This is a genomic window from Paenibacillus sp. A3M_27_13 (assembly GCF_024213315.1).
GTDB lineage: Bacteria > Bacillota > Bacilli > Paenibacillales > Paenibacillaceae > Paenibacillus > Paenibacillus polymyxa_B.
Window position 1 is genome coordinate 57,672 of the sequence record NZ_JANAVE010000010.1, and the last position, 163,176, is coordinate 220,847.

The 163,176-nt window shown below is 44.5% G+C and carries 105 protein-coding genes and 2 pseudogenes; 29 read left to right on the top strand and 78 right to left on the bottom strand.

The window, feature by feature from the left end:
- Window positions 1-376: 376 nt before the first annotated feature.
- A complete protein-coding gene (locus NLX82_RS24075) occupies window positions 377-1,123 on the top strand; it encodes a class I SAM-dependent DNA methyltransferase (protein ID WP_023988515.1) in 747 nt (248 codons plus the stop codon).
- A gap of 784 nt (window positions 1,124-1,907) precedes the next feature.
- Here the strand turns inward: NLX82_RS24075 and NLX82_RS24080 are convergent.
- From NLX82_RS24080 to NLX82_RS24110, 7 genes are all read right to left on the bottom strand, one after another.
- Entirely contained in the window at window positions 1,908-2,240 is a 333-nt protein-coding gene (locus NLX82_RS24080; RefSeq protein ID WP_049828402.1) for a hypothetical protein, read from the bottom strand.
- A gap of 21 nt (window positions 2,241-2,261) precedes the next feature.
- Entirely contained in the window at window positions 2,262-2,786 is a 525-nt protein-coding gene (locus tag NLX82_RS24085; RefSeq protein ID WP_254349166.1) for a hypothetical protein, read from the bottom strand.
- Window positions 2,770-3,480, bottom strand: coding sequence for a WXG100 family type VII secretion target (locus NLX82_RS24090; protein ID WP_069080128.1), 711 nt, complete (start codon window positions 3,478-3,480; stop codon window positions 2,770-2,772). Before NLX82_RS24090 ends, NLX82_RS24085 begins: the two co-directional genes overlap by 17 nt.
- A gap of 338 nt (window positions 3,481-3,818) precedes the next feature.
- Window positions 3,819-4,097 (bottom strand): DUF6809 family protein, encoded by a 279-nt coding sequence (locus NLX82_RS24095; protein WP_023988514.1) that lies wholly within the window; start codon window positions 4,095-4,097, stop codon window positions 3,819-3,821.
- 500 nt (window positions 4,098-4,597) lie between these two features.
- Window positions 4,598-5,719: an alpha/beta hydrolase gene (locus NLX82_RS24100; RefSeq protein ID WP_023988513.1), complete on the bottom strand. Its 1,122-nt coding sequence runs from the start codon at window positions 5,717-5,719 to the stop codon at window positions 4,598-4,600.
- Window positions 5,720-5,730: 11 nt separating this feature from the next.
- On the bottom strand, window positions 5,731-6,183 hold the full coding sequence (locus tag NLX82_RS24105) for a MarR family winged helix-turn-helix transcriptional regulator (RefSeq protein WP_028541357.1): 453 nt from the start codon (window positions 6,181-6,183) through the stop codon (window positions 5,731-5,733).
- Window positions 6,184-6,445: 262 nt separating this feature from the next.
- Window positions 6,446-7,270: a MerR family transcriptional regulator gene (locus NLX82_RS24110; RefSeq protein WP_254349167.1), complete on the bottom strand. Its 825-nt coding sequence runs from the start codon at window positions 7,268-7,270 to the stop codon at window positions 6,446-6,448.
- Between the two features lie 131 nt (window positions 7,271-7,401).
- Between NLX82_RS24110 and NLX82_RS24115 the strand changes: the two genes are divergently transcribed.
- Window positions 7,402-8,223, top strand: coding sequence for an NAD(P)H-binding protein (locus tag NLX82_RS24115; protein ID WP_069080126.1), 822 nt, complete (start codon window positions 7,402-7,404; stop codon window positions 8,221-8,223).
- A gap of 245 nt (window positions 8,224-8,468) precedes the next feature.
- Here the strand turns inward: NLX82_RS24115 and panB are convergent, their stop codons facing one another.
- Genes panB through NLX82_RS24130 form a run of 3 tightly spaced genes read right to left on the bottom strand, consistent with a single transcriptional unit; the run spans window position 8,469 to window position 10,712 of the window.
- Entirely contained in the window at window positions 8,469-9,320 is an 852-nt protein-coding gene (panB, locus tag NLX82_RS24120) for a 3-methyl-2-oxobutanoate hydroxymethyltransferase (protein ID WP_023988508.1), read from the bottom strand.
- Window positions 9,321-9,335: 15 nt separating this feature from the next.
- Window positions 9,336-10,112 carry an AraC family transcriptional regulator gene (locus NLX82_RS24125; RefSeq protein WP_068938736.1) on the bottom strand — a complete coding sequence of 259 codons (777 nt, stop codon included), beginning with the start codon at window positions 10,110-10,112 and terminating at the stop codon, window positions 9,336-9,338.
- A 24-nt stretch (window positions 10,113-10,136) separates the two neighbouring features.
- Complete coding sequence (locus NLX82_RS24130) at window positions 10,137-10,712, bottom strand: LysE family translocator (RefSeq protein ID WP_023988506.1); 576 nt, start codon at window positions 10,710-10,712, stop codon at window positions 10,137-10,139.
- Window positions 10,713-11,021: 309 nt separating this feature from the next.
- Here NLX82_RS24130 and NLX82_RS24135 point away from each other — a divergent pair, with 309 nt between their 5' ends.
- Genes NLX82_RS24135 through NLX82_RS24150 form a run of 4 tightly spaced genes read left to right on the top strand, consistent with a single transcriptional unit; the run spans window position 11,022 to window position 15,022 of the window.
- Window positions 11,022-12,452 (top strand): spore germination protein, encoded by a 1,431-nt coding sequence (locus NLX82_RS24135; protein ID WP_069080125.1) that lies wholly within the window; start codon window positions 11,022-11,024, stop codon window positions 12,450-12,452.
- Window positions 12,453-12,466: 14 nt separating this feature from the next.
- Complete coding sequence (locus NLX82_RS24140) at window positions 12,467-13,675, top strand: Ger(x)C family spore germination protein (protein ID WP_053325382.1); 1,209 nt, start codon at window positions 12,467-12,469, stop codon at window positions 13,673-13,675.
- 6 nt (window positions 13,676-13,681) lie between these two features.
- Complete coding sequence (locus tag NLX82_RS24145) at window positions 13,682-13,909, top strand: hypothetical protein (RefSeq protein WP_023988503.1); 228 nt, start codon at window positions 13,682-13,684, stop codon at window positions 13,907-13,909.
- Window positions 13,910-13,921: 12 nt separating this feature from the next.
- Entirely contained in the window at window positions 13,922-15,022 is a 1,101-nt protein-coding gene (locus NLX82_RS24150; RefSeq protein WP_023988502.1) for a GerAB/ArcD/ProY family transporter, read from the top strand.
- Window positions 15,023-15,129: 107 nt separating this feature from the next.
- Here the strand turns inward: NLX82_RS24150 and NLX82_RS24155 are convergent, their stop codons facing one another.
- Together NLX82_RS24155 and NLX82_RS24160 are read right to left on the bottom strand one after the other, a co-directional pair.
- Window positions 15,130-15,822, bottom strand: coding sequence for a pseudouridine synthase (locus NLX82_RS24155; RefSeq protein ID WP_023988501.1), 693 nt, complete (start codon window positions 15,820-15,822; stop codon window positions 15,130-15,132).
- Between the two features lie 115 nt (window positions 15,823-15,937).
- Window positions 15,938-16,135: a DUF3934 family protein gene (locus tag NLX82_RS24160; RefSeq protein WP_023988500.1), complete on the bottom strand. Its 198-nt coding sequence runs from the start codon at window positions 16,133-16,135 to the stop codon at window positions 15,938-15,940.
- A 218-nt stretch (window positions 16,136-16,353) separates the two neighbouring features.
- On the opposite strand from NLX82_RS24160, the gene NLX82_RS24165 reads away from it, so the two are divergent.
- The 3 genes from NLX82_RS24165 (at window position 16,354) to NLX82_RS24175 (ending at window position 18,962) form a co-directional block, all read left to right on the top strand.
- Window positions 16,354-16,854 (top strand): histidine phosphatase family protein, encoded by a 501-nt coding sequence (locus tag NLX82_RS24165; protein WP_028541362.1) that lies wholly within the window; start codon window positions 16,354-16,356, stop codon window positions 16,852-16,854.
- 44 nt (window positions 16,855-16,898) lie between these two features.
- On the top strand, window positions 16,899-18,311 hold the full coding sequence (locus tag NLX82_RS24170) for a hypothetical protein (protein ID WP_069080124.1): 1,413 nt from the start codon (window positions 16,899-16,901) through the stop codon (window positions 18,309-18,311).
- Between the two features lie 216 nt (window positions 18,312-18,527).
- Window positions 18,528-18,962, top strand: coding sequence for a VOC family protein (locus NLX82_RS24175; RefSeq protein ID WP_023988497.1), 435 nt, complete (start codon window positions 18,528-18,530; stop codon window positions 18,960-18,962).
- A gap of 61 nt (window positions 18,963-19,023) precedes the next feature.
- Here NLX82_RS24175 and NLX82_RS24180 read toward each other — a convergent pair whose 3' ends face one another.
- The 4 genes from NLX82_RS24180 to NLX82_RS24195 all read right to left on the bottom strand — a co-directional run bounded on the left by NLX82_RS24180 (window position 19,024) and on the right by NLX82_RS24195 (window position 22,652).
- Window positions 19,024-20,031, bottom strand: coding sequence for a FecCD family ABC transporter permease (locus NLX82_RS24180; RefSeq protein ID WP_023988496.1), 1,008 nt, complete (start codon window positions 20,029-20,031; stop codon window positions 19,024-19,026).
- On the bottom strand, window positions 20,028-21,053 hold the full coding sequence (locus NLX82_RS24185) for a FecCD family ABC transporter permease (RefSeq protein WP_025721067.1): 1,026 nt from the start codon (window positions 21,051-21,053) through the stop codon (window positions 20,028-20,030). Before NLX82_RS24185 ends, NLX82_RS24180 begins: the two co-directional genes overlap by 4 nt.
- 33 nt (window positions 21,054-21,086) lie before the next feature.
- On the bottom strand, window positions 21,087-22,070 hold the full coding sequence (locus NLX82_RS24190; RefSeq protein ID WP_023988494.1) for an ABC transporter substrate-binding protein: 984 nt from the start codon (window positions 22,068-22,070) through the stop codon (window positions 21,087-21,089).
- A 132-nt stretch (window positions 22,071-22,202) separates the two neighbouring features.
- Window positions 22,203-22,652, bottom strand: coding sequence for an Imm63 family immunity protein (locus NLX82_RS24195; protein ID WP_028541366.1), 450 nt, complete (start codon window positions 22,650-22,652; stop codon window positions 22,203-22,205).
- Window positions 22,653-22,831: 179 nt separating this feature from the next.
- On the opposite strand from NLX82_RS24195, the gene NLX82_RS24200 reads away from it, so the two are divergent.
- Window positions 22,832-23,263, top strand: coding sequence for a hypothetical protein (locus NLX82_RS24200; protein ID WP_023988493.1), 432 nt, complete (start codon window positions 22,832-22,834; stop codon window positions 23,261-23,263).
- Window positions 23,264-23,313: 50 nt separating this feature from the next.
- Here the strand turns inward: NLX82_RS24200 and NLX82_RS24205 are convergent.
- The 4 genes and pseudogenes from NLX82_RS24205 to NLX82_RS24220 form a co-directional block, all read right to left on the bottom strand.
- Window positions 23,314-23,673, bottom strand: a pseudogene (locus NLX82_RS24205) (phosphotransferase); the annotation flags it as partial.
- Window positions 23,674-23,885: 212 nt separating this feature from the next.
- A complete protein-coding gene (locus NLX82_RS24210) occupies window positions 23,886-24,098 on the bottom strand; it encodes a helix-turn-helix domain-containing protein (protein ID WP_254349168.1) in 213 nt (70 codons plus the stop codon).
- 170 nt (window positions 24,099-24,268) lie between these two features.
- A complete protein-coding gene (locus tag NLX82_RS24215) occupies window positions 24,269-25,102 on the bottom strand; it encodes a hypothetical protein (protein ID WP_254349169.1) in 834 nt (277 codons plus the stop codon).
- A gap of 284 nt (window positions 25,103-25,386) precedes the next feature.
- Entirely contained in the window at window positions 25,387-25,860 is a 474-nt protein-coding gene (locus tag NLX82_RS24220; protein ID WP_254349170.1) for a siphovirus Gp157 family protein, read from the bottom strand.
- 176 nt (window positions 25,861-26,036) lie between these two features.
- On the opposite strand from NLX82_RS24220, the gene NLX82_RS24225 reads away from it, so the two are divergent.
- Both NLX82_RS24225 and NLX82_RS24230 read left to right on the top strand, forming a co-directional pair.
- Window positions 26,037-27,197 carry a hypothetical protein gene (locus NLX82_RS24225; protein ID WP_254349171.1) on the top strand — a complete coding sequence of 387 codons (1,161 nt, stop codon included), beginning with the start codon at window positions 26,037-26,039 and terminating at the stop codon, window positions 27,195-27,197.
- Between the two features lie 32 nt (window positions 27,198-27,229).
- Window positions 27,230-27,697, top strand: a complete 468-nt coding sequence (locus tag NLX82_RS24230; protein ID WP_254349172.1) for a copper amine oxidase N-terminal domain-containing protein — start codon at window positions 27,230-27,232, stop codon at window positions 27,695-27,697.
- Window positions 27,698-28,209: 512 nt separating this feature from the next.
- Here NLX82_RS24230 and NLX82_RS24235 read toward each other — a convergent pair.
- The 17 genes from NLX82_RS24235 to NLX82_RS24315 all read right to left on the bottom strand — a co-directional run bounded on the left by NLX82_RS24235 (window position 28,210) and on the right by NLX82_RS24315 (window position 50,449).
- Window positions 28,210-29,727 carry a DEAD/DEAH box helicase family protein gene (locus NLX82_RS24235; protein WP_254349173.1) on the bottom strand — a complete coding sequence of 506 codons (1,518 nt, stop codon included), beginning with the start codon at window positions 29,725-29,727 and terminating at the stop codon, window positions 28,210-28,212.
- Between the two features lie 986 nt (window positions 29,728-30,713).
- Window positions 30,714-31,343, bottom strand: coding sequence for a hypothetical protein (locus NLX82_RS24240; RefSeq protein WP_254349174.1), 630 nt, complete (start codon window positions 31,341-31,343; stop codon window positions 30,714-30,716).
- A gap of 189 nt (window positions 31,344-31,532) precedes the next feature.
- Complete coding sequence (locus NLX82_RS24245) at window positions 31,533-31,775, bottom strand: DUF1871 family protein (protein WP_254349175.1); 243 nt, start codon at window positions 31,773-31,775, stop codon at window positions 31,533-31,535.
- Between the two features lie 12 nt (window positions 31,776-31,787).
- On the bottom strand, window positions 31,788-32,942 hold the full coding sequence (locus tag NLX82_RS24250) for a WXG100 family type VII secretion target (RefSeq protein WP_254349176.1): 1,155 nt from the start codon (window positions 32,940-32,942) through the stop codon (window positions 31,788-31,790).
- A 403-nt stretch (window positions 32,943-33,345) separates the two neighbouring features.
- Window positions 33,346-33,555, bottom strand: a complete 210-nt coding sequence (locus tag NLX82_RS24255; protein WP_254327760.1) for a hypothetical protein — start codon at window positions 33,553-33,555, stop codon at window positions 33,346-33,348.
- A gap of 275 nt (window positions 33,556-33,830) precedes the next feature.
- Entirely contained in the window at window positions 33,831-35,174 is a 1,344-nt protein-coding gene (locus NLX82_RS24260) for a helix-turn-helix domain-containing protein (protein ID WP_254349177.1), read from the bottom strand.
- 735 nt (window positions 35,175-35,909) lie between these two features.
- Window positions 35,910-36,527, bottom strand: coding sequence for a recombinase family protein (locus NLX82_RS24265; protein WP_254349178.1), 618 nt, complete (start codon window positions 36,525-36,527; stop codon window positions 35,910-35,912).
- Window positions 36,528-37,355: 828 nt separating this feature from the next.
- Window positions 37,356-37,538: a hypothetical protein gene (locus NLX82_RS24270; RefSeq protein ID WP_254349179.1), complete on the bottom strand. Its 183-nt coding sequence runs from the start codon at window positions 37,536-37,538 to the stop codon at window positions 37,356-37,358.
- A 441-nt stretch (window positions 37,539-37,979) separates the two neighbouring features.
- Entirely contained in the window at window positions 37,980-41,204 is a 3,225-nt protein-coding gene (locus tag NLX82_RS24275) for an S-layer homology domain-containing protein (RefSeq protein ID WP_302055958.1), read from the bottom strand.
- 510 nt (window positions 41,205-41,714) lie between these two features.
- A complete protein-coding gene (locus tag NLX82_RS24280) occupies window positions 41,715-42,185 on the bottom strand; it encodes a hypothetical protein (protein ID WP_254349181.1) in 471 nt (156 codons plus the stop codon).
- Between the two features lie 667 nt (window positions 42,186-42,852).
- Window positions 42,853-44,865, bottom strand: a complete 2,013-nt coding sequence (locus NLX82_RS24285) for a caspase family protein (RefSeq protein ID WP_254349182.1) — start codon at window positions 44,863-44,865, stop codon at window positions 42,853-42,855.
- 473 nt (window positions 44,866-45,338) lie between these two features.
- The gene (locus NLX82_RS24290) at window positions 45,339-46,292 is read right to left on the bottom strand and encodes a DUF4062 domain-containing protein (protein ID WP_254349183.1); all 954 of its coding nucleotides are present in this window, start codon (window positions 46,290-46,292) and stop codon (window positions 45,339-45,341) included.
- A 209-nt stretch (window positions 46,293-46,501) separates the two neighbouring features.
- A complete protein-coding gene (locus NLX82_RS24295; RefSeq protein ID WP_254349184.1) occupies window positions 46,502-47,116 on the bottom strand; it encodes a copper amine oxidase N-terminal domain-containing protein in 615 nt (204 codons plus the stop codon).
- A 178-nt stretch (window positions 47,117-47,294) separates the two neighbouring features.
- A complete protein-coding gene (locus tag NLX82_RS24300; protein ID WP_254349185.1) occupies window positions 47,295-47,924 on the bottom strand; it encodes a hypothetical protein in 630 nt (209 codons plus the stop codon).
- A 781-nt stretch (window positions 47,925-48,705) separates the two neighbouring features.
- The gene (locus tag NLX82_RS24305; protein WP_254349186.1) at window positions 48,706-49,044 is read right to left on the bottom strand and encodes a hypothetical protein; all 339 of its coding nucleotides are present in this window, start codon (window positions 49,042-49,044) and stop codon (window positions 48,706-48,708) included.
- A 259-nt stretch (window positions 49,045-49,303) separates the two neighbouring features.
- Complete coding sequence (locus NLX82_RS24310; protein WP_254349187.1) at window positions 49,304-49,756, bottom strand: hypothetical protein; 453 nt, start codon at window positions 49,754-49,756, stop codon at window positions 49,304-49,306.
- Window positions 49,757-49,801: 45 nt separating this feature from the next.
- Window positions 49,802-50,449, bottom strand: coding sequence for a hypothetical protein (locus NLX82_RS24315; protein ID WP_254349188.1), 648 nt, complete (start codon window positions 50,447-50,449; stop codon window positions 49,802-49,804).
- 190 nt (window positions 50,450-50,639) lie between these two features.
- Here NLX82_RS24315 and NLX82_RS24320 point away from each other — a divergent pair, with 190 nt between their 5' ends.
- Complete coding sequence (locus NLX82_RS24320; RefSeq protein WP_254349189.1) at window positions 50,640-50,879, top strand: helix-turn-helix domain-containing protein; 240 nt, start codon at window positions 50,640-50,642, stop codon at window positions 50,877-50,879.
- A gap of 654 nt (window positions 50,880-51,533) precedes the next feature.
- On the opposite strand, the pseudogene NLX82_RS24325 reads toward NLX82_RS24320, so the two are convergent.
- From NLX82_RS24325 to NLX82_RS24345, 5 genes and pseudogenes are all read right to left on the bottom strand, one after another.
- Window positions 51,534-51,647, bottom strand: a pseudogene (locus NLX82_RS24325) (excalibur calcium-binding domain-containing protein); the annotation flags it as partial.
- A gap of 425 nt (window positions 51,648-52,072) precedes the next feature.
- Window positions 52,073-52,516 carry a hypothetical protein gene (locus NLX82_RS24330; protein ID WP_254349190.1) on the bottom strand — a complete coding sequence of 148 codons (444 nt, stop codon included), beginning with the start codon at window positions 52,514-52,516 and terminating at the stop codon, window positions 52,073-52,075.
- Window positions 52,517-52,603: 87 nt separating this feature from the next.
- Window positions 52,604-52,819: a hypothetical protein gene (locus NLX82_RS24335; RefSeq protein ID WP_254349191.1), complete on the bottom strand. Its 216-nt coding sequence runs from the start codon at window positions 52,817-52,819 to the stop codon at window positions 52,604-52,606.
- Between the two features lie 37 nt (window positions 52,820-52,856).
- Window positions 52,857-53,375, bottom strand: coding sequence for a hypothetical protein (locus NLX82_RS24340; RefSeq protein ID WP_254349192.1), 519 nt, complete (start codon window positions 53,373-53,375; stop codon window positions 52,857-52,859).
- Between the two features lie 48 nt (window positions 53,376-53,423).
- Entirely contained in the window at window positions 53,424-53,885 is a 462-nt protein-coding gene (locus NLX82_RS24345) for a hypothetical protein (RefSeq protein WP_254349193.1), read from the bottom strand.
- A gap of 234 nt (window positions 53,886-54,119) precedes the next feature.
- Here NLX82_RS24345 and NLX82_RS24350 point away from each other — a divergent pair, with 234 nt between their 5' ends.
- Window positions 54,120-55,331, top strand: coding sequence for a site-specific integrase (locus NLX82_RS24350; RefSeq protein WP_254349194.1), 1,212 nt, complete (start codon window positions 54,120-54,122; stop codon window positions 55,329-55,331).
- Here the strand turns inward: NLX82_RS24350 and NLX82_RS24355 are convergent.
- The 11 genes from NLX82_RS24355 to NLX82_RS24405 form a co-directional block, all read right to left on the bottom strand.
- Entirely contained in the window at window positions 55,328-55,960 is a 633-nt protein-coding gene (locus NLX82_RS24355; protein WP_254349195.1) for an aminoglycoside phosphotransferase family protein, read from the bottom strand. The two genes, NLX82_RS24350 and NLX82_RS24355, sit on opposite strands and share 4 nt — an antisense overlap.
- A gap of 190 nt (window positions 55,961-56,150) precedes the next feature.
- On the bottom strand, window positions 56,151-58,172 hold the full coding sequence (locus NLX82_RS24360) for an NAD(P)/FAD-dependent oxidoreductase (protein WP_254349196.1): 2,022 nt from the start codon (window positions 58,170-58,172) through the stop codon (window positions 56,151-56,153).
- Window positions 58,173-58,452: 280 nt separating this feature from the next.
- Window positions 58,453-58,983: a hypothetical protein gene (locus tag NLX82_RS24365; RefSeq protein WP_254349197.1), complete on the bottom strand. Its 531-nt coding sequence runs from the start codon at window positions 58,981-58,983 to the stop codon at window positions 58,453-58,455.
- A gap of 133 nt (window positions 58,984-59,116) precedes the next feature.
- Complete coding sequence (aguB, locus tag NLX82_RS24370; protein ID WP_025721082.1) at window positions 59,117-59,992, bottom strand: N-carbamoylputrescine amidase; 876 nt, start codon at window positions 59,990-59,992, stop codon at window positions 59,117-59,119.
- A 29-nt stretch (window positions 59,993-60,021) separates the two neighbouring features.
- Window positions 60,022-61,053: an agmatine deiminase family protein gene (locus tag NLX82_RS24375; protein WP_254349198.1), complete on the bottom strand. Its 1,032-nt coding sequence runs from the start codon at window positions 61,051-61,053 to the stop codon at window positions 60,022-60,024.
- 118 nt (window positions 61,054-61,171) lie between these two features.
- Window positions 61,172-61,723, bottom strand: coding sequence for a phosphodiesterase (yfcE, locus tag NLX82_RS24380; protein ID WP_023988488.1), 552 nt, complete (start codon window positions 61,721-61,723; stop codon window positions 61,172-61,174).
- A gap of 153 nt (window positions 61,724-61,876) precedes the next feature.
- Complete coding sequence (locus NLX82_RS24385; protein WP_254349199.1) at window positions 61,877-62,464, bottom strand: sugar O-acetyltransferase; 588 nt, start codon at window positions 62,462-62,464, stop codon at window positions 61,877-61,879.
- Between the two features lie 99 nt (window positions 62,465-62,563).
- Window positions 62,564-62,944, bottom strand: a complete 381-nt coding sequence (locus tag NLX82_RS24390) for a VOC family protein (protein WP_023988486.1) — start codon at window positions 62,942-62,944, stop codon at window positions 62,564-62,566.
- Between the two features lie 305 nt (window positions 62,945-63,249).
- Window positions 63,250-64,665 (bottom strand): glycoside hydrolase family 1 protein, encoded by a 1,416-nt coding sequence (locus tag NLX82_RS24395; protein ID WP_254349200.1) that lies wholly within the window; start codon window positions 64,663-64,665, stop codon window positions 63,250-63,252.
- Between the two features lie 211 nt (window positions 64,666-64,876).
- A complete protein-coding gene (locus NLX82_RS24400; protein ID WP_013310225.1) occupies window positions 64,877-65,485 on the bottom strand; it encodes a DUF1349 domain-containing protein in 609 nt (202 codons plus the stop codon).
- Between the two features lie 35 nt (window positions 65,486-65,520).
- Window positions 65,521-66,429 carry an ROK family protein gene (locus NLX82_RS24405; protein WP_025721092.1) on the bottom strand — a complete coding sequence of 303 codons (909 nt, stop codon included), beginning with the start codon at window positions 66,427-66,429 and terminating at the stop codon, window positions 65,521-65,523.
- 283 nt (window positions 66,430-66,712) lie between these two features.
- On the opposite strand from NLX82_RS24405, the gene NLX82_RS24410 reads away from it, so the two are divergent.
- The 3 genes from NLX82_RS24410 (at window position 66,713) to NLX82_RS24420 (ending at window position 68,854) form a co-directional block, all read left to right on the top strand.
- Window positions 66,713-67,078 carry a ribosomal protein L7/L12 gene (locus NLX82_RS24410; RefSeq protein ID WP_068938727.1) on the top strand — a complete coding sequence of 122 codons (366 nt, stop codon included), beginning with the start codon at window positions 66,713-66,715 and terminating at the stop codon, window positions 67,076-67,078.
- Between the two features lie 17 nt (window positions 67,079-67,095).
- Window positions 67,096-67,575 (top strand): Cys-tRNA(Pro) deacylase, encoded by a 480-nt coding sequence (gene ybaK / locus NLX82_RS24415; RefSeq protein WP_023988482.1) that lies wholly within the window; start codon window positions 67,096-67,098, stop codon window positions 67,573-67,575.
- 88 nt (window positions 67,576-67,663) lie between these two features.
- Entirely contained in the window at window positions 67,664-68,854 is a 1,191-nt protein-coding gene (locus NLX82_RS24420; RefSeq protein WP_053325374.1) for an oxalate decarboxylase family bicupin, read from the top strand.
- A 64-nt stretch (window positions 68,855-68,918) separates the two neighbouring features.
- Here NLX82_RS24420 and NLX82_RS24425 read toward each other — a convergent pair whose 3' ends face one another.
- Together NLX82_RS24425 and NLX82_RS24430 are read right to left on the bottom strand one after the other, a co-directional pair.
- Window positions 68,919-69,095, bottom strand: coding sequence for a hypothetical protein (locus tag NLX82_RS24425; RefSeq protein WP_245240475.1), 177 nt, complete (start codon window positions 69,093-69,095; stop codon window positions 68,919-68,921).
- Window positions 69,096-69,187: 92 nt separating this feature from the next.
- On the bottom strand, window positions 69,188-69,907 hold the full coding sequence (locus tag NLX82_RS24430; protein ID WP_013310214.1) for a YebC/PmpR family DNA-binding transcriptional regulator: 720 nt from the start codon (window positions 69,905-69,907) through the stop codon (window positions 69,188-69,190).
- Between the two features lie 218 nt (window positions 69,908-70,125).
- On the opposite strand from NLX82_RS24430, the gene NLX82_RS24435 reads away from it, so the two are divergent.
- Complete coding sequence (locus tag NLX82_RS24435) at window positions 70,126-70,890, top strand: spermidine synthase (RefSeq protein WP_028541373.1); 765 nt, start codon at window positions 70,126-70,128, stop codon at window positions 70,888-70,890.
- On the opposite strand, the gene NLX82_RS24440 is transcribed toward NLX82_RS24435, so the two are convergent.
- From NLX82_RS24440 to NLX82_RS24455, 4 genes are all read right to left on the bottom strand, one after another.
- On the bottom strand, window positions 70,887-72,626 hold the full coding sequence (locus NLX82_RS24440) for a proline--tRNA ligase (protein ID WP_053325373.1): 1,740 nt from the start codon (window positions 72,624-72,626) through the stop codon (window positions 70,887-70,889). The genes NLX82_RS24435 and NLX82_RS24440 overlap by 4 nt on opposite strands.
- A 321-nt stretch (window positions 72,627-72,947) precedes the next feature.
- Window positions 72,948-73,643 (bottom strand): P-loop NTPase family protein, encoded by a 696-nt coding sequence (locus NLX82_RS24445; RefSeq protein ID WP_068938725.1) that lies wholly within the window; start codon window positions 73,641-73,643, stop codon window positions 72,948-72,950.
- A 97-nt stretch (window positions 73,644-73,740) separates the two neighbouring features.
- A complete protein-coding gene (locus tag NLX82_RS24450) occupies window positions 73,741-74,784 on the bottom strand; it encodes a carbohydrate kinase family protein (protein ID WP_023988477.1) in 1,044 nt (347 codons plus the stop codon).
- Between the two features lie 225 nt (window positions 74,785-75,009).
- The gene (locus NLX82_RS24455; RefSeq protein ID WP_028541376.1) at window positions 75,010-76,299 is read right to left on the bottom strand and encodes a glycoside hydrolase family 27 protein; all 1,290 of its coding nucleotides are present in this window, start codon (window positions 76,297-76,299) and stop codon (window positions 75,010-75,012) included.
- A 210-nt stretch (window positions 76,300-76,509) separates the two neighbouring features.
- Between NLX82_RS24455 and trhO the strand changes: the two genes are divergently transcribed.
- Window positions 76,510-77,403 carry an oxygen-dependent tRNA uridine(34) hydroxylase TrhO gene (gene trhO / locus NLX82_RS24460; RefSeq protein WP_053325371.1) on the top strand — a complete coding sequence of 298 codons (894 nt, stop codon included), beginning with the start codon at window positions 76,510-76,512 and terminating at the stop codon, window positions 77,401-77,403.
- A gap of 209 nt (window positions 77,404-77,612) precedes the next feature.
- The gene (locus NLX82_RS24465) at window positions 77,613-78,539 is read left to right on the top strand and encodes an AEC family transporter (protein WP_069080113.1); all 927 of its coding nucleotides are present in this window, start codon (window positions 77,613-77,615) and stop codon (window positions 78,537-78,539) included.
- Between the two features lie 17 nt (window positions 78,540-78,556).
- On the opposite strand, the gene NLX82_RS24470 is transcribed toward NLX82_RS24465, so the two are convergent.
- Together NLX82_RS24470 and NLX82_RS24475 are read right to left on the bottom strand one after the other, a co-directional pair.
- A complete protein-coding gene (locus NLX82_RS24470) occupies window positions 78,557-79,336 on the bottom strand; it encodes an ABC transporter ATP-binding protein (protein ID WP_254349201.1) in 780 nt (259 codons plus the stop codon).
- Between the two features lie 194 nt (window positions 79,337-79,530).
- The gene (locus tag NLX82_RS24475) at window positions 79,531-80,079 is read right to left on the bottom strand and encodes a CGNR zinc finger domain-containing protein (protein ID WP_023988471.1); all 549 of its coding nucleotides are present in this window, start codon (window positions 80,077-80,079) and stop codon (window positions 79,531-79,533) included.
- A 138-nt stretch (window positions 80,080-80,217) separates the two neighbouring features.
- Here NLX82_RS24475 and NLX82_RS24480 point away from each other — a divergent pair, with 138 nt between their 5' ends.
- Complete coding sequence (locus NLX82_RS24480; RefSeq protein WP_023988470.1) at window positions 80,218-80,700, top strand: DinB family protein; 483 nt, start codon at window positions 80,218-80,220, stop codon at window positions 80,698-80,700.
- Between the two features lie 87 nt (window positions 80,701-80,787).
- On the opposite strand, the gene NLX82_RS24485 is transcribed toward NLX82_RS24480, so the two are convergent.
- Window positions 80,788-81,651: a YheC/YheD family protein gene (locus NLX82_RS24485; RefSeq protein WP_068938724.1), complete on the bottom strand. Its 864-nt coding sequence runs from the start codon at window positions 81,649-81,651 to the stop codon at window positions 80,788-80,790.
- 207 nt (window positions 81,652-81,858) lie between these two features.
- Between NLX82_RS24485 and NLX82_RS24490 the strand changes: the two genes are divergently transcribed.
- Together NLX82_RS24490 and NLX82_RS24495 are read left to right on the top strand one after the other, a co-directional pair.
- Complete coding sequence (locus NLX82_RS24490; protein ID WP_023988468.1) at window positions 81,859-82,695, top strand: DUF6492 family protein; 837 nt, start codon at window positions 81,859-81,861, stop codon at window positions 82,693-82,695.
- A 60-nt stretch (window positions 82,696-82,755) separates the two neighbouring features.
- Window positions 82,756-84,099 (top strand): sugar phosphate nucleotidyltransferase, encoded by a 1,344-nt coding sequence (locus NLX82_RS24495; protein ID WP_075154160.1) that lies wholly within the window; start codon window positions 82,756-82,758, stop codon window positions 84,097-84,099.
- A gap of 226 nt (window positions 84,100-84,325) precedes the next feature.
- Here the strand turns inward: NLX82_RS24495 and NLX82_RS24500 are convergent, their stop codons facing one another.
- Together NLX82_RS24500 and NLX82_RS24505 are read right to left on the bottom strand one after the other, a co-directional pair.
- Window positions 84,326-85,069: a succinylglutamate desuccinylase/aspartoacylase family protein gene (locus NLX82_RS24500; RefSeq protein ID WP_075154159.1), complete on the bottom strand. Its 744-nt coding sequence runs from the start codon at window positions 85,067-85,069 to the stop codon at window positions 84,326-84,328.
- Window positions 85,070-85,074: 5 nt separating this feature from the next.
- Window positions 85,075-86,109, bottom strand: a complete 1,035-nt coding sequence (locus NLX82_RS24505) for a glycosyltransferase family 4 protein (protein WP_075154158.1) — start codon at window positions 86,107-86,109, stop codon at window positions 85,075-85,077.
- A 353-nt stretch (window positions 86,110-86,462) separates the two neighbouring features.
- Between NLX82_RS24505 and NLX82_RS24510 the strand changes: the two genes are divergently transcribed.
- On the top strand, window positions 86,463-86,936 hold the full coding sequence (locus NLX82_RS24510; RefSeq protein ID WP_028541384.1) for a C40 family peptidase: 474 nt from the start codon (window positions 86,463-86,465) through the stop codon (window positions 86,934-86,936).
- Between the two features lie 49 nt (window positions 86,937-86,985).
- Here the strand turns inward: NLX82_RS24510 and NLX82_RS24515 are convergent, their stop codons facing one another.
- Complete coding sequence (locus tag NLX82_RS24515) at window positions 86,986-88,359, bottom strand: sensor histidine kinase (RefSeq protein WP_075154157.1); 1,374 nt, start codon at window positions 88,357-88,359, stop codon at window positions 86,986-86,988.
- Window positions 88,359-89,069: a response regulator transcription factor gene (locus tag NLX82_RS24520; protein ID WP_075154156.1), complete on the bottom strand. Its 711-nt coding sequence runs from the start codon at window positions 89,067-89,069 to the stop codon at window positions 88,359-88,361. Before NLX82_RS24520 ends, NLX82_RS24515 begins: the two co-directional genes overlap by 1 nt.
- Before the next feature lie 147 nt (window positions 89,070-89,216).
- On the opposite strand from NLX82_RS24520, the gene NLX82_RS24525 reads away from it, so the two are divergent.
- A complete protein-coding gene (locus tag NLX82_RS24525) occupies window positions 89,217-89,867 on the top strand; it encodes an undecaprenyl-diphosphatase (protein WP_076265376.1) in 651 nt (216 codons plus the stop codon).
- Window positions 89,868-89,909: 42 nt separating this feature from the next.
- Here the strand turns inward: NLX82_RS24525 and NLX82_RS24530 are convergent, their stop codons facing one another.
- The 3 genes from NLX82_RS24530 to NLX82_RS24540 all read right to left on the bottom strand — a co-directional run bounded on the left by NLX82_RS24530 (window position 89,910) and on the right by NLX82_RS24540 (window position 92,191).
- Window positions 89,910-90,584: a phosphatase PAP2 family protein gene (locus NLX82_RS24530; RefSeq protein WP_076265375.1), complete on the bottom strand. Its 675-nt coding sequence runs from the start codon at window positions 90,582-90,584 to the stop codon at window positions 89,910-89,912.
- Window positions 90,585-91,071: 487 nt separating this feature from the next.
- The gene (gene yidC, locus NLX82_RS24535; protein ID WP_023988458.1) at window positions 91,072-91,905 is read right to left on the bottom strand and encodes a membrane protein insertase YidC; all 834 of its coding nucleotides are present in this window, start codon (window positions 91,903-91,905) and stop codon (window positions 91,072-91,074) included.
- Entirely contained in the window at window positions 91,871-92,191 is a 321-nt protein-coding gene (locus tag NLX82_RS24540) for a hypothetical protein (protein WP_023988457.1), read from the bottom strand. Before NLX82_RS24540 ends, yidC begins: the two co-directional genes overlap by 35 nt.
- Window positions 92,192-92,423: 232 nt before the next feature.
- Here NLX82_RS24540 and NLX82_RS24545 point away from each other — a divergent pair, with 232 nt between their 5' ends.
- Window positions 92,424-93,779: an outer membrane protein assembly factor BamB family protein gene (locus NLX82_RS24545; protein ID WP_023988456.1), complete on the top strand. Its 1,356-nt coding sequence runs from the start codon at window positions 92,424-92,426 to the stop codon at window positions 93,777-93,779.
- 43 nt (window positions 93,780-93,822) lie between these two features.
- On the opposite strand, the gene nadA is transcribed toward NLX82_RS24545, so the two are convergent.
- Complete coding sequence (nadA, locus tag NLX82_RS24550) at window positions 93,823-94,929, bottom strand: quinolinate synthase NadA (protein WP_028541388.1); 1,107 nt, start codon at window positions 94,927-94,929, stop codon at window positions 93,823-93,825.
- A 166-nt stretch (window positions 94,930-95,095) separates the two neighbouring features.
- On the opposite strand from nadA, the gene NLX82_RS24555 reads away from it, so the two are divergent.
- Complete coding sequence (locus NLX82_RS24555; protein WP_028541389.1) at window positions 95,096-96,250, top strand: IscS subfamily cysteine desulfurase; 1,155 nt, start codon at window positions 95,096-95,098, stop codon at window positions 96,248-96,250.
- On the top strand, window positions 96,247-96,786 hold the full coding sequence (locus NLX82_RS24560) for a transcription repressor NadR (RefSeq protein ID WP_028541390.1): 540 nt from the start codon (window positions 96,247-96,249) through the stop codon (window positions 96,784-96,786). Before NLX82_RS24555 ends, NLX82_RS24560 begins: the two co-directional genes overlap by 4 nt.
- A gap of 133 nt (window positions 96,787-96,919) precedes the next feature.
- Here the strand turns inward: NLX82_RS24560 and greA are convergent, their stop codons facing one another.
- Window positions 96,920-97,399 (bottom strand): transcription elongation factor GreA, encoded by a 480-nt coding sequence (gene greA / locus NLX82_RS24565; protein WP_013310174.1) that lies wholly within the window; start codon window positions 97,397-97,399, stop codon window positions 96,920-96,922.
- 365 nt (window positions 97,400-97,764) lie between these two features.
- Between greA and NLX82_RS24570 the strand changes: the two genes are divergently transcribed.
- Complete coding sequence (locus NLX82_RS24570; RefSeq protein WP_023988452.1) at window positions 97,765-98,112, top strand: hypothetical protein; 348 nt, start codon at window positions 97,765-97,767, stop codon at window positions 98,110-98,112.
- 311 nt (window positions 98,113-98,423) lie between these two features.
- Here the strand turns inward: NLX82_RS24570 and NLX82_RS24575 are convergent, their stop codons facing one another.
- From NLX82_RS24575 to NLX82_RS24605, 7 genes are all read right to left on the bottom strand, one after another.
- On the bottom strand, window positions 98,424-101,459 hold the full coding sequence (locus tag NLX82_RS24575) for a chitinase N-terminal domain-containing protein (protein WP_075154151.1): 3,036 nt from the start codon (window positions 101,457-101,459) through the stop codon (window positions 98,424-98,426).
- 99 nt (window positions 101,460-101,558) lie between these two features.
- Window positions 101,559-103,460, bottom strand: coding sequence for a serine hydrolase domain-containing protein (locus NLX82_RS24580; protein ID WP_028541392.1), 1,902 nt, complete (start codon window positions 103,458-103,460; stop codon window positions 101,559-101,561).
- 265 nt (window positions 103,461-103,725) lie between these two features.
- Entirely contained in the window at window positions 103,726-114,939 is an 11,214-nt protein-coding gene (locus NLX82_RS24585; protein ID WP_254349202.1) for a non-ribosomal peptide synthetase, read from the bottom strand.
- Between the two features lie 164 nt (window positions 114,940-115,103).
- A complete protein-coding gene (locus NLX82_RS24590; protein WP_254349203.1) occupies window positions 115,104-157,337 on the bottom strand; it encodes a non-ribosomal peptide synthase/polyketide synthase in 42,234 nt (14,077 codons plus the stop codon).
- A gap of 50 nt (window positions 157,338-157,387) precedes the next feature.
- The gene (locus NLX82_RS24595) at window positions 157,388-159,253 is read right to left on the bottom strand and encodes an ABC transporter ATP-binding protein (protein ID WP_028541394.1); all 1,866 of its coding nucleotides are present in this window, start codon (window positions 159,251-159,253) and stop codon (window positions 157,388-157,390) included.
- The gene (locus NLX82_RS24600; RefSeq protein WP_254349204.1) at window positions 159,228-161,123 is read right to left on the bottom strand and encodes an ABC transporter ATP-binding protein; all 1,896 of its coding nucleotides are present in this window, start codon (window positions 161,121-161,123) and stop codon (window positions 159,228-159,230) included. The genes NLX82_RS24595 and NLX82_RS24600 overlap by 26 nt, the downstream gene beginning before the upstream one ends.
- A gap of 216 nt (window positions 161,124-161,339) precedes the next feature.
- On the bottom strand, window positions 161,340-162,164 hold the full coding sequence (locus tag NLX82_RS24605; RefSeq protein WP_023988445.1) for a thioesterase II family protein: 825 nt from the start codon (window positions 162,162-162,164) through the stop codon (window positions 161,340-161,342).
- Window positions 162,165-163,176 lie beyond the last annotated feature (1,012 nt).

Genomic DNA, 163,176 nt, shown 5'->3' on the forward strand with positions numbered 1-163,176 from the left:
ATTCAGAGTATGGTTAATGCGGATATTTAGTAAATATTTAAAAGAATTATGTATAACGAATGGTTTCCCCAAAAGGGGAAACCGCCTTTTTTACGTCTCATTTTGATCTGCATATTTAATAAGAATTTTATCCCCTATGATTTTTTTTATTTCTGGGTAAGTTAAATGATCTAGTCCTTTGTTTGTTCCTACAATAATTATACCTTCATCATCAGATCCGCTAAATTAGCGGCTTTTTTGTTTTAAAAGTGCTGGCGCGTCAGTCCTTTTTTTATAAAACATCAACGTGGTTTCCATATATCGCAAAACCGAGAATGGATGGTATAATGAAGGATGATTTAAAGGAATCTGTAGTGTAGTGAAGGGATGATTCATATTGATAAATCACGATAATCTTGAAGAGTATCGAGACCCGATTAATTATGATCTTGAATTTGGCGGTGAGACTAATAAATACAATTTCTATCTTGATATGGCTAGATTGAACCCAGGCGAGGTTCTGGAACTTGCATGTGGTACAGGATTGACAACCATTCATTTATCAAAATCGGGGATACATATAACAGGTGTTGATATTTCTTCATCGATGCTTGAATATGCGCGGGTTAAAGCTCAAGGTTTACCTGTGGATTTTATTGAAGCTGATGCTCGTACATTCGATTCCGAAAAGCGTTTTTCCATGATTTATTTGACAGGAAATGCATTCCAGGCATTTTTGAGCGATGAGGATCAACGAGCCTTACTCGAAACCGTCTACAAGCACCTAGAATCAAATGGGATATTTGTTTTTGAAACACGAAACCCCTTGGGAACCGATTTATCCAACCAAGAGGAAAGCATCTGGGGAAATTTTATCGATAAAGATGGAATTAAAGTCAAGATATCTGGGACACAGTCGTATGATTCAAGTAACCAGATCATGCACTGGGTCACGTTCCGTGATTGGGGATCGGAGAAAACAATTTCTCGAATTGCATGTCGCTTTACTGATAATGACACGCTTCAGCGTTTATTAACGAGCCGCGGCTTTTGTATCGAAAATCAATATTCGGACTGGGATAAAACACCGTTCACCCCTTTATCTCCTTCCATCATTACTGTTTGTCGAAAACATGGAGCCTAAAACGAATAATCCCGGAATGTTCATCCCAAGTGTTTGACGACCGCGCGTAAGATATCCATGCCATTCGCATGTTTTTGAAGGAATAACAGGCTATTCCAGTGATTCCCGGAAAGAAAAATCGCCGAGTCACCCTAAAATATGATCAGGACGTTTACAAAAAAAACGTTATTTGGTGGAATGCTTCTTTAATAAAGTAAAGAATTTATCGTCGTCTGGCGACTCACTATGATAAATTGGCGTGTACATTCAAGTCTTTTTTTGCCTTGGCAACCATTATGGTTTGGCTTGCCTGAGTTTGAAGACACGCCCTAATTCATAAAAAATTCAATTGTTTTCTGCCAAGAATCTGATTGACCAAAAGAATTTCCTTTTAAAGTACCACCACAAGTAAAAACACCTCTCACCCATTTTTAAACTAGTCGTTATGAACGATCAGCCCGGTCACGCCTTTTGCCTTGCAAAAGCTTTGGCAAGTCCTTATCGCAGAAAGATACCACCAGCGTTCGCCCACTCGATATTGCGTAATATCCGTTACCCATTTTTGGTTAGGCTTTTACTCTACACACTCAGCAGCTAAGTAGTTTCTCCTAGAGCGACGTTTTCGGCGAATTTTGGACTTGACTAAACTTTCAAAATGAATTGAATACAAACGCTCTACAGCTTGAATAAGTATTCTATTCATTTGGTTCACCTCCATTAGATATGAAAAAAACTTATTTCTCCTCATAGTTCGAGATGAAATAAGTTTTGAATTAAGTGCATTCATTCAAACGAACAGGAGGCATTACCATTCGATTTCTTCAAATAAACGGAAAACCATCTTTTTTTCAAATTCATCTAATATCTTAAACCCAGTTATCTCATCTTCTTTTTCTCCAAGTTTTATCATAGTAGCTATTGCTAAGTCTCCTACTTTATAATGACCTATCATCTTATCTTGAGGTTCCCTTTTTGAAGACAATTCACTTAACTTTTTTATAATTTCCTCTGTACGGAGGCCTTCTTTTCCGATATGTGTCAATGCATGATATAAAACTATGGGGTTCTTTTCTTCCAGCAAATTTTCTAACTCTTGTATTGAACATTTTCCTTCTTCTATTTTTTTTACTATATTCATTTTGTTCCTCCTGAATTATTTTTATTTCAAGTGACTGGTCAGTAATCTTCTTTCTTGAATATAATTTTCAAACAGCATATTTGCAATATCATTACGTCCCATATCTTCGGCAATTTTTATTTCTCTCATATATGCATTTAATTCCATCTTCACACGATTTATTGTTTGAAAATGGTAACTCATTCCTGGAAATCCTTGTTTTGAATCATCTAGATAATGAGTATACTCATGAATTAACGCTCCTATAGAAGCATCTTCATCTATTATTAGTTGGCCAGGCCCTCCCTTGCTAGGAGAATATGCCATTGTGTTACCTTTATATATTACTTCTACTCCCTCTGAATGTAACTCATCAATAATTTTATTCCATTCTTGTGGATGTGACTCTCTTCCAGATCCAATAACTTCTTTTAAAGGATCATCAGGATTCTTTCTGAATATATCATCAATATCTGTATTTAGCCCTCTTACAAAAGCAGGGTGCTGTTCGCTTTCTTTTAAAATATTTGTACTTTTAGCACCTTCATACTTAACAGATCCCTCCAAAATATTTCTTGGGCTTAATCAGCGCTTTAGTTGTCGTAGAACCTATCATCAAACCAGCTGTACCAATCAAATTTGCCATATGTTCTTTTGACCATGCATTTGTGGGATTAAATGCTCCCTGAATCATGCCCGATACTCCAAATGTACCGAAATTGAGCATGTCATTCCATGAATCGTTTTGTTTAGCTGCCCGTTCCATGTACCCTTGATACATTCCCTTCGGAATGCCGTACGACATATAATCTAGGAAGCTCCAGACTGAATCAAATTTTTTCTCATATCGTTCTGAATTAGCTGCTACAAAATCCTGCCCAAGCTCCGTTAAGCTATCCGCCGATTTCTGAAGCGCATTTCGTGTATCTGCAACAGGAACTGCGCAAGTATTCGGTGGAGGTGGCAAGCAACCTGGGTCTAGATTCCCATCCTCCATCATATCTGCTAATCTAAACTTATTTGCATGCTGCCGTAGTTCTCTAGCAATCGAATCTGTTAGTGTAACAAAGTCAGCCATATTCTTCTGAGATGTTTGGAATCTATAATAGAATTGCTCCTTTGTTATCCCCTCCCAAAATCGTTCCATAAACGAAATTTGCTGCGATAACTGACTATTCATTTGCATCGCCGTTTGCTGCGCAAGCTCAAATTTCTTAGAGACAGTTATAAGTTGTTCAGGTGTCACTTTAATTGTTGTCATAATTTACCTCGGTTGAGTTCATTAAGACATAATAACATTATTCAAATTTATGGAAAACCATCTTTATTACTAATTGTTATATGAATTAGAAGACTTAATCCCTATGACCTCTGACTTATATTTATTAAATTCAGCTCCCCCTTCATTATAAATAAGTACCTTTTTAATGCCTCATCTTCTTCTGAATAATCGTGAAAATATATCTTATTTCAGTTATATGATCATAAGATTAACAGCCATCTCATATTAAATAAGCCGGTACGCTATAGCGTCCGGCCCTTGCCTTTTAACTCTATTCTGTATAAGTTTTCTTTCCCTTTACTTTACAAAGGTATACCTTAGTTTCGATAATTTTTCCCATCAAATATTTCTAACATCATCAAAACTCCCGTTTTGTACCCAGAAATATAATCCGAGGCAGATAATATAGAAATTAGGACATCATTTAAATCAGATAGTTCTTCAATTAACTTATAATCTTGTTCTGGCAATCTTGCTTTTAGAGTTTCCATAGAAGCGGATATTTTCTGATGGGTTAGTTCAAGTTCAGGGTTCTTCGGTTTGATTCGTTCACTTGGATACCATTTGCCGTAATATAAATCCTCCAAGATACTCATTTCATCTTCTCCTTCTTGATACAGACTTTGCGTAAATTTCGGATCCGTAGATGCGTTTTGTTCCCCAAAAATAAGAATATCCTATTGGAAATATCAATATTGAATTTTAGCGAATATTTCACTAGGAATAATTGAAGGACTATTGGCAAATTTCCACCAAACAAACACAGACTATTTATTAAATAGAACAAACCAAAAGAAGCCCTACCCCTTAGGATAGAGTTCCTAAAATCATCAAGCCATCTCACATATGAGCATTTTCCGCTACAAAATTGTCTGATCCTATTGTTCGATCGGCATCTTCCGTTCAAGAAACATTTCATCTTGATATCCAATGGGTAGTACATTAATTAATCTAACTCATAGCCTAACGACTTAATCTGCAATGAAACGGTTAAAAGAGCCAATCTAATTCATCTAAAGTAGGCTTTAAAGAATAAGGAACCTCCATAAATGGAGATCCCTTTTTTTAATAAAATAACATAAATATTTAAAATTTCTCACTTATTAAGCAATTTTTTTGTTACCCAGGTTATAGCTGCATTATTGACATCTTCACCCTGGCCACCGTGGGGAGCTTTAGAGTTAGACATAAAAATATTTTCTACTCCTGCATGGTTAAGAGTATCTCTAAGTCTCAAACTTTGTTGAATAGATACTAAACTGTCACTTCCTCCATGTGCAATAAACATGGGTGGATCATCTGAAGATACATAATTTATAGGACTTGCCAATTCTGCCAACTTTACTTTTTCCCAATAAGGAGAATTGGTTTGTTTTTTATCCCGAATATCTCTCAGGACTGCCACACCTTGTCCTTCTTTATCAAATCCAAGAAGTTTGGCTTCAGCTGCTCGTGGAGAGTCATGTGTTTCGGCTGCCTCCTCAGGAGATTGCAGGGTTGGGTCCATCTCAGGGCCCATGGTAAACATATCTGTTGGACCGTAAAAATCAACTGCAGCCATTACTTTGCTTGAATACTCAAGATTGCCCCCAACATCACCTTCAAGCTCTTTTATATCACTAGTAACAGCGAGTTCGGTAGCCAGATGTCCACCTGCAGAATTTCCTGCTACTGCAATTTTTTCTGGATCAATACCGTATTCCTTGGCATGTGCACGCAGATATCTGATACTGCCCTTAACATCATAAATGGGAGCCGGAAAAATAGCTTCGCCACTTAGCCGATAATCTATGGAAACGAAAGCAATTTTATCTTCTAATACTTTTTTGAAAACTTGATATGCTGAATCTGTAGCCACTTGATCTGTAGCTCTACCTGTCATTTGTGCTGGTCGATTTGGTGGCGCGGCTGTTTCCTTCTTTGCATCTTTAGGCGCATCATCGCCCTGATAGTCCCCTATAGCCCATCCTCCACCATGAATATATACCAAGACAGGAGTTGCTTCGGTTACACCCTCCGGCTTAAAGATGTTCATTTTTAACTCTTTTTTCTTTCCATCGTCATTAGTTACGGTTGCATACACCACATCTTTATAGGTAGGAGCCATACTAATCACATCTGTAGGAGGACTTTCAGCAGCTACGAAACTTTCCTTTTGTGTGGCAAAAGCCAATGTTGCTAAAAGTACGAAGGATACCATTCTTAGTTTTTTATTCATACTCTCTCTCCTCACTTTTTTTCATTCTCGCATTCTATCAGGTTATCTAAAGTTCTTATTAAGAAACTTTGATACAATGCTATTTCTTCCTCGCTAAATCCCTTGTAAAAAATCTCTCCGACTTCATCAATAATCTTTTTGTTCAATTCCACTAATTTTTCATTTCTGTTCACTACTTTAACTATTGTTTTCCGTTTGTCTGTTTGGCAAGGCATAAAACTGATATGTCCTGCTTTTTCCAACTTAGCTAATATACTCGTTAAAGTTGACTTTTGAAGATTGGTAACCCTTGAGATTTCATGTATAGGTATTTCGTCTTTCGTCCAAAGATAAAACAAAATCCTTGCTTGAGTTGCTGTTAAAGTATCAACCTCAGATTCCCTGTGTTTTCTTGAAACTATTCTAGCCAGCAATGCATCTATGGATGCTGATAAAAAAACAGATCTTCCTTTTATAATTCCCATGTGCACCTCCATTTTCTCAAAAAAAGTACCATATCGTACTAATATTATAGTTCGATATGGTACTATTTTCAACCTGTATTTTTTGAATGTTTGCATTCATTATCTCTTGCGATCTGTAGATCACCCCAATTAATAGTAGTAAGTACGGCTCAACAGACATTAGGCATTCACTACAGCGAGGAAAATGTTTTATTGGGATGCATGGATGTTTAACCAGCAGGAAAGTTTGATTTACCGTGATGGGTCTTCTTTGTTTTCTAATCTACATCTTTAAAATTTGAACAGAGATCTCAATTAAATACTCTTCATAACCTCTAACTGAAAGATCATCTAACAAAACATCCTCATAAAAAAATCCCTGTAATTCTATGCTCTTATCTTTAGCATAACTTATTATTCGATCATAAGTGTCACATACGCTTGAGTATCCCTCTGTATGGTATGCGATTAAATATGTTCCTTTTTCTCGCTTGAAATTTGAATAATTTGATTTTTTACTAACTCTAGTAAAAAGATAATCATAATTGAATGTTTCATTTGTTAAGACTCTTTTAGTATCTCTCATCCAGCCTACTGTATGGGAAGCATCAATACTATAAATATTCAAGTACTTTTCGTGTTTTATCATAGAATCGTAAATGCTTTTATCATTTGTGTAAGGATCAGCCTCTGTTACTACCAAAAACTCCTCCTTTTTTTCCTCAATAATAATATCAGTTGTAACGATCTCAGTTGCTGCTTGGGTAATTCGTTTCTTCTCTGATATTATATTTTTCATTTTTTGCAGTTGTTTATTTTTTGAATTCAGCATTGCCTCTTCTTTCTCAAGTAGGACAATGAGCTCCTGAGGTGACCTTTTATTTAAATACTCTTTTATCTCTTTTAATGGCATTTCTAATTCTTTAAGTATTGAAATCACTTTAAAAACATCGATTTGATTAATTGAATAATATCTATACCCATTTTCAGCTTTAAATTCAGGAGAAAGAATTCCAAGTCGATCATAGTGAAATAAAGTATCCTTGCTAATACCCATCACTTTTGCAAATTGTCCTGACGTTAAATGAGTTTGAACATTATTCTCCATGAAATCCCTCCTTGACTATGGTGTTACACCACACTTTATTATAACCAAGTAATCTTCATATAGCAGTAGACCATAAGGAGTATCTAATCGAAAGTAATACCTAAATAATTAATCTTGGGAGGATATAAGGAATGAAAGTTCTAGTTACAGGAGCAACAGGAAGTGTGGGGAGTCATATTGTTGAACAACTAGTTGCAAAAGATATAGAAGTAAAGGCATTGTCAAGGAAGGAAAGCAACTTACCTAAAGGAGCACAAGTAGTTCTAGGGGATCTTGATATTCCCGAAACTATAAAAGCACATCTCCATACTATAGATAGCTTGTTTCTGATCACTCAGAGTGAACAATCGGACGAAAAATTTATAAAAAACAAAAGAATTATTCAGATGGCAAAACAAGCTAATGTTGCAAGAATTGTAGCCCTGTTAGATTTTGAAGGGAACCCAATTGAGGACGTTATTAAAAATAGCGGAATGGAATGGACTTTACTAAAGCCAGTGGAATTTATGAAAAATGCACTTTACAGTGGTTGGACAGAATCAATCCAAAAAGAAGGGATTATTCGTACGGCTTTCCCTGATAGTTTAAGCGCTAGAATTCATGAAGCTGATATCGCTGATGTCGCAGTAAAGGCACTAACAGAAGAAGGCCATGATAAGCGGACATATGATTTGACAGGACCAGAAGCATTGTCTCCAAGAAGTATGGTTAAACAAATTTCTGTAGTTATAGATAAATACATTGATCTTGTTGAAATTACAGAAGAACAAGTACAACAAGATTGGAAAAGCAAAGGCTATGACAATGAATTTATTGAATACTTTATTATAGGGATTGGGAAAAACCCTCCTAAAGGAGCCTATACCGTTCTACCGACAGTAGAACAAGTTACAGGCAAGCCAGCCAGAACATTTACTCAATGGGTTAATGAAAACAAGCATTATTTTGTATAACCCCTTATGTACTTTTACTAATTACCTAACGGAAAACGCTAGTTGAACCTAACACTAGTTGAACGAGGAATGGCAAAGAGTAAAACGATACTACATTATACTGATGATCCAAGTAATAGAAACAGCGGCAGCCATGGACGGAAAAATAAAGTCCTAGACTGCCGCTGTTTTATTGAACTCAGTAAACCGCACCTGTAATTTCGTTAGCCAGATTTTTTTAATGTTCATAAGGGATAATCGGATCTTCAGTACCGTGAATCACCAGCCTTACCTCCATAAAGTACTTTCAGTTCCTCTTCCTTCATCGTAAAAGTATGTTTTTCTTCAGGAAACCGTTTATTCTTCACATCAGCAGTATAAGCTTGAATGGACTCCAAAATAAACGGATTCAGCGAATGGTATTGTTTCACAAACTTAGGAACCCGTTCAACACCATAGCCTAAAATATCATGATATACGAGAACCTGGGCATCCACATCCAATCCAGCACCAATTCCAATCACCGGAATTGAAAGGGCTTTGGTTACTTCTTCTGCAAGTTGTCTTGGAACACATTCCAAAAGAAGAGCAAATGCTCCAGCCGCTTCACATTTCTTAGCATCTTCCAGCAATTTTTTAGCGGCTAATGCATCTTTTCCCTGCACCTTATATCCGCCTAAAACTCCAACAGTTTGCGGAGTCAGTCCCAGGTGGGAGCAGACAGGAATTCCTGCTCTTGTCAGGGCGGCGATATGTTCGACGACTTCATCGGCACCTTCCAGCTTCACCGCATGGGCACCGGCATCTTGAACTAATTCCCCAGCATTGATTAATGTATCTCTAACAGACAAATGATAGGTTAAAAACGGCATATCCGTAATGATAAATGTATCCTTCGCTCCTCGTTTAACAGCTTTCGTGTGGTGAATCATGTCTTCGATTGTAACTGGAATTGTTGAATCGTAACCCAGAACCACCATTCCAAGCGAATCACCAACCAATATGACGTCAACGCCCCCTTGTTCTGCAAGCTTTGCAGAAGGATAGTCATAGGCTGTTAACATGACAATCTTTTCATTGTTTTGCTTCATTTTCAACAAATCTGTAGTTTGTTTCAACGTATACCCTCCTCCTCAATTTAAATGTGACATATATTCAAATGCTGTTGTTCCATATACACTTTTAAAGTGTTTATTTAAATGGGTTAAATCAACAAAACCACATTCTGCTACTGCTGAATAAATATCTCTATTTTTTTCTATTAACTGCTTTGCACGTTCGATCTTGCAGTTAAGAAAGTATTGGTATGGTGAAATTCCAGTATGAGCATTGAATAATCGGATAAACTGAAATTTCGATAAATTAAGCTCTTTACATATCTCGTCAAGTTTAAGTACATGTTCTAAGTTGGTATGAATCATATCCTTCGCTATTCGAATTAAAACGTTCTCTTTCTTATTGTCTGTAGAAAGATTGGTTTGAAAAAGGCTATCCGTCAAGGATAAAAGTAATTCGCTACACAAAGCCTCATCTTTTTCGCTTAAGATAGCCTTAGAAAGACTTAATATTTTTTGTTCAAGGCCATAGTCATACACAATTGGCGTTGAAAACCGTACGATATCCTTGTGCTCAATAATCTCTAAAAGCAATTGTGGCTCAATATATAGCATGACATAATCAAGCCCCACCTTATTATGTGCCATTCCGTCATGCGCCTGTTCTGGATTAAAAAGCATCACACCATTTTGATAGGATAACTGTAAGCTGCCATCCAAGGTATACTCTTGAATTCCACGCAATGTTACGCCTATTGCATACTCCATGTGAGAGTGCTTCTTATACTTAAATTCAGAAAGACTTGCTGATAGCGCAGTAATACCTGCTGATTTCTTATAGATAAATTTGTCCAATTCAATCACCCCTAACAAGCTTACCTACATCCATATCATTATGGCCGCATAGGCTAAAAACAAGGCCATCATTATATTAACAGTCTTTTTATGCTTCTGTAAAAACTCCTTGAAGATTGCACCGAAAAGAACCCATGTCACAAATGCTAAAAAACCAATAAGCGTTATAGCGACAATACTTATCGTCACCGCAGGTATTGCGATATAGTGGGGCATAATAAAACTAGGAATTACAGTCATTGTAAATAGTACTACCTTTGGATTTAGAAACTGCATAAGAAAGCCTGACATAAAGGTAGCTGATTGATTGACGGTTGGATTGGATGTATCCATTTTGTAAACTTGATAGGCGAGATAGAACATATAACAGCTTCCGATTATCTGCATAACAATTAAAATTTTCGGTATGATCGTTATAAGCATCGTATTCAAAATAGCAGAAATAACAAGTAATAAACCAAAAGCTAGAGTTGCTCCATACGTATATTTCATTGCTTTTTTTGCCCCAAAATTATGGACTGTAGATAGTATAACGATATTAGTTGGACCTGGTGTAAAAGTGGCAATAAAACAGTAAATTAAAACAGATGTAATATTCATGAGGAAAACTCCTTTAACGTATTCTCATGAAATAATACATCTTAAGATAAATGGCATATAGTATATTATTGCAGGTATTGTACCCTTCGTAGTCCCCCTTCTTCTACGCTGTTTGCTATATCAAAATTTCCCTTATCCAAGAGTTGCATTGTCAGTTCCTTGTTGTCCGTTGCTGTCTTCAAAAATTACTTAGCCCGAATCCTCTACCGTTAAAGATGTTTTTAACCTTACCGACAACAAACATAATCATGGATTATTGTGGTATTATTTCGGATTATTGTTAATACTACGTATCTGAGGAGGGTGAAAATGAAGTTACATACCAAATTTTCAAGACAATTATGCCAGAATATCGATCTCATTTGTGACTTCATGGGAAACAGTTCGGATTTTATTGTTCGTGAGATCACGACTGGCCATAAACACGCCGCTCTTTTTTATTTGGATGGAATGACTGACATGCAAAAGGTACAGGACAACGTGATCCGTCCGTTGCATGATCGTGTTTCCTCTGACGAGATCACTTTACCGTTATTGAAAAACGCAATTTTGGACATTGGTGAAGCAAGCTTTACTCAAAACTTTGAAGATGCCTTGGAACAGATCCTCTCAGGTGGTCTTCTCCTACTACTGAACGATACGGATGAAGGATTGGTCATTTCTTTGCCTGGATGGGAAGAACGCAGCATTACGGACTCGAAGACGCAGCCTGTGGTCAGAGGTCCGCAAGAGTCGTTTACAGAAACTTTACGTACGAATACGACTATGGTTCGTCGAAGGGTGAAGGATACAAGAGTACGTCTAACTACCATAAAAGTTGGCGAAAAAACCAAGACCGATATATCGGTCATGTATTTACATGAGGTGGCTGACCTAAAAAAGGTGCAGGACATGATATCCAGGTTAAAGGACATGCATGTAGAAGGTGTGCTTGAAAGCGAATATTTGGAAGAATGTCTCCAAGAAGATAAACAACTCACGATATTTCCGCTCTTTTATAATTCTGATCGCCCAGACTCTATTGCAGCAGGAATTATGGAGGGGAAAATTGCGATATTTGTGGATGGATCTCCCTTCGCCATCCTTGCACCTGCGGTGTTTGTAGATTTCCTTCAATCCGCAGAAGATTATTATCAATCCTTTATTTACAGTAGTATCATTCGAATATTAAGGTATATCTGCCTGGCAATCTGTATGTTGGCTCCCTCCATTTATGTCGCATTAACGACATTCCATCAGGATATGATTCCAACAGTTTTGTTATTAAGCTTATCCGCGCAACGTGAAGGAGTTCCGTTTCCAGCATTTATTGAGGCGATGATCATGGAAGTGGTTTTTGAAATTCTGAGGGAGGCAGGTCTTCGTATGCCACGGACGGTCGGTCAAGCCGTTTCTATTGTCGGGTCAATAGTAATTGGCCAAGCAGCTGTAGAAGCAAACATCGTTTCGGCTGTTATGGTCATTGTTGTTGCAATAACTGCCATTTCGAGCTTTGTCATTCCCTCGTACACCTTTGCCATTCCTATCCGTATATTACGTTTCGCTTTCATAGGAATAGCCGCTATGTTTGGTGTGTACGGATTGACTGTTGGTATCCTCATGCTCTTTGTGCATCTGAATGGGCTTCATTCATTCGGTGTACCGTATTTGAGCCCCTTTGCCAATTACAAATCGTCGGAGCAGAAGGACGCAATATTGCGTTTTCCATATAGAACTAAAAAAAAACATCGCAAAAACTAAAGGAGTAGACCATCATGAACTCGTACCGATCCACCATTTTGTTACTGTTAATGTGCACCTGGCTAATGGTGTTTCTTACGGGTTGCTGGAACAATAAGGAATTGAGCGCAATTTCCGTCGTGATGGCTATGGGTATTGATGCAGTGGATGACCAATATGAAGTCAGTCTACAAGTGGTTGACCCATCGCAAATGTCTCGGAATTCCCCCATGGAACGGACTCCAACGATCGTTTTTTCCAAACGCGCCGATACCATATTTGAAGCTATTCGAAAATTAACAACGGAATCCTCCCGAAAATTGTATATGTCCCACTTAAAATTTGTAATTTTCGATGAAAAAACAGCAAAAAAAGGAATCAAGGAGCCGCTGGACTTTCTATTCCGTGATCATGAAGTTCGGCCTGATTTCTATTTGGCGGTTGTCAGAGAAAACTCGGCAAAGGAGGCCGTTACTTTTGTAGCTCCAACCGAGATCTTGCCTGCAATGGATATGTATAAGGCATTAAGGCTTTCTGAAAAAGCCTGGGCTCCCACTTCCGCGGTCAATGTAAAAGATCTTTTGCAGAAATTTACGGAGGATGGCATTGAACCAGTCCTCACCGGTATTCGACTGACAAACCTAGAAAAAGGCCTAACTATTGATAATGTGACAAAGTCGCCCCAACATGTTAAATATTTTTTCACTGGAATTGGTGTTTTCAAGGGCGATCGACTTCTCAATTGGATGGATGATTCACAAAGTAAAGCCTTTACCTATATATCCAACCGTGTTTCCAGCACCGTAGCTTCCATCGATTGTCCGTATTCCAATGGAAAATTTGTTGTTGAAGTAATCCGTTCCAAAGTAAAAATGCGTCCAGAAATAATAAACCATGAGCCGCACATTTCTCTTATTGTGGATACAGAATCCAATGTCGGAACGGTCTCGTGCAATGCCAACCTTAAGAATGAAGAGACATTTAGAGATCTTCAAAAATCAGCTAAAGAGCATCTGGAACAGTCTTTGAAGGAAGGCATTCGAAATGCACAACACATCGGTTCCGATATATTCGGGTTTGGAGAAGCTTTTCACCGCAAGTTCCCGCGTGAATGGCATAGATGGAAAGAGGATTGGTCACAAAAATTCCAAACGCTTAAAGTGGATATTCAGCTCAATTATCGTTTGATCCGGTTCGGAGAAATCACCAGTCCAATCGATATGGGACTACACAATCAGGAGTGAATACATATGCTTTATGTGATTCTCGTAAGTTCCATTTTAACATCGCTGTATGAGTTTAAAAAATTCAAGAAGAAACAATATGTGCGTGAAATTGTATTCAGCTCGGTATTGTTGACTATAGGCGTTATATTGATTATCCTACGGATCGCCAACATTGAACTGCCGACTCCACTGACGGGCATTCGAATCCTATTCCAACCAGTAAGCCGGTTACTTATAGAAATGTTATCTTAAGGGGGCATTGGAATGAATTCCAACTTGACCGTTAGACAAGCTATTATGTGGTTTACATTATATCAAATAGGAAGCGCATATCTGGTGCTCCCAGCGGCAATTACTGCTGCCGCTAAACAAGATGCCTGGCTCTCCATCCCAGTCTCCTTAGGTTTCCATCTGTTATTGATACCTTTATATGCCTCCATCGCTAGGCAAATACAGGGGAAATCTTTCGTAGAGCATCTCCGTTGCCTCTTCGGTCCCTTGGGCGGGACGATTAGCATCGTTTTCATTTTTTTCTTTCCCTTTCTTGTGTTCATCATGACGCTTCGAAATCTAGGCGACTTTATCACAATAGATATTATGCCGGAAACTCCCTCCGACGCGATATATTTCATCATGCTTATAGTCATTTATTTCGCCGTTCGATCAGGCCCTGCTGTAATTGGCCGTTGTGCGGAAATCCTGTTTTTTTTCCTTCTGGTTCTATATCTTTTGGTCAGGATTACCCTTCTTCCTGAGACCAACATAAATAATGTGCTCCCTATTTTTGAGTATGGTTTGAACCCTATCGTTCTCGCTTCGTTCAATTTGTTTGCCTTTCCCTACCTTGAAGCAATTCTGTATCTTTTTTTTGCACAGTACATTCCCGATCCAAAGAAGTGGAGAAAGACAGTGATTACATGTGCTTTGATTAGCGGCGGCATGTATTTTTTCATGGTTCTACAAATAATCGCCGTGATGAGTGAAGGTGTTGTATCTAATTTGACGTTTCCTACTTATTTTATTAGCCGAACAATCAGTAACGGGGAGTTTCTTCAACGGTTTGAAATTGTCGTTGCAGTGTTCTGGTTTGTTACCATTTTTTTCCGACTCGCACTGCTTTTATATGTTTCAGCGCAAGGGCTTGCAGATGCTTTTCGTCTTCGAAGCGCTAACTCTCTCTTAGTTCCTCTGATCCTAATCGCAATGGCAATGGTTCATTCTATTTGGCCAAATATGCAATTTTTAATCAAGTTTTTTTCAGTATGGCCTTTTTACGCCATGATTTTCGGTATCGTGTTTCCTATTGTGCTATGGCTGGTGGGTAAGGTAGGCGGCTCGTTGAAATTCCGTAAAAAGTATCACTAAAGTTGCATTGACCGTATGAACATACTGTCCAATTCCAGCCTCTCCACCACGTCCAAATGACATGGAAGACGCCTATTGGGCTAGGGGACTTGCTCTTGTTGTAATCATTATTGCAATTTAGCAAGAAGTAACTCCAGTTCCTCCCTCTCCAGATGTCTCCATTGCCCACGTTCCAGATGATCCAAGGTAATATTCATAATTCGAATACGTTCCAACTTTAGCACCCTGTAGCCCAAGGCCTTGCACATTCTGCGAATTTGCAAGTTCAGACCCTGCGTCAAAATAATGCGGAACTCGTATTCGCTCGTACGATCAACCTTGCACGGTTTAGTAATGACGTTCAATATTTCAACGCCACGAGACATGGCCTGCGTAAACTCGTTTGTAACAGGTTTGTCTACAGTCACTATATATTCCTTCTCATGACCATGCTCGGAACGCATCATTTGATTGACAATGCTTCCATCGTTGGTTAATAGAATGAGTCCCTCTGACGCTTTATCCAGCCTGCCAATGGCAAAGATACGTGAAGGATAATTGACATAACTAATAATATTGCCAGCCACTTGCTCCGCTGCGGTACAAACAATGCCTATAGGCTTATTCAGAGCCAAATATACAGGTTCAATGGAATTAAGCGGAATAGCTTTTCCATCAATCAGCACGATATCCTGTGGCTCTACTTCTGCGCCCGCTTCACAAACATTTCCATTAATCGTAATTCGTCCTGCTGCAATCAACCTATTGGTTTCCCGACGTGAGCAAAATCCTGTCTCACTTATGTACTTGTTAATTCTCACGATTCACCTGCTTCTGATTATAATATGCGAGTATAAGTAAAATAATTAAAAAAACACCTGATTGTTCTTGCTTAATCAGATGTTCGCCGTTTACGACAACTTATACTTTCCCGGCTTATTTGCTACTGCTGCCGCCGCTTTTATTCCTTGTTGGTTTGGCAGTGCCGCCTTTTGTACCACCTGCCGCTTTGCTTCCCGGTGCGCTTGTAGAAGCGCTTTTTGTCCTTACTGGCTTCGCAGTTTTGTTCCAGCGTGTCCAGCCCTTACTACCTGTACCTCTGCCGGTCCCGCCGCCCTTGCTTTTTCCACCCATATGATCACTCCATTACTAGTCGTTCAGATTTAACTAAGCTATCATACCATTACTTTGATCATAATGCCCATTTGTTTTAAAAAATTGAAGCATAAACTGTGCCAAATAAAGGAGCACATAATCATGTGAAAGCTCACACATGTTATTGTAGGCCGCGAAAAAAGCTTTCTTTTCCCCCACTTAAATGGCTAATTTTCTCTAGAAAAGAAGGATACAGGATGAATAATGACGTAAGCCTGTTTGTGGTTCGTCACGGTATTGGGACTGGTAATGAGCCGGATGCTCCGCTCAGAGTTCCAGAGGGCTTCGAGCAAGCCAAGCAGTTGGCGGATTTTCTACTGCATATGGATGGCTTGCATGTAGACCGTTTGATTTCCAGTCCGTATAAACGAGCTTGGCAGACAGCGGAAATCATTGAAGAACGATTAAACATCAAACTTGATCCACCTGAAGATCGTCTTAGAGAACGAGGGGTGCCCGAAGTTACGGCTGAAGAGTCTGAAAAAATGGTTAACACCCGGGTCACTGCCTTAACGGAAGAATTGCTGGAGAGCGGTCGACACACCTTTCTGTTAGTCACCCATCGCTTGATCATAACACTCCTGCTGCATCATTATGCTCCAGATTTTATTCTGGAGGAAATCACGAATCCGGATCTCTATCTTTTAACTTTTAGTGATGGAAAATGTCAGGCGAAGCATTTGTGGAGTACAGAGTAAACTGTTGTAGTTTAATTCAAAAAAAACTGGGAGGTCATCTAATTATGCAAGGAATGCTCGAAAGAAATCGCATCACCGCTGTTACCAAACCCGACGTATCCAACATGTCTGTTTGTATCGAAAATGTGAAAAAGGCGGTTCTCTCCAATCTTCAGGGGCCGGCAGCCCCTACGGATTATCACCAATTGATGGGAAGACTCCATGCGGCAAAAGCCAAACTGCCGAAAATATATCAGGAAACGGTCGCGATTCCGTTTATTAAGGAATTGGACAAGCTTGGGCAACAGGGCTTCACTGAAATTTTGATTCAGGACCCAAGTAGAACTAGAGCTGCCGGACTCATGCTGGATATCGCTCAGAGCATTCTGCAAAACGGAGAAGGCTACAATGCACTTGCGACCGATGCTTTTCAGGAGATTGTGAGTGACCTGTATGACGGTTTTCTTAGCGCAGAAGATCGTGAAGGAATAAAAGAACCGGATCTCAGTATTATTCCAGCACTTGTTAAATGGGGAGAGCCGGAAAATGGCCCGTACACATGGCCCGCTGATGCCACAGCAGTATTTAAAGTGCAAGCAGCGATTGTCAGTCTTCCTCCTGCGCATGCGACAAATGGACTGCTGGCTTGGTCCAGTATCCCTCATGAAGTATGTGGTCATGACATTTTGCATGCTGATCTGGGTCTAATTCAAGAGTTGGCCAATGTCGTTAGAAACAGATTAAACAGCGAAAACATCGGACAAGGACTACCGGACTACTGGGCTTCCCGCATCGATGAAACCGCCTCGGATGTATTGGGTGTTCTTAATCTGGGACCAGCAGCTGCCATTGGCTTAATCGGTTATTTCCGGGGTATGAATGCCGCCTTTTCGGGAAGAGCTCAACTTCGAAATGAAGGACCTACCCGTGATCCACATGCTGCAGATATTTTACGGGGATATTTGGGTGCCTACACCACTGCACTTTTGGAATTCGACCAAGCTGGAGCATGGGCAGAAGTCATTGAATCGGAAGTCGACAAGGATCTATCAAATATTAAGCTTAACGGCAGAGCCATCGACGCTAATACAGCAAAACGTTCTGCACGAATTGTAGCTGAAGCCATTATGAAGACTAAACTTGCAAGCCTTGAAAATCACAGTCTGGATGAAATCCAAAACTGGAGAAACGAGGATGAGAGCGTCGCCGCACTTTTACGTACCTTGCTGCAAACCACCGGTTCTCTTACCGACGAGCACCGCTCTGGCTTCTACGCCGCGCATGTGGTAGCTGCTGCTGTTACTGAAGGACTTTCCCGGGAAGCGGATCTGCAGGTTATATTTAATCGGATGCTGTCCCTGTTAAAGCTGATGCACGATACCAATCCTGCTTGGGGACCACTTTTCGTACAGCATCCCGGCGATATTTCACGTCATCTGCTCTATCACCCTGCCACTCCAAACCTGATTTCCCTCTAAACAAGCCATATAATAACCCGCAAAATAGTTTGCTTAAGAGCAAGCAGTCTTTTTGCGGGTTACTTTAATTCCAATCCCTTAAAAAGACGCTAACATCCCCCTTAACGGCTACACGTTAGAAAGTCAATGAACACTTAGTATTTTTGCTTCTGCACAGGCTAATAATGATAGGTGAGAATTTGCAAGTAAAAAATCAGCCATAAAGGAGTGAAACACATGTCTGTTGATGTTTATCTTAACTTTAATGGAAACTGTCGCGAAGCAGCGGAGTTTTACGCAGAGGCATTTGGGACTGAGAAACCACATATCATGACGTTCGGTGAAGCACCACCCAATCCCGATTATCCTCTACCAGAAGAAGCCAAAAATTTGGTCATGCACACGCGGCTTCAAATTGATGGTAGTAATGTCATGTTTTCAGACGTTTTTCCTGGTATGCCTTTCGTAGCCGGAAACAACATCAGCCTCGCCATCGTCAATAAGGACGAAGAGAAAATTCGATCGTACTTCCATAAGTTAAAAGAAGGGGGGACCGTAAACATGGAGCTTCAAGAAACATTCTGGAGCAAATGCTACGGTAGCCTTAAAGATAAGTTTGGAATTGAATGGCAATTGAGTTATGACAATGAAGAATCGCCCAAAGAACAATAAAAAAGACGTTAACCCAGCCATATTTTGCATGGACATGGGTTAGCGTCTTTTCATTATGCATTTAACTGGCTTTCGACAGCAAGTAAAGGAAATAAGGGGTAACCAGTATGGTGATAATAATTCCGGTTGGAATATCAGCTCCAAAACTAATCGTCCGAGTAAGTGTGTCAGCAATCAAAATGACGAGTGCACCAACTAATGCCGTCGTAGGTAGCAATAGCTTATGATTGGGTCCTACTAGCTTGCGTGCTAGATGGGGACTGACCATGCCTACAAAAAAGAAATTTCCGCCAAGTGCCACGCTACCAGAAGCGAGCGCAACGGCAGCAATCGTCAAGCCGATAAACTCCCTTTTAATTGCTACGCCGAGCCCCGATGCTGTCTGATTCCCCAAATTCAACGTATTGAGTGTGTTCGACCTGTAAAAAACGTAAAAGCAAATGATAAGCACCCACGGGAGCAGCACCATAATATAGCTCCAGTCGTCCCCCCACAGGTCTCCAGCCTGCCATCTCAGAGCAAAGTCATACTGTTGCTTGTCTAGCCGGAGTGTCAACATCAGAGATAATGCGCTGTAGCCACTGCCCATAGCGACACCGGTTAAAATTAAGCCTGTAGGCGAGATGTCTCTTCCCCGCCTGAAAGCAAACATAAAAATCAAAAATGCTGCCGTAAGGCCGCCTGCAAAAGCCAGTCCTGGAAGAAGAATAGGCGATAGCAATCCTTCACTAGCGAACAACGTAATATACATAAGTACAAATAACCCTGAGCCTGAGCTGATGCCGAGTGTCCCCGGGCTAGCCATGTCGTTTTTGAGCAAGCTTTGCATAATACAGCCTGATATCCCCATGCCAATACCTACCAATATAGAAAGCACAATACGTGGCAGTCGAAAGTCAAACACGATCAGGTTCTGTTTGCTCGTTCCTTCGCCAATGATGACCTTGAAAACTTCGAGTGGAGAAAGGTTCATTTTCCCAACATTCATACTGAGTACAGCCACTAGCAGCGTCAGCACTACTAACAGTAAAATAATGCTAATCCCCCTGGTATTACGGGACAGTTTCAACTAAACTCCCTCCTCTGCTTGCGCACAAGGTAGAGAAAATAGGGTACGCCCACCAAGGCAAAAATAATGCCAAGGGGTGTTTCGTGAGGGCGATTGATCAGTCGTCCGAGTAAATCCGCCGCCAACAGAAAGACTGCTCCATACAAAGCTGAGGCCGGGATAATATACCGATAATCTGTTCCGACCAGATGGCGCATAATGTGTGGCACGATCAAACCAACGAAGCCAACAGGGCCGACCACAATAACCGATAACCCTGTTAAAATTAATACAATTAAGGTTGAAAACAGCTTAATCCTATTCGCACGAATACCCAAGCCTGATGCCACATCCTCCCCGAAGCTCAAAATCGTAATCGAGGGAGAAAGCGCGATGGCACAGACCAAACCCACTACAAACAGTGGCGCAATGAAAGCTAATTCGCCCCACTTGGCACTGGCTGTACCACCAGCAGACCAGTAATCAAGGGCTTGGCCAATCTCATACTTAATAGCGATAAACGTACTAAACGCACCAAAAAGCATGGAGATGGACATTCCTGCTAACACCAGTCGCTGAGGCGTCATTCCTCGCTTGCCTATAGATGCGATGTAATACGTGATGCCAGTAGTGATTGCTGCACCTAGGCAAGAATACAGCATAGTTTCTCCGTAAGTACGACCAGGCAAAAAGGCCATACATAACGCAATAGCAAATGTCGAGCCTGAACTTATGCCAATGAGTCCCGAATCCGCTAGTGGATTACGAGTGGTTCCCTGCATAATTGCCCCACACACAGCCAAGCTGCACCCTACTATGATATCTGCCACGGTACGTGGAAAACGCAAGGTGTGAATAATCTGATGTTCCGTAATGTTGGGATCAAACTGAAATATAGCCCCCCACGCCAGCTTCAAGCTCATTTCCGCAGCACCAAAGGTAATAGATGCTGCGGTAACCACCAGGAGCAGGAACACGCCCATGATCATATAGCCTATAAAATGAAATATTCCTTTTTTATTTGGTTCTTTGTGAGTAGACATCGATTACACCCTTAGTTGGTCAATTATGCAACGTTACTTAGTCTGTTCCAGCAATTTGCTAATAATATAATCTAGCTGCCCCGTCATACTAGCAACGTCCGAATAATAGAACAGTCCTGCATATTTCGCTGGAATTTCGATGATATGTCCGTTTTTAACGGCTGGAATACTGCTCCAGATTTTTGTCTTCGCATATTCGGATTCCTTGCCTTCCTGCTTAAACCAAAGGACATAATCTCCAAAGTATTCAGCAGCTACCTCGTAGGATAAAGAACCTCGACGCTCTCCGGAGCTTTTAACCAATGTGTTGAGCTTTTCCGGTTTGTGAAGTCCAAGATAATTGTAAAGCAACGTTCCTCCACGTGAGCCTGTTTCATAATAAATTCCATAGGAGCCACTGCCCCAGTCCTCGAAAATGCTAAACGTTTTGTCCTTGAATATGTCGGAATTTAGTTTTTCTTTGGCCTGACTCAGCTTGCTTTCAAACAGTGAAATCACTTTGTCTGCTTCTGCTTCATGTCCTGTGGCCTGACCAAGAAATTTCAAACGTTCTAGGGAGGTCATTTTATCCTCAGGTATCACAAGAACAGGCGCAATTTTAGAGAGCTTATCATAATCCTTTGTATCATATGTAATGATGAGATCAGGATCATACTTCATAATTTCCTCAGTTTCCCACTTTTCGATATTGGGGATGTCGTTAAACTTATCGTAAAAAGGCATCGTTTCTTGTTTCCACCCCATGACTGCGGCCGGCTTAATCCCTAGTGTAAATACATCGCCAACATACCAGTTCACGACTACCCGTTGAGGATTAGCGGGCACCTTCACATCTCCTTTTACCGTAGAGACTGTACGCGTATCAGAATCACTGCTTACCTCTTCCTTCGTGGGCGACGCGGGTTTAGCAGATGAATCAGAGGAACTGCCAGCATTCCCACAACCTGAAATAACAAAAATCACTACGAATAGTGCACATAAAATCATGTGAAATTTCTTGTTCATCATACGGTGCATGTTGTAAATCTCCTTTGAAATATAGTAAGTGCAAAACATACTTAAAATTAGTGATATTGATAATCATTATCACTAATATAAAATTGTAAATTTTATATTAGTGATTGTCAACTGTTTCTTTATTTTTTTGTTTTACTTTAATGGGTTCTCCAGTGCTCCCCTTCTATTCGCTTCATGCCATTCCTGATAGATTCCTCCAATTTCATAAAATGCTTTGTTCATTGCAGTTGTCAGCTCCTTCGTGATTTCCTTGGTATATTTTAAATGAGTATTTATGTTATCCACTTTATATTTGCGAAGCAAATTTAGATGAGCAATGATGTGAATTGTATCTTCGATGATCCAATAAATCACATCCTCTTCCTCTTTCGTAAGCTTGTTCAGCATCTGTATGCCTCTTTCATACATCTGGAGCGTATAACCCCGCTTGCCCACTTGCACATACGGGCTCAGATCATCATAAAAATCCGTACGGAAAGGTCGTCTTACATATTGCTCATACTGGTCTTCATATATTGAAGTTTGTTCAAGCTGTTTAATAGTCATATCTATGAGTTCTTGTTCGCTATATATTTTTTTCATCAGATTTTCCCTTCCCTTTCTCTACTAAATAAATTCAAGTCATAATCATGTTAGATCACAAGTGATGCAATAAGAAGTCAAATTCTTTTTTTACCAACCATTAACAATTCTGTTTGATGCAAACGATAATTAGAATAGAGGGAATTTCCTCAATATATCCAACTGAAGGAGACAGGCGAATGAATAGAGTATGGACGAAAGCATCAGCTATTCTATTGGTAGTGGTATCCTTAATATTCAACGGAACGTACGCACTCGCAGCTTCGGCAACATCAACGTATATCGTTACGTTTCAACAAGCAACCTTGGTATCCAACGATCACGTAGGCAATGAATGGGCCATTGCTGCCCAGGTGGCAGATCAATCCATTAGTGAAGGTAACAGCGTGAAGGTGAAGGTCAAATCGAATGGTAGCATAAAGCTGTATGCGTACGCTGAGGAACAAGACAAAATTCCTGATGAAGGCGAAGCCACCAAGAATGTAAAGGTCTCCTCGGTTTCTGCTAAAGGTTCTACCGTTAAGTTAGGAGTGACGGTTACTGAAAACCGTGGACGTTATTCAGGTCATCAAGCCGTTTGGGAATTTACGTACAAGATTAAGAAACAATAATAGAATGCTAAAAAAAGACCGTCACTCCCCAGGAGCGGCGGTCTTCGCTTTTACAAGTCGCTGTAACTGGGCACGTACCATTTCGGTATATAGGTTTGAAAGTAATTATACGCTTCCAAAACCTCTTCAGCTCGTTGCACCATATCGTCTACCTCTTCTTTGCCAAATGGAATGGTCCAGTGAATCGATGAAAGCTGATTGCTTGCAATATACAGAGCCATTAATCTAAAAAATAAATCAGGTACATGGTTATTAAAATAACCGTGGATACGGCCCGAAGCGAATAAAGGACTTAATGCTGCACACCAGGTAATTCTATTGAATTCCTCCCAAGGATCACCATAATCCATTCTATTAAAATCAATGATACCCAGTTCACCAGATGGGTTAACCACCATATTGCCTACATGACTTCCAGCTTCTCATCTAGTCTCGTTAAACCTCAAAAAACCTTATTGTATCAATGTTTTTCACTCACTACTTTTCATTTAGTCACAAACTACCTTATTGAATTTCATCATTTTTTTAAGGTTCTGTGACCAGTGTGTGACCACTGCAACAATAAAAAAAGAACACATTCGGCAAAAATTAATTGCTTGATGTGTTCTTTTTTATGCATTATTTATTCATTAGCACAATATGAGGATTCAATTATGTATTTTGCGAACAATGGCTTTGCTACTCTTAACTGTTTACCTACTTTCATCACTGGAAAGTTGCCAGAATTTAATTCGTTGTAGGCTGTTGCCTGACCTACCATAAGTATTTCCTGAATGTGGGTTACGTCTAATAATGGTGGATATGATTCCAAAGCTTTTAACATCTCTTCTTGCATATGTAATAACTTCCTCCAGTTTAATTTCTTTCTGCTTGTTTGTATATCTGCTGAAAATCATATATTCTCGTTCTAAGCCTTTCTAACTTGCTACCCACAATCCTATCACTCTAACTCTAAACTCTCTTAAACAGCCTTTAACTTTCGTCTGAAGCGACTTCTATGTATGTTCACTCTACTGGTAGTTCCTTAATTATTACCGCTGACTGAGTATATGTAAATTCTTTGCTTATTGTTGCGGTACGTCCATCGTCAAATTCTATTGTTGCTATTAAAATTGATCCTCTATATGTCTTCTCTTTATCATCGTTGTCTTCTTTCTGGATCAATTCCTTTTCCCCATTCGTAAGGGCAGATGATTGCAAGAGGTATACACAACCATCTGCTTCATAATACTTCCCACTATCTGATTCTGTTTGAGATAGGCCAATAGCCTCTAGAGCCTCCCTCTTAGTATCGTATTTCCTGAATGTTCTTGAGCTTTCAGGATTTCTAGAGTCGTACATTTTTATTAAAAATTGAGGTTGAGCTGTCGCCCGTTTGGTATTGTCATGTTGGCTCATCGCTGCTATGTTAGAAAAAGAGTAGCCCTCTGCTTCGTTTGTTCTGTCAATGCTGGGACGCAGTCCTCTTGGCCTTCCCTCTTCCAAGTATATTGCTGTAAGCCTCTTCCACTCCAACCACATTTCAGGTTTGCACTTGATAATCTGCTCCACTGTCTCCTCAGGAATAGTCCATTCGCAGGGTACACGTCGATAGTACTCATCACCATGTTTCGTATTATTTATTCTCGAATTAACTGAACCGTAGAGTAAAAAATAAGCAAATTCCTCATCTTTGCTGATTAAACCACATTCTCTTGCAATCAAACTATACTTTATTGCGCGCTTTTTATAATCCACAATTTGAATATCTTCACCATATGTATCTTGCCAACGTTTAATCTCTTTTTCACTTAAAATTCTTGGTCTGCCTCTACCCGTATTTTGTCTTGATTCGTTCAAATTATTGCCTCCAAATTTTGTGGTCAAATGTTGATTTTATAAACTATCCGTTGAAAACTAACCAGAGGAATCCATACATTAAAGACATTAGCCCTATAATGCCCAACAAGCAAAAAAGCAAAAGCATGAGAACAAATTTTTTACCTTCCATAATAAACACCTCATTAAAGAATATAAAACGGGTAAAAGAAGTCAGCTACTCAATCTCATTCTCACTTAGACCAACATCGTTTAGCTTAATCAACAGTTTTGACAGTTCAGGATACGAATCGTCCATCCACGTTCTACAAATTTGATTGTTCGAATAAAGGTATGACCGATATTGCGACCACGTTCATCGTTATATCGGGTTGCGGAATTCTATATGTATTAGGAATAGCTTTTTCATTCACAATATTAATGGATGGAGGATTCTTTTGTAGTCTAACCTTAAATAGACCTGCGTCTATCTTGTCAATCTTATTTACTTCTAATACAGCTTGAGTGTAGCTCTTTAATCCTTCTACTTTGTTCTGAAGGTATTTGCGTTTTTTAGCTAATCGATCCTCTTCTTCTTTTAAGGCTTTGATGTCTCCTTCGATGTTTTTCATGAACTTGGCGATATTCTCTGCCTTGTTACTCAGCTCATCTTCAATAGATTCTAGCGTCTCAATGTACAGTTGCAAATCATCTTCAGTTAAATCGTCATTGTCCCAAGCTGAATCTACAAAATTGTTAAATACTCTATATTGTTCTCCAAGCTCATATAACTTACTCATCCTTTATCATCCTTTTCTATGTATTATGAGAAAATCTATGTTTTATACTAGTAAATAGTTCACAAAACTTTTCCTTGATATATATTTTTATTCATATTATACTTTTTCAGTAAGTTTTTTCGGGAAGTAATGCTGGCCAGCTTACTATATAAACCCAATATCAAGGAGGATATACTATGTTAAAAGTAGCTAAAGTTGCTTTATCTGTTTTGCTCCTATCTGCATCAATCCCTTCTTTAATGGCAAATGCCCAAGAAAATGACACCTCCAACAACTATGCTCAGTATATTAAAGAAGCGATTGAACAAGAACTCTTGCTGGACAAAGGCGCATCTAGTACTGCAAAAGGCATGTCAACTTTGAGCAATAAGGAGTTCGATAAAACTCTAGATAACATCACAGAAAGTTCTAGCATTAGTCAAACAACAAAGCAAAACATCGAAAAATTGGAAAATGCTGAAGTTATTCTTCTAGACTTTGATTCAGATGGAGAATTAATTAACGCAACTTCCTCCGATAAAGGCGATATCCGATCAAATTTCGAAACAAAAGAAATCACAACTACAGAATCTACATACGGAACTGAACCACATGAAAGAATCTCTACACAATCTTACTTAGGTAATCAAGGAAACACAGCAGGCAAAGAAACAGGGGCATTCCATCGCCTTCAAACTCCTGCTAGTAACGCTAATAAAATATATAATGGCGTAGTTGCAGACTCTGTTGTTTTGCCAACTTATAATATCACTGATGCTTTGAAATATTCAGAGGCAGCCTATTTATACACTGGTGTTGATGGAGTAGCTGAGGTTGGATTTGAAGGCATTGCTTCTCAGTTTACTCCAGCTGGGTGGTATCCAATGTTCCATGCAAAATCAAATCATACTGTTGATTCAGGTAATAACAATGGCATACCACAACCTAGTAGTGGAAAATATTACTATGATACAACTAAAAAGTTCTATGGTGGTGACAAAATTAACGGCTATAAAGTATATTATTACTCAACAGACTCAACACTCACCATTAGAGAGCAAATAAATTACTCGGATATTTATGTTGTTAGATTTAATGGATTAGGAAGTACAGGTAGATCAGTTAAGCGGCTAACTGCAATAGCTATGGGTTCTGCCACTTCAACCACCAGCCCATTCCACTATGGATACACTACACCTGCTATTTGGAACAATATGAAATTTCTAACTAATAATAGTTCCAGTTCAGTTTACCCAAGTAGTGTCTCAGGATTAAGCAACGATGTATGGACTCACGGAGGAAAAATTGACTATACAACGTCAGGGCAGTCAGAAAGATATGTCTTTTCGGTAAATTGATTATACTTTGAATTAAAAAGGAGAAATACATCATGAAAAGATTCTTTATGGTTTCTGTATTTCTTATTTGTTCACTTGCATTAAGCATTCCAGTTAGCGCTAAACATCCTTATAGTTATACAATTAATGTAGAGGTAAACAGTGTTCCTGTTAATTTCGGAACTAATTCAGATGCACCTCCGTATATTGATAATGCTACAAATACAGCTTTTGTTCCTCTTCGTTTTGTTTCTGAAAATTTAGGTGGCAAAGTAATAGATTGGAACAAGGCTTTGCAACAAGTCACCATCCAATCGAAAGACGGAACTGTAATTAAATTAGCGGTCGGTAGCAAAATTGCATATGTCAACGGTGAAAAGAAAACCTTGCTTGCTGCACCGCAAAGTCCGGCAACTCGCATTCAAGTGCCATTGCGAGTTGTTTCTGAAGTATTGGGAGCTAAAGTTGATGCTAAAAAAATAGATGAAACATTAAATGTTAACATTACAACTTCCAATTAATAATTCTTTAATCTAGACCACCTTATTTATTTATAAGGTGGTCTTCTCATGTTGCTTTTTGTTCGACGCATCCTCCTGTTTGTTGTAAAAACTCTTAAAGAATATTCATTCTACTACTTTACTTCTTAGGAACTCTGAGCCAGAAGCAAATAGATTTCTCTTTAGGTGTAAAATATCTAAATTACAGACAGTCACTTGTGACTGGATGACGTAGCAATAGCGCAGCGCTTGCGGAGAGTCTTTTGACCTTGATCTTTAAAAGCTTTAAGTGCAAGGGAAACTCAGCGGCAATAAAACTATTCCGCTACGCTACACAGTAGTATTGCTTGTCACCGTTTCCCCTCTTGCTTTCAGCAATTCACCCCTTTGCTCCTATTTTGATTTTTTTCAATTTGAGAGTATACTATCCATGTTCTGGACGCACAAAAAGCTATATAAACAAAGGATTTTTTATCAATTTTGTGATTTAAGGGTGTCTATATAGGTATTTTTCCACCGTTTGGACGCAACATTTAGTCAAAAACTATATGTTTAGCCAATATCCAATACCTCTTGTTATAGTTTGGATTTACATCACCATTATCTAATCGTCTTCTTCCGTCCTTGTTCATTTTAGAATCATTGTTGATATTGTATGGTAGACTGTTCTTTTGAAAGTAGATATTCAACTGTTCAACATCTTTCTGTTGCCTACCTCTTCCATCGCGCAAGTTTACTTTTTTAATTAGTTCTGCTTGTTCTTCCTTGTATAAACGTGTACCTATAATTGAATCTAAGTAATCTGTAATATCAGCTTTTTCATATGTATCATCTAATATTGTATATGCATCTTGTTGGAGCTTCGTTTTTATGTAGTTCATATATCCGTTTTCTTCACTGGCTACTTGTTCAAAAAACTGCTTGTCAAAGATTTCTTTAAAGAACATCAAATCATTGATAGCTTTATCATATCCAACTTCATTATTTACTGGACGATCATATATAATTCGATTTGATTGCTTCTTATACTTCTGTACATAACTTGATGCTCCATGTTCTTGTAGGTACAGAGCTGGCTCTATTTGTCTATCACAATCTCTGATCAGCTTCTTCAACATTTTATTTGATATATTTTTAATGATTACAGTGACTGTATCAGTTTTGTCGATGATTCTTTTTCGTCCTAGACACTGAATCAGAACATCTACATCCATAATATCGGCAATCACATATTTAATCTGTTTATCTTTAAGATTGATCCCATTGTCTAGGGTGGATGTACTGAATACAAACTGTTCATCAAATTTTTCATCAATCAGCATCTTACTAACTTGTTCTTTGTTCATGTATCTTTTCTCTGAAGCAGTTCCAGAACGCGAACACACAAACATGGAATCTTTAAATGTATCATGTAGTTTGAACGCCTTAGCTGAACTTTTTGTGAAACAGATTACCTTGTGATTCTTGGGTATTTGACATAGAAACTTTTCCAACACTTTGTCATTCTGATAGAAAATTAATTCCTTGATGTGACTGTAATCATGAGGAATAGAATAGCTTTCGTGTTGTATATCCTTATACTTGAAAAAAGCAATCATAGCGTCCGCAGTTGCAGACATACATATTCTTATCTTACTTTTCTCATTGATCATCGCATAGAACGAATCTTCTGTGTTTTTGTTGTATCTTGACTCAGTTAGAAAGTAGTGAAACTCGTCACACACTATGTATTTATAGTCTGCTTTGACAATCGCACTATTTTTTCGTAGCTCCCATTCATACTTTTGATACAAAATAATTGTGATTACATCCGACTTGCCATCACGTTTGATTTCCTCTCGAAACTGTTCATTTAGCCTAGTTCGATTGAGGAAGAAAAGAATTCTAACTCTCTCTTTCTTAGCTATGGGATAGAGTTGATGTTTTATAAAGTGACTTTTACCAACGCCTGTACCAGCTTCTATTGTAATAATATCTCCACGTTGCCATTTGTGGACATGATCCTTTAATACATCTGAGACAGTAATCCTTTTCTTTGTTGATTGTGTCAATATTTCTCCTTTCTGTCAGCACATAAGTATCTTTATTTAAATATAAATAGACAGTTTACTCAACCTAATGACATTGTTACCTATAGAAATATAGACTACTCCCGTTTTTTTATATATTCCTCAAAAAAGCATACAACAAATAACTTTAGATCATAATTAGATAAGAAATAACATCAAGTTCCACAAGCTCGATATAAATTCTGCTCCAAAAACTGATTCAAGCCTTGTCATAATTGAGCAAACTATAATGAAGCGCACACAAAAACAAAGCTTTCCCAGAAACAAAGAAAGTCCACCTAAGTGTGTATCATTAATTCAGTTTTCAAAGATCGCACAACAAATAAACTTAACGCTCATTCCAGATAAAGCAAATAAACAATATTAAGTTCGCCGATCCAAAAAATATTTTATCTAATCTAGTATCCATCTTGTCTACTTGCTGTATTTTGAATCTACTTTGTTAATTTTATCCTTTGTAAAGCTTATGTATTGTCATCTACTACTCAACTTTCATTTCCTTTGATTCGTTTCACCTTCGCCTCACTTTTTTTCTCCTTTTCATTGTAACTTCAACTGAAGCCTGTCACGCTCTGGTTGATATACCCATAGTATATCATGGGAATATATCTGTCAACAGTAAATCGAAATAATCTATTATTTACAATCAGGAACTATGCGTGTGCATCGGCATGTGAATATCAGAAATGTATGATGCATATGATGAAGAAAAAATTTGAGTCTCCTTTTTATCGAGCAGATTACATTCAAATTCACTATTACTATCAGCAACACTCATCAACTTAAAGTACAGGCTTATCCCTCAACTGTCCATACATGACTATTTTATCACGGTTGATTTTCGGATATGACGACTAACCATAGCTAATTGGGCATCCGTAAAAAGGAGGACACCCAACTTCGGTAATTCCCAGGAATACTATTGGCGTTTTTTTACTGTTAAGCTTATGTCGTAAAAATTCATTATTTTATTGAATCTTCTCTTCACCATTGCTATTATACTTTTGTAAATCAGTCGTTAGATTCTCAATCGATTGTCTTAGACGATCATTGCTTTCAAGTTGTTGGACTCGTTGCTCAAGTTCTTCATATTTATCTGGTGCTGGTTCACTATTACTATTGTGATGATTGAGGTAGTATGTTAGGAATACAGCTAATAAAGTCATAATCCAAGGAATAGTTTTGGATAAAGTAATTTCGTTCCAATCGAAAAAACGATAATTTGAAGTTAGCTCCTTTATTTCTTCTCTTTGCTCTTCCTCAACAATATCAGGCAATGCTTCTTCAATAGCATCAACAAAGTCATCCATATAATCAATAGTGAGATTGTCAATATAGCTGTAATTAGTAATATTCAAAGACTGCATTTGAGTTGAAATTTTAGATATAGCTTCCCATTCTTTAAACAGTCCACCATGATTGAAAGTATTGAGCATTTCACCAAATTGAGGGATCATGCGTTGAAAGTTATTGCGTTCAACCAACCGTGTAATAGAATTAAACGATTCAACAGGCAAAGATGGTAATTGAGCTTTATCAAACAGTCTCATTAGTCTGTTCTGTTCTTCCCATAGTTTTAGGTATGTATTAAACTTCATATCATTCACTTCCCTTCCATATAATTAACTATATCATAAAGTTAGTAGCTTAATTGAAGATTCTCCTTTTTAAACATCGTCTCTTATTTCTAAGGCGTATGCAGATATCATCCCCCTTATTCTAATTGACTAACTATGCAAAAAAGCTCACTCCCATTTTATTGTTAAAGGAGCAAGCTCATAAATAAATTATTTTGTAACATTAATTATCTTTTCAGCGATTAACCGACATTCTTCAATACTTTTATCGAATTCCTTTTTAAAAGATTGAGCGAATACAAAATGAATCTGCTCTGCTAATTCTTCCACAGAGTTTGTTTCCTTACTTATTTCATAGATTTTACGTATTTCTGAATAATATTCATCTTCTAGTAGAGGATATATTTCGATTGGGTTCCATTCATTAATCATTTGTACGATATCACCGTTCATTTTTATACACTCCTACTCTCCAAATAACGATTTAGATAGTGCTTTATATGCATCATCATACTTACTCTTAGGAATAACTGTAACAAGTGTCCCATCGTTAGCAACTACAGCAGCACCTTCTTTTGAAAAAAACAAATGCTTACTACCATTATTCTGGGAAAGGGCCTTCCCATTCTCCACCCAAGAATCTGCCATTTCTTTTGTTACGCCTCGCTCTTGCATTCTTTCTAAAGCATGATTTGAAGAATTAGACCAATTTATTTGTGTTCCCGGATTCTCAACCAGTGTCCCTGACTTTCCAAAAGTGTCACCAATCTGTGCAGTTTCACCTTTTCCCTGAGTGTGAGGTACACTTTCTGCCTTAGCTCCCGAAGAAGGAGTGGATTTTGATGAGCCTCCACCTTCTTCCTTCGCCATCTGCCACAATTCTGCTGAGCTTTCTCCTACTCCTTTTGCACTTTTAACCGCAGTTGTAGCTCCATGCGCCGCCAAAGCTGTCGATCCAATTAATCCGGGTACCCCGATTATACTCCCTACTCCTGTAGATGAAACAGCAACTGATAATCCTTCTCCACCTATTCCAGCTACTACCTCACCAGCCCCTTGCAATGTTGTAGCTACATTCCCGAGAATTTCTCCTACTTTAGCTGCCATGGGATGATCATAGTGACGGTCTTTATCTGGCAGCATCCCCAATGTCAAATTTCCCTGAATAGCTCCTTTTGCTCCCTGTGCAGTATCCCAAAGGATTTCTCCTTGAAGTTTGCTAGCTTCCAATTGAGCTTCAGCCTTGGTGATCTCAGCTTTTCCAATTTGTTCAAAGATTTTATGTAACCAACCTTCACCTGTGGATGCCGTTTTAACAGGAGCTCCTAGCCACGGCACATCCAGTACGACTTTCTCCCCGTCCACCTGTGTAAAGTTTTTTGAAATAAAAATAAGTTCTTGTGCTACTGTCGATAGTCGTTCAATTGTCACACTCATAGATTGTCGAGAAACCTGAAATTCCTGAAAAAATCTCTCTTGGGTGGCTCCAGACCAGCCTTGTTGGACAAAATCAATTCGTCCACTCAAAAAATTCAGCATACGTTCCATTTCATGCTTTCCGTGTAAGAACTGATCAGCAACTTCCATCAGTTTGTCAGGTGGAACTAATATTCTCCCCATTCTACCACGCCCACTTTAATTTTGATGGAAATAATCTTATCAGAAGGAGATGTTTAGGGACATCCATCTATCATCCTGATATTTCCTTTTATATTATGTGACCAATGGACTGAAATAGACAGGTTACTATGTCAAAAGTATTATAATCCCTTGTTATAAGTTACATGAATCAACGTACCACCTTATCCCTCTATGGACGTTAGAAGTTTTTACAATTATGTAGTTGTTGCTTGGTTATTCTAATTTTTTGAGAAATACTGGATTGTATTTTAGGCTCGCAGTCTTTTTCATGTACTAGTAGCTTCTATACTCAATCTATAAGAATATGCCCCTAACCAGATCGACGCAGCTTTCTGGCATCTATAGGGGCATTCATGAATGAACATATTTAATGAGCTGATGACTAATTCTTTGAGTTTTTCCATTTTAGAAATGTATTTAGGGCAACAACAATAATTAGAATGATGAGTAAAACATTAGTCATAGTAAGAGTGCTATCTAAGTTGCTCAATCTAGTTTCAATGTCCTGTAAACCTGAACTAGTTTTATCCCCTATTTCACTAATGCTAGAACTCATCCGATTTAAATACTGTACTAATTCACCTATATCCATCCAGCACACCTCCAATCAATTGTTTACACATAAAAAAGGCTAAACGGATAATCCCGTCCAACCCTTAAATGTGACTTAATATTCTTCATTTGAACAAACGCTTCACACTATTTAAAATGTACTAACTTCCAATATGCCAACCAAATACTGAGATACCACCGTTAGAAATTGGCTGTGACATACCAAAATCTTGAATGTGCATTATTTGTGTGCTTGCTACTAACACCAATAAGAAGGTAGTCGCGAACAACCCTTTGATTATGCGTTTCATACCATTACCCCATTTCCACTAAATTTCGATACTCCACTTTGACTTCATCTGAGACAAATTGGCGACAACGTTCAAACATTCTCACGCAACGAAGTATAGAGTGCTCATTATTGATTATAGTGGATATTCTCATACAGTCTAATAAGTAACAAATTCCCTTTTCGTACTGACCACTGGTCAAATAATAATCAGCTAATTCACTCAAAAAGCCAACAAGCTGATCATTAATATTCTGCTTGTCATTCGTTTGTCTTCCTTCTTGATCATGTATCTTGGATATTTCCCACTCAAATTGACTCAAAATACTGTCTACATTTAATTTATAACGATTGGCTACTATCATTATATTCCACAAACCCGGTAGTAATTCCTCTCTATTTGTTGAAATGAGATCAATATATAAAGGAAGTACCTCTGTATCTCCAGCCATGAGTTTAGTTAAACATATGTTAGCCTCGCCCCATTCTTGAAACAAGCTTTTCCAGCGCAATGCTTCTTCGTCGGTCTCTTTCACCCAATCCAAATCACAAGACTCATACGCAATTTGTAACGCCAACTCATATTTTCCTTGTTCATAATAAACGCCGCCAATAAGTGATTTACTGAATGCGATATAAAAAAATAACGGTCGCAGAGGTTTGCGCTCTTCCCTTTCCTGAGAATGATCCAAAGAGTATTGAGCTTTGGCTAAAGTCCTTAAATCCTTAGCAACTTCCTTAGCGCGTTCCCATTTTCGCAATGATCGGTATACATTAGCCAAATCTATAAGTGCATCTAATTGGTCTATAGCATCGAGACGTTTGACAAATGGCTCAAATTGAAGTGCTGATTGGAAATTCTTTTCTTGGTCATCTCCAACCTGAATCTTGAATATGCGATATTGACAGATGGCTAGGCGTTCAGAATGTTGATATCTCTCCGCTTCAGCCACCCCCTCATAGAGCAGTAGTGCTGCCTCATGTCGTCCCTTTGCCAGCAATCCTTCTGCAATTTCAAATAGCTTGGGTGAATAGAGTAGATTGTCCATGATGGCTCCCACCACTCGACGGATCACACCGAGCTTGTCCAACTCCGCACAGCGATATAAAAATGGCTCAATTCGCCTCATATTCGGAGGATGGTCGATGATGTAGTTTTCTACGAACAAGTCGTAAAAGTGACCCTCTGGTAAGCCCATAGCTTCAGTAATTCGATCAAGCTGATTAATAGACATAGATTTGTTACCTGTTACAATGCTACTTATTATTCCCCTATTCATCCCTGTAATTTGTCCAAATTGCGATAATGTTAAGCCTTCTTGTTGTAGAAATTGTTCCAATTCTGCTCTAATCGTGGGTGTAATTTTCATCTATAAACCACCCTTTCAACGTAGACTAACAATACGATGCATAGTTAAAATTATTATGTAGTTGTGAAACAAGTAGTAAAATACCTTAACGATTTTGATTGTACCATCTTTTGGCATAAAATCATATACCTTTCATATATTCACTTAAGATACCTTTTGGGATAGTTTACGATGATTTCATCATTAAAAGTATCGTCTTTATGTTATGTATAATTTATTTAGAAAATCATAATACAACTCATCCAATACAAAGTTACCAGATTTATAGTTACATTCGTATTCCCTTGTAATTAATCTATGAATTGAGCTTAGATTGGATGTATAGCATCCAAGCAACCTTAATGATATTAGGGATGGTATCGAGTAAAATTCAGGCTCTATCGGGAAATGGATGTGCTGTACCTATATTTGTAGAAAGTGAATGGTCAATTGATTTTAACCATCCCCGGGGTATATTTATTAGAGATAAATTTAGAATATATCGTGATTGCGCTACTTAAATTCCCCGACATCGGAGAAAATTGTTCATAAGCCTAATCATCATAAGCAAAGTAACTTCAGTGTGGGGGGAGATGTGCTGCTGCATTATTTGGTAATTTAATAGGCGTTTTAGGTGTAAACTATCCCCCCTTATTCAAATCACTCACCAATATATGGTTATTAAACAACAAAAAAAGCCTAGATATAAATCATCTAAGCCGTGAGTGTGTACGTAGTGTACATATGATTATTATTTTATCCTACTTCTTGCTGTTGTTCATATTCTTTAACTCTACGATAGAACGTGTTAGGTTTCATTTCTACACGCTTCATTGCTTCAACTGCTGTTATGCTGCCTTCCCTCCATTCCTCATATACCGCAATGAAGTCATCACTTATTGCCTGTTTAGGCCGACCAAATACCACACCATTATTTTTTGCTGCTGCTATACCTTCAGATTGTCTACCGTTTATCTTCTCACGTTCGCGTTCAGCCATGTAGCTTAGTAGTTCAAGCACAATACTGGAAATAACCTTCTCTAAGCCATTATGGTATTGTCTAGTATCAAGGATAGGCATATCAAGAATAACAATGTGTGCGCCTATTTCGTGCGTAATATCTTGCCATTCACGTTTGATTTCTTCTGCATTCCGTCCAAGTCTGTCTAGTTCCTTGATGAACAGAATGTCGCCTTTTCTAAGCACACTCTTCAATGCCTGATATTGTGGTCTATCAAAATTCTTGCCACTTTTCTTATCAATAAAGTAATCTCGTTCCATGATACCTAAACCTTGCATTGCTTCCAATTGTCTAGCTTCGTTCTGATCTTTCGTCGATACTCTTATGTAACCATAGTGTCTAATCTCACTCATATGGATCATCCTTTGCTATGTCATTGATTATATTATAGCAAAACTATGTCAAAATGTATATCAACATTTAAGAAATGTTTCAAAATATTTTATATACTATTTGACATGTTCCATAACCACTTATGACATACAATAGATCTCTATTGCAAAAGGTATACTTTATGACATAGAGTAAGCAAGGTTAAGGTGGACATTAGCTGTCTTAACGAATAGGCAAGAAAAGTTTTACGCTACGTCCAACCCAATGTACAGCTTAGAAAATATCGAAGTCGTGTGATTTATAGATGTACATCCAGTCAATGTTGTATGCTCAACTCTGAGCGTACTATAGAGGACAAACCGCATCGACACCCTTATCGAAGCTCAATCGTCAAAATTGATCATATGTTCATAAAACACTTATTCTATATAGCTTTCTGAGTCATTATGGTTCAAAATTGTGCCTGAATATATTTACATCGTGCGTATTGAAAAAATAGCTAAAATGTAGATGGAATAAGGACTTTTGGTAAATATAATCAACATCATAATGCGTATCGTACGTATCGGGGAAAAATGTTCAAAAAAGCTTGATATATCAAGGAGCATTTAAGTTTTTATAAATTAAATTGCTAGAAACTTAAAATTGAAGAATCGTTTATTTATCTATGTTTTTAAAAACAGCAAACCTCTATCGTCAATCGCAACAAGAAACGCGGAGTGGAAGACATATTTTCATCAATTTTCACTCAGTCACGCTTACTCTTTCATATATGTATGCCATTTCTAGGACAAGATGTCCCAAAGACAGAAGGATACGAATTATATATAATAGAAGAAACTCAAATCTTATTCCCTCACAGTCATCTCCTCCACCGTCTTCTGCTCACCAGTTGAAGGAACAGTGTGCTCCTGTTCAACAAACTCCAGACGATCAACGGATTCGGGTAGAGAGAGCATTTCGAATATTTTACCTACTGCTAAACCGTCCGATGTCGGATGGTTTCCGAATTGTTCGAATGCTTGAATCATTTTCTGTGCTGTTCTTGAAGTTATGTGTCAATAGTCTTCTGGAGTTAGTTCTATGTAAAAGGAACTTAAGAATTAACCAAAGAACTAGGTGAAACTCTTAAGGAAAGAGGAACACCATTTGCCGAGGTTCGATTCTTAAGTTCAGTCCATTTAGTACGTTAACAATTTTAAATAATTATCTTTTGTTTCTACTTTACAATTTGCCCTTAAATAAAACCCGCGTTCTGTAGTTATAGAATGATCTGTATATCCAACAATACTACCTTCATAGTCAAGTTCTTCTCCCACATATAGCTGAACGGACACACTGGAATTTACGCAGTTTTGCAGTTGCTCATCAGTAAAAATTGATATTGCTCTCTTTTTAGACTTCAATGTAACCATTCCTTTCGAGAAAATGAGAGAATAGACCTTATTAGTCTATTCTCTATCGACTATTCCTTACTTAAGCGGGAAGTGTTCATAAAATTTATAAATCGAGTGTCTCTCCATCATACTTCCACTGCTTGGGAAAGGCTCGAATACTTTTCCTAAACGTAAGCCCAAAGCATATTGTTTAAGGATACTTAAAAACTCACCTTCTGTTGTATAATTCTCAATTTGATCGTTATATTCATCACTCAATAATTCAGAAAGTGTGACAGGACCATCGGTATAAGGGGTGAAAATTTCTATTCCCCACTGCCTTACAAGATTTGTAGAGTAACCATTAATAAAGAATGGGGCAGCATTAAAAGTTCTCCCCTTAATGAACTGATACTCACTATTCTTAAACACCTTATATGCATCTTTATTCCCTGTAATATTTGTTAGATTCAAAGAAGCTAACTCGTATGACATAACACTTGCTAAGAAACCTCCTAATGAATGGCCAGTAATATAAATATTAGCTCTTGGGTTCTCTTCAATAACGCTTGCTACAAAATCCTCTGCATTATACGTCTGTATATTGTCATTATTTATAAATATGGCTAAGTCATTGGCGAAGTCTTTTATTTGCTCCCACGTTTCAGATTCCGTTCCTCTAAATGCTATAATGATGTCATTACCTTTTTTCAATGCTACAGCCCCAAAACTAAAGTTGTACCACTTACTATTGTAGGCCTTAATGATTTTCCATCCTGCCAACTCAATATCAGGGTAAGCGTCACTGTCTTTAAATCTATTTATTATTTCTTCATTTAGTGTTCCCCCAAATTCAGTACCCTGTATTGATTCTAAATTCACATAACTCAAATCACTAACCATTACATTATGGCGATCTGTCACGTTATAAACTAGAGGTTGGGGATCAGCTTTGTCGCTCATACCATCTCCATCTGAATCTTTTTTCGTTGGATCTGAGAGCATTGAAAAATAAACAGGATCTTGATCAAAATTTTTAGAAGCAAGGATTGCCTCACTTCCATCCGGTACTCCGTCTCCATCCGTATCTGCATTGTTAGGATCTAATCCATACAAAATATCACCATTACTTAAACGCACGCCATTGATTTCAAAATAATCAGGAATTCCATCTTTATCGCTGTCTAATACTAATGAGGCATCAATTGTTTCATCCGCTACATGTTCATACGCCAAGTCAATTGATTCTGCTGTAGTAGCATGGAAATATGAACCTCCTGTCTCTGACGCAATTCGCTTAAGCATTCTCTCATCAATGGATTCTCCTAGACCAATAGTATAAACAGAGATTTTCTCACTCTTTGCCTTTTGTATCGCATCATCAATAAACTCATTATTCCGGGTTCCTTGCCCATCGGTTAACAGAACAATAAACTTATCATGGTTGTCTTCTCCATTTTGCTCTAGCTCTGTTAATGCAGAATCTAAAGCAGAATAAATATTAGTCCCTCCATCCCCACTTACCTGATACACAGCATCTTGTACCGACTGTTTATCAGAAGTCAAAGCAATTCTCTGGACAGAATAATTGTCGAATTGATAAATCGCCGCTCTATCATTCTCTTCCAACTTACTCACAAAGTTACTAACTGCTTTCAATCTCATATTCTTGGGATCATTCCAAGACATACTTCCAGAAGTGTCAATGCTAAACACGACGTCAACTTTACGCTCACGCCCCGTTGAAGGGTCTTTTTTAGGTAATCTGATTTCCTTCGCCCAAGCGGCATCCCATGCCTTACCATTTAACAAAATATAAGTGCTAAAATGAGGAACAATCGCTGTTACTGAATGGGAACTCGGATCATACGTTTGATTCTCTACCTTTTCTAAGAGTTGCTTTTCTTTGTTGTAGTAAAATATTTCTGGGCGAAAATCATCTGATTCCAAAATTGGATTATATTCAAATGTAATTGCGGCTGTATTGAATTTGACATCTGTCGTGAATTCAAATGGCGCACCAATATATCCAGGAATGTTCTTATTAATAAAGGCTTCTTCCCCATAAACATTTGTGATTACTGTAGAAGTTGCTTCTTTAGCATTAGAAACTATTTTCACTGAAGGGGTAACATTTCGGTCACGTTCATAGGATTTTATCTCTGTTTTGTATTCAACAGGTTCGTCCCCATCCTTAATACCATTACCGTTTGTATCAGGATTAAGAGGGTCCATTCCAAACTTCTCTTCTATAGAATCCTTTAATCCATCAAGGTCTGTATCAGCCTCTAACGGATTGGTTCCTTTCTTTAACTCGTAAGCATCTTCCCAGCCATCGAAATCAGAGTCTTTGTTGTTGGGGTTGGTACCCAGTTGTATTTCTTTTGCGTTCGTTAAGCCATCACCATCACTATCTTCATCGCCATCATTCACGCCATTTCCATCCGTATCAATTTTTAGTGGATTAGTGCCAATAAGATTTACTTCTTGACCATCAGTTAAACCGTCACCATCTGTATCTGGATTATGCTTATCTGTGCCTATCATTTCTTCCTTATAGTCAGGCAGGCCATCCTTATCAGAATCTAGTTTCGTATCAATATTATTTTTTTTCGATTTTTTATCTGTATCAGCACTGCTTGTAGAAGCGTTAGCCGTTTGAGTATTTCCACTTTGTTTAATTCCAGTACTACCTTCTGGATTAGTAGGAGGACTCAAAGTGGTTTTGTTGGAAGACTCAAATTTAATAGCCTTATCTAGTAAGGTTACCGCCTCAGCGCGAGTTAACAGATTTTTAGGCATCAATGTCTTATCCGGGTAACCTTGCAGTATGGCATGGTTCAGAACACCTGAGAAACTGGTATTGGCCCAGTCAGCTACAGTATTGGAATCCTTGTACTCTTTAAGAAGATTTAAATTATCTTCTTTCAGGTTCAATTTGTTCGCTAGAATAACAGCAGCCTCTTGACGAGTCAGGGTCTTGTTCGGTTGAAACGTGTTATTGGGATATCCTTTAATAAACCCCTCATCAACAGCCTTCAACACATCTTTGTAATACCAATTGCTCTCCTTCACGTCACTGAACTTGCCTTTCTTGTCCGATACATCATAAGTATCTTGGCTATCAAATCCCTTATGTAGTATGCTTAAAAACTCCGCCCGTGTGACTTGACGATCTGGATACACCTTTCCATTTTCGTATCCTTTTAAGATTCCTTTGGACAACCATTCGTTCATTAATGAGCCAGCCCAGTGATTCTCTAATTCTTTCTCACTGGTTGCCGCCTGTGAAAATCCTGGCTGTGCTAGTATTAGCAGCAAAGAAAAAAAACAAAATACATACTTTCTTCATATTGCACTCTCCCCACTTGATAAATAATACCTAGTTAAATAGACCCACCCTCCTTAAAATGAGACAAAAGTAATAATACCATTAGTCCTATGAAAAATTTGTCGTTTTTTGTCGGTGTAAGTTGGATTTTTTTCAATAGGGAAATAAACAAATAAAACAATGTAATCTTGGTGCTAATTAAAAATATCAGCATGTTAAATGGTGGACATGTCTCTATTACACAAACATCCATTCAAATCCCTGATATTTTACAAAAAGGTACCTTTCCAGGGTACACAAAAAAAGACTTATCCGCTCTTTTTAGAGTAGTGTAAGCCATTAAATATTTTTGCGTATCTCCTAATTCAAAAATTAATTAGTACACACCTTCTTAAAAATTGAGACGCTTTTCACATGAATTTTTCATAATAAATAACTGCCCAGACTTTGTATATAAATACAGGTACATAAGAGTTATTTCAAATTGAAAGGAGCCTCCCCTATCTCTCTACAAAATACCTATTAGTCATATACCACGCCTTACCCTTAACAGTTTCAACTATACCTTTCTTACTATCCAAAAATACAATATCACCGCATTCTTTACAGCCCCATTTGTTCCTTTTGTACGCTGATTCCTCTATATAGGAAGCTCCACATTTACACTCTACTTGAATCAATACCTTGTGCTGGCTGTATGCGTCTGCTAACTGCTCAGTGGCCTTACTTGCTACTGTAGGTTGTATTGCTGCTACATGTTCCCTCTGCTCACTAAATTCATTATGTACCTTAAAATCTGCCACAAGCTCAGGATTTAAACCAAAATGCTCTTTTCCTACTGTTGTTACATATTTGCTGCTTACACGATAAGATTCTATCCAGTCCTGAATTTGTTTGCTGGATAGTTGGATTGATCCTTTAATACCGCTATTTAGCGTGTAGGTCATTGTGTGTAACTGGTTTAGATTCATGTTTAGTTCATCATCTCCAATATGCTAATAAGACGAAAGCTACTGTTTTATTTTTTAGCTTTAATATTCGCAAGCAACAAAATTAAGACTATATAAAACCAAGTGTAAATTCCCATTAAAGGAATGCCTTCTTTCCACGGAGACAAATTATAAATAAATATAGATGGGCAAACAAATTCTAAAACTAATAGTATAGTAGCTGTAAAATATATAAATTTGGTCTCTTTCCCTGATCGCATTATCCTATATAATATCACAGATGAAAATATAAATAATATTATTGAAATCCATGTCATCTAGATTCCCGCCTTATTACGAATCATTTTCTCTCTCTTTAGAAAACTTATGTTTGTAACTATCTATTATACGCAAATTAAATTTATCAAACTCTTCTTTCAAATCATCAGGAATTATATATTTGGACTTTTGCCAAGCATTTACTTCTAGCTGAAATATTCTTCCTCGCTGTCTACGTAAGATTTTCATTATGGTCAAGATGATATCCAATTTTATGAAAGAAAGCAGAATTTCGAAGCCTACCCTGAGTGCGGCATAATCCTTTGGTGAGTTTAATCAGTAGTGAGTTCGATACTGTTCCTGTACACTCTGCTTTCTTCTATTGTAGTATTCGTAAAGCTCTATATCTGTTAGTTTTTTGTTATTTAAATTAGACCCATAACTTAATTGCTCCATATTCTGTAAGTGCAGCCATAAAGGTGTTGTCATCACTTATGGTAAATTCCATTGGTTTTTCTTTCATATTATAGAATTCACTTTTTCCTGTTGTTAAATCAGTTACTTCCACGAAATATCCCATTTCATTATTCATTTCTCTTACTTCAATAATATGATGTTTTAAAACATGGGATTGAAGAATGTCTAACCTACTCACAGTTTTTTTAGGGTACCAATCTCCTTTTTTTTCTATATTAACGATTGAATAATGTTCAACCTTTCTCGATAAAAACAAATTTTTATTTATTATTCTTTTAAATCCATCATTATAGATTTTTTCTTCTTTCAAAAGTTCAAACTTATTATTAAAAATATAAAGAGTATTAAAGTTATAAAGAAGAAATCCTTCATCTAATTCATAAAATAAAGGAACTTGTCTTCTCATTAAAAATTTACCACGAATTTTAAAATTTTTCTCAATTTTTTCTTGTAAAGAGACAAAGTAAATTTCCGTTTTGTTATAATAAATTATATAATCTCCTGAATTAGGGTAAAAGTAATAGACGTTAACATCAAATTTTTCTGAATATATATTTTCTCCCTTAGAATTATATAAATTAAATAATAATCTATCCTTAAAAATGCTTCCTACAAATATTGTTTCCTTTGTGCTACTGTATTTAAAGGAGAATATATCTCCTACTTTTTCTCTAATCTTAAAGGAAGAAATTATTGTTAAATTATTCGTATCCCATTTAGCTACCTTATTGCTATTATCCAATGTTATAATGCTTCTCTGATTCTCAATAAGTTCCATCAGTTTATACTCTATATCTTCTTTCATTGGTAGCTCTCTATAACATCTTCTCAAATATCCTCCTGGTAATTTGATATTTTTATCATTTATTCTCAGCCAGATAGTATCTGGCAGAATTTCTTCGTGAAGTTGAGATAATTTTAAATAAACTATACATTTTTTTTCATTTGTTAGTTTATAAGCTAACTCTGCTTCTTCACGTGGAAGTTTAATTACATAGTTACTTTTCATTTGAGAAATTCTAAAATTTAATGCCCACTCAAACCACTCTATCTCCAAATTTAATGCTTCATCAAGAAACAAATGTTTGCTTATTTCTTTAACTTTTCCCGCAATAAGTTCAGAACCTAAATATATTTGGATCTCCTTAATAAAATGTTGTTTATCTAAATAATCAGAATTCTTAAATATCTTGTCTAATTTTTCAAGCTGCCTATTTGCTCCTCTGGGTAACATCGTTACTTTCATGTTGCTATTTGTTTTTTTATAATTTTTCTCTTTTAGTTTTAAAATGAATCTCCCTTCAATTGAAGCTTTCATACAAGGGACTTGTTTATAAATACCATCATTCATATCACGTACTACATACGAATAAAGTTCAGTTACATCAATCTCATCTCTCTGCTGATCATCTATAAATTCTTGTAAATGTTGTAATAATATCGATGTAAAAACACCATTGCTTTCATCTGAAAGAGAATAAGCATCTTCATGGTTAGTAGCAGTTATAATTACTCTTCCCTTTCCTTTAATATCAAATTCTTTATTCATGACATTATTTACAGCATTAATGTTTCTTGTTAGAAAACCACTCTTGCAGCAATCAACAACAACTAGTATAGACTTCGCTGGAGAATCTTCGATAAGTTCATTTAAATCTTGCATAGCTATTTTATTATTTGCTTCTGAGTCAGTAGAATCATATGTTATCAAGTACCCTTTACCTTCGTAAACTGCCCCATGTCCTGCCCAATATAGAACAAGTATATCATTATAATCACAGTTACTAAAAAAATGCTTAAGCATACTTTTAACGTTACCACTCTTTACTTTTTCATTTGTTAATACTTCAACTGTGGCATCAAAATTATTATCGAATACTTCTTTCATTAAATTAATATCATTTTCAACACTATTTAGATCATCAAAATTTTGGTATATATTTGCTCCTATCAATACTACTTTCATCATATTTGTCTCCATATTTCAGATACCATCTTTCTTCATCTTTTTACTTCATATACTCTTTTTAAGGCTAATGCATGAAATGATCATTTTTTAAAGAAATAATTTTCTCTAATAATCACTTCTGACAAAGATCTAAGATAAAATCCATTTTCAAACTTTATAAGATTATCAGTGAAATCTACTAATTGGCCGATAAAATCAAGTTCTCCACTAACGTAGACTTCAAGGCTAACCCCTGATTAACACAATTATAAAATTGTTCATTTGTTTGTATCTTGATATATCTAGTATTATTTTTCATTTTAATAGCTCCTTATAGAGTGAAGTACGTATTTTTCGATTTTCAAGTCTACCTAGGAAGCACCATATTAACTTTCTACTTGAATCAATATCTTATACTGCTGTATGCGCATCTGCAAAGTAGTCTTAATTACTGTACTGTCTAAGCGATTTAGCCAAATTTATTTTTTATTTTAAAGTTCTCCTTTGATAGATTTTAATTCATACTTTGCTATGAATCTATGCCCATCTTTTGAAGTTTGGAATCTCTGAACTGCAATGCCACTAATCTTTGTCTTCTCCACTAGTCCAAAAGCCATCAACGGTGGAATGACATAATGAATTGAATAGGACACTTCACTTCCTTTTTTTGCTCCAGTTGTAATACCCGTTGCTAGGTTATTTCGAATCGACAGAAAGAATGATAGAATCGAATCACAATGAGCAAGTTTCTCAAATTGAGGGGGAACATCCAGAGGCATAGCTTTCAATGCCCTGAATATCTCTTCAAAAGAATAACCTCCGATGAATTCAGTCTCCTTAGCTCTATTTTTTATGTTGGATAATTCTTGCTTTAATTTATCATTATTCTTGAGTAATTTAGAGTTTACTAGTAGGACTTTTTCAATATTAGAAGCACTATCTGCCTTAATCCAGCCTGATAGTGCTAAGTCACCCTCATATTCTTTTAGTGACTCCATTACTATCAACTTTATGTCCTTTAAATCTTCAAAGAACTTGGATATATTATTTAGTACTTCCCCTTTAAAAATTTGATATTTCGTATAATTTATTCTTTCTAAATAATCAGGATTCTCTTTTGCCTTTTCTGTAAGTCTTTTTTCATCTATTACAATAGCAAATCTTCTTTTCCCCTGTTCTCCTGCATAGTCATATTCCCAATGCGTATAACTTTTCCCACTCTCTTCATCAATGCTTCCGTAACGTCCACCAAGAATTAACATATAGACATCAGACTCATCAATCCAGCGCTTAATTGTTTCCTTTTGGCTCTGGTCTCCGGATTTAAAAAGCTCCATTCCTGCTGGAATGTGCCCCGCATTCAATACCGCTGTTACAGCTGCCTGACGCTCTTCGACCATATCTAAGTATGTTGAAGATATAAACACCTGCAATTTTTTCTTCATATGTAATACGACTCCCTTTTGTATAATATTTCCTATAATATAATGCAGGATAATAAGATGCACTATAAAATCATCGTTTTACTTCCAACACATTATCAATATACAAGCAGAAAAGTATCACAGATTTTATGTAACTTTCTAAAATCTGTGATACTTTTCTGCTTGTATATTGATGGTAGTCAAAAATTCTCTAGTTCATTTACATGGCTCTAATATGTTATTTTTAGAGAGTTATTAATGCTGTCTAATTCAATTCCTGCACCTAATCCCCTAGCAAAAACCTGAGCAGGAACATAGGTAACTCCCTTTATTACTTTAGGTGCTGCGCTCACTGTTTCAGATGATCCATTGTAAAACACTATTTTGCTTCCAATGGTAAGTGTCATTTTGCTATTTCCTTTAGTTACGCCAATTGTACCACTAGTATTATCATAATTCAGGGTAGCACCCAAGCCTTCAGCAATCTCACGAAGAGGAACCAAGTTTGTATTCTGATAAATCAATGGCTCACTACTAAAGCTTAATTTATTTCCGTTCACGTAAACTCTTAATCCAGATTCTTTATAAGCTGGCTTCGCTGCTTTAGGCTTTGCAGTGCTCTTTTTAGGAGTCGATTTACTCGAACTCGAAGATGAGGAACTACTTGAAGAAGATCCTCCACCATTATGATAATGATATTCCCCGTCTTGGAGTCCCCACTTAGCACAGTTAGTACGACAATAATGTCCACCATTTGAATCAGTTCTACCCGGATGAGCATATGCTGTAGCACTGGAAAGAATCAACACTAAGGCAAATGAACTAGCTAATACTTTATTTTTCACTCTTCCACAACCCCTTTTTGGTATTATATACCTAGTATATTAGCACAATGCACCAATAATAAGGAAGAATTTTGTTTCATATTTAAATAAATCCAACAAAAAAACGCCTATCGCTAGGCGCTTAAACTTGCTAAATGTGCTTGATCCTTTGACTCTTATTCGTTTATTATTCTTCAATTCATTCATATTGAGAAGGAAATGGAATTTCGAGTATTTTGTCTATTTTATCAGTAAGATCATTTCTTGTATGTGCAACTGTTAAAGAATTTAGGACTTCAAAATCAGAATCTATTGCACCAAGCGCTTCATTGACTTCTGCATCATCATGTAAGGGACTGTCAATGTTTACTTTGAGCAATTCGTAATAAGTGCTGCGCTTGACTTCTTTTACATAGTTTGTGATTGTAGTCTCCGTTGATGTGTCAATATTGTCGAATTCAGTCACCAGCTTACCCAAATCTCCAATTATAAATTTCATATCAGTTGGCGTTACTGAAACCCCTGCACTAAGGCGTTCTTTTCTAATCGTATACAACTCATCTTTAAAATTTCGAGCTTTTTCTATTGATTTGATTTCAGCTTTTATTGAGTCAATCTTATCTCTAATTTCAGAAGACTCTTTTTTCTCAAGAGCTTTTTCATAGACTTCTAGAGCATCGTCCATTTTGTCCTCTTTATAATATTGATCGGCTCTATCTGCCAAACTTGTTACTTCACTTTGAAGCTCCTCCTCTTTATTTACACAGCCGCTAAAGAGTGTTACCAATATTACAACCATAGCAGTAATTAGTATCTTGTGAATCTTCATTATTGTTGCCCTCCAACATTTTCCTTTAGCTTACCACGCCTATAGTAATGGGTCTATAGTAATGATAACACACCTACTTTTAGGCGTTTAGTTACATATTCAAGGGGTGACAATTTGGTATCCCCCCGACCACACATTCCCTCTTGTTTCAGCTTTCTCCTCTCACGTCTTATAGCTGTAAGTTGCTTTTTAATCTCCAGCCTTCTCTCAAGCTCTGTATCCTTCCCTGCTGCCTCTTTCACCAACTGTCTATACATTGAGTTCAACCAGTCCATATCCATGTTACATAGCCTTTCTGTCAGTCTGAGCCAACAGCTTGAGGTTGATCCATTCATCATTCCACGTTTTCACGTACAGTCTTCCTTTGATTAATCTTCCAGTTTTATACATACTGTTTGCTCCTTTATTTTTGTATTATTTAATCTTATGATTCAAATCCCATTCGCTCCGACCCTACCATTCCTATTAACCAGACAGCAAATAATTTTATTCCTATAGATTAAACAGTGTACTAAGCAATAGAAGTCAAATTAACAACAGGTTAAACATTAACCTCAACCAACAAAAAATCAGAAGCCAAGAGTTGGATAAGCGTCAGCGCAGACATGCTCTAAATACTGTATCTACACATCTAAAGATATAAAGATTTAAGAACTACTAACTAGACCTCAAATCGTGCAGCATGAATTGAGGTAGACCCTTGCATATTTAGAGGGTAAATATTGCACGATTTGAGGTAAGATGTTGCATGAATTGCGGTTAGGTAAAATAGGCTGATTTATCAATAATCTGAGCAGTCGTAATGTGCCTTTGCTTCCAGAACACTTACCTCATCGAATACACAATACATTCTGTTTATCACTCGTTGTAACTCAATTTGGTCATAGCCTAACCGTTCAAGAGCTATAGCGGTATATCCCATTGCTGCATTGTTACTCCATTCATGAAATCCGAATATAGATGATTGCTCATATCCTGCCTTGTATGCTTCAGCTAGTCGTTTCTCTATATCATCCAGCAGATTAATTTGAGTAGCATTGACACCATTGGGAAAGTAAAGGCGTTCGATCTCCATACGTTGTGACATTGGGAATGGATATTCGGGATTGTTATTGTTCATACTCTCGTTTCCTTTCTATGTTCACCTTGCTTATATTTGCGGTTATCTAAATCATTGTTACAGTAAGTGTGACTCGTTACGTTACATTGTTGATTATGATGATAAAATGACTCTTTTACATTTGATTGTCATAGCTGTTAAAAGCCCTGAAAAAGTTATAGAAGCCTATTTAATGTTATTATTGCGTTGTTATATGATAAAACAGGACAGATATATCCTATAATGGATATGAGATTGTCTGCCCTGCTATGTATTATGATTAGATAAACAATGCCACTTCTCCAGACGTTGAATACTTGCCACGCTCAACGTAAACATCATAGATACGTTCAGGATCATCAGTTCTTAAGCGATTGAGTTTGAAAGCTGGCATATCTTCCTGAAACAACTTTTCCAATGCCGATTGCTTATTGCGATAATAGTCGTATACAAATGTTGCTTTAGCATTATAACCGTAAGCGTCAATATGTTCTTTACGCATTTTAGTGAGCAGGGACAAAGGATGCCTAGCAAAAGTGGAGCGATTCAGAAACTCGTTTAACCGTTCGACACTGGTCAACATGAACCTCATTGATGTAATAAGGGTTTCAGCTTTAGGCGAGATATCAAGGAAGTAACAGACTTGCTCCAGTGTTAAATCAGCGTGATATGGTGTGTTCATGGTGGACGCCCCTTTGTTGGTTGTGATGGGTTTGTTCAATAATCTTGTCATATATGTATCTTCTCCTTTTGGGAAATAGTTGTGTCACGTGACACATTAGAAGCCTGAAACAATCCCTCTCGCTTCATCCTCAGCACGTTCAATGGCCTGAATAAACGGTAATAAAGCTTCCTCACGTTTGTACTGTATAGCCTTCTCAGCAGTACCGTTAGCATTAGCCCATTCCCAATACGTGATGATATCAATGGGCTGCAAGAAATACATGGTCAAAGCTTCCACGGGATTTACAGTGTACATCTGCATGAACTGATCATCTGTAAGTTGGCTATGCTGAAGGTATTCATCCTTCATTTGGTGGAGTAAAAGAAATCTACTTTCACGATTAACGTTGACGATACGATTTACATACTCATTACGGCGCTCAACTGTGTTCAATATGATTTGCATGTCATTGCGAATGCCAGTTGCTTCAGGAGAAATATTGAGCATGTTGATTAGGTCATTGATGGACAGGTCAGGATTGTACGGTGCTGGTTCGATAATACGAGTCCAATTGTCGTCATTACCATGCTCAAACACTTGGATAGCGTCTGACACGTTAAGGCCAATAGTCTGCCATTTCCGATTTAGAGCGTCGGTTATGTGGTAATAGTGCAATTCTTTTTCAGCGTCTTCTTCTGATTCCCAAACTGGCTTCATTCGCACAATGTTGAGGATCGCTTGCTTGTTTGCTTTTTTCATCACTAGGTATCTTCCTCCTTGAGATATTGGTAAAATGGTGATGAAGGTGCCGAAGAAAGTACTGCACACTCCTTTGTTCAAGAGTATATTGCTCTATTCACCAGCTGCACTTTCATAGTGCAAACCTTTATACACAATATATCATATGCACTTTCATGGTGCAATGTTTATTCTAACTCTTTTGGAGGATAATATGGATCAACAAAACTACATTTTGTATTGCAAGTTAGATGAAATTCTAAAGAGGCACGATAACATGTCTGTACTAAAATTATCTGAAGAAATTGGACATCGTAGAACTACGATTATGGAACTACTACACAACACCAATATGGAAAAAAAGAAAATATCAGCTTCGTTAATCACAAAACTTTGTGTTTATTTCGATGTGACTCCAAATGATTTATTTGAAATCCGTAAGCGTGTAGAATAGCAAGTATAACCAATCCTAATTTGAATACTAAAAAAATAAAGAAGATCTCGAAAGTTGAGGTCTTCTTTTCGTGTCGGCAATTTCGCCGTGTCGCCAAAGTTGGCGATACCCTTACACATAACAACTCAATGGCAATTTGTCTGTTAGCTATCCCTCAAATTTGAGGGGCAGGTACAAGATGTATCCTTGTTCATCTCACTATGTAACAAGGGAACGAAATTTCGTTCCATATGCATAGGATTTTGGATATCGCGTTTCACGATAGTTGAGTTTAGCTTTCAGATATTTTGAATCGAAAGGTCTGGATTCGGATGTCGTGTAAATCGACTTCTCACGGATAAACTTCCAGCAGTCAGATACAGCTATCCGTCAATTTGACGACTACCTTAAATTTCTAAATGACTGATCAATCCACATTGTCTCGAAATCGAGCAATACATAATTTCTGTATTAGATATCGTTTCGTGATTCTCCGAAGCGAAACGTCAATTTGACGTGTTGCGATGTCGCATCTCCAATGTGGACAAAAAAATCCAGTTGCCGTCAATATGGGGGCAACTGGATGGTAAAATTGGTGTTTTATATAGACTTGAGTATTTACATTGTTACATAAAATTTGATACATGCTTTTATGGTAAATTTGTATCTTGCTTTTTACTCACACGCAACTCCGTCATTATCCCTATCTAATCCACTTCTGTACCCAGAGTCACTTTGATAAAGTGGAGCCAATCCTAAACTTCTCACTTCGGCGCAATTTCGGTAATACACATCTTCACTACTGTCAGAAGTTCCGACATTTTGAAACGTTACATAATCACGGGGTAAAAACAACAACGATACTAGCGCAATACAAACGGGATAAAGTCCAATATATGATAACCATTCAACGGAAACATCTTTATTAGATCTTTCTCCTACTTTAAAATCCAACACCAAATAAATTAAATATGAGAGCATAGAAACGAAACACACAATTCCTATAATGTAATGATCATCCCAAATACAATACACTGAGAAAAGTAACAGTCCAACTGATAAATAAACTGGATATAGAATATACCCCCATCTAGCCCCGACAGAGCTTATTGAAAGAAAGAATAAACAAAACAATCCTCCTAAAAAAATTAAGACCATCTTGGATCTGCTCCCATGTAAATAGTGATAGGAAATTTAAAACACATCTTTTATTTTTATTGTTTAAATTTGTTTGATCTTCGGTATGAATCTAATGAAAAATCCTTAAATGTTTCATATTCGCTTCTAATTTCATCATCAATGTATTGCTCGCCTAGCTTCCATGCATTTAGCTCCATTTGTTCTTCATGGCCTTTATTATAAAAAAGAAAACTATTTCTCTTATAATCAATTAAGTGTCCAGTTTCGTGTGCAATTAGAATCTTTATTAAATTGGCTATTGTCGACACGCCAGCCTGATCAAAAAAGCGCGGGTTGTTAAATACATCTTTTATCTCATTGGGATCATAAATAATTGTCTCAGGAGCGTCTGCTATCATTTGAAATCCCTTCTCCAGCTTTTCTTCTTTTACCGCTAGATTCAACTCAAACTTCGTATTAATAGTTCCGACCTGTCTACGCACCAATTTTCGGATTTCTCCCACATGAGTTGTCTTCAATACATCCTTGCCTCCCATTTTATCTCTAAAAAAACCTTTTTATTTCGTTTGTTATTCCACATATCCCCTATTAACTCAGAAGGAAAATTAAAAACGGTTCTTTGGCAACTTCACTTCCCCTTTTTCACTATTCCAACCAAGAGTGAAAACAGTTTCTTGGTGGCGTTCTACGGGATGTCCGTAGTCAGTCGTATGTATATTAAGCAAAATCCAACCTTCGCCAATATATATATTAGCAACTTCGACAGATTGTGTCTGATATAAGGAAGCGACTTTTTCCAAACCTCTATTATCTTTTTCCACTTCTACCACTCCATTTCAAATTAAAATATTAAAACAGTCATTTGATCAGTTTCACAACCCAAATTTCATGTTGATTCTTTAATGTATCTCTTTCTTCTTGATAAATTTCTCTAAAAAAATCCAACCTTTGATGACCTTCTAGCAAATGATAGGGAGTTCCCCAAGAAGGAAATGTATTATTTTCTAGAACAATAATAGGTTTGGGCCATGTACGATTTTTAAGCATAAAACTGATCAACCAGTTTTCTTCCTCATATACGTTATGCCCCATTCCACCAAGTTTATCGAATTCAAATGTATTGATTTTAGAATAAACCTTATTGCTATCCCATATTTCCCTTTCAAATTTCATTTTTTCAATTCCAAGGCTGATATAACGAGCATCAATATATTCGTAATGCCGATAAATCCATTGTTCGATTACATCAGTAGGAATATTTAGACCCAAATCGGAAACTTTCTTTATATAACTCTCCAAACTCTCAGCTCTTTCCCCAAATAAATCATATGAATGAGAACCGGGATTAAGTGCATTCCATAAATTTTTATCAAACATACTAATGCCCCTTTTTAGTAGTGTATGTGTTTTGGTGAAATAGTTATTTTAAACATATTTAAATTCTGCTTTTAATTCATTCTTGTAATAGTTGACCAACAGTGTAGCAAAATCTTTAATGTGATCTTCAGTACCATATAACTCAGAGAAGTACTGATACATTCTTGCTACTATTTCATTTTGTTCGTTTTGGTCATATTCCCAAACACTCATCTCTCCAAGTGTCTCATGAATTTCATTTAATATTATTTCCTTGTCTTCAGCCGATGCATCGTTGATATATTCGAGCCAAGTACCCAAAGTGCTGTAAATCCGACCTCTTAAAGAACGCTCTTTATTCGATAAGAAACCGTCTAAGTCATCCATTATAATTCTTACCAAGAAGGAGATCGATTCATTACCAAGCCCCATTACAAACAACTCCATCCTATGAAATAAACCTTTAACAACAGGAACAATATACCATATATCAGCACACTCGTTCGAGTATAATTTTTTGATTCCATACACTTTACAATGACATACTCCTTAGACGCTCTCACATTCGCTCTAAAGCTGTTATTCATGTTATGAATAAGGAAGTCTCAAAATTCCCGTAACTCTCACCTGTGTTGGCTCAACCCTCTCCTTTGAACTTATCTCATTTACTATTCTCAAACCAAAAAACTATTTACACATCTATTTTTTTGTGATATATTTAATTATTACCCAAAATAAAACAAAGAAAATATTAGGAGGTTGCTTATGGCAAAAGGTTCAGTCAAACTTGATGAAAAAACAGGACTATATTATTTTGTTGTGGACGTTGGAAAGGATGGAATTAGAAAGCAGAAAAAGAAACGAGGATTCAAAAGGCAGAAAGATGCGTATGCCGCTATGACTGAAGTATTGAATCAGGCAAATAAGGGTGAGTATATAGAACCCAGCAAGATAAAGTTTATTGATTATATGCTAGATGTATGGATAGTGGAGAAAGAACAAAACAAACATATATCTAGATTAACAGCAGAGTCATATCGGTCTACAATCATCAATCATATCTCTCCTTTCTTTAAAGATAAAGCTTTAGGCGAGGTGAATTCCAATGATATTAAAAAATTTGTAAGTTATATTAGGCAAAAGAAAACAAAAAAGAATAAAGAGTTTGCAGAATCTTATGTCCAGCGAATTTTCGACATCGTAGTATACTCCTTAAATTATGCAGTTAAAGGCGAGTCGATTAAAGTAAATCCAACTAATAAAATTGACAGACCTAAAAGAATAAAAAGAAAGTTGTCAATATGGACAGTTGAGCAAATCCAAAGCTTTTTAGACTCTTTAAAAGATAGCAGACATTACATCGTTTTCTATCTGGCAATACACACAGGAATGAGGAAAGGGGAAATACTCGGACTCCCTTGGAGGAACGTTGATTACAAAAATAAATGTATTATGGTTACTCAGACGCTAGAACGTGACGGTAAGAGAATCAAACAAGGCGCAAAAACTTCTTCAGGTGTCCGTTTGCTTGATATATCAGATGATGTAGTTGAGGTACTAAAGAAGCAACATGAAAAAATAAAATTAGAAAAAGAATTGGCTGGAGATATGTATATAGATAATGATTTAGTGTGTTGTACAGATATTGGTAATCCAATATTGTCCACCAATCTCTTCAAAATAATGAAAAAAAAGATTGGAAAATTGGGGTTGCCATATATTAGATTCCACGATCTAAGACATACTTCTGCTTCGCTTATGCTGTCAATCGGTATCCACCCAAAAGTCGTATCAGAGAGATTAGGTCATAGTAGCGTAGTTTTAACACTGGATACTTATTCACATTTATTAAAGAGTATACAATCAGATGCAGCAGCAGGTCTAAGCAATTTGTTGAACAAAAACAATGAAACTGAACTAGTAGAAATTGATGAAGAATTCCGTGACCAGAAGCGTGACCAGAAAAATGAAGTTTAAGATAAACTCCTTGATACATAAGGATTTATGAGGTAATTTGAAGAAAGGATTATCATGTTGCCTACATGATAATCCCCATGCTGAAAAGTCTGGGGACGATTTTCTAATAGATGGCGGTTTTTCTCAATAAAGCTTATGGCTTGATCTGCTCCCTTTAGGGGAATACCGCATGACTTATAGTTTGTAATATATCTGTTGATTTTGGCATTATAATGTTCAGCCCATGGGACTCGATCTTGCTCCGCATGAATCTCATGCATTTTTTTTAGTGCATCTCCTGCCTGAACTCCGAGTTGATACTGTTGTGCTGCGGTTAACGTGGGGATAATCTCTTCAGCATCTTTCCCTTCGATCCAGGTGAACAGAGAATACACAGATTGACCATCATGACAAATCCCAAATTCAAGCGGCCGGGACATGAACAGATTCTCCACGTGATCCAGCTTTGTTACAGCTTCAAACTCGCGTTTCTTTTTATCATAATGAACCATATTCGCCATTCTTAGCAGCAATTCCCTACCGTCAGTGGTTTGAATATAATATTTTTTGTCACTAGACCAGCCTTTATGAATCTCTTCCACGCTGCTCCACATGCTGGCACCCGGCATTTCACTAAAGAGTCGATTCACGCTCATCCCCCCACGTTAAGATAGCCTTACTTACTATATTTGCTTTCCATAGTTTACCTTTGAAATGACAGAGGAATCAATCTTCTTCCAGGAAAAACTCAAATAAAAAAGGCTGAAAAGACAAGTCGTCTCTTCAACCTCAATATTCACTGGGTTGCCATCGTGAACACCCATCACTTGTATTGTCAAATTAGTAAGAATAAGAAAACTCATGTTTAAATTCCTCTACCCGTTGAATGGTTTTCAAAATATTGCGACCTTCACGTGTGCCATCAATAATACGACGGGCTTGTTTACTATCCCCGATATTAATAACTTCTACTTGATGTTCTTTACCATATTCGAGCAAGCTGTCCATCAGCGGACTGTACGAACGCATACCCAAGCATACGAATCCAAGGTCAAAAGGAATCTCAAACTCCTGTTCTCCATGCTTTACTTTGAAGCGGTCGCTACACACTTCTGTCAAAGCTGTTTCCGTATGGACGTTCACTTCCTGCTCCTCTACCATTTTCATCATGGAAATGCGAGTAATCATATCCAGGTCTTTACCCAGTAGCGGCATCATCTCAATGATGGAAACCTCTTCTGCTCCACGCTCTGCGTAATATTCGACGACATCCAGTCCCACAGCTCCGCCACCAACTACAGCAATGCGTTTACCTTCAAACTCCTGGAATTTCTCCATGTTGTGCAAAAGATCAAAGATGGAGAACACTTTTGTGCCCGGTTTGCCCAGTTGTTCATGCAAACCTGCAATTGGCGGAAGAAGTGGTGTGGCCCCCGTCGCATTGACAATAATATCAGGATTCAGGGCACTAATCATCGCCAAATCGGCTCGGGTCCCTGTTACAATGTTCAGATTGGTTAACTGTTTGGTGCGTTGAATCAGATAATCAGGGAAATCATTGATGCGTGTTTTGTCCGGCAAGCGGGCAATATCACGAGCCAAGCCACCCAACTCTGGTTTCTCCTCAAAGAGGGTTACTTTGCAGCCTACTTCGGCTGCCGTACATGCTGCTTCCATCCCAGCGGTACCCCCACCGATCACAACAACCTGAACATTGTTTTTAACACGTTGTTTCCGGTATTCAGCTTCCTTGAACAGATCCGGATTTACCGTACAGCAAATCGGTTTACTTTTGGAGATACGATGATCGGCACAACCAATGTTGCAAGAGATACATTTTCTAAGCAAATGTTCGTAGCCGTTTTGCACTTTAAGCACCCAGTTCGGTTCTGCAATCAACCCTCTACCCATAGCCAGCAGATCAGCGTCACCTCTCTCCAAAATATCCTGCGCAGCCTGTGGGCTCCGAATATTACCTGAGGTCATTGTGACTTTCCCGAATTTTTCTTTTACCGCTTTAGCCATATATGAGCGCCAACCATCCGGCAGGTTCATCCCGTCAATCTGGAACTGGATGGAATCATTCAGAGCAGCAGAAACGTTCAGAATATCTACCTCATCATTAAGATACTCCAATAACTCGAGTGTATCTTCCAGTGTGTTCCCACCTTCTGTGAACTCTTCCGCGCTAAAACGTAAGCAAATAGGGAAAAATGGGCCGACCACTGAACGAATTTCATCAATGACTAATCTGGCAAAACGAGTACGGTTTTCTGCGCTTCCGCCAAATTCATCCGTGCGTTTATTATACATCGGTGAAAGAAACTGACTCAGCAAGTAGGAGTGTCCCGCATGAATTTCAACACAGTCAAATCCTGCTCGTTGCGCTCTTCCCGCTGCTTCTCCGTATTTGCGCACAATGGCGTAAATTTCTTCTTTTTGCAGAGGTCTTGGAATAGCTCCGCCCTTTTTAGAAGGAATATTCGAAGAAGATACAGGCTGAACTCCGTTCAGTCGTCCCGCATAAGCCGAAGCACCCGCATGGTTAATTTGTACAGAAACACAGGCTCCATAAGAGTGCAGGGCTTCTGTTAATCTAAACAGTCCGGGAATAAACTGGTCGTTATCCATACGCAACTGGGTTGTTCCGTTTGTACCCATCGGGAAATCCAGACAAACATTTTCTACTGTTATCAAGCCGGTACCACCTTTGGCCCGTTGCACGTAATAGTCAATATGATCCTGAACAAAGCTTCCGTCCATGGCAGCAAAGTTAGTTCCCATCGGGGGCATAACAATCCGATTTTTCAAGGTCATGCGTCGTATGGTTAGAGGTTCAAAGATAGCAGGATAGTGGTTCATTGTTCTTCCTCCTTGCGAGTTTACAAATTTCATGTTCAAGCTTCCATTAAAGCATTCTCATATGTGATTTTTTTCACTTTCGGGAATATCGAGATGTTATTGAGTACGATCATTCCTTATGACTTGATTTTATATCATCTAATCCATAAATTCTAATGCTATTTTATGTATCAAATCATAGTTTTAGTCTATAGATTAACTGGATTTAGACATAAAAAAGGAACAATCCTATGAGAAATGTTCCTTTAGTGTGAAAAATCATGCTTATATTCCGGACCATCTACCGATCCGTTCTTTTGAAACCGTTGGGTACACGCTCCAAAATCCCTTCCCTAACATATTTGTCCAGCAGCCCACACATTGCGGCATATCCATTTTTTCTGAATAAAGGTACGTAGGCGTTGGCTTTAGGAGAGGTGTTCAGATATTTAAGAAAAAATCCTTCGTCGATCACCTGGGTATCGTAAATATAAGCCTCAATAGATGTATGCCGTTCTGGGTGATGCTCCCCATTATTCATAAACAGACAATGATCACCATGCAAATCAGCTGACCATATTCCATCAATAATCAAGTCTGTTTCTTCCTGTTTCAGCCATTCAAACTGAGTTGGGAACGGATCATACTCAGAAGGTCTGATTTGGTGGGTTTCGATAGCCATTCGTTCACATAAACGCTGAGCAGATAATGTGTATTTGTCCCACAATCCCAGAATAGCCATATCTCTTTCATGCGAGTATTCCCACTCTGGATCTTCTTCTGTCGAAGTTGTGAACTGTGCGAGCGATTGGTCTATACCCTTACGCCTCATTTCTATTTTCCTTCCTCCTATCCATCACTAGAAGTATTCCATTCAGAAACCAAAAATCCCCTGCCCGAAAAGCCGGGTGAGAGTCCAATGAAAGGAAACACCTCAGCTTGACGTCAAGGGAGACTTGTCTAGATTATACTTTTAAATCACCATCATAGGTGGCAATCATATTGTACAGTTCAGGACGACGGTCACGGAAAATGCCCCATTCAATCCGTCCTACTTCCAGCTCATCCAGGTCAAATTCAGCAGTAAGCACTTCCTCATCAGTACGACCCGCTTCTGCGATCTTGTTACCTTGATGCCCGGCAATAAAGGATGAACCGTAGAATGTAATACTGGAGTCCTCGTCTGTTTCAGTTCCGATCCGATTGGAAGCAATGACTGGGATCAGATTGGAAGCAGCATGACCCAGCATGCAAGTCTGCCAGTGATCTTTGGAATCAATGGCAGAATCCTGCGGTTCCGAGCCAATAGCTGTCGGATAGAACAAAAGTTCTGCGCCCATAAGCGCCATACAGCGGGCCGCCTCAGGGTACCATTGATCCCAGCACACGCCTACCCCAATTTTGGCATAACGTGTATTCCATACTTTAAAACCGGTATCGCCCGGATTAAAATAAAACTTTTCCTCATACCCAGGACCGTCTGGGATATGACTTTTGCGGTATTTACCCAACACTTCACCGTCTGCGTCAATTACAGCAAGACTGTTGTAGCGCGCGTAGTTTTTCTTTTCATAAAAACTGATTGGCAGCACAACCTGTAATTCTTTGGCGATCTTCTTAAAATGGTTAACCGCCTTGTTGTGCTCCAGCTCAGTTGCATATGAATAATAATCAGACTTTTCCTTCTGACAGAAATATGGAGTCTCGAACAACTCCTGCAGCAAAATAATTTGTGCGCCCTGCGCAGCCGCTTCACGTACTAGCTTCTCTGCTTTGCTTATATTTTCTTCGATATTGGTAGAGCAGCTCATTTGAGTCGCTGCCACTTTTACTTTTCTCACTTTAGTCCTCCTTTTAGATGTTGTATCGTTCAACGCTTTAAAGCAGGCATCTGCTGGGTCGTACAGTGTACGTTACCGCCTTCACGGATGACCGCCATACCGTCTACAGTCCGAATGATGCGATCTGGAAATACATTTGCCAGCACTTGCTCAGCTGCAAGATCGCTCTCAGCGGCAGTGCCGCCAAACACTGGCAAAATGATACCGCCATTCACAAAGTAGAAGTTAATATAGCTCAGTGTCAATCGGCTGTCTTCATAATCCACACGCGGCGGCTGACCGATCCGAATCACTTCCAGCTTACGGCCTTGGGCATCCGTTGCTTGTTCCAGAATACGCAGATTTTCCTGCGTGATTTCGTAATTTTCATCCTCAGGATCATCACATACTTGCATAATGACCTTGCCAGGAGCTGCAAAGCAAGCAATATTGTCCACATGGCCATCTGTTTCGTCGCCACTAAGACCACGTTTTAGCCAAATTATTTTCTCTACACCTGTATACTCACATACATACCGTTCAATTTCTTCTCTGCTTAATTCCGGATTTCGGTTGGAATTGAGCAAACACTCTTCGGTTGTAATCAGTGTGCCTTCGCCATCTACGTGCAGTGAGCCGCCTTCCATCACAAGCGGTGCATCAAACCGTGGAACTCCAAGTTTGTCCAAAATTTGCGGCGCAACCTGGTCATCCAGGTCCCATGGAGCGTATTTACCACCCCAGGCGTTAAACTTCCAGTTTACACCTGCCAGCTGACCACGCTCGTCTGTGAGAAAAGTAGGGCCATTGTCACGCAGCCACGCATCGCTGTGTTCAATCGGCAGCAGTTCTACACGTTCCCCAAGTTCAAGCGCCTTAACGCTCTCCAGATCATCCGGATTTACGACCACAGTAACTGGTTCAAATTCCGCCATGGCGCGTACAATTCCGGCATAGCCCTTGCATACATCAGCATGCATATTCGGGTAAACCATTGAAGATTTTACAGGCCAAGAAATATACGTGCGTTCATGTGGCGCCCATTCAGGCGGCATCTTATAATGTGAATCCTTAATTTGCATGTATTGAAGCTCTCTTTCTTTTTCATAATGTAGACTCCGCTCCTATCATACAATAATATGATCTTTGTCTCAATCGAAGCGGAAAAGTTTTAATAATTTACAATCACATTTGGGTAAATTACTTTGAAAACGTGATTGCTTTCACCGTATTCCCATCAAAATCCTTCACAGTGAAATGTGCTCCCTCCAGCACACCGTAAGAGGATGGATAGTTATCTTTTGGCAGCGAGATCGAACCGGGGTTCAGTATAAAGACCCCATTTTCCACATCCGCTACCGGAATATGAGTATGTCCCTGGATGAACACATCTCCCGCTTCCAGTGGTGGTAAATTTCCGATACTAAAGCCATGTCCGTGCGTGACATAGATTCTCCGTCCTTCATGGTACAGCCAAGCATAATCACCCATCATAGGAAACTCAAGTAGCATCTGATCCACCTCTGCATCGCAATTCCCGCGCACAGAAACCGCAATGTGGGACTTGTACTTATTCAGCAGAGCGGCCACTTCTGCCGGATTATACCCTTCTGGTAACGGATTACGTGGTCCGTGGTACATATAATCTCCGAGCAAGACAAGACGATCGGCTTTCTCCTCCCTGAACTTTTCCAGTGCCAATTGCAACCAGTGCAGCGAGCCGTGAATATCTGAAATAAACATCAATTTCATGATTGTTCTTTCCTTTCTGAATAGGCTAAAAACATTCCACTTAAGTACATTATTGCATTATTCCCTGAACAAATCTGTGCAAAAATTTTCTCTCGTTTGATAATACTCTTTTAAGAAAATAAACTACAGCTCCGAGTGAGCTGTAGTTTATTGTTAGTTCCTTTTATACTTGGTCTTATCATCTTCGGTGATTTTACGGATTACCGTGCAAGGGTTTCCAGCAGCAATCACACCAGAAGGGATATCTTTGGTAATAACACTTCCTGCACCGATAATGGAGTTATCGCCTATAGTAACACCAGGCAGAACGCTGACATTACCACCGATCCACACATTATTGCCGACTGTAATTGGAAATGCAATCTCCAATCCCTCATTACGTTGTTCTACATCAAGAGCATGACCCGCAGTATAAAAGCCGCAGTTAGGAGCAACGAACACATGATCACCAAAAACGATTTTTGCCCCATCAAGCATAACTAGATTATGGTTACTATAGAAATTTTCACCGATTTCAATGTTATAGCCATAGTCACATACGAAAGGTTGCTCAATCAAGAATCTATCAGTTGTTTTCCCAAGTAAAGTTTTGATGAGTGTTTCTCGTTCTTCGATATTTCTAGGATGGAGCTGATTATATTCGTGGCAGAGAACTTTAGCGTGTAAACGTTCTTCAATTAACTCTTCATCATAATTAGCATTGTATAGGAGTCCTAGTTGTGATCTTTCTTTTTCTGTCATGTCCATCCTCGCTTTGCTTATTTAGATACAGAATTCAGATTTCTTTTAAAGCTTCATTGTAGGATTCCACATGCTCACTCTTCAGAACTGGAAAGCTACTCACATTGAAATTTCCACCAAATTACCTTCTGGATCTTTAATTACGCTTTCATAATAGCCGTCACCTGTCAATCTTGGCTGACCCACAACTTCATACCCTGCATGCATGAGCTGCTCTGTCTTTTCATTCACCCGTGCTTTACTTCCAACGGAAAATGCCACATGAGCCCAGCCCGTAATATTTATCTGTGGTGAATGATCTACTCCCGTTTTACGCATTACCTCTAACCTTGCTCCATCCTCAAAGGTGATAAAATAGGACTCAAATCCTTTTGTAGCGTTATAATATTTATCGTTAGATTTTCCATCAAAATATTGCTCGTAAAAGCTTTTCATCTTTTCTAAGTCTCTCACCCAGATCGCTACATGCTCAATCTTCATTATTTTCCTCCTTCTGCAGCCCTCATCATTAATTTATACTGGACTCAATTTTTAACATCGTTATTATTAACGTTTTAATAAGTCTCAATATATCTCAGTAATTAATTTTTGTCCAATCTATTTATCATCAATTACCAATAAATAACGCTTACGAATCATTCATGAAAGCTCTTTCGTCCTCAGCTTGTAACCCGGTTGCTAATACCCCTAAAAAATTAGCGACCGCTTCATAAAAGAGAAGAAGCGATCGCTATCTATAAGCCTTCATTGTAAATTTAATACTTAATCACTGGTTTATTTATAAATTAACGTTTCAAGCTTTCACCGTTCGTAGCAATAACTTCTTTGTACCAATGGAACGATTTCTTCGGAAATCTTTCAAGTGTACCGCTGCCATCATCATGACGGTCTACGTAAATGTAGCCATAACGTTTTTTAAGCTGAGCGGTCGAAGCGCTGACAAGGTCAATACATCCCCAAGACGTATAGCCCAAAACCTCTACTCCGTCCTCAATAGCTTCTCCAACCTGAACCAAATGATCATTCAGGTAGTTGATTCGGTAGTCATCCTCAACCGTTTTTTCGCCTTTTTCATTCGTGATTAGTTCATCAACGGCGCCCAGGCCATTTTCAACGATGAACAGTGGTTTTTGGAAGCGATCATAGAACGTATTCAGTACATAACGCAGACCTTGCGGATCAATTTGCCAGCCCCACTCACTTGCCTCAAGATGCGGATTGCTGACACCACCAAGGATGTTACCTTCACCTTTGACTTTTTTAGCTTCGTCAGCTGTCTCACAAGTACTCATATAATAGCTGAACGAGATAAAATCAACGGTATGCTTCAAATCTTCGGCATCACCTGGTTCGAAGTGAATAGAAATTCCGTTTTCTTTAAAGAATCGTTTCATGTAACCAGGGTATTGACCTCTTGCGTGAATATCGGCAAATGCCATGTTTCTGTGATCAAATTCCATCGCAGCAATCACATCGTCCGGATTAGGTGTCAGCGGATAAGTAGGCATGCTCAGCACCATACAGCCAATTTTGAAATCAGGGTTGATCTGATGACCGATTTTTACTGCTCTTGCACTCGCTACAAGCTCATGGTGAATAGCTTGATAAAGATCTTGCTCACTAAGTTGATCTTTTGGTGTGCTAATTCCTCCACTCATGAATGGTGCTTCAAGAATGGAGTTGATTTCATTGAAAGTCAACCAGTATTTAACTTTATCTTTGTAGCGATTAAATACAGTTGTAGCATAGCGCTCATAAAAATCAACAAGCTTACGGTTTACCCAACCATCGTATTCTCTGGACAAATGTAAAGGTGTTTCATAGTGAGATAATGTAACGAGTGGCTCAATTCCATATTTGTGAAGTTCATCAAACAAATCATCGTAAAATTGCAAGCCTTTTTCGTTAGGCTCCAGTTCGTCACCTTTAGGGAAAATACGTGACCATGCGATAGAAGTACGGAATACTTTGAAGCCCATTTCCGCAAAAAGTTTGATATCTTCTTTATAATGATGATAAAAATCAATACCGATCAATTTCATGTTATCTTCTGTTGGTACATCCGTAACGGGCCCCCAGCCACCACGAGGAGTTACATCCTGAATGGACCAGCCTTTTCCATCTTCTTGATAAGCGCCTTCGAGCTGATTAGCAGCAACTGCTCCGCCCCACAGGAAATCTTTTGGAAACTGTGTACTCATATTTTCTCCGCCTTTGCTGATGTTTTTCATTAACTAGGATAGAAATACGTTACCTCTATGCTAATGTGTTATAAAGTACTTCTAATTGAATCTTAAGGTTTGTAACGCGTTTCATGTCAAGTATTATTTTAAAAACTTCCAGAGCTTATAATTGTATTATCTCCAATAATTACTCCCATATTTATAACTCTTCTATTATTGAGTAAAATGGCTATTCTTCAAATGGCGGATCTACATGAATATCTCTATCTGGTTCAGTGCTTACCCAGCGAGTAAAGATAACCTGAAAGCCGGCTCGAGTCGGCGCGCAGGCAAAAGGACCCGCCTGTTGTCCCGTTTCATAAGGAAAACGTGCTACACGTACGGTGCGCCAGCTTTGATTTTCGGTTCGGGCTCTAATGATAACTGCATCCTGTAGCTGTGAAGCACGAATCGTCACATTTTTCCCTACCCAATCAGGTACAGGAGCTAATGACCAATCGGAATAGCCATCCGTGACTACGACTGCCAGTTGAGGAATTCCATCATTTAATTCGATTCCGGCTTTAATCCACTTTTGCTGTCCTTGATACAGCATTATACCTGCCTGATCGTAGAGCTCCGTAAATGAGCCTAATTGAAACGTGACTTCGATGGCAGAGCCTTCTTCCCAGTCTGTAAGCAGGGAATGTCCGCTACTGCGTTCAAATCCATACAAAGTTTTTTCCCAGTAGTCGCTTCCTTCTCTGGTTTCAACTTTAAGGAACTGATCTTCTTCTATGGATGATACAGGGTGATTAGTCCATGTCCCTGTAGTCCATGCAATCGATTTTTGAGTCATTAATCTCATCCTCTCATTCTTTATTGAACGATGCCCTATTTCCTTTTCTCCACCAATTGCAAATTGTACGTCAGACTTTCAAGGGTCACCGAAATCAACCCACGCATGTATTCATCATGTGTATCGTTTTTCACAAAAATCTCGGGCATATGTTCTTTGGGTACATCTTTTAGACAGCCGTTATAAATATCGTCCAACAGAGTCGGCTTGGATAACTCTCCAGTCAAAGCGATAGATACAGGATCTATAATCGCAATAATGGAAGTTATCGTTTTGATCGCCAAAGGAACAAATCCCTCTGTGCTATTTAACTGTTTAAGCTGTTCCTCTCTTGTTAAATCAAAGGGTAAGAAGGAAACCTCCCCAGCAAATTTGGTATTTCCTTTTAACAAATGTCCATCGACAATAAAACCCGCGCCGGGGAAATTGTCTTTGGGAAACGTAACAATAGCAAAGGTTTTATCCTCATCATAATTCTGCATGTTATAAAATCCGTAGACTGTCAAATGCATATCATTTTCAATGGTAACTTCTAATCCGTATTTATCTTGAAGCCGTGGACCTACAGGGACTCCTATGAGCAGGTCGAGATCACAAACATCGATAATCCCTTGATGAACAACCCCGGGGATGCCAATCCCAATGGCTTTGACGTTTCCATAGTTATTAATCAGCTCTCCAATTTGGGTTTCTATGACCTCATAATCAATATGAGGCACATTGGAAGTATTCTCGATGATGATATCACCAAGCAAATTGGCAACAGCATAAGTAAGAGAATGTATACCGCCTTCCGTTTTCACATTTAAACAGATAATATAAGAATAGTCAGCGTTATATTTGTAACGTCTAGCCGGACGTCCGCCATTCGACTCTTCCAATTCCGTCTCTAATACTTCCCCGGTTTGAAGAAGCTCATTCAGAATATTTCCGCAAGTTGCCACACTAAGACCTGTGATACTGGCTATGGATGACTTGGTTGCATATTCCTTGGATTTCAGTGTGTTTTTAACTAACTCTACATTAATTTGTTTAACCCGAATGGTATTATTGGAGACTGGTTGTATTTGAATACACTCCTTTTCCAGTATTTATTAAAAGGTTTATAATAAGTTGTAATATAACGCTCTGCCTGCAAAAAGTCAATTTGTACACATTTTCCTCTTCTCTTCGATCATCATGCTATACTAGAAATAAGAATCAAATTTTTAGTGCGGCATCTTTGCGATGAAACTAAGTGAAATTGGGGGGATTCTGTTGTCAGCTATTGAGTATATAGCAATAATCGCGTTGCTCCTCTCCGTCATACTTTTAATTAAGGTCTACAGCCTTCAATCTCGGCTTAATGACTTGAAATCCGACGTGGAGCGTCTTGAAAATCGTTCAGGAATACAAGGCGCATCGCTGTCAGGTACCATCGCTGCCACTCCTCCACATATTCTAGATGCAGGAGCTTCAGAAGATATCAATGAAAGGTTGCTCCTGCTAATTAGGGAAGGTAAAAAGATTCAAGCCATAAAAGAGCTGAGAACCGCTAAGGATCTTTCCCTTAAGGATGCAAAGGATTATGTGGATCACTTGGAAAAACTCTAAAGAAAGGAAGAAATAAGATGAGTGCCAGCAAAACAAACGCCATGCGCATATTGGACGGGCAACATATACAATACAATATTTTGAGTTATGATCATCAAGACGGAAAAATAGACGGGATGAATGTGGCTGAGAAAATCGAGAGAGCCCCGGAAATGGTTTTCAAAACTTTGGTTGCACATGGCAAACAAAATCTGTTTGTTTTTGTGATTCCTGTACATAAAGAGCTTGATCTCAAAAAAGCAGCCAAATCCGCGGGAGAGAAAAAAATTGAAATGCTTCCAGTTAAGGATTTGCAAAAATATACGGGATATATTCGCGGTGGCTGCTCCCCCATAGGAATGAAAAAGCTCTACCCCACTTTTATCGACCAGCCTGCATTGGAACTGGAAGCCATCGTTGTGAGCGGTGGGAAAATTGGGACCCAACTGGAGTTGAGTCCACACGATTTAGCTCTAATCATTCAGGCACAGTTTACAGATCTGACGCATACAGCATAAAACTCACCACATGATCATAAAATCTTTATGCGTATTTTCTCTTATCCCATACTTCATCAAGCTTCAACCTGGAGAGGAAGATCTAATGATGCATAATGATTGCCCGAAAAATGCAAGAATCCCCCAACCCATCAGAAGTGATGGTGCTGGGGGTATCGACAAGGGTCCACGTGATGTGATGAGGGATCTACAGAATCCTGATATGCTGGTTCCCCCCGTAACGGACAATGGTCTCATTCCGAATATGAGATTTTCTTTTTCTGATGCTCATATGCAGCTTAATCATGGTGGGTGGTCAAGAGAAGTAACAGTAAGGGAATTACCTATTGCTACAACCCTTGCCGGGGTGAATATGAGTTTAACACCGGGTGGTGTACGTGAGCTTCACTGGCATCAGCAGGCGGAATGGTCATATATGCTGTTGGGAAGTGCTCGCATTACGGCAGTTGACCAAAATGGACGTAATTTTATTGCTGATGTGGGTCCCGGGGATCTCTGGTATTTTCCTCCTGGCATTCCGCACTCTATACAGGGGCTTGAGGATGGGTGCGAATTTTTGCTGGTTTTTGATGATGGCAGTTTCTCCGATCTGAACACCCTATCCATCTCGGATTGGTTCGCACATACTCCCAAAGACGTACTTTCTGCAAATTTTGGTGTACCAGAAGCTGATTTTGCAGCGATTCCTCAAGATCAAGTATACATCTATCAGGATTCCGTTCCCGGTTCAATCCAAAGCCAAGCGGTTCCCTCTCCTTACGGGACATTGCCCCAATCCTTCAAGCATGAATTACTAGCCCAGCCCCCAATCAAAACGCCGGGCGGAAGCGTACGAATCGTTGACTCCTCCAATTTTCCGATTTCCAAAACCATCGCAGCCGCCCTTGTTGAGATTGAGCCCGGAGCCATGCGAGAAATGCACTGGCACCCCAATAATGACGAATGGCAATACTATCTGACAGGGCAAGGACGGATGACTGTCTTTGGTGGTAATGGCGCGGCCCGCACATTTGATTTTAGAGCCGGAGATGTCGGATATGTGCCTTTTGCTTACGGTCATTATATTCAAAATACTGGCTCTAGCTCACTATGGTTTCTTGAAATGTTTAAAAGTGACCGTTTTGCAGATGTTTCCTTGAATCAATGGATGGCTCTCACGCCAACAGAACTGGTTCAGAGTAATTTACATGTAGGTACTGATGTGATCTCTAACTTACGAAAGGTAAAATGGCCCGTCGTCAAATATCCTGGTTATTCTTATGACCCTAAAAAGAAATAACCGGGAACGGTATCACGCTCGCCACTAGATCAGTGAACCTTCTTTTTGAATATGACGGGTTGATTCAATTGCCCCCTTCATTATTACTTCCATTTTCACGTATCCTTCTATCCAATCCCGCCAACATATCTGCATACTCTTCAGGCATTCCAGCGTGAACCATTCCCACTTCCAACTCTTCATCAGACAACGAGATATGCTGAATCGGTTGGCCTGTTACTTTCCCGATAATCTCAGGCACTCCGCCAAAGATTAGCGACTGAGGTCCGGTGATGACTATACAAAAAAAACACCGTATCGGAATACGGTGTTTTATAAACTAATTAACAAAGACTATTCCTCAGAGTCTACATTGTGGTAAACCTGCTGAACATCCTCCAAATCTTCTAATGCATCAATCAATTTATCGAATTGAACCTGTGCATCTTCTGGAAGAGAAATATCATTTTGGGCAAGCATGGTGAGCTCCGCAACGGTAAACTCAGTCACTCCTGCTTGTTTGAAAGCTTCCTGCACAGCATGGAATTGATCAGGTTCTGCATATACGATGACGGCTTCATCTTCTTCAATGATGTCACGTACCTCTACATCTGCCTCCATCAGCAGCTCCAGCACTTCATCTGCGGTTTTACCCACCAGACCAATAACTGCTGTTGAATCAAACATGTAGGCTACAGATCCACTCACGCCTAAGCTACCGCCATTTTTAGTAAAAGCAGAACGCACATCTGATGCTGTACGGTTAACGTTATTGGTCAGTGCATCTACAATGACCATGGAACCGTTCGGTCCAAAACCTTCATAACGAAGCTCTACGTAGTTTTCATCGCCAGCACCTTTTGCTTTTTCAATAGCACGGTCAATGATTGCTTTGGGTACATTGTACGTTTTTGCACGTTCTAAAACGACTCTTAATACCCGATTGGATTCAGGATCAGGTTCGCCCTGTTTGGCTGCCACATAAATTTCCACGCCAAATTTAGCATATATACGACTCGTATTAGCATCCTTGGATGCCTTCTTTTCTTTAATGTTATTCCACTTACGTCCCATAATATCCCGCTCTCTTCCTGTATGAATATACACAACGAACTTCATTATATCCTTGTATATTATATCTCCTAAAGGACATACGAACAAGTTCAAACAACTCCGTTATGGAAAAATAAACAATTCTACCTAATTAGGGATGCTTGGAAATGTGAACTTTCAATTCTCCTCATCTATGGACAATCCCCCTATCAATCTCTAAGATGAGGAGGAAGTCTGACTTGAAGGAGATCATTCACTTGGATGTCTTGTACAAAAAGTTGAGCCATAATCATGAAATCACAGTATACGAAACCACTGAGCTGTATGGTGAAAAGGGATTATTTCGAGTAATGCAGTTTTCAAATACAGCCGTCCAAGGCGCGGTGGACTTGAATCATCCGCAACGCATTGTGTTCGAATATCCGAGAGCAATCATCCATCTCATGGAGCTGAACGATCCGTCATTTGAAGATGTATTTGTTATTGGGCACGGTATAGGTACAATAGCGGGTCATTTTACAGATAAACGCTTTAAGATTGCCGAGCTGGATGCACAAGTCGTAGAGTTCAGCCGAACATTCTTTGGATACGATCAGGATAATGTGACTGTTGGCGATGGACGACGCATTCTGGAGAAGGAAGCGCCGGATGCTTATGACTATATTATTTTGGACGCCTTCACGGAGCAGGGTACACCCTTGCATTTAATATCCTGGGAATTTTTCAAGATGACCAAAGAAAAGCTGGATTCCGAAGGCTCCCTGATCATGAATTTAATGGGCAAAAGTGAACACGACCACCTGATCAATGCCATTCACACAACGTTGCGTGAAGAATTCGCCTATGTCACAACTTTCTCGCTCCCCTCGGAAGGCGCTGCCGACATTCAAAATATCATTATGATTGGTCGGGACAAGCCCATCCGGTTTCAGGCACGTCAGATGGCGGACTTTCATGAGATTACACTTGGAGAAGGTCATATTCTACGGGATACAGATGCTTAGTGTAGTTCCAATATTCGTCTCTCTACATCTTCGATATGAATCGTCTCTTTGTTGCAGCTTTTTCGTTCCACTAACTCTACTTTCCCGTGTTCGGCATCTTTACCAACGACGATGCGCACGGGAATACCTACTAAATCGGAGTCTTTGAATTTAACCCCGGGCCGTTCCTCCCGATCATCCAGCAGCACCTCCACGCCACGATCCTGCAGCTGGTTGTATAATTTCTCGGCTATTTGCATCTGAAGCCTGTCTTTCACAGAAATCGGAATAATATGAACTTGAAATGGGGCCAGCGCATAAGGCCATATCATTCCGTTCTGATCGTGATTTTGCTCTACAATGGCGGAAAGGATCCGGGATACGCCAATGCCATAGCAGCCCATAATCATCGCTTGCTCAGTTCCGGAAGCATCCAGAAAAGTCGCACCCAGCTTCTCACTATATTTGGTGCCTAGTTTAAATACGTGTCCGATCTCAATCCCACGATGAAGTTTCAATTCCCCTTCGTCACATCGAGGACATCTATCCCCTTCTATGGCATTCCGCAAGTCAGCCACATGCCGAAGATCTATATCGCGCACTGGATTCACATGTCGATAATGATAATCCAGCTCGTTGGCGCCTGCGATACCGCTGGACATTTGGACAACGGCGTAATCTACCCACATAGGGATCGTCAATCCGCATGGGCCTATGAACCCCGAGGGGGTTCCAGTCGCCTTTGACACAGTGTCTGCACTTGCTATTTCGAATTTTTCACTACCTAAAATATGTTTAACTTTCACTTCGTTGACCTCATGATCACCCCTGACAACTACAGCAACAGGTTGATCGTCAGCCATATAAATCAGTGTTTTTATGATTTCTTCAGGTTCTATGTGAAGCGATTCAACCAGTTGATCTATTGTACGCAGACCTGGAGTATGGAATTTTTCCATTTTAGCTATATCGAAAGAAGGATGGCTGACATGTTCATTTTCATCTGAGACTGGGGCTATTTCTATTTCCCCCGTCGACCGCGCCACGGCTTTTTCAAGATTAGCTGCATATTCACAGCAGGTACATGCTACAATTGTGTCCTCTCCAATATCAGCTAAAGCCATAAATTCATGGGTTTCACCTTCGCCACCAATGGCACCCGCATCTGCTTCTACAGCACGAAAATTCAGACCACAGCGGGTGAAAATGCGATGATATGCCTGGAACATGGTCCAATAGGTATGATCTAATCCTTCCCAATGTGCATCAAACGAATAGGCATCCTTCATTAAGAATTCTCTGCTGCGAAGCAGGCCAAATCGAGGACGTCGTTCATCCCGAAATTTGGTTTGAATTTGATACAGGGTTACAGGCAATTTGCGATAAGAATTCACTTCATTTCGTATTAAAGACGTAATGACCTCTTCATGTGTAGGCCCCAAAGCAAACTCCCGATCATGCCGATCTTGCAAACGCATCAGCTCAGGACCGTAAACATCGTATCTCCCTGATTCTTGCCACAGCTCCGTTGGCTGCAATACAGGCATCAGCAGTTCCCCAGCCCCTACGCGATCCATTTCATCCCGTACGATTTGCTCTACTTTTCTGAGCACCCGTCTGCCCAGTGGCATGTAGGTGTACATTCCAGCCGCCAGTTGACGGATAAATCCTCCCCGCAGCATAAGCTGATGACTGATCACTTCGGCCTCTGCGGGTGCTTCACGCAAGGTTGTCAGTAATAATTGGCTTTGGCGCATGTGTAGCTACCTCCTTATATGGACGATAAAATGTACGCAAAAAGACACATCCGTCAGGGACGAATGTGTCGTGGTACCACCCTTAATTTGACCGTAACCATACACGGAACGGTCCTTCATCAGATAACGGCGTCTAGCCGGTAACGGTTTATCTTACAAACCGCTACAGCTCGCAAGGCAGGGAAACGTTCATTCGCGGCGAGAAACCTTTCAGCCCATGAGTTTCTTCTCTGTACAGCGGGTATTGAACCTTTGATCCTTGGTCTACACTATTCCTATATATTACAATTTTCACCACTTTACACGAAACGTAAGTTCTAGTCAAGGAGATGATCGTCTATCTGGAGCTGTCCAGGGACATGAACGATATTTAGATTTCAAGATAATCAAATTCCGTTGGTTACCATATTGCATAATGAGCGGCCAGATTTTAGGACGAATACGCCTGCGAAAACCCAGAACAAAACGGACAAAGCGAGGCGAAATATCCCAAATACGAACTGCTTCCTCCTTCACTCCTTTAGGTAGCTCCTTGGAAAACAGAAAACGGTTGAGCGAACGTGTGATAACGCCTGTTATTGCTTCAAGCGTACTAACATCCATTACAATGATCGTATCGGCGCGCTGGAGTCGCTCGGTAAAATAACGCTCATGATAATTCCCTTCGATGATCCACTCTTCCCTTTGGAGCACTTCACCCAGCTGTTTGAGAAATTGTTTGTCAGTGCTCCGCTTCCACTCCGGGCCCCAATACAAATCATCCAAAGAGATATACGGCAAATGAGTCCACATGGAAAGACGTTTGGCCAAAAAAGTCTTACCGCTTCCCGGCGAGCCGATCACGATAATACGTTTAGCGTGCTGCACAGCACGAAACTCGTTATCCTGTCCTGCATGTAAGGGCCGCATGGAATAGATCAATCGATAGAGTAAACCTACTACCAAAGAACCTCCCTTTAAAAGCAAATAAAGGAGGCACAGTGGCAGAAAAACAATTACGTATTTCACACTGTCCATCAGACAACATGCTCCTTTTACAAATTCAATAATTGAGGCCATTACGTACGTGAAGCTCCAAATACACGCTGTTGTAGGGTAGAGTTCTCTTGATTACTTATGTATCTTTCTTTTTAAAATACACGCCCTTGAAAAACACAAAATTTTGCGAATGTGTGCCATACAGCTCCTGAAACCTAGAATGGAGTTTATTCATAGAAAGGGTCTCTGAAACCGTCCGATCCGTTTGCAGGGTCAAGTCGACACAGCTAATTCCAAATTGGCACACTTGCTCCATAGGATAACCTTGGGTAATACCATAAATCATCCCGGCAATAAAAGCATCATCTGCGCCTGTGACATCAATGACCTCTTGAACAGGATGCATAGGAATTTGTCCATGAGTTCCATCCTGAGAGGCGTACAAAACACGATCAGCACCGCAGATAAAAATGACATTTTGAACCCCAAGTTTGTGAAAAATCCGGGTGGCATCCAACATATGCTGATCATCTGTAAGTTCTAGCCCCAAATAGGCTTCAGCCTCCACCGGTTTACATACCAGCCATTCCACCCCATGCAAATTTCGGGGAAGCTTTCTCATCTTGGAGGCTGATACCGAAGAAACGACAATCGGAACCCGATGCTCATGGCAGACATGTATGGTGGCCGCAATTACGTTCATAGAGAAATTAGTGTCCAGCAGAACCAGTCGGGACGAAGCGATTAAAGGAGCATTTTCAAAAATTACTGAAGGACGAATCTGATCATAAATCTCCATTTCTGCTGTCGCTACAATCAGTTCACCACGCTCGTTCAGCAAGGCAGTATAAACCCCAGTTGACGGTTCACCTTTGACTTGTAGAGGAACCACGTGCATGTAACGGCTGGATTGTTCGATAATAAATTCACCTTCCGCATCGTCCCCAACCGCAGTTAGCAGGCTGACCCGCTGACTCAACCTCCCTAAATTTTCGGCTACATTTCGTGCTACCCCACCGCAAGATTGCAGCCTTGTACTGCTCGGATTGGAGGTATGAAGCTGAAATGTACCTTTAATCATGATTTTACGATCCAGATTGGCCCCCCCGATACATAATATTGGTTTGCTAGAGGGCCAAGGCTCGTCCTGTTCATTTTTGTGGATTTTTTTTAATTTCATCATTTGACTCCTTTCTCGAGTCTATTCGTTAGAATGATTTAAATTTGTACAGAAATAGGCACTATATAAAATTAACACGTTCCAAATGTCATATTCCCAAGAATAATGTCGAGTTCGTTAAAATATCCTAAAGTTACACATGCAAAAAAACACCCTATCGTAAAGATGCCTTCCACTTTTACGATAAGGTGCTTGGGTTGGAACTGCGCATAGTTCTTCCTTACATTATTTCAAAATAAATAGCGCTGCTCCGTGAGGAGGTAAATCTGCGGACAGTTCTTGTGCTAAAACACCTAAATCTATATGGTTCCATAAATCTCTGGCATTTGCCTGCCCTTCAATACCAAGGTCTTTTAAGGATACACGCACCTTTGAAGCTTCATCTCCAGCATTAAACAAAGCTACATATACATGACCTTCCTCGTTATGTGAAGTCCAAACGATATGTTCATCCTTTCTATACACCTGCCGCGCATTCAAACCGTTGTGATGAGCATTTAACACTTCTTCATTAGTTAGCAAGGAAAGGGTCCATGCATCATTATCCCGCAGTTCCCCCCCGAACATCAGTGGAGATCGGAAAATGCTCCACAAGGTCATCATCGTTAGCTGCTCATCCTTCGTAAAGCGTGTCCATCGGTCATGGCTGCCGGAATCTACCGAATCTACCGAACGAATACCCAGATGACCCAGTGGTAGCATGTCGCAATCCGGCCAGTGACCTGGACCTACATGTTCCGCCCATTTTTCGCAGCGCTCAAACATACCATACAGTAAAGGCCATACATCCCAGAAGTCATCCGTCATACGCCACATATTCGCGTTTGCGATTAAATCGGATGCATGCTCCAGTGGTGCCGGACCAGGCGATAGACTCAACACCATCGGACGTCCGCATTGGGCGATAGCTCGCCTAATCAATTCAATTTCCGCCAAATGAATACCATAGAGACGTGATGCAGCAATGTCATCTACTTTGACAAAATCCACACCCCATTCCGCATACAGGTCAAACAATGAATTATAGTACTCCTGTGCGCCCTCCTTGGATGCATCTACCCCATACATATCTGTGTTCCAAGGACAAATAGAGTTGGGATGCGCAATTTGTCTCGCCGTGGCTGTGGTTCCCAAAATCGGGGTATCCTGGTGCACCGCCTGACGGGAGATGCCTCTCATAATATGTATACCAAATTTCAATCCCAGTCCGTGTACATATTCCGCAAGAGCTTGGAAGCCTCGTCCATCTGCTGCCGAAGGAAAACGATTCACCGCTGGAATAAGACGTGAAAATGAATCCATTTCCAATGGGACAAACGGGCGATACTGTGAAGATACTGCTCCTGACTCATACCACTGAATATCTACCACGACATATTCCCAACCATATTCCTTCAGGTGCTCCGCCATATATTGAGCATTTCCCCGTACTTCCTCTTCCCGTACTGCTGCACCGTAGCAATCCCAGCTATTCCACCCCATAGGTGGTGTATGCGCTGTCAAATGATGTTTCATTTCATTCATCCTTTCATCCAGTAGAACTCATCCTGCTACTAAAAATCTCCTCATGACTACGTTACTATTATAATGTAAACCCTTACTTTTGTCGCTCGTCATCTTTTCCATTTCCACTTTTTATACATTTAAGTTGACTAACTTAAAGAATGTGGTACATTTAAAATTGCTTGTTAAAAAACTTTGACTTGAATCAGAGGGTGATTTTACGTGTGTGAACATGCTTATCGAATTTTGTTGTTTTACAAATATGTCAACATTGAAGATCCTGCCACCTTTACGGCAGAGCATCTGGCTTACTGCAAGGAGCTGGGCGTCAAGGGAAGAATCTTGATTGCTGCGGAAGGAATCAACGGAACACTGTCTGGTACAGTAGAGCAAACGGAGCAATATATGCGTGATTTGCACGCCAATCCGAAATTCCACGATATCGTTATTAAAATAGATGAGTCTGACGGTCATGCGTTCAAGAAAATATTTGTACGCCATCGTCAGGAGCTTGTTACGCTGCGTCATGAAGATGAGCTGGACCCTAATGAAATTAGCGGTAAGCGTCTGTCACCAAAGGAGTTTTATGAACAGCTTCAAGATGAAGATGTAGTTGTTCTGGACGGACGTAATGACTATGAATATGACATCGGTCATTTCCGCGGGGCTATTCGCCCCGAAGTCGAATCGTTCCGTGAATTTCCACAATGGATTCGCGACAATATGACTCAGTTCAAAGACAAGAAAATCCTGACGTACTGCACCGGAGGTATCCGTTGCGAAAAGTTGTCCGGTCTTTTGATCAAAGAAGGATTTAACGATGTAGGCCAGTTGGATGGTGGCATTGTGACTTACAGCAAGGACCCGGAAGTACAAGGACGTTTGTTTGACGGTAAATGCTACGTATTTGACGAACGAATCTCGATTCCGATCAATCATACGGATGAGGACGTCATTGTCGGCAAGTGCTTCCATTGTGAAACGCCGAGCGATCATTATATCAATTGCCCGGTGTGCAATCTCCAGCATATCGTATGTCCGGATTGCGAAGAACAGCATCAGCACTATTGCTCTGACGATTGCCGAATCAAAGCGGAAACCGTGGCTACTGCATAAATTAGTAGCATCATTGGTTCATTATAACAAGAGGGATGCCCTATTAGCCGTTCAACATGGCTGTGGGCATCCCTTTTGTTGTTTTCACAATAAGTGTCGAAAGCTTCATAGTATGTACCTATGACCTTGATTGTATTTTCATCTTGGACGGGCTCGAAAGTAGCGTCTTATAATGGAAAATGTCATTACAGAAAGGATGGGTGGAATTCATGATTCAAATCGTACTTTCAACTCTATTATCCGTTATCGTTCCGCTGTCCATTCCGGTGATCGCCGGATTTTTACTCGGCAAATTCATGAAGCTGGAAACGAAACCGCTCTCGACTTTGTATTTATATTTTTTAAGCCCCGCAATGATTCTGGACACGCTACTCAAAGCACAGCTTTCCTGGCATGATGTGGCGCAGACTGCCGCTTTTTCAATACTGAACCTGCTGCTGTTGTGGGGAATTGCACAATTAGCGGGGAAAATCTTTAGACTGAGCACTCCGGAAACGGCTGGACTTACCTTAATCTCTACGCTGACCAATAGTGCAAATTATGGCCTGCCCCTTATTTTACTTGCCTTTGGGCAGCTCGGTCTGGATAAAGCCTCCGTGTATGTCGTCATCCAGATGATTATGGTCAATACCATTGGCGTTTACTTTGCAGCCCGCTCTGAATTTTCTGTTCAAAGTGCTGTTAAGTCGGTGTTTTCACTTCCTGCGATCTATGCAGCTCTACTTGCCATGGGACTGCGGTTGCTGGACTGGCATCTTCCCTTAGGGATTCAGTCAGGCGTCTCGATGATTGCTGCCGCCTATTCTCCGGTCGTGCTTGCGATCCTTGGTACCCAGATGGCTTATGTAAAAATATTCAAGCTGGAGTCGTCTATTAAAAAAGCCAGCTATGCCGGACTAACAATTCGGCTTCTACTCTCGCCGCTTGCGGCTTGTCTTGCTATGCTGATACTGGGAATTTCAGGCCTTTTGTTCTCCGTTCTCTTCATTTTGGCCTCGATGCCGGTTGCTGTGAATGCTGTCATTTTAGCAGAAAAATTTAATGCATCGCCAAAACTGGTTTCCACCTGCATCCTGTGGAGCACGCTTGCCTCATTCCTGATTTTGCCTATTCTGATTATGTTGGTAGCAGGTTAGCGAGCAAAAAAGACTCTCTACAACATAGAGAGCCATGCGCGATTCTGTCTCCATTCTACTTGCACAGGCGTTTCAAAAAAAGCACTAAGCGTTTCACTGCTTAGAATATCAGTCGTTTTACCTTTGGCAAATACCGTGCCCCGGCGGATTAGAATCGTATGCGTGTACATCGGTAGAATTTCTTCGATATGATGTGTAACATACAGTAAATTCGGCGAAGCCGGCGACTCCGATAACTGGCGAACGCTATCCAGCAATGCTTCCCGGGAGAAAAAGTCCAAACCATTACACGCCTCGTCCAAAATCAGTAGCTTGGGCGAGGCCATTAATGCACGGGCGATAAGCACTTTTTGCTTTTCTCCCTGTGAGCATCCCTGATACAACCGATCCACCAGATGAGCACACCCCAGTTGCGTCATAAGCTGAACGGCCTGTTCATAATCTGTATCCGTCGTCTGATCATAAAGTCCAATGGAGGCAAATTTGCCACTAATGACAACATCCTGCGTACGCTGACTCCCATTAATTCTTTCCTGTAAAGAGGAACTGACCCAACCGATAGATTTGCGCAGTTCCCTCAGATCCACATCTCCAAAGGTATGGCCCAATACACCGACACTACCTGTGGTTGGCCATATGTAACCGTTAATCATATTGAGCATCGTTGTTTTACCTGACCCATTCAAGCCGAGTACAGCCCAGTGCTCTCCCTCAGCTACCTGCCAATTGATTTGGTCCAGTATGGTGCGGTTATCTCTCTTCCAGCTTACATTGTTAAGTTCAATGACAGAATTCATGGCATACATCCTTTCTATTCGTCGTATCATCAGATGTTTATACGCATAGTAAAGATCATCGTTAGTACGTCTGGCTTCTCTTTCATGTAAGCATAGCATAGGGTCACTGGTTGTTCAATTTTAAATAACCCACTCCATTGTTCATATAGGAGTGGGCTCAACATGTACTGCTCATGTAAATTCTCTCGCTTCATCTACTGTTTCTTACGTTCGCGAAATCGACGTACCTTCATCAAATTACCGCACATCTTATCGTCGCAAAATCGCTTTGACCGATTTCGGGTATCATCGTAAAACACCCATCGGCAATCGGTGTTATCGCAAATACGAATTCTGGAGCCGCCGCTATTGACGAATGCCTGGGCAAAATCGGCTACCACCTCTGCCAGCACTTTTTTCCAACCATTTGCCACAGGTTCCAGCACAATGTTGAAATGCTCATCCTGTTGCTTTAATAAGCGAGTGACCGGCCCCCCTTCTATCATCTTCCGGTTAATCGTATCCACCAGATCAGATGTCATTTGTCCTCCGGAAGTCAGGTGCTCAGCGAAGCTACGCAATTCCCGCCGGAGAATTTGCATTTCTTCGATATCTTCTGCACTGGCTGGGACCGGAGCGGAAAATTGCCACTGTATGAGAAAGTCATTTTGCCATTCCGGCTTCAACAAACGATCTTCTGAACGCCCGCTACCTCTCCAGTCATGCCATTCGCTGTTTACAAAATCAGTCCAAAGTGTATTCAAAAGAGTTCCCCCTACCGCCTGTAACCACTAAAATCATTTTAACTGGTTGCAAATCTTATTTTGTCATGCTACATTATTAATTGTAACGATTTATTCTACATTTAGCTAGTTACATCCCTACAAAAGGAGTTGGGTTAGGTGAGCCGAGATCGAGTAAATATGCTGGTATTGCAAAGAGAAAATTCATGGGATAAGGAAGAATGGATTGTTCCTCTTGCCGCAGCACTTCACGGTGTGAATACACAGGAAGCCACTTGGACACCACCAGGTGGAGGAAACACGATTTGGCAAACGGTTCGTCACATTAATTATTACAATGAGCGTATTTTGAGACGTTTAACTGACCGACCTGTAAGCTCAACTGGAATAAGCAACGATGAGACATTCGGTCCGCCAGGGGATACTGAAGACCATGAAGGATGGCAGAAGACACTGAAAGAAGCAGAAGCTATTGTAAACCAACTGCTTGTCGCCATTACTGCTTTGACTGATGCTGATCTGGATAAGCCTTTCGGCTCCGAAACTCTCGGTGCAGAATTATCGCGGTGGACGCTGCACGATGCATATCATAGTGGACAAATCGTACTTATACGTAAACAACTGGGTACTTGGCGCGTTTAAAAATAAATATCCTAATTAAAAAGGATGAATTATGAAATATTCATCCTTTTTTCTGTATTAACTGCTGGCAATGAAGCAATCTACTGGTCAAGATATTTTTTCTTTTTTTGAATCTTTAATTACATTCTTATTTTTATCTTTACTCTTATCTTTATTCTTGTCTTTATTTGTATCTTTGCTTGGGACGGAGACTTTCCTTTTTTCATTAGCCAGTCGCCAATAGCTTAACACTTTACGGTACATGGACTTATCTGTTAATTGGTTAAAAATATATGGGTCCGGCTTCGTATTCACCTCAATAATCCACGGGATAAAGCGATGATCCAGTCCAATGTCCACACCAATTTGCCGGAAATTCGGATATGTTTTTTGCAGTTGTTTGGCGATGGTAAGACCCAGTTCATTTAGTTTCTTGACCAGCTCCGCCTGTTTGCTTTGCGATAAATGGGATTTTAGTAACTGCTCCAAGGCCATCGGCTTACCACCACTATGATAGTTAGTCACGATTTTACGAGGATGACCAAGACGTCCAATAATTCCGGTAGACTCCCATAGCCCTTTTTCATTCCGCTGCACCATAACCCGAATATCAAAATAACGCATTTGATGGCGTAGTAAATGGATTCCCTTTTGAATGAGATAACTTTTCTTCCCCGTATGTTTCGATAGGCTGGTATATAGTGCATCCAAATGTTTGAATTCTTGACGCGTTTCCTCATATTGATAGGCGAAACGCTGGCCGGCCTCCTGCTCTACTCTCATTACACCTTTACCAAAGGTACCTCGCTCGGGTTTTACATAGACCATACCGTATTTCTCCAGCATTGACTTCAAATTTGCTTTGTTATATTTGCGAGTTTCTGGTACATAAGGTTTGATGCTTCCATGCTGGAGCAACAATTGGGTTTTATGCCATTTGCTGCGCAACGCCTGCGCTTTTGAAGAATTCACTTGCCCCTCTCCTCTCTACTCTCAGGTAGAACGCTCCTGTTAAAAAAGATCAATCTATCGTATGCGCTAACTCCCCATTCGAAGCTTCATCAGCCCTGTCCTGCATAGAAATGGACGTTTGACCTGCCCGGTCGAAAACGCCTGTCCAAGCATACGATATTGGGAGACGCTGGGAGCGTATATTTGCACATATAGGGAGTGAATAACATGTCAGCGCAATCGGATGGGCCACGAGAGGGTTCCCTTACAATCGATATTCTGATTCCCGCAATTGATAAAGATATTGCCACACTACCGCTGGTGATTGACAGTCTACGCCGTCACGTGCAGCACCGAATTGGAACTATTTATATCGTTTCACCGCAAAGCACCGGGATTCGCCGTCTGTGCGTAAACAAGAAATGTACATTTATAGACGAAAAAACGGTGCTGCCCATCACCAAAAAACATATTCATTACGGGACAACGCGCTGGGACCGCTCAGGCTGGCTGTATCAACAATTGCTCAAAATGAATGGCGACAAAATCAGTAAAGCCTCTTTTTTTCTCGTCATTGACGCGGACACGATTTTGATTCGTCCACATACGTTCCGTAAAGACGGAAAAACGATTTTTTACTACCGCAGCTGGAGCCAGCCTGAGTATTTTCGCACCTATCACAAGCTGATAGGCGTTAAAGCTCCCTCACCAAAGTCCTTTGTTACTCACTATATGCTTTTTGAAAAAGCGCGGCTTACCCAGCTCAAGCAAGTTATCGAGGCCCGACATGGAAAACCTTGGTACAGCGCAATTATCCACAGTATAGACCGGACAAAACAGTTTGGGTTTTCCGAATATGAAACGTATGCCAACTATTTATACAGCAATCAACCCTCTCGGATGATTTTGCGCAAGTCATTGAATAAAGCGCTTCATAGTCGGGCTTCTTCCCTGTCGCAAAAACAATTGGATGTCTTGGCCAAGAGCTATCGCTCCTTATCTTTTCATCAACGCAAGGTGTACCAGCTTGCTCCAAAAACAAAGATTGAATCATCGCTAAAATAGTTCTTAAAATCCTGCAAAATGATGCAGTACAATGGATCTGCATTGAAGGAGGAAACGTCCGTGCGCATCGTATTGTTATGCGGTGGTGCCGGAAAACGGCTATGGCCACTATCCAACGAAATCCGGTCGAAGCTGTTTCTCCGGTTGTTGTCCGCTCCTGACGGGCGAAAGGAATCTATGCTCAGCCGGGTGTACCGTCAGCTCACCTTAGCTGGGCTGGATTCCTCAGCCCTGCTTCTGGCTCATCGGAGTCAGGTAAATCTAGCCTTTCGCCATACAGAAGGTCGTCTGCCCGTTCTAGGCGAGCCTGCCAAACGGGGAACCTTCACCGCAGCTGCACTGGCGGCTGCTTATTTTCACACCAGAGGCACGGGGCTGGATGAAGTTCTCTGCATTGCTCCAGCGGACATGTATGCAGGGGAGGATTTCTTCCATAGCATAGCAGCGCTCTCCGGCTTATTGCTTGAGAGCGGAGCCGATCTGGCTATGCTTGGGACAAGGCCTACTCATCCCTCCGACCAATACGGCTATGTCGTTCCGGGTCTGCAAATGATACGGGAAGGGAAAATTTCTTATGCGCAAGTTGCCCGCTTCACAGAAAAGCCGGATCTCTCCGGGGCACAACAGCTTATTCATCAGGGCGCGCTGTGGAACTGTGGTGTTTACGCTTTTACATTACGGTATATGCTGTCCTGTATGGAGCGAAGTTATTTGCCGCTGAACGATAAAGCATTATGCGCAATGTATGATAGCCTCCCGGTTCGCAGTTTCGACGAGGAGATTGCAGAGCGTGCCGAACATGCCATCGTCCTGCCCTACGATGGCGAATGGCACGACATCGGCAACTGGCAGGCCCTAACAGAGCAGCTAAGCAGCCAAGTGATCGGGCGTGGACAGATTAGTGGTCAGACTCTTGGTACGCACATCGTCAATGAGCTGCCCTATCCAATTCATGTCATTGGCGTGGAAGATATTATTGCTGCTGCGAGTCCCGACGGCATTCTCATTGCGTCCAAGAGCCATGCCCACGTAATCAAGGAGCAGCTAGGTAAACTTCAACTTCACCCTATGCATGGTGAAACCTCTTGGGGCAGTTACCGGGTGCTGGACGAATTTGATCATCGGAGTCTGAACGATATACTGGCCATACGGCTGACGGTACTGCCAGATCACCGCTTGAATGGCCGTATTCACGGCAGTGGACTTAAAGTATGGACGATTGTGTCCGGTCGTGGAGAGGTCATGCTGAACGGAGAACGTTTTGCTGCCGCAAGCGGTTCTGTATTTAGCATACCGGTTGATACGTATCACACGATCCGTGCCGATCAGGATACACCACTGGAGCTGATTGAGGTACGTCTGGGGAACAGCTTGGTGAATGCCTTCTATAAATCCGAGGCCTGACAACACATAGATCAGGATTTTGCAAAATTCGATTCCAGTCGCTCCAAAGTGCAATATATAGACGAACTAGAGCATTTCGATCTATATATTGTTCATTGGAAGTCGCTTATTGGATTTTTTGCAAAATCCTCAGATATAACATAGCACGCTACGGATTCTGAACGGAGGTCGCACATAATAAATCGCTCCTGAGCAAGGTGAAAAAATCCTTGCTCCAGAAGCGATTTTATTTTGTGATGCCATATTTTCTTGAGATAATAGTTCTTACCTTGGCAGATAAATATACCTCGTTGCCTTTGACTATTCCGGCTTCTTTTAAAAAATGCCGGACGATCTCTAACTGATAGTGTATGCGTACTTTCTTGGGCAGGCTCCAACCCGTTTCCACGGTAACCGCGCGTGCACCTAAAATGCGGGCTGCAGCAGTGCGGGAGGAACCTGGGAGCTCATGCAGCCGAATGTTGAAATGTCGGTCGCTCACCTGGATGGAGCGATTCATTCGCTTAATAATCCGGCGAACCGCAGGAACCACCGGATTGGCTTTGTTGGTGATTAGCGTTTGACCAAGCACCTTGGCATCCTTTTGTGACAATCCGTTAGCCTCATGCAAGTCGAGATACCATTCAGGTTGATGCTTTTGTGTTAATTTGAATAGAGCAGCGGAAAGTGGTTGTGTTGCCAGCTGCTTTTTTTTGCGCGGAAAGGTTCGATTAAGATCAGGTATTCCTCTAATCCGTTTGCGGTAAGCCTCTTGATTTACAATCGGTACAATTATAAGCTTACCCTGGCTAAATGGCAGTTTTTGCTGATTCAAAAGCTTTACCAGTTTCTCAGCAGCTCGTATGCTTGCTATTTCTTTACCATGTATTCCCGCCACCACCAACACACACGGACCTTTCTGTGCCCCTGTGGCTATATAATAAGGAGTTGCCCAAGAGCCCTTTCCGAGCATATACCGTTTAACCTGCATTCCCCTCACCTCCGTGTAGGCTGTCGTTGTCCTCTCTTGTGTTCTCTCCGACGGATGATTTCACGGTATAGTCTTAAGTAGTTACTGGTCATCTGTTTGTTGGTAAATCTTTGAGTCACATACAAACGCAGCTTCGCTGGTGACGGGTAGTTTTTTTGCTGTGCTTTTCGTGCCATTTGGCTAACCGATTTGCAAATCAACTGTGGAAAGCCCGAGAGCACCTCGGGAACGGAGCCGTTTTTTAATGCCAGCACTGGTGTTCCACAAGCCATGGCCTCAACCATAACGAGTCCAAATGGCTCTTCCCACAGTGTCGGAAACAACAGACACTCTGCATGTTTCAGCAATTTCTGTTTCTGATCGCCTCCAACTGCCCCCACATAGCGTATATTCGGATTACGCTGAATTCGTTTCTGAATCTCTTTGCGGAAAAATTCTGGAGCTTTGATAGGACCTGCAATAAGCAGTTTTTTTCCTGTTCGTTCTGCAACCTGAATGGCCTGCAATACACCTTTATTTCGTATAATTCTGCCCATGAACAGCAAGTAGCCACGCTTCTCACTGCTGAACTCGTATTCATGTGTGTTAATGCCGTTATAGATATAAAATCCTTTGCCCCTGCCCATCAGCTGACGTGCTCGTTTACTGACATATACCGGGTTTTTACCGTGTCTCTTCACTGGAAGATGAACGGTGCATACTGATGGACAAGGCAGCTTCCTACGCCCTACAGCAGAACGAAAGGTATGATCATGAATGATATGTGTGTCGGAAGGCATATGCCGGAGTACATATTGGGGGATCTGACTATGTTTCAAACCCTTGGGATAGGTAATCAACCGCGCACTGCTCCTGCTCCCAAGAGCGGCAAAAAGAGATACATGATGCCCTCGTCTCACCAATTCCTCAGTTAATTCATGCACGACCTTTTCCGTTCCGCCCTTGTTGGAGGGTACCGGCTGTGCATCTGGATAGTTGGAAATGACCTGAACAATGGTTAGACGCCGTTTTTTGAGTGCTTTATTCTGCTTTGAAGCCATACGAATTCCCCTTCCTGACCGGAAATACGGTGTGATCCTTACAATGTCAACGGGAATCAGAGCATACTCCCGTACAAGTTATAAATTGTAGTATATAGGTATGTATATTTTGCGTGATTGCTTGTGCCAATCGTCTGCAAGTCGCTTTTTGTCATACGAGCCTATCTATAAGTGGAGTCTATACAATTTGTCAAGCCAAAATTAAGGAGAAAATTCTCATCGTTTTCTAATAAATGAGGACAAAGCGTTGGGGTAACAGGTTTGTAACCATGAGTGGTAAATTCCGGATATTTTATTTGTGTTATTGTCATTTCAGGACATCAACACAATACGAATAACGGAGGAATTTATATATGAAACATACTTCTAAAAAATTGTGGATGGGTATTTGCTTTACTATGACTTTGGCATTGAGCGCAGGGAGCTTCGTCGTTGGACCAGCCACCACTCATGCTGCTTCGGCAAGTAAAGCTGATCGGATTATTTCTAAAGGCTCCCAGTTTATGGGCGTGCGTTATGAGCATGGAGCCCCAGCTGGCAATACAAGCTCTTTTGACTGCTCTTCATTCACTCAATATGTATTTGCACAAAATGGCATTAAGCTACCACGTTCGTCTAGACAGCAATCAACTGTTGGCACTTTTGTACCGCGTAGTCAGCTGAAAAAAGGCGATTTGGTCTTTTTCTATGCACCAATTCATCATGTAGCCATTTACATGGGGAACGGCAAAATTCTGCATACGTATGGTAAAGGCGGCGTAACGGTTACAGATCTAAATTCCGGATGGTGGAGTCGCAATTACACAACAGCACGTCGTGTCCTTTAGAATAAATTTCAGATGATAAAAAGGGCTGTCCCGCTAGTAGATGTATCTACTAGCGGGACAGCCTTTCCTGTTGTCTTTGGGGCAGCGTGACGATGACTACCGTTCCTTCTCCTTCTACGCTCTCCATGCGTATCGTACCCTGATGGGCATCTGTAATTGCCTTGGCAATTGGCAACCCCAGCCCCGTTCCTCCGGTTTTACGATGCCTGGAGCTATCTACCCGATAAAATCGTTCAAAGACCCGCTTGATCTCGCCCTCAGGTATTCCGATCCCATAATCCTTAACCTGGATATAGACATCCTTTTCATCTGTAGATAACCCTATTTCGATCTCATCCGAGCTGTATTTTAATGCATTATCCAGCAGGATCACTAGCAACTGCTTTATTTTTGTCAGATTGGCATCCAGCCAAATTTCGTTCTCTTCTGTTAAAATAGAAATTTGACGATCATGTACAGGCTTGAGATGCGCTACCACCTGTTGACAACAACCGATCATTTCTATCCGCTCATGCGGCTCAGGATCTTTCTGCTGTGAGGAGGCAAGAGTCAGCAACTGCTGTGTCATCGTACGCATTCGCTGAGTTTCTTCATAGATCGATTCAATGGATTCCTTACGAATGTCCTCGTCACGCGTGCCCCACCGCCGCAGCATGTTGGCATAGCCCTCAATAATCATAAGAGTGGTGTTCAGCTCATGTGAGGCATCTGAAACAAACTGCTGCTGGCTCTGAAAGCTTTCTTCTAATCTCTCCATCATTCGGTTAAAAGTGGCGGTCATTTGGGACAATTCATCTTGATTATGACTGCCAGCGGGGATTTTTTTAAATTTCAAGCTTCTTTCAATTTCCTGCATCGTTTGAATACTACTGGAAATCGGCAGCAATATGGCATTCGCCAAAATCGTGCTTCCTACCAAGCTTAGCAACATAGCCCCTACAGTCGATGTGATGAGAATCGTATTTAAAATATCGAGATTGGTTTCGAGTGCATCCCATTTTTCCACGATCTCCAGCGTCCCCTTCTGATTGCCCTCCAGAGAAAGCACAGGCAGATGGATAACCAGAATTTTATGACCCTGTACATCTGTCAGTTGAGAGCTTTGAGAAGTGTTAAAACGTATATCGCCCAGCTTAAAGCGGGACTGGCGACTTACTTCATACAAAAGTCGGGATTGCTGATCAAATACCCTCAAAATGGTATCTCCAGAAAGCTCATCTTTCAGTTTGGGGCCCCATGCATTCTTCAGAATCATCGTGGGTCCGGTTTCGGCAATGATTTCAGTCCACTTATTTTGCAGCACTTCTCTTTCATTTCGCGTAGCGATTTTGACGAACAATAGGTGAACTGTAACATCCACAAACAGGAGTATCGACATCACTAAAATAGAACTGAGCAGGGTGATTTTGGTCCGAAGCTTCACTAGTCTTCCTCCCGGATGAAGTACCCAACACCGCGCACGGTTTTTATCAATTTCTTTTTGTATCCATGATCAATTTTTTTGCGAACATACCGGATATACACATCTACGACATTCGTATCACCGACAAAATCAAATCCCCACACGTCCTGAATCATTTGATCCCGCTGCAATACCTGATTTTTGTGCTCCATCAGATAAAGAAGCAGATCATATTCTTTTGGCGTCAGTTCGATTCGGTTTCCTTCCCGCACTACTGACCTGGTTTTGCGTTCCAACACCAAACTATCCACTTGGAGCCTAGACGGCGGCTTGTCCTCTTCTTGTAAAGCGGTAGCTGTTGGCTCCATTTGATGCCTCATACTGGCCCGCATCCGCGCTAATAACTCCTCGATCTCAAAAGGCTTCGTAATGTAATCATTGGCACCTTCATCCAGACCTGAAACCTTATCAGGAGTCGTGTTACGTGCAGTGACCATAATTACTGGTGTATGATTGTCCACTTTTCGAATCTGCTTCAGTACCTCGACCCCGTTCATCTCCGGCAGCATTACATCCAAAATGATGATATCCCATGTACGTGCTAGAGCTTTTTCCAATCCTTCTCTGCCCGTCTGTGCGATTTCAACTGCATATCCTTCATGGGATAACTCCAACTGAAGCAATCTGGATATCTTCTCTTCATCATCAATGACCAGCACCGACTTTTCCATCGCAAAACCACCTATTTTCTATAGAAAAAACAAATGAGTAATGGAAATGACATTCATTTTTTATTTGATTTTAAGCTTTTATCCGTGTAGTCGCTCTATAATATAACTTTGTTATTCAATTTTTTGATGTTAAGGAGTAATTTATTCATGTTAATTAATGTAGATTATGCTTTATTTCACTGGATCAATGAACTGGCTAATTCCCTCGCCTTTTTGAATGGAACCATGCGTTTCTTGGCGCAATATGCACCATATTTATTCGGAGTGGCTTTGCTGATTTACTGGTTCACTTTTAAAATGCCGCATCGGATGATGGTTTTAGAAGCCGTTATAACGGTTTGTATCGGTTTTGTAATTAGTTGGGGCCTTGGACATTTGTTTTACAGAGATCGACCTTTTGTCGGACATTCAGTCATTCAGCTTGTTCACCATGATCCTAATGCTTCATTCCCAAGTAACCATGCACTTGGAGCGTTTGCTCTGGCTTCCATTTTATGGCTTCATCATCAAAAATTCCGTGTTCTCTGGGTTATCTTGGCTGTACTCATCGCAGTATCCCGCGTGTGGACCGGAGTGCATTATCCCTCGGATATTTTGGCAGGTGCGCTTATTGGTGCAGGTTGTGCCATTGGCGTTCATCAATTCATTCGAAGCCGGAAGCTTCCTGGCATCTTCATGCAGGCGGCTATTATATTTTATGGAAAATGGGAGCAGAAGCTGGGGCTCAATCCTGGTGAACAGGCCAGAACTAAGATGACTGAACACACTTCCTCTGTCCAAATGAAAAGCAGACGCTAAAGCGTCTGCTTTTTTATATGCTTCATTTATTTATGCTACCTATTATGCTGTCGATTTGGAGCGAAGTGGCAGCATTCGTCGTTCTTCGTACCGCTGATAAAACCAAATACAAGCCGCCATCCAGCAGCCACTCATAAAATAGCCACCCACAACGTCGCTCGGATAATGTACGCCCAAATAAATGCGGCTCGTTCCGATTGCTACAATCAGCAGACTGCTGAGCACAATAAGAAGGATACGCCCCAGCCTAGAAGGAACATGCTTCCACACTAAAAATGTCAGCGCAGCGTACATGCTGAAAGCTGTCATGGAATGTCCGCTCGGAAAGCTGTATCCATTCTCTTCAATAATACGGTTAATCTCCGGTCTCGCACGCTGAAAAAGCAATTTCAGTATCGTATTCAGCATTACCGATCCCAACACACCAGCCGCCAAAAAAAGCAGTTCTCTGCGGTGTCCCAATACTCTATAAAGCACGAACATGGCAATTAAAATGATGATCACAACTGGAATCCCGCTGCCGATCATGGTGAAAAATTTCATTAGACGGGTCATGGCGGGCGACTCCAGCTGTCGAATAGCCGTAATAATTTTCTGGTCAAAATACCGGATTTGATGGTCGCTCACCCATAATGCGATTAAGCCAAAACCGAGCGCACATACTATACATGTGAGCAGTGCTAAGGAAATGGGCAGCTTTGTTGGTGTTTTCTTCATTTTCTATAGTTCCTCCATAACATTCATTGCGTGATAAAACAAAGTCCAGCATTAGCTTTCGTATATATCTTACTTTACCCATTTTTCTGTTATCATTTCATTCAAAGACTAGGTGCATCCTCCACATGTCGAAACCCATTTTTTTTGGAAAAGGTGGGATCAGGCGCCCATGAGGTATCCCTGTTGGTATATAGCCGGGTGCTTTTTGCACGCTTCTCATGCAATAGCATCCGTCCTCCTTTATTTGATGATCATATCATTCTATGGACGTGGTTGGAGTTCTCATATAGCCTCTCCCAACTTTAAGAATCATTTTATAATATAAGGATTTCATATTGACTACAAAATCACAAGCGGAATGTAGCGAAAAAGCAGCATCAAAAAAGGACGCCATTCTAAGCCTTATAAACGGCTCGAATGACATCCTATGATTACACGTGGCATACTACAAGCGCAAATCTTAAGTTAAACAAATATCATCTTCTATTTAGGTTGGTGTGACTTCTCCAAGTTTAACCTTACTCTCTGCTTCCTCTATTGGATAGCGTCTGCGGAACCACAGCGACTGAAGCAGCAAAAAGGTGCCGCTTACTGTCCAATATAATGGCATGGCAGAAGGGGCATTAAAGGAAAAGACCGCCATCATAATCGGTGAAAGATAGCCCATGATCGCAAATTGCTTGCGCTGGTCAGGCGTCATCTGAAGCTGAGAAAGCTTGGCCTGTGCCAAGTATACAACTGCGACGACGATTGCCAAAATCCAGTCCGGCTGTCCGAGCCGGAACCATAGGAAGGAGTGAGACGCCAGCTCCGGGGTTAAGCGGATTGCAGTGTACATACCGCTCAAGATCGGGAGCTGAATGAGAATAGGCAGACAACCGATATTAAGCGGATTGAATTGATGCTCTTTATAAAGCGACATCATTTCCTGCTGCATACTCTGCTGGCTGGTGGTATCTTTCTTGTTTTCATACTTCTTCTTAATTCGGTCCAAGTCGGGCTGCATGGCGCTCATCTTACGCTTCATCCCCTGCTGGGCACGCGTTTGACGCATCATAAGAGGCAGTAAGGCCAGCCGGACAATGAATGTCAAAGTCATAATCGCCAGCCCAAAGCTTCCACCAAACCATTGCGCCAATTGCTGAATAAGCCAAGAAAGCGGGAACACCACGTAATGATTAAAAAATCCGGGTGTCTGTGCATTTATCTCCGCAGCATTCGCACCACAACCAGACAGCAGCATAACCACCGCCAACGCTACCATTAATCCTAATATCCGTTCTTTTTTACCCCAAAAGGTGAATCCCTTGAATCGTTTCATATGTTCCTCCTCGTTGATTGGCTGTGCCATCGTTCAACGAGGGAGAACAATCGGATGCATCTTCATCCGGCGCTTCCTTACGCCGGATATGTCGGGCCAGCCGGACAGGCATGTCCTGTCCACGAGCAGACATCGGCATCTGTGGAGAAGCATGCGACCTTACGGGCCCGCCTTCGACCCAGCATTCGGGTACATTGCCGTGCAAATGAGCGAGATATGCATAAGTCACTGTGCACAGCAAGCCGATTGTAAATAAATAAGGGAGTAGGTCCTGGAGCTCAAACAAGGGATTCACCTCCTTCGGTTTGTTGCTACAATTATAGCACGAAAACCGGACAAGCGACTAATCTTTAATTAGAGATACAGGTTGGACACAAGCAACTGAATTTAAGTATTTATGCTCAAAACAACCAAAATGTAAATACAACATGAAACTTTTGGGTTTATTTACAGTCTAATCAAAGGTGACTTTCTATAAAGCCTTACTCCCCTATTAACCATTAAAGGAGCCAGCGCGTATGAGAAAAACGATACACAGCACATTGTTTACAGGATTGGCGTTAGCCAGCATTGGGCTGCCCTTAATCAGCGATGGATTCACTGAAAAGGCAAGTGCAGAGCAATCTGCAGTCTCCATGAGTAACGCCGCTTATAGCACCACAATCCAGGCACCTGTGATCAAACCTTCCTGGTCTTTTCCCGTTATCCCAATCGATAGAAACCGATATCCAGATAAGGCGGTAGCAATAGCGGAAAACGGTAAGGTATTCGCGGTTGACTCGAACCATAGACTGGTTGCCCTTGAGGCCAGTTCGGGTCGGAAATTGTGGCAATATGGTGATCAACTTACCCCTGTTTTAACGTACAACAAAGGTATCATCTACGGAATGACACGAAGCGGTTCTATCTATGCCGTTACAGAAGCTGGCAAGAAAGTGTGGTCCACTCCGCTTGGATTTACTGAAGCATATGGTATTCAGCGCATTGGTCCAACTATATATATTATGCAATCGGTGCAAACGGCTGCCATTGATGCTGTCAGTGGCAAGGTGAAGTGGAAAATCAGTGAGGATAAGAACTCATACAGTGGTTTGGGCGAAATAATGGAAACTGACGGTGTGCTTATCCGCAACTATAATGTACAGGGCAGCCTGACCTTTGAACAGATTAATGCCTATGACGCTAAAACCGGCAAAAAGCTTTGGGACAGCTTCAGAAGTTCTTTTCCACTGGCCGTTAAAGACGGGATTGTCTACTCTGTTGCCAATACGTTTATGATTGATGATGACCCGGTAAATCGAAAAGTTACGATAGCACAGTACGACCTCAAGACAGGTGAATCCAAAGGAGATCGTCAGTACCGATGGACTGAGGCTGAAAATAAAGATGGCACTTTCCAATCTGGAGGCATATACGGTTCTGCTTTTTTGTACGGTAAAGACCTTTATGTCTTTCAGGGAAAGATACTAGCTTCCTATGACTTCTGGAACTATAAACCAGATAGCAAACCTGCTCGCAAGTGGGCGCAAAATGGCTATGATCAACTTGTTCCTTTATTGTCTATTCATGAAGGTCGCATGTTCTACCAAGATTTTAGTACATCCAGACTGACTGCTATGAAGCTGTCCTCAGGTCAATTCATTCATTACGACGGCGATAATCCGACCGTTCAAGCTGACGTATTCGGTAAAGGAGTCTATGTCGGGCAATCAGATGGCGTATTTCATGGCTATGATTTGATGAGCTTAAAGCCCGTGTTTGCTGTCAACACAGGCTCACGCTCCTTCGGTCCAACGCTCAAATCCGGTGGAATGATATTTATTCAAAGCGGAAACCGTCTGCTTGGCGTCAAGCTCCCTGCTTCTTTAAAATAAGACCAAAGATTTTAAGCAGCATTCTCGCTGGAACAGCAAAAGGTTAACGGATAGCAAGCATACGATTCAATGCTAGTACAGCATCCTGTCTGATCTGAGCATCCACACGAATCACACCCACAGGCTCACCCCGATCAAACTGCTCCATTGCCCACAGCAAATGGGGAAGATCGATCCGGTTCATGGTCAGACAGGGACACATATCGGGATTGAGCGATTCAATCTGCTGTTCAGGGTACTGCTGTTTGATTCGTTGCACGAGATTCATTTCTGTGCCAACAGCCCATTGGGTTCCCGGCTCTGCCGCGCGAATGGTATCGATGATGAATTTTGTGGAGCCCGCGCAATCTGCGAGCTGTACGACCTCATAAGAGCATTCGGGGTGCACGATGACCCGGATGTTCTTATCACGCTCGCGGACATTGCGAATGTGATCTACCGTGAATTTTTCATGAACAGAGCAATGTCCTTTCCATAAAATAATTTTTACGGTTGCCGGGTCCTGTTCAGTCTCCAGCTGATCGGTCATGGGATTCCACACGGCCATTTCATTTAGCGGAATTCCAAGATCGTAAGCTGTATTGCGGCCCAAATGCTGATCCGGCAAAAACAAAATACGTTCCTTTTGCTTCAGCGCCCATTCCAGCACTTGTTTGGCATTCGAAGAGGTCACGGTAGCCCCGCCATGTCGCCCTACAAAGGCTTTGATCTCTGCTGTGGAATTTACATACGTTAACGGTATGATCGTATCTCCTACCCATTCCTGTAAATGCTTCCATGCTCGTTCTGTCTGCTCCACATTCGCCATATCTGCCATCGAGCAGCCTGCACGCATATCCGGCAGGACAACAGTCTGTCGATCAGTAGTCAGCATATCCGCTGTCTCGGCCATAAAATGTACCCCACAAAATACAATAAACTCCGCTTCCTGATTTTGTGCAGCCATTTGAGCAAGCTGTAGAGAATCTCCTGTTATATCAGCAAACTGAATAACCTCGTCCTTCTGATAGTGATGGCCCGGTATAAGCAGCTTGGGTCCCCATTTTTGTTTCAACTCGGCCACTCGCTGCTCCATGTCAGCAACCGTCAGTGTCTTATAATGCTCTGGTATAAGCCCTCTATTTCCTTGTAAAATGTCAAGCATAGACATTAGAATCCCTCCATATCGATGCGGCTGATCGTTTCCGCTCTCACGAACAGATAACCGCTTTGTGTACATAACTGTTTACAAGTGTCTTGACACTTATATTTACACATGACTACAATAATCTCAAGAGTTTTTGAATGGAATTATTTTTAAGCAGGGAGGAATTACTGTGATTTATCTGGACTATGCCGCTTCCACACCTATGTGTGACGAAGCTTTAAATATGTATAACGTATTAAATAAGGAAATGTTCGGAAATGCCAGCAGCCTCCATGATGCGGGCGGTCAAGCAGCCTACACGCTGGATTACAGCAGGCAACGAATAGCAAATATGATTGGCGGGCAAAAGGAAGGCATCTATTTTACAACCGGGGGAACAGAATCCAATATGTTGATTGTGCAATCAATCCTGAACGGGTTGCCGCCGCATAAAAAGCATTGGATCATGAGCGCTTTGGAACATCACTCGATGTACAACCTTGCTACTTTGCTGGAACGTCAGGGCTATGAACTGACCATTGTGCAACCGGATCGGGAAGGACGAATGACTCGCGAAGCTCTTTTACCTCACCTGAGAGAAAACACCGGACTTGTATCTGTACAACACGCCAATTCGGAAACGGGACTGGTTCAGGACCTTGCTGCCATATCTCCCCTGCTACACGAACGGGGTATTTTGCTGCACAGTGATGCGGTACAGACATTTGGGAATATTCTCTTAGATGTAGAAGCCATGGGAGTAGATGCACTCTCTGTATCGAGCCATAAAGTGTATGGCCCCAAAGGTGTCGGTGCTGCATATCTCAAACCCGGAACCCCGTGGCGTCCCGTGTACCCTGATACGCTACATGAAAACGGATTTCGTCCTGGAACGGTTAATGTTCCCGGGATTGCAGCCTTTGTCGCGGCGGCAGAAATGATGACCGAACAGATGGAGTCGCATCAGGAGCGATATGCTACCCTGAGAAGACACTTTATTAGGAAAATTCAGGAAAGATCCATTCCGTTACGTTGGGTCGTACAGGAAAGCGAGAATAAAGCAGTGCTTCATCATATAGTTGGATGTTTTTTTCACGGTTACGAGGGACAATATGTTATGCTGGAATGTAATCGCAGAGGTGTCTGTATATCAACCGGAAGCGCATGTGCCGCCGGACACCACGATCCTTCGCCTGCCTTACAAGCGCTTGGAGCATCCGACCGTGAAGCATTACAATTTATCCGTATTTCTTTCGGAAGGGCAACCACCATCGAGGAATTGAATGTACTGGTAGATATTTTGACAGACCTGACGCATCGACAAGAAAGGAGCTTATCCCGTTGACTGAATCTTTAAAGCGGTCAGGTACGGATCGCCGCGAGCAGCTGCTGTTGTGGCTGAAGAGCGAATCACCGCTGACCGGGAGCGAACTGGCACGCAGATCCTCCGTTTCCAGACAAGTAATTGTACAGGATATTTCCCTGTTAAAAGCAAGCCAAGAGCCTATCCTTGCAACGAGTCAAGGATACATTTATATGGAGCCTGCGGGTCAGACAGCCCCCTTAGCCTCACGTATTATTGTGTGTAAACATCGACCTGAACAGACAGAAGAGGAACTAAAGCTGATTGTGGACTACGGTGTAAGTGTGCAGGATGTTATTGTTGAGCATCCGGTATACGGGGATCTAACTGCTCCGATACGGGTTGGAACTCGCAAGGAAGTGGACGATTTTATCCGTAAAATCAGTTCCACCCAGGCCACTTATTTGTCCCAGCTGACGGGAGGCATCCACCTGCATACCTTGAATGCCTCGGATGAAGATAAAATTAACGATGCCTGCGCTGCACTGGAGCAAGCAGGCTTCCTGATGACGGACTAACTTAGTGCGCTATAGCGGAGTAAAGAAAATCCTGTCCAGTATGTGGAGTGCAACTGTGCTCCACATGGACGGTATGTAAGTAGCGAGAAATAAAAAAATCCCGGCCCCCTCATATAAGGGAATCGGGAATGAACTATGTGAGCTTAATTTCAAGCAACTCATATTTGATTACAGCCATGGGTGCATCCACATGAATGATACTGCCCACTTCTTTCCCCAAAAGTGCCTTGCCTAAAGGACTCTCATAGGAAATTTTGTTATCCAGAACATCCGCCTCAGCAGGACTTACAATTTTGTATTCCATCTTCTCCGAAAATTCGATGTCATTCAGAATGACAGTCGATCCGATACTAACGGTTCTAAGGTCTAAATTACTCTCGTCCACGACCCGGGCTTTGGTCAGCATCTTCTCCAATATGAGAATGCGGGTTTCCATAAATGCTTGGTCGTCCTTGGCTGAGTGATACTCACTATTTTCCTTCAAATCACCGTAGCTGATAGCCAACTTAAGCCGTTCGGCTAGCTCCTTACGTTTTACGGTCTTCAGTTCCTTAAGCTCATCCTCTAGCTTGGCCAATCCCTCTTTAGTTAACAATACTTCTTCATTCGACATATTTTATCTACAACTCCTATTTCAGCATTTGCTTAATTCCAATTCAACGCTCAAAAATACAATAAACGAACTAAACCGTTTCGGTCTAAACATTGCTGATTGGAAACGCTCTTGGGATGTATGCAAATTGCTCATTTGGCTTGCTTTATTGTAGTTTACTCTAAATCGGACCAACATGCGAAATAAATTACTGATAATAGTAGCCAACTACCTTCAGCCAGGGTGATTCTTATAGTAACCAATGCTCTCTTATTCGCATATCGTATGATCATAACGTATATTGATGAGCACATGCAGTGCCGCTGTCCTTGTCCCGAATTTTGTGAAAACCAGGCAGGAGCAGTATATGGCGGGAGGAAGATTCAATGGCTTCCTTAGGAAAGAATGGTAATGGGAATGGGAATCGTAAATCCAAATCCCCCCCCAACGGTCAAAAGAAAAATGGATTAAACAGTAATTCGGCTATCTTTTCTGCTCTTCAAGGGAAAAATGTGGAGGTCTTAGTGGCAGCCCTCCTACTAACGGGAAAACTAAACGTCGATTCCGTGACTTTATACAGACAAGCAACATTATTTTTAGGCCTCACTGGAAAATACAAAACATTAGCATCTACTCCTTCCAATGTCGATAATATGGTAAAATTTTTAAATGATAATGGAAATATGACACTTGATCAAGTAATACAGGCCTTTTCACAGAAAGTAAACAATTAACAAGTGGCGAAAGGAGATACTTGTGGTGAGTGAGTTTGATGGAGAATATTTTGCAGAGGTTGTCATTATTGTGATACTAGTTGCCTTGTTCTTCTATGGCTCCTCAGATATAGAGGGACTGTCTGCTCAACCAACACAATCCTAAAATGATAGTACCCGCTGCGGGTACTTTTTTCATGCTTCTCTCTTATATAAATACAGCTCGACAGAACACCATAGTGGCAGACATATCGTAAAAATAAAATAGAGCATCTATAGACTCTCACGAGGTCAATAGATGCTCTTACTTTTTAACGGACCATCCTTTCTACTTAATGGCCCTTTACTTCTACACTTATCGTTTGACTAGAAACTTCTCCTGAAGCATTGACTAACTCGGCCCGATACTCGTATGTACCCGGCTTTTGATTTTGGATGTTGGTGACTGCACTTTGGGCCTGCGGGCTTTGGCTTGGAAGATCCTGGGCGTCGATCAGTTCTCCATTTTCATATAAGTTGTATTTTGTCGCATTCGTGCCCCACCACATGTTCATTGTAAGGGTGTAGGTGCCGTCACCGTCCCAATTGTCATGAGACAGCACTGGAATACCAGGCGAAGCATCGGTCACTTCAACAGTTAACGGGTCGCTGGTCGTTTTACCAGAAGCGTTGATCAGTTCTACAGTATACGTGTAGGTACCATTGGTCTTGCCTGTAACAGGAATGACTGCATGCTGTGCTCCAGGGGAAGCAGCTTGCAATGATTCGGTGCCAATCAGCTTGTCGTTTTCATACAACTTGAGTTCATCACCATTCGTACCCCACCACAGATTCATGGTGATGTTGTAGTTGCCATCCTTCAGTCCAGTGTCCTGCCCGTTATCATGCGACAGCACAGGTTTTCCCGGCACTTCACCTACAGCAGTCTTTTTGACTCTAACGGCTACAGGATTGGATACCACTGTTTGACCGTCCAAGGTGACGCTGGCTGTAATCTCCGCGCTCCCCTCTTTTAGGGCCTTAAGTTCTCCATAAGTATCCAGTGAAACGGATTCATGACTGCTGATATACTGAACAGAAGCGCGGCTTAAATCAGCTTCGCTGCCATCTGTCAGCGTACCCTTGAGATGTGTCGCTGCCGTATCCCCAATGTTGAGGGTCGTTTGATCCAGTGAAAGCTCTACTTCCTGCAATGCTGCGCCTGTCTGAGCTGAAAAATCATCCAGTCCACGCGGTTTTAACTGATAATTCCCTTTGAAAATCGCCGAAATTCCCTTCAGCTTCACTTGCTGTCCTTCTTGATATGGAAAAGATGTCCGTGTTAAGCCTGTACGTGCATCGACGCGCACATGGTGACTTCCTTCACCAGATACTGCATCAAATTCAAACGAACCTACGGGAGTCGCGTCTATCACATTACGAATCATTGCCGTAGGAAGCTCAACTAACTGTCCTTGGTTCGCATCACTGAGTTCGGTGACTTGTACAGCTTCCGGCGTTTGTCCTTCTCCCGTTTTTTCAATTGCCACTGGATCGGTTAACTCTAGCTCACTATTATACAGTGCCAAGCTTGCTGTAAGCTTTACTCGATCACCTTGGTGAAAGCCGCTTTGGTTCTGATATACATAAATCCCACCACTTTCATCCTGCATGTAAAAGGCTTGACCGCCGAATGCACCTGGTTCTGTCGTCACAACACCCTCTAAGGTCACGACTTTGCCAGCCGGGAGACTCCGTGCTTCTGCGACACTGATACGAGCTGGAACCGTATTGCCTTCCTCAGGCAACGGCTGGGCCGGGACATCAGCCAGCACGACGGATTGGGTCAGCAGATTGCTGCCGTTTTGCCTCAGTCTAAGATTAGCTGAACCACTGGTTCCCGGCTTGATCCGCACCGTCAAGTCCTTATAGGCATGCCCTTTGCCGTTGGACTCCAAACTAAATGTTCCGCTATAGCCGTAAGAGGTTGGCCAGCTTCCATCCGGATTTTGAATCTGGGCTACTTGATTGCCGCCCGCTACATAAATACCTGTGCTAAATCCGCTAATCGTGCTGTTAGGAGCCAGTTGGTCGGCAGTAACTCGAATTTGAAAAGGCTGTGCATTGGGCAGCTGCTCTTGACGAACGATGCTGTACACTGGTTGCACACTGGCTGTAGATCCGCCATAGGACCCTGCCTTGAATGTTCGCTGATCCCACCATTTGTAGCCGGCTGCGGGAGCGGACCAAGGCTCGGCTTGTGGTTCCGTGGAAGTCTGTGGCTCTTCAAAAGGCAGTAATGCCGTCGGCTGGTCCAGCTGTAAGCTTTTCACTTCCGTCAGGCTGGTATACTCCTCCTTGTTGGACAACCAGTCTACGATATTGACCAGTAACACGGCGTCATCCTGCTCCTTAAAGCCGTCATACGTTGTCTTCTTGGTTCCTGTCTCTTCGCGCAAATATTTTGGCGTTGCATCTTCAACAGGAGACGAGTCCCCAATGAAAGCAGCTTTGCCTAGTCCTACTTTCGATACAGCTGCATAAGGTCCTTCTGGAATGCCGCCTCCGTTATAAACGCCCTGATCTACCGCGTTGCCCCAAGCCTGATTGGTTTTAGGGAGATATACGATTCCCTTGGCTTTCGCCGGGTCGATAATCGCGAGTGTTGATCCTGCATGCATTGCCACATTACTCACTCCAGCTGTAATGCCGAACGCCTGCGCTGGCTCGACAATCTGATTAGCCGTGATATCGCCTAATGCATTGTAGCGAAAGCGCACACCAAACTGGCTGCCCAGCCAATCTGAGCTGACTACGCCCTGCATCGCTGCTGAGCTTTTTTCTTCTGCACTCATTCCCTTCGCAGGGTCTTCCCATGCACCACGACGGTAGCCATTAATGCTCTCCGATCCGTCCCAGCGATTCTTGTTGCGGTCCGCGTTATAATGATCTCCAATGAAAAAAATACTATTGCCTGCTTTTACATACTGCTCCATTGCAGCCTGTTCGCTCTGTTTAAAAGGAATATTTGGCTCTGCCGTAACAAATACATCATAATTCTTTAGATCATTGTAAGTAATAGGCGTAGATTGGCGAAGCTCGTGTACATCATAGCCATTGCTCGCGAGGGCTTGGCCGAAGTCTGAAAATCCACCATCAATCACCCAATCTGCTGCGCCAGCTGTCTGTCCATGTGTATTATCAAACAGCACTTTTCTACCAGCGTTCTCATTGACCACTTTCGCAGCAATGAAGGGGGCTGGGTCCGCCGGACCTTCTGCCCGTACCGGTTGTATGCTGCCCGCAACACCAGCGTACAACGATAAAGTGAAAACCATAGCAGTTGCGTATTTGAAGCTACGGGATGTAAAGCGACGAAAGATTCCCATTATTCTCCTCCTGTTTGTTGGTTTAAAGCCCCTCTGGGGGGCATCAGATACAAATTTTAGCATTCATTTATGTTCGAATATGCATTGTTTTGTAAATCTTTAGGAATAATGAATAGGAAGTAAATTCCAATAAAAGAGATACACCGTATGCAGCAATGTGAGTACCGCAAATAGGATTTTCCCAGCAGCCCGGGGTCTCCTTTCCCCTGTAATCAGCTTTGCGCCATTCACGATCAATACCCATACGGCAATGAGAGCTGAAATGAGCGGTAACGTGCAAATTCCCCAGATATACCAGGCGGAATAGCCATACACGATCTGATTGTTACCATAGATGACCTGCACCCCGAGAAAAATCGAATTTAGTGACGCAATGAATGCAAGGTTGGACGAAATGTGATTATTCGTTTTACGGATATCTCTGATCACATATCTTACAATCCAAATCAGCAAGGTTGTGATGAAAAATAAGGAGGCGGCAGCGTAGCTGACAAGCAGAGTCCAGGTACGGTGCCAAAGTGTCGTCTGCTTCATGGTCTTACTGTCTGGGGCAACCATCATCCAAGTACCGTTTTCCTGATACAGCAAAATTTTAAGCTGGCCCCCCTTTTCCACAAACAATCCATCACCTGCTGCTTGAAACACTTTGTCTGTTGCTTCATTCTCATTTGGGTGTTTTCCTTTAACAATTAACGTATGATCATCTTGAATTCGCACGGTGTATGTAATGCTTCCCAGTATCCGAATCCATTTTCCCCAACCATGAACAGGATTAGAATCCACCTGATATACGCCCTCGATCTCTGGCGAAAGTTTCACTTGTGTGGAAGAGCGAGCTAGTGACTGCGAAACGGCCTGCGGCTCTGAGGGCAGCATTTGGGCTATCGCATGGATGACTTTTCCATGTAGCAGGGTGTCCGTGTCAGCTGAATTAATGATCACAAAAATACCAATCTTTTGGGACGGAATCAATACCATCTCAGAAATAAAATCATCAATTTCCCCGGTAGCCCACAGCATAGGTACTCCCGTCTCCAAATGACCACGAAAAAATCCGTAGCCCACGCCATCCAGGCGTGCATCGACTGCAAATTGCTGCGCATGCATCACTTTTACCGTATGTGGCTGAAGCACCACTTTGCCCTCATACTTGCCTTGGTTTAAATGAGTGATCAGATAATGGGAAAACTCGTTGGGTGTGACGTTCAACGCTCCTGCTCCCGGCAGATTGATATACGACAAAGGCTGTTTCAAATACGCTCCGTCCTTCCACTGATACGACTGGGCCAGTGCAGGATGATTTAACGGCAATTCCAGTGTCGCGCTGGGCATATTCATCGGCTGGAACAGATGTGTACGGAGGTAATCATTCAGTCCCTGACCGCTTACTTGCTCCACGATATTACCGATCAGACCGTAGGCGACATTGCTGTAATCATACTGAATTCCAGGTTTGCGGATGGGAGGCTGATTTTGAAAATACGTGCTGAGATACTGCTCTGTGGGCAAAACGCCTGCCCGAGTCGAGCTGTTAATGTCGTACAGCGCTTCATCTAATCCCGAGGTATGTGTCAAAAGCTGATGCAAATTGAAAGGCTGATTTTGGTATTGCGTAGCTTTATAGCTGTGGAGATAGCTGTTCACGTCTTCATTCAAATCAAGCTTATTTTGCTCAACCAGCTGCATCGTGGCGCTTGCACTAAATGATTTGGTTAGAGATCCGACACGAACAATGGTCTTTGCTGGATCGAATACCACTTTCCGCTCCATATCTGCATATCCATAGCCTTTACTAAAAAGGATTTGGTTTTCCTGGGTCACGACGACTGCAGCCCCCGGAATATGCAATTTTTCCAATTCTGTACTCATAATATTGTCCACTGTTTTTTCCAATGAATCAGGTGTTATGCTGTCTGTTGCCCATGCCGAAGCAATGAGCAGGTTCGAGAGAAACAACGCTGCTAAAAAAGCGGATAGGTAGCAAATGCCTTTATTCTTCATATTGAAGTACCATCCTTACGTATGAAGTTGATTTAATGATTTGAACCGTGCGGTGATTGCATAGCGAGCAGATATTTATACTCCATATGGAAGCCATCAGCATGGCGCTATGGAATCATCGCACTTCCCATCGCGGGAGTGCACATAATAAAGCGAATCCTGATCGAGTCGCGTAAGCAGAAGGCTTCTTACCTGTCGATCAGGATTCATGTGTTACAGATTAAAAATTAGTGATTCAGTTCGTTACATCATCGACCGTAGATTTTCAAGATTTATGATGTGCCAAGTCTTGTGTCATGTCTTTGTCCGTGTTCCGAGTTATCTTTTGTATGGTGGCACGGATACTTTTTACATTTTCCTCGATAAATCCGGGTTCCAGCAGTTCATAATGATTGCCAATCAAGCTATGCTCTTCATAGCTACCTTGTGTAGCGTCTTTCCATAAAAGTCGATTATCTCCTGTACCCTTGACCGTTTCCGATCCAACGGCGACAAAGCCGTGAATATTCGCCTGAACGCTCTCTGTATTCACAAGCTGGTTGCCATATACCGCGTAAGCGATCATTTTACGTTGGTACGTTTCATTCAACAGCTCACGGTAGGAGTAGGGAACTTGTTCCAGCATGTCATGAATTTCATGCTCTGTTTCTTCAACTGTGAAGGGCAGGGCTTCCGCCCTTTTGACCGAATCGAGCATAAAAATATCGGATACAGTATGACCTTGACGTTCCAGTGTGTCAGCAACCTTATGCGCCAGATTACCACCTATGGAATAACCAAGCAGCACATACGGACCTTGCGCTTGCGTGCTGACGATCAAATCAACGTAACGTGCCAGCATGGCCTGCTCATCCGCAGCATCATCTACGAACTCCAACCCATACACGACTGCGTCCTGATCCAGTTGTTTCGCAAGCTCCGCGAACGACAGCCCGTATCCAAGCATAGGAGGAAAGCAGAAGATGGAGATCGGACCGTGTTCATTCAACCGAATGATTGGACTATCGGCCTTGTATTCCAGATCGGCTTTCAATAATGTGAGCGCCTGCGCTTCTATAGTCGGGAAGTCCAGAACACTACGGATGGGAAGCTCAATATCTGTAGCAAGGTGAACTTTGCGTATAAGCTCCAGTACTTTTAAGGAATGTCCACCTAACGTGAAAAAGTCATCGTGGATACCCACTTGTGGAATTTCAAGTACTTCCTGCCAAATGGCTGCCAGCAACTGTTCCACATCAGTTCGCGGTGCGACATATTCTATACCCGTGTGCAGCCCTTTGTCCGGCACAGGTAAAGCTTTGCGGTCGATTTTGCCGTTTGTCGTCAGCGGAAACCGATCCAGCTGTACAAATGCGGATGGAATCATATAGCTCGGCAGACTGGCCGACATCGCAACTCGAATCTCACGGATGGTCAGCTGTTCATCGGCGGTGAAGTAAGCACATAATTGCTGCTGACCCGCTCCATCCCGCAAAGCAATAACAACGCTATCCCGCACGGACGGTACACTTGCCAGCCGCGCCTCCACCTCGCCCAGCTCAATCCGGTAACCGCGAATTTTAACCTGTTGATCAATCCGTCCAGCGTATTCCAGTATGCCGTCTTCACGCCAGCGAACAAGGTCTCCCGTACAGTACAGGCGATCTCCGTCCACCCACGGGTTAGCTAGAAATCTCTCAGCTGTCAGCTCAGGACGGTTCAGATAACCACGTGCAACTCCGTCTCCGCCGACAACCAGCTCACCCCAAGCTCCGACCGGCTGCAGGTTAAATGACGAATCCACAACATACGCCGTCGAATTGCGGATGGGGCGTCCGATCGGCACAGAATCCAGCTGTTCTTCCGTAATGTGATACGTCGTCGAAAAGGTTGTATTTTCCGTTGGCCCATAGCCGTTAATGATGTTGATGTCCGGATTATCGCGCAGGACCCGGTTAATATGGGGTGCAGACAAAACATCACCACCAACCAGCAAATACTTCACATCGCCGAAAAGTTTACTATCCTGCTGTGAAAGCTGATTAAATAACGGAGTGGTCAGCCACATCATGGTGACGCGATGATCCCGTATCGTCTCTTTAAGCTTGGCCGCGTCCAATAGATCATCCTTATGCACAAGAACAAGCTGACCGCCGTTCAGCAGCGCGCCCCAAATTTCAAACGTAGATACATCAAATACAAACGCGCAAGTCTGCAGCATTCGGGTCGATTCATCAAATGGCACATAATCCGTATTGCGGACAAGGCGCACGACACTTTGATGCTCAACAACGACACCCTTAGGCTTACCTGTTGAACCTGAGGTATAAATGACATAAGCAGCATGATTACCCGCTCCATCTATACCCAGATTGGAAGCATCTGCACTGTAGGACGTATCCTCATTCAGATTGACAATCTGTCCGTCAAAATAGCAACGATCCAGTAAATCCTGCTGGGCCAGCAGCAGCTTGGCTCCAGAGTCCTCCAGCATATAACGGATACGGTCCTCCGGATATTGAGAGTCTACCGGCACATACGCGCCACCAGCCTTCAAAATAGCGAGTGTTCCCGTAATCATATCCAGTGAGCGCTCCGTCAAAATGCCCACAGGTTCATCGGATTTCACCCCTGCATCACGCAGCGTATGCGCTAAACGGTTGGCTATCTCATTGAGTTCCCGATAGGTCAATGATTGATGACCCAAAGCTACGGCAATATGATCCGGCGTGCGCTCTGCCTGCTCCTCAAACAGTTTTTGGATCGAGTGATTGCTTGGATATGCAGAGGCAGTGTCATTAAACTCTCCTGTAATTTGTTGTTTTTCCGCCGCTGTAACCAGTTCCAGCTCTTCTACGCAAACATTCGGGTTAAGCAAAACTTGCTCCAACAGGTTCACAAAATGTCCATGCAGACGCTCAATGCCTGTTTGATCATAACTTAACGCGTTATACATAAAACGAATCTTGATGCATTCTCCCGGCATAACGACTAAGCTCAGATCATAGTTAGTCTGCTCTGCAGCCACCACATTGGAAATCGAGAATGTATCCTGCCCGTCACTTCCCAGTTCCTCGACCTGCTCATCTACTGGATAATTTTCAAACACCATAATATGGTTAATTAAATCCTGTTTCTGGTCGGTCAATGCCTGAATCTCAAACAGTGGATACGTATCATATGCATGAGAAGCCAGCGCCTGCTCCTGCGTTTTCTTCATAACTTCTGCAAAAGATTCCCCTGCCTCACTAAGAATGCGAACGGGAATGGTATTAATGAACAAGCCGATAATATCCTCTACCCCGATAATATCTGATGGACGGCCTGAGACGACACTGCCAAATACGACATCACTGTGGTTGTTATATTTTTGCAGCACAATCCCCCATGCGGTTTGTAATAACGTATTCATGGTCACTTGATATCGCTTAGCCGTCTCCTCCACCCGGAGGGTCAACTCACGTTCCAAAACCGTCACCCAATCACTAGCCGTGTTGCCTTCACTCTTGCGACCGGATTTTACAGCTGGTAACGCTGTTTGCTGCTCATATCCGGATAAATAGCTGCTCCAGTAGTCGGTTGCCGCCTTGCGATCCTGTGCTTCCAGCCATTCAATAAAGCGGCTGTACGGCACTGCCGGTGCCAGTTCTGGTACTCTGCCCTCCTGAAGTGCTGCATAGCTTTCAAACACTTCTTTGTTTATAAGGGACAGACACCAGCCGTCCATGACGATATGATGAAAGCTCCATACAAAATGATAGCTGTCTTCTCCGGTACGTAAAATCGCTACACGCAGCAGGACATCCCGACGCAGATCAAAGCCCCGTGCTTTATCTTGTAGCTTGAAATTTTTCACCCAGGTATCTTTTGCATCCTCATCTAGATGGTGTAAATCTTCATATTGAAAGCCGCAATCCCGATTTCGATACACCACCTGCAACGGTTCCGTATCTCTGCCAAAATAAAAATGTGTACGCAGCGCCTCATGTCGCCGAACCAGAATATTCAGGCTTTCTGCAAAAGCCCGAATGTCCATCTGACCTCGCATATCATAAGAAACCTGCTCAAAATACGCGTCATTCGCAGCTGCTTGACTATCTAGCTGGCTGTGAAACAGCATCCCTTTCTGCATCGGGGTCAGTGCATATACATTGTCGATCTCACCCGCAGCACCCATTTCAGATAAGAGACTGTCCAAGCCCTCCACACTCATTCCTTTATAGGAAATATCACTTGGGGTAAGCTCCGGGTGTTCTTTATGGATGCAATGCGTCAAAATTTCACGCAGGCTCGATTCTAGAAATTTCGCCAATCGCTCGATCGTCTCCGCTCTATAGCTCGTACGGCTATAGCTAATCGTCAGACCCAGTTGGCCTCCCGAAATGATGCCGCCAAAATCCAGTGTATACGTTCGAGCCATGGTCGGGCTCAGCGGCATCCCACCCTCATATGAGGATGATTGCAAGTCGTTCCCTTTCATATCTTGATCGAACTGTCCCAAATAGTTAAAGCTGATTTCGGGATCTGTCGTAAATATGGCTGGAGATGCCTCCGGTGCCTGTGTCTGACGGTCGGATAAATATTTCAGTACACCGTAGCCAATCCCTTTTTGCGGGATGCCGCGCAGTCCTTCCTTCACACCCTTGATCCGTTGCGAAAGTGCCAGTTCTTCCGGCATATCGAGCAAAACAGGATATTGGCTTGTAAACCACCCTATCGTTCGGGTAATGTCCACCTCTGGTAAAATGGCTTCACGTCCATGTCCCTCCAGATTAATCAGGAAACGCTCATGTCCGCTCCATGCTTGCAATGCCATTCCTACCGCCGTCAACAACAGGTCATTAATTTCTGTACGGTAGGCACGATTGGCCTGCTTGAGCAGCTGCTCTGTCTCAGCATGTGTCCACAAAGCAGTAACCGACTCACTATCGCCAATCAATGGCTTTTCGTGCTCGTTATGCCCGTAATCCTGCGGCAAAGGAGCCAGTTCCGCTTGTGCAAGTTCCCCCCAATACGCTCGCTCACGTTCCATAGCTGGACTGTTGGCATAAGCGTGCAGCTGCTCGGCCCACGTTTGGAACGAATCTGTTTTATGAGGCAGCTGAATCACCTGTTCACTCTTGGAGGCTTGATCATAGGCAGTCGCCAAATCCTCGAATAAAATGCGCCAGGATACCCCGTCCACCGCCAAATGATGAATCACGACCAGCAGATGATCTCCATCCGGGCAACGGAACAGCCCCAGTCTCATCAGCGGACCTTCGCTTAGGGAAATACCAGATTGAATTTCATTACATTTCGCTTCAATTATCTTCGCCAAATCTTGCTTGTTTACATCGCTGTCATTATAGTCAAAGCATTCCAGATGGTACGGTTCGCCTTCCTCTACACTGCGGTTCCATGCTGTACATCCGTTCTCCGACAAACTAAAAACCATACGCAATGCATCATGGTGCGAAGTAATCTGATGGAGCGCCCGCCGTAGTGCCTGTTCGTCATAGCCTTCCTGACGATAGAGCATGACAGATTGGTTAAAATAGTGTGGTTCTTCCGTTGGTTGTTCAAAAAACCAGCGCTGAATCGGTGTAAGCACTACATTTCCTATAACCTCGCCCTGCTCGGCTATTCGGTTAACAGGCTGAATATATGTGCTTAGTCCCGCAATTGTCGGGTATTTGAACAAGTCCTTCATTTCCAGCTTGTATCCAGCCTGAAACAAGCGAGACGATACTTGGATGGCCTTGATGGAGTCACCACCCAAATGGAAAAAGTTATCCTGTATTCCGACTTTCGGGATACCAAGAATGGCTCCCCAAGCCGTAGCCAGTGCCTGTTGGACATCCGTCTCAGGTGCCATATAATCCATACCTGTATCGAGATTGTGCTCAGGTGCGGGCAGTGCCCTGCGGTCTACTTTGCCATTCAGCGTCAAAGGCAGTCTGGAGAGCTGCACAAAGTAAGACGGCACCATATAGCCAGGCAGATCCTGCGACAAAATGTTACGTAAGTCGCTGGCGCTCAATTCACTGTCTGTTGCAAAATAGGCACACAGCTGTTTTTGTCCGTGATCATCCTGCCGCACGGTAACAACCGATTCCTTCACACCTGGAATCGTGGACAAACGGGTTTCAATTTCACCCAGTTCAATGCGGTAGCCGCGAATTTTGACCTGTTCATCCATTCTTCCCTTGTACTCCAGTACACCATCAGCACGCCAACGCACTAAGTCCCCTGTACGATAGCAATATTCTCCAGACCGGAATGGACTTTCAATAAATTTTTCCGCCGTAAGCTCGGGCCGATTCAGATATCCTCGCCCAACGCCGTCGCCACCGACGATCAGCTCTCCCCAGGCTCCGATAGGTTGCAGCTTCAACGAACGATTGACCACATAAGCGGTCGAGTGATCAATTGGACGTCCAATGGGAATAGCCTGGGTTTGCGGTTCTGTAATGTCATAGATGGTGGAAAAGGTGGTGTTCTCCGTCGGCCCATAAATATTGGCCAGGCGAAGCTGCGGGTACTCCTTCAACACACGATTGACGTGTGGTACAGACAATACATCACCACCCACGAGCAACTCCTTCAAGGACGCAAACACTCCGATTTCTTGCTGCGAATACTGATTGAATAAAGCCGTGGTCATGAACATCGTGTTAACACCATACTTGTCAATCGCCTGCTTGAGCTTGGAGGCATCCAGAATAGTGTCATGGCTTACCACATACAGTTGTCCCCCGTTCAGCAGCGTTCCCCAGATTTCAAATGTGGAGGCATCGAACACAACTGCGCCCAATTGCAGCATACGTGTATTTTCATCAAGCATGGCATAGCTTTTGTTTTTCACTAGGCGCACGACATTACGGTGCTCAATCATCACGCCCTTCGGCTTGCCTGTCGTACCAGAGGTGTAGATCACGTACGCAAGATCGGAGGAAGATCCCCCTGTTGTAATCGCAATTGTTCCATCCGTCTGAGCGTCACATTCAGATTTGCTATTGCATCGCTGTTCATCACTCAAATCGATGATCGGAATGCCGGGTTCAAAAGGAATCTGCTCACGTCGCTGTAACAGTAACAGCCCAGCACTGGAATCCTCCAGTAAATAACGGATACGCTCCTCAGGATAATCAGGATCAATGGGAACGTAAGCCCCTCCGACCTTCAAAATCGCCAGCATACCGACGACCATTTCAATGGAGCGTTCAGCCATAATCCCTACTCGCTGTGTCTCTGGCTCGGACCCGCGCCGTATCCCATGGGAAGCGAGTATGCGTGCCAGACGGTCGGCACGTTCATTCAGCTCGCGGTAGGTAAGCTGCATGTCCGCAAAGGTGATGGCCAGCCGATCTGGTGATTGCGCTACCTGTTCCTCGAACAGCACATGCAGTGCTTGATCTCGTGGATACGGATAGTCTGCTACCGTATCATTGAATCTCTGCACAAGCAGCTCTTTTTCTTGGGCCGAAACCATTTCTATAGCCGAAAGAGCGATATCCGGCTGTTTTATAACCGCATTGATAAGCTGCTGCAAATGTTCAGTCAGTCGTTCGATGGTTTCCCGTTTGTACAGCCGAGTTCCGTATTGAAGAGCACAGGAAATTTGTTCTCCATCCTCCACTGCGAACAGACTCAAATCAAATTTGGCCGCCGTTTGTTCACTTGGATAAGATGCCAATTGCAGCCCCGCCAGCTGCTGCTCTTTTTGCTCTATGTTTTGTAGTGCAAACATGGTATCAAATATCGGATTACGGCTTAAATCTCGATCCACGCCCAGCTTCTCCACCAGCTCTTCAAACGGATAATCCTGATGTTCAAAAGCCTTTAACGCGTTTTCCTTGACCTCCAACACATAATCGCGGAACGTTTTCCCGCCTTCTGGATAATTACGGATTGCCAGTGTATTCACGAACATCCCGATCAGACTGCCAAGATCTGCATGGGGCCGCCCTGCAATTGGCGAACCGACAATAATATCTTCCTGCCCGCTATAGTGGCTAAGCAAAGCCGAATAGGCAGCCAACAGCACCATATATAATGTCGATTCCGTCTGCACCGCAATGCTTTTTAAGCCTTCGCTTTGTCGTTGGTCAAGCGTAAATTCCAGCACATCTCCTTCAAAGCTTCTCACCGCTGGGCGTGAATAATCAGTCGGTAGATCAAGCACAGGTAGCTCTCCTGCGAAGGTATTGAGCCAGTAGTTTTCCTGTTCCCGGTAGCGTTCACTTTGCTGCTGCTTCTGTTGCCAAGCGGCGTAGTCTTTATACTGAATGCGCAGCGATGGCAGCGTGTCGCCTGCATATAAATGAATGAAGTCCTGAATCAGTACATTTATAGAGGTACCGTCCGAAATGATATGATGCATATCTATGAGCAAAATATGATGCTCTGGGTCTGTTTCAATCAAGCCAACTCGGAATAACGGAGCTTGCCCCAGATCGAACGGCTGAACAAAGTTATGTACCAGCTCATCCGTTTCCTTTGGGGCAGCTCCGTGAGCATAGGTCAATTCCATGCGAAAAGGAACCTCGTCATGTACTCGCTGGACAGGTTCACCGTTCATGGTCTCAAAACTTGTGCGCAATGTTTCATGGCGTTCAATAAGCTGACGGAACGCGTTATCCAGTGCCTTGTGATCAAGTGAACCGGTCAGAGTCAGGGCACCAGGTATGTTATAGCTAATTCCCGCTCCATCAAGCTGATTGAGGATATACATCCGTTTTTGAGCCGAAGAGACCGCATAAAATGGCTTATTCTCCGTAACAGGGATGGATTCATAGGTGGTTTGCTCCAGTGCTTCAATAACCTGCGCCAGCTGTTCAATTGTCGGATGCTGGAACAAATCCTTTAGCTGCACATTTTTATGCAATTCCTTATAGATGAGTGATATGACATGTGTCGCCCGCAGGGAATGTCCTCCTGCCTCAAAAAAGTTATCCTTAATCCCAATGCGCTCAAGCTCCAGCACATCTTTCCAGATGCTAGCCAGTTGTGCTTGTAATTGATTTTGAGGAGGTACATATTCTGCGCCTGAGCTTACACCTCCCTCTGGCTGTGGCAACGCTCGGCGATCCACCTTGCCGTTGGGCGTCAGTGGCAATTGCTCCAGCTGTACAAAATACGACGGTACCATGTAGCCCGGCAGCTCCTGACTCAAAGCACTACGCAGCTCACTTGTCGCTACTTCCGCATGGGTGACCACATATGCGCAGAGCAGCTTTTGCCCCTGCTCATCTTCATGTGCAATTACAACAGCTTCTCGGACTGCCTCCAGCTTCAACAGCTGTGCTTCCACCTCGCCCAGCTCAATCCGGTAGCCTCGAATTTTCACCTGTGCGTCGATTCGTCCCTTATATTCCAGCGTCCCGTCCGCATTCCAACGCACCAGGTCCCCTGTTCGATAGCAGCGTTCGCCGCCACGAAACGGACTGTCAATGAACTTTTCGGTCGTCAGTTCTGGGCGGTTGCGGTATCCGCGAGCCACCCCGTCACCGCCGACGATCAGTTCTCCCCACGCTCCAACAGGCTGGAGCTGCATCGAACGGTTCACGACATATGCCGTCGAGTTATGGATCGGGCTACCAATGGGCACAGATGCCGATTGAACGCCGGTAATGGCATGTGTGGTGGAAAAGGTCGTATTTTCCGTCGGACCGTAGCCGTTAATGATATGTAGATTCGGATGGGCCTCCAATACCCGGTTAATATGCGGTACGGACAGCACATCACCACCAACCAATAGCTCCCGCATCCCCTCAAATAGTTCCAAGTCCTGCTGGGATAGCTGATTAAAGAGTGGTGCGGTCAGCCACATCGTGGTAATGCCGTGATTGCGAACAACTTCCTTGAGCTTGGGCGCGTCCAAAATAACATCCTGACTCACCAGCACCAGCTGTCCACCGTTCAATAACGCACCCCAAATTTCGAAGGTGGACGCGTCAAAGACAACAGACCCGGTCTGCAAAATGCGCGTGTCGGCATTCAAGCGTGCATAATTTGTGTTTGTCACCAAACGCACGACATTACGGTGCTCCACCATAACCCCTTTGGGCTGGCCTGTAGTCCCTGAGGTGTACATAATATAGGCCAAACGACCAGCTGCGCTCGCCTTCGGTTGTTCTCCAGCTGCATAAACCTGCTGTATTTGTTCTGCTTGTTCTGATTGCGTAGCTTTTGGTTGCATGGTTTCTGGTTGTATGGTTGTCATAGAAGCAAGTTCGGGACTGGCGAAAATGGAGTAGAACGGATCTAGGCAGTCCACGTATCCCGGATCAGTATTCGTCCCGTGATCATTCGGCAAAATTGGATCGTAACGATCAGCATCATCCGTTCCATAAATTGCAGCATCGCTAAGGTCAAGCACCATTCCCTTAAAATCAGTGGGCCGATGTTCCATTCGCTGCACGAGCAGTATGTCCGCACCGGAATCCTGCAGCAAATAGCGTATACGCTCATCCGGGTAATCAGAATCAATGGGTACATACGCTCCACCTGCTTTGAGAATTCCGAGCATACCGACAATCATCTCAATCGAGCGTTCAGCTACAATGCCGACCGTCTGCTCAGTGCGGATTCCCTGCTTACGTAAAGAATGAGCCAGTCGGTTGGCCTTTTCATTCAATTCTGCATAGGTTAGGCTATCTTGCCCACACACTACCGCCACCTGCTGTGGTGCCTGCTTCGCCTGTTTCACGAACAATTCATGAATAGACGCATGACGTGGATAATCAACAGTTGTATCGTTGAAGGTATGGACCAGCTGCTCTACTTCTTGCTCTGACAGTACTTGTGCTGTGGAAATCGCCAACTCTGGCTGCTGCAAAACAATAGTGTACAGCCGCAGAAGCTGCTCAACAAAGTGCTCAATCGTCGTCTCGCTATAACGGTCGCTACTATACTTTACGTTCAGGGAGACCGCTTCATGTTCCCATTGAAACTGGAAATCCAGTTCAGATTGTACGTGATTTAAAAAATCAGAAATATGAATATTTTGCAAGGATACTGTGGTGTGAATAAGAGGCTTTTCATCCTCATTACGTTGAATGTCAAGTAATTCAGAATAGTTCCAAAAAGGAATGTTTTGATGTTCAATAGCTTCGCCGACAGAGGTTTTGATTTGAGACAGCAAAGCTTTGAAGGTTGTGCTGGAATCCAGCGTATTTTTCAATAAAAGCAGATGGTTGATCGGCTTTGTAGCACCGTTGCCAGACTTGGCTACCGGAATGCCCAGCAGCACACGTTCCTCACCTGTGTATTTATGCAATAAGCTCTCTACTCCAGCAAGCAGGACCATAAACACGGCCCATGGAGCGCCACCTGTTATAGATGATATTCTTTGGGAAATTTCAGTTGGAAATGTGAGTGTGTACGTATGGGAATTTAAACTCGTTACAGTTGTACTTCTGGACACATGGTTGGTGTATGGTAGGCAGATGATATGATCCTCAGATTCCAGTTTATGACTCCAGTAATTTTTTTCCTTCTCAAATAAGGCTTTCAATGACATCCCTCCTGCTTCTCGGGGCCTGTTCCCCCGTTGGATGGTGCGTTGTTACGTACATGAGCGTTGTGTCAGAAAAAGAATACTTTGCAGGCAAGGGCAGTCGGACAAGCCGCCGCCCTCTGCACATGCAAAGTGAAATCACTGCATCTTAGAAAACTGATTTAGAAAACAAAGTCGATGGAATCCGGCGAGAAGCCTTCTGGCTGCTCGTCCGTGTTCACTTGAATATCGCTTAACAGCAAATCTGGGTCGGTTCCAATCTGGGACAGGATCGCTATCAAATCTCTGGTTAATCTCTCAATAGCGTCGGCTCCAAACAGCTTCGTGCAGTATTCAAAGGAACCCTTGATCTCCCCATCCTCATCACTCATGGACAAGGTCAAATCGAATTTGGAGATACGATGCTCCTGAACATACGGGCTGAAGGACAGCGTCTCAAGCTTCGCTTCCTGTGACTCCGTATTTTGCAGTACAAACATAGTGTCGAATAACGGGTTACGGCTTGCATCCCGTGCTATATCCAGCTTTTCCACCAACTCTTCCAGTGGATAATCCTGATGCTCGAAGGCTTGTAGCGTACGATCTCTGGCTTCCAGCAAGTAGTTGTGGAACGTTTGGTTGCCCCTCGGCTGATGCCGGATGGCTAGCGTGTTGACGAACATTCCGATCAGTGGCTCCAGTTCAGGTAACAAGCGGCCTGCTACTGTCGTGCCGATGATCAAATCGTCCTGACCGCTGTATTTGGACAGCAGAACGGTGTAGGCACTCAATAGCACCATGTACAGCGTACTTCCAGTCTGTGCCGCAATTCGGCGCAGTTGCTCAGATACATTCGCGTCCACTGTAAATTCATACATCGCACCCTCGAAGCTGCGAACAGCAGGTCTAGGATAAGCAATTGGCAAATCCAGTACCGGCAATTCTCCGGCTAAATGCTCCAGCCAGAAGTGTTCCCGGCGTTGGTATGACTCACGCTGCATCTCCTGCTGCTGCCACACGGCATAGTCCTTGTACTGAATTTGCAGCGGCTCCAATTCCTGCCCTTCGTACAGTTGTACCAGCTCCTGCACGATATTGTTAGACGATACACCGTCTGAAATAATATGGTGCATGTCGTACATCAGGAGATGGCGCTCTGGTCCGGTTTGAATAAGACGGACACGCAGCAGTGGTGCCTGGCGAAGATCAAAGCTGCGTACAAAGGACTCGATATAGGCTTCGGCTTCGGACTCTCTGGCCTGCAGGTGCTCTACTGCAAACTCCGCTTGATCGTAAATCCGCTGAACGACCTCGCCTTCCAGCATTTCAAAGGAAGTCCGCAACGTTTCATGACGGGCTATTAACTGACGGAACGCATCCTCCAGCCGATCGGCCTGAAGCGGTCCCTCCACGGTTAATACACCCGGCATATTGTAGCTGAGATCCCCACCTTCCAGATGGCTCAAAATGTACAGTCGTTTTTGAGCCGAGGAAACCGGGTAGTACGCCTGTTGCGCCGCCGCAGGGATCACCGTATAGGTGTCTGTACCGTGCGTTGCGATGAGCTGGGCTTGCTGCTCAATCGTGAAGTGTTGGAACACCTCACGCAGCGTAATCCGGCTGTCCAGTTCCTGATGGATTTTGGCCACCAGCGTCGTTGCCCGCAGGGAGTGTCCGCCCACGTCAAAGAATGAGTCGGTGACTCCTACGCTGGACAGCTTCAAGACATCCTGCCAGATTTGGGCTAGCTTGGCTTCCAGCGGCGTCCGCGGTGCAACGTACTCCAGGCCTCCTTCGAGGCGTGCTTCCGGTGCCGGCAACGCCTTGCGGTCGATTTTCCCGTTCGGTGTCAGCGGGAAACGATCCAGTTGTACCACATACGTCGGGATCATGTAATCCGGCAGCTTCGGCTGCAGCGCATTGCGCAGCTCCGGCAAACTCAGGGACTCTGAAGCTATGATATAGGCACACAGGTCCTTGTGTCCGTCTTCGTTGTCCCATGCTGTGACCACGGCTTTCTGAATGCCGTCCACGGTCAGCAGCTGCGCTTCCACCTCGCCCAGTTCGATCCGGTACCCCCGGATTTTCACCTGGTGGTCGATCCGGCCCAAATACTCAATACTGCCGTCTGGCATCCACCGTGCCAAGTCGCCCGTCCGGTACATCCGGTTTGCGTGATCCGCTGGATCAGCTGCTGCCGCATCAGCGAACGGATTCGGGATGAACTTCTCTGCCGTCAGTTCCGGCAGGTTCAGGTATCCTCGTCCCACGCCTGCACCTCCGATATAAAGCTCACCTGCGATACCGATCGGTACCAGCTGTTGCTGGCTGTTCAGGATGTACACCGACTGGTTCGCTATCGGCGTTCCGATGGATACCGTATGCTCCCCTTTTTCCAGCAGTACGTTCAGGGACTCCACATCTTCAATCGTATAAGCGGTCGCATCTACCGTCGTTTCGGTCGGACCGTACACGTTCGTAATGACCGGACGATACTCGGACCACTTGTGCAGGAACACATTTACCAGCTGCACCGATAATGCTTCGCCACCGATCAGGTAATGCTTCAATTCCGGCGCTTCCGTCACACTGACGCTTTCGTTCAAAATATGCAGATGTGCAGGTGTGCCGTCCGACAGATCAATCCGGTGCGTGCGGTAGTAGGCGATCAAATGCTCTCCGCTCAGACTGACGTCACGGGACACCACATGCAGGGTGTGGCCTAACAGCAAGCTGGCAAAGATTTGCTTCACTGAAGCGTCAAATACAAATGCCGACAGCCATGCGACATGAAGCGACTGTTCATAACGGCTGTATACTCGTTCCAATAAAGCATCTACCAGATTGCTAACACTGCCCTGCTCGATCATGACCCCTTTCGGCTGACCGGTGGTACCTGACGTGTAAATCATATAGGCTAGGTTGTGCGGGCCGGCGACAGGGATTAGATTGCCCGCATCCTGTGCTCCCAACTGAGCTTGAACGTCCTCGTCATCCAAGACTACAGCTCGAACTGTGGATGGCAAGCTGAGCGACAGATTGGCGACTCTGCTTGTAATCACGACCTTGGCCCCACTGTCTTGGAGCATGTAGTCGATGCGCTCCTGTGGATACATCGTATCCATCGGTACATATGCGCCTCCGGCCTTAAGTACCCCCAGAATGCTCACCAGAATATCCGCAGAACGTTCCAGCAATACCCCTACCGGTTGATCTGCTTCGACCCCTTCCGCTCGTAACACACGAGCCAATTGGTTCGCACGCTCATTCAGCTCAGTGTAGGTCAGCGCGGTAGCCCCAGACACAACTGCTATTCGCTCAGGGTTGCGCTTCGCTTGCTCTTCAAAGCGTTCGCTGAGCGAACGGCCTTGTAATGCTCCAAGCAGGCTGTGCGCATTCGGATCATTGAACACCTTCAGAATCTGCTCGGTTTCTTCTGCCGTAATCAACTCCAGCTCACCCAATTTCGCATCCGGGTTCGCCGCGACGGCTTCGGCCAAGCGAACAAAGTGACGCGTCATCCGTTCTACCGTTTCGCGCTCGTACAACGCAGTTGCATACTGCAATCCGAACTGGATACCTGCCTCTTCCTCTCTGGCTTCCAGCGTCAAATCAAACTTCGCTGGCGTTTGTTCCAAGCCGTATGGACGGAAGCTCAGATCTGCCAGCTGCAACTCGCCTTCCTCGGTGGTTTGCAGGGTAAACATCGTATCAAACAGCGGATGGCGGCTCATATCCCGCTTAACATTTAGCTTTTCCACCAGTTCCTCAAATGGGTAGTCCTGATGTTCATAGGCTTGCAGAGCACAAACTTTCACTTCTTCCACGTAGCTGCGGAAGGTATGTTCCGCTGTCGGATAGTTTCGCAATGCCAACGTACCGACGAACATCCCGAGGATCGGTTCCAAATCTGCATGCGGTCGTCCGGCAATCGGTGTGCCGACCACAATATCTTCTTGCCCGCTGTATTGGTGTAAGAGCGCGGTGTACGCAGCCAGCAGCACCATATACAGCGTAGAGCCTGTGTGCGCCGCCAGTTCCTTCAGACGTTCGCTAGCTTCGCGCTCCAGCCCGAACACCACCGTATCACCTGCCGTACTTCGTACCGACGGACGGGCAAAGTCCGTAGGTAGATCCAGCACAGGCAGTTCACCCCGGAAGGTGTCGAGCCAGTACGCTTCCTGACGTTGCATCCACTCTTGATGTGCTTCGCTTTGCTGCCATACCGCATAATCCTTGTACTGGATACGCATTGGCGAAAGCTCTTCACCGTCGTATAAGCGGACAAATTCATCGGTCAGTACTCCCATGGACACACCATCCGAGACGATATGGTGCATATCGAGCATGAGCAAATGCTGCGGTTCCTGCTCGGTTTCTTGTACACCCAAATCTACCAAGCCTACCCGCAGCAGCGGAGCGACTTGCAGATCGAACGGACGTACAAACTGTTGCACACGTTCCTGTGCTTCCTGGCTGACCCTTGTGTCCGCAGTCGCCCCCTCTACCTGTACCTTCGTATATTCCACCTCGAACGGCACGGTGTCCTCAATCCATTGCACCGGCTCACTGTCCACCAGTGCAAAGTGGGTACGCAACGTTGCATGACGGGCGATCAGTTGACGGAACACGTCCTCCACTCGCTTCACGTCCAGCGGGCCACTCACTTGCAGCACTGACGGCATGTTGTAGTTCACATCATTCGGGTCGAACTGATGCAGCACATACAGTCGTTTTTGCGCCGAAGATAACGGGTAGAAGCTGCGTTCTTCCGTTACCGGAATGGATGCGTACGCCACTTGATCCAGCTGTTCCAGTACGACTGCCAATTGTTCAATGGTTGGTGATTCAAAAATACTGCGCAGTGGAAGCGGCTTGTTCAGCTCTTTGTGAATTTTCGAGGCCAGCGTCGTCGCCCGCAGCGAGTGTCCACCAATCTCGAAGAAGTTTTCCTTCACACCGACCTGTGCCAGACCCAGCACATCCTGCCAAATTTGCGCCAGCTTCACTTCCACCCATGTCCGCGGTGCTACATAATCCGCTCCGCTTTGCAGGCTGCCTTCCGGTGTTGGCAGTGCCTTGCGGTCGATTTTACCGTTCGGTGTCAACGGCATCTGCTCCAGCTGCACCAAATACGAAGGCACCATGTAGTTTGGAAGCTCCTCGCTCAGTAAGCTGCGCAGCTCACCAGTGCTCACTTCCCGTTCAGCAACATAGTACGCCACCAGTTGGTTTTGCCCCTGTTCGTCCGCTTGTGCCAGTACGATGACCTCTTGTACGTCCTCCACTTTCAAAATTTGTGCCTCGACCTCACCCAGCTCGATCCGATAGCCCCGGATTTTCACCTGATGGTCGATCCGGCCCAAATATTCGATGTTGCCATCCGGCATCCATCTCGCCAAGTCACCTGTACGGTACATCCTTTCATAGCCCGCTTCGCCAGCCGCAAACGGATTCGATACAAATTTCTCAGCCGTCAGCTCTGGACGATCCAGATAACCCCGAGCCAGACCCGGACCGGACACGCACAGTTCACCCGCTACGCCCACCGGAGCCAAATGTCCATGCACATCCACCATGTATACCCGATGATTCGGCACAGGGCGTCCGATGGAAATCAGTTGTCCGGCTCTCTCATCCTCGGATACCGGCCAGATGGATGTCGCCACCGAGTTTTCGGTGGGACCGTAGCCGTTGTAGTACGCCACCTGATCCTTCCACTTGTACACCAATTCTGTTGAAGATGCAGAACCCACAGTGAACAGAATACGCAGGTTTGGCATCCGTCCCGGCTCCAGATACACCGCATAGGTCGGCGGCAAAGCGGCCACGGTGATTTGATGATCCGCCATATATTGCTCAAACCGCTCGTAGTTCAAAATCGTTTCTGACGTTGGCACATACAACGTGGCTCCACAGAACAGCGCTTGGAAGATTTCCCAGCAAGCTGCATCAAACGAATAGCTGGCGAACAGCAGCGCATGATCCGACGTGCTCATCCGAAGCGTCTGATCAAAATACGTTTTCAGATTGCATAGCCCGTGATGCTCCAACATTACACCCTTCGGCTGCCCCGTTGTACCCGACGTATAAATGACATACGCCAGATCGTTCGGACCAGACAACGACTCCAGATTGGAACCATCCTCGTGATACACACTCTGTGCTCCATCCAGCACCAGCACGTTACCGTCAAAAGCTGCTTTATCCACCAGATGGTTTTGCGTTAACAACAGCTTCGCACCCGAGTCATCCAGCATATAGCGGATACGCTCTTCTGGATACGTCGGATCGATGGGGACATACGCGCCACCAGCCTTCAAAATCCCGAAGATACCTACGATCATGTCCACAGAACGCTCGGTCATCAGACCCACCAGTCGATCCTTCGTCACGCCTTGACTACGCAAGGTACGAGCTAATCGATTGGCGCGTGCATTCAGCTCGCGATAGGTCAACTGCTCTCCTTCGAAGAACAAAGCTGCCTGCTCCGGTGTCTGCGCCGTTTGTGTCTCGAACAAGCCATGGATCGTTTGCTCGCTTGGATACTCAGCAGCTGTATTTCCCCATACGCTGAGAATTTGCTCGCGCTCCTGCTCACTTACCATATCTAGCTCCTGCACTCGAATGTCCGGCTTCGCCACCACCTGCTCCAACAGCTGTATCAGATGGCCCTGAGTCCGTTCAACGGCTTCACGATCATATAACTTCGCATTGTATTCAAATCGGATTTTCATCGCTTCCTGCGGCATAACGACCAGATTGAAATCATAGTTGGTTTGTTCAATCATGCCGGCATTGCGAATTTCAAAATCCGACTCTGCACCTTCGCCAAGTTGCTCGACCTGCTCCTCCACCGGATAGTTTTCAAACACGATAATGTGGTTGATCAGATCTTGCTTTTGCTCGCTCAAGGCTTGAATTTCATACAGCGGATACGTTTCATAATCTTGAGAAGTCAGCGCCTGCTTCTGATTCGTTCTGATCATGTCGGCAAAGGTGTCCTCAGCCCCACTGCGGATACGTATTGGAATGGTGTTAATGAACAAGCCCACCATATTTTCGATCCCCGGAATATCCGCTGGACGACCAGACACTACACCGCCAAAAACAGCGTCGTCACTACCGTTGTACTTTTGGAGCAGCAAGCCCCAGGCTGTTTGCAGCAATGTATTCGCGGTCACGTGGTGCTGCTTGGCCACCATTTCCATACGTCCGGTCAAGTCCTTGCCCAGATCGCACAGGATATGCTCAAATTGTGCACCGTCCGCTTTCACGCCTACTTTTCCGGTCGGAATCGAAGTTTGCTGATCATAGCCGAGCAAATAATCCTTCCAATAGGAAGCTGCAGCCCCTACATCCTGTGCTTCAAGCCACTCAATATACTGACTGTATGGAGTAACGGGGGCAAGCTTCGGCTCTCTATGCTCCACGGCTGCAAAATAAGCCTCAAACACCTCATCCGTGACTAACGCCACACACCAGCCATCCATCAAGATGTGATGAGAGCTCCACACAAAATAATAATCCTCATCACCTGTTCGTAAAATCGCCACGCGCATCAACGCATCCCGGGACAAATCAAATCCGGCTGCCTTGTCCTTGCGAATAAATTCCTTCACATACGCGTCACGTTCCTGATCATCCAAATGACGCAAATCTTCACATTTGAAACCAACATCCTTGCGGCGGAAAATGACCTGCACGGGCTCATCCTGCCAACCGCTGATGAAATTGGCTCTAAATATCTCATGCCGCTGCGCCAAATGATTCAAGCTATCTTGGAAAATATCCGCTTGGAAGCGTCCGTGCAAATCAAAGGTCGTTTGTTCAAAATAAGCACCTGACTCTGCATCCATCAGACTATGGAACAACATGCCTTTTTGCATCGGCGTCAACGCATATACATTTTGCAGTTCCCCCATGTCACGAGTCCGTTCTACCAATTGATCCAGCTCGGCCATGGTTACATTTTTCAGCATGACATCGCTTGGCGTCAGCTCTTGCTGTTTGCGGCCTACACAATGCGTAATGATTTCCCGCAAGCTGGTTCGGAACGCTTCGGCTAACTGCTCCATCGTTTCACAGCGATATTCCTGCTTGCTGTAGCTGATCGTCAATTGCAGCTCGCCTTCCGAAATCAGTCCGTTCATATCCAGCGTGTGCGTTCTAGCTGCATGGGCGCTAAGCTCTGCACCGCTAGAGTAAGGAGATACGCCAATGGATTGATTTTGCATATCTTGGTCAAATTGTCCCAAATAGTTAAAGCTGATTTCGGGTTCGGTTGCAAAACGCTCTTGCTCACGTGCTGCGGACAGGTATCTCAACATCCCGTAGCCAATGCCCTTTTGCGGAATGCGGCGTAGTCCTTCTTTCACATGTTTGATGCGTTGTGAAAGGTCTTGGCCCACGCTCATATCCAGCACAACCGGGAATTGAGTCGTAAACCAGCCCACGGTGCGCGTAATATCCAGTTCTGGCAAAATGGACTCCCGTCCATGACCTTCCAGGCTCACGAGCACTCGTTCCAGGCCCGCCCAGCGATAAATAGTCAGTCCCAATGCGGTAAGCAGCAAATCATTCATCTCCGTGTTGTAGGCACGATGCGCCTGTTTTAACAGCTGCTCCGTTTCCTGAGCTGTCCACGTGACCGTAATGTTCTCGCTGTCCCTATTCAAGGAATGAGAATGGGATTCGTCTTTTGGAAGCGGCTCATACATTCCCTGTTCAATGTCTTGCCAGAATGCGAGTTCTGCTACCATGGCCGGGCCGTTCGCATATTGAGACTGCCCATCAGCCCAGGTGCGGAACGAATCCGTTTTGTGCGGAAGACGAGCTGCTTGTCCGTTCAATGCCTGCTCATAGACGGTTGTAATATCCTCGAACAAAATGCGCCAAGATACGGTATCCACCACTAAGTGATGAATCGCCATCAGCAAATGATCTCCATCCGGGCAATGGAACAGCCCCAGCTTCACCAGCGGTCCTTCGCTTACATGAATACCCGCTTGAATTTCATTCACTTTGGCCTCGATCGCCGCAGATACCTCAGACTCATTTCTGAAGTCGGCCCGATCCAGCGTATACAGCTCGCCCTCACCAACCGCACGGTTCCAGGCTTCATATCCGTACTCCGTAGGACGGAAAATGATACGCAGTGCGTCGTGATGGCTCACGACGTGATCCATCGCCGTGCGCAGGGCCGGTTCATCAAAACCGTCCTTGCTATGCAGCATAATGGACTGGTTATGATGATGAGCATCCGTTAGGTTCTGCTCAAAGAACCATCGTTGAACAGGTGTCAGCTTCACAGCGCCCACCACTTCGCTCTGATCCGCCAATCTGGTCACCGTTTGGACTTTCAGTGCCAATGCAGACACGGTTGGATGACTGAACAGGTCTTTCATCTCCAGTCGATAGCCTGCTTGCAGCAATCGGGAGGATACTTGCAAGGCCTTGATCGAATCGCCACCCAGTTCAAAGAAGTTATCCTGCGTGCCTACCGCTTCCACACCGAGCACCCCGGCCCATACCGCAGCCAATACTTGTTCCACCGTGGTACGCGGTGCCACATAGGCTGCACCGGTATGAATGCTTCCTTCCGGTTCCGGCAAGGCCTTGCGGTCGATTTTGCCGTTGTGGGTCAGTGGCAAGGTCTCCAGACGCATCAAGCGTGCAGGTACCATATGTGCTGGCAGTCCAGCTTCCAGCTCAGCCTGTACCTCCTCAATCCGCAGCTCTGCTTCTCCTGTGATGTATCCGCACAAATACTTGTGTCCACGCTCATCCGTCCGGTCGATGACTACCGCTTGACGCACACCCGGCACCCGCTGGATCGCCGTTTCAATCTCGCCCAGCTCGATCCGGTAGCCCCGGATTTTCACTTGATAGTCCATCCGGCCGATAAAGTCCACATTGCCGTCCGGCATCCACCGCGCGAGGTCACCTGTGCGGTACAATCGTTCACCCGGTACGTACGGGTTCGCTACAAATTTCTCGGCCGTCAGGTCTGCACGGTTCAGGTAGCCTCGTGCTACCCCAGCTCCGCCAATACACAGCTCACCCAGTACACCGATCGGCACCGGATTCAGCTGGCTGTCCACGATGTAGAAGCGCGCGTTCAGCCACGCTTGGCCAATCGGTACACTGCCGCTGCTTGGCAGCTTCGACAGCTCTTCATCATAGAAGCTAGAGTCAATCGCTGCTTCCGTGACGCCGTAGCTGTTCATAATGCGAATATCTGCGCCAAACCGTTCCTGCAGCACCCGATAATCCGTCACGCTGCAGCTATCCGAGCTGGTAATCAGCAATTCCAGGCTGCTCATGTCCAGTCCCTGTTCATATACATGCTGCATAAACGGTACGATCAAGGCCGGTGTTGATTCGAACACCGTAATCTGATAGTCGCGAATCCAGCCGTATAGACGGCTTGGATCAATCCGGTCGTCCTTCGGACAGATAACCATCGTGCCGCCGTTATAAAGCGTCCGCGCAATATCGCCGACGAACACGTCGAAGGAGAAGCTCGCCAGTTGTAGCAGTCGTACCGGGAACTGGTTTAGACGGTAATCCCGACGATACGCCGCAGCCGTATTCACCAAGCTGCGATGCTCAATCATGACGCCCTTCGGACGTCCCGTTGTACCGGACGTGTAGATCACATAGGCCAGATCCTGCGGTTCGTTGATGTGCTCGATATCGGTGGTGTCTCCGGTATACAGCGACTCATCGTCCAGCGCCAGCACGGTATGCAGACGCAAGTGCGCTGCGGGTTCGGATGCTACTTCGCTGTCAGGGGCCGAATCTGCTGTTCCGTTCAGGGTTCCATGGAGAGTACCTGATTCCATCGTTTCAGCGCCAGCCGCTGTTTCCAACTCGCCTTCAGACTGCCCTCCGGTCAAGGCCTGTCGGCTTTCCGCCAGCCAGACCTGTGCACGCTCCTGCAAGCCCGTTTGGGTCAACAGTACCGTCGCACCGCTGTCCTCCAGCATGAAACGAATACGTTCGGACGGATAGTCTGCATCCAGCGGCACATAGGCGCCTCCAGCTTTCCACACCGCCAATACACCGACCAGCATGTCCACCGAACGCTCACTCAAAATGCCAACAATCGACTCGCGTCCAATACCTTCATTCCGCAATCTACGCGCCAATTGGTTCGCACACTCGTTCAGTTTCTGGTACGTAAGCTGCTGCTCCTCGTACACCACCGCCACGTGATCCGGTACAAGCTGCGCTTGTTCTTCCACAAATGTATGGAACAGTGCTCCTGCTTCTACCGCAGCAACATCCGACACCCCTACATCTCCAAAACCGTAGATGATTTGTGCCTTTTCCTCGACGGTTACCATATCCAAAGCTGCCAGTGACTGCTGCGGATGAAGGGTAATTGCACGAACAAGCTCGGTAAAATGCTGTGCCAATCGCGCGATGGTTTCAGGCTTGTACAGCGCCGTGCTGTATTCCAGACTGCACAGAATACCCTCCGGTTGCTCCACTGCATCCAAAGTCAGATCAAACTTGGCCGTATGATTGTCCGTCGGATACGTCTTAAAGGTCAGACCCTCCAGTTCGAACTCCTGCTGCTCAAATGTTTTCAACTCAAACATCGTGTCAAACAGCGCATTCCGGCTCGTATCCCGCGTTAAATTCAGCTTTTCAACCAGTTCTTCAAAAGGATACTCCTGATGTTCATAAGCACTGAGCGCATGCTCTTTCACCTCTTGCAAGTAATCCAGGAACGTTTTGTCGCCAGACGGATAATTGCGGATCGCCAGCGTGTTGAGGAATACGCCTACCAAGCCCTCCAGTTCCGCATGCGGTCTTCCGGCAATCGGCGTGCCGACGATGATGTCCTCCTGCCCCGAATATTTATGCAAGAGTGTGCTATACGCGGCCAGCAACACCATGTACAAGGTGGAGCCGGTTTGCGCGGCCAGCTGTTTCAACTGCTCGCTGTCCTCCAGGCTGATCGCAAATTCCAATCGAGCTCCTTCCAGACGCTGTACGGCAGGTCTTGCAAAATCCGTTGGCATATCCAGCGCTGGAATGTCACCAGCCATCGTGTTCAGCCAGTAGCTTTCCTGCTCACGAAGACGTTCACTTTGCATATCGGCATGCTGCCAAACGGCATAGTCCTTGTACTGGATGCGCAGGGACGGCAGTTCCTTGCCTTCATACAATTGAGAGAACTCCTGCACGATAATGCCTTCAGTCACGCCATCCGAAATAATATGGTGCATGTCATAGAGCATGACGTGACGCTCCGGTCCGGTTTCCACCAACTGAACCCGCAGCAACGGTGCTTGTGCGAGATCAAATGCACGTACAAAGTCCTGTGCGTACTGCTGGGTCTCTTCTTCGCTTGCCTGCACATGCTCCACGTTGAATGCGACGCCCGATTCAATCCGTTGAATAACCTCGCCATCCACCATGTCGAATCGGGTTCGCAGGGCTTCATGACGGACAATCAGCTGGCGGAAGGCTTGCTCCAGTCGCGTTTTATCCAAGGAACCTTCAATGATCAAAGCGCCTGGCATATTGTAGCTAACCTCTCCGCCTTCCAGGTGACTCAGCACGTACATCCGTTTTTGCGCCGAGGAAACGGGATAATATGCACGCTCCTCCGCCACAGGGATGGATACATACGTTTGCTGTGTCTGATCTTCTCCCATCACCTGCACCAGTTGCTCAATCGTCGGATATTGGAAAATATCTCGCAGGGCCAGCTTGTAATTCAGCTCCTGATGGATTTTCGCCATCAGTGTTGTGGCGCGCAGAGAATGTCCTCCCACTTCAAAGAAATGGTCCTTAATACCGATCTGCGGATGATTCAGAACACTTTGCCAAATACGTACCAGTTGCTCTTCCAGCAGTGTCCGCGGTGCCACGTACGCCGTGCCTCCTTCGAGGCGCGCTTCCGGCGCAGGCAACGCTTTGCGGTCAATTTTTCCGTTTGGTGTCAGCGGGAAATGATCCAGTTGTACGACATACGTCGGGAACATATAACCCGGTAGCTTGGGCTGCAGCATGTTACGCAGCTCGGGCAAATTCAGCGCCTCAGAGGCTACGACATACGCACACAAATCCTTGTCTCCGTCTTCGTTTTCCCAGGCGGTGACGATGGCTTTCTGAATGCCGTCCACGGTCAGCAGCTGCGCTTCCACCTCGCCCAGTTCAATCCGGAAGCCCCGGATTTTGACCTGATCATCCATCCGGCCGATAAAGTCCACATTGCCGTCTGGCATCCACCGCGCGAGGTCACCTGTGCGGTACAATCGTTCACCCGCTACATACGGATTCGCTACGAATTTCTCGGCCGTCAAGTCCGCACGATTCAGGTAGCCTCGTGCCACTCCGGCTCCGCCAATGCACAGCTCGCCCAGTACGCCGATCGGCACCGGATTCAGCTGGCTGTCCACGATGTAGAAGCGTGCGTTCAGCCACGCCTGACCAATCGGCACATTACCGCTGCTTGGCAGCTTCGACAGCTCTTCATCGTAGAAGCTGGAGTCGATTGCTGCTTCCGTGACGCCGTAGCTGTTCATAATGCGGATATCTGCGCCAAATCGTTCTTGCAGCACCCGGTAATCCGTCACACTGCAGCTATCCGAGCTGGTAATCAGCAGTTCCAGAATGCTCATGTCCAGTCCCTGTTCATGCACATGCTGCATAAACGGTACGATCAGGGCCGGGGTCGATTCGAATACTGTAATCTGGCAATCGCGAATCCAGCCATACAAGCGGCTAAAATCAATCCGGTCGTCTTTCGGACAAATAACCATCGTGCCGCCGTTATAGAGCGTCCGCGCGATATCCCCGACGAATACGTCGAAGGAAAAGCTTGCCAGCTGCAGCAGTCGTACCGGGAACTCGCTCAGACGGTAATCCCGACGATACGCCGCAGCCGTATTGATCAAGCTGTGATGTTCGATCATGACGCCTTTCGGACGTCCCGTTGTCCCGGACGTGTAGATCACATACGCCAGATCCTGCGGTTCGTTGATATGATCGACGTCTGTGGTATCACCGATGTACAGCGACTCATCATCCAAAGCCAGCATCGTCTGCAAGCGTAGTCCACTTACTTGTTCCGATGAGACCTTACTTTCCTCCAGCCATACCTGTGCACGCTCCTGTAAGCCTGTCTGGGTCAACAGTACCGTCGCACCGCTGTCCTCCAGCATGAAACGAATACGTTCGGACGGATAGTCTGCATCCAGCGGCACATAGGCGCCTCCAGCTTTCCATACCGCCAACACGCCGACCAGCATGTCCACCGAACGTTCACTCAAAATGCCGACAATCGACTCGCGGCCAATGCCTTCATTCCGCAATCTACGCGCCAATTGGTTCGCACGCTCGTTCAGTGTGCGGTACGTAAGCTGCTGCTCCTCGTACACCACCGCCACGTGATCCGGTACAAGCTGTGCCTGTTCTTCCACAAAGGTATGGAATAAGGCTTCTGCTTCAACCGCAGCAACATCCGATACCCCCACATTTCCAAATCCATGGATGATTTGTGCTTTTTCCTCGGCAGGTACCAGCTCCAAAGCTGCCAGTGGCTGTTGTGGATGCAGTGTAATTGCACGTACGAGTTCGGTAAAATGCTGCGCCAATCGCGCAATAGTCTCAGGTTTGTACAGCGCCGTGCTGTATTCCAGACTGCACAGAATACCTTCTGGCTGCTCTATTGCATCCAAGCTCAGATCAAATTTGGCCGTATTATTTTCCAGCGGATATGAATGTAAGGTCAGACCTTCCAGCTGGAACTCCTGTTGCTCCAATGTTTTCAACTCAAACATCGTGTCAAACAGCGCATTTCGGCTCGTATCCCGCGTCAAATTCAGCTTTTCAACCAGCTCTTCAAAAGGATAGTCCTGATGCTCATAAGCACTGAGCGCATGCTCCTTCACCTCTTGCAGATAATCCATGAACGATTTGTCGCCAGACGGATAATTGCGGATTGCCAACGTGTTGATGAAGACACCTACCAGGCTCTCCAGTTCCGCATGTGGTCTTCCAGCAATCGGCGTTCCCACTACGATATCTTCTTGGCCTGTGTATTTATGCAAGAGCGTAGTGTACGCCGCCAGCAGCACCATATACAGGGTTGCGCCGGTTTGCGAAGCCAGTTCTTTCAGGCGTTCGCTAACTTCACGCTCCAGTCCGAATTCGATCGTATCCCCTGCCGTACTCTGCACCGCCGGGCGGGCAAAGTCGGTTGACAGATCCAGCACAGGCACTCCGCCCCGGAAGGTGTCGAGCCAGTACGCTTCCTGACGCTGCATCCACTCCTGATGGGCTTCGCTTTGCTGCCAGACCGCATAGTCTTTGTACTGAACCCGCAATGGCGATAGCTCTTCACCGCCATACAAGCGAACAAATTCATCGGTCAGTACCTCCATCGACACACCATCCGAAACGATATGGTGCATGTCGAGCATGAGCAGATGCTGTGATTCTTTCTCTGCTCCTTGTACGCCCAAGTCTACCAAGCCTACCCGCAGCAGCGGTGCAGCTTTCAGATCAAACGGACGGACAAACTGCCGAACCCGTTCTTGTGCTTCCTGGCTGATCGTCGTGTCCGTAGCTGTGTCCTGATCTGTATCCGAAGCCGAACGCTCTGCCTGTACCTTCGTATATTCCACCTTGAACGGCACGGTGTCCTCAACCCATTGCATCGGCTCATTGTCCACTAGCTCAAAGCGGGTACGCAAGGTTGCATGGCGATCGATCAATTGATGGAACACATCTTCTACTCGTTTCACATCCAGCGGACCGCTCACTTGCAGCACCGACGGCATGTTGTAGTTCACATCATTCGGGTCGAACTGATGCAATACATACAGTCGTTTTTGCGCCGAAGATAACGGGTAGAAGCTGCGTTCTTCCGTTACCGGAATGGACGCGTATGTTACTTGATCCAGACTTTCTAACACCGTTGCCAACTGTTCAATGGTTGGTGCTTCAAAAATACTGCGCAGTGGAAGTGGCTTGTTCAGCTCCTTGTGAATCTTCGAGGCCAGTGTCGTCGCCCGCAGCGAGTGTCCGCCAATCTCGAAGAAGTTTTCCTTCACACCGACCTGCGTGAGGCCCAGCACATCCTGCCAAATGTGTGCCAGCTTCACTTCCACCCACGTCCGCGGTGCGACATAATCGGTTCCGCTTTGCAGGCTACCTTCCGGTGCTGGCAGGGCCTTGCGGTCAATTTTGCCGTTCGGACTCAGCGGCATCTGCTCCAGCTGTACAAAGTACGACGGCACCATGTAGCTTGGCAGCTCCCGGCCCAGCTCACTTCTCAGCTCGCTGGCGCCCATTTCTTGTCCGGCGACATAGTACGCCACCATTTGTTTTTGGCCCGTTTCATCCGCACGCGCCAGCACTACGGCTTCGCGTACCGATTCCACTTGCAGCAGCTGCGATTCGACCTCGCCCAGCTCAATTCGGTACCCGCGGATTTTGACTTGATGGTCGATCCGGCCCAGATATTCAATGTTGCCGTCCGGCATCCATCTCGCCAAATCGCCTGTGCGGTACATCCGCTCATAGCCTGCTTCCCTGCCAGCAAACGGATCTTTCACAAATTTCTCGGCCGTCAGTTCTGGACGGTTCAGATAGCCTCGGGCTACGCCGACACCGCCGATGCACAGCTCACCCGCAACCCCGATCGGCTGCAATTGCTCCGTGCCTTCCTTCACGATGTACAGACGAATGTTTTGAATCGGTTTCCCGATTGGAATGACCGTATATTCCTCTGACGGCTCGCAATCGAAGTACGATACGTCCACCGTCGCTTCGGTTGGACCATACAAGTTGACCAGCTTCGCTCCCGCTAGGCTCGACACGAGCCGTTGGAACCGTGCGACATGCTGTGGTGGCAATGCTTCACCACTGGCAAAGACGTGACGCAACGTACCCAGCTTCGCTTGCATCACTTCCCGTGGCTGCTGCTCCACGTACTCCAGGAACGCATGCAGCATGGCGGGTACAAAGTGCATCGTGCTCACGCCATCGCGGGCAATCGTGTCGACGATGTCTTCCGGGTTCTTTTCCCCACCCACCGACAGCAGGCTTACCTTTGAGCCGACCAGCGACCACCAGAACAGCTCCCACACCGACACGTCAAAGGTGAAGGCGGTCTTTTGCAGGATCGTATCTTCCGCACTCAAGCCGTAACGATCATGCATCCACAAAATCCGGTTCAGCACAGAATGGTGCTCCACCATCACGCCCTTCGGTTTCCCAGTGGAGCCAGAGGTATAGATGACATAGGCTACATGGTGCGGTCCGGCCAGTGGCTCCAAATTCGAGCCATCTTCGTGGTAAATGTCCTCGCGATCCAGCAACAGCACCTGGCCGTCGAAACTCAGTGATGCTTGCTCCGCCAGATGCGATTGCGTCAGTACCAACTTCGCTTCCGAGTCCTCCAGCATAAAGCGGATACGATCCGCTGGATAGTCTGGATCGATGGGCACGTAGGCTCCGCCTGCCTTGAGGATCGCGTAGATGCCTACGATCATGTCCAGCGAACGGTGAACTAGTATGCCTACAGGCTGATCCGGTTCAACACCTTCCGCACGCAGCGTCCGAGCCAAACGGTTCGCGCGTTCATTCAACTCCGCGTAGGTCAACGATTCCGCTCCGCACAACACTGCCACCTGATCCGGTGTTCGTGCCGCCTGCTGCTCAAACATTGCACTTAGCGTCTGATCCTGCGGATAAGCTGCCGCCGTATTTCCCCACACCTGAACGATCTGCGCCTGTTCTTCCGGTGTCACCAATTCCAGATCATTTACTCGGATATGCGGATTGTCGATAATTTGCTCGATGACATGCAGTACATGTCCTTGCATCCGCTCTATCGTAGACCGATCGTATACATTGGCGTTATATCTGAACATGATGCGGAAAAGCTCATCGGGCATCACAATCAAGTCCAGATCATAGTTCGTTTGCTCGACAACCTCTACATTCGTAATTTCAAAAGCGGACGGACGAACTTCACCCAGCTGCTCAACTTGCTCCTCTACCGGATAATTCTCAAATACCATAATGTGGTTAATCAGATTTTGCTTCTGCTCCGTCAGCGCCTGAATCTCGTATAGCGGGAAGCTGTCATAGGTTCCCGAGGTCAGTGCCTGTTCCTGCGTTTTCCGCATCACTTCCACAAAAGTGGCATTCCGTTCACTTTGAATCCGCACCGGGATCGTATTAATGAACAAACCGATCATATGCTCTACGCCGGCAATATCTGTTGGACGTCCAGATACGACACTACCGAAAATAACATCCTCATTGTTGTTATATTTCTGCAAAATAAGGCCCCACACGCTCTGCATCAGCGTATTAATCGTGACCTGCTGCTGCTTCGCAATCCGGTGTATGGCTTCGCTCCACGTTGGATCCAGATCTACCGTCATTTTTTCAGAAATATATTCGCTAGTCTCACTGGCAATAGTGGATGGAACATGTTCCTTTTCTTTTTCCTTGCTGTCCGGCGTTGGCTCCTTCCATAAAGCATCTGCACCCGGCAACAACGTTTGCTGTTCAAAGCCCGCCAAATAGCTGCTCCAATAATCTTTTGCCGCACGTTCATCCTGACGTCCCAGCCATTCGATATATTGGCCATACGGTGTGATCGGAGCAAGCTCTGGCTGCTTCTGCTCCAGCAGCGCAAAGTACGTACCAAACACTTCACCAGTAACCAGCGATAAGCACCAGCCATCCATGACAATGTGATGGAAGCTCCATACCAAGTGATACGTTTCTTCATGGGTTTGCAATACCTGTACGCGCATGAGTGCATCGGTTCCGAGATTAAAGCCTCTAGCTTGGTCCTCCAGTTTAAACGCCTGGATATACGCCTGTTGCTCCGCTTCCTGCATGCCGCGTACATCTTGGAAGGAAAGGTCGCTATCTTTGTAACGGAACACGATCTGCAATGGCTCCTGACTGTGCCCTGTCTCAAACATATGGAAATTCGTGCGCAACGCTTCATGACGCTGTGTCAGTACATCCAGACTCTTGCGGAAAATTTCAACATCAAAGCTTCCTTTTTGATCAAACGACGCTTGCTGGAAGTAGGCGCCTGACTGCGGCTCCATCAAGCTATGGAAATGCATCCCCTTCTGCATTGGCGAAAGAGCATATACATTTTCCAGCTCGCCCACAGAAGCCGTTTGCTCCGTCAATTGCTCCAGTTGCTCCAGTGTCAAGCCTTTGAACAATACATCACTTGGTGTTAGCTCACTCCGCTCTTTGGAGGCACAATGAGTGATCACTTCCTGCAAGCTTTCCTGCAGCAGCTGCGCAAAGTTTTCTACATTTTGCTGATGATATACTTTGCGGTCATAGCGAATTTCCAGTGTCAGGGCGCCCGCTGTAATCATTCCGTTCACATTCAAAGGATGCTCCAGTACGGTATGATCACTCATCGGCTCTCCACCTGGATGTGAAGACAGCGTGATATCCCCATTTTCCAAGTCCTGATCAAATTGTCCCAAATAGTTAAAGCTAATTTCAGGCTGCAAGGCAAGGGAATGATGGGCATCATCCTGAGACATATATTTCAAAATGCCGTAGCCAATGCCCTTATGCGGTACATGGCGCAGGTCTTCCTTCACCCGTTTGATTCGCTGCCCTACTTCTGCCTTTCCGTCCACACCCAGCAGCACCGGATATTGGCTTGTAAACCAGCCCACGGTACGGGTGATGTCGATATCTGGAACAATGGCTTCCCGGCCATGTCCCTCCAGATTGACCAGCACACGCTCCTGCCCGCTCCAGTTATATACCGCTGTGCCGAGTGCGGTTAACAGCAGATCATTGACCTCGGTGTGGTACGCACGGTGTACTTCTTGAAGCAACATCCGTGTTTCCTGCTCGCTCCAAGCCACAGTCACAGTCTCACTGTCTCTGATCAGAAAATGCTGCCCTTCCGCTCTTTCTTGATCCTTAGGCAACGATGCAATTTCTATTTGGGCAAGACGCTGCCAATATTCGCGTTCATCTTCGATGGCCGGACTATTCGCATATTGTGATAAGCGCTCTGCCCAAGCGGAGAAAGAGTCCGTTTTATAAGGCAGGCGAATCGCTTCTCCCCGCGCGGCCTGCTCATATCCCGTGGCAAAATCCTCAAACACAATCCGCCATGAAATGCCGTCTACGACCAGATGGTGAATGGCAATCAATAAATGATCTCCATCCATGCAATGGAAAAGCCCCAGCTTCACCAGTGGTCCTTCGTCCAGACGAATGGAGCTTTGGATGGCATTCGCTTTCACCTCAATTGCTGCTGCAACATCTGTAATGTTTTGCACATCCGTCAAATCCACAACGTCCAGACTGTACAGCTGACCTTCGTTCAAACCGCGATTCCACGCTTCATAGCCCTGTTCGGTCTGACGGAAGACTATACGTAGCGCATCATGATGCTCCGTTACCTTGGTCACCGTTTGATGCAATGCGGCTTCATCAAAGCCTTGTGCTCTATATAGCATCACTGACTGATTGAAATAATGCGGCTCTGCTGATGATTGTCCAAAGAACCATTGCTGTATTGGGGTCAATCTAACTGCCCCCGAAACCACCTGCTGATCGGCTGATCGGCTAACTTTGTGTACATGACCACTCAGCAACGAGACGGAAGGATATTGGAACAAATCCTTCATGTCCAGCTTGTAGCCCGCTTGCAGCAAACGGGAGGATACCTGGATTGCCTTGATCGAATCGCCGCCCAGATCAAAGAAATTATCCAAAATCCCGACTCTCTTCGCCCCCAACACGGCCCGCCAAATGGACACTAACGTCTGCTCCAGCGCTGTGCGCGGCTCTACATAGTCCGCTCCGCTTTGCAGGCTGCCTTCTGGTGCTGGCAGGGCCTTGCGGTCGATTTTACCGTTCGGCGTCAGCGGCATCTGCTCCAGCTGGATGAAATACGAAGGCACCATGTAGTTTGGCAGTTCCTCACCCAGTAAGCTGCGCAGCTCACCAGCGCTCACTTCCCTTTCAGCAACATAGTACGCCACCAGTTGGTTTTGCCCCTGCTCGTCCGCTTGTGCCAGTACGATGACCTCTTGTACGTCCTCCACTTTCAAAATTTGTGCCTCGACCTCACCCAGCTCGATCCGGTAGCCCCGGATTTTCACCTGATGGTCGATCCGGCCCAAATATTCGATGTTGCCGTCCGGCATCCATCTCGCCAAGTCACCTGTACGGTACATCCTTTCATAGCCCGCTTCGCCAGCCGCAAACGGATTCGACACAAATTTCTCAGCCGTCAGTTCTGGACGATCCAGATAACCCCGAGCCAGACCCCGACCGGACACGCACAGCTCACCCGCTACGCCCACCGGAGCCAAATGTCCATGCACATCCACCATGTATACCCGATGATTCGGCACAGGGCGTCCGATAGAAATCAGCTGTCCGGCTCTCTCATCCTCGGATACCGGCCAGATGGACGTCGCCACCGAGTTTTCGGTGGGACCGTAGCCATTGTAGTACGCGACCTGATCCTTCCACTTGTACACCAATTCTGTTGAAGATGCAGAACCCGCAGTGAACAGAATACGCAGGTTTGGCATCCGCTCCGGCTCCAGATACACCGCATAGGTCGGCGGCAAAGCGGCCACGGTGATTTGATGATCCGCCATATATTGCTCAAACCGCTCGTAATTCAAAATCGTTTCTGACGTTGGCACATACAACGTGGCTCCGCAGAACAGCGCCTGGAAGATTTCCCAGCAGGCCGCATCAAACGAATAGCTGGCGAACAGCAACGCATGATCCGACGTGCTCATCCGAAGCGTCTGATCAAAATACGTCTTCAGATTGCACAGCCCATGATGCTCGAGCATTACGCCCTTCGGCTGCCCCGTTGTACCCGACGTATAAATGACATACGCCAGATCGTTCGGACCAGACAACGACTCCAGATTGGAATGATCCTCATGGTACACATCCTGCGTTCCATCCAGCACCAGCACGTTACCGTCAAAAGCTGCTTTATCCACCAGATGGTTTTGCGTTAACAACAGCTTCGCACCCGAGTCATCCAGCATATAGCGGATACGCTCCTCTGGATACGTCGGATCGATGGGGACATATGCACCCCCGGCCTTCAAAATCCCGAAGATACCTACGATCATGTCCACCGAGCGCTCGGTCATCAGACCCACCAAACGATCCTTCGTCACGCCTTGGTTACGCAAGGTACGAGCTAGTCGATTGGCGCGTGCATTCAGTTCACGATAGGTCAACTGCTCTCCTTCGAAGAACAGTGCTGTCTGCTCCGGCGTCCGCGCGGTTTGCGCCTCGAACAAGCCATGAATCGTTTGCTCGTTTGGATAGGCTACCGTTGTATTGCCCCAAACCTCGACGATTTGCTCACGCTCCTGCGCGGTTACCATATCCAGCTCATGTACGCGAATGTCCGGCTTCGCTGTCACCTGTTCCAGCAGCTGTACCAGATGACCTCGAATTTGCTCTACACTTTCCCGTTCAAAGGCCAGTGCATTATAACCAAAACTCATGTGAATGGTGTTCCCTGGCAGTACCACCAGGTTAAAGTCATAGTTGGTCTGCTCGACAGACTCGGCTCCGGTGATACTGAAGCTGGACTCATCGTCGTTGCCTAATTGCTCCAATTGTTCCTCTACCGGATAGTTCTCAAAAATAAGAATATGATTGATCAAATCCTGCTTAAGCTCCGACAGCCCCTGAATTTCATACAGCGGGTACGTATCATAGGCATGGGAAGCAATGGATTGCTCCTGGGTTTGCTTCATCACGTCTGAGAATAAGCTGTCCACTTGACTGCGGATGCGTACAGGAATGGTATTGATAAACAAACCTATGATGTGCTCCACATTTGGAATGTCTGCCGGACGTCCAGATACCACGCTGCCAAACACCACATCATCTGTGCCATTATATTTTTGCAGCAAAAGGCCCCACACCGTCTGCATCAACGTATTGATCGTTACCTGATAACGCTTGGCTATGCGCTGAATGCCTGCCGTTAGCTCCGCACCCAAGTCAAAATCCAGACGCTCCGCCTGATACCCCGTTTTGCCCTGAATTTTAGCCTGTGGCAGGCGGGACTGTTCCTCATATCCTTCCAGAACCTTGCTCCAGTAACCTGATGCGGCCTGACGATCCTGCTGCTCCAGCCATTCGATATATTGACTGTATGGCGTTACAGGGGCCAGTTCCGGCTGTTTATGGGCCAGTATCGCAAAATAACTTGCAAACACTTCATTGGTCACCAGCGACAAGCACCAGCCGTCCATCACGATATGGTGGAAGCTCCACACAAAACGGTACGCATCCTCACCTATGCGCAAAACAGCGACACGCATCAAGGCATCTTGTGCCAGATCAAAGCCTCTTTGCTTGTCTTTGCGCGTATATTCGAGGATGTACTCGTTTTGCTGCACTTCCTCCATATCCCGCAAATCTTCCACATAGAGTTCACTGTGCTTATTGCGGTACACGACCTGCAGCGGTTCATCCTTCCAGCCACTGTAGAAGTTCGTGCGCAGTGCTGTATGCCGCTGCACCAATACATCCAAACTTGCCGCAAACGCATCGATATTAAAATGTCCTTGCAGATCAAAGGAGGCCTGTTCAAAATAAGCTCCCGATTGCGAGTCCATCAGATTGTAAAAGAGCATGCCCTTTTGCATCGGCGTCAGCGCGTATACATTTTCCAGCTCACCTATATGTGCGGCCTGGGCTGCCATGTGCTCCAGCTCTCCAGTCGTCAGACCCTGGAAGGACACATCACTCGGCGTCAGCTCCGGCTGTTCCTGAGCGACACAATGTGTAATCACCTCTTGCAAAGCGGATTGCAGAAGTCCCGCCACACGTTCCAGCGTTTCTTTGCGATACTGCTTACGACTGTAAGCGATCGTCAAGCGCAGCGTGCCTTCCGAGATCATCGCATTCAAATCCAGCGTATATTGCAGCGGTGAATGGGCATCCTCTGTCTCCCCTGCGCTATAGGATGACAATGAGATTCCACTGTTTTGCACATCCTGATCGACCTGTCCCAAATAGTTAAAGCTGATTTCCGGTTCTGCTGCAAACGCATGGGACGCAGGAGACAAGTAGCGCCAAGTTCCATACGTCAGCCCTTTATGTGGAATCCGGCGCAAACCTTCCTTCGTTTCTTTGATGTGCTGTGCCAGTGTCATTCCCTTGCCCATTTCCAGCAGCACCGGATACAAGCTCGTAAACCAGCCTACCGTACGTGTTATATCCACCTCTGGCAAGATCGCTTCACGACCGTGTCCCTCCAGGTTCACCAGCACCTGTCCCGCGCCTGTCCAGTTGTGCATTGCCAATCCTAACGCGGTCAACAGCAAATCATTGACCTCGGTGTTATAGGCGCGATGGGCCTGCTTCAGCAGCTGCTGAGTTTCAGCTTCGGTCCACTCTACCGTCAGCACTTCGCTGTCTGCATTCAAGGAGCCCTCATAGGCAAAATCCTTAGGCAGCGGCGCCGCTTCCGCTTTGGCCTGTTCCAGCTGCTTCCAGTAAATTTCATCCGACGCCTCCGCAGGACGGTTGGCGTAAGACGACAGCTCCCGTGCCCATGTTTGGAAGGAATCCGTTTTATAGGGCAATCGTACCGACTCGCCCTTGATCGCCTGTTCGTAGCCAGTCGAGAAATCTTCAAACAGAATCCGCCACGACACCCCGTCTATCACCAAATGGTGAATGGCTATGAGCAAATGATCTCCCTTTGCTGTGCGGAACAATCCGAGTTTGACCAAAGGTCCTGCGGACAGGTCGATGCTGCTTTGGATTTCATTTGCCTTCACTTCCAGCGCTTCCGCATAGGCTACTTGTTCACGGTAGTCTGCGGTTTCCAGCGTATACAACGCGCCTTCATCTACACCGCGTGTCCAAGCCGTATAACCCGAGGAAGTCTGACGGAAAACTGTGCGAAGCGCATCATGATGCTTCACGATGTGATCCATGACTTGGCGAACCGACGTCTCATCAAAGCCCTCGGCACGATAGAGCATGACCGCCTGATTAAAGTGCTGCGGACGCTCGCGCTCCTGCGCAAAGAACCAATGCTGGATCGGAAGCAAAGCGGTTTCCCCTCTCACTTCTCCTTGATCTGCCATACGACTGACCTCGTGCATATGCGGTGCCAGTGTTGCAACCGTTGGATACTGGAATAAATCCTTCATGTCCAGCTTATAGCCGGCCTGGAACGCACGCGATGCGATTTGGATCGCCTTGATCGAATCGCCGCCCAGATCAAAGAAATTGTCCAAAATACCGACAGTCTGTAGTCCCAGTACCGACTGCCAGACCGCTGCCAGAGCACGTTCTTGCGCGGTACGCGGCTCAGCATAATCCGCTCCGGTTTGCAGGCTGCCTTCCGGTGCTGGCAGGGCCTTGCGGTCGATTTTGCCATTTGGACTCAGCGGCATCTGCTCCAGCTGTACAAAGTACGACGGCACCATGTAGCTTGGCAGCTCCCGGCCCAGCTCACTTCTCAGCTCGCTGGCTCCGAGCTCTTGTCCGGCGACATAGTACGCCACCATTTGTTTCTGGCCCGTTTCATCCGCGCGAGCCATGACTACGGCTTCGCGTACCGATTCCACTTGCAGCAGCTGCGACTCGACCTCGCCCAGTTCAATCCGGTAGCCCCGGATTTTGACTTGATGGTCGATCCGGCCCAGATATTCAATGTTCCCGTCCGGCATCCATCTCGCCAAATCGCCTGTGCGGTACATCCGCTCATAGCCTGCTTCCCCGCCAGCAAACGGATCGGCTACGAATTTCTCTGCCGTCAGCTCTGGACGGTTTAGGTAACCGCGGGCTACGCCGACACCACCGATGCACAGCTCACCCGCAACCCCGATCGGCTGCAATTGCTCCGTGCCTTCCTTCACGATGTACAGACGAATGTTTTGAATCGGTTTTCCGATCGGAATAACTCCATATTCCTCATCCGGTTCACAATCAAAGTACGATACGTCCACCGTCGCTTCGGTTGGCCCATACAGGTTGATCAGCTTCGCTCCAGCCAGGCTCGACACAAGCCGTTGGAACCGCGCGACATGCTGTGGCGGCAATGCTTCACCACTGGCAAAGACATGGCGCAGCGTTGCTAGTTTCGCTTGCATCACTTCCTGTGGCTGCTGCTCTACATACTCCAGGAATGCATGCAGCATGGCAGGTACAAAGTGCATCGTGCTCACGCCATCGCGGGCAATCGTGTCGACGATGTCTTCCGGGTTCTTTTCCCCGCCGACTGACAGCAGGCTCACCTTTGAGCCGACCAGCGACCACCAGAACAGCTCCCACACCGACACGTCGAACGTGAAGGCCGTCTTTTGCAGAATCGTATCTTCCGTACTCAAGCCGTAACGATCATGCATCCACAAAATCCGGTTCAGCACGGAATGATGCTCAACCATGACGCCCTTCGGTTTCCCCGTGGAGCCAGAGGTATAGATGACATAGGCTACATGGTGTGGTCCGGCCAGTGGCTCCAGATTCGAGCCATCTTCGTGGTAAATGTCCTCGCGATCCAGCACCAGCACCTTGCCGTCGAAACTCAGTGATGCTTGCTCCGCCAGATGCGATTGCGTCAGAACTAGCTTCGCGCCCGAGTCCTCCAGCATAAAGCGGATACGATCCGCCGGATAGTCTGGATCGATGGGCACGTAGGCTCCGCCTGCTTTGATGATCGCGTAGATGCCTACGATCATGTCCAGCGAACGGTGAACCAGTATGCCTACAGGCTGATCTGGTTCAACACCTTCCGCACGTAGCGTCCGAGCCAAACGGTTGGCTCGCTCATTCAGCTCCGCGTAGGTCAACGACTCCGCTCCGCATAGTACCGCCACTTGCTCCGGTGTGTTCGCTACCTGCTGCTCGAACAGCACACTTAACGTCTGATCCTGCGGATAGGCTGCCGCCGTATCCCCCCAGACCTGAACGATCTGTGCCTGTTCTACCGGTGTTACCAATTCCAGCTCATTCAAACGGATATTCGGATTGTCCACAATTTGTCCGATGACATGGTCGATATGCCCCTGGATACGCTCCATGGCAGACCGACTATACACCAGAGCATTGTATTCAAGCAGGATGGAGATATCCTCGTCAGGCACGACAATCAGGTTGAAATCGTAGTTGGTTTGCTCGGCAAGTGCCACATTGGCAATAGAGAAGCCATTTTGTGCTCTTGTCTCACCGGAACCGCCCATCTGCTTCATCTGTTGCCCGATCGGGTAGTTTTCAAAGACCATAATGTGATGAATCAGGTCTTGTTTTTGTGCAGTCAGTGCCTGAATGTCGTATAACGGGAACGTGTCATAGACACCAGAGGCCAAAGCCTGCTCCTGTGTGCGCTGCAATACTTCTGCAAATGTAGCATCCGGTGCACTGCAAATGCGTACCGGAATCGTGTTGATAAACAACCCGATCATATTCTCCACACCCGGAATGTCTGCCGGACGACCGGATACCACACCACCAAATACAACGTCCTGATGATTATTGTATTGCTGTAAAATAACGCCCCACACGCTTTGCAGCAAGGTGTTAATCGTGACATGTTGTTGCTTGGCCATTTGGTTCAATGCCGCGGTCCGTTCTTCACCCAACATAAATGGCAGCTTTTCTGAAACATAGCCGGAACGGGAACCCGCACCGCTTCCGTCTGGTTCTTCATCCCGTGCGACTACAGAAGCTTGTGCGTTCTCACCAGGCAACAAGGTTTGCTGCTCATAACCCGCCAAATAGTCACTCCAATAACGGGTCGCTTCCTGTGCATCCTGATCTTCCAACCATTCGATATAGTCACTATACGGCTTGACAGGTGCGAGCTCTGGCTGCTTGTGCTCCAGCAGGGCAACATAGGCACCAAACACTTCATCCGTCACCAGCGACAGGCACCAACCGTCCATCACAATATGATGGAAGCTCCATACAAAACGGTAGGAGCTATCACCCGTGCGGAAGACGGTTACGCGCATGAGCGCATCCTTGCCTAAATCAAAGTTTTGAGCTTTATCCTGGGCCACAAATTCAGCTATAGCGTGCTCACGGCCTCGGACATCCTCATAACGGAAGCTCGGATTTTTATGACGATAGACGATCTGCAACGGTTGACCATACCAGCCGCTGTAGAAATTCGTCCGTAATATAGCATGCCGGCTAACCAGCAGCTTCAAGCTTTCCTCGAATAGGGACGGCTCCAAGTGGCCCTCCAGATCAAAGGTCGCCTGCTCAAAATACACGCCTGTTTCTGCATTCATCAGACTATGGAACAGCATCCCCTTTTGCATGGGGGTTAACGGATACATATTTTCCAATTCCCCAACCGTCTTGGTCTGCTCCTTAATCGTATCTAATTGCTCCAGGGTCAGACCTTTTAGCAATACATCACTTGGAGTCAATTCGGTCCGCTCCTGCGTAACACAATGCTCGATCATTTCAAGCAGATTGGATTTTAACAGATTAGCCAGCATGTGGACGGTGTCCTTACGAAAGGCTTTGCCGTTATACCGAATGCCCAGTTCCAGGATGCCGTTCGTTACGATTCCGCTCACATCCAGAGCATATTTCATCTTCGTCCGGTCACTAACGACCGATCCAATCGAGTAAGGAGACATACGCATATCGCTATTTTGCAAGTCCTGATCAAACTGGCCGAGATAGTTAAAGCTTACTTGTGGCTCGGCAAAAACTTGATGTTGACCAAGGTGCTGTGCATCTGCTTGCTGACCAACGGCTTGGCCGGATTCACTCAAATATCTCCAGATTCCGTAGCCCATTCCTTTATTCGGAATATGACGCAGACTCTCTTTGACCTGTTTGATGCGTCCCGACAAGGCGTGATCACGACCGATGTCCAGCAATACAGGATATTGACTCGTAAACCAGCCTACCGTACGAGAAATGTCCATATCCGGCAAAATGTCCTCACGTCCGTGTCCCTCCAGGTTGATCAGGCTGCGTTCATGGCCGGTCCATGTGTACAGCATCATGCCCAAAGCAGTCAGAAGCAGATCATTCACTTCCGTGTTATATGCGCGGTGTGCTTGCTTCAACAGCCGTTCAGTCTCTTCTTCCGTAAGCTGGACGACCACTGTATCCGTGTCAGCCAAGGTAAATGGCTCAGCCTGCGCTTGATCCTCAGGCAAACGCACTTGGTCAGCCCAAGCGGCTGCGTTCAGTTGCTCCCAGTAGGTGTGTTCACTGTCCATAGCTGTGCTATTCGCATAGGTGGAAAGTTTTTGTGACCAGGAACGGAAGGAATCCGTTTTGTCCGGCAGCTGAAGCACTTCCTGATGAACAGCCTGTTCATAGGCAGTAGCCAAATCCTCAAACAAAATACGCCAGGATACCCCGTCCACCGCCAAATGGTGAATCACTATCAGCAGATGATCCCCATCGGCACAGTGGAACAAACCAGCCTTTAACAGCGGTCCTTCTTGAAGCTGGATACTGCTTTGAATTTCGGTGGATTTCGCTTCAATTGCCGCGCTGAGCATGGCTTCATCCGTCAAATTTCTAAAGTCCAGCACGTCCAGGTGATACAGCTCGCCTTCCTGTATTCTGCGGTTCCACGCTTTATAGCCTTGCTCGGTCTTGCTGAACACCATCCGCAGAGCATCGTGGTGCTCCGTCAGCTTGCCAAGCGCCTGACGCAAAGCAGCTTCGTCAAAGCCCTGCTCCCGGTGCAGCATAACGGCCTGATTAAAGTGATGCGCATCCACTTGCTCCTGTGCAAAGAACCCGTGCTGGATCGGAAGCAACGCCGTATCTCCGCTCACTTCTCCCTGATCTGCCATACGACTGACCTCGTGCATATGCGGTGCCAGGGTTGCGACGATGGGATAGCGGAACAAATCCTTCATGTCCAGCTTGTAGCCTGCCTGGAACGCACGGGACACGATTTGAATCGCCTTGATCGAATCGCCACCCAGGTCAAAGAAATTGTCCAACATTCCGACGGTTGGCACGCCTAGGACGTATTGCCAGACCGCTACGAGTGCCCGTTCCGGTGCAGTGCGCGGCTCTACATAATCCGCTCCGCTTTGCAGGCTGCCTTCCGGTGCTGGCAGGGACTTGCGGTCGGTTTTACCGTTTGGTGTCAGCGGCATCTGCTCCAACTGAATGAAATACGACGGCATCATATAGCTTGGCAGCTCCCGCCCCAGCTCATGTCTCAGTTCACCGGCTCCAAGCTCTTGACTCGCGACGTAGTACGCCACGAGCTGCGTTTGACCCGTTTCGTCCCCACGGGCCATGATGACCACTTCTTGTACCGAATCCACCTGCAACAGCTGCGATTCGATCTCACCCAGTTCGATCCGGTAGCCCCGGATTTTTACCTGATGGTCCATCCGCCCCAAATATTCAATGTTGCCGTCCGGCGTCCATCTTGCCAAATCGCCTGTATGGTACATCCGCTCATGGCCTGCCTTGCCACCAGCAAATGGATTATTTACAAATTTCTCAGCCGTCAGTTCTTCACGTTTCCAATACCCACGGGCTAATCCTTCCCCTGCAATACATAACTCGCCCGGCACACCGACGGGCTGCAACTCTCCACTCGCATTCATGATATAGATTTGGGTATTCGCGATGGGACGTCCGATATTAATGTCTTGAGCATGGGTCAGTTCCTGTACGGCCGACCACACCGTCGTTTCTGTAGGTCCGTACATGTTATAAATGCGGGGACCGTTTATTTCTTGCAGTGCTGCGAGCAGCTTGGACGGAAGGGCTTCACCCCCGACCATAATGACCTTCACGTTTCGCAGCGCGCGGGAACCTGCTTCATGACCCAGCAGCATTTGCAGCCGGGATGGGGTCATTTGCAACATCTCAATAGAATGTTGAGTAATCAACTCACCAAGCGCCTGCGGATTCACCTGATGCTGGCGGTCGCCAAGCACAACAGACATTCCACCCAGCAGGGGCAGGATGGTTTCCAAGACGAAAATATCGAATGAAATGGTCGTGAGTGACAAAATGGTTTGGCTCGTTTCAAAGTCAATGGCTTCGCGCATCCCGGTAATAAAGTTGAGTACCGAGCGATGCTGGAGCATAACTCCTTTCGGATTTCCAGTCGAACCCGAGGTATAGATGACGTAAGCCAAATGCTCTGGGCGGGCAATCGTCTCCAGGTTGCTACTTTCTCCCTGATACAATGCGGCATCCTCAAGAAACATGGTATTGGCATGGCAATGGTGCTCTTCTGCCAGCTCACGACTGGTCAGAAGCACTGCGGCCTCGCTGTCTTCCAGCATGTATTCAATACGAGAGGACGGAAATTCGGGATCGATTGGCACATAAGCACCACCTGCTTTGAGAACGGCCAGCAGACCTACGATCATTTCCACTGAGCGCTGCACCATCAGACCGACCAGCTTGTCAGGTCCTACTCCCTGGGCTTGAAGCATTCGGGCCAATGAATTTGCCCGTTCATTCAGCTCCCGATAAGTCAGACTCTGATTTCCAAACACCAATGCCACTTGGTCTGGCGTACACTCCACCTGATCCTCGAACAGCTGATGGATCGTCTGTTTGGACGGAAATGCACAAGCAGTGTCATTAAATGCTGCTGTAATCTGTTGCTTTTCCGCTGCTGTGACCAATTCCAACTCTTCAACCCGAACATTTGGGTTGAGCGAAATTTGCTCCAGGAGGCGGGTAAAATGTCCATACAGACGCTCAATGCCTGCTTGATCAAAGCAGAGCGTATTATACATAAACCGAATCTTAATACCTTCTCCCGGCATAACAGCTACGTTCAGATCGTAGTTGGTTTGCTCTGTAGCCACCACATTCGAAATCGTGAATGGTTCCTGTCCTTTACCTCCCAGCTGCTCTACCTGCTGCTCCACCGGATAATTTTCAAATATCATAATATGATTGATTAAATCCTGCTTCTGCTCGGTGAGTGCTTGAATTTCATACAGCGGGAAGGCATCATAGGCATTGGAAGCCAGTGCTTGCTGCTGTGTTCGTTTCATCAGCTCGTTAAAGGCTTCGCCCTCTTCAGACTGCACACGCACTGGAATCGTATTAATAAATAGCCCGATCATGTGCTCCACACCTGGAATATCGCCTGGACGACCAGACACTACGCTACCGAACACGACATCCGAACTGTTGTTATATTTTTGCAACAGAACGCCCCATACGGTCTGAATCAACGTGTTGACCGTCACCTGATTTTGCTTCGCCACCCGTTCGATCTGAGCAACCAGCTCCGGCTGGAAGTCACATTCCAGATCTTCAGCAACATATTCCCCATCTTGCATCGATTTAGGCTGTGTTTTTTGCTGAGGAAGCGTAATTTGCTGCTCGTAGTCTGCCAGATATCCACGCCAGTATTGCAAGGCTGCCTCACGGTCCTGACGCTCCAACCATTCAATAAATCGACTAAACGGCGTGACAGGCTCCAGCGTTGGCTCATGACCCGCACGCAGTGCCAGATAGCTACCGAATACCTCCTGTGTCATAAAGGACAAGCACCAGCCATCCATCAAAATGTGATGGAAGCTCCAAACAAAGTGGTACGTATCATCCCCGGTTTGCAAAATGGAGACACGAATGAGTGCATCCTCTGCAAGATTGAATCCTTTCGCTTTATCCTCGATGACAAAAGCTTCAACACAAGCTTCTCGTTCCTCTTTTTCTAGTCCGCGCAAGTCTTCATAATATAATTGCCCGCTACGATTACGGAAGACGACCTGCACAGGTTCATCCTTCCATGAACTGATAAAGTTCGTCCGTAACGCCTCATGACGCTGTACGAGCAAATCAAAGCTTTTGCTGAAAGCAACCACATCAAAACATCCATTCAATTCAAAGGTTGCCTGCTCAAAATAAGCTGCCGAACTCTCATCCATTAGACTGAAGAAGAGCATGCCCTTTTGCATCGGCGTCAAAGCATACACATTTTCTAGTTCACCCATATCTTGTGTATCTTTCACCAATTGCTCCAGCTCGTCCAGCGTTACATGTTTTAACAAGACATCACTTGGGGTCAACACCGTTCTTTCCTGCGCAATGCAATGGCTAATCACCTCACGCAAGCCGGATGCCAGTAGTTCTCCAAGCCGTGCAATCGTTTCGTGCCGGAATTGTGTGGTACCGTAGCGAATAGTGAACATCAGCTCGCCATCCTCGATTAATCCATTGATATCTAGTGCAAAATCCATAGCCGCGTTCGTGCTAACAGGCACACCAATGGAATAGGAGGAACGCTTCAGATCGTTACCTTTATAATCCTGATCGAATTGGCCCAGATAGTTAAAACTGATCTCAGGCTGAGTCTTTAACTGCACGCCTGCTTTCTCCAGAACATTCATATCTGACAGGTATCGCAAAATACCATAACCGATGCCTTTTTGCGGAATATGACGCAGCCCTTCCTTGACCCGTTTAATCAGCCGAGCGGTATTTCCACCTTGTCCCAGACTTCCATCCAGTACAACCGGAAATTGGCTCGTAAACCAGCCGACTGTGCGCGTAATATCCACGTCGGGTACAACGGCTTCCCGTCCGTGGCCTTCCAAGTTAACCAGCACCCGTTCGGAACCAGACCATTCATACACGGCTTTGCCGAGTGCGGCCAGCAGCAGGTCATTCATTTCCGTGTTATACGCGCGATGAGCTTGTTTGAGCAGCTGCTCGGTTTCCTGCTTCGTCCAGCTGACTGTCACTACCTCGCTGTCTCCAAGCAGAGCATTGTCATTCGCAAAATCCTTCGGCAGAGGCTTCGCGAGGCTGGCTTCCGCCTGTTCGATATGCTGCCAGTATGCAAACTCCCGCTCCATCGTCACACTATTTGCGTAGGCTGACAGCTGTTTGGCCCATACCTGGTAGGAATCTGTTTTATGCGGCAATCGGATGGCTGTGCCTGTTTTACCTGCAACGGCCTGCTCATATCCGGCTGCCAAGTCCTCCAGCAAAATGCGCCATGATACACCGTCCACAACCAAATGATGAATCACGATTAGCAAATGGTCGCCTCCAGCGCAATGGAACAGACCGAGCTTCACAAGTGGACCCTCGCTCAAGTGAATGCTCGCTTGAATTTCACTCGCCTTGGCTTCTACTGCGGTGGATTCATCTTCAACTCCGCTAAAATCTACGATGTCCAGCGTGTATAGCTCGCCTTCCACCACACTGCGGTTCCAAGCGGCATAGCCTTGCTCCGTCTCACGGAATACAGTGCGCAATGCGTCATGATGCTGGACAATACGTTCCATCGTACGGCGCAGCGCGTCGACGTCAAAGCGCCCGGCTCGATACAGCATCATCGCCTGGTTGCTGTGGTGCAGATCAACCGGCTGCTGCTCGAAGAACCACCGTTGAATAGGTGTCAGATCTACCTGGCCTACTGCCTCTTCCTGGCTGGCAATCTTGCCATCTGTACGAAGCAAAGGACTGAGTGACGCTACCGTCGGATTGCTGAACAAATCCTTCATGTCCAGTCGATACCCTGCTTGCAGCAATCGGGATGATACTTGCAATGCTTTGATCGAATCGCCGCCCAGTTCAAAGAAGTTATCCTGCGTGCCTACCGTTTCGGCACCCAGCACCCCGGCCCACACTGAAGCTAAAACCTGTTCTACCGTAGTACGTGGAGCCACATAGGCTGCGCCGGTATGGATGCTTCCTTCCGGTTCCGGCAAGGCCTTGCGGTCGATTTTGCCGTTGCTCGTCAGCGGGATCATCTCCAGTCGCATCAAGCGTGCCGGCACCATATGTGCTGGCAGTCCGGCTTCCAGCTCCGCCTGTACCTCCTCGATCCGAAGCTCCGCTTCTCCCGTGATGTATCCGCACAAATACTTGTGTCCGCGTTCGTCCGTCCGGTCGATGACTACCGCTTGACGCACACCCGGCACCCGCTGGATTGCCGTTTCAATCTCGCCCAGCTCGATCCGATATCCCCGGATTTTGACCTGATAATCCATCCGGCCGATAAAGTCCACATTGCCGTCCGGCATCCACCGCGCGAGGTCACCTGTGCGATACAATCGTTCACCCGCTACGTACGGGTTCGCTACGAATTTCTCGGCCGTCAGATCCGCACGGTTCAGGTATCCCCGTGCCACCCCGGCACCGCCAATGCACAGCTCGCCCAGTACGCCGATCGGCACCGGATTCAACTGGCTGTCCACGATGTAAAATCGTGCGTTCAGCCACGCCTGACCAATCGGCACACTGCCGCTGTCCGGCAGCTTCGACAGTTCTTCGTCGTAGAAGCTGGAGTCGATTGCCGCTTCCGTGACGCCATAGCTGTTCATAATGCGAATATCCGCACCAAATCGTTCTTGCAGCACTCGGTAATCCGTCACGCTGCAGCTATCCGAGCTGGTGATCAGCAATTCCAGACCGCTCATGTCCAGCCCGTGTTCATGCACATGCTGCATAAACGGTACAATCAAGGCCGGGGTTGATTCGAACACCGTAATCTGATAGTCGCGAATCCAGCCGTATAGACGGCTTGGGTCAATGCGATCATCTTTCGGACAGATGACCATCGTGCCACCGTTATAGAGCGCCCGCGCGATATCGCCGACGAACACGTCGAAGGAGAAGCTCGCCAGCTGTAACAGGCGTACCGGGAACTGGTTCAGACGGTAATCCCGGCGATAGGCCGCAGCCGTATTCACCAAGCTGCGATGCTCAATCATGACCCCTTTTGGACGCCCCGTTGTACCGGACGTGTAGATCACATACGCCAGATCCTGCGGCTCATTGATATGTTCCACATCCGTGGCATCCCCGGTGTACAACGACTCATCGTCCAGCGCCAGTACGGTGTGCAGACGCAAGTTCGCTGCGGATTCGGATGCTGCTTCGCTATCAGACTCCGAATCTGATTTCAAGCTTAATCCCTCATTAAGGCTGTCTCTTTCCATCGTTTCAATGCTAACCGCCGTTTCCAGCTCACCCTCAGCCTTTCCTTCGGCCAAAGCCCATCGGCTTTCATTCAGCCATGCTTGGGCACGCTCCTGCAAACCTGTTTGAGTCAGTAGCACCCTAGCGCCGCTGTCCTCCAGCATAAAGCGGATACGGTCAGACGGATAATCCGCATCTAAAGGTACATATGCACCTCCGGCTTTCCATACCGCCAATACGCCGACCAGCATGTCCACCGAGCGCTCGCTCAAAATACCAACAATGGATTCGCGCCCAATGCCTTCATTCCGCAATCTACGAGCAAGTTGGTTCCCACGCTCGTTCAGCTCGCGATACGTAAGCTGCCGCTCCTCGTATACAACTGCCACGTGATTCGGCACAAGCTGCGCTTGTTCTTCCACATAGGCGTGGAACAACCCTTCTGATTGCTTTTCATCACTCCATGCAGATACGCCCACTGATCCAAAACCGTCGATGATTTTCGCTTTTTCCGAAGCAGTCACCAACTCAAGCTCATCTACCAGCGCATCTGGTCTGTTAATCGCTTCTTCAATAATATGCAGCAAATGCCCGCGGATTTGCTCTATAGCTGTACGTTCCAATACTCGCGCGTTGTACTCTAAATGGACATGAATTTCATCACCCGGCACAACCGTAATGTTGAAATCATAGTTCGTTTGCTCCGATACGGAAGCATTTGTAATCGTAAAACCATTCTCACCACGGCTACCCATTTGCTCCATACGCTGTTCCACTGGGTAGTTTTCAAACACCATAATATGGTTCACCAGGTCCTGTTTTTGCTCTGTCAGGGCCTGAATTTCATACAACGGATAGGTTTCATAAGCACGGGAAGCCAGTGCCTGCTCCTGTATCTGCTTCATTAACGCAGCAAACGTAATATCTTTCTCACTGTGAATCCGTACAGGAACCGTATTAATGAACAAACCAATCATTTTGTCTATGCCCGGAATATCCGCTGATCTGCCGGATACGACACTGCCAAATACAACATCCCGACTGTTGTTATACCGTTGCAGCACAACGCCCCATGCTGCTTGCAGAAGGGTGTTGACCGTCACTTGCTTTTGCTTAACCAGCTTGTTCATCCGTTCCGTCACTTCGCGGCCCAGTGTAAACGAAAGCTTGTCCGCTTCATATTCTTTAGCGTGACCGTCCAGCTGTTTTGCCTGCGGCAATACCGTCTGCTGCTCGAAACCAGCAAAGTAATCACTCCAGAACCGTTCAGCCTCCGCGTTGTCCTGTCGCTCCAGCCATTCAATATATTCGCTGTATGGCGTTATCGGGACAAGCTCCGGCTTGCGGTCTTCGAGGATGGCAAAGTACGTATTAAATGCTTCCCCCACAACCAGGAACAAACACCAGCCGTCCATCAAAATATGGTGGAAGCTCCATACAAAACGGTACGACTCCTCGCCTGTACGCAAAACAGACACCCGCATCAGCTCGCCTGAGCTGAAATTAAAACCTTCGACTTTGTCACGCTCAGCAAAATCAGCAATGTATGCGTCCTGCTCTTCTTGTCCCATTGAACGCACATCTTCTAAACGGAACCCGGCATGTTTGTGGCGGTACACCACCTGTAAAGGCTGCTCATTCCAGCCGCTATAAAAATTCGTTCTGAATATTTGATGTCGATCCACCAGTTGATTTAAACTTTCGGCAAAAGCCTCCACTTGAAAGCTGCCTTGCAGATCAAATGTCGCCTGCTCAAAGTACGCCCCGGATTTCGGCTCCATTAAGCCGTGGAACAGAATCCCTTTTTGCATGGGTGTGAGCGAATAAATGTTTTCCAGTTCTCCCGCAGCAGCCGTCTGCTCTACAATATGATCCAGCTCTACAGCCGTCAGTCCTTGGAAGGACAAATCGCTTGGCGTCAGCTCTGGCAACTCTTTTTCCACACAGTGAGCCAATACCTCACGCAAGCTCTCCTGAAGCAGATCAGCCAGCTTTTTGATTGACTTTTTCATGAACATTTTGTTGCTGTAGCTGATCGTCAACTCCAGTGCACCGTCCGTGATCATGCCGTTGATATCCAGAGCATACCGCTTGGTTAACGTGTCACTAATGGAAGCTCCGATGGAATAAGGAGACATGCGAAAGGCATTATTCTTTAAATCCTGATCGAATTGTCCGAGATAGTTAAAGCTGATTTCCGGCTCGCTGATAAAAGGTGCTTCCCCTTCCCTGTCAGCAAGATATCTCAAAATCCCGTATCCAATCCCTTTATGCGGCAAACGGCGCAGTCCTTCTTTGACGTTCTTGACACGCCGTCCCACATTCTGTTCCTCGCCCATATCGAGTACAACCGGGAATTGGCTGGTAAACCAACCGATCGTACGCGTAATGTCTACATCCGGCAAAATGGCTTCCCGTCCGTGCCCCTCCAGATTTACAAGCACCTGACGGATGCCTGCCCACTCCTGAATTGCAGTGCCCAGAGCTGTCAGCAACAGGTCGTTTGCTTCCGTATTGTAGGCGCGATGAGCTTGTTTCAAGAATTGTTCCGTTTCTTGTACCGTCCACGCTACTGTCAGTGTCCGATCATCGCGAAGCTGTGGCTTAGCCTGAGATTTACGAGTGTAATCTTTAGGCAAGGATGCCTGACTCTTCCCTGCTTGCTCAATCTGCTCCCAATACGCACGCTCATTCTCCAACGCTCCACTGTTCGCATAAGCGGATAGCTGATCTGCCCACAGACGGAAGGAATCCGTTTTGTTGGGTAAACGGACAGACTCGCCCTGTAAAGCCTGCTCATAACCGGATGCCAAATCCTCTAGCAAAATACGCCAAGACACGCCGTCGACCACAAAATGGTGGATCGCTACCAACAAATGGTCTCCATCGGTGCAACGGAACAGACCCAGCTTCACCAAAGGGCCTTCATCTAGACGGATATTGCTTTGAATTTCGCTGGCTTTGTCCTCCAGCAAATGAGCAAAGTCAGACTCATTTGTAAAATCAACTACTTCGAGGCTGTACAATTCTCCTTCTTGCACGCCACGGTTCCATGCTTCATACCCACCGTCCGCATTTTGGCGGAATACGATGCGCAAAGCATCATGGTGCTCGACAATGCGTTGCAGTGCCTGACGAAGCGCCGTTTCATCCAATCGATCCTCACGATGCAGCATCAGAGCCTGGTTATAGTGTTCAGGATTGGATGGCTGCTGTTCAATGAACCAGTGTTGAATCGGTGTTAATGCCACGTTTCCACTGACTTCTCCTTGATCGGAAACACGGCTCACCCGCTGCACTCGTCCATTCAGCTCAGCAATCGTCGGATACTGGAACAACTCCCTCATTTCCAGCTTGTAACCATTTTGCAGCAGTCTTGAAGACACCTGGATGGCCTTAATCGAGTCGCCCCCCAGATGGAAAAAGTTATCCAGCACACCAATATGCTCAATACCAAGTACAGATTGCCACACAGACACTAGCGTACGTTCTACCTCATTACGTGCCGCTACGTATTCCTCACCGGAATCCACGCTTCCTTCTGGTTGCGGCAATGCCCGACGATCCACTTTGCCATTTGGTGTCAACGGCAATTGCTCCAACTGCACAAAATATGACGGTACCATGTAACCCGGCAATTCTTGGCTCAAGGCACTTCGCAGCTCGCTAGCCGCGATATTCGCAAGGGTGACTACATATGCACAGAGCTGCTTTTGCCCCTGCTCATCCTCACGTGCAATGACGACGGCTTCTTGCACCGCCTCCAGCTTCAGCAGCTGTGCTTCCACCTCGCCCAACTCAATCCGGTAGCCCCGGATTTTCACCTGTGCGTCAATCCGTCCTTTGTATTCCAACGTCCCGTCCTCATTCCAGCGCACCAAATCGCCTGTGCGGTAGCAGCGCTCTCCGCTGCGGAACGGGCTGTCTACAAACTTTTCAGCCGTTAAATCCGGACGGTTCCGGTAGCCACGTGCCACCCCGTCGCCGCCGACGATCAACTCCCCCCATGCCCCGACAGGCTGAAGCTGCATGGAACGGTCTACGACATACGCTGTGGAGTTGTGAATCGGACGCCCAATCGGCACCGCTTCCAATTGCACGCTGGCAATCGCATGAGTTGTAGAAAAAGTTGTATTTTCTGTCGGCCCATAGCCGTTAATGATCCGCAGGGACGGATGAGCCTCCAGCACCCGGTTAATGTGCGGTACGGACAGCACATCACCACCGACCAGCAGTTCTTGTACCCCCTCGAACAGCTCCAAGTCCTGCTGAGATAGCTGGTTAAAGAGCGGCGCAGTCAGCCACATTGTCGTGATACCATGGTTGCGCACGGCTTCCTTGAGCTTTGGAGCGTCCAAAATGACATCCTGACTTACCAGCACGAGCTGTCCACCATTCAATAGCGCACCCCAAATTTCGAAGGTGGACGCGTCAAAGACAACGGCGCCAGTTTGCAAAATGCGTGTATCAGCATCCAATTGCGCATAGTTTGTACTTTTCACCAAACGCACGACATTGCGATGTTCTACCATAACCCCTTTGGGCTGTCCGGTCGTGCCCGAAGTGTACATCAAATAAGCTAGTCGGTTTCCAAATTTACGTTCTTGTTCTCCAGCAGTGCTGTCTACGACAGACGAGGATGATTCATTTGAAATCTCATTTTTCAGATTTGTATAATTGGTATAATCCGCATGATAAGCCCCGTTTTGCTCCCAATGTACGGTATTCAAGCCTTGGTCATTCTCTGCCCCGTACACCTTAGCATCGCTCAGATCCAGTACGATTCCGGTGTATTCCTCCAGTTGCTGTTCTGCATGCTGCACCAGCAGCAACTTCGCCCCCGAATCTTCCAGCAGGTAACGGACACGTTCAGCCGGATAATTAGGGTCAATCGGCACATATGCGCCGCCCGCTTTGAGAATCGCCAACATGCCGACAATCATATCCGTGGAACGCTCAGCAACGATACCTACAGTTTGCTCGGCGGTAACACCGTGTCCGCGCAACGTGTGAGCCAGTCGATTTGCTTTTACATTCAGTTCGCCATAAGTTAAACGGGCATTTCCGAACACGACTGCTGTCTGATTCGGTGTACGTTCAGCCTGTTCCTCAAACAACTCATGAATGCCTGCTTCGTGTGGATATTCCACCGCAGTAGCATTGAATACGTCGACGATTTGTGCCCGTTCTTCCTCACTGATCAGCGACAATTCCTGTATCCGCTTGTGTGGGCCCTGCACCATATGCTCCGCCACACTCAAAAATTGTCGAATAATTCGAGCAATTTCCTGTTCACTAAACAGCTCGGTACGATAATCTAGGTACAGCACGAGTCTATCGTCATCCAGCATTTCAACCATGTGAATATCGAAGTCGTTCACCGTATCTCCGCAGAAATCGTTATCTACCTGCTGAATGGCTTCATCAAACCGGGAGAAACTCAATGTACGATACTGGATGGAAGCACCAAACAGACGCTGAATGTCCAGACTGCTTTGCTGTTCACGCAAATCCTGAATAATTTTGTTGTATGGGTAACGCTGATGCCGCAAAATGGACGCCTGCTCCTTCCCTACACCTTGCAAGAAGGTCAGCAGTTCGGATTCTGGTTCGACCAACAGACGCGTAGCCACGGTGCTGACGAACATACCGATGGTATCCTTTTCCTTCTTAGACGTACGGTTGGCATAGAGTGTCCCCACGGTTAGGTCCTGCTCTCCCGTCACTTTATGCAAATAAATATACAGAGCCGCCAGGAAGAACGTGAAAATACTAATTTTATGTTCCTCGCAAAAAGCCGTAACACCACGATACAACTCATGTTCCAGTATAAAGCTCTCCCGGCGTGCAGCTGTGCTCAGTGTCAGCGGGTTATATGATTTCAAACCTGTAGTCTCTGGCAAATCGGCAAACTTTTCTGTCCAGTACGTTTTGTCCTTTTGATAACGGTCTGATTGCTCATAGCTTTGCTCTACCTGGATAAAATCCAGATATGGATTGCCTTTGGTCGGTGCATCTTGACCTGTACCATGCACAATATCCATATAATGTCCGGTGATTTCATTAATGGCCTGATTCATGGACACACCGTCTGAAATAATATGATGCATTTTAAAATTAAACCATGTTTCTTCTGCTGCGAGCTGCAAGATAACAAATCGGTACAGCTGCGAATCCAACAATGAGAATGGCTGTGGATTATGGCGCTTTAACCATACATTCGCTTCTTCCGGGGCAACTTGGAGCGTTTCTATATTTTCCGCCGTAAACGGCTCTACATATTGATATGGAATCCCATCCTGAGCAGTGATCTTGATACGGAAAGAATCATTTTGGGCAATCACCCGGTTCATTGCTTGCTGCAAGGCATCTATACGAACAGTTCCCCTGATTTTTACTGTTGCAATAATTGTTGATGTATTCCGATTAGGATACAGAAGCTCCGTATACCAAATCCGTTGCTGTGGCTGGCTTAGCGAAAACAATTGAACATCTTGCTGTGTCATCCGTTTCTCTCCTCGCAAAATAGATATTGGTAAAAAGGAAATTCGCATATTTATGCGGTTTGTTCCTCGGGATGCTTTCGAAATTGAAGCTCATACAGCTCTGCATAATGACCTCCCTCGGCAAGGAGCTGATCATGGGTACCCTGCTCTTTCAGTTCGCCATCGGCAAGGACACAGATCGTATCCGCCCGTTCAATCGTAGACAATCGATGGGCAATAACTAATGTCGTACGATCCTTCATCAGCTCATTTAAGCCCTGCTGGACTTCATATTCCGATTCTGCATCCAAAGCCGAGGTCGCTTCATCCAACAGCAAAATCGGTGCATTTTTGAGCAAAGCACGGGCAATTGCGATCCGCTGTCTTTGACCGCCGGACAAATTGGCTCCGCGTTCACCGACAATCGTGTCGTACCCCTCTGGCAGCTCGCCTATGAAGCCGCTGGCATAGGCTGTTTTGGCCGCAGCCTCTACTTCTTCATCCGTGGCAGCCGGTGAGCCAAAACGGATATTATCCGCTACTGTACCGTGGAACAGCGTAGCCTCCTGTGGTACATAGGCCATTAAATCCCTGACCTCATCCAACGGAAATTCTTCTGCCAAGCGACCACGAACCCGCAGCACACCTTCGTCCGGTGGGTAAAATCCCAGCAACAGCTTCATGACTGTGCTTTTGCCACCACCACTCGGGCCGACAAGCGCGGTTACCTGCCCTTCTGGCACGACCAAGTTTAACCTTTGCAGCGTTGGATGGTCAGGCTGATAGCCAAAGGTGATGTCGTGCAGCTCCAGCGCAGCCGGAGTCTGTTCAATGGCGTGGTCTGAACGCAAGCTCTCAACATCGCCATAGAATCCCCCAGATTCACGGGCTGATAAAGCTGCCGTCTCGGGATCGATAAGCCTAGTCAGCGGTCCCTTCTTTTTAGCCGCGGGGAACTGCTCCTCTTCCTTCGACTCATCCAGAATTTCGCGGATACGCGCCAAGCCTGCCAAGGAGTTTTGTAACAGTGTTACAGCCGCCCCTAGCTCCAAAAACACCGTTGAAATACCGGTTTGCAGCTGCACAATCTGTCCCAATACCCCCAGTTCCATTTGCTTCTGCGATACCAGAATCAATCCGGCGACAAGCACACCGCCCAGCGTGATGAACTCTATGACAAAATTGCACATATCCTGCAAGCCCATATGACGTCCCTGCCGAATGCTGATGCGGTTTATGTCCTCGCTTGCATCGTTACAAAGTCCACCTACCTTTGTCCTCAACCCAAACAACTTCACCGTCTGCAAACCGGAAAGCAAATCACTCAATCGTTCCGTGAACCTGCTCATCCGTCCCTGTAACTCTTCACTCGTCTTTCGCATTTTCTTCGCGAAATGAGCGTTTATCCAGGCTGAAGCCAGCCCAAGTAAAACCGCCATAATCCCAAATCGCCAATCCAGAACCATCAAAATGACCAACGAGCCCAAGAAAAGCGAAATTTCTAGTATAATCGAGCGGATATGAACGGTGTAAGCCTGCTCCAGCGCCTGTACATCGTTCGTCATACGGGATACAAGATCACCCGAATGGTGTTTTTCGGCTTTTTCGTACGATAGCTTGACAATGTGGCCAAATAGTTTCATTCGTACATCGGCAATCGCCAGCTTTACACACCGTTTATACATATAGCTGCACAGGGGGGAAATAAGACTTAATGCCAAAAATGTACCACTGACCAAATAGACCGCTCGGTATAGCTCCTGTACATCGCCATTAACCGCAAAATTCAGCAAATAATGCACCACGAAAGAAAGTAAAATCGTGATGCTGGCATTGGTCAGACTATTGCCAACCAGCCCGGTAAAATACCATTTTCGATGCGGCTTCATCAGGGACATCAACTGCTTAAATTCATAAAACCCCTGCTTGAAGGTCACGACGCTCACTCCTTTCCTCAGGCAACGAATTACCGTTTTCCGCCGTATGCTGTTCTTCTTCAAAATTTTTCAAATACAGCTTTCGGTACACACCATCACGACCTAGTAATTCCTCATGAGAACCCGATTCCACAATGCTCCCCTGATCGAGTACAATAATACGGTTCGCCTTACGTACGGTTGACAGTCGATGAGCAATGACCAGTACCGTCCGGTTTTGCATTACCGCATTCATCGCATTCTGCACCTGAGCCTCCGACTGACTATCGAGTGCTGAAGTCGGCTCGTCCAATAAAAGCAGCGGAGCATTTTTCAGTAATGCTCTTGCTATAGAAATACGCTGTTTTTGACCGCCAGACAATCCGCCTCCCCGCTCGCTCAACAGGGTTTCATAGCCCTCGGGAAGTTGAACAATAAAATCATGCGCATGTGCCGCTTTCGCCGCCTCGACAATTTCTTCCCGAGTCGCCTCCAGACGTCCATATCCGATATTTTCTGCAATGGTGGCCGGAAAAAGCGACGACTCCTGAGATACCATCGAAATATGACTGCGCAGGCTTGTTAAATTCCAATCTGTCAAACTCTTTCCAAATAGTTGAATGGTTCCGGCATGCTCTCCAGGCTCATTAAATCCGCAAAGCAGCTTGAAAATCGTGCTTTTACCGCCACCGCTGGCACCGACAATCGCCACCATATCCCCTTGCCCTGCCTGGAAGCTGATATCCTTCAGCACTGTGTTCCCTTCATCGTAGCCAAAGGTCAAATGCTCAAAACTGACTACAGCAACACTATCAACGTCATCATCGCTTTCTGCTCCGCCTTCACTCATTCGGTTGGCTTCCCCATCTGCATCGTCTTTCAAATGAGGTGCCCTATTCTCTCGCCTCTGATCTACCAAGGTCATTTCGCCGTTCTGACGTTCATTCTGCCAATCCAGCACCTCAAACAAATGCTTTGCGGCTCCACCCGCTTCCTTCATTTGCGAAATGATTGTCGGCAGCATGGCAATCGGCTGTAATATGAACGAAATCAGGTATAAAAAAAGTACAATGCCTCCAGCATTCAGCTCTCCTTGTTGTATCAGGTATCCTCCGTATACAATGACCAAAATAATTGGTGTTGCCAGCATCATCACACCTACTGGAGTAATGGCTGCATAGCGCTTTTCTAGCCTTAAGCCGCGCTTGACGACCTCCTCCATAATCACCATATACTTCTTCAACAGCACAGCTTGCATATTGAATGCCTTGACGATAGGGATTCCTCCGATTGCATCTTGCCCCACAGCGTTCAAATGAGCAATTTTCTCCTGAAGATCTGCGGAATATTTTTCAATCGGCTTGCTCATTAGTGATGTTATGATCATTCCTATTGGCATGAGCGCAAGACTTGCCAATATCAGTTTCCAGCTTGTCAGTAAAAGCAATATGAGTGATGCCGTAAACACAAGCGGTAAATAAAACAGATTGGAAAACTGCTGGATAAAAAAGTTCTGTAATACTGCCGTATTATTGGTTAGACGGGATACCAAATCTCCGGTAAATTTCCTTTCCACGCTGGAAACCGGTAAATCGCAAAACTTATGTACGAGATCGCCTCTCAAGTCGCGCAGAGCACTAACACTAAAACGCGCTGAAGCGTACCTCATCACAAACTTACAGGGCATTCCAATTAGCGTCATACCAACAACCAGATAGATCATGTTCTGGGTAGAGGAGAATGTCCCCTGTGCCATTTGCTCAATAGCCTTACCCAAAATAATGTCAATAGCTGCCAAACACAAGGAGGCGATCACCGTTATGAAAACCCATAGATTATACGGCCTTACATAACGTGCGAGTCTCCGAAAAGCAGAATTTGATCGAAACAAGGGCATCCCTCTTTTCGTTGCCCACACTTTTTCAGTGGGAACTTTTTATATTGGCTGTGGACGTCGTTGAGATAAACTCTGGGTTTGGATGCATGAGTATCCGTACAGAATAAAATGCGATTTTGAACTATGCTGGAATTTGCATCTTGTTTGTGGGTTGGTTGTCGATTGTTGCTGAGATGGTAATAACGAAGTGTATCGTGATGTGTGGGACATTCAACTCTGTCTGAATCGTGGTTGTAGGGTGCTTGTGTTGTAAGCTGTATGAGCTGCCGCCGCGTGGGCCATCGGCGAGGATGTAGAAAGAATGTTCTCGACTGCGCTCATAACTTCTTGTTCTTGTTCATGGATGAAAAAGTGATTACCTTCGAACATCTGAACATCCATAGGTGATGTCGTATGCTGTTGCCAGGCATGGAGTGAATCTGTGCTAACCTCAAAATCCATCATTCCGCCTAAAACGGTCATCGGACATACCAGTGGATTTCCCGGCTGATAAACATAAGTTTCACATACCTTAAAATCTGCACGCAGACGAGGCATAATAATTTGCATCAATTCTGCATTTTGCAGCACCTCTTCAGGTGTTCCCTGCATCAAACGAAGCTCTTCGGTGAAAGAATCGTCTGCTAAATCATGGAGTCGTTTTTTGGAGTATGGAAGATGTGGTGCGGATTTACCAGATATGATGATATGCACAGGTAGCTTTCCAGTTTTGCTGTACAACTGTCGTGCTGTTTCAAATGCAATCAGTGCACCCATACTGTGCCCAAAAAAAGCGAACGGCTTATGCATGTATGGGGCCATAGCGGGAATCAACGATTGAACGATGTCCTGAAGAGTATCCATTGGAGCTTCTGTTGAGCGGCTTTCACGTCCTGGAAGTTGTATAGGCAACACGTTAATATCAGGCGCGAACCTAGACTTCCAAGAGTTAAATATGTAAGCGCCACCACCAGCGTAGGGGAAGCAAAATAGTTGGAGCTTCGCAGTCGGTTGGACCTCTGTTTTTGCGAACCAAGATTGTGATCGAGTTGTCAAATGAATTCCTCCATCCTCTATGCAGTTCATAATTTTACAGTAAATCCTTATATCTCTTTTTTTCTTCCAGCACTTTCTAACTGTTTTTAAATATACAAACTTTAAAACCGCTTGGCATGGGACAAAAGGGCTAAATTGATGGAGCTCATAAAAATAAAACAAAATCCATATTATGTTATTTGTTTCCAAACTTCAAAAGCAACAATTTCACTTTTTGTATTAGTTATCTGTCAATCATGATCTGTTAATTTAGTTTAAAACGAAATTTTTGGTTTTCACGAATTTTGTAAAACTAAACTCATTATGATTTACATTGAAGCTCCAACCCCTTATCCTACAACAATTTTATCTTTACATGCCATTAACATAAATGTAACAAATTCAACCTGATATCATCCGACAAATTCCGCCTTTTTCCGCAACTCTCTTTAACCTCCTAAATAATGGATCGAATTTGTATCAAGCTCACATAAACCAAAATTAATAACTCTTTAATTTTGTAATAAATATTGTTATTTCATAGTCCTAAAGGGCCATATTTTGCATATTTTTTTCTGACTCTTCGTCTAAAAAATTCAGTTCGGATTGAGTTTTTCTCTCCCAAAGCTATGAATTTTCTTTTCAAACTCTAATAGAAACGTTTCTATCTCGCTTCAAAAGTACCTGTTCTCTAGAAATTTATAGCCTTACTTTTAATCTTCCCCCTCAAAAAACAGTAACGGCAAACAGCAAGGCTCCCTGTTGTTGGAGACTTGCTGCTTTATAAATTTCATTATGTTTGACTTCACTATCGGTCGATATGCAGAGTGTTGTAAGCTTTATTGTAGTTATCCCCCAATCATATTAATTTAGTGGAATGGAGTATATGTATGGGTTTCTTGTATATTTTCCAAAACGCGAAAGCCTTATGGTATACAAAAAGAGCACAGCCCATCAAGGCTGTGCTCTTTTATCTTGCTTGGCGACGTCCTACTCTCCCAGGACCCTGCGGTCCAAGTACCATCGGCGCTGG

Coding starts and splice junctions, on each gene's coding strand:
- NLX82_RS24080 (WP_049828402.1), bottom strand. CDS start 2,240: ATGAATATAGTAAAAAAAATAGAAGAAGGAAAATGTTCAATACAAGAG.
- NLX82_RS24090 (WP_069080128.1), bottom strand. CDS start 3,480: ATGACAACAATTAAAGTGACACCTGAACAACTTATAACTGTCTCTAAG.
- NLX82_RS24095 (WP_023988514.1), bottom strand. CDS start 4,097: ATGAGTATCTTGGAGGATTTATATTACGGCAAATGGTATCCAAGTGAA.
- NLX82_RS24100 (WP_023988513.1), bottom strand. CDS start 5,719: ATGAATAAAAAACTAAGAATGGTATCCTTCGTACTTTTAGCAACATTG.
- NLX82_RS24105 (WP_028541357.1), bottom strand. CDS start 6,183: ATGGGAATTATAAAAGGAAGATCTGTTTTTTTATCAGCATCCATAGAT.
- NLX82_RS24110 (WP_254349167.1), bottom strand. CDS start 7,270: ATGGAGAATAATGTTCAAACTCATTTAACGTCAGGACAATTTGCAAAA.
- NLX82_RS24115 (WP_069080126.1), top strand. CDS start 7,402: ATGAAAGTTCTAGTTACAGGAGCAACAGGAAGTGTGGGGAGTCATATT.
- NLX82_RS24130 (WP_023988506.1), bottom strand. CDS start 10,712: ATGAATATTACATCTGTTTTAATTTACTGTTTTATTGCCACTTTTACA.
- NLX82_RS24135 (WP_069080125.1), top strand. CDS start 11,022: ATGAAGTTACATACCAAATTTTCAAGACAATTATGCCAGAATATCGAT.
- NLX82_RS24140 (WP_053325382.1), top strand. CDS start 12,467: ATGAACTCGTACCGATCCACCATTTTGTTACTGTTAATGTGCACCTGG.
- NLX82_RS24145 (WP_023988503.1), top strand. CDS start 13,682: ATGCTTTATGTGATTCTCGTAAGTTCCATTTTAACATCGCTGTATGAG.
- NLX82_RS24150 (WP_023988502.1), top strand. CDS start 13,922: ATGAATTCCAACTTGACCGTTAGACAAGCTATTATGTGGTTTACATTA.
- NLX82_RS24160 (WP_023988500.1), bottom strand. CDS start 16,135: ATGGGTGGAAAAAGCAAGGGCGGCGGGACCGGCAGAGGTACAGGTAGT.
- NLX82_RS24165 (WP_028541362.1), top strand. CDS start 16,354: ATGAATAATGACGTAAGCCTGTTTGTGGTTCGTCACGGTATTGGGACT.
- NLX82_RS24170 (WP_069080124.1), top strand. CDS start 16,899: ATGCAAGGAATGCTCGAAAGAAATCGCATCACCGCTGTTACCAAACCC.
- NLX82_RS24175 (WP_023988497.1), top strand. CDS start 18,528: ATGTCTGTTGATGTTTATCTTAACTTTAATGGAAACTGTCGCGAAGCA.
- NLX82_RS24185 (WP_025721067.1), bottom strand. CDS start 21,053: ATGTCTACTCACAAAGAACCAAATAAAAAAGGAATATTTCATTTTATA.
- NLX82_RS24190 (WP_023988494.1), bottom strand. CDS start 22,070: ATGCACCGTATGATGAACAAGAAATTTCACATGATTTTATGTGCACTA.
- NLX82_RS24195 (WP_028541366.1), bottom strand. CDS start 22,652: ATGAAAAAAATATATAGCGAACAAGAACTCATAGATATGACTATTAAA.
- NLX82_RS24200 (WP_023988493.1), top strand. CDS start 22,832: ATGAATAGAGTATGGACGAAAGCATCAGCTATTCTATTGGTAGTGGTA.
- NLX82_RS24210 (WP_254349168.1), bottom strand. CDS start 24,098: ATGCAAGAAGAGATGTTAAAAGCTTTGGAATCATATCCACCATTATTA.
- NLX82_RS24220 (WP_254349170.1), bottom strand. CDS start 25,860: ATGAGTAAGTTATATGAGCTTGGAGAACAATATAGAGTATTTAACAAT.
- NLX82_RS24225 (WP_254349171.1), top strand. CDS start 26,037: ATGTTAAAAGTAGCTAAAGTTGCTTTATCTGTTTTGCTCCTATCTGCA.
- NLX82_RS24230 (WP_254349172.1), top strand. CDS start 27,230: ATGAAAAGATTCTTTATGGTTTCTGTATTTCTTATTTGTTCACTTGCA.
- NLX82_RS24240 (WP_254349174.1), bottom strand. CDS start 31,343: ATGAAGTTTAATACATACCTAAAACTATGGGAAGAACAGAACAGACTA.
- NLX82_RS24245 (WP_254349175.1), bottom strand. CDS start 31,775: ATGAACGGTGATATCGTACAAATGATTAATGAATGGAACCCAATCGAA.
- NLX82_RS24250 (WP_254349176.1), bottom strand. CDS start 32,942: ATGGGGAGAATATTAGTTCCACCTGACAAACTGATGGAAGTTGCTGAT.
- NLX82_RS24255 (WP_254327760.1), bottom strand. CDS start 33,555: ATGGATATAGGTGAATTAGTACAGTATTTAAATCGGATGAGTTCTAGC.
- NLX82_RS24260 (WP_254349177.1), bottom strand. CDS start 35,174: ATGAAAATTACACCCACGATTAGAGCAGAATTGGAACAATTTCTACAA.
- NLX82_RS24265 (WP_254349178.1), bottom strand. CDS start 36,527: ATGAGTGAGATTAGACACTATGGTTACATAAGAGTATCGACGAAAGAT.
- NLX82_RS24270 (WP_254349179.1), bottom strand. CDS start 37,538: ATGATTCAAGCATTCGAACAATTCGGAAACCATCCGACATCGGACGGT.
- NLX82_RS24280 (WP_254349181.1), bottom strand. CDS start 42,185: ATGAATCTAAACCAGTTACACACAATGACCTACACGCTAAATAGCGGT.
- NLX82_RS24285 (WP_254349182.1), bottom strand. CDS start 44,865: ATGAAAGTAGTATTGATAGGAGCAAATATATACCAAAATTTTGATGAT.
- NLX82_RS24290 (WP_254349183.1), bottom strand. CDS start 46,292: ATGAAGAAAAAATTGCAGGTGTTTATATCTTCAACATACTTAGATATG.
- NLX82_RS24300 (WP_254349185.1), bottom strand. CDS start 47,924: ATGAAGATTCACAAGATACTAATTACTGCTATGGTTGTAATATTGGTA.
- NLX82_RS24305 (WP_254349186.1), bottom strand. CDS start 49,044: ATGAACAATAACAATCCCGAATATCCATTCCCAATGTCACAACGTATG.
- NLX82_RS24310 (WP_254349187.1), bottom strand. CDS start 49,756: ATGACAAGATTATTGAACAAACCCATCACAACCAACAAAGGGGCGTCC.
- NLX82_RS24320 (WP_254349189.1), top strand. CDS start 50,640: ATGGATCAACAAAACTACATTTTGTATTGCAAGTTAGATGAAATTCTA.
- NLX82_RS24340 (WP_254349192.1), bottom strand. CDS start 53,375: ATGTTTGATAAAAATTTATGGAATGCACTTAATCCCGGTTCTCATTCA.
- NLX82_RS24350 (WP_254349194.1), top strand. CDS start 54,120: ATGGCAAAAGGTTCAGTCAAACTTGATGAAAAAACAGGACTATATTAT.
- NLX82_RS24360 (WP_254349196.1), bottom strand. CDS start 58,172: ATGAACCACTATCCTGCTATCTTTGAACCTCTAACCATACGACGCATG.
- NLX82_RS24365 (WP_254349197.1), bottom strand. CDS start 58,983: ATGAGGCGTAAGGGTATAGACCAATCGCTCGCACAGTTCACAACTTCG.
- NLX82_RS24375 (WP_254349198.1), bottom strand. CDS start 61,053: ATGCAAATTAAGGATTCACATTATAAGATGCCGCCTGAATGGGCGCCA.
- yfcE (WP_023988488.1), bottom strand. CDS start 61,723: ATGAAATTGATGTTTATTTCAGATATTCACGGCTCGCTGCACTGGTTG.
- NLX82_RS24385 (WP_254349199.1), bottom strand. CDS start 62,464: ATGACAGAAAAAGAAAGATCACAACTAGGACTCCTATACAATGCTAAT.
- NLX82_RS24390 (WP_023988486.1), bottom strand. CDS start 62,944: ATGAAGATTGAGCATGTAGCGATCTGGGTGAGAGACTTAGAAAAGATG.
- NLX82_RS24395 (WP_254349200.1), bottom strand. CDS start 64,665: ATGAGTACACAGTTTCCAAAAGATTTCCTGTGGGGCGGAGCAGTTGCT.
- NLX82_RS24400 (WP_013310225.1), bottom strand. CDS start 65,485: ATGACTCAAAAATCGATTGCATGGACTACAGGGACATGGACTAATCAC.
- NLX82_RS24410 (WP_068938727.1), top strand. CDS start 66,713: ATGAAACTAAGTGAAATTGGGGGGATTCTGTTGTCAGCTATTGAGTAT.
- ybaK (WP_023988482.1), top strand. CDS start 67,096: ATGAGTGCCAGCAAAACAAACGCCATGCGCATATTGGACGGGCAACAT.
- NLX82_RS24420 (WP_053325374.1), top strand. CDS start 67,664: ATGCATAATGATTGCCCGAAAAATGCAAGAATCCCCCAACCCATCAGA.
- NLX82_RS24430 (WP_013310214.1), bottom strand. CDS start 69,907: ATGGGACGTAAGTGGAATAACATTAAAGAAAAGAAGGCATCCAAGGAT.
- NLX82_RS24440 (WP_053325373.1), bottom strand. CDS start 72,626: ATGCGCCAAAGCCAATTATTACTGACAACCTTGCGTGAAGCACCCGCA.
- NLX82_RS24445 (WP_068938725.1), bottom strand. CDS start 73,643: ATGGACAGTGTGAAATACGTAATTGTTTTTCTGCCACTGTGCCTCCTT.
- NLX82_RS24450 (WP_023988477.1), bottom strand. CDS start 74,784: ATGAAATTAAAAAAAATCCACAAAAATGAACAGGACGAGCCTTGGCCC.
- NLX82_RS24455 (WP_028541376.1), bottom strand. CDS start 76,299: ATGAAACATCATTTGACAGCGCATACACCACCTATGGGGTGGAATAGC.
- NLX82_RS24465 (WP_069080113.1), top strand. CDS start 77,613: ATGATTCAAATCGTACTTTCAACTCTATTATCCGTTATCGTTCCGCTG.
- NLX82_RS24470 (WP_254349201.1), bottom strand. CDS start 79,336: ATGAATTCTGTCATTGAACTTAACAATGTAAGCTGGAAGAGAGATAAC.
- NLX82_RS24490 (WP_023988468.1), top strand. CDS start 81,859: ATGTCAGCGCAATCGGATGGGCCACGAGAGGGTTCCCTTACAATCGAT.
- NLX82_RS24500 (WP_075154159.1), bottom strand. CDS start 85,069: ATGCAGGTTAAACGGTATATGCTCGGAAAGGGCTCTTGGGCAACTCCT.
- NLX82_RS24505 (WP_075154158.1), bottom strand. CDS start 86,109: ATGGCTTCAAAGCAGAATAAAGCACTCAAAAAACGGCGTCTAACCATT.
- NLX82_RS24510 (WP_028541384.1), top strand. CDS start 86,463: ATGAAACATACTTCTAAAAAATTGTGGATGGGTATTTGCTTTACTATG.
- NLX82_RS24520 (WP_075154156.1), bottom strand. CDS start 89,069: ATGGAAAAGTCGGTGCTGGTCATTGATGATGAAGAGAAGATATCCAGA.
- NLX82_RS24525 (WP_076265376.1), top strand. CDS start 89,217: ATGTTAATTAATGTAGATTATGCTTTATTTCACTGGATCAATGAACTG.
- NLX82_RS24530 (WP_076265375.1), bottom strand. CDS start 90,584: ATGAAGAAAACACCAACAAAGCTGCCCATTTCCTTAGCACTGCTCACA.
- yidC (WP_023988458.1), bottom strand. CDS start 91,905: ATGAAACGATTCAAGGGATTCACCTTTTGGGGTAAAAAAGAACGGATA.
- NLX82_RS24545 (WP_023988456.1), top strand. CDS start 92,424: ATGAGAAAAACGATACACAGCACATTGTTTACAGGATTGGCGTTAGCC.
- nadA (WP_028541388.1), bottom strand. CDS start 94,929: ATGTCTATGCTTGACATTTTACAAGGAAATAGAGGGCTTATACCAGAG.
- greA (WP_013310174.1), bottom strand. CDS start 97,399: ATGTCGAATGAAGAAGTATTGTTAACTAAAGAGGGATTGGCCAAGCTA.
- NLX82_RS24570 (WP_023988452.1), top strand. CDS start 97,765: ATGGCTTCCTTAGGAAAGAATGGTAATGGGAATGGGAATCGTAAATCC.
- NLX82_RS24575 (WP_075154151.1), bottom strand. CDS start 101,459: ATGGGAATCTTTCGTCGCTTTACATCCCGTAGCTTCAAATACGCAACT.
- NLX82_RS24580 (WP_028541392.1), bottom strand. CDS start 103,460: ATGAAGAATAAAGGCATTTGCTACCTATCCGCTTTTTTAGCAGCGTTG.
- NLX82_RS24590 (WP_254349203.1), bottom strand. CDS start 157,337: ATGACACAGCAAGATGTTCAATTGTTTTCGCTAAGCCAGCCACAGCAA.